Raw genomic sequence first — 212,576 nt, forward strand, 5'->3', positions numbered from 1 at the left:
TTCGATTTTGTTTCCGGAGAAACTTCTTTCTACTCAACCACTTGCGCCTTCGATCAGAACTTCCTCTCTCCAGCGGGAGGCGCATTCTACAGCATTCAAAACCGCTGTCAACACCTCTTTTTTACCGCTTTCGATCCATTCGACCGAACCACCAACAGGATCAAACCACCACCCTGTCGACCGACGCGCATTCTACACGCCAGATCCAGCTTTGCAAGCCCTTCATTCAACTTAACTTATTGATTAACAAGCAGTTTTTGAAGCGCTTCATCGCTGAAGTGGCGCGCATTCTACATCAGCACGGCGAGCTGTAAACCCCTGACATGCAAATAATTGCGTAAATCGGATCAATCCCCCCACCTCTATATATAGAGGCTCAGATCACCCCTGCCTCGCGCAACTCGGCAATCTGCGTTTCACTCATGCCCAGCAATCTCTGCAGCAGGGCTTCGGTGTGCTGGCCCAGCAGTGGCGGAGCCGAACGATAGGCCACTGGCGTCGCAGACAGGCGCAGCGGACTGGCGACCTGCGGCGTACTGCTGCCCAGGGCATTAGGCAGGTCGAGACGCAAACCTCGCGCCTGTACCTGAGGGTCGGCGAACACCTGCTGCAGATCATTGATCGGCCCACAGGGCACGCCGGCCTTTTCCAGCTGCTCGATCCACTGCGCGGTGGTTTTGAATACCGTGGCCTGGCGCAACAGCGGGATCAGCTCGGCACGATGGGCAACCCGGGCCCTGTTAGTGACAAAGCGCGGGTCATCGGCAAGGCTCGCAATACCCGCCACTTCGCAGAACTTACGGAACTGCCCATCGTTACCCACCGCAAGGATGAAATTGCCATCGGCACTGGGGAAATCCTGGTAGGGCACGATATTGGGATGGGCATTGCCCAGGCGCTTGGGTGATACACCTGTCGCCAGGTAGTTCATGGCCTGATTGGCCAGGCAGGCGACCTGCACATCAAGCAAGGCCACATCTATATGCTGACCCACACCGGATTGCTCACGCTGATTCAGCGCGGCCAGCACACCCACAGTCGCGTAGAGACCAGTGAGGATATCGGTCAGGGCCACGCCGACCTTCATCGGGCCGGCACCCTCCTCACCTTCCGGGCGCCCAGTCAGACTCATCAGCCCCCCGAGACCCTGGATCATGAAGTCATAGCCGGCACGCTTGGCATAGGGGCCGCTCTGACCGAAACCGGTGATGGAGCAGTAGATCAGACGCGGGTTGATCGCCTTCAGCGACTCGTAATCCAAGCCATAGGCCGCCAGGCCACCGACCTTGAAGTTCTCCAGCAGCACATCGCACTGCGCGACCAACTCACGAATCAGGCGCTGGCCTTCAGACTGAGTGAAATCCAGGGTCAGCGACTGCTTGTTACGGTTGGCGCTCTGGAAGTAGGCCGCCTCACGCGAGTCATTACCCTCGGCATCCTTTATATAAGGAGGCCCCCAGTGCCGGGTGTCGTCGCCCGAGCCCGGACGCTCGACCTTGATCACCTCGGCACCAAAGTCACCGAATATTTGCCCGGCCCAAGGGCCAGCCAGCACGCGAGATAGATCAAGCACGCGGATATGGGACAGTGCACCGGACATGGGCTTCTCCGTAGGGTGCGCCACGCGCACCATGGATCAGTGAGAGGCGCGAGCCTTCAAAAGAACGCCTGAATGCCGGTCTGCGCGCGACCAAGGATCAGCGCATGCACGTCATGGGTGCCCTCGTAGGTATTGACCACTTCAAGGTTGACCAGGTGACGGGCAATGCCGAACTCGTCGCTGATGCCGTTACCGCCGAGCATGTCGCGCGCCATGCGGGCGATATCCAGCGCCTTGCCGCAGCTGTTGCGCTTCATGATCGAGGTGATTTCCACCGCAGCAGTGCCTTCGTCCTTCATTCGTCCGAGGCGCAGGCAGCCTTGTAGAGCCAAGGTGATTTCGGTCTGCATGTCGGCCAGCTTCTTCTGGATCAGCTGATTAGCCGCCAGCGGCCGGCCGAACTGGTGGCGATCGAGCACGTACTGGCGCGCGGTGTGCCAGCAGAACTCGGCGGCGCCCAGTGCGCCCCAGCTGATGCCGTAACGGGCGAAGTTCAGGCAGGTGAACGGGCCGCGCAGGCCGCGTACATCCGGGAAGGCGTTCTCTTCGGGGCAGAACACGTTGTCCATGACGATCTCGCCGGTGATCGACGCGCGCAGGCCCACCTTGCCGTGAATCGTCGGAGCGGAGAGGCCTTCCCAGCCCTTTTCCAGGACAAAGCCACGGATCTCGCCGGCATCGTCCTTGGCCCAGACCACGAAGACATCGGCAATCGGGCTGTTGGTGATCCACATCTTGCTACCGCTCAGGCGGTAGCCGCCGTCGACCTTCTTGGCGCGCGTGACCATGGATCCGGGATCGGAGCCGTGGTTCGGCTCGGTCAGGCCGAAGCAACCGATATACTCGCCACTTGCGAGCTTGGGCAGATACTTCTGCTTGGTCGCTTCATTACCGAACTCGTTGATCGGCACCATCACCAGCGAGGACTGTACGCTCATCATCGAGCGGTAGCCGGAGTCGATACGCTCCACTTCACGGGCGATCAGGCCATAGCACACGTAGTTCAGGCCACTGCCACCATAGGCCTCAGGAATGGTCGCACCCAACAAGCCGGTTTCGCCCATTTCGCGGAAGATCTTCGGATCGGTCTGCTCATGACGGAAGGCTTCCAGCACGCGGGGCGCCAGCTTGTCGTCAGCGAACTGCTGGGCGCTATCACGCACCATGCGCTCTTCTTCGGTCAGTTGCTGATCGAGTAACAGCGGGTCGATCCAGTTGAAGCTTGCCTTGGCCATTGCGAGAAACCTCGAAGCGGTGATGTGAGCGGTCGGTCCAGCCAACCCGAATGGTTTTGATCCTAGGCCGGCTTCGAGCAGAGGACAAACGCAGAATTTGCACAGACCTATGCATTTTTCTCACTCCGAGATAGTTTATTCATGTAGATCTGTCGCTTACGAGTGAGGCTTTTGCATACATGCGTCGCAAGATACCCAGCACCGCAGCCTTGGTCGCCTTCGAATCCGCCGCTCGCCACCAAAGCTTCACCAAGGCCGCCGACGAGCTGAACCTGACGCAGAGCGCGATCTGCCGGCAGATCGGCGGACTGGAGAGCTTTCTCAATGTCGAACTGTTTCGCCGCTCCCGGCGCGGCGTAGTTCTGACCGAAGCGGGCGTCGCCTACAGCCGCAAGGTGGCTGCGCAGCTCGATGCAGTGGAACGCGACACCCTGGCGCTGATGGGCAACCAGGGCACCACCAGCATCGAGCTGGCGGTGGTACCGACCTTTGGCACCCAGTGGCTGTTGCCACGCTTGCGTGCCTTTCAGCAACTGCACCCCGAGGTGACGGTGCACCTGACCAACCGCACACGCCCCTTCCTGTTCGCCGACACTCGCTTCGATGCCGCCATTTATTACGGCGACGCCGAATGGTCGGGCACCGAAGCCCATTTCCTGATGCATGAGCACCTGCTGCCGGTATGCAGCCCGGCGCTGCTGGGCGATGCCCCAGTCGACGCCGAACGCATCGCCAACTTGCCGCTGCTGCAGCAGACCACACGCCCCTATGCCTGGCGCCAGTGGTTCGCCGCCCAAGGCATGAATGTGGCCCGCGATATGACCGGCCCGCGACTTGAACTGTTTTCCATGCTGGCGCAGGCCGCTCAACATGAAATGGGCATCGCGCTGATCCCACCCTTCCTGATCCAGCGCGAACTGGAAGAGGGTAGCCTGGTGATCGCCCTCGACCGCACCGTGCCGAACAGTGACCGCGCCTATTACCTGATGGTGCCGGAACGCAAGTCCGAGTCTGCAGCGCTAAAAGCCTTTCGTGACTGGCTACTGGGCGAGGCGCACGCTTACCAGCAACGATGACCGACGCGCAGCCGTCGCCACCACCAACACCCAACAAACCCAAAAGAGCATATAGGGACTGGTAGCATGAAATTAGTCACGCTACATGACCGATTAGCGAAAAAGTACGCCAAAGCCACTACTTTCGGGCTATAGCACTATTTCGAACACCCTGTGCATTACCTTCCACACCCGCTACTAGTCGACCAGTGGTCATTCTCGCCGTGAATGCCTGAGCAACGTTCTAGGCTACGTCTTACCTGCCTTTCCCCAGAATCCACGCGGGCTGCGCGCAGTATAAAAATCCCTCATAGACCCATTACTTGTAGTAATCCATTTTTTTTACTCCATAACTTCTTGTAAGGGTCTGCGTTCGATTGCACAATCGCCGCGCTCGCCACCTCCGGCGGGTTATGTGCTGATCCCCAATCGCCGGCGCGCCAGCGCAGTGCCCCGGTTCACAAAAAAGATCACGCAGGAGATTAGAAGTGCACATCGGTGTTCCTCTCGAAACCCATGCCGGGGAGACGCGGGTTGCCGCGACGCCCGAGACCGTCAAGAAACTGGTCGGCCAAGGTCATCAGGTGACCGTCCAGGCCGGCGCGGGCATCAGCGCCAGCATTCCAGACAGCGCCTTTGAAGCCGCTGGAGCCACCATTGGCAACGAGTCGGCCGCGTTTGGCGCCGATCTGGTGCTGAAGGTGGTCGCGCCAACCGACGCCGAACTGGCTCATATGAAGAGCGGCGCCGTCCTGGTGGGCATGCTCAACCCGTTCTGCAATGACACCATCGCGCGCATGAATGCTCGCGGCGTCACTGCCTTCGCCCTGGAGGCCGCACCGCGCACCTCCCGCGCGCAAAGCCTGGACGTGCTGAGTTCGCAGGCCAACATCGCCGGCTACAAGGCCGTGATGCTCGCCGCCAACCACTATCCACGCTTTATGCCCATGTTGATGACCGCCGCCGGCACCGTTAAGGCCGCCCGTGTGCTGATTCTCGGCGCCGGTGTTGCCGGGCTGCAGGCCATCGCCACGGCCAAGCGCCTAGGCGCAGTGATCGAGGCCTCCGATGTGCGTCCGGCAGTGAAGGAGCAGATCGAATCGCTCGGCGCCAAGTTCGTCGACGTACCGTTCGAGACCGACGAGGAACGTGAGTGCGCGCAAGGTGTCGGCGGTTATGCCCGGCCGATGCCGCAGTCCTGGATGGAGCGCCAGGCCAAGGCGGTGCACGAGCGCGCCAAGCAGGCCGATATCGTCATCACCACTGCGCTGATTCCGGGCCGCAAGGCACCGACGCTGCTGCATGAAACCACCGTGCAGGAAATGAAGCCCGGTTCCGTGGTCATCGACCTGGCCGCTGCGCAAGGCGGCAACTGCCCGCTGACCGAGGCCGACAAGGTGGTGGTCAAGCACGGAGTGACCCTCGTCGGCCACACCAACCTGGCGGCACTGGTGCCGGCGGATGCTTCCGCGCTGTATGCACGCAACCTGCTGGACTTCCTCAAGCTCGTGATCGACAAGGAAGGCCAGTTCCAGCTCAACCTCGAAGACGACATCGTCGCGGCCTGCCTGATGTGCAATGCCGGCGAAGTCGTGCGCAAGAACGGCTAAGGAGTAGGGACATGGATCTGATTTCCGACGGCATCTACAACCTGATCATCTTCGTGCTGGCCATCTATGTCGGCTACCACGTGGTGTGGAACGTCACCCCGGCCCTGCACACCCCGCTGATGGCTGTGACCAACGCTATTTCCGCCATCGTGATCGTCGGCGCCATGCTGGCCGCCGCCCTCACCGTCACCCCGCTGGGCAAAACCATGGGCACCCTGGCCGTGGCGCTGGCTGCGGTGAACGTGTTCGGTGGCTTCCTGGTCACCCGACGCATGCTGGAAATGTTCAAGAAAAAAGCACCGAAAGCCCAGGTGGAGAAACACTGACCATGAGCATGAACCTGATCACTGTTCTCTACCTCGTCGCCTCGGTGTGCTTCATCCAGGCGCTCAAGGGCCTGTCGCACCCGACCACGTCGCGACGCGGCAACCTGTTCGGCATGATCGGCATGGCCATCGCCGTACTGACCACCGTCGGCCTGATCTACAAGCTCGGCAGTGAGCTGGCCGTACAAGGCCTGGGCTTCGTCATCGTCGGCCTGCTGGTCGGCGGCAGCGTTGGCACCCTCATGGCCAAGCGCGTCGAGATGACCAAGATGCCGGAGCTGGTCGCCTTCATGCACAGCATGATCGGCCTGGCCGCCGTGTTCATCGCCATTGCCGCCGTGGTCGAGCCGCAGTCACTGGGCATCGTCACCGCGCTGGGCGACGCCATCCCGGCCGGCAACCGCCTGGAGCTGTTCCTCGGCGCCGCCATCGGTGCCATCACCTTCTCCGGTTCGGTGATCGCCTTCGGCAAGCTGTCGGGCAAGTACAAGTTCCGCCTGTTCCAAGGCGCGCCCGTGGTGTTCAAGGGTCAGCACCTGGTCAATCTGGTGATCGGCCTGGCGATTCTCGGCCTGGGCCTGTACTACACCTTCACCGGCGACATTACCGCCTTCGCCATCCTGGTGGCGCTGGCGTTCGTCATCGGCGTGCTGATCATCATCCCCATCGGCGGTGCCGACATGCCGGTGGTGGTGTCAATGCTCAACAGCTACTCGGGCTGGGCGGCCGCCGGTATCGGCTTCTCGCTGAACAACTCGATGCTGATCGTCGCCGGTTCGCTGGTCGGCTCTTCTGGCGCCATCCTCTCGTACATCATGTGCAAGGCGATGAACCGCTCGTTCTTCAACGTCATCCTCGGTGGCTTCGGTGCCGATGCCGACGCCGGTGCCGCCGCAGGCAGCCAGGAACAGCGCAGCGTGAAGTCGGGATCAAGCGACGACGCCGCCTTCCTGCTGACCAACGCCGACACCGTGGTCATAGTGCCCGGTTACGGCCTGGCCGTGGCGCGTGCCCAGCATGCACTGATGGAACTGGCTGAGAAGCTGACCCACCGTGGCGTGACCGTGAAGTATGCGATCCATCCGGTCGCCGGGCGTATGCCTGGCCACATGAACGTACTGCTGGCCGAGGCCGAGGTGCCGTACGAACAGGTGTTCGAGATGGAGGACATCAACTCCGAGTTCGGTCAGACAGACGTGGTGCTGGTGCTGGGTGCCAACGACGTGGTCAACCCGGCGGCGAAGAATGATCCGAAGTCGCCGATCGCCGGCATGCCGATCCTCGAGGCTTACAAAGCCAAGACCGTGATCGTCAACAAGCGCTCGATGGCTAGCGGCTACGCCGGCCTGGATAACGAACTGTTCTACATGGACAAAACCATGATGGTCTTCGGCGATGCCAAGAAGGTCATCGAAGACATGGTCAAGGCCGTCGAATAAGCCCTGACCAGTCAGACAGGAAACCCGGCCATGTGCCGGGTTTCTCATTTCCGGCGCCAGGAAAAAGTTGATATTCAGATCAACAAGCACACCAGATCAATTGGAAACTGTACTGCTTGAAAGACCAGAATTAACGGGTTGCACCCAGTTGAAAATCTCGCAAATCAAGGTTGCACCCAGTCTTTTCACTTATGGCCAATACAGTTTCATCGATTCCTGACCGAACAGTTACAAAGCAACCTATCTAATAGCACAACAATTTCATCCAGCTGTGACTACTGGGCCCCGACTGCGCTCGGGATAATTTGCCCATCGATAGCACACATACCCCGCCACAAGCGGAAGGATGACCACCATGGAACGTACCCTCAGTTCCGCCCCGCTTCAAACTCACAGCGTTGCCAGCGACAAATCGGCCTGGCTGCTCCGCGTTATCGCTACCCTCAGCCTGTGGCAGCGCCGCATCGTCAGCCGTCGTCAACTGGCTCGACTGGATGCCCGCCTGCTCGCTGACGCTGGCATTAGCGAAAATCAGCGTTACGCCGAACTGCAGAAGCCGTTCTGGCGCTGACACCCTGCTTTGCTCCATCCCCAAGTTGGGATCTTCTGAGAGCTCCACCGTCTCTGCTGCGGTGGGGCTTTCGTTTTATCTGCAACAGTCATCGCCCGAGCGAGTAGTACAGTTGCCATAAAACCGCCACGGCCCCCGCACAATTCCAACCGGTTGTATCTGCTCGCCCACGAGCGCTTGCGAGAACATGAGCTTCCACCCTTGTCTCTCGACAGGAGAACGCCATGGACCGCACTCACGAACAATTCTCGCGCCCTGCACACAACAAGCCCCTGCACTGGCTCGGTTTCTACTCGACGCTGCGTCACTGGCAACGCAACAGCCGCACTCGTCGGCAGCTTGCCTTGCTCAATGAGCAACAACTGGCTGACGCCGGCATCAGCACAGCTCAGCGTGAGCAGGAACTGGCCAAGCCCTTCTGGCACTGAGCCAGCGATGGAGCTGGGAATGCCGTTGGGCTAAGCTGCGGATGCGGGTAGAACAGCGTCCCGCCCTACCGGAGTTACCCCATATGCACCTGAAGAAATCCCTGATTGCAGCGCTTCTTTCATTAGGGCTGGCTGGCACCGCCTGCGCCAGCAGCCTGGTCGCGACCACCGACACTCTGGGCGGCGCCCTGGCCGGCACCGTCGAGGTCACCTCGGACGCGACCAGCTCGTTGCGCGACATGAAACAGCTGCGCGCGGCCCGCGACGATGCCGCCAGCTTCGTCGCCAGCGACGGCGCGATTCGCAGCGTACGACTCGAAGCGGCCCTGGCGCACATTCGCCGTCATGACGCCGCGCTGGCGACAGCGGATGACCTGGCCCTGGCTCAGGCCATCCTCAGCCTGTAAAAACTTTGCACACGTCTATCGATAAGCTCGCTGCTGACCGACGCTGCATGGCCCCGTAAACTTCGCCTACTTGCCTGGTCGCGGGGAACCGCGCCGGCCTGTCCACGTCAAATCGTCCGTTCTGCAGTTCTCGGAGCTCCTTATCATGCGTCGTTCATTCGTCATCGCCGTCGCCGCCTGCGCCCTGTTCAGCGGTATCGCTCAGGCGCAAACCGTGGTCGCCACCAGCAACATCGTGGTGCGCGCCCTGGATCGCAGCATCAACTTTACCTCCGACACCACCACCTCGATTCGCGACATGAAAGCCGTGGTACAGGCCCGCGACGACGCCGCCAGCTTCGTCGCCAGCGCCGGTGAAATTCGCGGTGCACAATTGGAAGCTGCGCTGCAGAGCATTCGCCAGCAACTGCCCGAAGCGCAGAGCGCCAGCGACCTGCAACTGGCCGAAGCCATTCTCGCCCTGTGACCCACCTCACCGCCTGGTGCTGCGGCGCGCTGCTGGCGCTGGCCGCAGGCTTCGCCCAGGCGCAGTTGCGCCTGGCCCTGGACGACAGCGCCCTCGACGCTGAACAACGCCAGGCGAGCCAGGCCCTGCTGGACGAGGCAATGGCTGCCTTGCCGCCACGCTTCATCGAGCAACTGGACCGTGAAGTCAGGGTCAGCTGGCGTGCCGGACTGCCCTCGGAGGTCTACGGCCAGGTCGGGCGCTTCAGCGGTATTGAGCTCAACGCCGAACTCCTGCCGAAGCTGGTCGACGGCTCGGCGGCAGAAAATCGCACCGGTCGCCCGCACGGCACCCAGCGCCAGGAACTGCTGGCCACCCTGCTGCATGAACTGACCCACCTTTACGACCGCGCCCGCCTCTGGCCTGCGGCCGAGCGCCGCCACATCAGCCAATGCCGACAGCGCGTCAGCTCCATGGGCCCGGTTGGGCTGCCGGAGGATTGTCGTGGCCAGACCGAGCGCCGCTTCACCCTCAGCGACGACCCGCGCCTGCTCGATCTGGCTGGCTGGCAGCAACGGGTCGGCCAGCGAGGCGCGCGCGCTCTGGACAACGGCCAGGTCGCACGCAGCCCGGACAGCTACGAGCTGACCAATGCGCTGGAGTTCGTCGCGGTCAACCTCGAATACTTTCTGCTCGACCCCAGCTATGCATGCCGCCGCCCCTCGCTGGCGCGCTATTTCCGTGAGCACTTCGACTGGACACCGCCCAGCGAGAACTGCAGCAACGACTACCCCTACCTCAATGCCGGGCGCGACTTCGCCCTGCAGCCACTGGGGCGCCTCGATCCTGAGCGCGTGTATGAAGTCGACTACCTGCTCGCTGAAGCCAACGATGCCTGGATGAGCCGCTGGGGCCACAGCATGCTGCGCCTGGTGGTCTGCGCACCGGGCCGGCCACGTGGCCCGGACTGCCGCCTGGATCTCGACCACCACCTGGTGCTGTCCTACCGCGCCTTCGTCGGCGATGTGCAGCTGTCGAGCTGGGATGGCCTGACCGGCGTCTACCCCTCACGCCTGTTCGTGCTGCCGCTGGAGCAGGTGATTGATGAATACACCAAGGTCGAGCTACGCAGCCTGGCCTCGGTACCGCTGCGCCTGTCGCGCGACGAGGTCGAACAACTGGTGGTACGCGCCGCCGAACAGCACTGGAGCTATGACGGCGACTACTACTTCGTCTCCAACAACTGTGCGGTGGAAACCCTCAAGCTGCTACGCAGCGGTACCGGAAATCCGCGCCTGCATGCCCTCGACAGCATCCTGCCCAACGGCCTGCTGGAACTGATGGATGCCCGCGGGCTGGCCGACACCACAGTGCTCGACGACCCGCACGAGGCGCTGCGCCTGGGCTATCGCTTCGACTCGTTCCGCGAACGCTACCAGGCCATGTTCAAGGTGTTACGAGAACGCTTGCCAATCACTCAGGACAGCGTCGAAACCTGGCTGGAACAACCAGCCGAAACGCGGCGCGACTGGTTCACCCAGGCCGACCTGCGCGCCAGCGCCGCCCTGCTGCTACTGGAGCAGGCCGCGCTGCGCCGGCAACTGCTGCTGGCTCAGGACGAACTCAAGCGCCGCTACCTCACAGGCCGTGCTGCTGGAGACCCGAGTCTGAACAAGGCCGGTGCCGCGCTGGAACAGATCCTGGCCAACAGCGGCTTCCTCAGCCGCCCGGCCGAACTGCTCGAAGGTGGCTACGGCTTGCCGCAACAGCAGGAATGGGAGCGTCTCGAGGCCAGCAGCCGTGACCGCCAGCAGCAGTTGCGCCAGCTCAGCGACGAGCTCGACGGGGAAGTACGCAACCTGCTGCAGCCCGAGCGCCTGGCCGAACTGGAAGCCAACGAGGCCAATCTGGTGACGCTGGGCGAACACCTGCGCGCCCTGCACAAGGCCAGTGGTGGGCTCGAACTGCCCTAGATTCGCGAGCGGGTCTTCGGCTCAAGGCGCTAGGGAATGATTTCCTGATCTTCTTCCGGCAATTGCGGATCGACCCTCAACCACGGTAGCCGGCTGCCCACCCATATATGCCGATCCGCAGGAGCCTGTTCCGGCTCGTCCAAGGAGGCGACGGTTGCGTCCAGCGTGTGCGGGCTGAGCGACGTGAACAGCGCCAGATGTGCGCCGCAGTCCGCACAGAAATAACGCGTACAACTGGCCGACAACTTGAAAGCCTTCGGCGTGCCGCTTAACCAGTGAAACGTCTCACGGGGCACGGTGCCCCAGGTGGTGAGAATCCCGCCCGTGCTCCGCCGGCAGACCGAGCAGTGGCAATGAGCGATGTCCTCCAGCGGCGCATCGATCCGATAGCGCAGTGCACCACACTGGCAGCCGCCCTGATGTTCGACCTTCATCCCGCCTCCGCCTTGCATTGCCCCGCGCCGCTGACCAAGATAGGCGCTCACCACCACCGGGGGTTGCCGTGATAGACCTGTTGCTGGCCTTGTGGCCGCTGTTCGCCATGATAGTCGCCGGCTACTGGCTACGCCTGCGCGAGTTCCCCAGCGAAGCCTTCTGGCCCGGTGCCGAGCGCCTCAATTACTTCATTCTGTTCCCTGCCCTGCTGTTCTCCAGCCTGGCTCGCGCACCGTTGAACAACCCGGCGCTGCCGCGTCTGGCACTGGCGGTACTGCTCGGCCTGGGCATCGCCTGGCTGGCGCTGCTGCTGCTACGGCGCCTGCGCGGTTGGCCGGCAGGACGCTTTGGCGCCTTCACCCAGGGCATCCTGCGCTTCAACACCTACCTGGGCCTGGCGGCGGTGGGCAGCCTGTTCGGTCAGGAGGGGCTGACCCTCGCCGCACTGATGCTGGCCCTGATGGTACCGACGGTGAACGTGCTATCGGTCTGGTCACTGACTGCCGAGCGCGGTGTCAGCGCACGCAGCCTGCTGCTGCCGATCATCAAGAATCCGCTGATCCTCGCCTGCGTCGGCGGCGCGCTGTTCAACCTCACGGGCATCGGCTTGCCGGGCGGCACGGATCGCCTGCTCAGCCTGCTCGCCGCCGCCAGTCTGCCGCTGGGTTTGCTCTGCGTCGGCGCGGCACTCAAGCCGGAGCAGCTCAGCGGCGAGATTCCCGCATTGGGCTGGAACAGCGCCCTGCGCCTGCTGGCGATGCCACTGCTGGCCTGGGCCGTGGCCTCCGCGCTGGCCCTGCCGGCGATGGAAAGCGCAGTGCTGGTGCTGTTCTTTGCTCTGCCCACCGCCCCCACGGCCTATGTGCTGACTCGCCAACTTGGCGGCGACAGCCAGTTGATGGCCGGCATAATCACCCTGCAGACGTTGCTGGCAGCAGGAAGTCTGGTGGCGATCATGATGATGCTGGCGTGAACGGCTACTGCGCGTAACTCTCGATCAGCCGCTGATACTCTCCGCGTGCCTTGAGCGCCTCGAGCCCACGATTGAAGCGCTCGATCAACTCGGTAGCACGCGGATGCTGCCGCGAGACGATGAAGTGCAGCGTACTGCTCTGAAACGGCACCCGTGACCGGTGAAACTGCGCCAGATCAGCGCCAGCACTGTGCAAAGCACTGCCCCCCAGGTTACGGTCGGCAATGAACAGGTCGTCACGTTCGAGCAGCAGCAGCCGTGCGCATTCCTGCAGACCCAGTGGAGAATGACGGCGCAGCACACCCTGCTCGACCATTTGCTGGATCGCCGCCGGTGGCTGCCAGCCCAGCGGATAGCAGAGTCGCCGGCCGATCATGGCGGGCAGATCATCGAGCTCGATGTGATCACCGGCCCGGCTGAAGATGTATGGTTCGGCCACATAAATGGGCGCCGAGTAGAAAAACTCCGCCTCGCGCTCGGCAGAACGGATGTAGGGAAAGGTGGCGTCGTACTCAACGCGCTTGGCTTTCAGGTAACCGCGGTTCCAGGGCAGCCAGTCGAGTGTGATTGCCGCCCCCTGCTCGGCCAGCGCAGCCCGCACCACCTGGGTGAGCATGCCCTGACCAGGCCAATGCCTTGCCAGTGAACGGCGCATAGTCATCGCCCGTAGCCAGGTGCAGCACCTCCGCTCGCACCGATGTGCACAACAGCAGGCCAAGCAGAGCCGCCCCCCAGAATTCCACCATCAATCTCCAATAACTGGCGTGCATGCGCCTTACTAACCCTGATCATTGACTCTCGCTGTCGCAAGCCAGGCTGTCCAGTGCAACCCGGTTATAGAGCGACAATTCATCAGGTTCTCTTGATACGGAACAAGAGGCATTGCAAGACTACGACTATCCTTGCTGCACCACGAACCGACTGCGACACGCCGATGAACGATACCAGCGCCAACGACCAGCCCGATGTTTTCCCCTACCTGCAGCTGATGCATCAACATGCCGGCTCGGACCTGTTCTTCAGCGTCGGCGCGCCGCCGCACATGAAGGTCGAAGGGCATAGCCAGCCCGTCGGCCAGCGCATCATGAAGGCCGGTGAGGTGCAGCAGCTGGCCTATCAACTGATGACGCAGAAGCAGATCGCCGAGTTCGAACGCGACCTGGAGATGAACCTGGCCGTCAGCCTGCAGGGCGCCGGGCGTTATCGGGTCAACGTCTATTACCAGCGCGGCGAAGTGGCCATGGTGGTGCGCCTGATCAAGAGCGAGATCCCCAGCTTCGAGGCACTTGGCCTGCCCGGGCTGCTGGAGAAACTGGCCATGCAGGACCGCGGGCTGATCCTGGTCACCGGCGCGGCCGGCTCGGGCAAGTCCACCACCCTGGCGGCGATGCTGGATTTTCGCAACCGCCACAAGAGCGGGCATATCGTCTGCATCGAAGACCCCATCGAGTTCCTCCACAGCCACCAGCGCTCGATCATCGACCAGCGTGAAGTCGGCCTGGATACCCACAGCTTCGCTGATGCCCTGCGCAACGTGCTGCGTGAGGCGCCGGACGTGATCATGCTTGGCGAAATCCGCGACGCCGCCACCATGCAGCATGCCCTGCACTACGCCGAAACCGGCCACCTGTGCGTCGCCACGCTGCACGCCACCAGCAGCAGCCACGCCATCGAGCGGATCGCCCGCTTCTTCCCCGACGATGCACGCAAGCAGGTGCTGGCCGATGTGGCGCACAACCTGCTGGCGGTCATTGGCCAACGTCTGGTGCCGGGTATCGCCCAGAAGCGCGTGGCGGCCGTGGAGCTGATGCTCGGTACGCCCTATATCCGCGACCTGATCCAGCGCGACGAGCTGGAGGAGTTGCGCGAGGCCACGGCGCGAGCGGCCGAACAAGGTCTGCAGACCTTCGACCAGCACCTGTTCGCCCTGCTCGAAACCGGGCGAATCAGCCTGGCCGAAGCACTCAAGTTCGCCGACTCGCGCACCGACCTCAGCCTCAAGTTCAAACTCGAGCGCGGTTTCTCCGCCGACGACGCCGAGCTCAAGGTGCTGCGCGACGGCTGAGCAGCACCGACAGTCAGCGCCTTCAGTCGCCGCTGCTCACCCGCTCCGGCGCGGCCGGCTCCACCCCGCGCCAGGCATACCAGGCGAAGAACAGGGCCATCAGCAGGTAGCCGTGAACGAAGTCCGGCGCGGCATACCAGGCCAGTTTCGGTGCATGCATCAGGCCGACGAAGGCCATGCCCGCAGCGATCAGGGCAAACACCGTGGCCTGGCGGAACTGACGATCGATCACCGCCACGCACATGGCGCCGAGCAGGATGGCGCTGAACATGGCGCCCTGCCCCAGCGCGCCGATGGCGCTGGAAATGCCCTCGACCACCTCAGGCGCGCCCCGATTGAAGCGGGTCATCAGGTAGTTGGCGAAATACGGCAGCATCGCCAACGCCACTGCTGGGTAGTAACGGGCGTGGTTGCTGTTGAACGCGGTGGCGATCATCGACATGCCGACGAATACCAGGATCGGCGCCACCACCGACACCGGAATCAGCGCGGCGATAAAGGCGATCAGACCGAACATGGTCGCCAAGCCGTACACCGCGCCATTGAGCAGGCTGTAACCACGCCCGGCGCCCATCCACTTCGAACCCACGGTGGCGATGTACACGGTGGTCGGGAACACGCCGCCGAACAGCGCCCCGAGCGAGGTACCGAGCCCATCCACGGCCTGGCATTCGCGCACGCTGTAGCTGTCACCGGCGGCGCTCATGGCCTCGACGTTGTTCATGGTCTCGATGGCGTTGTACAGGGTGATCGGCAGGATCACCGTCATCAGCGCCAGCAGGCTGGTGAACAGCAGGCCCAGACCTTCGTACCAGGCCAGGTTGGGCAGTAGCGGGTAGAAACCCAGGTGGGTGAAGGCATCGCTGAACTTGCCGCCGTCAGCCGCGCCGATCAGGTAGGCCAGCGCGGTGCCGACGACGATGGCGAACAGCGAGGCAGGGAGGCGGAACGGCATGCTCACCCGCGCCACCAGGCCGACGATGGTGATGGCCAGCACCAGCAGGCCGATCACCGGAATTTCCAGAGTCTTGAACAGCATTTCCCCAGCGATGAAGGTCAGTGCCACCCCGGCCACCGCGCCGAGCATGGCCGCACGCGGCAGATGCCGCTGCACCCAGTTGCCGATGAGGCTGATGGCGGCCTCGATCAGTCCACTGATGAAGCACGCGGCCACCGCCACCTTCCAGGCCAGCTCGGCATCGCCGGTGAGGTTCTTCGCCGGCAGCAGCACGCCGAACAGGAAGACGAACATCACCGGCGTGCTGATGCCGTAGGAAAGCGCGGTGACGTCGGCGCGGTTCTCCTTGCGCGCCAGACGCGCGGCGCTCCAGGCGTAGTAGAAGTTACCGGCCATCACCGCCACCGCCGCCCCCGGCAGTACCTGACCGAACACGATTTCGGCGGGAAAGCCCATGCCCAGCATGCTGATGGCGATGATCACGAAGTTGGCGATGTTGTTCTGGAACAGGGCGAAGAACGCGTCGGTGTCTTCCTTCTTGTACCAGGGGTAATGCACGCGCGGCGTCGACATGCTGGCTGCGTCCTTGTTGTCTGAGTGGTCAGGGCGGCGAGTCTAGCAACCTGGCAGGCGAGCATAAACGCACAAGGCAGCCGAAGCTCAACGCCTGTCAGATAGGCTTCGCAAATCCCCTCTTGCGTAGGAGCCCCGCCCCGGGGCGAAGCTTTTGAGTCTGCGTCGCCCTGGTTCGCGGCGGGGCGCCGCGCCTACGCAAATGGGGGCATGATCAATAAACGAACAAGGCAGCTGAAGCTGCCTTGTCGTCAGTGCCAAACCAGCTATACGGTCTGCGCCAGCTTGCGACGGCGCTGCAGCAACACCACGAGACCGAACAGCAGGAAGCCCGGAATCCACATCAACTCCTTCATCCAGCGGTCGGTCGGTGCCCGCACGCTGAGGATCTGCTGGTCGAACTCCAGACCGGCATCGGCGGCCAGGCTGCCGAAGGTGACGTTGTCCACCAGCACCTTGTCACCCTCTTCGTAGAGGGCCAGGCCGAGCTTCTGCAAACGCTCCTCTCCGCTGGCACCATCAGGCACCGGCAGCAGCACGGTAAACTCGCGCGGATCGCCCACGGCGTTCTCGCCGAGAATACGTAGACGCAGCGAGCTGCCGTCCTCGACCCCATCGAGCGCTTGCGCCAGCTCGGCCGGCGGCACCTCCTGGTAGGGGTCGTGCAACATGTCCATCCAGAAGCCGGGGCGGAACAGAGTGAAGGCCACCAGCAACAGCAGCAGGCTTTCGTACCAGCGGCTGCGCACCAGGAAGAAGCCCTGGGTGCCGGCGGCGAAGATCAGCATGGCGATGGTCGCCACGATGAAGATGATCACGCCGTGCCAGAAGTCGACGTCGATCAACAGCAGGTCGGTGTTGAAGATGAACAGGAACGGCAGCGCAGCGGTGCGCAAACTATAGAAGAACGCCACGATACCGGTCTTAATCGGATCGCCCTTGGACACAGCAGCCGCGGCGAACGAGGCCAACCCCACCGGCGGAGTCACGTCGGCCATGATGCCGAAGTAGAAGACGAACAGGTGCACCGCGATCAGCGGCACGATCAAGCCGTTCTGCTGCCCCAGCGCCACCACCACCGGCGCCAGCAGGCTGGACACCACGATGTAGTTGGCGGTGGTCGGCAGGCCCATGCCGAGGATCAGGCTGAACACTGCCACCAGGATCAGCATCAGCAGCAGGTTGCCCATCGACAGCAGTTCGACCAGATCCGCCAGCACCAGACCGACGCCGGTCTGCGACACCGCACCGACGATGATGCCGGCCGCCGCCGTGGCGATACCGATGCCGATCATGTTGCGCGCACCGGCGATCAGGCCTTCACGCAGGTCGATCACGCCATCGATGAAACGGCCATGGTCATGGCTGCCATCGCGACGCATCCAGCTCAGCAGCGGGCGCTGGGTGAGCAGGATAATGATCAGCATCACGCTGCCCCAGAAGGCCGACAGGCCGGGGGACAGGCGCTCGATCATCAGGCACCAGACCAGCACCACCACCGGCAGCAGGAAGTGCAGGCCCGAGAGCAGCACGGCGCGGGTCTGCGGCAGTTCTTCCAGCGGCGCGTTGGGGTCTTCCGGCGGCAGTACCGGCACGCTGGCGGCGACTTTCAGCAGCGCCAGGTAGACCACCGCGAGCAGAACACCGATGACCGGCAAGGCATATTCGCCAAGTGCCGGCTTGAGCCAGCCGAGGCCGTAGTAAACCGCCAGCGACAGACCACTGATCAGCGCCGCACCGAAGGCGAAGCCGGTCAGGCGGCGCAGCCAGGGCTTGGGCTGGGCGCTGCCGATAGGCTGCAGGCCGAGTTTGAGCGCCTCGAGGTGAACGATATAGAGCAGCGCGATATAGGAAATCGCTGCAGGTAGGAAGGCATGCTTGATGATCTCCACATACGGCATGCCGATGTACTCGACCATCAGGAAGGCTGCAGCCCCCATCACCGGCGGCATGATCTGGCCGTTGACCGAGGAGGCCACCTCCACCGCACCAGCCTTCTCCGAAGAGAAGCCGGTGCGTTTCATCATCGGAATGGTGAAGGTACCGGTGGTCACCACGTTGGCGATCGACGAGCCGGAAATCATCCCGGTCAGGCCCGACGCCAGCACCGCCGCCTTGGCCGGGCCACCACGGAAGTGGCCGAGCAGGCTGAACGCCAGTTGGATGAAGTAATGCCCGGCACCGGCGCGCTCGAGCAACGCGCCGAACAACACGAAGAGGAACACGAAGCTGGTGGACACCCCCAGGGCGATGCCGAATACGCCTTCGGTGGTGATCCACTGGTGGTTGGCCAGGGCATTGAAGCTGACCCCGCGATGCGCCAGCAGGCCCGGCATATAAGGGCCTGCCAGGCTGTAGAGAAGAAACACCAGGGCGATGATCGCCAGAGGTGGGCCAAGCGCACGGCGCGTGGCCTCCAGCAACAGGGGAATACCGATGCAGGCGGTGACCAGGTCACCCGTGGTCAGGCTGCCAGGGCGCAGGGCCAACTGCTGATAGAAGATGAACAGGTAGGCGGCACTGGCCGCGGCGACCAGGCCCAGAGCGATATCCAGCAGCGGCACACGATCACGCGGTGAGCGCTTGAACGCCGGATAGGCGAGAAACGCCAGCAGCAGGGCAAAGGCCAGGTGAATGGCGCGGGTCTGGGTATCGTTGAACACACCCACGCCGAAAATGAATGGCAGCGGCGAAGCGATCCACAGCTGGAACAGCGACCAGAGCAGCGCCAGGCCAGTAATCACCTGGGCCATCAGACCGACGGGCGAACGCGCGCCGACGTCCTGGGCAATCAGTTCTTCGGTGGACAGTTGCTTGTCATGCATGGGGCGAACCTGCATTTGAGTAAACGAAAACGGCAAAACCCGCAGGCCGCAGCCTACGGGTTTGCTTAACACTAGAGGCGAATCGGGCAATGCGCTCGCTGCGCATCACCCATAAGCCCTGCGGCGGGATCGACAGGGCCGAAGGCTTACAGCCAGCCGCGTTCCTTATAGTAACGCTCGGCGCCCTCATGCAGCGGGGCAGTCAGACCGGCCTTGATCATGTCGGCTTCCTTCAGGTCAGCGAAGGCCGGGTGCAGACGCTTGAAGCGGTCGATATTCTCGAATACCGACTTGACCAGTTGGTAGACCACTTCCGGATCCGCCTGGGCGCTGGTGGACAGCACGGCCTTGCCACCGATGGACGGCGTCGGCTGATCGTTGCCCTTGTACAGGCCACCCGGGATATCTGCCTTGGTGTAGTAGGTCTTCTCGGCCAGCAGCTTGTCGATCTCGGCGCCGGTCACCGGCACCAGCACGGCGTCAGTGGTGGTGGTGGCTTCCTGGATCGCGCCATTGGGGTGACCGACGAAGTAGGTCATGGCATCGATGTTGTTGTCGCCCAGCGCGCTGGCCTGCTCGGCCGGCTTCAGCTCGGCAGCCAGGGCGAAGGCGGAACGATCCCAGCCTTTGACGGCCATGATCTCTTCCAGGGTGTCACGCTGGCCGGAACCCGGGTTGCCGATATTGACGCGCTTGCCCTTGAGGTCATCGAAGCTTTTGATGTTGGCATCGCGACGAGCGAGGATGGTGAACACTTCGCTCTGCAGCGAGAACACCGCGCGCAGATCGCTCATTGCACCTTCAGCGGCGAACGGTGCAGCGCCATTCAGCGCCTTGTACTGGTGGTCGGACTGCATGATGCCGAAGTTGAATTCGCCACTGCGAATGCCGTTCACATTGGCCACGCCGCCGCCACTGGCCGGGGCGTTGCACTTGATGCCGTGCTCAGCCGAGCCACGGTTGAGGAAGCGGCAGATGGACTGACCAGCCACGTAATACACGCCGGTCTGACCGCCGGTACCGATGGTGACGAACTTATCTTCGGCCTGTGCTGTGCCACTCAGGGCAGTCCCCGCAAGCGCGGCAGACAGGACCCATGCCAAGGATTTGCCTTTCATGGGATATCTCCTTTCTCTGTTATTGTGAGCGAACGCGCCTTGTGAGCGGCGTCAGGGAGGGAAGTCTAACCGCTTGCGACGAATATGTACGCCTTGTTGACCAACCGGTCGTATCTCATTGTGTTGGAGCACAGGCTATCGTCCAACCCCGGCATTGGGCAGAATCGGCCAATGTCGAACGCCCTTCATGAATCATCGCAGGCCTCGGTCAGCGCCAGTCTGACCCAGGCTGTGCTGCACGCAGCCAGTCGCCTCGGCCTCGACCGTCAGGCGCTGCTCAGCGTCTGTAACCTGACTGACCAGCAACTGGCTGACCCCGACGCGCGCATTCCCTTCAGCGTCCAGCAGACCCTCTGGCACGAGCTGGACTCACGCCTGCAGCACCCGGAACCCGGCCTGCTGCTCGGGCGCAACCTCACCCTCGGCCCATTCAGCGTGCTCAGCTATCTGCTGCAGAGCAGTGCCACCCTGGGCGATGCGCTGAACGCCGCACTACGCTATCAGCGCCTCGGTGGCGAGGGCGGCGAACGGCATATCGAGACGCGCGACGACAGCCTGGACTGACGCAGGTCAATATCCTCGGGCCGCACGGTCACTAGCATTAATGGCCACTCGCCACATAGCGGCCATCGCCATGCCCCAGACGCATCTGCTGCTCAGCCTGCCGGACCCCGAGTCGTACCAACGGGTCACCCAACTGTTGCGCCGCCAGGCGCCGCACTGCCGGATCGTCGACACGCCGCAGGACTGCAGCCAGCGCGCGCTGTGCCGCTGGCTGCAACCCTTGCCCAGCGACAGCCTGGGGCACGTGCAGGCCAGCCTGGACGAAGCCGTGGCCGTCCTCGAGAACAGTCGCCATGCCTTCAAGTCCACCCAGCTGGCCGCCCTGCGCAAGCGCCTGAGCCGCCTGCTGGAGGAGTTGTCCGAGCCCGACAATTAAGGTAGAACCTAGCCGCAGTAGGTTCCGCTCCCCGAGCGGAGACCGGCTTTGCCGGGCAGGACACAGGACCTGCAAGACAGAGCGCCGTAGGCCGCCATCTTCGAACGAGGGCGACCTACGGCGCTTTTTTTTTGCGCCGAAGAAACGCAGGAGGCTGACATGGGTAACGAACAGGAATTCCTAGAACTGCTCCAACACATCGCCCCGGATCCCGAGGAACTGCTCCAGCGCCTGCGCTTTCTCGACTGGGGCCAGGCCGACAATGAGCGCCTGGCGCGCCACACCCAGCGCGTGGAACCCATCACCCAGGCCTTTATCGACGAACTCTACGAACGGCTCGCCGACTATCCCGCCCCAGCGGCCATCCTCGGCAACCCTGCCACCACGGCGCGCCTCAAGCACAGCCAGGCCGACTACTACCGACGCCTGTGGCAGGGCCGCCCGGACCAGGACTACGTGCTCGAACGTCTGCGCATCGGTTGGGTGCACCAGTGTGTCGGCGTCGACCTCAAATGGTACCTGGGCGCCTACCGCCTGTACCTGGACCGAGTGCTCGGCGAACTGCTCGGCGCCTCGCCGGCCGCCGACTGCTTCGCCAGCCTGGTCAAGAAGGTCTTCCTCGATATCAACCTGGCCCTGGAAAGCTATGGAGCGGCCCAGCGCAAGGCCCTGCAGGACAGCGAGGCGCGCTACGCGCGGGCCATGCGCGGGGCCAACGACGGCCTGTGGGAATGGCAGCTGGAACAGGACCAGCTGTACCTCTCCGAACGCTGGACGAGCATGCTCGGCCTCGATCGCGACAGCCTGGCGCCCACCAGCCAGAGCTGGTTCGGCCGCGTGCATGGCGACGACCTGCCCGGCCTGCGCCAGGCCATCGACAATCACCTGCGCGGCCTGTCGCCCTTCCTGCACCACGAGTACCGCATTCGCCGCCGCGACGGCAGCTACCTCTGGGTGCTGGTGCGCGGCGTCGCCGAAACCTGCAGCAGCGGCCTGCGCCGCATGGCCGGCTCGCAGAGCGACATCAGCCAGCGCCGCGCCGCCGAGGAGCAACTGCACCATGCCGCGCGCCACGATCCGCTCACCGGCCTGGCCAACCGCGCCCGCCTCAGCGAGCTGCTGCAACAGGCCGTGCAGCGCCACCAGCGCCCCGGGGCGCGCGAGGCCGCCCTGCTGTTCATCGACCTAGACCGCTTCAAGCTGATCAACGACAGCCTCGGCCATCAGGTCGGCGACCGAGTGCTGGTGGAGGTCGCCGAACGCTTCGCCCACTGCCTGCGTCCCGGCGACCACCTGGCCCGCTTCGGCGGCGACGAGTTCGTCGCCCTGCTCGATGACCTGGCCTGCATGGGCGACGCCGAGCGGGTCGCCCAGCGCATGCTGGACAGCCTGCACCCGCCGCTGCAGCTGCAGGAGCAGACCCTGGCGGTCAGCGCCAGCATCGGCATCGCCGCGCTACAAGAACGCGACCAGACGCTCGACCCGCTGCAGGCCGCCGACCTGGCCCTGTACCGTGCCAAGAGCGCGGGCAAGGCGCAGTTCGCCCGCTACTGCGCCGAGTTGCAACAGCAGGCGCAGCGCCAGCTGGAACTGCAGAACGCCCTGGCCCAGGCGCTGGTTCGCGACGAACTGCGCCTGGTCTACCAGCCGATCTGCGAGCTCGATCAGGGCCAGGTGGGCCTGATGGGCGTGGAGGCCCTGTTGCGCTGGCGACACGACGGACGCGAGGTGTCACCGCTGGAGTTCATTCCCTGTCTGGAGGAATCCGGCGAGATTCTCGCCGTCGGCGACTGGGTGTTGCGTCAGGCCTGCAGTCAGGTGCGCGCCTGGCAATTGGCCGGGCAGACACAGCTGCGCTGCTCGGTCAACCTGTCCAGCCGCCAGCTGCAGCAAGGCGATTTCGCCGCCCGGGTCGCCGACGTGCTGCGCGAAACCGGCCTGGGGCCGGCGAGCCTGGTGTTGGAGATCACCGAAAGCCAGCTGATGCATGACAGCGCGCAGAACCTCGCCTGCCTGCGCGAACTGGCCAGCTTCGGCGTGCAACTGGCCCTCGACGACTTCGGCACCGGCTACTCCTCACTGGGCTACCTCAAGCGCTTCCCCCTGCACATCATCAAGGTGGACAAGAGCTTCATCGCCGGCACCCCGCAGGACGCCGAGGCGCTGGCCATCAGCCGGGCGATCATCGGCCTCGGCGATAGCCTGGGGCTGACCGTGGTGGCCGAGGGCGTCGAACAGGTGCAGCAGCTCGAGTTCCTCGCCCGGGAAGGTTGCCGCTACGCCCAGGGCTACTGGTTCAGTCCACCACGCGCACCACAAGAACTGCAGCGCCTGCTCAGTGGCGAGGACCGCTTCGACGGCCTCTGCTGCCCACTAGACAGCCAGACCGAGGCCCGGGAGGTACAGCCATGAAGCTCAACCTGCCCGTCAGCGGACGCCAGGTGCCGGTGCAGGCGCAGACCAACATCCTCTCCACCACCGACCTCAAGGGCGCGCTGACCTACGTCAACCCGGAGTTCATCGACATCAGCGGCTTCGCCGAGGACGAACTGATCGGCCGCAATCACAACCTGGTGCGCCACCCGGACATGCCGCCGGCCGCCTTCGCCCACCTGTGGCAGACCCTGAAGGCGGGGCGCTCGTGGATGGGGCTGGTGAAGAACCGCTGCAAGAACGGCGACCATTACTGGGTCAGCGCTTACGTCACGCCCATGCGCCAGGACGGGCGCATCGTCGAATACCAGTCGGTGCGCACCGCCGCCAGCGAGGCGCAGATCGCCGCCGCCGAGGCGCTCTATGCCGAGCTGCGCGCCGGCCGCACACCGCGGGCACTGCGCCGGCCACGCCTGAGCCTGAGTCTGCGCCTGGTGCTCAGCGCCATCGTCCTGCCGCCAGCGGCCGCGCTACTGCTGAGCGCCAGCCTGGGTCTGCCGCCGTTGCCACTGCTGGCGGGTGCCGGTGCGCTTGGCCTGCTGCTAGGGCTGATCAACCATCTGGCCCTGCGTCCGCTGGAGCGCCTGGCGACCCAGGCTCGCCAGCAGGCCGACAACCCGCTCAGCCAGTGGCTATACACCGGTCGCCGCGACGCCTTCGGCACCATCGCCTTCGCCCTGCACAGCCTGCAGGCCGAAGCCGGCGCCGTGGTCGGGCGTATCGCCGACTCGGCGCGCCAGCTCAGCGGCGAGGCTGGGCAACTGGCCAACGCGGTAGAACATCACAACAGCGCCACCCTGCAACAACGCCAGGAGACCGAGCAGGTCGCCAGCGCCATGGGGCAGATGGCGGTCAGTGTCCAGGAGGTGGCGCGCAACGCTCAACTCAGCGCCAGCGCGGCCAGCGCCGCCGACCAGGAAAGCAGCGACGGCCGCCAGTTGGTTGAAAGCACCCGGCAACATATCGCCGCCCTGGCCGAAGAGCTGCAGGCCGGCCACGTTCTGGTGCAACAGCTGGCCGACAGCAGCCGCGATATCGGCCGGGTGCTCACAGTGATCGGCGACATCGCCGAGCGCACCAACCTGCTGGCGCTCAATGCCGCCATCGAAGCCGCGCGCGCCGGCGAAGCGGGCCGCGGCTTCGCCGTGGTAGCCGATGAGGTGCGCACCCTGGCCCAGCGCACCCAGGCCTCGACCGGCGAGATCGATGCCCTGATCGCCGGTCTGCAGGGCACGGTGGCCAGCAGCGTGGCGGCCATGGACGACAGCCAGCGGCGCGCCCAGGCCATCGCCGCCCAGGCGCACCAGGCGGCCCAGGCGCTGACCGGCATCGCCGAGCGCGTCAGCCAGATCAGCGAGATGAACATCCAGATCGCCAGCGCGGTGGAACAGCAGAGCGCCGTCGGCGACGACATCCAGCGTAACCTGCAGGGCATCCGCCAGGCCTGCGAGGGCACCGCCGAAGCCAGCGCCCGCAGCCACTGCAGCGCCGAGCAGTTGGCCGGCCTGGCCGGGCGCCTGCAATTGCTGGCGGAGCAGTTCTGGAGCCAGCGCCAGAGCCGACCGGGGTGAACACCTACACGGCCATCTGCGCGCGCAAGTGTCAGCGCATCACCCACGTCGATGATGACTATGCCTGTGCCTGGCGTGCGCTACCTGAACCCGAGGGGTTAGAGTGACCGGCCATGCAACGAGGAGAATTCCCCAATGAGCCGACTGGCCTCCATCAAACTCTCCACCCTCGACCTGGCGCCGATTCGCGACGATGGCGATGCCGCTCAGGCCCTGCACAATTCGCTGGCGCTGGCCCGACATGTCGAGAGCCTCGGCTTCGAGAGATTCTGGGTGGCCGAGCACCACAACATGGACGGCATCGCCAGCTCCGCCACCTCCGTGCTGATTGGCTATCTGGCCGCCGGCACCTCGAAAATCCGCCTGGGCGCTGGCGGCGTGATGCTGCCCAACCATGCGCCGCTGGTGATTGCCGAACAGTTCGGCACCCTCGCCACGCTCTATCCCGGTCGTATCGATCTGGGCCTGGGCCGCGCGCCCGGCGCCGATCAGTACACCGCCCATGCCCTGCGCCGCAGCCGCGATGGCAGCGCCGACGACTTCCCCAATGATGTCGAAGAACTGCAGGCCTACCTCGGCCCGCGCCAGGAAGGCCAGCGGGTGATCGCCATGCCCGGGGCGGGGACCAATGTGCCGATCTGGCTGCTCGGTTCCAGCCTGTTCAGCGCCCAGCTGGCCGGCATGAAAGGTTTGCCTTATGCGTTCGCCTCGCACTTCGCACCGCGCTACATGCACGAGGCGATCCGCATCTACCGCAACCACTTCCGCCCCTCGGCGGTGCTGGACAAGCCTTATGTGATGCTTGGCGTACCGCTGCTGGCAGCCGACAGCGACGAGCAGGCGCAATACCTGGCCACCTCCGCGTTCCAACGCATCCTTGCGTTGATCCGCGGCCAGAGCCTGGTGCAGCGCAAGCCCGTACCGAGCATGGACGGCCTGTGGCTGCCGCACGAGCGTCAGGCCGTGGGCGAGTTCTTCGGCCTGGCCGCCATCGGCGGGCCGCAGACCGTGCGCCAACGCCTGGAACAGTTGCTGGAGCAAACCGAAGCGGACGAACTGATCTTCACCTGCGACATGTACGACTTCGCCGACCGCCTGCACGCCTTCGACATCCTCGCCGAGCTGCAACACGGCTAAGTGCGAACTTGTACGCGTGACTGCCCTCTGAATCAGAACAGGCCGCCAGATCGGTGGCCCCGTTCATACGGTGGAAGCAGCCAAGACCGGCTGCCCGGTATCCAAGGTACTGAACGCCACGATCACCCTGGAAGGCACACTCGAAGCCTGACCTTGCACCCGCGGCGCACCCATTGATCAGCGGGGTGCGCCGTGCGGATCAGCCCTGGCCTAGGGTCTGTTGCCGTTTCGACGCGAGCCGTGCGCGAAACGGCAACAGACCCTAGATGGCCGTCCCGCAACGCAGCACCTCGCCACGCGCCAACACGTTGCGTTGCTCGTCATATAGCCAGGCCTGCGCCTTCATCAGTTGCTGGCGCGCCTCGATGCGATAACGCTGTCCCGCCGCGAAGTCGTCATAACGCAGACGAATCTCGCAGGTCATGCGCAACGGCTCGCTCATCATGCCCAGCCCCCCGCCGCCGCGCACCTCGAACTGAAAGCGCGTTTGCAGCTCGTGCCGGCCGGGCGTCACCTGAAAGTAGCGGCCATCCGGCCAGCGCTTGCCGTCCAGGCGGTCGGCCATCAGCAAGGTATCGGCGCTGGAATACAACTCGACCCAGGCCTGCTGCGGGTCGGGCTTGGGCAGCGGTGAAGCACAGGCCCCGAGCATCATCAGGGCGGGAGCGAGAAACAGGGCGCGCATGGCGACTTCCTCGGTAGGGTTCAGACACCAGCCTACATCGGGAGGCTTGCAAAACCGAGGCGAAACGAGCGTATTCACGCACACAGGGCTGGAGACAAGCAACGCGATCAGCTAGCGTGACGGCATGCCCAACGCCTCTTCTAAAGACCTGCTGCGCCGCTGCGCGGTTCCCCTGCTTGCCCTGCTGCTGGGCGGCTGCTCGACCCTCGACTATTACGCCCATCTCGGTCAGGGCCAATGGCAGCTGTTGCAGGCACGCCAGCCAGTCGAATGCCTGCTCGACGACTCGGCCACCGACCCCGATCTGGCCAAGCGCCTGACGCTGAGCCAGCAGGCGCGGGACTTCGCCAGCGCCAGCCTGCAGCTGCCAGAGAACCGCAGCTATCGCCTCTACGCCGACCTGGAGCGCCCCTTCGTGGTGTGGAATGTGTTCGCCACTCCAGAGTTCTCCCTCGACCCCGAGCTGCATTGTTTCCCCATCGCCGGCTGCGTCGCCTACCGCGGCTACTACCAGCAGGGCCGAGCCCGCGGTGCTGCCGCGCTGCTGCGCCAGCAGGGCCTGGACACCTACATCGGCGGTGTCGAGGCCTATTCCACCCTGGGCTGGTTCGATGACCCGCTGCTCAACACCATGCTGCGCTGGAGCGACGAGCGTTTCATCGCGGTGATCTTCCACGAGCTGGCGCACCAGCAGTACTACCTGCCCGGCGATACCGCCTTCAACGAGTCCTTCGCCACCTTCGTCGAACGCGAGGGGCTGCGTCAGTGGCACGCGGCCCGTGGTGAAACGCCGCCGGCCAGCGACGAGCGCCAGCGCCAGCAGTTCATCGAACTGGTGCTGGCCAGCCGCGAGCGCCTGCAGCAGCTCTACGTCAGCGACCTGCCGGAGTCAGACATGCGCATCGCCAAACAGGACGAGTTCGAGCGCCTGCGTCGCGACTACCGCGCCTTGCGCCAACGCGAATGGGGCGGCCAGGGGCGTTATGACGCCTGGATCGAAAGCCCGCTAAACAACGCCAAGCTGCTGCCCTTCGGCCTCTACGACCAATGGGTGCCGGCTTTCGCGGCACTGTTCACGCGCGAGGGCCGGGATTGGCGCGCGTTCTACGCCGCCGTGGCCGCGCTCGGTCGGCTGCCGGAAGCGGATCGTCGGGCCGCGCTGGAAAGCCTGAGGCAAACCAACTAGAACTGCGGGGCAGATTGCCAGTCCAGCCTACTCAGGTTTCGCCCAACACCGGAGGTACAAGCGATGCAACGACTGATTCCCGCCCTGGCCCTGATGCTTCTTGCTGGCGGCGCGCTGGCCGCGCCCAAGCCCTGCGAAGAACTCAAGCAGGAAATCGAAGTGAAGATTCAGGCCAACAACGTGCCCAGCTACACCCTGGAGATCGTGCCCAACGGCGAAGTTCAGGATCAGAGCATGGTCGTCGGCAGCTGCGACGGCGGCACCAAGAAGATCGTCTATCAGCGCAACGGCTGATACACCCCCTGTAGGAGCGAGCTTGCTCATGAAGCTTTCGATTTCATTCGCGAGCAGAGCTCGCTCCTACAGTTTTCAGCAGATGAAGGCCCGGCGCATTTCCTCCAGCGTCTCGAAATGAAAGTCCGGCGTCTCGCCGAGCAATTCCTCACGACTACCGAAGCCGTAACCGACCGCCACCGCCTGCAAGCCATTGCTGCGTGCGCCGATCAGGTCATGCTTGCGGTCGCCGATCATCAGCGCCGAGCCGGGCGCCAGTCGTTCCGACTCCAACAGATGCGCCAGCAGCTCCACCTTGTTGGTGCGGGTGCCATCCAGCTCACTGCCATAGATGCGCGTGAAGTAGCGGTCGAAGCCGAAGTGCCGGGCGATTTCCTCGGCGAACACCGTCGGTTTGCTGGTCGCGATATACAGCGTTCGGCCCTGCGCCACCAGCGCCTCGAGCAGAGTTTCCACGCCGTCGAATACACGATTTTCGTACAGCCCGGTCACCCGGAAGCGCTCGCGGTAGTAATTGACCGCCTGCCAGCCGGTGGCCTCATCCAGCGCGTAGGTGGCCATGAAGCACTGCAACAAGGGCGGGCCGATGAAATGCTCCAGCGCGGCCAGGTCCGGCTCGTCGATACCCAGCTTGGCCAACGCGTACTGCACCGAACGGGTGATGCCCTCACGCGGGTCGGTCAGGGTGCCGTCGAGGTCGAAGAGAATGGTGGAGTGATGCATGGCGGGCGCCTATTCGCAATCGGAACGGCCGCGAAGGATACCCGCCTTCAGCGCCCACTTCACGCTCAGGCATGCACCCGATAACCCCAGCGCAGCCCCAGCCGAGTGAACGGCCAGAGCAGCGCCAGCTGCAGCAAAGCGAACAGCCCCAGCAACACGAGGCTACCCGCGAAACCGAACCAAAGCGCTGCCAGCACCAGGATCATGCCCAGCATCCCGCTGCAGAACCACAAGGCAAAGGTAATCAGACAGGCCAGCGCCAGCCGACCACCCTTGAACCCCAGCATCTGCGACGGCAACACCGAACGTGCGGCGAAGAAGGCGACCAGCAGGGACAAGCCGGCGCTGACCAGCCCGCTCAACCCCGCCCAGCCGTCGAGCACCTCATTTGCCATACCGCCCATCGACAGGCGTGTCACCAGTGCATTCAACTGTAGGTTGACCACCACCATGCCCAACGCAAAACACCAGGCCAGCGTGGTCGCCGACACCGGCAAGGCAGCCTCTGCCGGCCTGGCCTGGTGGCGAAACAGATGCAGCACCAGCCACAACGTCAACAACGCCTCGACGGTAAAACGCAACAGACCGACCAGCCACCACAACCCAACACTGAGCAGGCCGCCAGCGCCGTAATGATCGAAATGCTCGTAAAGCCCCATGTGCAGGTAGCTCAGGGCATACCCCAGCGCCCAGGACACCAGGAACCAGGCCACGCCATAGGCCAGCATAAGCGACGCGGATTGCGGGTAGTCCGCCAGGCCGTTGCGCTCCAGATAGACCAACGTCAACCAGTAAGCGGCCAACGCCGACAGCAGCAGGTGACTCAGCCAGAACGACACCGATTGACGCAACAAACTGACGTAGTCGACCTCATCGATCCGACCCCAGGTAATCAATGTGATGACAATGCCGATCACCCCGACCGCCAAGGCAACCCAAGCCACGTGGCGCGGCAATGCCGGCCACTCGCCCGGACTGGAATTCACTGCCGCAGCCGGCAAAGGTTCGAAGGGATTGGCTTGGCTCATGAGGTACTCCCTGTCGAGGTCTGAATCCATCGAAACGCGAGAGTACCGCCCCTCCCAGCAGGGCAATAGCTCGAGATGGCAGAACTGTGCGGTATGGCCAGACAACGGTCAGCACCTACAAGGCATGCCCATACCCATTTTTCTACGACGGACAAATCGTCTTTTAAAAATCAATGAGTTGCCGGATGACGAGAAAAAATGGTCAACCACCACCGAATCCCGCCATACCTTGAGCGATGCAAGTTTGCCGGCTATCGTGCCTACCTCACTGCCGAATAGGCAGCTCAGAAATCGGCCAGTTGCGCCTGCAGCTCGCGCTGGCGCCTCACTGCCGAATAGGCAGCTCAGAAAATCAAAACCACAAGTAGCCCAACGGCGAAAAGCCTCACTGCCGAATAGGCAGCTCAGAAATGGGACACCAAAAGCAGCGTCTACGGACGTGGCCTCACTGCCGAATAGGCAGCTCAGAAAATGCCTGGCTCTGGAACCAGGCCGGATCGACGCCTCACTGCCGAATAGGCAGCTCAGAAAACGTCCCACGCTTTCATCACCAGCTGGGTTTTCCTTCACTGCCGAGTAGGCAGCTCAGAAATGGTCGAATCCGCCCAGCTCTACGCCCCGCCCCTTCACTGCCGAGTAGGCAGCTCAGAAATTCATGTGCGCGGCGCGTGGCTTGATCTTCTCCTTCACTGCCGAGTAGGCAGCTCAGAAAAAACGATCCTGGCTGTCCTGAAGGCTGGTCTTCTTCACTGCCGAGTAGGCAGCTCAGAAATGCACGCAGAGGCCGAGTCGCTGCGGACTGAGCTTCACTGCCGTATAGGCAGCCCGCCACTTGGCAGCCACAAGCAAAAGGGCTTAACTGCCAGCATTGTTTCAGGAGCCCCTCATGGACGACATCAGCCCCTCCGACCTCAAGACCATCCTCCATTCCAAACGCGCCAACCTCTACTACCTGCAGCACTGCCGGGTGCTGGTCAACGGTGGGCGGGTGGAGTACGTCACCGATGCCGGCAAGCAGTCGCTGTACTGGAATATCCCCATCGCCAACACCACCACTATCCTCCTCGGCACCGGCACCTCGATCACCCAGGCGGCGATGCGTGAGCTGGCCAAGGCCGGCGTGCTGGTGGGTTTCTGTGGCGGTGGCGGCACACCGCTGTTCTCGGCCAACGAGATGGACGTGGAGGTCGCCTGGTTCTCGCCGCAGAGCGAGTACCGCCCCACCGAGTACCTGCAGAAGTGGGTAGGGTTCTGGTTCGATGACGGCAAGCGCCTGGAGGCGGCCAAAGCCTTTCAACTGGCGCGCCTGCAACGTATCCGCCAGGGCTGGCTGCATAGCCGGCCCTTGAAGGATGCCGGCTTCCAGGTCGACGCCACTGCCCTGGAAAATGCCCTCGATGCCTCGCAGCGCGCCATCATGGCGGCACCGGATAACACCTTCCTGCTTACTGAAGAGGCCCGCCTGAGCAAGCAACTGTTCGCCCTCGCCGCCCGTGCCGTCAGCTATGGCGACTTCACCCGCGCCAAGCACGGCTCCGGCGGCGACCCGGCCAACCGTTTTCTCGACCACGGTAATTACCTGGCCTACGGCCTGGCCGCCAGCGCCACCTGGGTGCTCGGCATCCCTCATGGCCTGGCCGTGCTGCACGGCAAGACGCGGCGCGGCGGCCTGGTGTTCGACGTGGCCGACCTGGTCAAGGACGCGACCATCCTGCCGCAAGCTTTCGTCAGCGCCGTGCGCGGCGACGAGGAACAGGAGTTTCGCCAGGCCTGCATCGAAAACCTCACCCGTGGCGAGTCACTGGACTTCATGATCGACACCCTCAAGGCCGTGGCCGAGCAGGTTGGCGCATGAATGTGCTGCTGATCGCCCAGTGCGACAAACGCGCCCTGGTGGAGAGCCGGCGCATCCTCGACCAGTTCGCCGAGCGCCGCGGCGAGCGCACCTGGCAAACGCCGATCACCCAGGCCGGGCTGGATACCCTGCGCAAGCTGTTGAAGAAGAGCGCCAGGCGCAATACCGCCGTGGCCTGCCACTGGATCCGCGGCAAGGATCACAGCGAACTGCTGTGGATAGTCGGCGATGCCAGCCGCTTCAACGCTCAGGGCGCGGTGCCGACCAACAGCACCCGCCGCGACGTATTGCGCAAGGATGACGAGAACGACTGGCACAGCGCCGAGGATCTTCACCTGCTCAGCACCCTGGCCGCGCTACTGCATGATCTGGGCAAAGCCAGCCTGGCCTTCCAGAATCGCCTCAAACCTGGCGCGCCCATGGAGCGCAACCTGTATCGCCACGAATGGACATCGCTGCGTCTGTTCCAGGCCTTCGTCGGCAACGACGACGACCCGACCTGGCTGGCGCGCCTGGCCAACCCCAGCGAGCAGGATGACGCCAGCTGGTTGAGCCGCCTGCAACGCGACGGCCTCGACCCCGACTGCGACAAGCCCTTTCGCCACCTACCGCCCCTGGCCGCCGCCCTGGCCTGGCTGGTACTGACCCATCACCGCCTGCCCCTGATGCCCAGCGAGGACACGCGCCTGGGCAGCAAGATCCGCCACTTCCAGCTGGGCATGCTGAAGAACCTGCCAGGAGATATCGACGCCAGCTGGAACGAGCACTGCACCACCCAGGACAGGGCGCAGATCGAACCTTACTGGCACTTCCCCCACGGCCTGCCCGTGACCACCGAGCGCTGGCGCAAACGGGCCAGCAAGCAGGCCCAACGTCTGCTCGCCCTACTGCCACGCCGCCCACAGCGCGACTGGCTAGGCAGCCCCTACCTGATGCACCTGGCACGCCTGAACCTGATGCTCGCCGACCACCACTATTCCAGCCTCACCGGCCCAGGCCGGGTGCAGGGCGAGGCGGGCTATCCGCTGTGGGCCAATACCGAGCGCAAAAGCGGCAAGTTCAACCAGGGCCTCGACGAACATCTGCTGGGGGTCGAGGCCAATGCCGGGCTGATCGGCCATCGCCTGACCGACTTCGAGCGCAGCCTGCCACGCCTGAGCCGGCACAAGGGCTTGAAGAAGCGCAGCGGCAACGAACGCTTTCGTTGGCAGGACAAGGCCTTCGACCTGGCCGCCGGCATGCGCGAACAGGCTGCTCGGCACGGTGCGTTCATCGTCAATATGGCCTCCACCGGTTGCGGCAAGACCCTGGGCAATGCACGCATCATGTATGCCCTGAGCGACCCCGAGCGCGGCATGCGCTGTGCCTTCGCCCTTGGCCTGCGCAGCCTGACCCTGCAAACCGGGCGCGCCTTCCGCCAACGCCTTCGACTGGACGAGGATGACCTGGCCATTCGCGTCGGTGGCGCGGCCAACAGTACCTTGTTCGAGCACCAGCAGGCGCTCGCCGAACGCAGCGGCTCGGCCTCCAGCCAGGCACTGTTCGAAGACGATGGTCATGTACGCTTCGACGGCAATGTGGACGCCCATCCGCTGCTCAACAAGGTGATCCACGAACCCCAGGTGCGCGCCCTGCTGATCGCGCCGGTACTGGTCTGCACCATCGACCACCTGACCCCTGCCACCGAGAGTCAGCGCGGCGGGCGACAGATAGCGCCCATGTTGCGCCTGATGAGCGGCGACCTGGTGCTCGACGAGCCGGACGATTTCGATATCGCCGACCTGCCTGCCCTGGCGCGTCTGGTGCATTGGGCCGGGCTGCTGGGCAGCCGCGTGCTACTGTCCTCAGCCACCCTGCCGCCCGCCCTGACCCAGGGTTTGTTCGAGGCCTATCGCGCCGGGCGTGTCGAGTATCAGCATCATCGTGGCGAACGCCCTGGCGAGCTGCCGGCCATCGCCTGTGCCTGGGTCGATGAACAGCGACAAAGCCGCCTGGACTGTAGCGACAGCGCCAGTTTCAGCGCCGCCCACCTGGACTTCGCCCAACGCCGCCACGCCTGGCTCGCGACGCAGCCCACGCGCCGCCAGGCGCAACTGCTGCCGCTGCGCTTTGCCAGCCAGCGCCCGGAGGAGATTCGCCAGGCTTTCGCCGAGCAGATACTGACCGCCGCCCGCAGCCTGCACGACACCAACGCCACAACCGACCCGCACAGCGGCAAGCGCGTAAGCTTCGGCATGGTACGCATGGCCAATATCGAGCCCCTGTTCGATGTGGCCCTGGCGTTGTTCCGTCTGGGTGCGGCCGCCGGCACGCGGATTCACCTGTGCGTCTACCACTCGCAATTTCCTTTGCTGCTGCGCTCGGCCATCGAGAGTCGGCTGGATGCCACCCTCAAACGTGAGCAGCCCGATGCGGTATTCGCACTGCCGGAGATTCGCCAACGCCTGGAGCGCTTCGACGAGCCGGAGCAGCTGTTTATCGTGCTCGGCTCGCCGGTCACCGAAGTGGGCCGCGACCATGATTACGACTGGGCACTGGTCGAACCCTCCTCCATGCGCTCGCTGATCCAGTTGGCCGGGCGCGTGCGGCGCCATCGCCCCGAGCCCTGGAGCACAACCAATGTGCAGATATTCGACAGCAACCTGCGCCATGCCGAACGGCGCGACCAGCCAGCTTTCTGCAAACCCGGTTTCGAGACGGAACACCCCTGGCGGCTGAACAGCCATCGTCTGGACAGGCTGCTGGAAGCCGAGCAATACCAACGGATCGACGCCCGCCCGCGCATTCTCGAACGCCCCGCGCCACTGGATGCCAAGGGCAACCTGGTCGATCTGGAACACGCGCGCCTGCAAGGCTGGATGCTGCAACCCGCCGCACCCGACCCGGCCACGCTGTCAGAGCGCGAACGGCGGCGGCAAAGCAGCCAGCCGCGTGAAATGAATGCCCATGACGGCTGGAGCCAGCCGCTGTTGCACCTCACGGCCCTGGCCCAGCAGCAACAACCCTTTCGCCTCGACACCCAGCCAAAGGTCGAGCTGATCTTGCTGCCGGACGAAGACGATGAGGATTACCAGCTACACCGCATCGACCCCGGCCAGCGCCGCTACGAGCAAATCTACGTGCCGGTGGAAAACAGCCTGCACCAGCGCATCGCCGACAGCGAACTGGCCGGACCGCGCATCAGCCCCTGGGGTGCTACCGACTACCTCCAGGCCTTGTCTGAACTGGCACAGGAGCTGGACATGAGTCTGGAGGGCTGCGCCAAGCGCCTCGGCACCGTCAGTCTGCCCGAGAGCGAGCGAGGCTGGCGCTTTCACCCCGCGCTGGGCTTTGCCAAACGCAGGTGAGATTCCCCTACACCCTGCGCGGCGTGTAGCAGGGCTACAGCATCGCGGCTAAAGCCCCTCCCACAGCATTGAAGACCTGTGGGAGGGGCTTTAGCCGCGACTCCGTTGGGTAGGAACCGTGATGTCAGCAGCTAACTATCAATCCGAAAATCCCCATGCAGCGCCCGCCAGTGCTCACGCAATACGGCCTTGTGCGCCTCATGCATGGGGCTATCGCGCAGGGCTGCCGGCCATAGCGCGCGAGCCTTATCGATGGCGGCCTTGAGGTTGTAGAGAATCGGCGACTCCGGCAGATCCGCGCGCTTGGCCCAACGCCGGAAGTGCTCGAGCGATACCTCATACCACTGCTTGGTCTGCGCCATGTTCAGCGCGTAGTGCTGCTCGGCAGGGATATAGGCCTTGGTGAAGAGGATGTCGTAGGCCGGCGACAGCACCGGGTTCACGCCATCGGGATAGAGAATGCTCCAGTTCTTCAGATGCGCATCGCCGTTGCCCAACAGGATGTTGACCAGCAAGCGCACAGCCATCTGCACCACGTCACGCTGGCCGCTGTAGGTGTTCTGATAGATCAGCCGGGCGATCTGTTCGTAACTGGCCCTCTGGTACTTGTCCGCCGCATAGGCGAACAGCACCTGGGCGAAGTCCTCGGCATGCACGCGCTTGCCCTCGGCCCGGTCGAAGCGGCGGATGCCATAGGCATAGCCTTCATCCGGCAGCTTGATCTGCGGCAGACGCTCGAGCTTGTCGAGTTCTACCAGACGGATTTCCGGTATATCCACGCCGGCCAGTGCCGCAAGGTGCATGCAGGTATATTCGTTGAGCGGTACATGATCATGCACCGTGGAGGGCGTCTTGATGATCCAGTCACCGGGCGCCGCCGTATCCCCCAATTGGTAACGGCCATCGCGCTGGTGCATGGAAAACTTCATCTGCACCCCGGCCAGGGAAAAATGCGCCACCCGGTCCACGGTAGCCACCGCCACTCGGTCGAGCCGCCCACGGTCACCGAAGGCCGCATCCGGGATAGCCTCGGCAGCAACCGGCTCGGCGATTAGCGCACCGGGCAGGTCGCCGCCCAGGTGTACCAACAGCGGGAACTCGTTGTGCTCATGGACCTTCAAGCGCTGGGCCAGCAGTTGGCGCAGCGCGCCTTCGGGCAGCAGGTTGCTCAGCAGCGGGTGCAACTGCATATTGGTCACCACCGGGAAACTCTTGCCAGCACGGGTCGCGAAAGTGGCCGGGTTGGCCAGTGACAGGGTCAGCGCGGGGCGGTTGGCATCCTCAACAAACGACGGCGCCAGCGACAACACCGTGCGGTTATGTGCATAGCCGGCCACGTAACCCACCAACTGCCCATGCAGCGTCAACCTGAGTGCCGAAACCTGCTCGCCGGCCATCAGTCGTCACCCAGGTCTTGCCAGGGGTCTTCGATAGTTTCCTTGACGCCCGCACCAGGCGCAGACGATGGCGAGCGATCCACGGCGTAGTTCTGTTGCGCCCTGGCGGGGCCGGCCTCCAGCAGTTGCTCGACCTGACGTGCCAGCTCCTTGGGGATCAGCATCAGCGTGGCGTCCAGGCCTTCGGCGATCTTGTCCAGGGTAGCCAGGCTGGGGTTACCGTCTTTCTCGATCTTGCCGTACTGCTGGCGATTCAACCCCACCCGCAACGGCATATCCGTACCTTTCAGGCCAAGCTGCAGGCGTCGGCGTTTGATCTGGGTCAGCACTGTACTGCGCATGGGCTACCTCACTCGCTCTATCCAGAGTGCAGCATATAAGGCTCTATTGGATAAAAAGAGCCTTATATGCTGCAAATAAATCTACTTGAAGCTTATGAGCTTCACTAGTATTTATTTGCAGTATAAATGCTGCTTTTAAAGCTAATGCAGCATAAAAGGCTCAATGCTCTGGATCAGACGGGCAGTCAAGATTAGTGGCAAAACAATGCTACTTTTTGTGTTGCCTCCCAGCATAAGGATTTGTCGCTATGCACAGCCCTTCCCCTGGCCGACGACAGGCCATCCGCAGCCTGATCGAGCGCTTTATCGCCGAGCGTCTGACCACCAAGCTCGAAGGCCTGGCCGATGATGACCCCAAGCGCGCCACCCTGCTTGCCCAATTCGCCCCGGACGTATGGCTGGAAGATGCCGCTCGCCGCGCCGGGCAGATCCAGGCGGTGACGCATACGCTCAAAGCCATTCACCCGGACGCCAAGGGCACCAACCTATATTGTTTGCCGAACAGCTTGCCGCAACATGCGCTGGTCGGCAGCCATTGCCTGGGCGACGACTTTGCCGGCGATGTGGTGGGCAATGCCGCCGCGCTGGATGTCTACAAGCTGCTCAAGCTGGAGCACGACGGCCAGACACTGCTCGACCTGCTGCTGGCCGCAGATGCCGATGCCATTGCCGCGCTGCATACAGATGACGAGCAGGCCCGGAGTCTGGCCGCAGCCTTTACCGGCATCACCCGCGCGCGCGACGGCCTGGCCTCCCACACCTACGGCAAGCAGCTGTACTGGCTGGTCGGCGATGATCCGCGCAACGATGAGCACTACCATCTGCTCGCCCCGCTGTATGCCAGCTCGCTGGCGCATCGGGTGTATCAGGAGATCCAGGCCGACCGCTTCGGCGAGCCGGCCAAGGAAGCGCGCCAGGCACGACGCGACAATCAGTTTCACCCTGGCGTGATCCACGAATACCCCGACCTGGCCGTGCAGAAGCTCGGCGGCACCAAACCGCAGAACATCTCCCAGCTCAACAGCGAACGGCGTGGCGACAACTACCTGCTCGCCTCCCTGCCGCCAAGCTGGCAGCCGCGCGATGTGCGCCTGCCGATCCGTACCCGTGACGGTTCGATTTTCCCCGCTTTCGGCCAGCGCCCGGCAGTGGCCGAACTGGTGCGCACCCTGCGCGACTTTCTGCTCAGCGGCCCACCAGCGAACGTGCACACCCGCAACAGCCGCGATGAACTGCTCACCGAGCTGATCGACGAATTGCTGTTGTACGCCGTCGAGCTTTGGGCCTTCGAGCCCGGCTGGTCGGCCAAGCCCGAGTGCAACCTCAACCGCGCCGAGCAGCTGTGGCTGGATTTCCGCCGCGCCGAGCACGACGCCATCTTCGCCAGCGAATGGCGACGCATGGAGTGGCTCACGGAAATTCGCGAGCGCTTCGCCAACTGGCTCAATGCGCGGCTGGTCAGCAAGCTTTCGGTCGGTGATGTGGAAAACAGCTACTGGGCCAAACAGGCCGGCAGCAATGCCCTGTGGCTCGACCTCGACTGGCTGAACCGGGCCTGGGTCGAACAATTCGAGCGCGAGCAACGCGACCTGGAGGCCGAACATGAGTGAGCTGCCCACCTCCAACGGCCTGCTGATCGTCCCCCACCTGCGGGTGCAGAACGCCAACGCCATTTCCAGCCCGCTGACCTGGGGCTTCCCCGCCATCAGCGCCTTTATCGGCCTGATGCAGGCCGTCGAACGCAAGCTCGAGGGTCGCTTCGCTCTGATGTTCGACAGCGTCGGGGTGGTCTGCCATAGCCATGACACCCAGGTCACCGGGGGCTATCAACGCGCCTTCCGCCTGACCCGCAACCCGGTCAACGAGCGCGGTGAAACCGCCGCCATCGTCGAAGAGGGGCGCATCCACCTGGATATCACGCTGATCTTCGGCGTCAGCGGCTATAGCGAAGACGGCCAGCCAGACCCGGTGCAGGGCGACTGGCAAAAGCGCCGCACGATCGCCGCTGAAATCGCAAATCTGCTGGGCAGCATGCGTATCGCCGGCGGTAGCGTGTTCCTCGATCCGCAGCACCAGCCGGTACTGGAGCCATTGGCACAAGGCGAGGAGCGCAGCAAGCAGTTCCGCCGCCTGCGTCGCCGCTGGTTGCCGGGCTTCGCCCTGGTCAGCCGCGACGACCTGCTACAGACCCACCTGCAACATCTGCAGGCCGACAACGCCAGCGCCGATCTGCTCGATGGCTGGCTCGACCTTTCACGCCTGAACCTGCGCGCCCAGGAAGCCCGCCCGGCCAGCGAAAGCCAGCCTGCCAAAGTCGAGTGGCGCGCCCAGCGCGTAATGCCCAACGGCTGGCTGGTGCCGATCCCGGTCGGCTATGGCGCCCTCGGCCCAATGCAAGCCGCCGGCAGCGTGGCCAACGCGCGGGACGGACAAACCCCGCTGCGTTTCGTTGAAAGCCTCTACTCCATCGGCCAATGGCTCAGCCCGCACCGGCTGCGCGATGTCGATGACCTGCTCTGGTACGCCAGCGCCGATCCCCAGGCCGGCCTGTACCGCTGCCACAACCTCTACAGCCAAACCCTCTGCACTGATGACATGGAGTGACCATCATGACCACCACCCCTCTGAAAACTGCTTCCGTCCTGGCCTTCGAGCGCAAGCTCGACCCTTCCGATGCGCTGTTTCATGCCGGTGACTGGCAGACGCGCGACACCTGGCAACCGCTCGCCGTGCGGGAAAAATCCGTGCGCGGCACCATCTCCAATCGCCTCAAGGCCAAAGACCAAGACCCAGCCAAGCTCGACGCCGCCATCGAGAACCCCAACCTGCAGACCGTCGACGTCGCGGCCCTGCCGCATGACGCCGACACGCTGCGCGTCAGCTTCACCCTGCGCGTACTCGGTGGTGCCGGCACGCCCTCAGCCTGCAACGATGCCGCCTACCGACAGAAGCTGCTGGATACCGTGCAGAGCTACGTCGCCAGCCACGGCTTCGCTGAACTGGCACGCCGCTACGCACACAACCTGGCCAATGGTCGCTTCTTGTGGCGCAACCGTATCGGTGCTGAACAGATAGAGGTACAGATTGCCCACCTGGTCGATGGCAAAGCGGCCAAGCAGTGGAGCTTCGATGCGCTGAGCCTTTCCCTGCGCAACTTCGACGCCAGCGGCCCGGCGGCCACAGCGCTGGACGAACTGGCCAAGCTGATCGCTGCCGGCCTGAGCGGCGAGCGTCACCTGCTGCTGGGCATCACCGCGTACGTGCGTATGGGCGCCGGCCAGGAGGTCTTCCCTTCCCAGGAGCTGATCCTCGACCGGGGCAAGGGCGACAAGAGCAAGACCCTGTACAGCGTCGACGGCGTCGCCGGGATGCACTCGCAGAAACTCGGCAATGCCCTGCGCACCATCGACACCTGGTATCCGGACGCTGGCGAACTCGGCCCCATCGCCGTCGAACCCTACGGCTCGGTCACCACCGAAGGCCGCGCCTATCGCCAACCCAAGGCCAAGGCGGACTTCTACAACCTGCTGGACAACTGGCTGCTCAAGGACAAAGTGCCCAGCATCGGTGACCAGCATTTCGTCATGGCCACCCTGATTCGCGGTGGCGTGTTTGGCGAGGCGGGCTAGCCATGAACCATTACCTCGACCTGAAACTGCTGCCCGACCCAGAATTTCCGGCCACGCAGTTGATGAGCGCCCTGCTCGCCAAGTTGCACCGAGGCCTGCATGACCTGCGTCGTAGCGATGTGGGCATCAGCTTCCCGGATGTGGAAACGGCGGGCCACGGCCTCGGCACCCGCCTGCGCCTGCATGGCAGTGCCGAAGCGCTGGATCGGCTGATGGCGCTGAACTGGCTCAGCGGCATGCGCGACCACTTGAACCTGGGTGAACTGGCGCCCATCCCGGCGAAGGTGCGCTGGCGCTGCGTCAGCCGCGTACAGGTGGACAGCAACCCGGAGCGCGCCCGCCGCCGCCTGATCAAGCGCCACGGCATCAGCGAAGCAGAGGCGCGCCAGCGCATCCCCGACAGCGCCGGCAAACGCTGCGACCTGCCTTATGCCACCTTGCGCAGCAACGGCAGCGGTCACAGCTTCCGCCTGTTTATCCGCCACGGCCCACTGCTCGACAAACCCACCCCCGGCACCTTCGGCGCCTACGGCCTTAGCGCCCAGGCCAGCGTGCCCTGGTTCTGACCCTTTTTCCCAGCCCAAAACGGAGCCCTTGCAAAATCAAGCACTTGCAAGCGGCTCCGAAAAAAGGGGTAGCACCGGAAAAATCGGGCAGGTTCTTTAACAATCAAGCCGTTAGGGTTATTAGGCTCTAGTTCACTGCCGTGTAGGCAGCTCAGAAAGTGGTGCAAACGCGCCTGCCGCTCGATGCCGGGTTCACTGCCGTGTAGGCAGCTCAGAAAAGCGGCAGATCTACGTGCCGGCCGGGCCGTCGGTTCACTGCCGTGTAGGCAGCTCAGAAAATTGAAAGCTACGTGGCGGCCGCGACTACCGCGTTCACTGCCGTGTAGGCAGCTCAGAAAATGGGGCAAGGCCCGCGCCGTCGACGGTGTGCGTTCACTGCCGTGTAGGCAGCTCAGAAAACCTCGCCGGACGTGCCAGACCATACCGAGAAGTTCACTGCCGTGTAGGCAGCTCAGAAATTGCCAATCCTGATTTTTCGAGCACATGGGACGTTCACTGCCGTGTAGGCAGCTCAGAAAAGGCATTGCTGAACCCATCGTGCCGGGCAGCCGTTCACTGCCGTGTAGGCAGCTCAGAAAAGCTTCGGGAAGCGCTTGTGGCGAATTGAATCGTTCACTGCCGTGTAGGCAGCTCAGAAAGGCAGGAGTAACCTGGCCACCTGGGAACTCATGTTCACTGCCGTGTAGGCAGCTCAGAAACTGCGCAACGGCCTCGGCCAGCGGGCTGATGCGTTCACTGCCGTGTAGGCAGCTCAGAAAATCACGGCCAACGGCGGTACCTTCGCCGACGAGTTCACTGCCGTGTAGGCAGCTCAGAAAATCAACTGGGGCGTGATCAAGGCCGGCAACGTGTTCACTGCCGTGTAGGCAGCTCAGAAAAGGACGGGCGAGGAATGATGTTGCTGAAAAGCGTTCACTGCCGTGTAGGCAGCTCAGAAATTGCGCGCCGGCTTGGGGTTGTAGATCAGCCGGTTCACTGCCGTGTAGGCAGCTCAGAAATGACCGACGAGAACGACGGCGGCGGTCGCGCCGTTCACTGCCGTGTAGGCAGCTCAGAAATGGTTCACCCTGGCCACCGTGCGTGCACTGGAGTTCACTGCCGTGTAGGCAGCTCAGAAAACGCCCTGCGCGTAGTTGCAGTACCTGCCTCGGTTCACTGCCGTGTAGGCAGCTCAGAAAATAAGGCGGCGACTAGGGATTCCAGTCGCGTCGTTCACTGCCGTGTAGGCAGCTCAGAAATCCAGCTCCGCCAACTGATCGTCTGTAATACTGTTCACTGCCGTGTAGGCAGCTCAGAAAGTCTAAGGCGAAGTCTGGCTCGGGCAGCTCAGGTTCACTGCCGTGTAGGCAGCTCAGAAAGTGGCCGAAGCGGAGAAGGTGCTGATGGCCATGTTCACTGCCGTGTAGGCAGCTCAGAAATGGTCACGGATCTGGTTCAGGGTCATGGATTTTGTTCACTGCCGTGTAGGCAGCTCAGAAAATGAAACGGCCTGCGCTCCAGCCACAAATCCAGTTCACTGCCGTGTAGGCAGCTCAGAAATGGGCGATGGTGGCGAGGATGGCGCCGATGGTGTTCACTGCCGTGTAGGCAGCTCAGAAAAGCAGCAGCCAGTGCGCGGCAATCCGTCGGCAGTTCACTGCCGTGTAGGCAGCTCAGAAACCGTCCAGAACGCGAACTGCAGCAGGTTTCGGGTTCACTGCCGTGTAGGCAGCTCAGAAAATGCTAACCACAACGGCGAGGCGAAACGAGGAGTTCACTGCCGTGTAGGCAGCTCAGAAAATGGGTTGGTCGGCGGCGGTGCTGGTGGCAGCGTTCACTGCCGTGTAGGCAGCTCAGAAATGGTCGATGAAGACCAGGACTTTGTCCGGGTTGTTCACTGCCGTGTAGGCAGCTCAGAAATAGCACCGGCGAAGTTTGCCCCCCTGGCGATGGTTCACTGCCGTGTAGGCAGCTCAGAAATGCTGCAGAACGCGTTGCATCCGCTTGCGCTCGTTCACTGCCGTGTAGGCAGCAATTTGCGCGCACTTCGCTTCGCTCCTGAGCCCGCCCTACGCAAAAATCCGTGTCCGGAACCAAGCCGCCGGTCTAAGCGGAATCGCAGATACGACTCGCTGCCGCACGGACTTTCAGGTGTCCAAACTACGAAACATCACATGGCAATCCACCAGGCCATACCGGGCGTGGCGGTAGGCCTTGGGCAAGGTGCCGACTATCGCGAAGCCGTGTTTCTGCCACAGCGCGACCGCGACCTCGTTGGTGGCCACCACGCTGTTGAACTGCATGGCGCTGAAGCCCAATTCACGCGCCACCTGCAGCGAATGGGCGCAGAGCCGGCTGGCGATGCCGCGGCCACGGGCGGCCGGGGCGGTCATATAGCCGCAGTTGCACACGTGGTCACCCGGCCCAGCGGCATTGGCCTTGATGTAGTAGGTGCCGAGAATCTGCCCGTCCTGCTCGGCAACGAAGGTGGCGCGCGGCAGTTCGACCCAGGTTTTCCAGGCCGTCTCACGATCCATGTTCGGGTCGAAGGCGTAGGTTTCCTGCGCCTGCACCACGTCACGGATGATCGGCCAGACCTGGTCGAAATCGGCTGCCTCGATGGGCCGGATGATCAGTTCATCGCTCACTGGTCGTAGCCTTCGGCCAGGTGCAGATCCTTGAGTTTCACGTAGTTGCCGGCCGTGTAGCTGAAGAAGTTGCGTTCCTTGTCGGTCAGCGGGCGCGCCTGTTTCACTGGGCTGCCGACGTAGAGATAGCCACTTTCCAGGCGTTTGCCCGGCGGCACCAGCGAGCCTGCGCCGATGATCACCTCGTCCTCGACCACCGCGCCGTCCATGACGATGCTGCCCATGCCGACCAAAATCCGGTTGCCCAGGGTGCAGCCGTGCAGGGTGACCTTGTGCCCGACGGTCACTTCGTCACCGATGATCAGCGGGTAACCATCGGGGTTGAACGGCCCGGCGTGGGTGATGTGCAGCACGCTGCCGTCCTGCACGCTGGTACGCGCGCCAATACGGATGCGGTGCATGTCGCCACGGATCACGGTCATCGGCCAGACCGAGCTGTCCTCACCCAGTTCGACATCACCGATGACCACGGCGGAGGCGTCGACGAAGACGCGCGCACCCAGTTGGGGGAGGTGTTGCTGGTATTTGCGAATCGCCACGATAGAGGCTCCTGGGCTGCGGGAAAGCTTGATTGTAATTAAGATGGCCCCCATATCGACTGCAATCGTCCTGGGATTTTCCCCGGCGCAGCCTCTCTTCCTTCGCCACAGGTGCCTCGTCGTGACCGCGAATAATCCCCTGCTGCAAGACTTCGACCTGCCACCCTACTCGCAGATCAAACCCGAGCACGTCGAACCCGCCATCGACCAGATCCTGGCAGACAGCCGCGCTGCCATCGCCAAACTGCTCGAACAACAGCAGGCCAATCCGAGCTGGGACGGCCTGGTGCTGGCGCTAGACGAACTCGGTGCGCGCCTGGCTCGAGCCTGGAACCCGGTGAGCCACCTCAACGCCGTATGCAACAGCCCAGAGCTGCGCGCGGCCTACGAGGCCTGCCTGCCCAAGCTGTCGGAATACTGGACCGAAATGGGCCAGAACAAGCCGCTGTTCGAGGCCTATGACGCGCTGGCCAAGAGCCCGGCTGCGGCCAATTTCGACGTAGCGCAGAAAACCATCCTCGAACACGCCCTGCGTGACTTCCGTCTGTCCGGCATCGATTTGCCGGCCGAGCAGCAGAAGCGCTATGGCGAAATCCAGATGCGCCTGTCCGAGCTGACCAGCAAGTTCTCCAACCAGTTGCTCGACGCCACCCAGGCCTGGACCAAGCAGGTCACCGACGAAGCCCTGCTGAGCGGCCTGACCGACTCGGCCAAGGCGCAGATGAAACAGGCCGCAGAGGCCAAAGGCCTGGACGGCTGGCTGATCACCCTGGAATTCCCCAGCTACTACGCGGTGATGACCTACGCCGACGACCGCGCCCTGCGCGAAGAGGTCTACGCAGCCTACTGCACCCGCGCCTCCGACCAGGGGCCGAACGCCGGGCAGAACGACAACGGCCCGCTGATAGCCGAGATTCTCGACCTGCGCCAGGAACTGGCGCGCCTGCTCGGCTTCGCCAACTACAGCGAATTGAGCCTGGCCAGCAAGATGGCCGAGAGCACCGACCAGGTGCTGAGTTTCTTGCGTGACCTGGCGGTGCGCAGCAAGCCTTTCGCCGAGCAGGATCTCGCCGAGCTGAAAGCCTTCGCCGCCGAGCAGGGCCTGGATGACCTGCAGAGCTGGGACGTCGGCTACTACAGCGAGCGCCTGCGCCAGCAGCGCTACAGCATTTCCCAGGAAGAAGTGCGCGCCTGGTTCCCGGTGGACAAGGTGCTCACCGGCCTGTTCGCCATTGTGCAGAAGCTCTACGGCATCGAGATTCGCGAACTGAAAGGCTTCGACACCTGGCACCCGGACGTACGCCTGTTCGAGATCAACGAGAACGGCCAGCATGTCGGGCGCTTCTTCTTCGATCTCTATGCCCGCGCCAACAAGCGCGGCGGTGCCTGGATGGACGGCGCCCGCGACAAGCGCCGCGACGCCCAGGGCAAGCTGATCGCCCCGGTGGCCAACCTGGTATGCAATTTCACCCCGCCGGTCGGCGGCAAACCGGCACTGCTGACCCACGACGAGGTCACCACCCTGTTCCACGAATTCGGCCATGGCCTGCACCACCTGCTGACCCGCGTCGAGCACGCCGGTGCCTCGGGCATCAACGGCGTGGCCTGGGACGCGGTCGAGCTGCCGAGCCAGTTCATGGAGAACTGGTGCTGGGAGCCGGAAGGCCTGGCGCTGATCTCCGGCCACTATGAAACCGGCGAGGCGCTGCCACAGGCCATGCTGGACAAGATGCTGGCGGCGAAGAACTTCCAGTCCGGCCTGATGATGGTGCGCCAGCTGGAGTTCTCGCTGTTCGACTTCGAACTGCACGCCACCCACGGCGACGGCCGCAGCGTGCTCGACGTGCTCGAAGGCGTGCGCGCCGAGGTCTCGGTGCTGCGCCCGCCAGCCTACAACCGTTTCGCCAACGGCTTCGCGCATATCTTCGCCGGTGGCTATGCGGCCGGTTACTACAGCTACAAGTGGGCCGAAGTGCTCAGCGCCGATGCCTTCTCCAAGTTCGAGGAAGAAGGTGTGTTCAACGCCGATACCGGCCGCGCCTTCCGCGAAACGATCCTCGCCCGTGGCGGCTCGCAGGAACCGATGGTGCTGTTCGTCGAATTCCGCGGCCGTGAGCCGAGCATCGACGCCCTGCTGCGCCACCTCGGCCTGAGCCAGGAGGCCGCATGAGCGATGCTCCTGTGAACAGCACGCCCAAGCGCTTTATCGCCGGCGCCGTGTGCCCGGCGTGCAGCGAGACCGACAGCATCAAGATGTGGAACGTCGACGGCGTGCCGCACCGAGAATGCGTCAAGTGCGGCTATGCCGACACCCTCGACGCACGCGGTAATTCGGTGCCCAAGGAGATCCCCACGCGGGTCAACGTCAGCGGCCTGAAGCCCAAGGCGGCCGCCCCCAACGTGCAGGCGGTGCAGTTCTTTCCCAACCCGAAGCTGAAGAAACCGAGCGAGCCCACCTAGCCCGGGCATTCTCGGGTGGGTTAGCGGTGCCGAGCGCCGATGCTGCAGGCGAGTTGCACCCACCTGACTTTAACCGCGGAAAAACTCCTCGGGCGTTGCGCCGAACTGGCGGCGAAAGGCAGCGATAAACGCCGATAACGAGTCATAGCCGCAGGCCAGCGCCACATCGGTTACACGCTCACCCTGCTCCAGTGGGGTGAGCGCATCGAGCAGACGCTGGCGCTGGCGCCACACGCGAAAGCTCAGGCCCGTTTCACGCAGGAACAACCGGCTCAGGGTCTTTTCCGACACCCCCAGGCGCTCGCCCCATTCGCCCAGGCCGAGCTGGCGCAGCGTCGCATCCTCCAGCCCCTGACACACCTCGCGCAGCCGCGCGTCTTGCGGCAGCGGCAGCATCAACGCCACCTCTGGCGCAGCGCGCAGTTCGTCCAGCAACACTGCCGCCAATCTACCAGGCGCGCCCTGCTCGTCGTATTCGACCGGCAACGCACTGAAACCGCGAATCAGCTCGCGCAGCAGCGGGCTGACCGCCAGCACCCGGCACTCGGCCGGCCCCCAGGCACCGCGCTGCCGTCGATGTACAGGCTGCGCATTTCGGTGCGTGGCGAGCTGAAGACCTGATGCTCGACACCCGCCGGCACCCACACCGCGCGCTGCGGCGGGGCGACGAAACGGGCGCCAGCGGTCTGCACCTCGAGCACCCCGGCGATGGCGTAGGACAGCTGCACCCAGGGGTGCGTATGACGAAAGGTCAGGGCGCGGTTGGTCAGCGATTCGGTGCGGCCATACAGCGGCCGAGGCAGGCTGCGCAGCTCGGGCAGGCTGCGATGCAGGGTGGCGCGATGTCTGTTTGGCGACACTTGCTGGCTCTTTAGCGTTAGCCGGAAATTTTCGACGACGATAGTCTGGCGCCCTCCTGTATCGCAAGTCCGAGATTCGCCATGTTCCTGCGCCGCCTGCTGCCCGACAATTTCACCCTGACTCTGCTCGCCGTTGTGCTCGCCGCCACACTGCTACCCGCCAGCGGCCAGGTCGCGACGATCTTCGAGTGGATCACCAACCTGGCCATCGCCCTGCTGTTCTTCATGCACGGCGCCAAACTGTCGCGTCAGGCGATTCTTGCCGGTGCCGGGCACTGGCGTCTGCACCTGCTGGTGTTCGCCTGCACCTTCATCCTCTTCCCGCTGCTCGGCCTGGCACTCAAGCCGGCTCTGGAGCCGCTGCTGGGCAAAGAGCTGTATCTGGGCATGCTCTACCTGTGCGCCCTGCCGGCCACCGTGCAATCGGCCATCGCCTTCACCTCGCTGGCGCGCGGCAACATCCCGGCGGCGATCTGCAGCGCAGCAGCCTCCAGCCTGCTGGGTATCTTCCTCACTCCGCTGCTGGTGGCCTTCCTGATGGGCGTGCACGGCGACAACGGCTCGACCCTCGATGCCATCGGCAAGATCAGCCTGCAGTTGCTGCTGCCATTCGTTCTCGGCCAGATCGCTCAGCGCTGGATCGGCGGCTGGGTCAACCAGAACAAGAGCTGGCTGAAATACGTCGACCAGAGCTCAATCCTGCTGGTGGTCTACACCGCCTTCAGCGCCGCGGTGATCGGCGGCCTGTGGCAGCAGGTACCGCTGGCCACTCTGCTGCTGGTGATTGCCGCCTGCTGCGTGTTGTTGGCCCTGGCCCTGGTGCTGACCCACATGCTGGGCAAATGGCTGGGCTTCAGCCTGGAAGACCGCATCACCATCCTCTTCTGTGGCTCGAAAAAGAGCCTGGCCACCGGCGTGCCGATGGCACAGGTGCTGTTCGCCGGCAGCGCCATCGGCGTGCTGATCCTGCCGCTGATGCTGTTCCACCAGATCCAGCTGATGGTCTGCGCGGTGCTGGCACAGCGTTACGCCAAACGCGAGGAGGCACCGCAGATCGTGGCCGTTTGATTGAAGTCGCGACAGAAAGGACTTGCCCGGGCTTCAAATAACTGTATTTTTATACAGTATATTTTGGAGTCCGAGCATGTCCGTCAGCCTGCCGCCACGTGGCCGTGGCACCGCCAGCAATCCGCACAACCGCTATGCGCCGACCCGTTCGGAGCAGGAAGACGACGGCTGGTATCAGGACGAAACACCGCCAAGTCGCGCCACCGAAGTGCGCAAGGAGCAGGCGAAGACGGCGATCACCCGCAATAACTCACCGGACGTCGGCTTCGATCGTTCGGTGAACCCCTACCGTGGCTGCGAGCACGGCTGCATCTACTGCTTCGCCCGGCCGACTCACGCTTACTGGGACATGTCGCCGGGCATCGACTTCGAAACCCGCCTGATCGCCAAGACCAACCTGGCCGAACGCCTCGAAGAGCAGTTGCAGAAGCCTGGCTACGTGCCGCAACCAATCGCCCTGGGCATCAACACCGACGCCTACCAGCCCATCGAGCGCGAACAGCGCCTGACCCGCCAGGCCCTGGAAATCCTGCTGCGCTACAAGCACCCGTTGCACATCATCACCAAGGGCTCGCTGATCCTGCGCGACCTGGATCTGCTCAGCGAGCTGGCCAGGCACAACCTGGTCAGCGTGGCCTTCAGCCTGACCACCCTGGATGACGAACTCAAACGTATCATGGAGCCGCGCACTGCCGCCCCAGCGGCGCGCCTGCGTGCCATGCGCACGCTGCACGAAGCGGGTGTCCCGGTCAGCGCCATCTGCGCGCCGATGATTCAGCAGATCAACGACATGGAGCTGGAAGCACTCCTGGAAGCCGCCCGGGATGCCGGCGCCCGCTCGGCCGGTTACGTGCTGCTACGCCTGCCGTTGGAGATCGCCGGGTTGTTCGAGGAATGGCTACAGGTGCACTTTCCGGATCGCGCCGCCCACGTGATGAGCCTGATTCGCCAGAGCCGTGGCGGCAAGAATTACGACAGCCGCTTCGGTAGCCGCATGCGTGGCGAGGGCCTGTTCGCTGACCTGCTGGAGCAGCGTTTTCGCCTGGCGCGGCGCAGGCTCGGCCTGGATCAGCGAGGCAGCGTGGTGCTGGACTGTTCGCAGTTCTGCCCGCCGGGTGCGCAATTGAGCCTGCTCTGACTTGGCGGCGCGCACCGGCCACCCTGGCGATGGTCGGCATGGACGCTGCCGCAGCTGGTGCAGCGCGAACACCCGCCCTCGATCCCAACGTACGCCTTGGCCCGACGCCGTATATCGCCCACTGGCGCGAGCGCGTCGGGACCTTCGCCGGCTGCGCGCATCTGATCAAGGTCAGCGAAGAGGATCTGCAGCTGCTGTACCCCGAGCGCGACCTGCGGCAGGTCGCGGCAACAGGCGCCTGGGCGAATTACCCGAAACCGCCGGTTGTCGCTCAGCTCGCTGGAGGTGACACTTGGCGTGTGACTCGCACAGCGCAGCGACTGTCGTTCTAGCAGCGTATTTTCAGACAACCCAGAGGTTCAGGGCATGCCTTACAAACATCAGGTGATTCCGCTTCAGGCCCACGAGGGCAACGAAACCGCCGAGCAGGCGCTGCACAGCATCGTCGATGGCTTCAAGCGCTTTCGCAACGAGGTCTTCCCGCAGCAGGAAGAGCTGTTCAAGAAGCTCGCCACCGCCCAGAACCCACGCGCCATGTTCATCACCTGCGCCGACTCGCGCGTGGTGCCGGAGCTGATCACCCAGAGCTCGCCCGGCGACCTGTTCGTCAACCGCAACGTCGGTAACGTGGTGCCGGCCTACGGGCAGATGATGGGCGGCGTCTCCACCGCCATCGAGTACGCGGTGATGGCCCTGGGCGTGCAACACATCGTCATTTGCGGCCACTCCGACTGCGGCGCGATGAAAGCGGTGCTCAACCCGGCCTCGCTGGAAACCATGCCCACGGTGAAAGCCTGGCTGCGTCATGCCGAGGTCGCGCGCAGCGTGGTGGCAGAGAACTGCAACTGCAGCGACGACAAGGAAGCCCTGGCCGTGCTGACCGAAGAGAACGTGGTGGCGCAGCTCAACCACCTCTGCACCCATCCGTCGGTGGCAGCCAAGCTGGCGCGCGGCCAACTGTTCATCCATGGCTGGGTGTATGACATCGAAACCAGCCAGATCAAGGCCTACGACGCCGAGCTGGGCAGCTTCCTGCCGCTCGATGGCGACAAAATTCCAATGGCAACGCCACGCGCGCGTTTTCCACAGAGCTGATACGCAGGCTCGCGGCTAAAGCCCCTCCCACAAAACGCACCGTGGACGTGGGAGGGGCTTTAGCCGCAATGCTCCTCCTGGAGCTCCATCGCCCAGGCGGCTCCCCCTTCCTTGGTGCGCCTTAGAACTTCTCTCCACGCAGCACTTCCACCTGCGCCAGGTAGCAGACCATGGCGAAGTGATCGTAATAGCGCACCTGCAGATGCTCGGCGATGCGCTCCGCCAATTCGCGGTTGCAGATGATTTCCAGGCGGATGTTGCCTTCGGTGTCCCAGCCGGCGCTGCGCACACCGCGGTGTCCACGGCCACGCGCGTCGGAAATGGTCCAGCCGGGTGCGCCGAGCGCTTCCAGATCGGCCAGCAGGCGCTTCTCCAGCGCCGCCTCGCAGATCACGGTGAGCAGGGTGCGGCTATGTGCGTTCATCTCAGAACCCCCAGGCGATCAGTCGTTCGGCCAGCGTCAGGTACAGCGGTATGCCGATCAGGATATTGAATGGGAAGGTGATGCCCAGCGAGGCGGTCAGCGACAGCGACGGGTTGGCCTCGGGCAAGGCCAGGCGCATCGCCGCCGGCACGGCGATATAGGACGCCGAGGCCGCGAGCGTGGCCAGCATCGCCGTGCCGCCCAGGCTCAGGCCCATGAAGCGCGCCAGCAAGGCGCCGATCAGCGCACCGAACAGCGGCATCAGCAGGGCGAAGGCCGCCAGGCGTACACCGAACTGCTTCAGCGCACCGAGCTGGCCGGAGGCGATCAGGCCCATCTCCAGCAGGAAGAACGCCAGCACCGGCTTGAACATGCTGGTGTACAGCGGCTCCAGCGGCTTGATCGCCTCCTTGCCGGCGATCGCGCCGATCACCAGGCCGCCGAGCAGCAGCATGATGCTCTTGCCGAGGAAGATCTCGCGGCCCAGCTCGCCCCAGTGGGTCTCACGCGAAATGCCCTTGGCCAGGACGATACCGACCAGGATCGCCGGAATCTCCAGGATGGCCACGAACAGCGGCATGTAGCTTTCGAACTCGACGCCCTTGGCCAACATGTAGGCCACCGCCACGGCGAAGGTACCGGCGCTGACCGAACCATAATGCGCCGCCACCGCCGCGGCATTGACGCGGTCGAAGCGCAGGCCGCGCAGCAGGATGAACGCCAGGATCGGCAGCAGCACGCCGAGCGCCAGTACCAGCGCCGACTGACCGAGCAGCTGCAGGCTGGCCTGCTGAGCCAGCTCCACCCCGCCGTGCAGCCCGATGGCCAGCAGGAGGATGATCGACAGCGTCTCGTACAGCGCCGCCGGCAGCTTCAGCTCGCTCTTGAGCAGGCCGGCGACCAGGCCGAAGACGAAAAACAGCACCACCGGATCCAGACCCACTTCAGTTCACCTCCCCTGCGTCTCAGGGTGCGCCGTGCGCACCTGTCACTGTTCACCAAGCGCCCCGGTGCGCACGGCGCACCCTACCCGGACGGCTACCCAACCAAAGGAAAGGGCCATGCCCCGGCACAAGGCGGTGCTGATCGCCCTGTTTTGCCTCGCCACGAAGGCGAAGCGCCGGGGCATGACCGGAAAGCTTAGCCGGCACGCCAGGCTTGGCCCCCGCGCTGGCGAGTCGCAAAGACGCCGTTAGCGTTTTGCACGAGGCCACCGAAGGGGGTGAAGCACATGGATGTGCCGTGCAAAAAAAGGAGCCTTGCGGCTAATGCCAGTCAGTTAAGCCGTTGCACTCGATCTTTGTAGGAGCCGGCTTGCCGGCGATCCGCCATAAAAAGCATCGCCAGCAAGCTGGCTCCTACGAAAAGCGCCCCCCTCTACTGCAAGTAGGAGGGGGTGGTGACGAACTTATCTGATCAGCATTAGCCTTGCGGCCCCCGGGACAAACCTGCGCCCTGGCGCTGAATAAAAAAGGAGCCCGGGTTACGCCCCGTCAAACTTGCCCATCCAACAGGCCGGGCTCCATAGAGGTTAACCTTCGATTTCCACCAGTACTTCGCCCGGATTGACGCGGTCGCCCTTGGCCACGTGAACGGCCTTGACGGTACCGGCAATCGGCGCCTGCACTTCGGTTTCCATCTTCATCGCTTCGGTGATCAGCACCGCCTGACCAGCCTTGACCGTGTCACCTTCCTTGACCAGCACATCGACGATGTTGCCCGGCATGGTGGTGGACACGTCGCCCGGTGCACCGGCCTGCTTGCGCTTGCCAGCGGCGCCTGCGACATATTCATTGAGCGCCTCGAACACCACTTCTTCCGGCATGCCGTCGATGGACAGGTAGAAGTGGCGCTTGCCGTCGCCCTTGACGCCGACACCGGTGATGTCCACGCGGTAGCTTTCGCCGTGCACGTCGACCACGAACTCGGTCGGCACGCCTTCACCGCCGACTGGCGCGGCCTTGCCCTGACCGTTCGGCATGGGCAGCAGCTCTTCCGGCTTGAGGGTGCCGGCCGCGCGCTCTTCGAGGAACTTGCGCCCGATATCGGGGAACATGGCGAAGGTCAGCACGTCCTCTTCGGACTTGGCCAGGCTGCCGATCTCTTCACGCAGGCGCGCCAGCTCGGGCTTGAGCAGGTCGGCCGGGCGCACGTCGATCACTTCTTCGCTGCCGATGGCCTGCTTGCGCAGTTGCTCGTCGACCTTGCCCGGCGCCTTGCCGTAGCGACCTTGCAGGTACAGCTTCACCTCGTTGGTGATGGTCTTGTAGCGCTCGCCGGCCAGCACGTTGAAGAACGCCTGAGTGCCGACGATCTGCGAAGTCGGGGTCACCAGCGGCGGGAAGCCGAGGTCGGCACGCACGCGCGGAATCTCTTCCAGCACTTCGTTCATGCGGTTCAGCGCGCCCTGCTCCTTGAGCTGGTTGGCCAGGTTGGAAATCATCCCGCCCGGCACCTGGTTGACCTGCACGCGGGTATCCACGCCGGTGAACTCGCTCTCGAACTGGTGATACTTCTTGCGCACGGCGTGGAAGTACATGCCGATTTCCTGGATCAGCGCAAGGTCGAGGCCGGTGTCGAACTCGCTGCCCTTGAGCGCAGCGACCATCGACTCGGTACCCGGATGGCTGGTGCCCCAGGCCAGGCTGGAGATGGCGGTGTCGATGTGATCGGCGCCGGCTTCGATGGCCTTGAGCTGGCACATCGAGCCGAGACCAGCCGTGTCGTGGCTGTGGATGAATACTGGCAGGTCGACTTCGCTCTTCAGTGCCTTGACCAGCGCGAAGGTGGCGTAAGGCGTGAGCAGACCGGCCATGTCCTTGATCGCGATGGAGTCGATACCCATCGCCTGCATGGCCTTGGCCTGGGCAACGAAGGCCTCGGTGGTGTGCACCGGGCTGGTGGTGTAGGCGATGGTGCCCTGGGCGTGCTTGCCGGCAGCCTTCACTGCCTCGATGGCCACGCGCAGGTTACGCACGTCGTTCATCGCGTCGAAGATGCGGAACACGTCGATGCCGTTGACCGCGGCCTTGGCCACGAACGCCTTGACCACGTCATCGCTGTAGTGGCGGTAGCCGAGCAGGTTCTGCCCGCGCAGGAGCATCTGCAGGCGGGTGTTGGGCAGCGCGGCCTTGAGCTGGCGCAGGCGCTCCCAGGGGTCTTCCTTGAGAAAGCGCACGCACGCGTCGAAGGTGGCGCCACCCCAGACTTCCAGCGACCAGTAGCCGACGCGGTCGAGCTTGTCGCAGATCGGCAGCATGTCCTCGGTGCGCATGCGGGTGGCCAGCAGCGACTGGTGGGCATCGCGCAGGACGGTATCGGTAACGGTGATCTTCTTGCTCATGATGTCCCCTACAGGCCCGCGTGGGCAGCGATGGCGGTGGCGATGGCGATGGCCAGGTGCGACGGGTTGCGCTTGATCGAGTATTGGGTCAGTTCCGGGTGGCTTTCGACGAAGCTGGTATTGAACTGGCCGCTACGGAATTCCGGATTACGCAGGATTTCCTGGTAGTAGGGCGCGGTGGTGCGCACGCCCTGCACGCGCATGTCGTCCAGCGCACGCAGGCCGCGGTCCATCGCCTCTTCCCAGGTCAGCGCCCAGACGATCAGCTTCAGGCACATCGAGTCGTAATAGGGTGGAATGGTGTAGCCGGTGTAGATCGCCGTGTCGGTGCGCACGCCGGGCCCGCCGGGCGCGTAGTAACGGGTGATCTTGCCGAACGAGGGCAGGAAGTTGTTCTTCGGGTCCTCGGCGTTGATACGGAATTGCAGGGCATAACCGCGGTGGATGATGTCTTCCTGCTTGACCGACAGCGGCAGACCGCTGGCGATGCGGATCTGCTCACGAACGATGTCGATGCCGGTGATTTCCTCGGTGATGGTGTGCTCCACCTGCACCCGGGTGTTCATCTCCATGAAGTACACCTCGCCTTCGGCGAGCAGGAACTCCACGGTACCGGCGTTCTCGTAGCCCACGGCCTGCGCCGCACGCACGGCAAGGTCACCGATATAGGCGCGCTGCTCGGGGGTGAGCTGCGGGCTGGGGGCGATCTCGATGAGTTTCTGGTTGCGGCGCTGGATCGAACAGTCGCGCTCGTACAGGTGCACGGTATTACCGAAGCTGTCGGCAAGAATCTGCGCCTCGATATGCTTGGGATTGACGATGCACTTTTCCAGGAAGACTTCCGCGCTGCCGAAGGCCTTGGTCGCCTCGGAGATCACGCGCGGGTAGGCCTGCTCCAGTTCCTCGCGGCTGTTGCAACGGCGAATGCCGCGACCGCCGCCACCGGAGGTGGCCTTGAGCATCACCGGGTAACCGATGCGCTCGGCCTCGCGCAGGGCCTCGGCCAGGTCGGCGACGTTGCCTTCAGTACCGGGGGTGACCGGCACACCGGCCTTGATCATGCTGCGACGCGCTTCGGTCTTGTCGCCCATGCGACGGATGACTTCTTCGCTCGGCCCTATGAATTTGATCCCACGTTCGGCGCAGATCTCTGCAAGTTCGGCGTTCTCGGACAGAAAGCCATAGCCGGGGTGCAGCGCATCGCAACCGGTTTCCACGGCCAGATTGACCAGCTTGCGCGGGTTCAAATAGCCGGCCAGCGGGTCTTCACCAATGCTGTGCGCTTCGTCGGCACGCTTGACGTGCAACGCATGGCGATCCGCGTCGGAGTAGATCGCCACCGAGCGGATGCCCATCTCGGCGCAGGCCCGCACGATGCGGACGGCAATCTCACCACGGTTGGCGATCAGTATTTTTCTTATCACGATCCAATCCTCAGCGCAGAGCTGCAAGGGCCGCTGCAACAGTTGGTTGCAAACGTGGTGAAACCCTATCCGGCTATACGAATTAACAAAAATGAATAATTATTTGATCGTGCATAAGTAATTACTTATGAATTGACCGAACGAGGACAAAACCGTGCGTAAAACCCTGCTGCGCATGACCTTGCGCCAACTCCAGGTATTCCGTGCCGTGTGCGAGCACGGCTCCTACAGCCGCGCGGCCGAGGACATGTCACTGACGCAACCGGCCGTGAGCCTGCAGATTCGTCAGTTGGAGGAGCTAGTCGGTCAGCCCTTGTTCGATTATGTCGGCAAGAAGCTTTACCTGACCGAGGCAGCCGAGGCACTCAAACGGGCCAGCAGCGATATTTTCGGCCGCCTGGAAAGCCTGGACATGCAGTTGTCGGACTTGCAGGGCTCGCTCCAGGGGCAACTCAATCTGTGCGTGGAGTCCAGCGCAAAATATTTCATCCCTCACCTGTTCGCCGATTTTCGCCGCCATTACCCGGAAGTTATCCTCAACCTTACCGTGGTCAACCACGCCTTGGTGGTCCGCCGCCTGACCCAGAGCCGCGACGACCTGATGATCATGAGCCAGGTGCCGCAGGATCTGGCGTTGGACTTCATGCCCTTCCTCAACAACCCGATCATCGCCGCGGCGCCGCCGGATCACCCCTTGTGCGAGGCGGACAGCCTGCAGTTGCAGGACCTCACCGCCTATCCCCTGCTGATTCGCGAAAGCGGCTCAGGCACTCGTCGCGCCTGCGAAGAGTACTGCCACCAGAAACGTGCACACTTCCCCAACACCCTGGAGATCGGCTCGCTGGAGTCGCAGCGCGAGGCGGTGCTCGCCGGCCTCGGCATTGCCCTGCTCCCACGCCATGCCGTGCGTCTGGAGCTGCAACACGGCCTGCTGCGCGAGCTGCCGGTGGTAGAGCTGCCCTTACAGCGCAGTTGGTGCGTGGTGAATATCCGCGGTCGGCGCCTGTCCCCGGTAGCGCAGGCCTTCGTCGACTTCATCCGCACCGAGCGCGCGCAGATCGTCAAACTGGCCGAGCGCTTCCAGCCCAGCCACACAGGATCGGGCAAGAATCTCGCAGGATCGGCCTAACCCTTCTTAACTGATATACGGGACATTGGCATCCTGGGATCGCTCCACCAAAACCTGCCTGGGAGAAACCTATGCTGTCGGGAATCAGCGCCCTGCTCGGCGCCCTTCGCGCTCTGGAGCGCGACAACGGCCAGGCCGTGCTCGCCACCGTGGTCAAGGTCGAAGGCTCGGCCTACCGCCGCCCCGGTGCGCGCATGCTGATCCCGCTCTACGGCGGCACCGTGGGCACCATCAGCGGCGGTTGCCTGGAGTCCGAAGTGGCGAAGAAGGCCTGGTGGCTGACTGATAGCGGCGAAGCCGTGATCCGCCGTTACAGCACCGCCACCCAGGACGACGATGACGATCAGGACGCCGCACTGACCTTCGGCCTTGGCTGCAACGGCACCGTGCACGTATTGCTCGAACGCCACAGCGCGGAAAAGCCGCTGGCGGTGCTCGAGTTGCTGCGCAAGGTGCGTGAAAGCGGCCAGGCCGGGGCGGTCGCCACGGTGATCGGCAGCTATCGCAACGCCCGTGTACGCGTGGGCGAGCGTCTGTATCTGCATCCATCACTGAGCGACGGCAGCCGCCTACTCGATTCCGCACTCGACGCCGAGGTTCGCGCCGATCTGCAACGAACCCTGACCGATGGCCGCTCCTCGCTGCGCAGCTACCGTGATGAGCGTGGCGAGATCGAGGTGTTCTGCGAATACCTGGCGCCACAGCGGCGCCTGGTGATCTTCGGCGCCGGGCATGATGCACAGCCGCTGACGCATATGGCCAAACTGCTGGACTGGCACGTCAGCGTGGTCGATGGCCGCGCCCATTTCGCCCGCGCCGAGCGCTTTCCCGACGCAGATACGGTGCTGCAGGTCGATGCACGCCCACCCTACGACCTGCACACGCTCACCGACGGCGCCATGGTGGCGATCATGAGCCACAGCTACAGCCAGGATCGCCACTGGCTGGGCAGCGTGCTGCAGGGCACGCCGGCCTATATCGGCCAACTGGGGCCACGCGATCGCACCGAACGGCTACTGGACGAGATCCGCCAACACAGCCCGCACTTGCCGGCGTTGGAGTGCCTGCACTACCCGATCGGCCTGGACATCGGCGGCGATACGCCGGAGAGCGTGGCCACGGCGATTCTCGCCGAGATGACCGCCGCCATTAACCTCCGTGCAGGCGGCATGCTCAAGCATCGCCAGGCGGCGATCCACACGCCAACACCACTGGACTGCAGCGAGATCGTGCCGGCGACCAGGCTAAGTGCATCCTGATCCCCGGATTGCATCGAGGCCACAGACTCGTAGGGTGGGCTAAAGCCCACCCTACGGCTACTTGCCCGCCATCTCCGTAGGAGCGGCTTCAGCCGCGATCACCTGGCTCGCCGCTATAGCGGCTCCTACGAAGAGCGATACCGCGAGAGACCTCAGATCTACCCCTGGCGCAATTCTGTGGCAGGGCTTTGGCCGCAAACGCCCCCAGCTGCCCCATAAACACGAACGCCCGGGATTACCCCGGGCGTTCGTGTTTCCAGTATCGGACGTCAGGCCTTGATCTGCGCCGGGAATGGCAGCTTGCGCAAGCGCACGCCAGTGGCCGCGAACAGGGCGTTGGCCAGGGCCGGCGCCAGCGGTGGCACGCCCGGCTCACCGACACCGGTAGGATTCGCCGCCGACGGCACGATATGCACCTCGACCTTGGGCATCTCGTTCATGCGCAGCACCTGGAAGTCGTGGAAGTTCGATTGCTCGACCCGCCCTTCCTTCAGGGTGATTGCGCTGTGCCGAGCAGCCGCCAGGGCGAAGCCAATGCCGCCTTCCATCTGCGCCTTGATCACATCCGGATTGATCGCGATGCCACAGTCCACGGCGCACACCACGCGATCCAGACGGTAGCTGCCATCGGCCTTCACCGTGACTTCGGCGACCTGGGCCACGAACGAGCCGAACGACTCGTGCACGGCAATGCCACGCCCGCGCTTCTCGCCCTCGGCACCCGCCGCCAGTGGCTTGTCCCAGCCGGCCTGCTTGGCGGCCAGCTCCAGCGCACCGCGGTGACGCGGATGACTTTCCAGCAACGCATGACGGAAGGCGTAAGGATCCTGCCCTGCAGCGACGGCGGCCTCATCGATCATGGTTTCGGCGACGTAACCGGTGTGGGTATGACCGACCGAACGCCACCACAGCACCGGCACCTTGATATTGCTCGGCGTGCTCAGCTCCACCTGCAGGTTGCGCACCGCATAGGACAGGTTGGCGAGACCCTCGACCGAGGTATGGTCGATGCCTTCCTTGATCATGAAGGGCTCCATCGAGGTACCGGTCATGATCGACTGCCCAACGATACGGTTGTGCCAGGCCTGCAGCTTGCCGGCCTGGTCCAGGCCGATGCGCACGCGGTGCAGGTACAGCGGCCGGAAATAACCGCCACGAGTATCGTCCTCACGCGTCCATACCATCTTCACCGGCGCGTCCACGCCCTTGTCACGCGCGGCCTTGGTAATCGCCACCGCCTCCAGCAGGTAGTCCGACACCGAACTGGCGCGGCGACCAAAGCTGCCGCCGGCATACAGCTGGGTCAGCGACACCTGCTCGGGCGTCAGGCCCAGGTAGCCGCTGATGATGGTTTGGTCGACGGTCTGAAACTGCTCGCCGTTCCAGATTTCGCAGCGGTCGCTGGAGAGTTTCACCAGGCAGTTCATCGGCTCCATCGCCGCGTGCGCCAGATAAGGAAACTCGTAGTCGGCCTCGACGGTTTTCGCCGCCTGGGCCAACGCCGCATCGGTATCGCCCTTGCTCGTGGCCGGCAGGCCTGGCTTGCCCGCATCGTCGCGGTATTGCGCGAGAATTTCCTCGCTGCCCAGGGTGAAGGCCTGGCTCTCGTCCCACTCGATCACCAGCGCATCGCGGCCCTGGCGCGCCGCCCAGGTGTTCTTCGCCAACACGGCGACGCCCGAACGACCGTGGGGCAGATCGCGAAACTCCACCACCTCGACCACGTCACGCACGGCCTTGGCCTTGCTGCTGTCGACCGAGCGCGGCACGCCGCCGAAGCGTGGCGGATAAGCAACCATGGCCACCAGCATGCCGGGCAGCTTGAAGTCCTGGGTGAAGATGGCGCTGCCATCGGTCTTGTCGGTGCTGTCCTTGCGGCGCAGCTCGAGCTTGCCGATCAGCTTGAAGTCCTTGGGGTCCTTGAGTTGCACCTGCTCCGGCACCGGCAGTGATGCCGCCGCCTCGACCAGATCACCGAAGCCGGCACTGCGACCTGAACCGGCGTGACTGACCACGCCCTTGTCGACGCTGATTTCACTTACCGGCACGCTCCAACGCTGCGCGGCAGCCGCCACCAGCATGGCCTTGGCGGTCGCACCGGCATTGCGCATCTGCTCCCAAGAGTTGGCCATGGCGGTGCTGCCGCCAGTGCCCTGCATGGGGCCGAAGGCGAGATTGTTGTAGCGTTTCACATCGGCCGGCGCGCCTTCGACGCGTACCTTGTCCCAGTCGGCATCCAGCTCTTCGGCGAGCAGGGTGGCCAGGCCGGTGTAGCTGCCCTGGCCCATTTCCAGGTGTTTGGCCAGAACGGTCACCGTGCCATCGAGGTCGATGCGCACGAAGGCATTCGGTTCCAGCGGGCCACCTGCCGCCAGCGCATCCATACCGCGCATCAGCGGCGCGAAGAAGATGCCCAGCGCCAGGCCACCTGCGCCCTTGAGCAGGGTGCGACGGCTGACATTGAGGATGCCGCGAGTCGCGCTATCGGGGGTTTCGATCTTGCCCATGTCTATGCGCCTCCTCAGGTCAGTTTGCCGGCAGCTTCGTGAATGGCGGCGCGAATCCGCACATAGGTGGCGCAGCGGCAGATGTTGCTGCTCATGGCCGCGTCGATATCGGCATCGCTCGGCGCCTTGTTGCTGTTCAGCAGCGCCGTCGCCGCCATGATCTGCCCGGACTGGCAGTAGCCACACTGCACCACGTCGAGCTGGCGCCAGGCGTCCTGAACCACCTTGCCCACGGCGTCTTCGCCGACCGCCTCGATGGTGCTGATGCGCTTGCCGACCACCGCCGATACCGGGGTGACGCAAGAGCGGGTCGGCTGGCCTTCGACGTTCACCGTGCAGGCGCCGCACAAGGCCATGCCACAGCCGTACTTGGTGCCGGTGAGATTGGCGACGTCGCGCAACGCCCAGAGCAGCGGCATGTCATCGGCCACGTCCAACTCATGGTCCTTGCCATTGAGATTCAGGGTAATCATGGTCTACCCACCTTGTTCTGATGGTGTCTGATGGTTCCGGCATGGCTTGCCGGTGGTCACGGTCAACCCCGCACACAGGGGGCCAGGTCATCACTGTAGTGGGCACAAAAGCACCTGTCGCCGCCGACCACAGAGATCGGCAGAACCGGGCAATAAGTTCGTAGAATCGGGCAAGCTCACTGCCCTGCCCGCAGGCAGGGCAACAAGAAAGTCAGGCGGCGCGGCGCGAATCAGGTTCGCCGTGCTGAAGGTAGCTGGCGGAAAGCAGCTCGGGGAAGTCGGCAAGCTCGCGTTGCAGCTGGCACTGCTCGGCATAGTGCTCGATGGCCCGGCGATAGGCCATGCGGCGCTGGTCTTGCAGTTTGCGCCGGGTCTTGGCGTCAGGTTGGTCGTGCAGTTGCGCGTCATCGAAGATACGAGGCATCTCGGTTCTCCCGGAACGAGGACTGGAGTACCCAGCTTCGCCCGAGGAGATGACGCTTTGACGGCGTGAAGATGAACAGGCGATGAACCCGTTCTCTCAATCCTCGCTGTTACGCAGCGATTTCGGCGACAGACGCAGACTGCGCAGACTGCGCTTGACGCTCTTGAGGTGGTTGACCAGGCTCGGCCCGCGCGCCATGGCCACGCCCATGGCCAGCACATCGATCACCACTAGGTGGGCGATACGCGAGGTCAGCGGGGTGTAGATTTCGGTGTCTTCCTGCACGTCGATGGCCAGGTTGACGGTCGACAGCTCCGCCAGTGGCGTCTGGCTAGGGCACAGGGTGATCAGGCTGGCGCCGGACTCACGCACCAGGTTGGCGGTGATCAGCAGGTCCTTGGAACGGCCGGACTGAGAGATGCACACCGCCACGTCGCCCGGCTGCAGGGTCACCGCACTCATCGCCTGCATGTGCGGGTCGGAATAGGCCGCGGCGTTGAGCAGCAGGCGGAAGAACTTGTGCTGAGCGTCGGCAGCCACCGCGCCGGATGCACCGAAACCATAGAACTCCACGCGCTGCGCGTTGGAGCAGGCGGCGATGGCGCGCTGCAGCGCCTCGGGGTCGAGCTTCTCGCGCACCTCCATCAGCGTATGCAGGGTGGTGTCGAAGATCTTCAGGCTAAAGTCGGCGACCGAGTCATCCTCGTGAATCGCGAACTGACCGAAGCTGGCCCCGGCAGCCAGACTCTGCGCCAGCTTCAGCTTGAGGTCCTGGAAGCCACTGCAACCGATGGCGCGGCAGAAGCGCACGATGGTCGGCTCGCTGATGCCGACGCTGTGCGCCAGTTCGGCCATGGAGCTGTGCATCACCGATGCAGGATCGAGCAAGACGTGATCGGCCACCTTGAGCTCGGACTTGCGCAGCAGGTGGCGCGACTGGGCGATGTGTTGCAACAGATTCACTGAGATAGGCTCTATGCAGAAAAGGGTCTACCGCGGCACTCGGCGGGTCATAGCTCGGTTATGATCGGCGGGCGGCGGTTGTAGTGACCTTGTAGTTATACTACATAGCTCGCGCTCGCGCACAGCCAAGCCACTGCCAATTCGCTGAACGAACGTTCCGGCAAAGGGGCGCAGCCGATCTTTTCACTGCCTCTTTGCTGCAAACGCAGGTAGCTTGCAACGGCCTGCCATAACGAGTCGGAGTCTTCCCTTGAGCATCCCCTGCGACATGCTGGTCTTCGGTGGTACGGGCGATCTGGCCCTGCATAAACTGCTGCCAGCGCTTTATCACCTGCATCGCGAAGGACGCCTGCACGCTGATGTGCGCATCCTCGCCCTGGCCCGCAGCAGCCACACCCGCGAGGCCTACCAGGCCCTGGCCGAGCGTCACTGCCGCGCTCAGGTGGCGCGCGCCGATTTTGCCAACGAGACCTGGGCCAGCTTCGCCGCACGCCTCGACTACTTCGCCATGGATGCGGCGCAAAGCGCCGATTTCGGCCGCCTGGCCAAGCGCCTGGGGCGTGATGACGAGCGCGTACGGGTCTATTACCTGGCCACCGCACCGAGTCTGTTCGAAGCCATCGCAGCGCACCTGGCCAACGCCGGCCTGGCTGGTCCTGCCGCGCGCATCGTGCTGGAAAAACCCATCGGCCACTCGCTGGAATCGGCCCGCGCGATCAACGCCGCCATCGGCGCCGTGTTCGACGAGGCGCGGGTGTTTCGCATCGACCATTATCTGGGCAAGGAAACCGTGCAGAACCTGATGGCGCTGCGCTTCGCCAACGCCCTGTTCGAGCCGGTGTGGCGCGCTGGGCACATCGATCACGTGCAGATCAGCGTGTGCGAAACCCTGGGCGTGGAAAACCGCGGCGGCTACTACGACAAGGCCGGCGCCATGCGCGACATGATCCAGAATCACCTGCTGCAACTGCTCTGCCTGGTGGCCATGGAGGCGCCGGTGCGCTTCGACGCCGACGCGGTGCGCAACGAAAAGGTGAAGATCCTCGAAGCGCTGAAACCCATCTCCGGCCTCGACGTGCAGGACAAGACCGTGCGCGGCCAGTACACCGCCGGCAAGATCGGCGGCCACGACGTGCCCGCCTACTACTTCGAGAAGAACGTCGACAACGACAGTGATACCGAGACCTTCGCCGCCGTGCAGGTTGAGATCGACAACTGGCGCTGGGCCGGCGTGCCCTTCTACCTGCGCACCGGCAAACGCCTGGCGAAGAAGGCCTCGGAGATTCTGATTCAGTTCAAGCCCGTGCCGCACCGCCTGTTCAACGATGGCGAAGCCAACCAGTTGCTGATCCGCCTGCAACCGGAAGAGCGCATCAGCCTGCAACTGATGGCCAAGAACCCCGGCAAGGGCATGCACCTGAAACCGGTGGAGCTGGACCTCAATCTGGCCAATGCCTTCAACCAGCAACGTCGCTGGGATGCTTACGAGCGCCTACTGCTCGACGTGATCGAAGGCGACTCGACGCTGTTCATGCGCCGCGACGAAGTGGAGGCGGCCTGGCAATGGGTCGACCCGATCCTGCAGGGCTGGCACCAGCACTACCAGAGCCCGCGCCCCTACCCGGCCGGCAGCGATGGGCCGGAACAACTGCAACACCTGCTGGAGCGTCACGGCCGGCATTGGGCGGAGTGATCCGCCCTGATTACTCAGGCGGGCTTGCGGCGCCCATGCAGCAGCACGACCACCAGCACAAGCATCCCCAACACCCCCGCTCCGACGAACAACCCCTCATACCCCAACGCCTTGGCCAGCACCCCGCTGCTGGCCCCGACGAAGCCGGACAGCAGTAACTGCGCCGAGGCCTGCAGGGTGAAGTCGGCGCCTTCGTGTTCGGGGCGACACATGCGCATCATCGCGGCGAACAGGGCGACGGTAGACATGCCGTCGGCCACCTGCTCGAACAGCGTCACGGCATAGACCAACCCGGTATTGGCGCCCTGCCCCACCAGTAAAGCCAGGGCGGCGATACCGATCGCTTGCAGGGCGCCGAACAGGATCAGCGCACGCAGCACGCCGATGCGCGCGTAGAGCAGGCCGCCGAGCAAGGCGCCGCCGATGCCGGCCAGGCTGCTGATCAGGGTCAGTTGGCCAAGCGCGCCCGTGCTCCAGCCCTGATCCACCAGCATCGGCTTGATCATCGGCGAGCCGAGCGAGTCGCCCAATTTGAAGGTCAGTACCACAGCCAGCCACAGCAGCATGCCGGGTTGCGCCAACAGGCCACGGTAGTGATCCAGTAGCAGGCGCGGGCCGAGGGCGTTTTCAGCCAGAGCGGGCTGGAACGGCAACACGCGGCGCTCGGGAAACAGCCAGATCGGTACGGTCATCAGCAGGATCAGGCCGGCCACCAGCCCCACAGCCAGGTTCCAGCCCAACGGGTCGATCACCAGCAACAGGCCGCTGCCGCTGACGATCATGCCAACCTTGTAGCCGCCCACCTGCAGGCTATTGCCCAGGCCACGCCAGCGTTCGGGCAGCAAGCGTACGGTGAGCCCGTCGGTGGCGATGTCCTGGGTCGAGGCCAGCAGGTTGATCAGCAGCAGCAAACCAAGCAACAACCACAGGCCGGAGCCGAACAGCGTCTGCGGAGCGAGCAGCGCCAGTGCCGCGACACAGGCGATGACGCCGCTTTGCAGCGGCAGGATCCAGCCACGGTGATGGCCAAGTCGGGGTGAGGCCAGACGATCGATCCAGGGTGCCCACAACACCTTGAGCAGCCAGGGCAGCGCCAATAGTTTGAGCAGACCGATCAGCGCCAGGTCGACGCCATGCTGGCGCAACAGCACCGGTAGCGAGTGGGCGATCAGACCGGATGGCAAACCCTGAGCACAATAGAGCGAGGCCAGCAGCACCAGCGTGGCGTTGGACGGGCGAGGTGCAGTGGGCGACATGACGGGCGCTCGCGGCAAAAGCGCAAGCCTAGTGGTTTGCGCATGCGGGCGGCAACGAGGCGGTGGTTACAGTTCGTAGCGCGGCGAGTCGCGGCTGAAGCCCCTCCCACAAAAGCCTGGCCAGCCCGCGGTCTGGATGCAATCCGGGGCGCTTCAATCGCGAATGAATTCGCTCCTACACAGGGCCTGCCGCTGGACTCTCCAATGCGTGTCCTACAGGCTATTCAGGCACTCGCTCAGGCCGCCAGCCAGATTCTCCAGCAGTTGCTCGTAACCGCTGGCGTCGACCGGCAAGGCGCCGCCCAAGGCATCCAGTTCCGCCAGTTTCACCGGCAAGCCTGCGGTCAGGGTTTCAGCCAGACGCGGGCGCAGCGGCGGTTCGCTGAATACGCAGCTCGGGCCAGCCTGCTGCAGGCGCTCGCGCATGGCAGCGACATGCCGCGCACCCGGTTGTACCTCGGTCAGCACGCTGAACACGCCGGCGTGCTTGAGGCCGTAGGCAGCCTCGAAATAGTCGAAGGCCTCGTGGAAAACGAAGTACGGCTTGCCTTGCAAGGCGGCCAGTTGCGGGCGAATACGGCCATCGAGCACATCCAGACGAGCTTCGAAGGCTTTCAGGTTGGCGGCGTAACGCCCGGCATTGGCGGTATCCAGCTTGGCCAGGTCTGCCGCCATGCGTGCGGCGATGACCTTGGCGTTGTCTGCTGCCAACCACAAATGAGCATCCAGGCTACCCGGGCGGTGGTCGTGATCGTGGCCCAGGTCGTCGCCAGCATGTGCGTGCTCGTGATCATGATCGTCGTGATCGTCTTCCTCATGACTCTCGCCGAAATGACGCAGGGTCATACCGGGCAGGTCCTGCACGGCTACCTGGGGCTTTTCACGGCTACCCAGCACGCGCGGCAGGAAGGCTTCCATGTCCGGGCCGATCCAGTACAGCAGGTCAGCATCACGCACACGCCGTACGTCGGACGGGCGCAACGCATAGTGGTGCGGCGAGGCACCGGGCGGCAGCAGCACCTCGGGTTCGCCAACGCCGTCCTGCACAGCCGCGGCGATCAGTTGCAGCGGCTTGATACTGGTCAGCACACGCACCTCGGCTTGGGCGCTGGCGACGAAAAGCAGGGTAAAGAGACAGAAAAGACGCAACACGGGGCATACTCGAATGGCATTGAACAGGTAATATAATAACGTCTCTCACTCGCTGCGTCCTTGCCCATGACCGACACACCCCTGGCTGCACGCCCTCATGACCACTCTCGCTGCGTCAGCCATGCCCTGGCCGAGGCCGAAGCCATCTGCGCGCGCCAGGGCCTGCGCCTGACTGCTCTGCGCAAACGCGTGCTGGAACTGGTCTGGGCCAGTCACAAGCCACTCGGCGCCTATGACATCCTCGGCGTATTGAGCGATGAAGACGGTCGCCGCGCGGCGCCGCCCACGGTGTACCGCGCACTGGATTTCCTGCTGGAAAACGGCCTGGTACACCGCATCGCATCACTTAACGCCTTCGTCGGCTGCAGCCATCCCGAGCACCCGCATCAGGGCCAGTTCCTAATCTGCCGAGCGTGCCATGCGGCGACCGAACTGGAACAAGCCACCATCAGTCAGGCCATCGTCGACAGTGCAGCCGGCGTCGGCTTCGTCGTCGAGGGTCAGACCGTGGAAGTCGTCGGCCTGTGCGCCGGCTGCAAGGGCACGGCATGAGCGACGCGCTAATCCGCCTCGACGGCGTCGCTGTCAGCTTCAACGGCCAGCCGGTGCTGGATAACGTGCAGCTCAGCGTACAGCCCGGCGAGATCGTCACCCTGATCGGCCCCAACGGCGCCGGCAAGACCACCCTGGTGCGCGTGGTACTCGGCTTGCTCCAACCCGACAGCGGCAACGTGCGCCGAGCGCCGCGCCTGCGCATCGGCTACATGCCGCAAAAACTCCACGTCGACGCGACCCTGCCGCTCTCGGTGCTGCGTTTCCTGCGCCTGGTGCCTGGGGTGGATCGCAAGCGCGCTCTGGCAGCACTGGCCGAGGTCGGTGCCGAGCAGGTGATCGACAGCCCGCTGCAGAGCATTTCCGGTGGCGAGATGCAGCGCGTACTGCTGGCCCGCGCCCTGCTGCGCGAGCCGCAGTTGCTGGTGCTCGACGAGCCGGTACAAGGCGTCGACGTCGCCGGCCAGGCCGAGCTGTATCGGCTGATCTCGCGACTGCGCGAGCGCCATGGCTGCGGCGTGCTGATGGTCTCGCACGATCTGCACCTGGTGATGAGCGCCACCGATCAGGTGGTCTGCCTCAACCGCCATGTGTGCTGCTCGGGGCACCCGGAGCAGGTCAGCGGCGACCCGGCCTTTATCGAACTGTTCGGCCAGGACGCCAAGAGCCTGGCCGTCTACCACCACCATCATGACCACGATCACGACCTGCATGGCGGCGTGGTCAAGCCCGGCCTGACCATCCACGGCCCGGCTCATGTTCACGGCCCTGGTTGCAAACACTGATGCCCGATTTCCTCCTCAACGCCCTGCTCGCCGGCCTGGCGCTGGCCCTGGTAGCCGGCCCGCTCGGCTCCTTCGTGGTCTGGCGGCGCATGGCCTATTTTGGCGACACGCTGTCCCACGCGGCCCTGCTCGGCGTGGCGCTGGGCCTGCTGCTCGACGTCAGCCCGACCCTCACCGTGACCGTCGGCTGCGTGCTGCTCGCCGTGCTGCTGGTGACCCTGCAGCAGCGCCAGCCACTGGCCTCCGACACCCTGCTGGGTATCCTCGCCCACAGCACCCTGTCACTGGGCCTGGTGGCGCTGAGCTTCATGCATGACGTGCGCATCGACCTGATGAGCTACCTGTTCGGCGACCTGCTCGCCGTCAGCCCTACCGATCTGGCCTGGATCATGGGTGGCAGCGCGCTGGTGCTGGCAGTGCTGGCCTGGCTGTGGCGGCCACTGCTGGCGATCACCGTGCACGAGGAACTGGCGCGGGTCGAAGGCCTGCCGGTGGCCGCGATTCGCCTGGCGCTGATGCTGCTGATCGCTGTGGTAATCGCCGTGGCGATGAAGATCGTCGGCGTGCTGCTGATCACTTCCCTGCTAATCATCCCCGCCGCCGCCGCCCAGCGCCACGCACGCACGCCGGAACAGATGGCCGTCGGCGCCAGCTTGCTCGGCCTGCTGGCGGTGTGTTGCGGCCTGGCGCTGTCTTGGTATCAGGACACACCAGCCGGGCCGTCCATCGTAGTCAGCGCTGCTGCGTTGTTCCTGGCCAGCTTTGCGCTGCCCAAGCGCAACAGCTGATGGCGCGCTCTGCGTAGCCGATCAAGATGAAATCAGCGGTACGAACCTGTATGATTGCGCGTTTTTTGCACAATTCGAGACGCGTAGTTATGAAGTCGTTCGCTTTTCGTGGTCTTCCGCTTATTCTGGTTCTACTTCTGGCCGGTTGCCAGAACACCCAGCAGCACAGCGTGCCGCCGGTCGATGATCTGGTCATCGCCTTCCGCCAGCTCGACCTGAGCCTGGCCGAAGAGCGTCTCGACGATGCGCGCAGCCAGCTCAGCGCGCTGCAGCAACGCGCCAGCCGCGACACACGCCTGGAGCAGTACCAGCGCCAGCTGGCCGAGGCCTATATGGAACAGGGCCGCGAAGCACTGCAGCAGGGCGACCTGGATCGCGCCGCGCAGTCCTTGGGCCAGGCCCGCAGCCTGATGCCACAGGCGCCGGCTCTGAGTCACGACCTCAACCAGGCCATCGACAGCGCACGCACGGCACGCCAGACGGCCGCCGAACAACAGGCGCGCGATGCTGCCGCCAAGCTCGATGCCGAGCGCCAGGAACAACTGCGTCAGCAGCGCCTGGCCAGTGAGCACCAGGCTGCAGCCAAGGTAGCAACGGCTCAGGCAGCGGCGAGCCAGCCGGCCCCCGTGGTCGAGAGCACACCTAAAGCACGTCTGATCGACCCAAGCGCCGCCACCAGCGTCGTGGCGTTGCCTATGCTGGACAGCCAGGACAACGAAAACCTGCGCCGCCTGCTCGACGGCGTCGCCGCCGACGTGGTGACCTTTCGCTGTGCGGTGCGCATCGAAGTGCGCGAGGCCAAGGATTACCCCTGGGTCGCGGCGCTGCTCTCGGCGCGGATCAAGAAGCTCGACCCGAGCTTCCGTCCGCAGTTGAGCCAGAAGATCGCGCCACAACAGGTACCGCGCCTGCTGTTGAGCCCAAAGCGCAACTGATGTCTGTCGCTTATCGGTAATGCCATTTTGTAATAACCATAGGCCAACAAAGATTTTCTCGGCCTAAACACCGCCGGGTAAACTAGCGCCCTTTTGCGCCCCACCCGGCGCCCGAAGGCCGGCCCCTTCCACCTGGGGGCCCACCCTTGAACATACCCAAAAGGTCGTTCGCGTGATCCAGTTTCAATCCGTCCACAAGGCCTACCGCGTCGCAGGCCGCGAGATTCCGGCACTGCAGCCCACCACGCTGCAGGTCGGCAGCGGCCAGGTGTTCGGCATCATCGGCCATTCCGGCGCCGGCAAGAGCACCCTGCTGCGCCTGATCAACCGCCTGGAGGAACCCTCCGGCGGGCGCATCGAGATCGACGGCGTCGACGTCACTGCCCTCGATGCCAATGGTCTGCGCCGCTTCCGCCAGCAGGTCGGGATGATCTTCCAGCACTTCAACCTGCTGTCGTCGAAGACCGTGGCCGACAACATCGCCATGCCGCTGCGCCTGGCCGGCGAACTGAGCCGTGCCGAAATCGACGCCCGCGTCGCCGAGCTGCTGGCCCGCGTCGGCCTGCAGGATCACGCCAACAAATACCCTGCGCAGCTCTCCGGCGGGCAGAAACAGCGTGTCGGCATCGCCCGTGCGCTGAGCACGCGACCGAAGATCCTGCTGTGCGATGAGGCCACCAGCGCCCTCGACCCGCAGACCACCACCGCCGTGCTGCAGCTGCTGGCCGAGATCAACCGCGAACTGGGCCTGACCATCGTGCTGATCACCCACGAGATGGACGTGATCCGCCGCGTCTGCGACCGCGTGGCGGTGATGGATGCCGGCGTCATCGTCGAAGAGGGCCCGGTGGCCGAGGTGTTCCTGCACCCGCAACACCCGACCACACGACGTTTCGTGCAGGAGTCCGAGCACGTCGACGAAGCCGAACAGCGCGACGACTTCGCCCATGTCGAAGGCCGCATCCTGCGCCTGACCTTCCAGGGCGACGCCACCTATGCGCCGCTGCTGGGCACCGTGGCCCGCGAAACCGGGGTGGACTACAGCATCCTCGCCGGGCGCATCGACCGCATCAAGGACATCCCCTACGGCCAGCTCACCCTGGCCCTGACCGGTGGCGACATCGACGCCGCGCTGGCGCGCTTCGCAGCCGCCGACGTGCATCTGGAGGTACTGCGCTGATGCTCGAACAACTGCTGCCCAACGTGTTCTGGCCGGAAATCTGGCAGGCCAGCCTCGACACCCTGAACATGCTGCTCGGCTCGATGCTGTTCACCGTGCTGCTCGGCCTGCCGCTCGGCGTGCTGCTGTTCCTCACCGGCCCGCGCCAGCTGTTCGAGCAGTCGGCGCTGTACGGCGCACTGTCGCTGGTGGTGAACATCCTGCGCTCGGTGCCCTTCGTCATCCTGCTGATCCTGATGATTCCCTTCACCGAGCTGCTGGTCGGCACTTCGCTGGGCGTCGCCGGCGCCATCCCGCCATTGGTGGTGGGCGCCACGCCGTTCTTCGCACGGCTGGTGGAAACCGCCCTGCGCGAAGTCGAGCGCGGCATCATCGAGGCGACCCAGGCGATGGGCGCCACCACCTGGCAGATCATCACCCGCGCGCTGCTGCCCGAGGCGTTGCCCGGCCTGCTCGCGGCCACCACCGTCACCGCGATTACCCTGGTGTCCTACACCGCCATGAGCGGCCTGATCGGCGGCGGCGGCCTCGGCGACCTGGCCGTGCGCTACGGCTACCAGCGCTACCAGCCGGACGTGATGGCGGTGACCGTGATCCTGCTGCTGATCCTGGTACAGGTGCTGCAGATGGTCGGTGATCGCCTCGTGGTGCATTTTTCCCGTAAATGATGAAAAGCGGCGACTCGTCACCCGCGAGACCCGCACCAACCTTCCCAAAAGGAACCTTGATATGAAGAAACTACTGACTGTCATCGCCGCCTGTGCGGCCTTCTCGGCCCAGGCCGAAACCCTCACCGTCGCTGCCACCCCGGTGCCGCACGCGGAGATCCTCGAGTTCGTCAAACCAGCCCTGGCCAAAGAAGGCGTGGAGCTGAAGGTGCGTGTATTCACCGACTACGTGCAGCCCAACCTGCAGGTACAGCAGAAGAACCTCGACGCCAACTTCTTCCAGCACCAGCCGTACCTGGACGAGTTCAACGCCAGCCGCAAGACCGAACTGGTCAGCGTTGCCGGCGTGCACGTCGAGCCCTTCGGCGCCTACTCCAGCAAGATCAAGGATCTGAGCGAGCTGCCGCAAGGCGCCACCGTGGCCATCCCCAACGATGCCACCAACGGCGGCCGTGCCCTGCTGCTGCTGCAGAAGGCCGGCGTGATCAAACTCAAGCCGGAAGCCGGCATCCTCGCCACGCCGAAGGACATCGTCGAGAACCCGAAGGCGATCAAGGTGCGTGAACTGGAAGCAGCTACCCTGCCGCGCGTGCTGAGCCAGGTCGACCTCGCCCTGATCAACACCAACTACGCCCTGGAAGCCAAGCTCAACCCGACCAAGGACGCCCTGGCCATCGAAAGCAGCGACTCGCCGTACGTCAACATCCTGGTGACCCGCGCTGACAACAAGGACAGCGAGGCCGTACAGAAGCTGGTCAAGGCCCTGCACAGCGCCGAGGTCAAGCAGTTCATCGAAGAGAAGTACCAGGGCGCCGTCGTCCCGGCGTTCTGATCGCCGCCGACCGCTCTTGCTGTAAACAATGCCGCGCCGCTGCAAAGCTGCGCGGTATTTTTATGCGTGGAATCTCAGCGATCCGTAGGGTGCGCCGTGCGCACTGCCAACAATACGGATCAGCGCCGCAGGCACTCCAGCAGACAATCCAGCGCCGGCTGGCGCTGCGCCCGCCGCACCAGGGCGACCAGCTCGCGATGAAAGGTCAGCGCGCCCAGCTCGATCACCCGCAGGCGCGTCGGCCGTTGCAGCCACAGGCCCGCGCGCGGTACCAGGGCCACGCCCATACCGTTTTCCACCAGGCGCACGATGGCATCCAGCTCATCCAGCTCCAGCGCCTCACGTACGTTCAGGCGCTGCTCGCGCAGAAAGCGGGTTACCTGGCGCCCACCGAACGAGGCGCGGTCGTAGCGCACGAAGGGTTGCTCGACCAGCAGGCGCAGCGGGTCGTCGCCCGGCACGTCCAGCGGTGCGATGAGCACGAAGGGCTCGCGCGCCAGCGCTACTTCCAGCAATTCCTTGGGTAAGGCAAACGGCGGTTTGATCAACAACGCCAGATCCAGCTCGCCGGCATCCAGCTGACTGAACAGCTGCAAGGACACGCCCGGCACCAGCTTCAGTTCGACCTGCGGCGCCAGTTGCCGAAAGCGCGGCAGCGCCTCGGCCAGCAAGCCGGTCTGCAAGGTGGCGATGGCGCCGACGCGCAGCTCGCCCTGCCACTGATCGGCGGCCGGCGGCAGCGCCATCTGCGCGTACAGCGCGAGCATCTGTTCGGCCAGCGGCAAGGCGTGCCGGCCGGCGGCGTTGAGCACGGCAGCGCGGCCACTGCGGTCGAACAGGCGCACGCCGAGGTGCTGCTCCAGTACGCGCATCTGCGCGCTGACCGCCGACTGGGTCAGCCCCACCTGCTGGCCAGCGGCAGCGAAGGTGCCCAGGCGAGCGACGGTGATGAAGGTTTTCAGCTCGCGCAGCATCGAGGCCCTCGATTGATCAAAAATATTTGAGCTTGCGCGCAAGGATATTCGCTTTAGAACAATTTTGCTGTTGGTAGGCTGGTGCGATGAACACCGATGGCGGGTTTCACCCGCCCTACCCACAACAATCAGAGGTATTGCGTGATGGCCCTTGCTCCCTTTCACCTGGCGATTCCCGTGTACGACCTGGCTGCCGCGCGGCATTTCTACGGCGAAGTGTTCGGCTGTGCTGAGGGTCGTAGCAGCGAGCACTGGGTCGACTTCGATTTCTTCGGCCACCAGTTGGTGATCCACGAAGCGCCAAAGATGGCCTACCAGGAATCCGCCGTGAGCAACCCGGTGGACGGCCACGACGTACCGGTGCCGCACTTCGGCGTGGTGCTCGGCTGGGCTGACTGGGAAGCGCTGGCCGAGCGCCTGCGCAGCCGCGAGACGACGTTCGTCATCGAGCCCTACGTACGCTTCAAGGGCCAGGTCGGCGAGCAGGCCACCATGTTCCTCCTCGACCCCTGCGGCAACGCGCTGGAGTTCAAGGCGTTCAAGGACATCGGCCAGCTGTTCGCCAAGTGAACGCAGGCTGCCTGGATAGCGAGCAAATGCCGTTCAATCCAGTGGATTATCGATCTGCGCACGCAGCAGCTCGGCGAAGGCGCTCGCCTCCACCGGGCGGCTGATCAGAAAGCCCTGGATCTCATCGCAGTTCTGGCTCTTGAGAAAGTCCATCTGTGCCTGGGTTTCCACGCCCTCGGCCACCACTTTCAGCTCCAGGCTGTGAGCCATGGCGATGATCGCGCGGGTGATTGCGGCATCCTCGCCACCGGGTGACAGGTCGCGGATGAAGGTCTGGTCGATCTTCACGTAATGCACCGGGAAGCGCTTGAGGTAACTGAGCGAGGAATAGCCGGTGCCAAAGTCGTCGATGGCCAGTTTGACCCCCAGTTCGCGCAGCTGGCGGAAGGTGACGATGACGCTGTCGACGTTGTCCAGCAGCTGGCTTTCGGTCAGCTCCAGTTCCAGATACTGCGGCGCCAGGCCGGTCTCTTCGAGCACCTGACGCACCAGGCTGGTGAGGTTGCCCTGGCGCAGCTGATGCACCGAGATGTTCACCGACACCCGTATCTGCGCCAGCCCCTCCTCCTGCCACTGGCGCGCCTGGCGGCAGGCCTGACGCAGCACAAACTCGCCAATCGGTGCGATCAGCCCGGTTTCCTCGGCCAGACCGATGAACTCGCTCGGCGGCACCATGCCCTGCTGCGGATGGCGCCAGCGCACCAGCGCCTCGGCGGCGTTGAGCTGGCCGTCGGCAAGGTTCAGCTTGGGCTGGTAGAACACCTCCAGCTGTCCTTCGTCGATGGCCTTGCGCAGCTGGTTCTCCAGTTGCAAGCGCTCCAGGGTGCAGGCCTGCAAATTGTCGGTGAAGAACTGGAAGGTGTTGCCGCCCAGATGCTTGGCATGCTGCACGGCCATGTTGGCCTGACTGATCAGCGCGCTGATCTCTCGCGCGTAGTCCGGCATCAGGCTGATACCCAGCGAGGCGCTGATCACCAGTTCGTGGCCACCAACGGTCATTGGCACACGCAACTTGGCCAGTAACCGACTGGCCACCCGCGCCAGGCTGGAAAGGCTGCCATAGGCATCGAGGATGATGGCGAACTCGTCGCCTGAGAGCCGCGCGATGCAGTCGGCCTCGGGTACGGTCTGGGTCAGGCGACGACTCATCTGCCGCAGCAACTGGTCCGCCACTTCATGGCCGAGGCTGTCGTTGAGCAGCTTGAAACGGTCCAGGTCGATGTGCACCAGGGCAATGCTGCGGCCGCTCTGGCGGGCGCGCTGGCTGGCATCGTGCAGACGCTCCTTGAACAGACTGCGGTTGGCCAGGCCGGTCAGATCATCGTAGTGCGACAGGTAGCGCAGGCGCTCCTCGGCCTCGCGCCGCGCACTGAGATCAGCGAAGAAGCCGACGATATGGCTGGGCCGACCCGTTACATCGCGCACCAGATTGAGCTGCAGCCACTGCGGGTAAAGCTCGCCACTCTTGCGCGTCTCGATCAGCTCGCCCTGCCAGGTACCGGTGCTGTCCAGTTCCTGGCGGATCATCTGGTATTGCCGGCGCATCTCGCGGCTGCCGATCAGGCTGGTCACCGTGCGCCCGACCACCTCCTCACGGCTGTATCCGGTCACCGCGCTGAACGCACGGTTGACCGCCAGCACACGGTAGTCGGGGTCGAGAATGAAGATGCCTTCGCTGGCCGCTTCGAACACGGTCGCGGCCAGTCGCTGTTGCTGCTCCTGCTGACGCCGCGCGCTGACATCGCGCCGCGTGCCGAGCATGCGCCGTACACGGCCGGCGGCGTCGCGCTCGACCGCACGGCCACGGTCCTCGACCCAGACCCAGTGACCATCGACATGGCGCACGCGGTACTCGATCTGATAATCCTCGCTGCGCCCCTTGAGGTGCCGGACCAACGCCCGGCGCAACCCTGGCAGATCATCCGGATGCAGACGCGGGGTGAGGTCGCGCAGCATCACCTGCACCTGCTCCGGCTCCAGACCAAACAGCTCGCGCAGGTGCGAATGGTGCACCTGATCGCTTTCCAGATCCCAGTCCCACAGCCCCAGCTCACTGACCTCCAGCGCCAGGGCCAGGCGCTCCTGGCTCTTGCCCAGGGCATGAGTCGCCTCGTCCAGCTCCAGGGTACGCTCGGCCACGCGCATTTCCAGCGCATCATGGGCACCGCGCAGCTCACGTTCGGCGCGACGGCGTTGCTCAACCTCGCGCGCCAGCTCTTCGTTGAGCCCTTCGGCGCGCTGCTTGGCATGCTCCAGGTTGCTGATCAGCGCCAGGTTATGGAACCGTTGCAGCAAGCTGCGCTGTACCAGGCGATTGACCTGCCAGGCCACGATCAGTAAGGCAAGAAACAGGATCAGCCCAAGCAGCCCCCAACCGCGTTGCAGGCTGTTGTCGGCCAGCAGCAGATAGGTCACCGAAGGCAGCAGGCAGGGCAAGGCGAAGCTGAGAAAGGCCGACAGGCTGACGGCATAGGCCACGCTGGCTGAAAGAATCGCCGCAGCGATCAGACCATAGACCAGCGCCTGCTGATAGAACACATCGACAGGCACCAGCACGATCACGGCGAAGGCGAGGGTCAATCCGGATGCACCGGCACCAAAAAGAAAGATGCGGCGCCAGTAGGGTTCGGCCTGGCGGCTCGGCAGCGCCGCGTTGAAGGCATTCACCTGGGTCAGACGCAGCAGCACCAGCAACACCACCCAGCCCAACCATGCTGCGAGCATGAGGGCGCTCTGCTGATTCCACAGCAACAGGCTGCAGGCCAGGCCAACCAGGAGCATGAGCAGAGTGGGCAGGCGCGAGCCCAGAAACAGCAAGCGGGTGCGCTCGACGGCAATATCCGTGGCGAATTGACGTTCAGCCTGATGCGGGTCCAGCGTCACCTCCTGAACTTCGGCGCTAGTCGTGGCGGTCATGGGCGATTTTCTTGTAATGGTTGCCTGAGGGGCTGCGGTGTTTTTCAGCTGCCTCAGCCCTGACGTCGCGGGAGAATACCCGAGACAGACGCTCTGCCCAACAATGATGTGGCCCCTTTCACAGCTTGACGCCCAACTTTTGGCGGGCACCGGCAGAGCATGATGGCCTTTGGCCGCCTGACCAGGCGCATCTGCGCCCTGACCTGCCAGTCGTCGGTTGCATCGGACGCGTTTCTCCACGCTCGGCCAACGGTTTGCCCTCACCTGTCCGGCCCCCTAGAATGCCGCGATGCAAAATGACCTCGATCACAGACTCACTACCCTCAATCCCGCCCAGCACCACGCGGTTACCACACCGCCTGGTCATCAGCTGGTGCTGGCCGGCGCCGGCTCGGGCAAGACCCGCGTGCTGGTGCATCGCATCGCCTTCCTGATCCAGCGCCTGGACGTGTCGCCGCACAGCATTCTGTCGGTGACCTTCACCAACAAGGCGGCTGCCGAGATGCGTCACCGCATCGAAGACGTGCTCGGCCACGCCCCTGCGGGCATGTGGGTCGGTACCTTCCACGGTCTGGCTCACCGCCTGCTGCGTGCACACTGGCAGGAGGCAAAGCTAGCCGAGAACTTCCAGATTCTCGACTCCGACGATCAGCAGCGCCTGATCAAGCGGGTAATCCGCGACCTCGGCCTGGATGAACAGCGCTGGCCGGCCAAGCAGGCGCAGTGGTTCATCAACGGGCAGAAGGACGAGGGCATCCGCCCGCAAGGCATCCAGGCCAGCGGCGACCTGTTCCTGGCCACCATGCGCAGCATCTATGAAGCCTACGAGGCCGCCTGCGCGCGTACCGGCGTCATTGACTTCGCCGAACTGCTGCTGCGCGCCCTCGACCTGTGGCGCGACAACGCCGGCCTGCTGGAGCACTACCAGCGCCGCTTCCGCCATATCCTGGTCGACGAGTTCCAGGACACCAACGCCGTGCAGTACGCCTGGCTGCGCTTTCTCGCCAAGGGCGGCGAAAGCCTGATGGTGGTGGGCGACGACGACCAGTCGATCTACGGCTGGCGCGGCGCGAAGATCGAGAACATCCAGCAGTTCGACCAGGACTTCGCCGATGCCGAGATCATTCGCCTGGAGCAAAACTACCGCTCCACCGCCAATATCCTCAATGCCGCCAACGCGCTGATCGCCAACAACCAGGGTCGCCTCGGCAAGGAGCTGCGTACCGACGTCGGTGATGGCGAGCCGCTAGCCCTGTACGCCGCCTTCAACGAGCACGACGAAGCGCGCTACGTGGTCGAGACGATCGAGGACGCCCTGCGCAAGGACGGCCTCAAGCGCAGCGAGATCGCCATTCTCTATCGCTCCAACGCCCAGTCGCGCGTGCTGGAAGAGGCGCTGCTGCGCGAGAAGATCCCCTACCGCATCTACGGTGGTCAGCGCTTCTTCGAGCGTGCCGAAATCAAGAACGCCATGGCCTATCTGCGCCTGCTCGACGCACGAGACAACGATCCGGCGCTAGAAAGAATCATCAACGTGCCTGCACGTGGTATCGGCGAAAAAACGGTAGAAAACATTCGCCAATTTGCGCGTGAGCATGAGCTACCAATGTGGGCGGCTATTCGCCGAATGCTCGCAACAAAAACATTGTCCGGTAAGGCCGCCGGGGCGCTGACCGCATTCATCGATTTGATAAATAACCTCGACGAGAAAGTCGCTGCCATGCCGCTGCACCAGATGACCCAGGTGGTCATCGAAAAGAGCGGCCTACTCGCCTATCACGAGGCGGAAAAGGGCGAGAAGGGCCAAGCCCGGGTGGAAAACCTGGAGGAACTGGTCAGCGCCGCGCGCGCCTTCGAGAACGATGAAGACGACGAGCTGACCCCGCTGCAGGCCTTCCTCACCCACGCCTCGCTGGAGGCCGGCGACACTCAGGCCGCCGAGAACGAAGACAGCATTCAATTGATGACCCTGCACAGTGCCAAGGGCCTGGAATTCCCCCTGGTGTTCCTGGTGGGCATGGAAGAGGGTCTGTTCCCGCACAAGATGAGCCTGGAAGAACCGGGCCGATTGGAAGAAGAACGCCGCCTGGCCTATGTCGGCATTACCCGTGCCATGCAGAAGCTGGTGATCAGCTACGCCGAAACCCGGCGTCTCTACGGTAGCGAGACCTACAACAAGGTGTCGCGCTTCGTCCGCGAAATCCCCGCACCGCTGATTCAGGAGGTGCGCCTGAGCAACAGCGTCAGCCGCCCGGTGAGCACCAGCTCGATGGGTGGCGGCAGCCTGTTCGCCGGCAGCGCCGTGCCGGAAACGCCCTTTAGTCTGGGCCAGCGCGTACGACACAGCCTGTTCGGCGAGGGCACCATCCTCAATTTTGAGGGTGCCGGCGCGCAGGCACGGGTCCAAGTGAATTTTGAAAACGAAGGCAGTAAATGGCTGATGCTGGCGTACGCCAAGCTTGAAGCCTATTAGCACACCGTATCTGGAGATAATCGATGAATCGCCGCAATCTGTTCGGTGCCGCTGTGGCACTGATCGCCGCCATCGGCCTGGTTGGCTGCAAAGAAGACAAGGCTGCCAGCGAGCAAGCCGCTGCCAAGCCGGCAGAAATCATCCATTGGAAGATGGTCACGTCCTGGCCGAAGAACTTCCCCGGCCTGGGCACCGCAGCCGAGCGCCTGGCCGAGCGCATCAACACCATGAGCGGCGGGCGCCTGACCGTCAAGGTCTACGCCGCTGGTGAGCTGGTACCGGCGCTGGAAGTGTTCGACGCCGTTTCCCGCGGCACCGCCGAGATGGGCCATGGCACCCCGTACTACTGGAAAGGCAAGGTGCCAGCTGCGCAGTTCTTCAGCAGCGTGCCGTTCGGCCTGTCCACCCTGGAAATGAACGCCTGGTTGAGCAAGGGCGGCGGTCAGGCACTGTGGGACGAAACCTACGCACCGTTCGGCGTGAAGCCGCTGTCGGCCGGCAACACCACCATGCAGATGGGTGGCTGGTTCAATAAGGAAATCAACAGCCTGGACGACATCAAAGGCCTGAAGATCCGCATGCCGGGCCTCGGCGGCGAAGTCTGGAGCCGTCTGGGTGCGATCACCGTCAACCTGCCGGGCGGCGAAATTTTCACCTCCCTGCAGACCGGTGCCATCGATGCCACCGACTGGGTCGGCCCCTATAACGACCTGGCCTTCGGCCTGCACAAGGCTGCCAAGTACAACTACTTCCCGGGCTGGCAGGAGCCGCAGGCGGTGGTCGAGGCCATGGTCAACCAGAAGGCCTTCGACGCACTGCCGACCGACCTGCAAGCCATCGTCGTCGAAGCCGCGCGTGCCGCGACCCTGGACATGATGGACGACTACGTGTTCAACAACGCCAAGGCGCTGCAGAGCCTGAAGAGCGAAGGCGTGCAGTTCAAGCGCCTGCCGGATGAGGTGCTGCAAGCCATGCGTGAGCAGTCCAACCTGGTGCTCGAAGCCCTGGCCGCCGAGAACGACCTCAACGGTCGCATCTGGGCCTCGCAGAAAGCCTTCCTCGAAGAAGCCAGCGCCATGCAGGCGCTGACCGAGAAAGAGCTGTACAACTGGCGTTGATTCAACAAGAGAGTCCCTTCAGGCCAGGCTCCCAACGCATTATTGTGTGTGGGAGCCCCGCCTCGGGGCGAAGCTTATACCGCCCGCCATCGGCGCAATGATAGCCAAGAGCGCACCCGGCATTGTTTCGAGCCCGGGTTCGCGGCGAGGCGCCGCTCCTACAGACTCGGCGCGTAGCTTGACTAACAGGTATCGACCACCAAGAGCCCCGTTCTTCCTCAGGGATGACTGCCCATGCGCCTTCGCTCTCTGCTTCTCCTGCCTCTGCTCGCCCTCGGCCTGATCGGCTGCAAGGACGACTCCGCACCGGCCGACCAGGCCGCCGCCCCCGCGCAGACCTTCCACTGGAAAATGGTCACTACCTGGCCGAAGAACGCGCCCGGCACCGGCACCGCCGCCGAACGCCTGGCCGAGCGCGTCAACGCCATGAGTGCCGGGCGCCTGACCATCAAGGTCTACGCCGCTGGCGAGTTGGTGCCGGCACTGGAGGTGTTCGACGCGGTCTCCCGCGGCACGGCCGAACTCGGCCACGGCACACCCTATTACTGGAAGGGCAAGGTACCTGCCGCGCAGTTCTTCGGTGCGGTGCCCTTCGGCCTGTCCACCCTGGAAATGAACGCCTGGCTGAACAAGGGCGGCGGCCAGGCGCTGTGGGACGAAGCCTACGCGCCGTTCGGCCTCAAGCCGCTGACGGCGGGCAACAGCACCATGCAGATGGGCGGCTGGTTCAACAAGGAAATCAACAGCCTGGCTGACATTAAAGGCCTGAAGATCCGTATGCCGGGCCTCGGCGGCGAAGTCTGGAGCCGCCTGGGTGCGACCACCGTGGTGATGCCGGGCGGCGAAATCTTCACCTCGCTGCAAAGCGGCGCCATCGACGCCACCGACTGGGTCAGCCCCTACAACGACCTGGCATTCGGCCTGCCCAAGGCCGCCAAGTACTATTACTACCCGGGCTGGCAGGAACCACAGTCAGTGCTCGAACTGCTGATCAACCAGAAGGCCTTCGATGCGCTGCCGGCTGACCTGCAAGCCATCGTCACCGAAGCGGCGCGCGCGGCGACCCAGGACATGATGGACGACTACGTCTACCACAACGCCCTGGCGCTGGACGAGCTGAAGAAGAGCGGCACGCTGCTCAAGCGCTTTCCCGACGAAGTGCTGCAGGCCATGCAACGCGAGAGCGAACAAGTGCTCGGCGACCTGGCCGCGCAGAGCGAGCTCAACGGCCGCATCTGGGCCTCCATGCAGGCCTTCCAGGCGCTGGCCACCTCGATGCAGGCGCTGTCGGAGAAAGAGCTGTACGACTGGCGCTGAGCCGCTCAGGGTTATAGCCCTTACCCTTGTGGGAGCCCCGCCCCGGGGCGAAGCTGTATTACCTCAGGTTCGCGGCGGAGCGCCGCTCCTACCCGTTCGGCGCGGCCACATCTGACCTATCCGGCTCCGTTTGTCGTTCCAGGCTGCGCCTCATGCCCTGGCGGCCATACTTCACGGATGAAGAACAAACCGACTGACCCCGCCCAGATCCTCGACAGCGCCCTGCAACTGGCCGAAGTCTGCGGCTGGGAGCGCCTGCACCTGTTCGACGTCGCCGCCGCGCTCGACATCGGCCTGGACGATATCGCCCGTCACTACCGCGACAAGGACGACCTGGTGGAAGCCTGGTTCGACCGCGCCGATCTGGCCATGCTCGGCCACGCCAGAAATCCCGATCTGCAGGGTCTGAACGCCGAACAACGTCTGGAAAGCTGCCTGCTGGCCTGGCTCGAGAGCCTGGCAGCCCATCGCGCAGTGACCGGGCAGATGCTGCTGTACAAGCTCGAACCCGGGCATATCCACCTGCAGGTGCTCGGCCTGATGCGCATCAGCCGCACCGTGCAATGGTGGCGCGAAGCCGCTGGCCGGCAAACCCTGCACCTGCGCCGCATCGCCGAGGAAACCCTGCTCACCGGCGCCTACCTGCGCAGCTTCGTGCACTGGCTGCGCCATCCCGAAGAAGACGCAGCAACCTTCCGCGGCTTCCTGCGCGCTCAACTGCGCTGCGGCCCGCTGCCTCTGCTGCTGCAACGCCCGTAGCCCGATGAAATCCGGGGCCATGGTTGCGGATTGCATCGGGCTACACGGACAAATCGCAGGGTGCTCGCCCTACAGGCAAAAGCCGGAAACATTCTGTCACTGGTCATGCCCATCCATGACGGGCAAGATGCAGACCAAGCTTTTCCACAAGAGAGAAAACCGTGATGCAGCGTTTCCTCAGTATCGCCATGGTGCTGTGCCTGGCACTGACCTTCAGCTTCGAAGCCCACGCCAAACGTTTTGGCGGTGGTAAATCCTTCGGCTCCGCACCCAGCCACCAGACCCGCCAGGCCACGCCGCCGGCGCAGTCGGCTGCCCAGGCTCCCGGTCGTCAACAGCCTGCCGCTGCCGCCAGTGGCGCTTCGCGCTGGCTCGGCCCGCTGGCCGGTCTGGCCGCCGGTGGCCTGCTGGCCTCGATGTTCATGGGTGATGGTTTCGAAGGCCTGCAGATCATGGACATGCTGATCTTCGGCCTGATCGCCTTCCTGCTGTTCCGTTTCCTCGCCGCTCGTCGCGCTCGCCAACAGCCGCAAATGGCTGCTGCCGGTGCGCCGTATCAGCGTGAAATGCCGAACGCCGACAACGCGCCGACCGCTGGCAGCAATATCTTCGGTGGTCGCCTGGCTTCGGCCGCTCCGGTGATCAACGCCCCGGCCTGGTTCAACGAGCAGAGCTTCATCGCCGCCGGTCGTGAGCACTTCATGAACCTGCAGCAGCACTGGGACGCCAACGAGATGGACAAGATCGCCGAGTTCGTCACTCCGCAGCTGCTGGACTTCCTCAAGCGTGAGCGCGCCGAACTGGGTGACGGCTTCCAGTCCACTTATGTCGATAACCTCGACGTGCAACTCGACGGTGTCGACGACAACGCCGAGAAGACCATCGCCACCCTGACCTTCAGCGGCGTGTCGAAAACCTCGCGCTTCGACCAGGGCGAGCCCTTCAGCGAAAGCTGGCGCCTGGAGCGTGCCCAGGGCGACAACCAGCCGTGGCTGATCGCCGGCATTCGCCAGAACTGATCGCTACGGCGCACTAAAAACCCGGGCTTGCCCGTAATGCTGTTCACTTAAGAAACGGTCGAGCTCGATCAGTCCCCTCGCCCCTCCGGGGAGAGGGTTAGGGAGAGGGGGAAACTGGCAGTTTTGCGGTGTTTTCTGCCCTCTCCCCCAGCCCCTCTCCCATAAATGGGAGAGGGGAGCCAAACGTGTGCAACCTTAAGTGAACAGCATTAGGGCTTGCCCGGGTTTTTATTTCGGCATTTGCCGGTTATCGCGGCTGAAGCCGCTCCTACAGCCCCTCACGACAGATCAGTAGCAGCCCGGCGCATGCCGATATGCGGGATGTCGTCCTCCAGATACACCTCGGTCACCGCCACGAAGCCATAACGCCCGTAGTAGCCCTGCAGGTGCGCCTGCGCCGACAGATAAACCGGCGCCCCCGGCCAACGCTGACCACACTCGACCAGCGCCCGCTCCATCAGCCGATGGCCCAGCCCGCTGCCGCGCGCCCGCTCGGCGATCACCACCCGACCGATCACCACCTCGCCGTCCATGCGCTGCGGATCGAGCAAGCGCAGATAACCCACCAGCCCAGATTCATCACGCGCCAGCAGGTGGCAGGTGTCACCGACCAGGTCCTGGCCATCGGTTTCCAGATAGGGGCAGTTCTGCTCGACCACGAACACCTGGGTGCGCAGTGCCAGCAGTTCATAGAGGGTCGCAGCATCGAGTTCGCTGTGGTGCAGGCAGTGCCAGGTAAGAGATGACATGAAAGGCTCCGCAAAAGCGCCAGTATGCAGTGACAACGACATGTTTTCATTCTGCCGGCCAGCTACTGTATAAAGCCGATCCCCCAAGATGAGGAGCCGACGCCGTGGAAGAAGTCATCGAACAGCTGCGCGAACTCAACGAGCCGGTACCGGTACCGCTGGAGCTGCCGGAAGAAGAGACCCTGGTGGAGATTCAGGAGCAGATCCTCATCCACTTGCCGTTCGAGCTGCGCGAGTTCCTGCTCAAGGTCAGCGACGTGGTCTATGGTCGCCTGGAGCCGGTGACCGCCAGTGATCCGCAATCGCACACCTACCTGCCGGAAGTCGCCTCGGTGGCCTGGGATCTCGGCCTGCCGCGCGACCTGGTGCCACTGTGCCAGGACGGCCGCGACTACTACGCGGTGGACGTGGAAGGCCAGGTCTGGCTGTGGGACGGCGACGAAGGCGAGCTGACCGACGAAAGCTGGGACTCGGTCTGGCACTGGTGCCGTGACGTCTGGCTGGAGAGCTGATCACGCCTCCACCCTAGGATGCGCCCTACGGACTATCGGCGTCGCGAACGCCGTCGCCGCTGAAGCGCCTCCCACGATATGTATCCGAGACTCGGCCCCGTGGGAGGGGCTTCAGCCGCGAACCTCATCAAGCGAGTTACGCGAACAGCACCCTCACACCTCGCCCTGCTCCAACGCCAGCAGGTTGAGCAGAAAGCGCGCGAAGTAAAGCAGATCCTGTTCCATCGCCTGGCGAGCGCCCTTGGCATCGCCGGCTTCGATAGCGGCAAAGGCGTCTTCATGAAAGTCATTGAGCCGCAGCGACAGGTCGGCGCCGGTGAACAGCCGGTTGAAGAAGGGGCCGATCTGCAGCCATAGCGACTCGATCGAACGCAGCAACACCGGGTTGCCACATGCACCGTACAAATGCAGGTGAAACTGGCTGTTGGCATTGAGGTAGTCCTGCACCTGGCGCTGCTCGATGGCGGCGTCCATGCGCTGCACGCAGTCACGCAGCAGGGCCAGATCGCTGCTGTCCAGGCGCGGCGTGGCCAGCTCCACTGCCAGGCCTTCCAGCGCCAGGCGCACCTGAAAGATGTTTTCGTAGCGCTCACGGGTCATCGACGGGACTCGCACCGAGCGCTGCTGCTCGCCCTCCAGCGCGCCCTCGGCCACAAGCCGCTGCAGGGCCGCGCGAACCGGCATCGGGCTGGTGCCCCATTCGGTGGCCAAGTCGCGGATCTTCAACCGCTCCCCAGGTTGGAAACGTCCGACCAACAGCCCTGAGCGGATGTTCTGATACAGCTGCTCCTGCAGATTGTCAGCCATGTGCCACCTCCATCGGAGGCGCCGGCAATTGGGCAAGGGTCAGGCTACAGTCACGCATGGGAGGCTCCGATTGAAGATGCGGCGAGTCTACGACAGGAACTGATTTTGTGTGAAAAACGGCTGAATATAAAATTTTTTGTGATCACAAATATAGATTTAAAGCCAAAATAATCGATCCTAATCTAAGCGTTTACTATTTTGTGATCACAAAATATCATGCCGACAGCATTCAATCGAGGTATGCCCCATGACCACCGCCAGTGGCATCAGCCAAGTTGCCGTTGACCGTTTCGTAGCCGCCGAGCGCGAGCGCTTCCTGTCCCGCAATCCGAAGTCCGTGGCCCTGGCCGAGCGCGCCCGCCACTCGCTGTACGGCGGCGTGCCGATGCACTGGATGGCCGACTGGTCGACGCCGGTACCGCTGTTCGTCGAGCGAGCCAAGGGCGCACGTTTCTTCGATGTGGACGGTCACGAGTACATCGACTTCTGCCTGGGTGACACCGGCACCATGTTCGGCCACTCCCCCGACCCGGTGGCCCGCGCCCTCGCCGAACAAGCGAATAACGGCCTGACCACCATGCTGCCGGGCGAGGACGCAGTGGTTTGCGGCGAGCTGCTGGCCCAGCGCTTCGGCCTGCCCTACTGGCAGGTGACCGCCACGGCAACAGATTCGAATCGCTATGTGCTGCGCTGGGCGCGCGCCATCACTCAGCGCAAGACCCTGCTGGTGTTCGACGGCTGCTACCACGGCACTGTCGACGACGTGATGGTGCGCGAGCGCGACGGCAAGACCGTGCACCGCTCCGGCCTGGTCGGCCAGGCCTATGACCTGACCGAGCACAGCCGCGCCATTCCCTTCAACGATGTCGCAGCGCTGGAGGCGGCGCTTGCTCAGGGTGACGTCTGCGCCCTGCTCTGCGAACCGGCGATGACCAATATCGGCATGGTTCTGCCCGATCCGGGCTTTATGCAGAAATGCCGCGAGTTGACGCGTAAGTACGGCAGCCTGCTGATCATCGACGAAACCCACACCATCTCCACCGACATCGGCGGCTGCACACGCCTGTGGAACCTGGATCCCGACTTCTTCGTGGTCGGCAAACCGATCGCCGGCGGCGTGCCTTGCGGCATTTTCGGCTGCAGCGCGGCGATGGCCGATGCCATGACTCAGGCCCGCCACCGCGCCAGCGCAGAAAGCCACGGGCATGGTCACAGCGGCATGGGCACCACCCTGTCGGCCAACGCCCTGGCCATGCACTGCATGCGCGCCAACCTGGAACAGGTGATGACCCAGGCGGCCTACGACCACATGCTGCCGCTGGCGGCGCGTCTGGCAGAGGGTTTCCGTCAGCTGATCGACAAGCACGACCTGAAGTGGTCGGTGACCGAGCTGGGCGCGCGTTGCGAGTTCCAGTTCTGCGCCACGCCGCCACGCACCGGCGCCGAGGCCGAAGCGGCATTCCATGACGAGCTGCAGATGGCCCTGCACCTGTACCTGATCAACCGCGGCATTCTGATCACGCCATTCCACAACATGACCCTGTGCTGCCCGAGCACCACGACCGAGGATGTGGACAAACTGATCACCACCCTGGATCAGGCCCTGGGCGAGCTGCTGGCTATTCCCGGCGCCAGGCTCTGAACATCCCTTCTCCCTCCGGGAGAAGGCGCCCGAAGGGCGGATGAGGGCTCCCTCCCCCCTAGCCCCTCTCCCAAAGGGAGAGGGGAACAAAAGCAAGGACACCACCATGCAATTTGCCGATCCCCAGGAAGCCCGCGACTTCCTCGAACGCCACCCCGAGGTGCGCAGCATCGAGCTGATGCTGATCGACGCCAACGGCATCCCGCGCGGCAAGCTGCTGCATCGCGACGAGCTGCTGGCCATCTACGAAAACGGCCGACCGCTGCCCAGCTCGATCCTGTCGCTGACCATCCAGGGCGAGGACGTCGAGGAAAGCGGCCTGGTCTGGGAAGTGGCCGACGCCGACTGCTGGACCTACCCGCTGCCCGGCAGCCTGACCCTGCAACCCTGGCGCGTGGTGCCCACCGGCCAGGTGCAGGTGAGCATGCACCCGACCCAGGGTCTGCCGGCCACGCCGGGCGACCCACGCCACGTGCTGGTACGTGCCATCGAGGCGCTCAAGGCCGATGGTTATCACCCGGTAATGGCGGTGGAGCTGGAGTTCTACCTGCTGGACAAGCAGCGTGACGCCAATGGCCGCCCACAGCCCGCCGTACAGATGAACGGCGTGCGCCCACAGGCGCCGCAGGTCTACGGCGTGTACGAGCTGGAGCAGATGCAGCCGTTCCTCGACGACCTCTACGCCGCCTGCGAGGCGCAGGGCCTGCCGGTGCGCACGGCCATCTCCGAATACGCGCCGGGCCAGCTCGAGCTGACCCTGGAGCACCGTTTCGATGCACTGCAGGCGGTAGACGAAGGCGTACGCTACAAGCGCCTGGTCAAGGGCGTGGCCAACAAACACGGCTTGCAGGCCTGCTTCATGGCCAAGCCGTTCGGCGACCTGGCTGGCAGCGGCATGCATATGCACGTGTCGCTGGCCGATGCCGAGGGCAACAACCTGATGGCATCGGAAGACCCACAAGGCACGCCGCTGCTGCGCCATGCCATTGGCGGCATGATGACAACGCTGGGCGATGCCATGGCGATCTTCTGCCCCAACGCCAACTCCTTCCGCCGCTTCCAGGCCAACAGCTACGCGCCGCTGGCCAAGAGCTGGGGGGTGAACAACCGCACCGTGTCATTCCGCGTTCCCGGCGGGCCGGCCAACAGTCGCCATGTCGAGCACCGCATCTGCGGTGCCGATGCCAACCCCTATCTGGCGGCAGCCGCGATCCTCGCCGGCATCCACAAGGGCATCCGCGAGCAGCTCGACCCAGGCGCAGCCATCGTCGGCAATGGCTACGAACAGGCCCGTGAAACCCTGCCCACCGACTGGCTCACCGCCCTGCGCAACCTGGAAGATTCGAGCTGGGCACGCGAAGCGCTAGGCGAGGACTTCCTCAGGGTATTCCTGGCGATCAAGTGGGCCGAGTTCCGTCAGTTCATGGGCGAAGTGGGCGAGCAGGATTGGCGTTGGTATCTGACTCACGCCTGATCGTCGCGGACGATAAGTTGGCGGCGAGCCCTGCCGCACACCCTTATCTACAGCGGCATGCAGCGCCCATTGAATCCTGCCTCGTGCGGGCCGTCGAAGCATAGCTGGCCTTGTCCGTCGGGTTCGGCCAGCTGTGTCGGATGGTAGGGGTTGCGGGCATCCGGCATCTTGGCCAGCTGCTCGGCATCGAAAGGCCCCGGAGGCAGGCTCACCACCACGGCCAGCAAACGGCGCTTGGCCTCCAGGTCATGCAAACGCCCGGCATACCGGCGCATGTCAGGGCCGGCAACGGTCAGCAGGATATTGCCGGCCCGGTTGCGTATGCCGCCAACCGAGGCCGGCCCGGGAGCCGGCTCCTGCATCGCTGCGGCAAACGCCTCTGGCTCCAGCTGCGACAACTGCACAGCCCGCGCATACGGCGCCAGGCTGGCGTTGATGGTCATCTGCGGGCGGAAGAACAGCTGCAGGCCAAGGTATTCCCGGCCGGAGACGCTCTCCGGCAGTTGCGCATACATCTGCGCGATACCGTAGAACTCGCGCTGCATGGGCTTGAGCAGCGAGCGCTCGTCCACGCTGAACGGCTTCGGAACCGACGGGCGCGGGATCAGCCCCTGGCGATACAGGCGGACCTGCCATTCCAGATTGCGGTTTACCAACACGCCCAGCAGCATCTTCAGCACCAGGTTGTCCGCACGCGCCAGTTGCTGGCGCAGTAGCCTGAGCTCCTCGCGCAGCCCTCCCTGTGCCACATCACCCTGACCATCACGGGCCATTTGCAGCATCAGTAGATTGAGCACCTGCTGGCCCGCGTACACATAAGTGAGTCGCGGTACCGGCTCGGCGACACTCACCGAGGTCAGCGTGCGGTAGTCGTCCATGTTGAGAAAATCCCAGTAGCGCCGCTGCAGAGCGAACCAATCGGGGGCGATACGGCTGCCCAGGTCGGCCTGTGCCAGCAGGCTGTCGAAGCAGCCGAGCGCCTCGATTCGGCAGAACAGTCGCCCTTCTGGCAACGACAGGCTGGCAACGGTCGGCCCCGAATAATCGCTATCGGTCACGCCGCGCCCGGCGTACCAGCGCTCGTAGTGCTGCAGACGGGCCTTACCCAGTGCCTCGGGCTGCTCATCGAAAGGCGCATCGATCCCGTTGAGGAAAAGGTACGCGCGGCTTTCGCCGGTCGCCGCCTGCACCTGCTGCTGCCAGTCCTGCACCTGAGTGCCAAGCGGCTCATCACGCAGCCAGGCGCTGCCACCGACCAGCAGCGCCAGCGCCAGAATCACAGCACCCAGCAGGCCATCCCGTCGGCTCACTGACGCACCTGCGCATCGACCTTGATGTAGTCGCCCGCCACGCTGATGCCCATGCCGCCATAGTCCTGGCAGCCATCGGCGAACACTTCCAGCACGCGCAGCGAGATTCCCTCGCGCAGCAGACTCACCGCGCAACCAGCATTCAGCGCGGCATCCTCCAGGCGCATCTGCACAGCGTCGCCGACCAGCTTGCCCTCAAGCTCACCGACGGCCGCCGGGCCGTACTCCTCGACCCGCGCCCCCGCGCGCAACGGCGCGAAGCTGGCGTGATAACCGCCGCCAGGAATCTCGCTGATCTGCAGTTCGCTCCACACCGCCTGGCCGCTGTAGCGCAGGTAGCGGCCTACCGGGCTGGCACTCAGTGCCGGGTAATCCAGCGCCTGGCTGACCTTGATCAGGTTGTGCCGCGTTGCCGAACCGTAAAGGTTGGTGTCCAGTGCCAACTGCAGCCAGGCGCGGGCCATGCCGGCGTCATCGGCGCGCAGGTTGGCCAACATCAGATTGTTAACGGCGAGCTCGAGCCCAGCTTCATCTTCGTTCTCGACGCGACGCAGCTGACGTTCGAAGGACTCGATGGCCGCCTCGAAACGACCGGCCTGATAGGCGGCCGTGCCCTCCTGGTTGCACTGCGCCGGTGTATCGCACGTTTGTTCGGCCATTACCGGCAGGGCGAGCAGGCCAAACAACATAAGGGGAATGTGGCGCAAGGGCATCATCTGGCATCCTAACCAAGCTAAACCCCATATTAGCCGGGCAACGCACAGCGCGGCAGCGCACAGCCTCCCAATTTCGGAGTCACCATGGAAGCCGGAACCGCACAACTCACGATGACCGTACTGATGACCCCAGACATGGCCAACTTCTCGGGCAACGTCCACGGCGGTACGCTGCTCAAATACATGGACGAAGTCGCCTACGCCTGCGCCAGCCGCTACGCAGGGCGCTATGTGGTGACGCTGTCGGTGGATCAGGTGATCTTTCGCGAGCCGGTGCATGTCGGCGAAATGGTCACCTTCCTCGCCTCGGTCAACTATTGCGGTCGCACCTCCATGGAAGTCGGCATCAAGGTGATCACCGAGAACATCCGCGAACGCTCGGTACGCCATACCAACAGCAGCTTCTTCACCATGGTGGCGATGGACGAGCAGGGTCGCCCGGCAGTGGTGCCCGAACTGCACCCGGACACACCCGACGGCCTGCGCCGTCAGCGCCAGGCCAAACAGCGCCGGCAGATTCGTGAAGAGCTGCAACAGCGCTACCAGGCGTTGAGCGACGAAAAGAACCTGGCATAGGGTCGTAACGGGCGGGCCATCGCCCCCTTCAATCGTGACCGATATAGAACAGCAGCTCGCGGCGCTGCGGATGATCCTTGAGCCAGGTACGAATCTCGTCGGCGCGAGCGATGGCTTCCTCGCCGGCGATGCGGCTGAAGCGCTCACGTCGGGCCTGCTCGCTGGCCTGCTGGCGCACCTGGCGCTGCCAGGCGTCGGTGAAGATCGCCGGCATGCGCTGGCTCAGCTCCAGGGCCTTGAGCAATTGCCATTCGCCACTGTCCAGCCAGGCTTCGTCGCAAGTACCGCATAGGTCGAGACGGTTGGCACGGGTGCCGCTGAACTGAAACTTGCTCATCAGCTTGGCGCACTTGGGGCAACTCAGGGCATGACTGGTTTCGCCCGCTTCGGCCTCGGCGGCCAGCTCAACTGATGTCTCGTGTGCTGGCTGGCGCTCGGCCCAGTCGCGGTAGTGCAGCAGGCTGACCAGTGTGCCTTGGCACTGTGCACAGCCATGGCCAAGCAGGCCATCTTCGAGTCTTGCTGGTTGCAGGCGAGTCGTACGGCAGGCGGGGCAATGCATGGTGACGTCCTTTTCCTATTGAGTGCGCGAACGCTAATCTAGGGTCTGTTGCCGTTTCGCGCACGGCCGCGACGAAACGGCAACAGACCCTAGGGCAAATACGAGAGCAAGAGCGACCCTGAGAACTACTTGGCGGATAAGCTAAGCTCTGTCTCCCGGATCTGGAGTCGTCATGATCAACCTGTTCGATGTCTTCCTGCTGATGCTGTTCGCTGCCGTCTGCGCCTGGCTGTGGCGCGGCCATGGTATTCGCGAGCGTGCACTGGCGTTCGCCAAGCAGCACTGCGCCAAGCTCGACGTGGAGTTGCTCGACGGTGCCGTGGCGCTGCGCCGCCTGGCCATCCAGCGCGACGGCAAGGGCCACCGGCGCCTGGCGCGACTCTATGACTTCGAGTTCACCGTCACCGGCGAGCAACGACTGCGCGGGCATATCAGCATGTTCGGCCCGCATCTCGGCCGCATCGAACTGCAGCCCCATCCGATACTGGAGCCGCAACCCGAGCCGGTTGCGGTGCAGCAGCCAGGCAACGTCATCCGCCTGGAAGACTGGCGGCGCAAGGCGCAGTAGAGCAGCGTGCAGCCTCAATCGTAGGAGCCGGCTTGCCGGTGATATTCGCTACTTGATCGCCGGCAAGCCGGCTCCTACATGATGTAGAGATCTATCAGCTGCGCTGCAGCAGAAAGTCAGCCACGCGCTCGGCGCTGTCTGCCGGTTGCTCCTGCATGAAGCAGTGCCCACCCGGCACCACCTGACTGCGCACATGGGGGTTGCTCGCGCACCAGCGCGCCACGGACTTGGCAACGAAGGGATAGGTGCGTGAGCCGTGAATCACTTCGGTCGGCGTCGTCACCTTGGCCAGCGAAGGCCACAGGCGCCGCGGGAAGGACCCGAAAATATCCGCCTCGCGGCTGGGTCGACACTTGAGTTCGACACCGCCCTCGACCTCCTTCAGCGCATGCTCGATATAGGCGTCGAATGCCGCCTCGTCCCAGCCACGGAACATGCCACGACCATGCAGTGCGGCGTGCGCGCTGGCACGATCCGGCCATTGCCGGCGGCGCTTCTGCGCCTTCTTCGCCATGCCGGTGCGCTGCGCCAGGCCGACCACGTCGGACAATGCCATCACCCCGATCATCGCTGGGCTAAATAGCACTGGATCGAGCAGCACGGCACGGCGGAACAGCTCGGGATGACGCGCCAGGATCAGGCTGGTGAGCACACCGCCGAAGCTGTGACCAAGGGCGAAGCGCGGCACGTCGCCGAACGGTCCTCGCAGGGTATCGAAGGCCTCCACCGCCAGCTCAGCGTTGCGGTTCCAGCCGTGAAAGCGGCCGCCATGGTCGCTGTCACCATGGCCCTGCACATCGCACAGCCATAGGTCGAAGTCCTCGGCCAGCAGCGCCAGCATCGGCGTGTAGACACGCCCGCAATAGCCATTGCCGTGCAGGAAATGCAGCAGCGGCTTGCCCGACGGCGGCGTGTGCCAGCCACGCAGGGTGAAACCGGCAGAGGTGTCATGAGACCAGGGCAGCAGTTGCATTGAGGTTATCCACAGCGACGAAAGCGCGGCGAGTTTAGCAGTCTGTCGCCCGGATTCGACAGGTGGCGAAGGAGGTAGTCAGCACGTCGACGCTCTGTGCCTGATCGAAGATCAGCTCCAACCGTGAGTCCCTGCGCCATTCGCTCGGACTCCAGGCCGCCAACGCTTGCCCCTGCAAGGCATTCAACGAGTGCCAGCCTGCGGCACCATGCAGCACGGCCTTGGCCCTGCGCCAACCCAGGCTTTGCAGCCAGCGGCTGACCTGCTCGAGGTCGAAACGCTGGCTCGGGTGCCAGCGCCAGCCGATACTCCAGCCTTCGACCTGATCCTGCACCTGGCAGACAGGCTCGGCGGCGTTGCGCCAGATCTGCGCCAGGCCGGGTGCAGCTGTGGGTAACTCGGCGCTCACCCCGATGGGCGAGGCCTGCGCCGCCAGCCCCGGCAACAGGGCCAGGTCGAGCCGGCCCTGCGCGGTCCAGTGCAGCGGCACGGATGGCAGATCGGTAGCAATCCGCGCTCGCGCCTCGGCGTCCAAGCCTTCGCTCTTGTTCAACAGCAGCAAGCCGGCCTCAGCCAGCGCCTGACGCTGCACGTCCGGCAGCGGCTGACCGCTAGCCAGCGCGGCAGCATCCAGCACCATCAGTGCCGGTTGCATGGCCAACACATCGAGCCAGGGCGGCTGGCGCAATTGCGCCAGCACCTGCGCCGGATGCCCCAGGCCTGACGGCTCGATCAGCAGGCGGTCGGGCCTGGCCTTGCGCAGCAGGCGCCCGAGGCCGACCTGAAACGGCGCGCCATTGACGCAGCACAGGCAACCACCTGCCACTTCGGCCATGGCAATGCCGTCGTCGCCCTGCTCGAGCAAGGCGGCGTCCAGACCGATCTGGCCGAATTCGTTGATCAGCACCGCCCAGCGCTCGCCCGCCGGTTTCTGCGCCAGCAGGTGACGGATCAACGTGGTCTTGCCGGCACCGAGCGGGCCGGCAATGAGGTGGGTAGGGATTTGACTGAGCATGAATGTATGTTCGGTGGTTCGCCAGACAAGTGCCATCACAGACTGCGATTAAGCAGCATGTTAGATTCGCCGGCAGTTTTTCGGGAGTCGAAACGATGCGTGCATGGCTGTTGCTGTTTTCCCTGCTGCCGGGCCTGGCCCTGGCCGAAGCCTGCGTGGTGCATAGCCAGGCCGAACGCCTGGACGTGAAGGTCTGCCAGGAGAATCGCAACATCCCCGCCACGCTGTTTCGCGAGGGCTTCTGCCAGCCGCAGTTGCAAGGCCAGACGGTCGAGGTGGAGTTCGTCGAGCAGTGCCCCAAGGGTGCCCACGGCGTCTGCCAGAACGCGCGCGCCGGCAGCGGTATGTACCTGCAGGACATCCACTACTACGGCGTGGCCAGCGACGCGTTGTACCTGGAGCCGGCCTGCAAGACACAGTATCAGGGCCAGTGGATCAAGCCCTGAGCCGAGTGTTGTAGGGCGGGTGCAACCCGCCACTCCCTGCTTGGCGGGTTGCACCCGCCCTACGCGGAAACGCTGACATCAAACTTTCACCCAACAGGCGCCTAATGACCTCGGGTACCTCACGTAACCCTCATGCCGAGTCACGCGTCGGCATGATCTCTTGGTGCTTAAGGCCGGGGCAGTCGCTCCGGCCTTTTTTTGTTATGCCCCATTGCAGTGGATCATTTCTCGTAGGAGCCGCGCCTCGCGGCGAATAGTGATCACGCCGCAGGTTTCCTGAACAACCACGATCGCTTCGCCCCGAGGCGGGGCTCCTACCGTCGTCAGCGGGCGATATTCAGGCCAACCAATCCAGGGTCAACAGCAAGCGTCGCTGCCCGGCAGCCGGTTGCGGCGAACGGTGAATCAACCCACGCCCCTCGTTACCCTGCCACTTCTCGCCCTTGGCCAGCGCTACATGGCCGGCGTCGAGACGCTGGATCAACGCCTCGTCCTGCGGCTCGGCACCCGGTTGACCAAGCCGGCTGCGCGGCATCACGCCCTCCTCCAGCCAGTCGCTGCCGACACCGGCATAGCTGGTGATCAGCCGCAGCGGCACGTGGTCGACGTGAAAGCGCGGGCACATGGCCTTGTCCAGCGCGCGCAGGCGCAGGCCGATGCGCCGGGCATCGAGCAGGCAGGCGTAGGCCCGCACCAGCCAGACCACGTCGGCGAGAAAGGCCGCCTGGCCCGGCAGATCGGCGTACTGCGCCAGCAGGCCGTCGAGGTTCGGCTCGCTGTCCGGCTGCGCCAGCTCCAGGGTCATGGACTGCGCCAGCGGCTCACCTTGCGCCAGCAGCGCCTCGGCGAAGTCGGCGATCTGCGCCGGCAGGCGGCGCTGCCAGACCGCCAGGTTGACGCCGTCATGCAGCACCTCGCTGAGCACCTGGATATCCTCGCCCAGCACCTGCCGGGACACTTTCGGCAACTGCAGGGCGAACATCAGGCGGCCTCCTGTTGCCAGGCACCGAAGGGGTCAGCGAGCAGGCACCAGGCATCCGGGCCGCCGGCCATTTCCTCATCGGTGAGCAGGCAGTCGTCCAGCTCGGCGGTCAGCCGCGCGAAGTCGATGTTCTGGCCAATGAATACCAGCTCCTGGCGGCAGTCGCCGACCTCGGCGCTCCAGTACTTCATGATCGCCTGCAGACCTTCCTCGTCCTGCGGCCAGTGCTGCTTGGCCACGAAACGCCACCAGCGCCCGGCCAGGCCGTGGCGCATCAGGCCGCCGGCCTGCGACCAGCTGCCGGCTTCCTGGTACTTGCTGGCCAGCCAGAAGAAGCCCTTGGAGCGCAGCAGTCGGCCGTTGCGCCATTCCTGAGAGAGGAAATCGAAGAAACGCTGCGGATGGAACGGCCGGCGCGCGCGGTAAGCGCTGGAGGCAATGCCGTATTCCTCGGTTTCCGGCACGTGCTCGCCGCGCAGCTCCTTGAGCCAACCCGGCGCCTGCGAGGCGCGGTCGAAGTCGAAGCGGCCGGTGTCGAGGATCTTGTCCAGGGCGATCTGGCCCATGCTCATGGCCTGGATCTCGGCGTGGGTGTTGAGCCCACGGAGGATGGCCATCAACTCCTCGCGCTCGGCCTGGCTGATCAGGTCGATCTTGCTGATGAGGATGACGTCGGCGAACTCCACTTGCTCGATCAGCAGGTCGGTGATCGAGCGTTCGTCCTCCTCGCCGAGGGTTTCGCCCCGGCTGGCCAGGCTGTCGGCCTCATGGAAATCGCGCAGGAAGTTCACCCCGTCGACCACCGTGACCATGGTGTCGAGCCGCGCCAGGTCGGACAGGCTGCGGCCCTGCTCGTCGCGGAAGGTGAAGGTTTCGGCCACCGGCAGCGGCTCGCTGATGCCGGTGGACTCGATCAGCAGGTAGTCGAAGCGGCCTTCGCTGGCCAGGCAACTGACCTCGTCGAGCAGGTCTTCACGCAGGGTGCAGCAGATGCAGCCGTTGCTCATCTCCACCAGCTTCTCTTCGGCGCGGTTGAGGCTGACGTCCTGCTGGACGGTGGCGCCGTCGATGTTGATTTCGCTCATGTCGTTGACGATCACCGCGACCTTGCGGCCTTCACGGTTCTTCAGCACATGGTTGAGCAGGGTGCTCTTGCCGGCGCCAAGAAAGCCGGACAGCACGGTAACGGGTAGACGCTGATTCATGGGGTGTTCCTCGTTCAGTCACGGTCACGCTGATGTTTTTCGCGCTGCTCCTGACGCTCCTTGGCTTCGATGCTCAGGGTCGCGGTCGGGCGCAGCAGCAGGCGCTTGAGGCCGATGGGTTCGCCGGTTGAGGGTCTGCCCCCCGTTTCGTCGTGGCCGCGCCGGCGCCAGTTTTTGCGCGGGGCTAGGCGCGAGACGCGAAGTTTGGTGCTCCAAATGAGCCGTCGAGCAACAACGCACCGCGCAAAAACTGGCCCGGCCCTTCGGGTTGCGCGGCAAATGGCGCCATGCGGCGTTGCGGGACTTGGCAAGGGACCACCATTCCCTGCGTCCCGCGCCTTGCCTGGCGCCATTTGGCGCAGCAACGCGGCTCGCGCCGAAACGGGGGGCAGACCCTGGGCACCAGCCGTATTCGCCACGCGCCAGGCGTTCGAGCGCCTGGTCGATCTTGTCCAGCAGCTTCTTTTCCCGCTCCAGCAGGCGCAGCTGCCATTGGCGCTGCTCCTCGGCGGCACCGATGTCGGCGACGTCGCTGCTGGTATCGGGTTGGCGCAGCTCGGTGAATTCCTCATCGATGCGCACCTGCAACTCGGCACGCTGGGTCAGCAGCAGCTCGCGGAAGAACTGCTGCTGGGCGTCGTTCATGTAGTCGTCGGCTGGCTGGGCCAGCAGTTCGGCTTCGGCGGTCAGGGTCAGGGTCATGGCAAATCGGCTGGCTTGTTTTAATTGTTATAACATAACATTCATTTCTGACCGCTACACACGGATTTGCGATGAACGACCAGCCCCTGCCGGATATTGCCGCCCTAGCCACCCATCACGACCTGCCGCTGGACTGGATCGGCATGGCCGGCATCGCCCTGCCCATTCGTCTGGCGGACGCCGCCGTGAACGCCTGCGTCGATATCGGCGTGAGCATCGAGCTGCAGGTCGAGGTCGCCTACTCGTCCACCTGCCCCTGCTCGGCAGCGCTGGCACGGCAGCTGATCCAGCAACGCTTCGCCTGGGACTTTCCCGACCAGCAGGTGGATTACTCCAGCGTGCTCGACTGGCTCGGCTCGACCCAGGGCATCGTCGCCACCCCGCACAGTCAGCGCAGTACGGCGACCCTACAACTGCGCCTGGCACCGGGCTGCGTCGAACTGCCCGTACTGGCGTTGATCGACAGTGCCGAGCAGGCCCTCGGCACGCCGGTACAGACCGCGGTGAAGCGCGCCGACGAACAGGCCTTCGCCCTGGCCAACGGGCAGAACCTGATGTTCTGCGAAGATGCCGCACGCCGTCTGCACCGCACCCTGCGCCAATTGCCGCAAGCCAGCGCGTTCCGCCTCAAGGTCGTACACGCAGAAAGCCTCCACGCCCACGATGCGGTGGCTCAGAGCCGCTGGAGCTGAGGCATGGCAGACGGCTCCTGTACAGACTTGCTGGCCATCCGGTTTTGCGCTGATACCGTGGTAACCGCTATGGTGGAGAGCCATCACCATCGTCTAAAGGCCCGCATGCAGATCGAACTGATCGAGATCCGCGACCACCTGAATCGCTACGCCCCCTTCGACAACCTGCCGGAACAAACTCTCGACGAGATCGCCCGCCAGGTGCAGGTGGGCTACTTCAAGGCCGGTAGCGAAATCCTCGCCGTCGGTGCGCCGATCCACGAGCTGCATTACGTGCGCAGCGGCGCGGTGGAAATCCACCGGCGTGGCGGCGAACTGCACAACCGCCTCAGCGAGGGTGACATCTTCGGTCAGGCCGGCCTGCTGCGCGGCAACAAGGTACGCCTGGGTGCCACCGCGATCGAAGACAGCCTGATCTACTTCATCCCCGGCGCGCTGTTCCATCAGCTCTGCGAGCAGTTCGACAGCTTCGCCGACTTCGTCGAGGCTGAAGGTCAGTCGCGCCTCAAGTCCGCCCTGGAAGACAGCCACGGCAAGGCCAGCGAGCTGATGAAGATCAAGGTGCGCAAGCTGATCTCGCGCAGTGCGATCAGCGTGCCGCTGGATACGCCGATCCAGCAGGTGGCGCAGGTGATGACCGAACACAGCGTGTCCTCGGTGATCGTCGTCGATCCCGGCACGCGCTGGCCCGACCCGCACCAGGTGGACGTCGCCGAGCAGCAGAACCAGGTGATGGCAGGCATCCTCACCGACCGAGACCTGCGCACCCGCGTGGTCGCCGCCGGCCTGCCCAGCGATACGCCGGTCAGCCAGATCATGACGCCCAACCCGATCACCCTGCAGGCCGACGACTCGGTGTTCGAGGCCATGCTGTGCATGCTGCGCAACAACATCCACCACCTGCCGGTGCTGCATCGCCGCCGCCCGGTGGGCGTGGTGGCGTTGGCCGACATCATCCGCTACGAGTCGCGCAGCAGCCTGTATCTGGTCAACGGCATCTTCAACAAGACCTCGGTGGAGGGGCTCAAGAGCCTGCTGCCGGATCTGCGCGCCACCTTCGTACGGATGGTCGCCGACGATGCCAGCGCACACATGGTCGGCAGCGCCATGAGCGGTATCGGCCGCGCCTTCAGCCAGCGCCTGCTGGAGCTGGCCGAACAGAAGCTCGGCCCGCCGCCAGTGCCCTACTGCTTCATGGTCGCCGGCTCCATGGCCCGCGACGAGCAACTGCTGCTCACCGACCAGGACAACGCCCTGGTGCTCGACGACCGCTTCGATGCGGACGAACACGACGCCTACTTCGCCGAACTGGCGCAGTTCGTCAGCGACGGCCTGGCCGCCTGCGGCTACAGCTACTGCAAGGGCGGCATTATGGCCACCAACCCCAAATGGCGGCAGCCGCTGAAGGTGTGGCGGCAATACTTCAGCGACTGGATCGAGCGGCCCAACCCGGAAACCCTGCTCAACGCCAGCATCTTCTTCGACCTCGACGGCCTCTTCGGCGAAACCGAGCTGGTGGAAAGCCTCAAGGACCTGCTGGCACAGAAGGCCAGCGCCAGCCCCGCCTTCCTCGCCGCGCTGGCACGTAACGCGCTCAACCGCACGCCGCCACTGGGCTTCTTCCGCACCTTCGTGATGGAAACCGACGGCCGCCACCGCAACATTATCAACCTCAAGGGCCGCGGCACCGCGCCACTCACCGACCTGATCCGCGTGCACGCCCTGGCCTGTGGCTCCAAGGCGCAGAACTCGCTGGATCGGCTCGACGCCATCGCCGCCACCAAGCTGCTGCCCAAGGAAGCGCTGGAGCACCTGCGCTACGCCTTCGAGTTCCTCAGCCTGGTGCGTGTACGCCACCAGGCCCGTGAAGTCGAGGCCGGCAACGCGCCGAGCAACTACATCGAGCCGGAACAGTTCAGCGCCAGCGAACGCCAGCACCTCAAGGAAGCCTTCCAGGTGATCAGCAACGCGCAGAAATTCCTGCGCTTTCGCTACCCCGCACAGCCAGCGAGCCGCCCGCGATGAGCGAGCGCGCAGCCCAGGACTGGCCGCAACTGTTCGCCAGCCTCGCCGAAAGCAGCCGCGACCCGCGCCTGCGCGCCTTCTACGGCGCCGGCTGCGTCGCCGCTGATACGCCATTGGCGGAAGTGCCGCTGGTGGCGCTGGACGTGGAAACCACCGGCCTCGACCCGCGTAAGCACGCCATCGTCAGCCTTGGCCTGGTGCCACTGAGCCTGCAACGCATCCGCTGCGCAGAAGCCCGTTATTGGGTGGTCAAACCCACCAGCGAGTTGAGTGCCGAATCAGTCACCTTCCACCACATCACCCACAGCGACATCCGCCACGCCCCACGCCTGGCCAGCGTGCTCGACGAACTGCTCGAAGCCCTGGCCGGCAAGGTGGTGGTGGCGCACTACCGCAATATCGAGCGCAGCTTCCTCGACCAGGCCGTGCGCCAGCACCTGGGCGAAGGGCTGATCTTCCCCATCATCGACACCATGGAACTGGAAGCGCGCCTGCACCCCAAGCGCACCGTGAGCTGGTGGGACCGGCTGCGCGGCCGCGAACCCGTTTCCATCCGCCTGGCCGACAGCCGCCTGCGCTACGGCCTGCCGCTGTACTCCGCGCACCATGCACTGACCGATGCACTGGCCTGTGGAGAACTGCTGCAGGCACAAGTGGCGACGCACTATCCGGGGCGTACACCGATCAGCGCTCTCTGGAGCTGAACCCCAGCCACCCGCGCGACGCGCGGGTACTCTCGAATCAGGACAACACAAGCACAGGCCCATGAATCGCCGCAAAAAGATCAAAAAACTGCTCGAAGCTCACGCCAAGAAGGCCAATGCCAAGCTCGCGCCTAAAAGCAATAAACCCAAGTACATCAGCAAAGCTGACAGGGCGAAGTTGGAAGCTGAAGCGGCTCAAGAGCTCGTCACGCCCGCTGAGTAAAAGTCGGATAAACGGATGATGCCCACGATGTGCGTCGGCCCCATCGAAAAGCCAAGAGCATCGCGGCTAAAGCCCCTCCCACACGAACGGGCTAACCCAGCACCTTGTCCGCCGTATAAACCGCCTCATCAAGAAACACGTTAACCGCCGGGTGATCACGCTCGCCCTTGCGGTAGGCGAGGAACACACCGCGTTGGATCGCCGGCAGCAGCGGCACGGCGGTGACGCCGGGTAGCGTTCGTACCAGGCGCAGGCCGGAGACGATGGAGATGGAGTTGCCCGAGGCGACCATGGCCGCGACCATTTCGAAGCCGGCGCAGTGGGCATTGATGCGCGGCGCATAACCCGAAAGGCGGCACAGGTTGGTGATGAATTCGCCGAACGAGCTGCCGGTGGAGTCCAGCGCCCAGGCTTCGTCGCGCAGCTCGGCGATGGTCAGGCTGTCGCGCCGGGCCAGAGCATGGTCGATGGGCAGCAAGACGTGCAGCAGGTCCTGGGTCAAGGGAATCAGCGCGTAGTTCTCGCGGTTTTCGTCGGGCTGCACGGCCAGGTCGTCGATCACTGCCACGTCGATCTGCCAGGCGCCGAGGGCGCTGAGGCTTTCCTGCGGTTCCAGTTCCAATACCACCACGTTCAGCCGCGGGTAGGCGCTGCGCAACGCGCGCACGGTTTCCGCGATTACCGCCACGGCAATCGAGGGGAAAGCCGCCACACGCAATTCACCGGCGATTTCGCCGCGCAGCAGCGCCAGCTCCGAGCGCGCTTCGTCGAGCACCATCAGAATGCGTTCGGCATGCGCCACCAGGCGCTCGCCGGCCGGGGTCAGCACCACGCCGCGCCCGCGTCGTTCGATTAGCGCCATGTCCACCTCGCGTTCGAGCTGGGACACCTGCTGCGAAACCGCCGAAGGCGTCAGGTGCAGCGACTCGGCGGCGGCCGCCATGGTGCGGCAGCGGGCCAGTTCACGCAGGGTGCGCAGGCGGGTGATGTCCATGGCGCGATCTCAATAGTTAAGGGTCGCTAACGAATAGGTTAAAAATAAATCAGTATACATAATGATATGGCCGGCCTTAGATAGAGATATCCACACGCGCTGAACCGGGCGCGTGGTTCACCCACATACAGGCACGGCTGAAAACCCGGTTTTCAGCCGTGCCCACAGAAGAAGAATCTCGCCATGGCTATCAGCGTTTTCGACCTGTTCAAAGTCGGTATCGGCCCCTCCAGCTCCCACACCGTCGGCCCGATGCGCGCGGCCGCGCTGTTCACCCACGCCCTGGAAAACCACGGCCACATGCCGCAGGTGACCCGTGTCGCCGCCGAGCTGTATGGCTCGCTGGGTGCCACCGGCAAGGGCCACGGCAGTGACAAGGCGGTGCTGCTCGGCCTCAGCGGCTACGAGCCGGACACCGTCGACGTGGATCAGGTGCCCGGCTACATCGAGGCCATCCGCCGCGACAAGCGCATCGTCCTGGCCGGCAAGCACGCCGTCGCCTTCGACGAGAAGGCCGACCTGAAGATGTTCCGCAAGGCGCTGCCGCTGCACGCCAATGGCCTGCGCTTCGCCGCCTTCGACGCCGCCGGCATTCAGGTGCACGAGGCCACCTACTACTCGGTGGGCGGCGGCTTCGTGGTCAGCGAGGCGATCCTCGCCGACGGTTCCAAGCACAAGGTCATCGCCCCGGACGCCACCAGTCTGCCGCTGCCGTTCAGCAGTGGCGCAGACCTGTTGCGCCTGGCGCGCGAGAACGGCATCGGCATTGCCGAGGTGATGCGCCGCAATGAACGTCACTGGCGCAGCGACGAAGAAACCGACGCCGGCCTACTGGAAATCTGGAAGGTGATGCAGGCCTGCGTCGACCGTGGCTGCCGCACCGAGGGCATTCTGCCGGGCGGCTTCAAGGTACGTCGCCGCGCGGCGATCCTGGCGCGCAAGCTGGGCGGCTTCCAGCGCAGCTACCTGGAAGACCCGCTGCGCATGCTCGACTGGGTCAACCTCTGGGCCCTGGCGGTGAACGAGGAGAATGCCGCCGGTGGCCGCGTGGTCACCGCGCCAACCAACGGCGCCGCCGGCATCATCCCGGCGGTACTGCACTACTACGCCAACGCCATTTCCGGCGCCAGCGAGCGCGGCATCATCGACTTTCTGCTGACCGCCGGCGCCATCGGCATCCTGTACAAGGAAAACGCCTCGATCAGCGGCGCCGAAGTCGGCTGCCAGGGTGAAGTCGGCGTAGCCTGTTCGATGGCGGCCGGTGCGTTGTGTGCTGTTCTGGGCGGCACTCCGGAGCAGGTCGAGAACGCGGCGGAAATCGGCATGGAGCACCACCTGGGCCTGACCTGCGACCCGGTCGGCGGCCTGGTGCAGATCCCCTGTATCGAGCGCAACGCCATCGCTTCGGTCAAAGCCATCAACGCCGCGCGCATGGCGCTGTACGGCGACGGCTCGCACTACGTGAGCCTGGACAAGGTGATCAAGACCATGCGCGAGACCGGCGCGGACATGCTGACCAAATACAAGGAAACCGCCCGTGGCGGCCTGGCGGTGAACATCATCGAGTGCTGATGCACGACCGCCAGATACAAAAACGCCGCGGACCCTGACAGATCCGCGGCGTTTTTGTTTGTGGCCGTTGGCGATGATGCGGCATTGAAAGCGCCCTCTCGCCCAGCCCCTCTCCCATCAATCAATAGGAGAGGGGAACGAGCTGCGTAAACACTGAAAAAGCCGTCATGCCCGCGCAGGCGGGCATCCAGAACCTACGAATCATCTGGGCTCCCGCCTGCGCGGGAGTGACGATAAATAGCTTTTTCAGAACATCCCTAACGCGGCTCGCTCATCAGGCCTTTGACGATGGAAATACAGCCCACCAGCAGCACGATGGTGAACGGCAGGCCCGTCGACACAGCCATGGCCTGCAGCGCCACCAGACCGCCGCCGAGCAGCAGGGCGATGGCGATCACGCCTTCGATGCTGGCCCAGAACACGCGCTGCGGTACCGGCGCGTTGACCTTGCCGCCAGCGGTGATGGTGTCGATCACCAGGGAGCCCGAGTCCGACGAGGTGATGAAGAACACCACCACCAGCACGATGCCGATGAACGAGGTGATACCGGTCAGCGGCATTTCACCGAGCATGCTGAACAGCTTCAGCTCCAGGCCGGCTTCCTGCGCACCGGTGAAACCATCGACCAGCAGCTGGTTGATAGCGGTGCCACCGAAGGCAGTCATCCACAGCACCGACACCAGCGACGGCACCAGCAGCACGGCGACGAGGAACTCACGCACACTGCGACCACGGCTGACCCGTGCGATGAACATGCCGACGAACGGCGACCAGCTGATCCACCAGGCCCAGTAGAAGGCGGTCCAGCCCTGGCTGAAGTTGACGTCCTCACGGCCGATCGGGTTGGCCAGCGCCGGCAGGTACTGCAGGTAGGCGCCGAGGTTCTTGAAGAAGTCGGTGAAGATCACCAGGGTCGGCCCGGCGATGATGATGAACAACAACAGGGCCATGGCCAGGCCCATATTGATCTCCGACAGACGCTTGACCCCCTTGTCGAGGCCGGCGACCACCGAAGCCAGCGCGATCAGGGTGATGGCGACGATCAGCAGCACCTTGGTGGTGTCCGTCGCCGGGATACCGAACAGGTACTCCACACCCGCAGCCGCCTGCTCCGCGCCCAGGCCCAGCGAGGTGACCAGGCCGAACAGGGTGGCGAACACCGCGAGAATGTCGACCACATGGCCCGGCCAGCCCCACACGCGCTCACCGAGAATCGGGTAGAAGATCGAGCGGATCGACAGCGGCAGGCCCTTGTTGAACGAGAACAGCGCCAGCGCCAGGGCGACGATGGCGTAGATCGCCCAGGGGTGCAGACCCCAGTGGAAGATGGTCGCAGCCATGCCCAGACGCACGGCTTCTTCTGCGTTGCCGGCAGCGCCGCCAAGCGGCGCCCAGTCGGTACGCACGCCATCCTCACCGACAGTGATACCACCCATCGCCGCGCTGTAGTGCGACATGGGCTCGGACACGCCGTAGAACATCAGGCCGATGCCCATACCGGCGGCGAACAGCATGGAGAACCAGCCCATGTAGGTGTAGTCGGGCGTCGCGTCCTTGCCTCCGATGCGCACCTTGCCCAGCGGCGAGAGGATCAGGCCGAGACAGAGCAGGACGAAGACATTCGCGGCACCGATGAAGAACCAGGCCATGTGATGGGTGAGCCAGTCGCGCAGGCCGCTGAACAGCGGCTCGATCTGGTTCTGCAGCGCCAGGGCGAGTACTACGAAGATCACCGCGACCAGCGCGGAAATGGTGAAGACCTTGCCGTGAATGTCGAGGGCGAAGATGAACTTGCCCTGAATGTTGTCCTGGCCGATGACGTAATCGGTATCGATCAGGTTGGCCTCGCCGGTCGGTGCCGGGATGCCTTCGTTGGTTTCCGCTGCGGATGGCGGTGTCGTGTCATGCGAAGGGACGTTTCCCATGGTTGGCGTTCTCCTTGATGCGTTTGACTCGCTGAACGAGCGTGAACAGGACGGTTGCCCTCCTCCAATTGAGATCGACCGGAAAGGGGTCGAACCGGAAAGGCTAACACATGAATTCCGTTCATTCGGAAACCAAGACACGTGAAAGCCTCGAATAATTCCCTGACAGCTGGCAATTTGCCCGGCACTGCCATTCGCGGCATGGCCGTGGCAGGATGGCGGCGAACGCTGCGCAACACCCACGGTCAGCTGCACACAGCCAGTGCAAAGGAAGACCCTGCATGCCCGCGGACTTCGGCATTCCCCACCTGTTCGCCTACCTGATCGCCACCGTTCACGCCCTCGGCGTACTGGCGGCGATCCACGCCGTACTGACCGTGCGCACGGCCCAGGGCGCGCTGGCCTGGGGTCTGTCGCTGTTCTTCATGCCCTACCTGACGCTGCTGCCCTACCTGGTATTCGGCCGCAGCCGTTTCGATGCCTACGTCAGGGCGCGGCGCCAGGCCGACAGGGAAATGCGCCACGCCATGGCCGCACAGGACTGGCGCCCCTGGGTCGAGGAAGCCAAGGCCGCGCATCTATCACCGGCTTACGATCGCCTGCGGGCGCTGCCGCGCCTGTCGCACCTGCCGGGCGTGACCGGCAACCGCGTCGATCTGCTGATCGACGGCGAGGCCACCTTCGAGGCGATCCTCAAAGCCCTGGACAGCGCGCAGCAGGTGATCCTGCTGCAGTTCTTCATCATCCGTGACGACGCCCTCGGCCGGCGCCTGCGCGACGTGCTGCTGGAGCGCGCCGCCGCAGGCGTGCAGGTACACGTGCTGTATGACGGCGTCGGCAGTCATGCGCTGCCGCGCGCCTATATCGACAGCCTGCGCCGCGGCGGCGCGCAGGTGCACGCCTTCCCCACCCGCGCCGGACTGTTCAATCGCTTCCAGCTGAATTTCCGCAACCACCGCAAGATCGTCGTGGTCGACGGCGAGATCGGCTTTCTCGGCGGGCTCAACGTCGGCGTCGAATACCTCGGCCAGAAGCCACCCCTGGCGCCCTGGCGCGACACCCATGTGGAAGTACGCGGGCCGGTGGTGGCAAGCCTGCAGGAAGCCTTCGCCGAAGACTGGTACTGGGCCTGCCGCAAGCTGCCGCCGCTGCTGATGCCGAGCAAACAGGACGACCCCGGCCTACTCTGCCAGGTGATTGCCAGCGGCCCGGCGGACCCGCAGGAAACCTGCTCGCTGCTGTTCGTCGAAGCGATTCACGCAGCGCGCGAACGGGTCTGGCTGAGCAGTCCCTACTTCGTGCCCGACGAGGCACTGTTCGCCGCCCTGCGCCTAACGGTGATGCGCGGCGTGGACGTGCGCCTGCTGCTACCGGCGCGCCCCGACCACCGCATCGTCTACGCCGCCTCCAGCCTGTATGCCTTCGAGGCGCTGCGCGCCGGCGTGCGCATCTTCCGCTACCAGCCGGGCTTCCTCCACCAGAAGGCCCTGCTGATCGATCACGACGCCTGCCTGCTGGGCAGCGCCAACCTGGACAACCGCTCCTTCCGCCTCAATTTCGAGGCCAGCCTGCTGACCTTCGACGAGGGCTTCAACGCCCAAGTGGCGAACATGCTGGAAGAGGACTTCAGCCGCTCGCGCGAACTGGCCAATGCCGACCGGCGCAACCTGCATCGCCTGCAGCAACTGGGCATGCGCGTGGCACGGCTGATCTCGCCGATCCTCTGAGTCGCGTCTATGGTTATGAGGCCGCCGCTGTTAGCCGTCAGCGAGACTCCGCGATGAAGACACTGCTCAGCCTGCTGCTTTGCCTCTGCATCAACCTCGACGCCCTGGCGCAGCCGCCGATCCGTGTCGGCGTCGAGCTGCAGCCCTACAAGCCCTATTACGCGGTGGAAGATGGTGAGTACGGTGGTTACGCCCGCGAGCTGCTGGATGCCTTCGCCGCCGAATACGGCTACCAGTTCGTCTATACGCCGCTGCCGGTCAGGCGCCTGCTCAGTGATTTTCTCGCTGGCCGGGTCGATCTGAAGTTTCCCGACCACCCTCAGTGGAACGCCGATCAGAAGGCCGGCCATGCGGTGCGCTACAGCCGGCCGGCAGCCCCCTACATCGATGGCGTGCTGGTCAAGCCGCAGTATCTCGGCCAGGGCAAGCAGCGCATCGCCTTGCTCGGCACGCAGAACGGCTTCACCCCCTGGCCATATCTGGCAGAGATCCAGGCCGGGCACATCAAGCTGATCCAGGCCAACCAGATCGAATCACTGCTGATGATGGCCGCCAGCGACCGGGTCGATGCGGTGTACCTCAACCCCCGCGTGGTCACCCATCAGCTGCGCCAGATGCGCCTGGCGCCGGACGCCCTGGTGTTCGACCCGCAGCTCGCGCACGTCGAGGATCACTACTACCTGTCGAGCATCCGCCATCCCGAGCTGATCGAGGCCTTCGACCGTTTCCTCGAACAGCGCGCCGAGCTGGTCGCGGCGCTTCGTTTACGTCACGGCCTGTGAAACCCCGCGCAGGCGCTGTTCGGCGAGCACGCGCGAGCGACGTTTCCTGGCCCAGATCACCACGCCCGTCACGGACAGGCCGGCAACGGCCAAACCGAGCAACGACACCAGGATACGTCCCGGCAGACCGATGATGCGCCCCGAGTGCAGCGGGAACTGTGCCTGCAGGAAGATATCCCCGGCACTGCCGGTGCCCGGCACATGCGCGCCGGCCAGTTCGCCGCTCTGACTGTCGACGTAGATCCAGGGGTTGCCCAGCCCGGCATCGCCGTGATCGTCGCCCGGCTCGTAGAAGCCGACGCCATACACGCCGAACTCGGCCGAATGGAACAGCCCGCCAGGAGGCGCGTCCCAGCCCAGCCGCCGCGCCTCGGCATCGGCCACGGCGATGGCCTGGCGGCGGTCGATCAGCGGCACGATCTGCTTATCCAGGGTCACCGGCGTGCGGCTGGCGAAGGGGCTGGGTGTCAGCGGCGAGAACAGCGCCACCAGCGGGCGCACCACCTGGCGTTCGAGGTTCATCGACACCGAGGTGACGGCCAGCACCAGCAGCAACAGCCAGATCCACACGCCACCTGAGCGATGGAGGTCGAAATTCAGCTTGTAGCCGCCCTGGCGCCAGCGAAAGGCGAACGACTTGCGCCAGCTGCGCAGGTTGGGAAACGACAGCCACAGCGCCACCAGGCAGTCGATGCACCAGACGATGGCGACGATGCCGAAGAACAGCACGCCCAGCTCGATACCGAAGCCATCCGGGATATGCAGGCTGTAGTGCAGCTTGTAGAGAAACGGCAGCAGGTTTTCCCGGTTCAGGGAGATAGCGCCCCATTCTCGCTGGCCCTGGATGTCGCCAGTGACCGGGTCGATGCCGAGCTGGTTGAAGCCGAGCTCGAAGGCCTTGCCGGTGGCTGGATCGACACGCGGATCGACGAAGATGCCCAGCGCATGGCCGGGTTCCAGCGCCAGCGACATGAAGCTCACCTGCAGGCGCGGATCGCGCGCTTCCAGGGCGTCCACCAGTTGCAGCGGGTCCTGCGCCTGCCCTTCGGTTTGCGCATCGAACAGGTGCGGGTTGAGCCATTCGTCCAGTTCGTGATCCCAGGAAATGACAGCGCCGGTCAAGCCGGCGGTGAACAGGAACAGGGCGATGAACAGGCCGCACCAGCGGTGCAGGAGTACCAGAATCGGGCGCATCGAATCCTCTCGTCGGGGCCGCCCGTGCGGGCGGCCCAGGCAGTCAGTATTTCCAGGTCAGGGTGGCGCTGACGTTACGTGGGGCACCGTAATAGGCCTGCGTCCAGTACAGGCTGTTCAGGTACTTCTCGTCGGTGAGGTTGTTGAGGTTGGCCGACACGCTCCAGTTGGGGTCGATATCGTAGCTGGCCATCAGGTCGACCACGGCGTAGGCATCCTGCTCGGCGATGCCGTTGTGGATATCGTCCTGCCAACGTACGGCGGCGCCGACCTTGAGCTTGTCCAGCGCCGGAATCCGATAGGTCGCGGCGGTCTTGACCATGTGCTTGGGCGAGTAGGTGACCCCATGCGAGCCGTCGGCATTGGTGATGTCGACGAAGGTGTAGCCCGCATTCAGCTCCAGCCCCTGAATGGGCTGGCCGGAAATCTCGATCTCGTAGCCTTCGCTGGTCAGCCCCTCGACCGCGCGGTAATAGGCGCGGCCACCGATGCTGCCTGCCTGTTCGGCGAAGTTGTCCTGCTCGGTGCGGAATACCGCCAGCGCCACGTTGACCTTGTCGTCGAACAGTTCGCCCTTGATGCCCACTTCGTAGTTCACGCCCTCTACCGGCGCCAGGCGCGAGCCTGCAGCATTGGTTTTGGTCTGCGGATCGAAGATCTCGGTATAGCTGGCGTAGACCGAATACTGATCGGTGATGTCGTAGACCACCCCCGCATAGGGCACCACCTTGCCGCTGTTCTTCGAGGTCTTCGCGACACCGTAATTGGTACCGTCACTTTTCACGTCGACGACACGTGTGCCGGTGATCAGGCTCAGCTTGTCGGTCAAGCTCCAGCGCGCGGCGCCGTACATGCTCTTCATGCGGTCGGTGAAATCGCTGCCGTTGGTAGGCCGGTCGTTCAGCGGTTTGCCGATGTTGCCATGCCACTGCTCCAGCGGCGGCAGGGCAGTGCCGGTGGTGGAGTCGTAATAGGAGATATCGTTCAGCTCCGAGCGCGACCAACTGGCCCCCAGCGCGGCTTCATGCTGCCGACCCGCCAGGCTGAACGGGCCGCTGGCCTGCACATCGACGATCAGCTGCTTGTTCTCGTCCTTGTACTCGGAGGGATAGCTGAACAGGCCGAGGCCGGTATTGCGATCCGGCGTACCGTACATATAGAACAACGAGCCATCGCCCTTCTTTTCCACTCGCGTCAGTACGGTCTTGGCTTGCCAACCGTTGTCGAAGGTGTGCGCCAGCTCGGCAAAGGTGCGGTTTTCCTTGACGTCCCAATAGGCCCAATCGGAGGACGTGCTGGTGGAGCGGGAATAGTCGGTCTTCGAACCGTCGCTGTAGTTCAGCGGCAGCGCACCCCACATCGGCGAGTTGGCATCACTGGTCTGCAGGGTGTGGCCGAGGGTGAAAACGGTGCGCTCGTCCAGATCGAACTCCAGCACCCCGTGGAAGACGTTCTTCTCGCGCGAGTAGCGGTCGAGGTAGGAGTTCTTGTTTTCGTTGGCGTACACCACGCGGCCGCGGATGTTGCCGGCATCGGTCAGCGCACCGGATACGTCGGTGTCGATACGGCGCTTGTCCCAGGAGCCGGCCGTCAGGTCCACGCGCGCCTGCGGTGCCAGGGTTGGCCGCTTGCGCACGAAGTTGACGGTCGCCGAGGGGTTGCCGGTGCCCGACATCAGGCCGTTGGCGCCGCGAATCACCTCCACGCGCTCGTACATCGAGGTGTCCAGATCACCCTCGACATTGCCGTAGACGAAGGGCACAGCGATGCCGTCGTACTGGAAGTTGGTGATATCGAAACCGCGGGCGGTGTAGTAGGTGCGATCGGTTTCGACCTCCTGCACCTGCACGCCCGGCACGGCCTTGAGCGCATCGTTGACGCTGGTGAGCTTGAAGTCGCGCAGCTGGGCGCCGCTCAGGGTGGAAATCGCCTGCGGCGTCTGTCGCGGGGTCAGGTCGAGCTTGGTCGCAGCACTGCTGGGGGTGGATTTGTAGCTATTGACCTCGTCCGCCGCACTGCTGCCGACCACGGTCTGAGCATCCAGCTCGAGCTGCTCCTGCTCGGCGGCCAGCGCTTGACTGAAATTGCAGGCGGCCGCAATCGCCACGGCCAGGTGGGTTTTTCTGCTGAACAAGGGACGATCTCCTGATGCGCTGTCGATAGCTGCTGGCAGTCCCTTTGCAGCAGGTTGCCTCACTGGCAGCATTTGCTAGACGCAAACGCAAATAATTAGCGACAAAATTCTCGCAACAGAAGATCCACCCGTCAATGAGAAATATTTACACCTTCGTATAAGTATCAGTTACGTTTGAGCGAACCACAGTCCGCCCCGACCCAGCGGGCACGGCTTTCCATGCTGCTTGGCTGGCCGTTGTAGGTGCCTTTGACCTGCGTGGTGAATTCCTTGTCGCTGACGAAGCGCGTCTCCCCTTCGCCCTGAGCGTCCGGGCAGTTGAAACGGAACTTCCACAGCTTCGCGCTGCGCTCGACGATCTCGTTGCTGCAGCCGGATTCGGGGTCGTGCAGGGGGATTTCCTGCGCCTTGATCTGCTCGGCGGTCAGGCACATCTGCACGCCACCGGCACCGAGCCTGATGCCCTGCTCGGCCATCATGTTTTCCATCATCTGCCGCTGTTCGGGCGGCAGGTTCTGCATCTGCGCCAGCATCTGCTCCATGCCAGGCATGGCCTGACCGCCCACCTGCATGTTGTGCGAGCTGACTTCCCAGACGCCGGGCTGGATATCCAGGGCGCTGGCCGTCAGCGGTGACAGACAGAGGGCGAGCGGGAGGGCGAAACGAAAGATCGGGCGCATGGCAGGTCTCCTGGGCAGGTGGTTAGCCAAGCCTAGCAGGCCGCAGACGAACAAAACCCCCATAGGCTCGCGCCGCATGGGGGTTCTCTTCCTTTCCGCCCGGCACTTGTGGCGCCGGAAGCCTGGGTCCGCTCTGGCGAACCTAGCCCGCGTCAGCCGCGGGGGAGCTCAGCTCGCAGCTCCAGAGTTCCAACGCCGGCTGGCTCGCTTGTGGCGGGCCGAGCCAGTCGCTCATCGGGCGACAACGCTGGTCGATACACAGTTGGTAATCCCCGGCTTCGGGCGTACGCCCGACTCGCAGGGGTTGCAAAGGCGGTAGCTGACGCTGGTAGTGCCAGCTGCCATTGCGCAGTTCGGCGCCGTCGGGAATCTCCATTCCGGCGCCGGAACCCTTGACCCGCGCCTCGCCGAGCACCAGGCCCTCGGCGGTGACGCGGTAATCCTCTTCCCAGCGGATCTTCTCGATGGTGTGGGTCCAGGCCAGGGTGAAGGCCGGCGTGGGCAACTCTGCCCACACCGCGCCGGCCAACCCGAGGCACAGGCCGATCACGCCGTCGCCGCCTCGGCACGACGGGCGCGCCACAGGTGCTGAGCGATGAAGATGGCGCTGAGGGCAAAGCCGATTTCGTCACTGATCGGCGTGGCCAGAATCAGGCTGGCGCCGGCGGCCAGGCCCAGGATGCGCTCCCACCAGGCCAGCCTGGCCTGCAGGAAGCCGGTGAACACCACGCCCCAGATGCCGATGGCCAATGCCGCCTTGAACAGCACGTAGAAGGTCGCCAGCAGGCTGTCGCCCTGCAGCATCAGCGCCGGCGAATACACCGCCATATAGGGCACGACGAAACCGGCCACGGCGATACGCACGGCCCAGAAACTGATCTTCAGCCCGCGCTCCTTGGCGATCGGCGCGGCGGCGAAGCAGGCCAGCGCTACCGGCGGGGTGAGGTCGGCCATGATGCCGAAGTAGAAGACGAACATGTGCGAGACGATCAGCGGCACGCCCAGCTCCAGCAGTGCCGGCGCGGCGATCGAACTGGTGATGATGTAGTTGGGGATGGTCGGAATGCCCATGCCCAGCACCAGGCAGGTGAGCATGGTCAGCACCAGCGACAGGAACAGGTTGTCCTGGCCGATGGCAAGGATGTAGCCGGCGAAGGTGGAGGCCACCCCGGTCAGCGACACCACGCCGATGATCACCCCGACCAGGGCGCAGGCGATGCCGACCGGCACCGCGTGACGCGCACCTTCGACCAGCGCGTGCAGGCACAGGATCAGGGTGTCGCGGCCGCCCTTGACGAACCAGCACACCGCCACCAGCGCCGCGATGACGCCGAACACCACGCCGATGCCGAGCTGGAAGAAGCCGGCGCAGAGCACGCCCAGGGCGATCCAGAAGGCGAAGCGCATGGCCTTCGACGAGACCCGCAGGATGATCGCCGAGCCGAGGATGACCATGGCGGTCAGGGCCAGGCCGACGGTGCCGGAGAACAGCGGCGTGCGCCCGGAGAACAGCAGGTAGATGAGGATGAACAGCGGGATCAGCAGGAACCAGCGCTCGCGCACCGCCTTCCACGGGTTCGGGCATTCCTCCTTGGGCAGGCCGCGCAGGTTGGCGCGACGGGCCTCCAGGTGGACCATCCAGAACACCGAGCCGAAGTACAGCAGCGCCGGGATCAGCGCGGCCTTGGCCACCTCGAAGAACGGCACGTTGATGGTCTCGGCCATGATGAAGGCCACGGCGCCCATGATCGGCGGCATGATCTGGCTGCCCATCGACGAGGTCGCCTCGACCCCGCCGGCGAAGGCCGGGCGGTAGCCGAAACGCTTCATCAGCGGGATAGTGAACTGCCCGGTGGTGACCACGTTGGCCACGCCGGAGCCGGTGATGGTGCCCATCAGCGCCGAGGACACCACCGACACCTTGGCCGGGCCGCCGACCTTGTGACCGAACAGGCCCATGGCGAAGTCGGTGAACAGCTTGATCATTCCGGCCTGCTCGAGGAAGGCGCCGAACAGGATGAACAGGAAGATGTAGGTGGCCGAGACGTAGGTCGGCGTGCCGTACAGACCTTCAGTGCCGAAGGCCAGCTGGTTGACGATCTGGTCGAGGCCGTAGCCGCGGTGCATCAGATCGCCCGGCAGGTACTGGCCGAGCATGCCGTAGGCGAGAAACAGCGCGCAGATGATCGGCAGGGCGATGCCCATGACCCGCCGCGCGGCCTCGAACACCAGCACGATGAGGACCAGGCCGACGATCATGTCGCCGGTGGTCATGTCACCCGAGCGCTGGATCAGGTCCGCCTCGAAGTACCACTGGTAGATGGCCGTGGCCATGCCGGCCAGGCCCAGCAGCCAGGCCAGCGGCTGCCAGGGGCGCTTGACGCCGAAGGCGGGGATGCTGATGAACACCAGCAGCAGCAGGAAGCCGACGTGCACTGCGCGCAGCACCTGGGTGGACACCGGGTGGAAGGCGGCGGTGACGATCTGGAAGATGGAAAACAGCAGCGCGACGGCGAACAGCGCCTTCGGCCAGTCGGACGGGCTGGCGCCCATGCCCTGATTCTGCTCACTCATGGAGTGCACACCTCATGACTACTTCGATTGCGGAGACAGAGTCGCCAACAAAACCCACCGTCCATGAACGCCGGTTTTATTCGCGATTCTGCGTCGGATGGGCCGGCCGCAGCGCGGCCAGCTTCATCGCCGGCGTGCTGTCTCGAAACACTGTCGCGGTGGCGATTCGTAGGGTGTCGCAGAGCCGCCCAGGCCATACGCACCGGTGATCGATCCAACGCTGCCGAGACAGCCCACCAGGGCCGTGGCGCCACGCCACGGCCCGCCCGGCATCAGAGCGCGCCGGCTTCCTTGTAGAAGCGCTCGGCACCCGGGTGCAGCGGGATCGGCAGGTTCTTGGTGGCGCTTTCCAGCTTGATGTCCTTGGCCGCGGAGTGGGCGGTGCCCAGACGCTCGAGGTTGTCGAACATCAGCTTGGTCATCTGGTAGGCCACCTCGTCGGAGACGCCTTCATGGGTAACCAGGATGTTGTTGATGGCCACGGTGGGCACGTCGGCGTCCTGACCGTCGTAGGTGCCGGCCGGGATGGTGGCGGCCTCGTAGGCGGCGTTGTCGATCTTCGCGGTCACTTCGGCCGGGATGGAGACGAAGCTGATCTTCATGGTCGAGGCCAGGTCACGAATGGCGGCCATGCCCAGACCGGAGGACTGCAGGGTGGCGTCCAGCTGACGGTTCTTGATCAGCTCCACCGACTCGGCGTACGGCAGGAACTCGACCTTGCCCATGTCCTTGTAGCTCAGGCCGGCGGCTTCGAAGATGGCGCGGGCGTTGAGCTCGGTACCGGACTTCGGCGCGCCGACGGAGATGCGCTTGCCCTTGAGGTCTTCCAGGGTCTTGATGCCGGATTCGGCGTTGGCGACGATCTGGATGTAGTTCGGGTAGGTGCCGGCGATGGCGCGGATCTTCTTCAGCGGCGCCTTGAAGCCGGCATCTTCCACGCCGTTCCAGGCATCGGCCACCGAGTCGCCGAGGGCGAAGGCCAGCTCGCCGCGGCCGGCTTCGAGCAGGTTGAGGTTTTCCACCGACGCCTTGGTCGCCTGGACCGAGGTCTTGGAGCCTTCGATGCCATTGCTGTACAGCTGCGAAAGGGCCACGCCAATCGGGTAGTACACACCGCTGGTACCGCCGGTGAGCACGTTGATGAAGGTCGGGGCAGCGAGCACTGCGGTGCTGGCAGTGATGGCCGCGGCAGCGGCGAACAGGCTGATTTTCTTGGTCAGTCGCATGGAAGTATCTCCGTCGTTGTTATGGCTTTATGCAGAGTTTCACTCTAGACGACGCCACCGAGGCGGCATCGGCGGTGCGCGATCAGCAGCGCAGGGTGCAACGTTGGACAAGAGCCGCGGCAGGCGCGGTGGGGAAGCAGCCCATGCACGGCAGCGAGTGCGGCATGGCGCGAGGGGCATGGCAGTTCATGGGCTGACCTCTTGTCGTTTTTATGGTCGCCGCGTCGGCAAGATGCTGCACGGCTACAACGGACATAGCAGATGCCATGCCAGGGCCTGAAACGCCCGAGTATAGAGGGGTTTTATATAGAGACCGATGGGTCATTGAGCGGGAAATCGCCTACATCCGTGATAGGGTCGGCAAAATTCCGCTTATCGCGTCACGCGCCCTGTAGGAGCCGCGACCCGCGGCGAATGGCGGCCATTGTGCAATACCAAGCTCACACCCAAAAGCGTCGCCCGGGACGGGGCTCCCACAAGTCAAGGGGAAACCGTCATGCCCGCGCAGGCGGGCACCCAGAATCTGCCAATCAACAGGGCTCCCGACTTCGCGGGAGTGACGATAAGTGGCCTTTTCAGAACATCTCAAGGTTAGCAGCCCGCCCAAGATCGCCGGCAAGCCGGCTCCTACACAGGCAAGCGGTACTTTATTCCTCACCGCCTGGCAGGTAATCACCGCGCGCCAGGCCATGACGCTGCATTTTCTCGTTGAGGGTGCGCCGCGGTAGCTGCAGCATTTCCATCACTGCGGCGATATTGCCCTGGCATTGCAGCAGGGCGTTATGCAGGCACTGCGCCTCGAAGGCCTCCATCTGCTGCGCCAGAGCCTGGGCGGCAAAGCGCTCGGCCGGCGGCGGGCTGGACAGCCCCAGCGCATGGCGCTCGGCGGCGTTGATCAGCTCACGCACGTTGCCCGGCCAGTCATGCCCGAGCAGGCGCGCCAGTTCGCTCGGCGCCAGTGGCGGCGCTTCGCGGCCATGACGTTGCGCGGCCTCGTGGGCGAAATGCTCGAACAGCAGCGGAATGTCCTCACGACGCTCGCGCAGCGGCGGAATATGCAGAGTGGCGACGTTCAGGCGGTACACCAGATCCTCACGGAAGCGCCCGGCCTTAACCTCGTCAAGCAAGTCCGGCTTGGCCGCGCTGATCACCCGCAGATCGACCTGAATGCTCTTGTTCGAGCCGAGGCGTTCCAGGGTTTTTTCCTGCAGCACGCGCAGCAGTTTGACCTGCTGCGCCAGCGGCATGCTTTCCACCTCGTCGAGAAACAGGGTACCGCCATCGGCATGCTCGATGCGGCCGATACGCCGTGCCTGGGCGCCGGTAAAGGCGCCGCTCTCGTGACCGAACAGCTCGCTTTCGAAGATGGTCTCGGGAATCGCCGCGCAGTTGAGCGCGGCAAAGGCCTTGCGCGCGCGCGCGCTGAAGTCGTGCAGGCAGCGCGCGACGCGCTCCTTGCCGCTGCCGGTCTCCCCCCCGGATCAGGACGTTGACCGAAGTACCGGCCAATTCGAGGATCTGCCGGCGCAGGTTTTCCATGGGCCGCGAAATGCCGATCAACTGACTTTCGATGCGGCCCTTGTCGGCCACCTGCTGGCGTAGCTGGCGGTTCTCGCAGACCAGGCGGCGCTTGTCCAGCGCGCGGCGCACGCTGTCGAGCAGGCGCTCGGGGGTGAAGGGTTTTTCGATGAAGTCATAGGCGCCCTGACGCAGTGCCTGCACCGCCATGGGCACGTCGCCATGGCCAGTAACGAGGATCACCGGCAGGTCGCTGTCGATCTGCAGCAGCTTGTCGAGCAGTTGCAGGCCATCAGTGCCGGGCATGCGCACATCGCTGACGACGATGCCGGGGAAGTCGCGGTCGACCAAAGCCAAGGCTTCGGCCGCACTGGCGCAGGTACGTACGTCGCAACCGGACAGCTCCAGCCACTGCTGTACCGCCTCGCGAATCGCCGCTTCGTCGTCGACCACTATGACCTGAGCGCTCATGGCACCTCCTGTTGAGAACGGCGGGCAGTGTAGCCCGACGAATACGATCCGGGGGAGCGACCGGTGCGCACCGCGCACACTAAGATCAGGCAGCGCCGCGCAGCGAGCACCAACCCACCCCAGGCCCACCGATATGCCCCGTGTAGGAGCCGGCTTGCCGGCGATAGGCCTTTGTGGCGCGGAGCATCGCCCGCAAGCGGGCTCCTACAAGGCCTACGCGCAGCAATCCGGGTTACGGCGCGGCGGGCAAACGCAAGGTAAACACTGCACCCAGCTCGCCGTTGTGCGCCTCCAGCGTGCCGCCGAGATCGCGCACGATACCGTAGGACACCGCCAGCCCAAGCCCCAACCCCTGCCCCACCGGCTTGGTGGTGAAGAAGGGTTCGAACACCCGCCCGAGGGTTTCCTCGGCGATGCCGCCGCCACTGTCCTCGACGCTGAGCAGGTAGCCATCGTCTTCGCGGGCGATGCGCACCAGAAGGATGCGCGTCTCGCTCTCGGCCATGGCATCGAGGGCGTTGTGCAGCAGGTTGAGAATCACCTGTTCGATACGGATGGCATCGCCAAGCACTTCGGCCTCGTCGTCGATCTGCGTACGCAGCTCCACCTGCTCGCTGCGCATACGCGGCGCCAACAGCTGCAGGGCCTGCTCCAGCACGTCACCGAGGCACAGGCGCTCGCTGAGGCCGGCCGGGGTCTTGCGGGCAAAGGTCTTGAGGTGGCCGGTCAGCGCCGCCATGCGCTGCAGCAGACCATCGATGCGCTGCAGGCCGTCGCGCACCGCTTCCGGCCGACCACTGTCGAGCAGCAGGCGCAGGCTGCCGAGCTGCATCTGCAGGGCGGTCAGCGGCTGGTTGATCTCGTGCGCCAGCGCCGCCGACATCTGCCCCAGCGCGGCCATCTTGGCGGCATGCACCAGGCCTTCCTGGGCCTGGCGCAGCTCGGCGGTGCGCAGCGCCACCTCGCGCTCCAGGCGCTCGCGGATGCCGGCCTGCAAACGCTGGTTCTTGCGCCGCTGGAAGAGGAACAACAGCAGGAAGGCGAAGGTCATCCATACCCCGGCAGCAGCCAGGCGATAGCTGAGGCGAGCATCGGCCAGGTTGCCGGGATCGCTGAGCAGATGCAGCGTCCAGCCTTCATCGGGCAACGTCATCCGCTGCCAGAGGTAATCGCGCGCCCCATCGGGGCCGTCCATACGCGTCCAGGCCGTCTCGTCGTCGATGTAGCGATGAACCCGGCTGGGTAAGGGCTTGAGCGCCTGCTCGGCGTATTTGCGCACGTCGATCAGCTCGGCGCGCGCCTGGTCGTCCAGGGCCTGCAAGGTACGGAAACGCCAGGCCGGACGATTGCTGAGGATCGCCACCTGGTGACTGTCGGCCACCAGCAGCACGCCGGGCTGGTCAACCCATTCGCGCTGCAATTCCTCCAGCTCCAGCTTGACCACCAACACACCGATCAAGCTGCCATCCTCGTCGCGTACGACATGGGACAGGAAGTAACCGGGTATGCCGGTGGTCACACCGACAGCGAAGTAACGGGCACCACCTTCACGCAGCGCATTCTGGAAATAGGGGCGGAAGGCGTAGTTGTTGCCGACGAAGCTGCTCCAGTCACGCCAGTTGCTGGCCACCAGGGTCTCGCCATGGTTATCGAGCAGGTACAGCACGGTGGAGCCGGCAGCCGCGTTGAGTCGCTCCAGGCGCAGGTTCAGCGCCAGGCGCAGCTGGCGATCATGCGGCGCGCGCAGCAGGCTGCGGATGTCGCTGTCCAGCGCCAGCACTTCCGGTACCGAGCTGAAGCGCTCGACCAGAGTGCGAATGGATTGGGCGTAGAGCTGCAGCTGGCCGCGCGCCTCGATGCTGCGCTCGTCCCAGGCGCGGCGCTCGGCATAGCGGCCGCCCAGCCACAGGCTCACCAGCAGGCCGGCAAGAATCGCCAGCACGGTGAACAGAACGCGGTAACGATGCTGTTGCGGTAGGGGCATGGACGGCTCGCGGGTTCAGTACGAGGCGCATGGTACCCCATCAGGCGTAGAGGTCGGCGCGGGTCCAGGGCAGATCGTGGCCGCCATCGTCGCGCGGCTTCACCGCGAGTATCTGGTGCAGGTTCATCCAGCCGTGCTGGAAGCCGTAGGCGCAGCCGGCCAGATACAGACGCCAGATGCGCAGGGATTTTTCCGGCACCCACTGCGCCGCTTTCTGCAGTCGTCGCTCCAGCCCCTGGCTCCACAGCTGCAGGGTGCGCGCGTAGTGCAGGCGCAGGCTCTCCACATCGACGATCTCCAACCCGGCCTCGCTGATCGCCTTGGCCATGGTCGCCAGGTGCGGCAGCTCGCCCTGCGGGAACACGTAGCGGTCGATGAACTCGCCGGCACCACGGGCGACCGGGCGACCATCGGTGAAGCGCGAGGTGATGCCGTGATTCATCACCAGGCCGCCGGCCCTGACCGCAGCGAACAGCCGCTGACAATACAGCGGCAGGTTGGCATGGCCGACATGCTCGAACATGCCGACGCTGACCACCTTGTCGAAGCGGCCGTCCTGCGGCAGGTCACGGTAATCCAGCAGCTCCAGGGTCACGCGCCCTTCCAGGCCTTCCTCGGCCACGCGCTGCAGGCCCAGCTCCAGCTGCGCCTGGCTGAGGGTGATGCCGTAGACCTCGACGTCGAACTCGCGCGCGGCAAAACGCGCCAGGCCGCCCCAGCCGCAACCGACGTCGAGCAGCCTGTCACCCGGCTGCAGGCGCAGCTTGCGACACAGGTGGCGCAGCTTGGCCTGCTGGGCCTGGTTCAGGTCTTCCTGGCCGGTTTCGAAGTAGGCGCAGGAGTAGACCATGTCGCGATCCAGCCACAGGCGGTAGAACTCGTTGGACAGGTCGTAGTGGTAGCTGATGGCCTCGGCGTCGCTGCGTTTGTCGTGGGCGGCGTATGGCTCAGCTGGTGTGGATTCATCCCCGAGCAGCGCCGTGCTCAGCGCATCGCCAACCTCGATGGCCTCTTCGATGGGGCCTTCCAGATCCAACCGTCCCTCGACATAGGCAGCGCCCAATGCATCCAGGCTGGGATGGGCCAATTGCGTGACCAGCGAGGGATCCTTCACCACCAGCGTCACCCTGGGTTTGGGCCCAAGGTCGATCTGCTTGCCGTCCCACAACTTCAGGCGCAGCGGCAGTCGTAGATCACGAAGTGCGGTGGGCAGTTGCGCGAGCATGGTCATTCCTCCGGCCAGATGAATGAAGCCTAGAGCAGATGACCGGAGCGGCGCGTCCGGGTTCGATCCGCGCGACTAGCGGCGCCGCAGCAGCGCCACGAAGAACACCCCGCCGATGGCGGCGGTGACGATGCCGATGGGCAGATCCTGCGGCGCCAGCCAGGTGCGCGCGGCGATATCGACCCAGACCAGGAACAACGCCCCCAGCAGCGCCGCAACCGGCAGCAGGCGGCGGTGCTCGGCGCCGACCAGAAAGCGCGCCACGTGCGGCAGCATCAAGCCGACGAAGCCGATGGCGCCGGACAGCGACACCAGCACCCCGGTCAGCAGCGACGCCACCACGAATACCAGCAGGCGCACCCGGCGTGGCTCCAGGCCCAGGCTCACCGCGCTCTGCTCGCCGGCCATCAGCGCGTTCAGCGCCCGGCCCAGGCCAAGCAGCACCGCCAGGGCCAACGCCAGGCACAGCGCCGGCAGCCAAAGCAGTTCCCAGCGCGCCAGGCCCAGGCCGCCGAGCATCCAGAACAGCACCGAGCTGGCTGCATGCGGGTTGCCCAGGTACAGCATCAGGTTGCTCGCCGCCATCATCACGAAGGACACCGCCACCCCGGCCAGCAGCAGACGCTCGCTGTGCAGACGGCCGCTGCGGCTGGCGATGGCCAGCACCAGCAGCATGCTCGCCAGCGCCCCGACGAAGGCCGCCAGCGGCAGGCTGAGCAGCCCGGCGAACTCGCCCAGGTAAAGCACCACGACCACCGCGCCGAAGGCCGCGCCGGAGCTCACACCGAGCAGATGCGGGTCAGCCAGCGGGTTGCGCGTCACCGCCTGCAGCACGCTGCCGACCAGCGCCAGCCCGGCACCGACCAGCGCACCAAGCAGCACCCGCGGCGCGCGCAATTGCCAGACGATGCTGTCCTGGCCACTGCTGACCGGCACCTGCGGCGTGATGCCGAACAGGTGCTGGCCAATGATCGCCCACACGCTCTCGAGCGGCACCTGCGCCGCGCCAAAGGCCAGCGACAACGCGCAGGACAGCGCCAGCAGCACGGCCAGCCCGAGCAATAGCAGGCGATAGCGATTCACTGGGCGAAGGCCTCGGGGTGCAGCGCGGCGGCCAGGGTTTCGATGGCGGCGGCGTTGTCCAGGCTCGGCGTGACGGCCAGATAGGGCAGCACCACAAAGCGTTTCTCCCGAATCGCGGTCACCCCCTGCAGCGCCGGATGCTGCAGCAGGAAGTCGCGCTTCTGCGCAGCGCTGCGCTCGCCGTAGTCGACGATCAGGATGACCTCGGGGTCTTGCTCGACCACCGACTCCCAACCCATCTTGATCCAGCTGCCGGCCACGCCATCCATCACGTTGCGCCCACCGGCCGCCTCGATCAGCGGCTGCGGCATGCCCTGGCGCCCGGCGCTGAAAGGCAGGTCTTCACCGCTGTCGTAGACGAAAACCCGTGGCCGCGTCGGCTGCTCGCCCAGGCGCGCCTGCACTGCCGCCACGCGTCGCTGCATGCCTTGCACCAGAGCATCGGCACGCGGCTCGACGGCGAAGATGCGGCCGAGGTTGCGCAGATCGGCGTAGACATCTTCGAGGCTGGCGACGCGGCCGGGCAGCACATGTGCGCAGGACTCGCTCAGCTCGTACACCGCGATGCCAAAGCGCGCCAGGCTGGCCGGGGTGACCTCGCCGCCGATGCGCATGCCGTAGTTCCAGCCGGCGAAGACGAAGTCGGTGCCGGCACCCAGCAGGTTCTCCAGCGACGGGTAGCGCGCCGCCAGTTCCGGCAGGCCGGCGAGTTGCTCGCGCATGCTCGCATCGAGGGTCTTCCAGCCGCTGATGCCGGTGTAGCCGGCCATGCGCTCCTTCAGGCCCAGGGCCAGGAGCATGGCGGTCATGTTGACGTCATGGCTGACCGCCCGCTGCGGCGGCTGGGCGACGCTCACCTGACGATCGCAGCTGGTCACGGTGACGGCCCAGGCGGGGCTGATCAGCGCCAGCAGGATTGCGCCAACGAGTGTAGGAGCGAGCTTTGCTCGCGAAGCTTTTGTCTTTTCCCAGGATTCGCGAGCAGAACTCGCTCCTACAGGTTCAGCCGTGCGTAAACGCTTCATCAAACAATCCAGGTAATACGCGGATGCCCCGCCAGTGGATGGGTATCGACCAGCGCCTGCAGGCCGAACACCCGCTGCAGCAGCTCGGCGGTGAGCACCTCGGCGGGCGTGCCGATGGCCACCAGGCGGCCCTGGTCGAGCACGCAGAGGCGGTCGCAGAAGGCCGCCGCCAGGTTCAGATCATGGAAGCTGGCCAGGGTCGCCAGACCCAGTGCCTTGATCTGGCCCAGCAGTTCGAGCTGGTAACGCGGGTCGAGGTGGTTGGTCGGCTCGTCGAGGATCAGCAGTTGCGGCTGCTGCACCAGAGCGCGGGCAAGCAGGGCGCGCTGCTTCTCGCCGCCCGAGAGGCAGGCGAAGGGTTGCTGCGCCAGGCCGCTCAAGCCGACACGGGCCAGCGCCTGATCCACCAGGCGCTGGTCCTCGGCATCGTCGCCGTCGAACAGGCCCTTGTGCGGCGTACGGCCCATGGCCGCCACTTCGTGCACGCGCAGGCCGAAGTCCTGCGGAAATTCCTGCAGCACCACCGCCACGCGCTGTGCGCTCCAGCGCGGCGGGCGCTGCCACAGCGCCTCGCCGTCCAGTTCGACGCTGCCGCCGCTGGGGCGCTGAAATCGATAGGCGCAGCGCAGCAGGCTGGTCTTGCCACTGCCGTTGGGGCCGATCAGACCGAGCAGCTCACCATCGCCGATCTGCAGGTCGATGGCCTCGAGCAAGACGCGCTGGCCATCCGGCGACCAGGCCAGGTCACGGATGCGCAGGCGCGGCTCAGGCGCCGCCGTACGGCGGCTCGCAGGCGGCGAGAACAGGCTGGCAGGCCAGCCAGCGGCACTATTCACTGACACGCAAAGTCTCCACGCGCGGCACGCCTGCACAGGCACGCTCGCTTCAAAAGCTGTAATCCGCCGTGACGAAGAACGAACGCGGCGCGCCCAGGTACCACTGCTCGCCGTCGCTGCTGGCGCTGGTGGCGTACTGGCGGTCGAACAGGTTGTTCAGTTCCAGACCCAGGCGCACATCCGGCAACGCCTGCCAGGCGATGTTGGCGTCGACCACGGTGTAGCCGGGCACCTTGGCGGTATTGGCGCTATCGGCGTAGCGCGCATCGACATAACGCGCGCCGATGCCGGCTTCCACGCCGCCACCGAGCGCCTTGTTCAGCCACAGGTTGGCGGTGCGCCTGGGCACGTCGGTCGGGCGATTGCCGCTGCGGTCGCCGCCACCTTCGACGAAGTCGTCGTACTCGGCGCGCACCAGGGCGGCGTTGGCCGACACCTGCCAGCCCCGACCCAGCGCCAGTTCCAGGGTGGCTTCCAGGCCATCGGACGACTGCTGGCCGATCTGCTCGGTGGGCGAGGTCGGGGTTTCACGGCTGAGCAGCTTCTTCTTGACGATGTGATAAGCCGCCAGCGTCCACTCGCCCTGCCCGCCCCAGAACACCTGCTTGAGGCCGATTTCGGTCTGTTTGGCTTCGCTGAGGTCGAACTGCTGCTGAGTCGGGTTCAGGGTCAGCAGGTTGTTCACCCCCTCGGTGCTGGTGGCGTACTGGCCGTACAGCGAGAGGTCGGGCGTCAGGGCGAAGACCAGGCCGGCGCGCCAGTTGTCGCCGCTCAGGCTGCGATCGGCGCTGCTGCCATTCACCAGGTTGTCGCGCTGGATATGCACCTGATCGCGGCGCACGCCGGTGACCAGCGCCAGGCGCTCGGTGAGCTGGGTACGGTTCTCGGCGAACAGCGAGAACTGCCGCGCCAGGTTGCGCTCGCGCGGGCCATAACCGAGCGGATCGGTGCTCTGGTACTGCCCACCACCGGAACCGGCCAGCGGCACGCTGTCGCTGAAACTGCTGGCGAAATCGTGCTGGCGGGCGAAGTGGATGCGGTTGTAATCCACCCCGACCACCGTGCGGCTATCGAGGCCGAACAGGGCGTGATCGAGGGTGAAGGTCTGGCGGTCGCCGACCTGCTCCTGGGTGTGCTTGATCCGGTAGAACTCGCTGCGCTCGACCGTATCACCCGGCTGCCAGCGATAGGCCTCGGCATTGCGCCAGTAGCGCTGGGTCTTGATGTAGTAGAGCTGGTTGCTGGCGCTGAGCGTGTCGTTGATGCGCCAGTCCGTCACCAGGCGGGTGATCTGGTCGTTGTAGCGGATATCCGCGTCGGCGACGTTGTAATTGCGCTCGCGGATGCTCTCGCGGTACTTGCCGGCCACCAGCGGCGTACCGAGATAACGCATCGAGCTCTGGTCGCCATGGTCGTGGGACAGAGTGAAGCTCAGGTCGTCATGGGCGTCCCAACGCAGGGCGGCGCTGAGCGCGACGCTGTCCGAATCGCCCCGGTCGACCCAGCCATTGCTGGCCTGCTGATTGATGTTGAAGCGGTAGCTCAGTTCGTCACTCAGCGAACCGCCGCTGTCCAGGGCGGCCTGGCGGCGGTCATCGCTGCCATAGCCGAGGCGCAGCTGGTTGCGGATCTCGCCGGCGAAGGGCTTCTTCGGCACCACATTGATCACCGCACCGGTGGCACCCTCGCCGTAGAGCACCGAGGCCGGGCCGCGCAGCACGTCGATACGTGCCACCGACCAGGTGTCCACCGGGAAGGTCACGGTGCCGGCGCCGACGTACTGGCGGGTACCATCGTACAGCTGCATGGTCGCCGAATGGCCGGTGAAGCCGCGCGCCGACAGCGCGGTGCCGCCATTGCCGGGCGAGCCGATGCTGCTGATACCCGCCGTGCGGGTCACGGCGTCCTGCACCGTCAGATTGTTGCGCCCACGCACTTCGGCGCCGCTCAGGCTGCTGGTGCTGGCCGGTGTTTGCAGCGCCGACAGCTCCAGGCGCGAGCCGGACGTGGTGGGCGTATGCAGATCGCTCTCGCCTTCCTCGACAACGTGCGCCTGGACGGTGACGTCAGGCAGATCGACTGGTGAGGCGCTGGCCATGGCTGAAGCAGCCAATAGCAACGCGAACGATGCACAGGTTTGGAACAGGGGATAGCGCGCCATATTGCTTCCATCGCAAAGAGAAAAGGCACGGCAATCCGATGGAAATGCGCAACAGCAGACAGGGGCACGGCGGCGCCCTACTGGAGTCAACGCCCGCCCACCGCGGGTTGCCAGACAAATGACTCCAGGCCGGTCTCCGGGCTTGCGAGGGTCATGAACGCATCGCCTTCCCATGCGCGTGGCGCACAGTGGCGTATCGATGCGGTCGCTCGCTTACCGTTGCGGGGGCAGCGTCGGACTTCAACCGACTTCCCGTTTCACCTCACGCGCGGCGGCGTGAGACACCTGAAGCGGGGCGGATATGACCACCCACACCCGCTCAAGTCAAGGCGCGGGGGTAATTGTGGGAGGCGCTTTAGCGGCGATTGCTCGTAGCCTGGATTGGCCGCAGGCGTAATCCGAGTTGCTAATTGTTGCCCGGCTCATCGATGCGCAGCTCCGGCAGCGCCCTGCCCGCCACCAGACGCTCATCGACCAGGCGGATCACCGCCGCCTCGTCCTGGATGCCGTACCACTCACCCTGTGGATAAAGACTCGCGGTCGGGCCCAGGTCGCAGGGGAACTGGCACTGGCTGCGGGTGATATGCACCCCGCCCTCGCACTCCAGCTTGCCGGCGCTCTTGAGCCGCTGGCGCAGGGTTTTCCACAGGCCCAGCGCACCCTTGCGCGTGCAGCGCGGGCCATTGCACAGCAGCAGGCGCTGCGCATGTGGTGGGATCTGCGACCAGGCGTGGTGCGCAGGAACGGGTGGCACGTCGCTGCAGGGGATATGCGCTTCACGGCGTTCGAGCAACGCGCCCAGGCCATCGAGCCAGGCATCTTCCATGGCGCTGCAAACCACGAATACCTCGCTCCCGTTACCGCGTTCGGCGATGCACTCGCGCAGCCAGTCGCGGTGCGCGGCATCGGCGCGTGGCTCCAGATCGACCACCAGCACCGGGCGTGGCGCCTCGATGATGGCCTGCCAGAAGCCGTCCTGTTCCGTGTCATGCAGATGCGCCTCACCCAGCAGCGTTTCGATACGCTGTTGCAGACGCTCGGACGATGCACCGCGCCCCAGGCCGGGGCCGATGAACAGGATGCGCGCGTAAGGGGCTTGGCTCATGACAGTCTCCAAAAGGGCCGGCAGTCTAGCAGCGCAACGGCAAGCGTAGGGCGGCTGCAACCCGCCAGATCGGCAGTGGCGGGTTTCACCCGCCCTACAGAAGCAGCGCTTCGCCCCAGGCATCCAACTCAGTGAACTCGCACGGCACCGCTGGCAATGGCAGGCGGCGTTGCGTCAAGCGTAGGGCGGGTGCAACCCGCCAGACCGGCGGTGGCGGGTTTCACCCGCCCTACAGAAGCAGCGCTTCGCCCCAGGCATCCAACTCGGTGAACTCGCACGGCACCGCTGGCAATGGCAGGCGGCGTTGCGTCAAGCGTAGGGCGGGTGCAACCCGCCAGACCGGCGGTGGCGGGTTTCACCCGCCCTACAGAAGCAGCGCCTCGCCCCCAGGCATCCAACTCGGTGAACTCGCGCGTCACCACTGGCAATGGCAGGCGGCGTTGCGTCAAGCGTAGGGCGGGTGCAACCCGCCAGACCGGCGTTGGCGGGTTTCACCCGCCCGACAAGGACAGCGCCTCGTAGAGAGCGTCCAACTCCGCGAACTCACGCGTTACCACCGGCAACTGCGGGCGACGCAACAGCAAAACTGGCAATCCAAGCTCACGGGCGACCTGCAGCTTGGGTTCGGTGGAGGCGCTGCCGCTGTTCTTGCTCACCAGCACGTCGCAGCGGATACGGGCGAACAGGGCGCGCTCCTCATCCAGCGAGAACGGCCCACGTGCACCGATAATCTCGGCGCGCGGCGGCGCCGGCTCGGCCTGCAGGCAGCGTACCGTCCAGTGCTGGTGGGCAGGAATCTCGTGCAAATGCGCCAGCGGCTCGCGGCCGGAGGTAAAAAATGGCCGTTCGAACGGCGCAAGCGCGCGGGTCAGCTCATCCCAACCGTCCACTTCGCGCCAGTCGTCATTCGCGCCGGGCTGCCAGCCGGGGCGGCGCAGGGCCCAGCAGGGCACACCGGCGATCTCGGCGGCGCGGGCGGCGTTATGGCTGATCTGCGCGGCATAGGGGTGGGTCAGATCCAGCAGCAGCTCGATGTCTTCGCTCACGATAAAGGCCGCCAGGCCTTCGGCACCGCCAAAGCCGCCGACGCGCACGCGGCAGGCCAGATCGTCCGGCACGCGGCCGAGGCCGGCCAGGCTGTAGACGGTCTCCGGCCCCAGGCGGCGGGCCAGGCGCAGCGCCTCGGTGGTACCGCCTAGCAGCAGGAGTCGCGCCGTCACGATTTATAGGCCGCCAGCAGGGTGATCGGCAGCGCCGCGCGCCAGGTGTCGAAGCCGCCCAGCGGCTGCGCCTGAGCCACAGTCAGACGCAGCAGCTCGCCACCGTGCTGCTCGCGGAAATTCACCAGCGCTGCCTCGCTTTGAATGGTCACGGCATTGGCCAACAGACGCCCGCCCGGCTTGAGCGCCGCCCAGCAATCATCGAGCACGCCAGGCACGGTAACGCCACCGCCGATAAAGATCGCATCCGGCGCCGGCAACCCAGACAAGGTCTCGGGTGCATGCCCGGCGACCAGTTGCAGGCCGGGTACGCCGAGCGTGTCGCGGTTATGGCGGATATGTTCCTGGCGCCCCTCGTTGGCTTCGATGGCGATGGCCCGGCAGGCCGGGTGTGCGCGCATCCACTCGATGCCGATGGAGCCGCAACCGGCACCGACATCCCACAGCAGCTCGCCGGGTAGCGGGGCCAGGCGCGCCAGGGTGACCGCGCGCACGTCGCGCTTGGTCAGTTGGCCGTCGTGGCGGTAGGCCTCGTCCGGCAGGCCGCAAGTTGGTGGCAACAGTTGCGCCCCGGCATCAGCCAGGCACTCCACGGCCAGCAGGTTGAGATCGGCACCGCGTGGCAGGTTCCAGCTCGCGGCCAGGCCATCGATACGGCGCTCGTTGGGGCCGCCAAGGTGCTCCAGCAGATTCAGGCGGCTGGCGCCGAAACCGCGCGCACGCAGCGCTTCGGCAACCAGCGCAGGCGTATCGCCATCGGCGCTCAATACCAGCAGGCGCGTACCGGGATACAACCGGGCGTTGAGCGTGGTCAGCGGCCGGCCGACCAAGGAGACCACCTCCACCTCCTGCAGCGGCCAGCCCAGACGCGCCGCTGCCAGCGACACCGAGGACGGCGCCGGCAAAACCTGCAGTTCGTCGACCGGCACCTGGCGCGCCAGGCTGGCACCAACGCCATAGAACATCGGATCACCGCTGGCCAGCACGCACACCGCCTCGCCACGCCGGGCCAGCAGCGGTTGCAGATCGAAGGGGCTCGGCCAGGTTTCCCGCTCGCCCGTGATGCACGGCGGCAACAGCGCCAGCTGGCGCGGTGCACCGACAATACGCGTGGCCGCCAGCAGGGCACGGCGCGCGGCCTTGCCCAGGCCGGGGTAGCCGTCTTCGCCGATGCCGACCAGGGTCAACCAGGGTTTCATCCAATGTCCTCGCACAGGCCCGACGGAGCGCCTGTCCGCGCTCCGGGCAAAGCGGGCATAATAGCGCCTTCGTCGGTGCCCTTGAGTCGATACGACTCAGTAAAGGGCCTAAGGAAACTCTGAAATAGTCGTCATTCCCGCGCAGGCGGGAATCCAGAATCTCAGTACTACCTGGGCTCCCGCCTTCGCGGGAGTGACGGTAAATGGCCATTTCAGAGTTTCCCCAAGAGGGAACACGGTAAAACCGTGGCTGCCCCCGCAACTGTAAACAGCGAGTCCAACGCAATCGGCCACTGGAAACAGGCCGCTGAAAAACGTAAGCGAGGCAGGCAAGACAAGGCAAAAACGACCGAAAAAGCGCAGTTTACGTGTTGTAAATGAGCATTTTGAGGCCGTTTTTAACGCCGTATTGCCAACGCAGATAGTTTTTCAACGGCCTGTACCGGGAAGGCGCAGCGGATCATGACCTGTCAGCCAGGAGACCTGCCGACGAACGCTGGTCGCGAGTGCCAACATCGGGCGGGGTGTACCGATGCCATGGAGTCCCCTATGGGATTTCGCTGGTTCGGTCACCGCGTCGTTATCCACAGGTGACCGCTTGCCCACATCCGTCCGCCCTTCCGCCTGCCCCGGCCTGCTGCGCATCGTCCCCGCGCTCGATGGTGGCATCTGCCGCATCAAGCTTCCTGGCGGCGTGCTGCGCAGCGCCCAGGCGCGGGCAATTGCCGAGGCGGCCAGGCACTGTGCCAGCGGCGTGCTGGAGCTGACCAACCGCAGCAACCTGCAGATCCGCGGCGTGCTGCCCGGCCAGGAAAACGCGCTGATCGACGCGCTGCTGAGCGCCGGCCTGGGCCCGCGCGTGGCCGCCGCCGACGATGTGCGCAACCTGCTGCTCAGCCCCGCCGCCGGCCTCGACCCGCACATGCGGATGGACGTGCGCCCAATGGCCGGCCAGTTGCTCGACCTGCTGCAGGACACCCCGGCGCTGCATGCCCTGTCGCCCAAGTTCGCCCTGCAACTCGATGGCGGCGAAGCCCTGGCCGTGCGCGAACACCCCCACGACCTGTGGCTGGCGGCTGAAGACGAGCAGCATCTGCTGCTGGGACTGGCCGGCTGCCCTGGCGATGCGCCCGTCGCGCGCGTCGAAGCGAGCCAGGCGCTCGAACTGGTTCGCCAACTGCTGCTGCTGTTCCTCGAACTGGCCACGCCCGAGCAGTCGCGCATGCGCCAGTTGCTGACGCAGATCCCGGCCAACGAACTGCTGCAGCGCCTGCAGGCGCGCCTGGATTTTGCCCTGCAGCAGGCCCCGGCCACGTGGCAGCCCGCCGCCACCGTCGAGCGCGCGCCGGCGGGGATTTATCCACAGGCGCAGAGCGGCCTGTGCATGGTCGCTGCTGGCGCCCAGCTGGGCCGGTTGCACGCCGAACAACTGACCACGCTGGCCGAGCTGAGCGAGCGCCATGGCGATGGCGAGCTGCGCCTGACGCCCTGGCAGGGTCTGCTGCTGGGCAACGTCCCCGAAGCCCGCGCCCGCGAACTGCTGGCTGAGCTGGACCAGCTGGGCCTGCTGACCCAGGCCGACGAGCCGCTGCTCGGCCTGGTCGCCTGCACCGGTTCGGCGGCCTGCGCGCGCGGCCTGGCCGACAGCAAGCACCACGCCCTGCATCTGGCCGAGCTGCTGCGCGCAAGCGGTACCCGCCCGCAAGTGCACCTCAGCGCCTGCCCGCGCAGCTGCGCCAGTGCCCGTGTGCAGCCCTACACATTGCTGGCCAGCACGCCCGACCACTACCAGCTCTACCAACGCACGCCCGAGACGCCCGGTTTCGGCCGTCTGCTGGCGCCGGCCATGACCATCGACGAGGCCGGCGCCTGGTTCGCCCGCCAACATCCCGCAGGAAAACCCGATGCTTGATTACATCCGCGACGGCCAGGAAATCTACCGCCGCTCCTTCGCCACCATCCGCGCCGAGGCCAACCTCGACGGCATCCCCGCCGACCTGGAGAAACTCGCCGTGCGGGTGATCCATGCCTGCGGCATGGTCGACGTGGTGGAAGACCTGCGCTTCTCCCCCGGTGCCGGCGCGGCCGGCCGTGCGGCGCTGCTGGCCGGCGCGCCGATCCTCTGCGATGCGCGCATGGTCGCCGAGGGCATCACCCGCCCGCGCCTGCCGGCGAACAACCAAGTGGTCTGCACCCTGCACGACGCCGGCGTGCCGGAGCTGGCCCGCGAACTGGGCAATACCCGCTCGGCGGTGGCCCTGGAGCACTGGCGCGAGCACCTGGAAGGCAGCGTGGTGGTGATCGGCAATGCCCCCACCGCACTGTTCTACCTGCTGGAAATGCTCGACGCCGGTGCGCCCAAGCCGGCACTGATCATCGGCATGCCGGTGGGCTTTATCGGCGCGGCGGAATCCAAGGATGCCCTGGCCGCAGACAGTCGCGGCGTGCCCTACGTGATAGTCCGTGGCCGCCGTGGCGGCAGCGCCATGGCGGTGGCCGCGGTCAACGCCCTGGCCTCGGAGGTGGAATGATGGCCGGTCGCCTACTCGGTCTCGGCGTCGGCCCCGGCGACCCCGAGCTGCTCACCCTCAAGGCCTTGCGCCTACTCCAGTCGGCGCCGGTGGTGGCCTACTTCGTGGCCAAGGCCAAGCACAATGCCGGCCACGGCGGCAATGCCTTCGGCATCATCGAGGCCCACCTTACCGAGGCGCAGCAGCGCCTGCCGCTGGTCTATCCGGTGACCACCGAGAAGCTCGCCCCGCCGCTGTCCTACGAGGATGTGATCGCCGACTTCTACGACACCTGCGCCGAGCAGATCGCCCGGCTGCTGGACGCCGGCCAGGACGTGGCGGTGATCTGCGAAGGCGACCCGTTCTTCTACGGCTCCTACATGTACCTGCACGACCGCCTGGCCGACCGCTACGAAGTGGAGGTGGTGCCCGGCGTCTGCTCCATGCTCGGCTGCGCCTCGGTGCTCGGCACGCCGCTGGTCTACCGCAACCAGAGCTTGAGCGTGCTCTCCGGCGTGCTGCCGGAAGACGAGCTGGAACAGCGCCTGCGCGACGCCGAAGCGGCGGTTGTGATGAAGCTCGGGCGCAACTTCGACAAGGTGCGCCGCGTGCTGCGCAAGCTCGGCCTGGACGACCGCGCCCATTACGTCGAACGCGCGACCATGGTTAGCCAGAAGATCGTGCCGCTGGACGAGGTAGAGCCCATGGATTCGCCGTACTTTTCCATGATTCTGCTGCCTGGGCAGAAATGGCGGGGGTAATGCCGTAGGGCGGGTGCAACCCGCCTGCAGCGAGCTGGCGGGTTGCACCCGCCCTACCCGTCTCAAGACCGTATACGGATGCACCCCGGGAAACCCATTCCCCGGATTGCAAGGATTTACCGCATGAACATCGTCATCCTCGGCGCCAGTGCGCTGGCCACTGCACAACGTCTCAAGGCGCTTTATCCACAGGCGGAGATCCAAGGCCTGCGCGGGCGTGCCGACGGCGCCGAGCGCCATTACGACGAGTTCGGCGAGCACCTGCGCACCCTGTATCGCGCCGGTCAGCCACTTGTGGTGCTGTGTGCTGCCGGGATCGTGATTCGCAGCCTTGCCGCGCTATTGGCCGAGAAAGGCGCCGAGCCGCCGGTGCTGGCCCTGGCAGAGGATGGCAGCGCCGTGGTGCCGCTGCTCGGTGGCCTGGCTGGGGTCAACCGCCTGGCCCGCGAGATCGCCGCGCACCTGGGTGTGACGCCGGCCATCACCACCAGCGGCGAGCTGCGCTTCGGTACCTGCCTGCTGGAACCACCGGCCGGCTACGCGCTGGCCGACCTACAACAAGGCAAGCGCTTCGTCAGCGACCTGCTCGGCGGCGAGACGGTACGCATCGAAGGCCAGGCGCCCTGGCTGGACGATGCGCAACTGCCTGTGGATAACGCCGCCAGCCGGGTCATCCACATCACCGCGCAGGCGCGCCCGGCGCAACCGGACGAACTGTTGATCCACCCGCGCTGCGCCGCTGCGCTGATCGAGCGCCCCGGCGCCGACCTATCGGCTCGCCTGCAGCAGGCGTTGAGCGATGCCAACCTGGCGCCGCAAGCGCTGGCCGTTCTGCTCGCGGACAAAAGCTGGATGGCCAACGCCGAACTGCACGCCACCGCCGCCGAGTTGAAGCTGCCACTGCGCTTTATCCACAGCACATCCGAGCTACCGCCCGAGCACCATGCCAGCGACGGCCTGCGCCTGCTGCTGAGTGAACAACCGCTGGATATCGAACGCCTCGGCCAGCGCCGTGGCCGCCTCAGCGTGGTCGGCCTCGGCCCCGGCGCCGCCGAACATATGACGCCCGCCGTGCGCCGTGCCCTCGACGAAGCCGAAGACCTGCTCGGCTACGACACCTACGTGAAAATGGCCGGCCCGCTGCGCGCCGATCAATGCGTGCACCCCAGCGACAACCGCGAGGAGCTGCAGCGCGCCGCCCACGCCTTCGAACTGGCCGCCAGCGGTCGGCGGGTGGTGATGATCTCCTCGGGCGACCCTGGCGTGTTCGCCATGGCCGCTGCCGTAATGGAGGCGCTGGAAAACCCGCAAAGCGAGACCTGGCACAGCATCGAGCTGGAAGTACTGCCGGGCGTTTCCGCCGCCCTGGCTACCGCTGCTAAGGCCGGCGCGCCGCTGGGTCACGACTTCTGCCTGATATCCCTGTCCGACAACCTCAAGCCCTGGGCAGTGATCGAAAAGCGCCTGGAGCACGCCGCCGCAGCCGATCTGGCCATGGCCTTCTACAACCCGATCTCCAAGTCGCGCCCCTGGCAGCTCGGCCGCGCGCTGGAGTTGCTGCGCCAGCACCGCACGCCAGAAACGCTGGTGGTGCTCGGCCGCGATATCGGCCGCCCGGCCGAAGCGCTGCGCACCCTCACCCTCGGCGAGCTGACGCCGGAGCTGGTCGATATGCGCACCCTGGTGATCATCGGCTCCAGTCAGACCCGCCGCTTCCCGCGCGCCGATGGCGGCGAGTGGGTCTATACGCCGCGCTGGTATCCCGATCTGTAGGAGCCCGCTTGCGGGCGATACAGCACCATCGGATACCTTGATCGCCGGCAAGCCGGCTCCTACGAAAAGCGCGTCTGCGCGCACCTTACAGACCCACGCACCAAGTGCCGGTATCCCAACCCGTAGGAGCCCGCTTGCGGGCGATCCAGCACCGTCGGACACCTTGATCGCCGGCAAGCCGGCTCCTACGAAAAGCGCGTCTGCGCACACCTTACAGACCCACGCACCAAGTGCCGGTATCCCAACCCGTAGGAGCCCGCTTGCGGGCGATCCGGCACCGTCGAACACCTTGATCGCCGGCAAGCCGGCTCCTACGAACGGCGCGTCTGCACAAACCTTCTAGCCCTGCGCGTCGGACGCGCTAAGCTCGGGCGTTCACAGCAACGACAGGCAACAGGCGATGAACGCGCAATCATGGGTCGACCTCAAGCAGGATGCCGATACCGGCATCGAGGTGATCCGCGCGCATTTCGAGGGGCACGCCTACGATCCACACTGGCATGACAGCTACCTGATCGGCTTTACCGAGCAGGGTGTGCAGCAGTTTCATTGCCGCCGCGCGCTGTTCAGTAGCGTGCCCGGCCAGACCTTCTTCCTCGAACCCGGCGATATCCATGACGGCCACGCGCCGACGCCGGGTGGCTTCACCTATTCCACGCTCTACCTCGAACCAGCCTGGCTGGAAAAGGCATTGCCGGGACTGTTCGAGCAGGCACCCGCCGACTGCCTGCCCGGCGTGCGGCGCACCCAGCCGGACGATCCTGGCTTGCTGCCGTGTATTGCCAACGCCCTGCAGGCGCTGCGCGACGGCGAGCCACGCATGGTACGCGACGCCACGCTGGATGCGCTGCTGGAACGTATCTCGCGCAGTCTGCACTGGCGCCAGCGCCTGTCGGGCAACCCACAGATCGCCAGTGTGGCCCTGCGTGCTCGCAATTATCTGCATGCGCACTTTCACCAGAACATCGGCCTCGACGAACTGGCGCGATTCTGCGGCGTCGACCGGCGCCAGGGCTTGATCCAAGGCACTGGCCTGCAACTGATCAACCCCAAGACCTGGCTGATGAGCGTCTCGGTCACGGCGATCTTCCTCGACGGCCAGGCCTCGTTCGGCGCGGTGGCGAGCTATGCGACGCTGTTCCTGCTGGTATCGACGCCCTGCCTGCTGGTCTGGGGTGTGCTGGGCGTCGGCGGCGCGCGCCTGTTGCGGCAACCGGCCCGGCTGCTGTTGTTCAACCGCAGCATGGCCCTGTTGCTACTGGCTTCAGTGTGGCTGCCGCCGCTGGCAAGCCTGTAGGAGCGTCGCCCCGGCGCGAAGCAATTGCAGCCGGCTATTCGCCACATTCGCCGCGAGGCGCGGCTCCTACAACGCGCCGCCCTGACGGCGGAAGGCGCCAGGCGCAACACCGAAGCGCTGGCGGAACAGCTTGCCCAGGTGACTGGCATCGCTGACGCCGATCTCGTCGGCAAGTTGCGCCAGGCTGTGGCTGGAGTTGAGCAGACGCCAGCGCACATGTTGCAGGCGTAGCTCATTCCAGTATTCGCGCGCACTCATGCCCTGGCTGGCCTGAAACAGGCGATCCAGCTGACGCCGGCTGATGCCGACACTGGCCGCCAGCTGCTCGATGCCATCGGCACTGGCCAGGCCGTGGCGCATCAGGGCGATGGCGCGGTCTACATGGCGCTCGCCGCTCGATGTCGTGTGCAACGAGCGCAGCGCGTGCTGGCCACTGCGCGTTTCGTCCACCAGCATATCGGCCAAGCCCTTGAGCGCCCGTGCCCGGCCGCTGCCCTGAGCCAGCAGTTCCACCGCCAGATCGATGGCTGCGGTGCCGCCGGCGCAGGAAATCCGCGCACCATCAAGGCAATACAGACGCTCGCGAGCCAGGCGCAGCTGCGGAAAGCTGGCACGGAACTCCGCCTCATGGCGCCAGTGCACCGCCACCCGATGACCGTCGAGCAGGCCGCAGGCGGCGAACAGGAAGCTGGCATTGTCGATCGCCACCAGCTTCACCCCAGCGCGGGCTGCGCGACGCAGCAGCTGCTGATAGGTCGGCGCCAGCGCGGCAGTGGCCTGCGCGTTGCGCCCGCCGAACAGCACCAGATAGTCGTAGTCGGCCAGCTTCAGCTCGTCCGGCGTGGCCTCGATACGCAGCGCCGCACCGCTGCTGGACAGCACATGCCCTGGTTGCAGGCCGAGAATCGTCCAGGTGCAGTAACGCTGGCGACTGTAGTCCTCGTCGTCGGCGCTAAAACGCAACTTGTCGAGAAAACCACCAAACGGCAGCAGGGCGAACTCCGGCAAGGGCAACAGGAGAAAACGCAGATCGGGGCTTTCGGCCATGTTATGTCCAGAATCAACTGCTAGATAGCCAGAATCTACCTTATTCAAGTACCTGCCGCTGACTAGACTGGCCGCGCCCAAACAGGAGACCCGCATGGCTCTAGAACTCTGGCTCGTCTACTTCGTCGCCACCCTTGGCCTGGCTCTGACGCCCGGCCCTAACAGCCTGCTCGCGCTGACCCACGGCGGGCTGTACGGCGCACGCATGGCACTGGCCACCATTCTTGGCGGTGTGGTCGGCTTCAGTACCTTGATCGCACTGGCCATGTTCGGCCTCAGTGCGCTGCTCAAGACCGCGCCCAACGCGCTGCTGGCGCTGAAGTGGATCGGCGGCGCCTACCTGATCTGGCTGGGCGTGCAGCTGTGGCGCTCGCCACCGATGAACCTGACCCTGGCCGACAGCGGTGTCCGCCCCAGCGCCAGCCGGCTGTTTCGCCAAGGCCTGCTGTCGGCGCTGTCGAATCCCAAGGTGATCCTGTTCTACGGCGCCTTTCTGCCACAGTTCGTCGATCCGCAGCGCGGCCTGGCCGTTCAGTTCGTGGTGATGGCAGCGACCTTCGCCGTGGTCGAGTTCCTCGTCGAACTGCTGCTGGCACTACTGGCGTTTCGCGTACGCCCCTGGTTGCAGCGCGGCGGCAGCGCCTTCAACCGCAGCTGCGGCGTGCTCTTCGTGCTGATCGGTGTAGCGCTACCGCTGGCGCGCTGAGCACGCCCGACATCAGGCCTTGAGCGCCTCACCAATCGCGTAGTAATGCCCACCGGCCACGTGATGCAGGCTGCGCAGGCTCGGGTCGGCCGTTTCGAAATGCCAGCGGCCATCGCGGAACACGCGCTCGTCGGCCCAGGCGGCGATCACCTCGCCGATGAACAGGTCGTAGGCCTGCTGGTTGTGCGGCTCATCGATCAGCCGACAGACCAGCCAGGCCGAGCAGCCCGCCACCAGCGGCAGGTCGTGGTCTTCCATGGTGAACAGCTCGACGCCGGTATGGGCCAGCTTCGCCGGGTCGGCGGCCAGGCTGGCGTTGCCCACCGCTTGGGTCAGTTGCAGCTGCGCCACGGTCGGCACCTGGATGGCGAACAGGCCGCTACCCTCGATCAGCGCGCGGGTGCGGGTGGCCTTGTCCAGCACCACGGTGAGTTTCGGCGGATCGAAATCCAGGGCGCAGCACCAGGCTGCCGCCATGACGTTATCCACAGCCTGATGACGCGCCGACACCAGCACGGTCGGCCCGTGGTTGAGTAGACGGTAGGCCTTGGCCAGGTCGACGGAATGAATGGACGCGCTCATGCAGACTCCTGAAAGCGAAAAAGGCGCCTGCATGCTGGCTCGGGTGAACCAGCATCGCAAGCGCCTGCAACAGCGGTTATGGATCAGAACTCCTGCGTGGTCGGACGCAGAACGATCTCGTTGATGTCGACGTCAGCCGGCTGCTCGATGGCGTAGGCAATGGCGCGTGCCACCGATTCCGCCGGAATCGCCTGCTTGTAGAAGTCGACGACGAAGTCGCGGCTCTGCTGGTGCGAGCTGCCGAACTTCAGCTCCGAATCCACCGCGCCCGGCTCGATGGTGGTGGTGCGGATGCTGCCGCCCACTTCATGGCGCAGGCCTTCGGAGATGGCGCGCACGGCGAACTTGGTGCCGCTGTAGACGGTACCACCGGGGCTGAACACCTTGATCCCGGCCACCGAGGCGATGTTGATGAAGTGCCCGGCATTCTGCTGCTGGAACACCGGCAGCGCCGCGGCGATGCCGTACAGCACGCCCTTGATGTTGATGTCGATCATGCGCTCCCACTCCTCGACGCGCACATCGCTCATCGGTGCAATGGACATAAGGCCGGCGTTGTTGATCAGCACATCGACGCGGCCGAAGGTGTCCAGTGCGCCCTGGATCAGTGCCTTGACCTCGTCGGCGCGGGTCACGTCGGTCTGGTAGGCCACGGCCTCGCCACCAGCGGCAACCAGTTCGCTGACCAGTTGCTCGAGACGCTCTTTGCGCCGTGCGCCCAGCACCACCTTGGCGCCCAACTTGCTCAGATGACGGGCGGTGGCTTCGCCCAGGCCGCTGCTGGCGCCGGTGATGACCACGACCTTGCCGGAAATATTGTTGCTCATGGGTAAGCCCTCTCTCGATTGATTGGAGTGTCCACGCCATACGCCGGACATGAGCTCACGTTATAGGCGATTCCCGTTTCAATGAATGGAAGAGTTTGGATTAAAATATTCCATATTCTGGAATATGAAGGTGCCCCGACATGCTCAATCGCATGGAGATGATCCGCATCTTCTGCAGCGCGGCCGACTGCAGCAATTTCCGCGAGGCGGCGACTCGCCTGAGGATTTCTCCGCAGGCGGTGACACGTGCGATCAAGGCGCTGGAGGAAGAACTCGGCGAGATTCTGTTCCACCGCAACACCCGCCAGGTGCATATCACCGCCTTTGGCGCGGCCTACGCGCTGCGCGCCCGGCAGATGCTGGAAGACTTCGATGCGCTGTTTCGCGGCCATCGCGCCGAGGCCGAATCGGCCATCGCCGGGCGCATCGGCATCACCGCGCCGCAGGCCATTGGCAAGCGCTTTCTGGTGGCGTTCCTGCAGCCCTTGCTCAAGCAGCACCCACAGCTGGTGCTGAACCTGCGCCTGGAGGACGAGATCACCGACGCGGTGGAAGCGCAGATCGACATCGGCATCCGCGTCGGCTTCCTGCGTGACAGCCGCTACGTCGCCCGCGCCCTCGCACCCGTACCGTTGCAGGTGGTGGCCACACCGCAACTGATCGCCGCCAGTGGTGCGCCGCGTAACCTCGACGAGTTGCAGCAGCGGCCGCTGTCGGTGCTGATCGACCGCAAGAACGGCCGCCCCTGGCCGTGGACCTTCGCTCACGGCCCCAGCCTGCACCCGCCCACTCCAGCGCTGGTGTGTGACGATCCCGAAGCCGAGCTGGAAGCCGTGCTCGCCGGCCTGGCCTACGGCCAGTTGCCCGCCTACCTGGCGCAACCGTACCTGGAGAACGGCCGCCTGCAGGCGGTGCTGACCGAGCAGGCACCCGATCCCTGGCAGTTGTTCATCTACCGCCCGCAGCAAGGCCCGGTGCCGCCCAGGGTGCGCCTGGTGTTCGATCACCTGCGCGCCTGCTTTTCCAACCCGGCACAGTTTCCCCAGGGCTGAGGTCGCTCACGACAACGCCGCTGTCGCCTGCGAAGCACCCGCCCCGCCCATCGCTCCATAACCTGCCTGAAGCCGTCTAAATCAGGGATCAGGAGCGTTACATGAATGCCATCCACACGGGCCAGCAGGTCAGCCCGGCCACCTTGCACAAGGTGATCGCCGCCTCGGCCATCGGTAACTTCGTCGAGTGGTTCGACTTCGCCGTCTACGGTTTTCTCGCCGTGACCATCGCTTCGCTGTTCTTCCCGCCGGGCAACCCGACCCTGGCGCTGCTGCAGACCTTCGCCGTGTTTGCCGTGTCGTTCGCCCTGCGCCCACTGGGCGGCATCGTCTTCGGCATTCTCGGTGATCGGATCGGACGCAAGCGCGTGCTGTCGATCACCGTGCTGCTGATGGCCGGCGCCACCACGCTGATCGGCCTGCTGCCCACCTACGCCAGCATCGGCCTGTTCGCCCCGCTGCTGCTGGCGCTGGCGCGTTGCCTGCAAGGTTTCTCCGCCGGAGGCGAATACGCCGGTGCCTGCGCCTTCGTCATGGAGCATGCGCCCACCGAGCAGAAAGCCCGTTATGGCAGCTTCGTGCCGGTCTCGACCTTCATGGCATTCGCCTGCGCCGCCGGCCTGGTATTCGGCATGGGCTTGTGGCTGGACGAAGCGCAGATGCAGGCCTGGGGCTGGCGCGTGCCCTTCCTGATCGCTGCGCCGCTGGGTCTGGTCGGCTTGTACATGCGTCTGCGTCTGGACGAATCACCGGCCTTCCAGGCCCTGGCTGCGCAACCTCATCCCGAACATTCACCACTGCGCGAAACCTTGCGCGAGCACGGCGGCACCGTGCTCTGCCTGTCGGCGTTCATCTCCGCCACGGCGCTGTCGTTCTACATGTTCACCACTTACCTGACCACCTACATGCAGGTGGTCGGTGGCGCAGCACGGCCGGTGGCTTTGCTGGCCAGCCTGATCGCGCTGTTCTTCGCCGCCCTGCTGTGTCCCTTCGTCGGGCGCTATTCGGATCGCGTCGGGCGCCGCCGCACCATCCTGACTGCCGTGGTGGCGTTGATCGTCGCGGTGTATCCGGCCTTTACCCTGGCCGCCCCGTAGATCGTCTCGCGACAGACGTAGGCCTCTCTGAGGCTGGGAATGTTCATGCTGCGCAGCTTGCCGGCAATCTGCTCGGGAGACAAACGCTCACGCAGCATATGCGCCACCAACTCGAAGCGCTCACCACCCGGCAACAGCTTTCGCTTCGGTCGACACACCTGACGGCGGGCCTGCGTAATTAACGTCCAGCGTGCCCCTACGCCACCCGATCCTTACGCAACAAATAACTATCCATGATCCACCCATTGCGCTCCCGCGCCTCGGCGCGGGTGGTGACGATGCGCTCAGCCACCTCATCCAGCGGCCCGGCGATCAGGATTTCATCGGCAGTGCCGACATAGGCGCCCCAGTAGATATGCAGGCCCTGACCGACGAAGCGGCGGTAGGTGTCCTTGGCGTCGAGCATCACCGCCACGCTGTCCACGCCTTGCGGCCAGCCTTCGGCGAGCAGGCGGCCGGTGGTGATTTCCACGGCGCGGCCGATGCTGTTAAGCGGGATGCGATGCCGTGCGGTCAGCGCCTGCAGGCTGGTGATGCCGGGGATCACGTCATAAACGAAGTCGCTACGCCGTGCGGCGATGGCCTCGATGATGCGGATGCTGCTGTCGTATAGCGATGGGTCGCCCCAGACCATAAAGGCCGCCGTCTCGCCGTCGGCCATCTGCTCGTCGATCAGTTGCTCGAACACCGCCTGCTTGTCGCGGTTGAGTTCGTCGACGCTGGCGCGGTAGTCCGCTGCCTCGCGTTCGCGCTCCGGTTGCAGGCCTTCGGCGAAACGCGGCATGTGGCCTTCGAGGAAACGTGCGCAGATTTCCCGGCGTAGGGCGTTGAGCTTGTGCTTGGCCGCGCCCTTGTCCATCAGGAAGATCACGTCGCTGCGGCGCAGCGCCTTGATCGCCTGGTAGGTGATGTAGTCCGGGTCGCCGGCGCCGATGCCGACCAGCAGCAGGGTTTTCATGGGGTTCTCCAGGTGCGGCCTGACGCGCCGGGCGCCAGGTCGTCGATATGGTGGTAGTCGGCCTGTAGCGCCTGCGCCATCTGGCGGGCGCGACCCAGGCGGATGGGCGCACGTTCGGTATCGAGCAGCAGGGTTGGGCACGGCAGGGGCACCAGCGCTGGCAGATCACGCAGGCGGCCATCGGTCAGGATCAGCAGGCGCTGGCGTTCGTTCGGTTTCAGACGCTGACGGCGCAACAGCCAATCGCCGGCCTGTTGCAGGGCATCGAGCAGCGGCGTACCACCACCAGCGCCCAATTCGTGCAGCCAACGGTGCAGCTCGGCGCTGGCCTTGCGCCCCTGCCACAGCCATTGCGCTTCGCGGCCACCGGCCTGCAGCACGGCCAGGCGCGCGCGCTGGCGATAGGCGCTGTCGAACACCTCCGCTAGCACGCCCTTGGCCCGGCTTAGCGCACCATGGCGGCGGGTGGAGGCGGAGGCATCCACCAGCACCAGCCATAGCTCTTCGGCCTGCTGGCTGCGCGGGCGCAGAACCAGTTGTTCGCGGCGTTGCGGCCGGCCCTGGCGCAGAGTCGCCGCCCAGTCGATACGACCGGCCACGCCGCTACGTGCAGCACCATGCAGGCCGCCGCCGAGTCTTCCGGGCCGGTTGCGGGCATCCGCGCCAGTGGCTGTGCGCGGGCGGATGCTCAGGGCTTTTTTGGCCAGCGCGGCGGCACCCGCCGCTCGCCCATGGCCTGTGGCTGGGCCGGCAGTTCGCCCCACTGACCTTGGCCCTGACTCTGTTCCTGCGCCTGCTGCGGTGCCTGGCGCTGCTCCGGCGGCGTGGTAGCCGGCGGCTGTTGCTGGCGACGACGGTGGCGCAGAACGAAGTCCTCCACCGCATCGATATCCACAGGCTCGATGCCCGCCGCGCCACGCCAGGCCGCATGGGCACGGGCGGCGCGCAGCCAGACCAGGTCGGCACGCAGGCCATCGACGCCGGCAGCGAAGCAGCGCTGGCTGATCTCGCCCAGCGCCGCATCATCCAGCGGGATATCGGCCAGGCGCTGGCGGGCATTCTGGCAACGGGCCGCGAGGGCAGCCTGCTCGGTTTGCCAGCGCTGCAGGAAGGCAGCAGGGTCGGCATCGAAGGCCAGGCGGCGACGGACAATCTCGGCACGTTCGGTCGGTTGCGGCTGACCCTCGAGGGCCAAGTTGAGGCCGAAGCGGTCGAGCAGTTGCGGGCGCAGCTCGCCCTCCTCGGCATTCATGGTGCCGATCAGCACGAAGCGCGCGGCATGCCGATGGGAGATGCCGTCACGCTCGACATGGTTGACCCCACTGGCGGCGGCATCGAGCAGCAGATCGACCAGATGATCCGGCAGCAGGTTGACCTCATCGACATACAACACGCCACCGTCAGCACGGGCCAGCAGGCCGGGAGAGAACTGCGCACGGCCTTCGCCCAGCGCCGCGTCCAGATCCAGGGTGCCGACGATGCGCTCCTCGCTGGCGCCCAGCGGCAGAGTGACGAAGCGCCCGCCGTCCAGCAGGTCGGCCAGGCCACGGGCCAGTGTGGACTTGGCCATGCCGCGCGGGCCCTCGATCAGCACCCCACCGATGGCCGGGTCGATGGCCGCCAGGCACAGCGCCAGCTTCAGCGAATCGGCGCCGACCACGGCGGCGAGGGGGAAGTGATGTTCGGTCATGGCTGTGATCCGTGGAGGTGAAGGGTCGCACCAGGCTGTTGTGGGAGGGGCTTTAGCCGCGAGCCTGTCGCCGCTAAAGCGCCTCCCACAAGGGGCACGCTGCACCCGTAGGGTGGGTTAGCGGCGCAGAACGCCGGCCTTGTATCTGCAGAAAAACTCGGCGCGCCGCGTAACCCACCAGGCGATATACCGTGTGGCGCCAATGGTGGGTTACGCCGCACCCGCTTCAGCGAGTTGGCCAGCAACCATGACAGGCGGCTAACCCACCCTACAGGAAAGTGTCGCTTCATGATTCCTCGCTATCGAGCAGCAGGTTCTCCAGCGCTTCGCGGTAGTCGCCGGGATTCTCCCACAGGCCGCGCTGCTGGGCTTCCAGCAGGCGTTCGAGGATATCGTTGAGCGCGCCGGGGTTGTGCTGCTGGATAAAGTCGCGGGTACCTTTGTCGAGCAGGTAGGCATCGGTGAGCAGTGCGTACTGGTGGTCATCGACCAGCTCGCTGGTGGCGTCGAAGGCGAACAGGTAGTCGATGGTCGCGGCCAGCTCGAAGGCGCCCTTGTAGCCGTGGCGCTTCATGCCCTCGATCCATTTGGGGTTGGCGGCGCGGGCACGCACCACGCGATTGAGTTCTTCCTTGAGGCTACGAATGCGCGGCGTGTCCGGCTGGCTGTTGTCGCCGAAGTAGCTGGCCACCTTGAGCCCGCGCAGGGTTTCCACCGCCGCCAGCATGCCGCCCTGGAACTGGTAGTAGTCGTTGGAATCGAGGATGTCGTGCTCGCGGTTGTCCTGGTTGTGCAGCACCGCCTGCATCTGCTCCAGGCGCTCGACGAAGCGCTGCCGTGCGGGCGCGCCCTCGGCGCCGCTACCGTAGGCGTAGCCGCCCCAGTTCAGGTAGACCTCGGCCAAATCCGCGCGGCTCTGCCACAGGCGCTCCTCGATGGCGTTCTGCACCCCAGCGCCATAGGCCCCCGGTTTGGCGCCGAACACCCGCCAGCCGGCCTGACGCCGCGCTTCGGCTTCATCCAGGCCGCCATCCTTGAGCGCCAGCGATTCGCGCCAGACCCGCGCCGACAGCGGGTTCATGTCTTCCGGTTCGTCCAGCTCGATCACTGCCTGCACGGCCTCGTCGAACAGGCGAATCAGGTTGCTGAAGGCATCGCGGAAGAAGCCGGATACGCGCAGGGTGACGTCCACCCGTGGCCGACTCAACTGCTCCAGCGGCAACACCTCGAAGCGCTCGACGCGCTGGCTGCCCGGCTGCCACACCGGGCGCACGCCCATCAGCGCCAGGGCCTGGGCGATATCGTCGCCGCCGGTACGCATGGTCGCCGTGCCCCATACCGACAGGCCGAGTTGGCGCAGGTGATCGCCTTCGTCCTGTAGATGGCGCTCCAGCAGGCGATCCGCCGCCTGCACGCCGAGGCGCCAGGCGGTGGGCGTGGGCAGGTGGCGCACGTCGACGGTGAAAAAGTTGCGCCCTGTGGGCAGCACATCGAGGCGCCCGCGACTGGGTGCGCCGCTCGGCCCGGCGGGCACGAAACGCCCCTCCAACGCCGCCAGCAGGCCGCCCATCTCGGCGTCGCCGCAGGCATCGAGCAGCGGTGCGATATGCTCGGCCAAGCCGTCGAGGATCAACGCCACCTCGGCGCCAAAAGCGTCGATACGCTCGCCCGCCAGGCGCTGCTCGATCAATCTCAATGCCAGCAGCTCCAGGCGCTCGCGGGTATCACCCACGGTGCGCCACAGGCTGTTATCCACAGCCTGCAACGCCTGTGGACGCAGCCCCTCCCAGGGCTGACCCATATCGCAATCCAGCGGATCGAGGCCCAGTTCCAGGCCACGGGCCAGCGCACGTAGCAGGCTGGCATTGGCACCCTGGCCATCGCCACGGGGGATGCGCAGCAGCGCCAGCAGGGTGTCACGGCGCAGTTGCCCGGCGGGTGACTCGCCAAATACGTGCAGGCCATCGCGGATCTGCGATTCCTTGAGGTCGCACAGGTAGGCGTCGAGCTGCGGCAACCAACTGTCATCGTCATCATTGAGTTGCAGGCCCAGCTCGCGGTCGAGGCTGGCCTCGCGCACCTTGGCCAGAATCTCGCCACGCAGCTCCATGGCGCGGCGCTGGTCGAGCTGGCTGGCCTCGAAATACTCGTCAGCCAGGCGCTCCAGATCGCGCAGCGGGCCATAGCTCTCGGCGCGGGTCAGCGGCGGCATCAGGTGGTCGATGATCACTGCCTGGGTGCGACGCTTGGCCTGCGCGCCCTCGCCCGGATCGTTGACGATAAACGGGTAGACGTTGGGCAGCGGGCCGATCAGCGCCTGCGGCCAGCAGCCCTCGGACAGGCCAACGCTCTTGCCCGGCAGCCATTCCAGATTGCCGTGCTTGCCGACGTGGATCAGCGCATCGGCGGCGAACGCCGTGCGCAGCCAGGCGTAGAAGGCGATATAGCCGTGCGGCGGCACCAGATCGGGGTCGTGGTAGACCGCCGCCGGATCGAGCTGATAACCGCGTGCCGGCTGGATGCCGACGAAGGTCAGGCCGAAACGCAGGCCAGCAACCATCATCCGCCCGCTGCGGAACATCGGATCGTCCTGCGGCTCGCCCCAGCGCTCGCGCACGGCTTGTTGATTCTGTTCAGGCAGGCTGTGGAAAAACCCCAGATAGTCATCCAGCGCCAGGCTCTGTGCACAGGGCCGGGTATCCAGACCATCGAGGTCGTTGGTCACGCCACCGAGCAGGCTGTGGACAAGTTCGGTGCCGCTGTCCGGCAGGTTATCCACTGGATAGCCCTGCTGTTGCAGCGCCTGCAGGATATTCAGCGCGGCGGCGGGCGTATCCAGGCCGACACCGTTGCCGATGCGCCCATCGCGGGTCGGGTAGTTGGCCAGAATCAAGCCGATTCGCTTCTGATCGTTGCTTTTGATCGCCAACTGACACCATTTACCTGCCAGTTCAGCGACATAAGCCATGCCCGACTCATGCGCCTGGTAGCACACCACGTCGCTCTGGCTGCGCTCGCTACGCCAGGCCAGCCCCTTGAAGCTGATGGCGGTGCCGATCAGCCGGCCATCCAGCTCGGGCAACACCACATGCATGGCCAGGTCACGCGAGCCCAGGCCCTGAGTGCTGGCCTGCCACTGCGCGTGGTTGTCCAGCGAGCAGATGGCCTGCAGTACCGGGATATCGCGGCGGAAGACCCGCGCCTGCGGCGCCTCGGGGTTGGATAGGGCGAAGCCGGTGGTGTTGATGATCAGCGCGGCGTCGGTGTCATCCAGCCAGGCCTGCACCTGATCCAGGCAGGCAGGTTCCTTGAGGCTGGCCACAGCAATGGGTAGCGGGTTAAGGCCCTGGCCGAACAGGTGCTGGCAGAAGGTATCGACGAAGACGGTGTTCGCCGACTGCACATGGTTGCGGTAGAACAGCAGCGCCACCACGGGCGCGTCCGGTTGCCACTGCGCCTGCCAGGCGGCCAGCGTGGCCAGGCTACGCTGCGGGTGATAAAGACCGACACGCGGCAGCGGCTGCGGCTCCTGCCAAGTGTCGTCACGCCCTAGCCAGCGGCTGCCGATGCAGCGGAACAGCTGGCGGGCATTGTCCAGCCCACCCTGGCGCAGGTACTGCCACAGGCGCTGGCTGTCTTGCTCGGCGACGTTGCCGAGCGCACTCAGCTCCGGGTCGGGCTTGTCGTCACCCGGCACCATGATCACCGTGGCGCCGCGCGCACCCAGCTCAACCAGCCGCTCGACGCCGTAGCGCCAGTAGCTCACGCCGCCATGCACCGAGATCAGGATGACCTTGGCATGCTGCAGCACCTGCTCGACGTAATAATCCACCGAGGCGTTGTTGCTCAGTTGCGCCGGGCTGGCCAGACGCAGACTGGGGTAGTCGTCCGGCAGTTGCCGGGCGGCTTCGGCTAACAGGGAAAGGTGCGAATCACCCGTGCACAGGATCACCAGATCGGCAGGCGTCTGGCCGAGGTCGGCGATGCTGTCTGCCGGCAGTTGAGCGCCGGGTTGGGTGCGCAGTAAGTGCATCTACGAATCCAAGTACATCGCCCGCAAGCGGGCTCCTACAGGGTGTGTAGGAGCCCGCTTGCGGGCGATCATTATCAAGCCAGCGCCGCCTTCAGCTCGGCTTCGATAGCCGCGCGGTCGAGCTGCTGGCCGATCACCACCAGGCGGCTCAGGCGCGGCTCGTCGGCCTGCCAGGCGCGGTCGAAGTGGCGGTCGAAACGCTGGCCAACGCCCTGCACCAGCAGACGCATGGGTTTGCCAGGGATGGCAGCGAAGCCTTTCACACGCAGGATGCCGTACTTGGCCACAGCGTCCTTCAACGCAGCCAGCAGGCGCGCCTCCTCTGTTTCCGGTAGTTCCACGTGGAACGAGTCGAATTCCTCATGATCGTGGTCTTCGTCTTCATCGTCATGGTGGGTGCGACGGCTGTCGATATGCAGCTCGGTTTCGCTGTTCAGGCCGAGTAGCACGTCCAGCGGCAGTTCGCCGCCGTGCGCCTCGATCACCTTGACTGCCGGCGGCAGCTCTTCGGCCACCTCGGCGCGCACGGCGGCCAGTGCCTCGGCGTCGAGCAGATCGGCCTTGTTGAGGATCACCAGGTCGGCGCTGGCCAACTGGTCGGCGAACAGCTCGTGCAGCGGCGATTCGTGGTCGAGGTTGGGGTCGAGCTTGCGCTGCTCGTCCACCTGATCGGGGAAGGCGGCGAAGGTGCCGGCGAGCACCGCCGGGCTGTCGACCACAGTGATCACCGCGTCGACCGTGCAGGCGTTGCGGATTTCCGGCCAGTTGAAGGCCTGCACCAAAGGCTTGGGCAGCGCCAGGCCACTGGTCTCGATGAGGATATGGTCAAGATCGCCACGGCGCGCCACCAGCTCGCGCATCACCGGGAAGAATTCTTCCTGCACGGTGCAGCACAGGCAGCCGTTGGCCAGTTCGAAAACACGGCCATTGGCCTCCTCCTCGCTGCAGCCGATGGAGCATTGCTTGAGGATTTCGCCATCGATGCCCAGCTCGCCGAACTCGTTGACGATCACCGCGATACGGCGGCCGCCGGCATTGGCCAGCAGGTGACGCAGCAGAGTGGTTTTGCCGGCACCGAGAAAACCGGTGACGATGGTGACAGGCAGTTTGGCGAGGGTTTTCATGGCGGGCCCCGTGGCGTCGGTAAGTTCGGCGGACGGGTACGCGCAGGCGAGCACGCAAGGGCGTGCTGGCCGCGTCGGATCACCCCGTCCGAGCAAGTGGCTAGTCAGTCGAGGCAGGTCTCCTGGCTCACGGTCGCGCATCGCGTGCCCTTCACCTTCCCGCCTAAGGCAGTGGTGTATTGAAGGGTTTAAGACCGTTTACAGTTGCGGGGGCAGCCAGGGCATCACCCTGTTCCCTCTTAGCTCCCCAGCGGTTAGCCGGGAAGAACCTCGAAAGCGAGAAGGCTACGCAGGCCGCAGCGGCCGGTCAATCACGGTTGACCGCTGGCAGGTGCCATGATGAGCTACGCCACCGCTAAGCCCGAATACCACTCATGTTGCCGACCACCTCCGATCATCCTTCTGCCTCATCGATACAGGTCGTCGCCGGGCTGGGATGTCGACGTGGCTGCAGCCAGGACGAGCTGCTCGACCAGCTTATCCACAGCCTGGCTCGGCATGAGCTGACGGTGGACAACCTCGCCGGCCTGGCCAGCATCGCCCACAAGCGCAACGAAGCCAGCCTGCATGGCCTGGCCGAGCACCTGGCCCTGGAGTTGGTGTTCTTCGCACCCGAGCAACTGAGCACCTATCAAGCCATGACCACCGGCAGTGCATTGACTCAAGCAGCCACAGGCAGTCCCGCCGTAGCGGAGCCTTGTGCCCTGGCATTGGCAGCGCGCCTGGGCACATCGCCCTGCCTGCTCGGAGAGAAAACCCGCAGCGCCAGCGCCACCTGTGCGCTAGCCACCTTCGATAGAGAACCTGCATGACCGTCTACTTTATCGGTGCCGGCCCCGGCGATCCTGAACTGATCACCGTCAAGGGCCAGCGACTTATCCACAGCTGCCCGGTGATTCTCTATGCCGGCTCGCTGGTGCCCGAAGCCGTGCTGCAAGGTCACAGCGCCGAGCAGGTAGTCAACACCGCCGAGCTGCACCTGGGCGAGATCATCACGCTGCTACGCCAGGCCCATGAACGCGGCCTGGACGTGGCCCGCGTGCACTCGGGCGACCCGTCGCTATACGGCGCCATTGGCGAACAGATTCGCGAGCTGCGGGCGCTCGGCATCCCCTTCGAGATCATTCCCGGGGTCACTGCCACCGCTGCCTGTGCGGCGTTGCTGGAATCCGAGCTGACCCTACCCGGCATTGCTCAGACGGTGATCCTCACCCGCTACGGCACCTCCTCGCCGATGCCCGAGGGCGAGCAACTACACGACCTGGCGCGACACCGCGCAACCCTGGCCATCCACCTCGGCGTGCGCCATCTACCGGCCATCGTCGAAGAACTACTGCCGCACTATGGCGCCGACTGCCCCATCGCGATTATCCACAGAGCGAGTTGGCCGGATCAGGACTGGGTGCTGGGCACACTGAGCGATATCGAAGAAAGGGTCGCCGCCAAGGACTTCCGCCGCACGGCGCTGATCCTGGTCGGCCGCGTGCTCAATCCAGGCGCCTTCGCGGAATCTGCGCTGTATGACGCAGCGCATCGGCACCTCTACCGCCCCGGCAGTGCCTGAACCCTGGCGATAAACCGTACAAAGCGCTGAAAGCCTTTCCGCGTGAGGCCTTCAGAGCTTTATCAACAGGATAGGAAGCGACTTATCCAATCAAGCTGTGGATAGTGGGCAAGCTGGCGAGCACTTTCTGTACAACTGACTGTAGAGCCCTATTTTCAACGGCTTCAGCCAACTGTCACGAGGATATCCACAGCTTGATCCACGCCAACTGTGAGCAACTGCTCAGAGCTGTACTTCCACCCGTTTGATACCCAAGCCACGCAGCTCAACCATCAACGCATCCAGACTGGTAAAGGTCTGCACCTGCTCGGCAGCGTCCACCAGAAAGAAGCTGCGCCCCGCATCCTTGTTGAAGAACACGATCCATTCGCTGGTATTGCCCGGGTTGACCATGACCTGGGTGTGGAACACCACGCCATCGGCCAACCTGGTGGCTTACAAATAATTCTGACAATTTCAGAACTATAAATCGGGGGCTGAGGTCGATTAGAGTCAGCTTTCAAATAATAATATTTCGACAATCAACGTGTAGAGAACTGACTAGAACAACGATTTTTGCCAAAATATTTTGACAATTTCACCGTACATACAACGTGCATGCTGTGGAGCCCAAGATTGCTGCTGCAACTTAGGCTTTGGCATCACACTGCTGCAACTCTACAGCACATAAAACCTTTGCCGCGCCTCACTCCGTTGACCTGCAGACCCTGCTCAAGAGGCGCGTAGGAACAACAAGACACTGCCTCCACGGAGCAGCGCCTCGTCGAACCGCCATCTCCACGGTGCTAGAGCACCTTGTTCATGCTTGCCACTGAGGTGAAAAAGCGGAAAAGGCATGAGATATTTGGTCTATCCAGATCCCAGGAGCGCGATTTTTCGCAGCCAGCGATGTAAGGCTCGCGCTATCGAGGCGTTAGCCGGTCATTACTCCGTAGCGCCAATGTGCCGGCCGTTGCGAATATCGCGCGGCGGTTTTTTGCAACGATCTCAATAAGCCAACGTACATGCCGCGCTGGTGATGGCCGTCGCATGCCCGCAGCCACGATCGGAGATGCCGCTGTACTCGGATTGCGGCAGGGAGCTGTTGGGATAATGCGGCGATAGAGAGCTTTTTCAGCTCGTTTAACGCCGAACTGGTGTACCTGACTCGCTATGAAGCGAAAACCGACCTGCTCGACTACATCCGCTTATACAATCACCCTCGGCGCCACTCGACGCTGGGCTACCTTAGTCCGATCAAGGTTTGAGCGGCCAAACGCGAGCAGTAGCTCTCAACTATCTGTCCGCCAACCCCGGGACAGACCTGCCTAGTTGCTTTCAGCTTCTAGTGTGTCGTTGGGCGAAGCCTGCAACACTCCTAACAAGTTTTTCAGATAAGAGGGAGCATGATGTTTCAAATCCATCGGATGCGGGCTCTGACGCTAGTGTTCGCCAACGCCAAGAGTTCACCGCAATGATCCCTCAACGTTCCAATATGACCTGGAACCTGCTGCTGCTAACCTGGCTGTTCGCACTGGTATCGACCCTGTCCGCGCTGTTCATTGGTGAGGTAATGGGCCAAGCACCCTGCGTGTTGTGCTGGTTCCAGCGTGCCTTTATGTTTCCGCTGGCGGTGATTCTGGCCATCGCCTGCTACCGCTCGGATTTTACAGTCTGGCGTTATGCCCTACCGCTGACCACTATCGGTGCGGCACTGGCATTTGTTCACACGCTGCTCTATGCAGGGCTGATTCCACAGCCGATCCAGCCCTGCACGGCCACCGGTCCATCCTGCTCAGGCGCCGGAATGACCCTCTTCGGCGTGGTGCCCCTGCCGGCACTCGCCTTGTTCGCTTTTATCCTTATCGCCATCCTGCTCATTATCATCCGTCGGAGAACCACCCCATGAATCGCCGTTCCGTGGTCCTGATCGTCAGTGTCGTGATCCTGGCCGTCTTTGCTGCCGCCGCATTCTTCTATTCCCCCTCGCAGTCGCCTCAACAGGCCCAGGCTCCCGGTTCGACCGCCCAAGAGACCGGGACACAACCCAAACAGAACGGCGGCCAATTGGTTCGCTTCCACTCACCAGTGTTCGGTCCGGCGCAGGCTCCAGTGACCATCGTCGAATTCTTCGATCCTTCATGCGAGGCATGCCGCGCCTTCCATCCCTATGTGAAGCAGATCCTCGCCGAGAACCCGGAAGATGTACGTCTAGTGCTGCGCTATGTACTGTTTCATCAGGGTTCGGAAGAAGTGGCGCGGATGCTGGAGGCGGCGCGTAAGCAAAATCTCCATGAAAAAGTGCTGGAGGCTGTGCTGGAGGCCCAACCCGGTTGGCACGACGACCCCAAGGTAACGCAGGCATGGGCTGCTGCAGAGCGCGTCGGTTTGAACTTGGAACAGGCCCGCCAGGACATGCATACGCCTGGCGTCAACGCCGTGCTGGAAACGGACATGCAGGACGTTAAGGCCGTTGGGGTTCGTGGCACGCCGACTTTTTTTGTCAATGGTCGTGCGCTCAGCGAGTTTGGCCCGGAGCCGCTGCGCCAATTGGTGAACAGCGAAGTGGCCAAGGCACGGGAATGACACTATGAGCGCGCTGGAAAATCGCGTGCCACCGCTGCTCGTGGCAGGCCTGATCGCTGTGCTGATGGGTTTGTCGGGAACCAAATTGCCGGGTTTCGAACTGGCATGGACCGCGCGCCTGACCTTCGCTTTGCCGGTACTGCTCCTGGGGCTCGGCGTGTGCCTCGCCGGCGTCCTGTCGTTTCGCCGCGCGCGTACAACGGTTAAACCATTGCAGCCGCAGCAGGCTTCGGCATTAGTGGAGGCTGGCATCTACCGGTACAGCCGCAACCCCATGTACTTAGGCTTTGCCATTATCCTGGCGGCTTGGGCGCTGGTCTTGGCTTCGCCTCTAACCCTGCTTGGCGTGGTTGCTTTCGTGCTGTACATGAACCGTTTCCAGATCACACCCGAAGAGTGGGCGCTGGAAGCACTGTTCGGCGAATCATTCGCCCGCTACCGTGCACGAGTCCGCCGCTGGCTCTGAGCGTCGGCGGCGGTAGCGACTGGCGGGGCTTACTCGTCGCGGCAGCCTGCTGAAGGTGCCACGACCTAGCCTGATCTCCTCGTGGCGAGCTACTTTGGCCACATGCCGTTAGCATTTCTAAGGTCAAGGGCATAGCGCCAACGAGTGCCGCACGCGAATTCGCTCCGTTGATATCGAGTTAACTGTCAAGTGACAGCGGTAAAAGCAAAGCAGGCTTATGCTTCGCTGCGATGATTTTCGGCCTGCCTGGTGTCGATACAAACACTGCCGTCTAGCTCCATTTCAAGTGTCGAGTGGCTGACTTTGAATTGCTCATGGAGTACTCGTTTTAAATCGGTCTTCACTCGTTCGATATCAGGCAGACTAGCCTTCTTTATGACAACGTGGGCTTCCAATGCAATTGTATGTTCCGCGATTTCCCAAACATGTACGTGGTGAACGCTCTCAACATCGTCTACTTGCTCCATGACGTTGATTATATCGGCGATGGAAACCCCTTCTGGTGCGCCTTCCATCAACAAGTGAATGGTTTTAGGCAGCATGCTAAAGCCCTGCCAGAGCACGTAACCAGCAATCATCAGCGTCAGTACAGTATCCGCCCAGTACCACCCATAAAGAAGTATCAATGTCCCGGCGATAACCACTCCAACGGAGGCCAGTGCATCCGACACATTGTGCAAAAATGCCGCCTTTATGTTCATGCTGTCCTTAGACATCGAGTATGTGAGAAAGGCAGTGACGATATCTACAACCAAGGCTACTCCTGCGACCACGACCACCGTCCAACCTTCAATGGGCTGCGGGGAAAACAACCGGCCTATGGCCTCATAGATAAGATAGAGGCCGACGATAATCAGCGTGACCAAGTTGATCAAAGCCGCTATGGTTTCACTGCGCCGGTAGCCAAAGGTTTTAAAAGCATCTGGCGGCCTGCGACCGATTTTACGTGCGATCAGCGCAATAACCAGTGATGCGGCATCGCTCAAATTATGTAGTGCGTCTGCTATGAGCGATAAGCTACCAGAAAGTATTCCGCCGACTATTTGCGCCAGTGTTAATGCTGTATTGACGCCAATAGCAGCGATTAGACGCTTATCGCCTATGGCTTCAGTATTATGGTTATGTTCGTGAACCATTGATTTATAACCGCCTATTAAAAAACCAGTATTAGACTAATGGCTAGCAAGCCAAACAGCTGCCCATCAACAAATAGAAAATAATAGCCATTTATATCGTCTTGCACGGAAACAGCTTCCAAACCATTGACAGGAATCCGACCACCACCGCCCGCGTTCGTGCGTCATTCCCTACAAACTGCCGATAACAGGCCGACCCTTGTCATGATCTGAATATGACAGATCTGTAATCTTTCGATCATTCTGTGGGCCCAAGCTGCACTGCCGAACATCGCATTACATTTCAATAATGTAATGTTTGGCTCACACTGCCGTTATCTTCAGTCACGCAAAATTCATTCGAACCTGTAGAGCTCACAGGAAAAGCTCAACAAACCACTTTGAATTTGGCGAGGACTGTCTATGAATCTGTTGAAAGCTGTTGTTGTTGGATCTGTAATCTTCGGCTCCGCATTGTCTTATGCGGGAGATGGCTACGATCGTTCAATGAAATTCAATGAAAAATTCCGTGCAGATCAAAAAAGAATTCACGGATCCGAGGCTGCTGAAAAAAAATTAGACGCTCTAGAAGCTAAGAGTACGCGACCAGATCAGAGCAATATGCAAATCAAGAAATAAACTAAAACTGACTAACCGCTTCATTCCGAACAATCTCCGCCTCCGATAGCTTCAGAATACCGTTGGTAAAGTTGTATTTCAAGCGCCTTTCGAGGCGCTTTTTTTGCTTCCAGATAACGTGTCCGCCAGTCGTTACCAGAGCATTGGGACCATAAATCCTCAGTGAACCATTCTAAGCTTCGATTCGAAGTTCATAAAAAGGCCAGGCATCAAGCCTGGCCTTTTTATGCGAGAACCAATATCAGCTCGCTTCCTCATCCTCTTCGTTACGTCTCACGCGGCCTTGCAGGACCGTGTAATAGAGCGCAGGCAATACCAGCAACGTCAGTGCCGTCGAGGAGAGGATGCCGCCAATGACTACGGTTGCTAGAGGCCGCTGGACTTCCGCACCGGTCCCTGTGGCCAACGCCATCGGGACGAAGCCGAGCGACGCCACCAACGCTGTCATCAGGACTGGGCGCAATCGCACCAGTGCGCCCTCACGCACAGCCTCGGATAAAGGCCGGCCTTCCTCTAGCAATCCTTTAATGAAAGCAATCATCACCAGTCCGTTGAGTACTGCCACACCCGACAACGCGATGAACCCGACGCCAGCGGAAATTGAGAGGGGAATGTCCCGGAGCCAGAGTGCAAGAATTCCCCCAGTAAGCGCGAACGGAATGCCAGTGAAGACGACCAGCCCATCGCGCAGTGTGTTGAACATCATGAACAGCAGCACGAAGACCAGCAGTAAGGCGACTGGGACGACCAGCTGCAGGCGCTTGGCGGCAGCCTGCAGCTGCTCGAACTGCCCACCCCACGTCGTCCAGTAACCGGGCGGTACCGGGTTTCGTTCAGCGATTGCTGCAGACGCATCTTGGACGAAACTGCCAATGTCACGCCCTCGAACGTTGGCGCTTACCACCACCAGACGCTTGCCATCCTCACGGCTGATCTGATTCGGGCCCAGCACGAATTCCAGCGTGGCAACCTCAGCCAGCGGGATAAAGTCGATTCGGTCGTTGGCAGCACCCGCTACCGCTGGCACCGGAATCGGCAGGCGAGCCAGCACATCCGGATCGGCACGCAGCGTATCGGAAAGACGAACAACGATGTCGAAACGACGGTCACCCTCAAAAAAGGTTCCGGCTTCCCGTCCGCCAATCGCGGCGGCGACGGTATCCTGCACATCGCCGATGTTGAGCCCGAAGCGTGCCGCCTTGTCACGATCCACATTGACGCTCAGCAATGGGAGGCCCGTCGTCTGCTCCACTTTAACTTCGGAAGCGCCTGGTACGTCTTGCAATATCGCCGCGATGTCATCAGCTGTTTTGTTGAGAACATCCATATCGTCCCCGAACACCTTAACGGCCACATCGCTGCGAACTCCGGAAATTAGCTCGTTAAAGCGTAACTGGATCGGCTGAGACATCTCATAGTTGCTGCCCGGCACAGATGCGGCCGCCTTTTGGATGTCCTCAATGAGCTGCTCGCGGGATTTGTCCGGATCTGGCCATTCTTCCTTGGGCTTGAGCATCACATAGCTGTCCGAAATATTCGGCGGCATCGGGTCAGCCGCGATCTCGGCGGTGCCGGTTCGGGCAAATGTACGCTTGACCTCCGGGACCTGCTCGGCAATTGCCTTTTCCAGCCGCTGCTGCATATCCACGGATTGGGAGAGGCTGGTCCCTGGAACGCGCAGAGCTTGAAGCGCAAAATCACCCTCGCTAAGGCTCGGAATGAACTCGCTACCCATTCGCATCACCAGCAGGGCAGACAGCAGCACGCTAGCGACGGCGCCACTGAATACCAATGTGCGATGACGCATGACCCAGTCGAGCACGGGCGCATAGCCATTGCGCGCCGCGCGCATCAGGCGGTTGTCCTTCTCTTGCACCTTACCGGTGACAAAAAGCGCAACAGCAGCGGGCACGAAGGTGACCGATAGAATCATGGCACCCAACAGTGCGATTACCACGGTGAATGCCATGGGGTGGAACATCTTCCCCTCGACACCAGTGAGCGCAAAGATGGGCAGGTAGACCACCATGATGATCAGCTGGCCGTAGATGAGCGGACGCCGTGCCTCCTTGGCCGCCGCGAATACTTCGTGGAAACGCTCGCTACGGGTCAGAATCCTGCCATGTTTTTCCTGCGCGTGGGCAAGCCGGCGGATGGCGTTTTCGACGATGACCACCGCACCGTCGACGATGATGCCGAAGTCGAGAGCCCCTAGGCTCATGAGGTTGGCACTGACTTTGTTGGTGGCCATGCCGGTGAAGGTGAACAGCATGGACAACGGGATGACCATTGCTGTGATCAGGGCTGCACGCAGGTTGCCGAGGAAGAGAAACAGCACGGCGATAACCAGGATCGCGCCTTCGATCAGGTTCTTGCGAACCGTGGCGATTGCCTTGTCTACGAGGTCGGTCCGGTCATAGACCGTTATCGCGCTTACGCCTTTTGGCAGGTTCTGGTTGATAATCTCCAAGCGCTGCGCGACGGCCTGCGACACGCTACGGCTATTTTCTCCTACCAGCATGAACGCGGTCCCAAGGACCACCTCGCGTCCATTGTCGGTGGCTGCCCCTGAACGCAGCTCACGACCGATCCCCACTTCGGCAATATCGCGAACCCGCACGGGCGCGCCGCCTGCGTTGCTCAGGACGATATTGCCAATGTCCGCGGGGGAGCCGAGCTGGCCAGGTGTGCGGATCGACAACTGTTCGCCGTTACGCTCAATGAAGCCGGCGCCGACGTTGGCATTGTTGCGCTCAAGCGCAACGACGAGCTGTTCCAGAGTGATTCGGTAAGCGGCCATGCGCTTCGGATCGGGCGCTACCTGATACTCTTTGGCGAAGCCACCGATCGTGTTGATCTCGGCAACGCCTCGAACGTTTCGCAGCTGCGGCTTGATGATCCAGTCCTGGATTTCACGCAGGTCGGTCGGCGTGTAGGGCTGACCATCAGGACGGCGCGCCTCGGGCTCGGCCTCGACCGTCCAGAGGAAGATTTCCCCCAGGCCGGTGGAGATGGGACCGAGAGTGACCTCCACGCCCTGCGGAAGCTCGTTGCTCGCGGCCTGCAGCCGTTCACTCACCAATTGCCGGGCGAAATAGAGATCGGTGCCATCATCAAAGATTACGGTGATCTGAGCGAACCCGGAGCGCGATAATGAACGTGTCTGGCGCAGGTGGGGCAAGCCGGCCATCGCCGTCTCGATGGGGAAGGTAACGCGTTGCTCGGTTTCAAGCGGCGACGCGCCTGGGACTGCGGCGTTAATTTGAACCTGTACATTGGTGATGTCGGGCACAGCGTCGATAGGTAAGCGCTGATAGCTATAAACCCCGACGCCCGCCATGCCCAAGACCGCCAGCAGCACTAGCCAGCGCTGCTCGATGGCGAAGCGAAGAATACGTTCGAACATGAGTTAGGTATCCGGAGGATCAGTGAACGTGCTCGGCGGAGCCTTTGCCGAGTTCGGATTTCAGGATGAAGCTGCCAGCGGTCGCGATCTGTTGGCCGGCCTGCAATCCGTCACGAATTTCCACGCGATTTTCGTCGCGCTGGCCCAGCGAAACCGGGTGCGCCTGGAAGCCGTGCGGCGTGCGAACGAAAACCGTCGGCGCGTTTTCGACGGTCTGGACCGCCTCGACTGGAACCGTGACCGGTGCACTGCGTCCATCGGCGCTAACTCGGACCGTCACGAAAAGACCGGGACGCCAAGCCCCATCGGGGTTGGCCAGGGTCACGCGGGCTGTCGCGGCACGCGTCTGCTCGCCCAGCAGGCTGCCCACATGGGCGACCTTCCCCATTGTTCGCACGCCTAGCTCGCCGGCAACAACTTCGACTTCTCGGCCGACGGTTACGCGCATCAAATCACGGGCAGGTACGCTGAACGTGGCCCAAACCCGCGACAAATCAGTCAGAGTGAAGACGCTGGTCGTTTCATCCACACGCTCGCCCAGCACAATATGCTTCTCGACGACCACTGCATCGAAAGGTGCGCGCAGCTCGTAGCGGTTGCCTACGCCTGCGCCACTTCCGCCGCCCAGCGCCCGTGTTTTTTCTTGGGCATTACGCAAGTCGATTTCTGCTACGCGCAGGCTCTGCTGGGCCTGCAAATAGTCCTGTTCTGCAGAGATACGCTCCTGCCATAGGGTGCGCTCACGCTCGAACAAGGTGCGAGCCAGCCGGAGGCGCTGCTCGGCGGCAGCCAGCTCACTACGCTGCTCGGACAGCTGCTCGCTGGCGATAACCGCCAGCAACTGGCCCTTCTTCACTTGGTCACCCAGGTTGACCGAAACCGATTCGACAACGCCGGCCACACGGGGCACGACATGTGCGGTACGGTCTTCGTCGAAACGCAGCTCGCCCGGCAAAGATACAGACGAGCCGATTTCAGCCGGTCCGGCCTTGCTTAGCTGAATGCCTGCGGCACGTATCTGCTCTTCGGAAAGCTCAATCTCACCTTCGGCATGCGTTTCGTTGCCGTGCTCGTCCTCCTCACCGCCATGACCGCTTTCGTCACCATGGCCGTGGCCATCGCCTTCAGCGTCATGACCGTCTTCGTCCCCATGGTCGTTCTCAGATTCCTCGTGACCGCTTTCTCCATCCTCATGCGCGTGGCCATCCTCGGCGTGCTCAGCCTTGTTATCGCTGGCCTGCGCCTCAAGAACGAAGCCCTGTTTTACGCCAACGCCGGTCAGCAGTACCAAAGCGACCGCCAGAGCGATTCCCGTCTGTTTTTTCATGCAAGCTCCCCCACCGCCAATACGTAATGGCGGCGTTTCGGTCATTCGAAGGTAGTGGTAGGTCCGTACAGCCGCTCGATACGCGCCCAGGCGTCGACCACGGCTTGCAATGACTGCAGATAGCGCGTGCGTGCATCTATCAGCGCACGCTGTGCGTCGAGCACGTCGAGGAACGCGAAGCGGCCAAGACTGAAACCACGTGTGGCCGCTTCCACGGTTCGCTGTCCTGCCGGCAGTATCCGGTTGCGTATTTCCTCGACGTCTGCACGTGCGGTACGCCAGTCGCGAAGGGCCTGCTGGATCTCCGCACGAACGCGCAGCTCTGCCGCATTACGAAGATCACGCGCCTGCTCCGCCCGCCGTGCGGCCGCCAGAACATTGCCTTGGTTACGATCGAATAAAGGCAGCGGAACAGAGAGGCCGACGAGGTTGACGCGCTCACGCTCGATTTCGTCGTACTGGCTACCGATACTGACGCTTATGTCCGGGTAGCGCTGGCTTCGCTGAAGCCCCAGCTCGGCTTCACTCAAGGCCACTTGGCGCAGAGCCCTACGCATATCGGCACTCTCACGCACGCGCGCCAATAATGCAGATTCGCTAGGCACATCTGGCAGGTGTTCGAAACTGCCCAGCAAACTGCCAAACTCCGGTGCGTCGGTCCCGAGTAGGCGCGCTAGCATCTGGCGAGCGTTATCCCATTCCTGTCGCGCTCGCCGCAGGTCCAGTTGTACGGTCGCCAGCTGCATGTCGGCACGCGTCGCCTCTACTGGCGAAACTTTTCCGGCATCGACCTGTGCGTCGGCGACCTTAGCAGCCCGCTCGGCCAATGACAGAGAGGCCTCGGCCAGTTGCATGCCCTCCTGGGCACGCAAGGCGGCGAAGAAAGCCTGGATCACATCTGCACGTAATCCTTGGCGTCGAAGGTCGAGATCGGCATCCACCATCGAGCGATTAGCATCCGCCACGCCGATTCGAGCGCCGCGCTTGCCGCCCAACTCGATCGACTGGGTGATTGTAATTGAGCGGGTCTGGCGATCGGACTGAGTGTCTTCCACCTCGAATCCTAATTCCGGATTTGGAATGGCCCCAGCCTGGCGGCGCAGCCCGCTCGCGATACCTATCTCTGCCCGCGCGGCGGAGAATTCTGGGTTGCGTTCATACGCAAGGGACACGGCTCGCTCCAGTGTCAGACCTTCTTGCGCGCCCACCTCAAGCGACATCAGTGCCAGCCCAAGCAGGCCGCTGGCAAGCAGATACAAGCGTTTCTTTTGGTACATACGCAACACTGCCGGGCAGTGCCCCCTTTATTGTCGATCGCGTTTCTCCAGCCGCGCTAAACCGGCCAGATAGCTGATGGGTAAACGGCGGTGACTTTATATAAGGGCGGATATCGGCCGGGTGACTACGACATTACAAATTTGTAATCCAAGGAATATCTGCGATTGCACCGCTCAAGATTACGAGATCGTCATTTACCGCTAATCCTGCGGTCATTTACAGGGGAAGATCATCGCCCGGCACTCGAACAAAAAGGCGAAGGCGTCATTCGAGCGCTGACATGCCGTATATCAGGAGCATCATCATGAGCAAAAAGGCCGCCCTTTCACTGACAGCTCTTTCATTGGCACTGGGCGGCGCCTCGGTCTTTGCCCAGTCGGAAACAGCAGCGGAGGGCTTCATCGAAGGCAGCACGCTATCGCTGATCAATCGAAACTTTTATTTCAATCGAGATTTCCGCGACGGTGAGAACGCAACCGGCAATGGCTACTCTGAGGAATGGGCTCACGGGCTGATGGCCTTCTTCGAGTCCGGATATACCCAAGGCTCGGTGGGGATCGGCGTCGACGCCTTCGCCATGCTCGGCCTCAAGCTCGATTCTGGATCAGGACGTTCCGGTGCTGGCGGAACCGTCGATCTTCTCCCCTACAATAGCGCCGGCGATGCCGAGGATGACTTTTCTCGAGTAGGGGGGCCGTGAAAGCACGGTTCTTGGGCACCGAGATCAAGGCAGGCGATGTATTTCCCGCTACTCCTGTCGTGCACTTTGGTGACGCACGGCTGCTGCCGGAGTCTTTCAAGGGTGTCACCGTTGTGAACAACTCGCTGGACGACCTCACCCTCCAGGGCGGCCGCCTGCACGCGATGAGCCAGCCCAATACCAGCAACACGAACGATGACTTCGTCACGTTTTATGGCGGCGGCGTCGACTCGCCTTGGCTCGGCTACGCAGGCGGCGACTATAGCGTGAACGAAAACCTCAGTCTTAGCCTGTATACCAGCCGGCTGAAGGATGCCTGGGATCAACATTATTTCGGTGTCTCGGCCACCTATCCACTTTCCGATGCCGTCGTGCTGCTGGGCAGCTTCAACTACTACAAGGCAACCGACGAAGGTCGGAAATTGCTGGGCGAGTTTAACAACAGCATCTGGAGTTCCAGTCTGGGTGTCGCCTTCGGCGCGCACACCGTCACGGCGTCGTATCAGCGAAACAACGGTAACAACGACTTTGACTACTTGCGCCAAGCGGACTCGATCTACCTGAATAACTCCATCCAGTACAGTGATTTCAACTCACCTAAAGAGCAGTCCTGGATGCTGCGTTATGACCTGAACATGGCGGGTTACGGCATACCTGGGCTTACGTTCATGACTCGCTACGCCCGCGGCTGGGGCGCCGATTACAGCAACGCAAATGAGGTATATATGCGCCAAGACGATAACGGCGCGCCTCTGTCCGGACAGAAGCGCTGGGAACGCGACGTCGAAGCACGCTACGTTGTACAGACAGGCTCGTTCAAGGACCTCTCTCTGCGGGTGCGCCAGGCTACAACACGGGCGACTGCTTTCGAGTCCGACCTCAATGAGGTTCGATTCATCGCCGAGTACCCGCTCTCGATCCTGTGAAGCACTACGAGCAACACCACATCTTCTTTTTGTGCTCCCTTGGTTTGAAGATGTGTTTCAGGCGCCCGTAGGGCGCCTTTTTTTGCTTAAGTGCACCTCCTTGCGCTGCGGGCCAACCAAATGACAGGTAGATTACAAATTTGCAAGACAGCCCCGCAGGACTTTTACCGCGTTAAAGTGCTTCCCGCTTCCCTGTGCAGGTCATTTCGCCTCTGCCTTTCACCCTAGAGCCAAGCCTCTTTCGTCTTGACCCTATAGTTACTACATGGATTATTTTTGGTTCCGCTTACCACGCACCTCCTTGCCGAGTTACCTGAAAACATGCGCATTCTGGTTGTAGAAGACGAGATCAAAGCTGCGGAATATCTGCAGCAGGGTCTTATCGAATGTGGGTACATCGTCGATTGCGTAAGTGATGGGCTAGATGGATTTCACCTGGCACTGCAGAACGACTATGACATCGTGCTACTAGATGTGAATCTGCCAACCATGGATGGGTGGGAGGTGCTCGAACTCATCAGGCGGCGTAAGCAGACACGCGTCATCATGCTGACCGCCAATGGTCGCTTAGAGCAAAAAGTCCGCGGTTTGGAACTGGGCGCCGACGACTACCTGGTCAAGCCGTTCCAGTTCCCCGAGCTGCTCGCTCGTATCCGGACACTGTTGCGGCGAGGCGAGGCAGTCGCACTTCCAAGCAACCTGCGTGTAGCCGACCTCGAACTGGACCCTGGCCGGCATCGGGCCTACCGGAGTGGTCAGCGTATTGATCTCACCAGCAAAGAATTTGCGTTACTGCACCTGCTCATGCGCCGGACTGGCGAGGTGCTGACGCGCACCGAAATTACCGCCTTGGTCTGGGACATTAACTTCGACTGCGATACCAACGTGGTGGATGTCGCAATTCGTCGCTTGCGGATGAAGGTGGACGAACCCTTTGGCGATCGCCTGATACACACCATTCGCGGTGTCGGGTACGTGCTGGAGGCGCGGCCTTGAAGCCACTCAGCCTCGCATCGCGTCTCGCGCTTCAAATCACACTGACCGGCGCCGCTTTGGTCGCGCTACTGATTGCACTGAGCTACTGGGTACTTGTGCGCCAACTGGAACTGCGCGCCCAGGAGGAGGTGACGGCCAAGCTCTCGCAGATCGATCATGGACTTCTAGAAGACACCAAAGCCCGTATGGGTCGTTCCTGGCAACACGCACTGAGCGATACGGTACTCGGCCATGACAACCTTTCGATTACGGTCATCGGCGATACGGCGCAATCAGCCATTTTCAATATCGGCCGGTTCGCCCATGCGCCGCAGCAGCTGGATCTCGTGAGCAGGGACGGCGACTATCTTGGCTGGACAACGAAGGATGGCGTGCAGATGCTAACCGGGCGCAAGCAAATCCAGGTCCCGGGACTGGCTCCAATGACGCTTTTGCTTTCGCAAGATCGCAGTGCCGATCAACGGCTGGTGGCTGCATTCCTGCGCTCGGCCTTAGTGATCGTGCCGATGCTACTGATATTGATCGGATTGGCTGGATGGCTAATCGCCCAAAATGGTTTGCGACCGCTGCGCAAGTTCCGGGTCTTGGCGACTAAGGTATCGACACAGGACCTATCACCCCGAATCCGCAGCGATCGGCTCCCACAAGAACTCCAGGCATTAGCGCACAGCCTCAACGTAATGCTTCATCGACTCGATGACGGAGTTCAGCAACTGTCACAGTTCTCGGACGATGTGGCCCATGAATTGAAAACTCCGCTGAACAACCTAATAGGCAAGGCGCAAGTGACTTTGGTACGTGAGCGAAGCAAAGAGCAGTATCGTGAAGTACTCGAATCATCCGTTGAAGAACTGGAACGTATGGATCGAATCGTGTCAGACATGCTGTTTCTCGCCCAGGCCAGCCACGCCAGCCCAGCACTGAAACTCGAACAACTATCCCTGGGAAGTGAGGCGAATCGCGTCTGTGAATACCTCGAAGTCCTCGCCGAAGAAGCCGGAGTCGCAACGACGGTAACGGGCGATGCCATAGTTCTAGGAAATCGGCTTATGGTCCAACGGGCCATTTCCAACCTGCTATCCAACGCGTTGCGGCATTCGAATACTGGCAGCACGGTCGAAATTAAGATACTTGAGAAGGACATAGACATCGTCTCGCTGGCTGTCACCAATCATGGCGCGACTATCGAATCGGATCATCTCCCGCACCTGTTCGACCGCTTTTACCGCGTTAACGGCATACAACCTCGTGGGGCAGGATTGGGGCTAGCTATTGTCCGTTCAGTGATGAACCTCCACAAAGGCCACGTGGCCGTCGCCAGCAAAGACGGTCGGACCACGTTCGAACTCACCTTTCCTCGGCATGCCTGATTGAAAGTGACACGGCTAGGGAGACGGCTTATGAGAGCATCAAACTATGGAGAAGAGTAATCATTTGAGCGTGCACGTTGGTCGGGTACCCACTCCCGCGAGCCCAACGCCATTCGTTTAAGCATGCCTCCCGGTGAAAATTCCGCAGGGCTCAACTTACACCCATCATGTTTTGCCGGGTGATTGCACAGTTCCTATGGTATTTGTTTATCTCTGGTCGCTATCGTTTCGTTGCCGACCGGCATACCGTCGATAAACAGCCTATAGATGGCATGCCAGTTGGGCCAAAAGCACGATCATGTCCAATGGACCGGAAGTTGGCGATCCATACCGCTAATGTCACCGGTATGGCCAAGGGTGAATGTGAGCGAGACCGTCACCGCCTGCAGCCCGGTCGAAGCGCGGGTGGCCTACAATAACGATGAGCTTTAAAACAAACCACGATCAGCGGAAACCGGACAATCAATTACAACTTTGTAATGTTGATAACATCTCTTGGTAAGGATTGGCCCTTTAATATAAAGGCATCAACTAACCAACAGGTATGACAAATGAGCAGCACGGCTAAAGTAATTCTACCGTTCATTCTAACCATTGCTTCCTCGCTTGCAATGGCTGAAAGCGGGAGCGAACGAACAATGCAGCGGCTTGACAATGCGCCGGCAAAAAAGCCCACACTGAAAATGCTTGTTAAAGAAGGTGAAGTGCTGAGCATAGCTCCCGCAGGGATGACAGGTACGACCGGAATGATTCAAAACTATAGGACTAACGACAGGGTTCAAACGTATGAGATGAGGGTAAAAACTCCTGACGGAAAAATCCATACGGTATATTTTCTGAGCGCCCCGGTTGGTGTAAACAACGGTTAACAGGCCAGTAAGTCCCAACGTCAATCATTTAATATATGCATCCTCGCTAATGCCGGCGAGAATGCCGCAATGAATCGCCCCTAGTTTCGTAGACACCTCCAGGCCTCATAATACGGCCCACTAGGAGGAGTCATGAGCAACCCGCGTTATCCCGAAGAATTAAAAATCGAAGCAGTCAAACAGGTGACCGAACGAGGTCTGCCAGTGGCGGAGGTAGCTGCTCGTTTGGGCATGTCGACCCACAGCCTGTATGCCTGGGTTAAACGCTACAGCAAGCCCCAAGAGCAGCGCGCGCAAGAGGACGATCAGCAAGCTGAGCTGCGTCGTCTTCGTGCCGAACTCAAGCGCGTGACCGAAGAGCGAGACATCCTAAAAAAGGCCGCCGCATACTTTGCCAAGGAGTGCGGCTGAAGTACGCCTTCATCAACCAGCTATCCGCTGACTATTCGGTTCGCCGCCTGTGCCTGACGCTGAAAGTACATGCCAGTGGTTACTACGCGTGGCTGGCTGAACCGAAGTCGGCACGAGCCAAGGATGATCAACGCCTGCTTGGACTGATCAAGCACGCGTGGCTAGAGAGCGGCCGAGTGTACGGCTACCGCAAAATCCACGACGACCTGCGTGAGCTTGGAGAAGCATGCGGCAAGCATCGTGTTGCTCGACTGATGCGCTTGGAAGGGCTGCGCTCACAGACATGGTATCGTCGCCGACCGGGCCGCTATGGTGGTAAGCCTCCAGCGGCTTCACCGAATCATCTGGAGCGCCGATTCAATGTCACCGAACCCAACAAGGTCTGGGTCACGGACATCACCTACATCCGCACCTATGAGGGCTGGTTGTATTTGGCGGTGGTGCTCGATCTGTTCTCGCGGCAGGTAATCGGTTGGTCAATGAAACCGCAGATGACCAGCGACCTGGCTATTGATGCGTTGCTGATGGCAGTTTGGCGGCGTAAGCCAAAGCAGGAAGTGATGATTCACTCAGATCAGGGGAGCCAGCAGCGGCGACTGGCAGAGCTTCCTGAAAGCCAACAACTTGCTTGGCAGCATGAGTCGGCGCGGCAATTGCCATGACAACGCAGTAGCGGAAAGCTTTTTCCAGCTGCTGAAGCGGGAACGGATCAGGCGAAAAATCTATAGCACCAGGCAGGACGCACGCGCTGATGTGTTCGACTACATCGAGATGTTTTACAACCCAAAACGCCGACACGGTTTCAACAACCAGCTGTCACCGGTAGAGTTTGAGAAGCGACATTTACTGAGCCTGGAAAGTGTCTAAGAAATCCGGGGCGATTCAATGGTGGTGCCACTCCTGGTGGCCGGCACGGCCATGAAAGATGCCGATGCCGGGCCCTATCCAGGCCTGGCCTGCCCAGCGTACGGTATCCGTTGAGAGCGAGCCTTTCATTCGTTGACTCGGCCGGCTTCCGCATTTGGGCTTAGCAAACTGCTCAGGATCAACATGGCGGCGCCACCGACGATAGCAATATCCGCCAGGTTAAACGCAGGCCAATGCCAGGACAGCCAGTAAAAATCCAGGTAGTCGATTACATGGCCTCGAAATGCGCGATCAATCAGATTCCCAACTGCCCCGCCCAAGATAAGGCTATAGCCTAGGGCTTCGCTTTTGGCTCTGCGTTTACGCAATATCAGAGCCAGCACGATCGAAACGACCAAAGCTATGACAATGAAGAAGTAACGCTGCCAACCACCCGCGTCAGCCAGGAAGCTGAACGCTGCACCGGTATTCCAGAAGTGAACCAGGTTGAAGAACGGGGTGAGAGGAATCACGGTGCCGACCGGGAGCGAACCCGTAATTGCGCTTTTCAACGCTAGGTCGGCCGAGGCAATGGCTAGCGATAGCATCCACCAGAACCCAGGAGCAACAAGAGGTGATCTAGGAGACGACCTCATTGCATTTCTCCTTGAAGAAGTCGCTGCAGCTCCGGTGAAATAGGCATCGGCGCAAAAGCACTGACCCTGGCGCGCCCGCTGTTTCCGAGCGGCACCCAGATCTTCGAGAACAGCAGGGCCGCTATGATTCGCGGTACTTGGCTGAGCACCTCCCGAAAGTCGCGCAACTGCCAGCCAGCCCTTAGCATCAGCCAATGGCTCTGAGCATGAAGAATAGGCATTCGCTGGTTCAATATGTGGGCTCGCTCCAGCCAGGAGAAAGCCTCGGTTGGCGTCTGTTCTTTGAGTGCTTTCCTCGCTTGGTAGAAGGCCTCATCGATGGCAATGCTGAGAGCGGTATTCATCTGGATCTCACTTACGCAGTAGATGCCCGAGTGAACACCCTATAGCTGCTATAGGGTCAAGCGCTATGGGCGATTCAAGACGACGCAAAAATGACTTTATGTCGGAATTACGAAAGAGGTTTGTCGCCCCCCAGCAGGCCCGAAAGTATCCCGCAGTCCAGACTTTGTCGTTCGTTATCGCAGCAACCTCGCAACGTCACCAGCTGGTTTTCGAGAGCATGTAAGGATGCGATCTGAGCCCTTACCTGTGCGATATGTCTATCAAGGAGCTCATTGACCGCAACGCAGGGTTGCTGCGGCTGTTCCTGATAGCTCTGCAAAACACCAATTTCTTCCAGTGACATGCCAAAAGAGCGGCATCGGCGAATGAACAGCAGTTTGTCCGCATGGTCTGCTTTATAGGTTCGATAGCCATTGTCCTCGCGATTAGGCGGTGGAAGCAGTCCCTGACGTTCGTAAAAACGAATCGTCTGAATGTCCACTCCCGCCTGCTGTGCAAGTTGACCGATGCGCATGGTCTGTCCCTTGGTAAAAAAGCCAGTATATCCAGGCTTGACCCTATAGCCACTACATGGTTTTTAATCGGTAGAATCAAGTCCTATAGGAGAGGCGAGTCATGACTTCTTGTGATAAATCCTGTGGCTGTGGCCCTGAGCCGGTAAGCACTGAAGCGGCAGCCGCGCCTTCGAATGAAGGGACTTGGGTCAGCAGTTTTTCTGTGCCCAAGATGGATTGCCCGTCAGAAGAGCGAATGATTCGGCTCGCGCTCAATGGCTTTTCTGAACTCAATTCGCTGTCCTTTGATCTGAGCAGCAGACAGGTACGCGCTTTCCATGACGGTCCGGTTGACCAGATCGCGACCAAGCTGGAGTCGCTTGGTTTAGGGGCAACGCTTCTCGGCACTCAACCGGCCAGCCAGGAAGCAGCTTCGACCAATAGCGCCAGTGAAGAGCTGACTGCTTCCAAGGAGGCCGGCACGCTCAAAATCCTGCTCGGTATCAATGCCGCGATGTTTGTCATCGAGTTGGGCGCGGGCTTGATCGCTCAGTCGACGGGCCTGATCGCCGACTCGCTGGACATGTTTGCTGATGCAGCCGTCTATGGCCTGGCTCTCTTTGCGGTCGGTCGAGCTGCGCAGCTGCAGGTTCGCGCTGCGCACCTGGCGGGTATCGTCCAGATCGTATTGGCTCTGGGGGTACTCGTGGAGGTGGTTAGACGCTTCATGTATGGCAGCGAACCTGAGTCGATGCTGATGATGGGGATTGGCTTATTTGCACTCGTCGCGAACGCCAGCTGTCTGTTGATGATCTATGGCCATCGCGAAGGCGGTGCACACATGAAAGCGAGTTGGATTTTTTCGGCCAACGATGTGATCGCGAATATTGGCGTTATCGCCGCCGGAGCTCTGGTGGCGTGGACAGGTTCTCCCTATCCAGATTTGGTGATTGGTACCGTCGTTGGCCTCATCGTACTGAACGGTGCGCGTCGAATCCTGGCATTGAAAGCCTGACCAGCCGGATCGACAGCCACTCCCATTTTCCCAAACAGAGACGCGTAGCTTGTGACTGACGTTGATACGACTGAGATAGAACAGTTGATGGCTGGATTGAGCGGCAAAATTGCCGAAGGGCATGCAGCCCAAAGTTGCGATGCAGCTTATGCTGTTTATTTGGAGCTTGAGGCGCTTCGTGAACAATTCGCACCCAAGCCTGATGTGAATAGAACCCGTACAAAAGCCGGGGTGGAGAAAGCCTTGGAGCAAGCCAGCCAGAAGGCTTGGCGATCCGCGTCACCTGTTTGAGGATCGTGCCTCTGGCGCGAAGGATGACCGTGCCGGCTTGGCGCGGGCGCTTGAGTTCGTTCGAGCCGGCGATGTGCTGGTGGTGTGGAAACTCGACCGGCTCGGTCGCTCGCTGTCGCACCTGCTCGCCATTGTGACTTCGCTCAAGGACAAGCGGGTGGCGTTCCGCTCGCTGACAGAGAACCTGGACACTACGACGCCCTCGGGCGAATTCCTGTTCCAGGTGTTCGGTGCGCTCGCGCAGTACGAGCGCGCCTTGATTCAGGAGCGCGTCGTCGCGGGCTTGGCCGCCGCACGCAAACGCGGCCGGATCGGCGGCCGGCCGCAGGCGATCACTGGTGAGAAGCTGGACGCCATCGTCGCCGCGCTCGATGGCGGCATGTCTAAGGCGGCGGTGTGCCGCAACTTCAATGTCAAGCGCACTACGTTGATCGAAACATTGACGCGAGCAGGTTGGCGTGGTGCGGGAAGGACGGTCGATGAGCAACAAGAATAAGCTACTCACCGTCTTTTCTGACGCAGAGCAGGAAGCCTTGTACGGCCTACCGGACTTCGACGATGCTCAGCGGCTGGAATACCTGGCGTTGACCGAATCTGAACTGGCGTTCGCCAGCAGCCGGCCTAGCCTGCAGGCCCAAGTCTATTGCGTCTTGCAGATCGGCTACTTCAAGGCCAAGCATGCTTTCTTCCGCTTCGATTGGCATGAGGTCGAGGACGATTGCGCCTTCGTGCTGAGTCGCTATTTCCACGGCGAAGCGTTCGAACGCAAGGCGATCACCAAGCATGAGCACTACAGCCAGAGGGGTCAGATCGCCGAACTGTTCGGCTACCGGTCGTGGGCGGCTAGCTTCCTGCCGCAACTGGCACAGCAGGCTGAACAGATCGTGCGGCGCGACGTAATGCCAGGATTCGTGGCCGCCGAACTGATCGTTTGGCTCAGCGAGCACAAAATCATCCGGCCCGGCCACACCACCTTACAAGAGCTGGTCAGTGAAGCCCTGTCCACCGAACGCAGGCGCTTGGGCGGCTTGCTGGCAGAAGTGTTGGACGAATCGGCCAAAGCTGCGCTGGGCCAGCTCCTGGTGCGTGACGACACCCTGTCTCAACTGGCAGCGCTCAAGCAGGACGCTAAAGATTTTGGCTGGCGTCAGATGGCAGGGGAGCGCGAGAAGCGCGCCACGCTGAAGTCCTTGCACGGGATCGCCAAGGCGCTGCTGCCCAAGCTCGGCATCTCGCAGCAGAACCTGCTGTACTACGCGAGCCTGGCGAACTTCTATACCGTCCATGACCTGCGCCACCTGAAGGCGGAGCAGACCCGGCTCTACCTGCTGTGCTATGCCTGGGTACGTTACCGGCAGCTCACCGACAACCTGGTCGACGCGATGGCCTTCCACATGAAAAAACTTGAGGACGAGAGCCGCACGGGTGCGAAACAGTCCTTTGTCGCCGAACAGCTGCGACGCCATCAGGAAACGCCGCAGGTTGGCCGCCTGCTGTCGCTGTACGTGGACGACAGCGTGGCCGATCCGACGCCGTTCGGCGAGGTGCGCCAACGCGCCTACAAAATCATGTCCAGGGAATTGCTGCAAAACACGGCGCAGCGCATGAGCGTCAAGCCACTGAACAAACTGGCGCTGCACTGGCAGGCGGTGGACGGCCTGGCCGAACGCATTCGACGCCATCTACGGCCGCTGTACGTCGCGCTCGACTTCGCCGGCACGGCCCCCGATAACCCATGGCTCGCGGCGCTGACTTGGGCCAAGAGCGTGTTCGCCAAGCAGCAGCGCCTATCACAACGGCCACTCGACGAATGTCCGGCGGCAACGCTGCCGAAACGCTTGCGTCCGTACCTGCTGATGTTCGATGCCGAAGGCACGCCGACAGGCCTGCATGCCGATCGTTACGAATTCTGGCTTTACCGTCAGGTCAGGAAACGCTTCCAGGCGGGCGAGCTCTACATTGACGACAGCTTGCAGCACCGGCATTTGTCCGACGAGTTGGTTTCGATGGACGAGAAAGCCGCTGTGCTCGCGCAGATGGACATCCCCTTCCTGCGGCAGCCGGTCAGTGCCCAGCTCGATGCACTGGCGGCCGAGTTGCGTGCGCAATGGGTGGCGTTCAATCGCGAGCTGAAACAGGGCAAGCTGACGCACCTGGAATACGACAAGGACACGCAGAGACTGACCTGGCGCAAGCCCAAGGGGGAGAACCAGAAGGCGCGCGAGCAAGCTCTCTACGAGCAACTGCCATACTGCGATGTCGCCGACGTGTTTCGCTTCGTCAACGGCCAGTGCCAGTTCCTGTCGGCGCTGACACCATTGCAGCCACGCTATGCGAAGAAGGTAGCCGACGCCGACAGTCTGATGGCGGTGATCATTGCCCAAGCCATGAACCACGGCAACCAGGTTATGGCACGTACCAGCGACATCCCGTACCACGTCCTGGAGAGTACCTACCAGCAGTACCTGCGCCAGGCGACGCTACATGTGGCCAACGATTGCATCAGCAACGCCATCGCCGCACTGCCGATCTTCCCGCATTACTCGTTCGACCTCGATTCGTTGTACGGTGCCGTTGATGGGCAGAAATTCGGCGTCGAGCGACCAACTGTGAAGGCGCGCTACTCGCGCAAATATTTCGGCCGCGGCAAGGGCGTCGTCGCCTACACGCTGCTGTGCAATCACGTGCCGTTGAACGGCTACCTGATAGGCGCACACGAGTACGAGGCTCACCACGTGTTCGACATCTGGTACCGCAACACGTCGGACATCGTGCCGAGCGCGATCACCGGCGACATGCACAGCATCAACAAGGCCAACTTCGCCATCCTGCACTGGTTCGGACTTCGTTTCGAGCCGCGCTTCACCGACCTCGACGACCAGTTGCAGGAGCTGTATTGCGCCGATGATCTGGCATTGTACGAGAAATGCCTGATCCGGCCGGCTGGCCAGATCGACCGGCAACTCATCGTCGGTGAGAAGGCGAACATCGACCGAATCGTCGCCACACTGGGCCTGAAGGAAATGACGCAGGGCACGCTGATCCGCAAGCTGTGCACCTATACGGCGCCGAACCCGACGCGGCGCGCAATCTTCGAGTTCGACAAGCTCATCCGCAGTATCTACACACTGCGCTACCTGCGCGACCCGCAACTGGAGCGTAATGTTCACCGCTCGCAGAACCGCATTGAGTCCTATCACCAGCTACGCTCGACCATCGCCCAAGTCGGTGAAGAAGGAATTGACCGGCCGCACCGACATCGAAATCGAGATCAGCAACCAGTGCGCCAGGCTGATCGGCAACGCGATCATCTTCTACAACTCGGCGATCCTGTCCCTGCTGCTGACGAAGTACGAGGCAGCTGGCAATGCCAAGGCGCTGGCGTTGATCACGCAGATGTCGCCAGCGGCCTGGCGGCACATCCTGCTGAACGGGCATTACACCTTCCAGACTGACGGCAAGTTCATCGACCTGGATGCGCTCGTGGCGGGACTGGAGCTGGGCTGACGGAAATTTCTGGGATTCCGGCGTACAACCCCGATGTGGAAGGAGTTACTGGCGGAACAGTGCGCTGTAAGTGGCGACCGACAGGCTGTTCTGCATTTTTACTGCACAAGGTTCGGGCGGCGTGGATCGGAAGGGGGCACTCCTCGCCTGCCCATATGGCGCCCGCCACGCCGCGCAGCCCGCACCGTCACGAGGCACGCGGCCGATGTCCTGTGCGCCCTTTGGCATCACCCTTCGCGCCAGTGCGCTCCAGAAAAGTGCAGGACCATGCCAGGCGTGCCACGGAGGCTGGCTCCAAGCCCTGAAAAAATTAGCTAAGCCGCTGAAAACAGACGCATTTCTCGAAGTGGCAAGGGATATGCAAAGCCCGTTCAGCTTGCTTCCGAGCTGTTGCCGACTTACCCGCCGGGCTACTGAATTTCCGGCGCCACCATTAGGGAATACCACCATGCTCAAGAAACTGACTCTCGCCACCGTTGCCGCCAGCGCCGTGACCGCCAGCAGCTTCGCCGTCGCCGAAACCCTCTCCAGCCCTGTTGGCGACTTCGACGTCAGCATGAACGTCGGCCTGACCTCGGACTACATCTTCCGTGGCATTTCGCAGACCCAGGGCAACGGCGCGATCCAGGGCGGTCTGGACGTGGCCCATGAAAATGGCCTGTACATTGGCACCTGGGCTTCCAACGTCGACTTCGGCGGTGACGCTTCGGTGGAGTTCGACTACTACCTGGGCTTTGGCAACGACATCACCGAGAACATTTCCTACGACCTGGGCTGGATCAAGTACGACTACCCAGGCGAGAGCGCGCTGAACTTCAGCGAGTACTACGGCAGCCTGAGCGCCTACGGCCTCACGGTCGGTGCGGCCTATTCCGATGACTTCGGCGGCAGCGACACCACCCTCTACTCCTACGTCTACTATGAGTACGCCCTGCCCTACGACGTCGGCCTGGCCCTGCAGTACGGCAAGTACGATTTCAAGGACGCCACCTTCGGCAACGACGATTCCTACAACGACTGGTCCATCGGCCTGAGCAAGACGCTGGTCGGCCTCGACTTCGGCCTGACCTACAGCGACACCAGCCTGAGCGGCAGCGAATGCGCAGGCTTCGTCGGCAAGGACGACTACTGCGACGCGACCTTAGTGGTCTCGGTTTCCAAGACCCTGTAAGCGGGACTGCGGTAGAAAAAGGGGGGCGCCGAATCGGCGCCCCCCTTTTTTGTTCGCGCCTCGCGGCTCCCAGCCTCCGCCTGCGATTGGAGCCGTCTCGTCGGCGACCGGGCTACCGTTGCGCCGCGCCTGGTACTGATCGTGGCGGAAACCCGCGCCGTGCGCGCTTCACTCCGCAGCGGCTCCGTCCATGGGCTACGAAACCGCCAAAGCGCAACGCCGGGCAGAACCCGGCGTTGCGTACCCCCTAGCAGGCCGTTGAAAAACTCGGCTTCAACTGCCCCAACCCGTCCGGTTTGGCGCTTTTTCAAGCGCTTTGGCCTAACGGAGTCCACACAAGGCCTGACTTCAGGCCTTTTTGACAGGTTTCAGCACCACGTTCACGCCTTTCTGCGGATTTCGGAGCATCGTGACCGGCCGTTTCGGTTGATCGTGACCGGTCATTTCGCTAACGCGTGACCGCTGATTTCGCTAACAACGTGACCGATTTTCCACCTGTTCCGAAACAGGCGGTCACGGCTTTGCGCCAACAGCGCCTTGGCACTGCGCCGCTGTTGCTTGGGCCGCAGCGAATCGGCTTTTAGCGCCTGCTCCAGCGTGGCGTGAACCCGATCTGCTCTCGGGTGGCGAACGTCAGCGAGTCGGCATAGCTCGCGCCCTGGCGGTCAGCCCGCGCCTGCTTCTGCTGGACGAGCCGCTGGCCGCGCTCGACCTAAAGCGCAAACAGGAGATCCTGCCCTATCTGGAGCGGCTGCACGACGAGCTTTCCATCCCGGTTCTCTACGTCAGCCACTCCCCAGACGAAGTGGCACGGCTGGCCGATTACCTGGTAGCAATTGAGTCAGGGCGGGTGTTGGCTGCTGGCCCCCTAGCCGAAACGCTGGCCCGCCTCGATTTACCGTTCCGGCTCGGTGACGATGCCGGAGCAGTGCTTGATGCCACGGTGGGCGAAGTAGACAAGGATTGGCACCTGGTGCGCGTGGATTTCGCGGGTGGCAGTCTGTGGGCGCGCGATCAGGGCCTGTCTGTCGGCCGCCGTGTCAGGGTGCGCGTCCTGGCGCGAGACGTGAGCTTGGCCGAACAACCGGGGAGGAGCAGCATTCAAAATGTGCTGCGCGGCCAGGTCGATGCCATCGGCAACGACGAACATCCCGGCCTGGCGCTAGTGCGCGTCCGGGTTGGCGATGCCATGCTGTTGGCTCGGCTGACCAAGCGGGCGGTTACTTCGCTCAGCGTGACGCCTGGGCAAACCCTGTGGGTGCAGGTGAAGTCGGTTGCCCTGATGGAGTGAGCGCCGTGTCCCCTTCCCAGCTTGATACGACTTTGCCGTTTTCTCGATCCATCCATTCGACAGCGAAGGAGCAAGAGCATGCTATTGCCGGGAGCAGAAGCACTGGGAATGACTCACAACCAATGCCTGGAGCTGCTTGAAAGCGCCGAGGACACGCTCGACTTCCTGACCTCCAGCCTGACCTACCTGATCCATGCGGAAAGCCAGCAGGCGCAACCAGATGCTGGACTGATCGCTGAGTGGGAAGCCTTGGATCAGGAGGTGTTCGAGGTGCAGCATGCGTTGCTGGGTTCGGACGTAGAGACCTATCGGCAGGTCATCAAGACCTATGGTCAGCGCAACCGCGAGCTGCGCCCGGTTGTTGATCGGTACATGGCGAAGTAGCTGACGGCTCGATGGCTGGCTGTACAGGACGCCCTGCACCAGAGCGTTTGCCGCCCCATTGTCCCCGCACGTCTTCTCGGCATCGGTGCCAGCCCTCGGCCCGTATGAGCATTGGCCAAATCAGCAGCGGATGTTCATGTAGGTGCTGATTGATCAGTCGGTAAATCTGGTGGGCCTTGGGGGGCAGGCCATCAGGGCTGTGCAGTAGGTCAAGCAGCATGCCCACGGCATTGCCATCGTTGAACTCCTGCTGCCGTTCGCCAAGCAATTGCCACAACAGTGGGCGACGCTCCGTCAGCCAGGCCGCAATGCTCTGTTCGGGGAGCAGCACCACGGGAGTGAAGAGCCCTTCATGGAACTCCGTCACTTCCTTGGTCAGGATGCGATTTACCGCCTTATCGAACCGCTCTCTTTGGCGAACGCCTGACTTGTAGCGTGCCGCCGCAGCTTGCATTCCGACCTCATCCTGAAGCGGAACATTGGGAGAGTGGTGTGCACAGAGTTTTCTTCCTGGTAATGGCTGCCGCCAACACAACGTGCAAAAGCTAAACGGATCAACTCGCTGGCCATTTTCCAAGCGCAAATGACTCTGCACGGGGATCTTCAGTTGAGTACACATGCTGAGGAAGTAGGTGACCTCAATGACAGTCGGGAACGTGTACTCCCTTGGCGGCCAAGTCGTGTAGTGATGGATAAGCTCCACTGCCTTCATTACTTCAAACAGCTGGGGGTTGTTGCTCTTACCAACACAGCACCCCAGGTCGGCATAAATTCCCCAGATGCCATTCCAGGTCGCTATGCGCTGCCCATAAAGCACATGGCAATGCTCAGGCGGGATCAGGGGCTGTAGATACTGCCTGATCAGTCGCAGCGCGATTGCGGGCGTAACAGCTATGTCAGCAGCGTGCAGCCTGATTGCCCAGAGGGCAACCGCTACGTCCTCGTATACGAAAGAGTCGAGAAGTTCATCGTCCAGGTAGAAAGGCAAAATCAAGTGTCCAATCTGGCTAGTAGTTGGGCATCCACCAACTGCCTAGCATGCGCTATCGGGATATTGCAGTGCAGGCAAGGGGATGACGGTGGAGACGATGACACTCATGGAGGTGAGCCAGATTCTCAGGATTTCTGAGCATACGGCCCGCAACCGGCTGAGCATGGGCCTGCCGATGCCGCCTTCGTTCCGCGTCGGCCGCCGCCGTTTGTTCCTCAAGCAGGAGGTCGAGCGGTGGCTGGCCGCACAGGCTGGTGTATCCGGCAGCTACGACCACTAAGGCCCAGAAACGCTACAGGACATCACGCTATCGATTAGGTCATGCGGGCAACAAAAACTGTGGACGCAAAAAAGGCCCGGAGCAGCAACTCCGAGCCTTTTTCTAGATGACATAAGCACCTTCAACGCTTGTGGATTCTCAGCGTCCTTCTATCGGCTGTCAAGGCCGAGGGGCAGGTACTGCCTGCCGTTCAGCGCCCCACCCACGGGGCACGAAGGAGTATGGATGAGAGTCAGGATTGAACCGCGCCTGCTGCGCGAGGCAGTGCGCCTGCACTATGGCACACGTCTATCGACACGCGAAATCGCTCATAGCACTGGGCTTTCGCGCAACAGTCTAAAGCGTTTGTGCCGCCACTTGGAAAGCATCGATCTCGATGTGGATCAATTAGCTGGGTGGAGCGACGAGCAACTTTATGAACGCTTGGGTATCAAGCCGTTCAACGGCTTCCGCTTGAAAGCCTGCCCTGACTGGAACTGGGTGCATGCGGAAATGCGTAACCCCAGCGTCACCCTGGAACTGCTATGGCGTGAGTGGCGGGCTACCGAGCCAGACGGCATCGCCTATTCACAGTTCACTGCAAGCTATCGCAGCTTTGTGCAGCAGCAACCATTGGCAATGCGTCAGCTGCATCAGCCTGGCGACAAGCTGTTTTTGGACTTCTCCGGCAAGACCATGCCGATCTATCTGGACGGCCAATCAGAACCTCGCCTGGCGCAAATCTTTGTCGGCGTACTGGGCTACTCCAGCTACACCTTCGCCTGCGCCGTGTGGAGTCAGCGGATCGAGGACTGGATGCACTGCCATGTGCAGGCCTTCAATTTCTTCGCGGGTGTGCCCCGCCTACTGGTTCCCGACAACCTCAAGGCAGCTGTGATCAAGCACGGCAAGGATGAAGTCCAGCTCAACCTGATCTATCAGCAACTGGCCCACCATTACCAGGCCATTATCCTGCCGGCCCGCCCGCGTAGACCCAAAGACAAAGGCAAAGTAGAGGCCGGGGTGAAGCTGGTTCAACGCTGGCTGCTGGCGGCCCTGCGCCACCGCCGTTTCTTCAGCTTGGCAGAACTCAATCAGGCCATCCTGGAGTTGCTGCCGGCATTCAATCAACGCCCGTTCAAACGCCAGCCTGGCAGCAGTCGGCACAGCCTATTCGTCGAGGTGGAGCAGCCCGCGCTCCAGCCGCTGCCGATCCACGCCTATGGCCAAGGCTTACCGCGACCAGCTTGAGCAACCGCGCATGCAGGAACTGCCCTTCGATGACCGCTTGGGCCTGATGGTGGATCGTGAACTCAGCGAACGCGAGAACCGCAAGCTGTCTCGCCTACTGAAGCAGGCGAAGTTGCGCTATGCCGCGCACCTGGAAGATGTGGATTACCGCAGCAGTCGCGGTCTGGATAAGCAAGTGATCGCCGGTCTGGCGGGATGCTCCTGGATTGGTCAGCAACAGAACCTGCTGCTGACCGGAGCCACCGGCACAGGTAAGAGTTGGCTCGCCTGCGCATTTGGTAGCCAGGCCTGCCGACAGGGCTACTCTGTGATCTATAAAAGCGCCTCGAAACTCTATGAAGAGCTGCAAATCGCCATTGGCGATGGCTCTCTGCCCAAGTACCGAACAGCCTTGAGCAAAGTCCACCTGCTTATCCTTGATGACTTCGGTCTGGCTCCGGTAGAACCCACGGTGGGGTATACCTTGCTGGATATTGTCGATCAGCGCATGCAGACCGGCTCGCTGATCATCACCAGCCAATTCCCTACTGAGCACTGGCACAGCATGTTCAACGACGCCACATTGGCCGAGGCCATCCTGGATCGCATTGTCCACCGCTCACACCGTATCGGGCTCAAGGGCGAGTCCTTGCGCAAGCAGGCTGCCAAGGCGCAGTGATCGACAACGAAGGGGGCAATGCCCCCTTCGCTATTTTCGCGCCCGCGAAAATGAATGAGTCACTGAGCCTGCATCTCTAGGTGACGCAAGCAGGTATTCAGCACGGCCTCGCCGGTATGTCTGAAATCCCCCTTTAGCCAGGCCTCCAGGCAAGATGCCTCAACTCCTGTCACTGCCGACGCCTGATCCAGTCCCAGCGCCTTGGCAGAGATAGCATCACCGATTCGCACGACGAGCATGGCTTTTCGCCGCATTAGCTCGGCATCTGCACACCCGAGATCGGCATAAGCATTTTGACTGCCTTCTTCAATCAATTGCGGCGACCTACGAGGAAGGGGAAGTGGATAGTTTAGCGCTTGAGGGTGGGTCAGAATCATCAGCATGGTGGATCACAATCACTGGAATGGGTGGATCAGCACCTCCAGCGCGAGTGGGTCAGATCCAGTGGAATAAAGTGTCAGAACCACCAGCGCCCACACAACCGACCGGTCAAGCTGGCCAAGCCCCAGTTCCACAGCATGACTGGAATCGCCGGCAGATCGCCCGGCATTCCCGCAGCCCTGTCGTATTTGCTCAGGGTGTGGAAATTGTTGTGGTGGAGGATGCCGGCAATGATGATTTTCGTGAATTCGGGCAAGGTCAGACTGGCATCAAGCCTGTAGTCGTGGCCACCTCGCTTCCGGCTGGTAGTGTCCTCGACCACACCGCTGGCGTAAGGCTTGAAACGCTCCTGCACCGTTCGAAAATAGCGCTCGACGATGCCCTTGGCATCACCTCGCCTGGCCGGTGCGTTCTCGATGCGGACGCCGAAGGCTTGGGAAAATGCCTCAACCTTGGTGCCGTTCAGTTCGCCCTTATCGGCCAGTATCACATCCGGCAAACCCTTGACCGGCCAATCGCTGGCATCGATCTCCAAACCATACTGGCGACAATACTCGACCTTGTCGGCGACCGTGTTGGCCAATGCCACCATGGCACTGACCCAGGAGGGCCCCTCGAATCCGACGTACATACCAACGACCATGCGGCTGAACACGTCGAGCACCATGTAAACGACAGGCCTGCCGACGATAAGGCTGCGGTCATGCTCTGAAACCAGATAAATATCTGCGATGGTGGCATCTATTTGGTAACGGTATCCTGGACCCAGGGTCTCAGTCGTCGATGTGCTGTTGAGCGGCCGGAAGTCCTTGGCAAAGTCCACTGCGGACATCCTGCGCGGCAAGGTGTCGGTGAAATGATATTCGCGCCCATAGAAGTACCGGAACTGCCCCAATGTAGGCAGTTCGGAGGTCGGCAGCTCCGGCTGAACAGCACGGAGCAGGTTCAGCCCGGAGGCGTAGGCATCAGGAATGGACGGATGTTTTTCCTTGAGCAAGCGTTCCTCGATGACCCGGCGAAAAATGCGCTCGATATCCGGCGTGACATTACGCCCTTTCCCCGCCATCACCACTCTTGGCCTGCCCAGCTTGGCTCTGTTCGGCCTTCGGCGCTTGCCACGGGCACCCGAGTTGACATAGTCCGGCAAGAGGGCGTTCCTACACATGCCTCGTTGCCAGTAGCGCCTCAGTAATCTGTACACCGTCTGTTTGGTGACACCATGGCGTTGCATGATGCTTCCGACAATGAGCCCTCTGGGGCGCCGCACGAAAAGCTGGGGATCGTGCATATAATCCGCCAGCATCGCCCACGCCTCATCACGTTTCAGCTGGTCAGGGGAGCCTGCCTCCACCTCCCGAAGGACCGTCTCCTCGAAGGGATCGCCAATGCTCTCCAGCTCACCCTCAATAATCAGACGCTCCAGCTCTGCAACCGATATCGATTCGGGCAGCGCCGTGTCCAAATCGATATCAATCCAGACAGCCTGCTCGGTACCGGACCAGAGCAGGCGCTTTCGGAGCTCTCCCATACGGAACACCTGATTAACGGACAACACTGATCAGCTCCTGATGAATCTGATGAGGGTTGGCAGCTAGATCCTTCGGCTTCAGCACGCGGTAAGGGGTGTCAAGATCGAAGAGAAACCAGTGCCGAGCCAGCAGCTGGCGTAGCCAATAGAGTGCTTGACCAGCCTCCAGTTGGCCGGAAGTATCCATTTCCTGGGCAATGGCGGTCAGCTTCCGGTCTGGGTGACGCTGAAACTCGAGCAAAAACAGCTGCTGATAGTGTGCGAGATCATCCTGTGCAATGTCGTCTTCAGCATGGGCCGGATAGAGCCATTGGATATTGGCAAATGCCTCTCTGGATACCTCGCGCTCCGTGATGATGAACCAGGGAATCCCTTTTTCCTGCCAGTAGCGCCTTTCAAGTTCAAGTCTCTCGATGACTTCCGGCTTCTGCAGATCGGCACTGTACTTGGCCTGGATCGCGACGGATGGGCGCTGGGGGTCATCAAAATCCACCAGGAAATCGCTGGTCAGAACCTGAGGGATTCCTTTGTAGCGACCGTGAGCAAGGCCAAGTTCCTCGGCGATGCGCACCGTATCTTCGGCCCGCATCGGGAACTGCTCACGGATATCAGTGACCTGGGGAGACCGATCCAAGGTCAGGAAAATGGCCAGTTCAAGATCGGATAAAAGATGGTGCAGACGCCGGGTCTTGCTGCCAGGCAGGCGGTGGGAGCGCCCCAACGAGGACACATCCCTGGTGTAGATGAACGGCTTGTAGTCCCGTCCCTGGCCTTGGCCACGCCCCTCCTTGAGCCTTCTATCAATCTGTGCCTGGGTCAGGCCCTTGAATGTTCCAGACATGAAAAAGCCTGCATCCACCGTGTCGATGACCTCAACATAGCGGATACAGGCTTAGGATGAAACTTTATTTGTAAGGATGATACTTTATTTGTACGGATGAAACTTTATTTGCATCCCACAACCGCTTGATCACGTCCTCACGCTTCATTCGACTGTCACGCTCTTGGCCAGATTACGCGGCTGGTCGACGTCGGTGCCCTTGAGTACGGCGACGTAGTACGACAATAGCTGCAGCGGCACGGTGTAGAGGATCGGCGCTAGCAGGTCATGGATATGCGGCATTGCCACCACATGAGTGCCCTCGCCGTTGCTCATGCCAGCCTGCTGGTCGGCGAAGACGATCAGTTCGCCACCCCGTGCACGCACTTCCTGCAGATTGGATTTGAGCTTTTCCAGCAGCTCGTTGTTCGGCGCGACTGTGACCACCGGCATGTCGGCATCCACCAGGGCCAGAGGACCGTGCTTGAGCTCGCCGGCCGGGTAGGCCTCGGCGTGGATGTAGGAGATTTCCTTGAGCTTGAGCGCGCCCTCCATGGCCACCGGATACTGCGCGCCACGGCCGAGGAACAGGCTATGGTGCTTCTCGGCGAACAGTTCGGAGATTTTCTCCACGGTCTTGTCCATGGCCAGGGCTTCGCCCAGACGGGTCGGCAGGCGCCGCAACTCTTCCACCAGTTCGGCAGCCAGAGCCTTGTCCAGGGTGCCATGCACCTGGCCGAGGGCCAGGGTCAGCAGCATCAGGCCGACCAGCTGGGTGGTGAAGGCCTTGGTCGAGGCCACACCGATTTCCGGGCCGGCCTGGGTCAGCAGGCACAGGTCGGATTCGCGTACCAGCGAGCTGGTGCCGACGTTACAGATCACCAGGCTGGCCAGGTAGCCGCCCTGACCCGGCACCTTCTCCTTGGCGTTGCGCAGTGCGGCGAGGGTGTCGGCGGTTTCGCCGGACTGCGAGACGCTGACGAACAGGGTGTCCGGCTGCACTACCACCTTGCGGTAACGGAATTCGCTGGCCACCTCGACCTGGCAGGGAATGCCAGCCAGCTCTTCCAACCAGTAACGGGCGACCATACCAGCGTGGTAGCTGGTACCGCAGGCGACGATCTGCACGTTCTTGACCTTGGCAAACAGCTCGGCCGCCTGCGGGCCGAAGGCCTGCACCAGCACGTGGTCGCTGCCCAATCGGCCTTCCAGGGTGCGTTGCACCACCTTCGGTTGCTCGTGGATTTCTTTGAGCATGAAGTGGCGGTACTCGCCCTTGTCGGCGGCTTCGGCACCTTCGTGGTACTGCACGGCTTCACGCTGCACCGGATTGCCACTCGCGTCCCAGATCTGCACGCCGTCGCGGCGGATTTCGGCGATATCGCCTTCTTCCAGGTACATGAAACGGTCAGTGACCTGGCGCAGGGCCAACTGGTCGGAGGCGAGGAAGTTTTCCCCCAGACCGAGACCGATCACCAGCGGGCTACCACTGCGCGCAGCGAGCAGGCGATCCGGCTGTTTGGCGCTGATCACAGCCAGGCCGTAGGCGCCGTGCAGTTCCGGGATGGCAGCCTTGAGCGCGGCCGCGAGGTCGCCGAACTGCTGCAACTTGTGCTCGAGCAGGTGGACGATGGTTTCGGTGTCGGTATCGGAGCTGAAGACATAGCCCAGGCCCTTGAGGCGCTCACGCAACTCTTCGTGGTTCTCGATGATGCCGTTATGTACTACCGCCAGCTCATGACCAGAAAAATGCGGGTGGGCGTTACGCTCGCTCGGCGCACCGTGGGTGGCCCAGCGAGTGTGGGCGATGCCCAGACGCCCGGCCAGCGGCTCGGCGTCCAGCGCGGCCTGCAGTTCGCTGACCTTGCCGACCCGGCGACGGCGATCCAGTGCACCCTGCTCGGTCAGCAGCGCTACACCGGCGCTGTCGTAACCGCGGTATTCCAGGCGCTTGAGGCCTTCGACCAGGACAGGGGTGATATTGCGCTCGGCGATGGCGCCTACGATTCCACACATGGGGCTCTCCTTAGTTTTCCAGCGGCGCGAGGATCAGCTGGATGCCACGCGCGCGTATCTGTTCGGCGGCCTGGGTATCCAGGCGCTCGTCGGTAATCAGGGTATGCAGGCTGCTCCAGGGCAGTTCCAGATTGGGAATGCGCCGGCCGATCTTGTCGCTCTCGACCATGACGATGACTTCGCGAGCCACCTCGGCCATCACCCGCGACAGACCGAGCAGCTCGTTGAAGGTGGTGGTACCACGCTCCAGGTCGATGCCGTCGGCGCCAATGAACAGTTGGTCGAAGTCGTAAGAACGCAGCACCTGTTCGGCCACCTGGCCCTGGAAGGATTCCGAGTGCGGATCCCAGGTACCGCCGGTCATCAGCAGCACCGGCTCGTGTTCGAGTTCGCGCAGGGCGTTAGCCACATTGAGCGAGTTGGTCATCACCACCAGCCCGGGCTTGTAGCCAAGCTGCGGGATCATCGCCGCCGTGGTGGTGCCGCTGTCGATGATGATGCGTGCGTGTTCGCGGATGCGCGCCACGCCGGCACGGGCAATCGCCTGCTTGTAGGGAGAAATGGGCTGCGTCGGCTCGCTGATCAGCTCCTGCGGCACCGGCACCGCGCCGCCGTAGCGACGCAGCAGCAGGCCGTTCTTTTCAAGAGCGGCGAGGTCCTTGCGAATGGTCACTTCGCTGGTGGCGAAGTGCTGAGCCAGGGCATCCACCGACACCTCGCCCTGCTCAGCGAGCAAGGCAAGAATGGTGTGACGACGTTGCGGCGTATTGCGCTTCGACATGCTTAAGTTTCGATTCGAAAGATAACGGCGCGAATCAAAACATATGATCGAAAAGCCCGCAAGCGTCCGCCGGTCAGTTCAGCGTCAGCTTGACCCCGAAGCCGACCAGGCACAGCCCCGCCAACTTCTCGAGACCACGGGCGATACGCGGGTTGGCGCGCATATGCTCGGCGAGAAAGTGCGTCAGCAGCACGATAAGAAGGCCGTAGAGAAAGGTCAGCGCCATGATGGTCACTGCCATGAAAGCGAACGTAGTCAGTCCCTGATGGCGCTGCGGGTCGATGAACAGCGGGAAGAAGGCCATATAGAAAATGATGGCCTTGGGGTTGAAGACCGTGATCACCAGGGTTTGCCAGAGGTACTGGCGCGGCTTGATCTCCAGTGTCGGCGCCGCCCCCGGCTTGGCCAGAATCATGCGCAGGCCGAGGTAGACCAGGTAGGCCGCACCGAGCCACTGCACGACATGGAAGGCCGCCGGATAGGCCTTGAGCAGCGCAGCAACACCGGCCACCGCCAACCACAGCAGCACCTGGTCGCCGAAGATGATACCGAAGGTCGAAGCCAGCCCGCCACGAATCCCGCCCTTGCCGGTGGAGAGAATCAAGGCCAGGTTACCCGGGCCAGGAATGGCCAGCAGGATGATGAAGGCCACCACGAAGGCGGCATAATCCGTCACACCGAGCATACAGGACTGTCTCCGGCAGGTTATCCACAGGCCCGGTCACCCAGACCCGATCGGGTTCACTTCTTGGTGGGGCGCTTCCAGCCTTCTATATTGCGCTGCTTGGCCCGACCCACTGCCAGCATATCGGCCGGCACATCGCTGGTCACTACCGAACCGGCACCCGTGGTCGCACGGTCGCCCAGCGTGACAGGCGCCACAAGGGCACTGTTGGAGCCGATGAATACGTCCTCGCCCATAATGGTGCGGAACTTGTTGGCACCGTCGTAGTTACAGGTGATAGTGCCGGCGCCGATATTGCTGCGCGCACCGATCTCGGCATCGCCCAGATAGCTCAGGTGGCCGGCCTTGGCGCCCTGCCCCAGCACGGCGTTCTTCAGCTCGACGAAGTTACCCACATGAGCCTTGGCGCCCAGTTTGGTGCCGGGACGCAGGCGGGCGAACGGACCACAGTCGGCGCCCTCGCCCATCTCGGCACCTTCCAGGTGGCTGTTGGCCTTGACGATGGCGCCCTTGCGCAGCACCGAGTCCTTGATCACGCAGTTGGGGCCGATCTGCACATCGTCCTCGATCACCACCTTGCCTTCGAGGATGACGTTGATGTCGATGGTCACGTCGCGGCCAATGCTGACTTCGCCACGCACATCGAAACGATGCGGATCGCGCAGGGTGACGCCCTGGGCCATCAGGCGGCGGGCCATCCGCTGCTGGTAATGGCATTCGAGCTGCGCGAGCTGAATGCGGTCATTGGCACCCAGCACTTCCATCTCGTCGGCGGCACGCTCGGTGGCCACGGTCAGGCCATCGGCAACGGCCATGGCGATCACGTCGGTCAGGTAGTACTCGCCCTGGGCGTTGCTGTTGGACAGACGCCCCAGCCAGTCGGCCAGGCGCTTGCCCGGTACGGCGAGGATGCCGGTATTGCCTTCGCGGATCTGCCGCTGCGCGTCGCTGGCGTCCTTGTGCTCGACGATGGCCTGCACCACGCCGGCCTCATCACGGACGATACGGCCGTAACCGGTCGGGTCAGCCAGCTCGACGGTGAGCAGGCCCAACTGATCATCGCTGACCAGGGCCAGCAGGCGCTGCAGGGTGGCAGGCTCGATTAGCGGCACGTCGCCATAGAGAATCAGCACGCGCTCGGCGCTGAGCTGTGGCAGAGCCTGAGCCACGGCATGGCCGGTACCCAGCTGCTCGGCCTGGATGACGAAATTCAGGTCATCGGCGGCCAGGCGCTCGCGCACGGTGTCGGCGCCATGCCCGATCACCACCTGGATGCTCTGCGGCTGCAGGCTGCGTGCGGTGTCGATGACATGCCCGAGCATGGGTTTGTCGGCGACCGGGTGCAGTACCTTGGGCAGCGCCGAACGCATGCGCGTGCCCTGGCCAGCGGCAAGAATGACGATATCCAGACTCATAGAAAGCTCCTTGCTGGGCAAGAGTTGGCCGCGGCCAGAGGGCCGCGCGAAGAAAGCGCTATTTTGCCAGAAACGTAAAGGGGCGACCTAAGTCGCCCCTTTACGTGATACCGCGATACGCGATCAGCGGATGCGGCCGCCGAACTTCTTGCGCATTTCTTCGATGGTGCGCAGCTGGGCAGCTGCCTCGGCCAGGCGTGCTGCCGCACTGCCGTAGTCGAACTCGGTGCCCTTTTCGCTCAGCGCCTTCTCGGCCGCCTTGCGCGCCTCGATGGCGGCGGCTTCATCCAGGTCGCCGGCGCGAACAGCGGTGTCGGCAAGTACCTTCACCATGCTCGGCTGAACCTCCAGGAAGCCACCGGAGATGTAGAACACCTCCTCGGTGCCACCCTGCTTGATCACTCGCACCGGACCCGGCTTGAGATCGGTCAGCAGCGGGGTGTGGCCCGGCAGGATACCCAGGTCACCGAGGTGACCGTGGGCGATGACCATTTCCACCAGCCCCGAGAACAGCTCTTCTTCCGCACTGACGATATCGCAGTGGACTGACATAGCCATAACAATGCCTCGGTTGAGAGGCCGGATCGGGCTGCTGCCCGCTCCGGCGCGGACGCCCTCTGGAGGGCGCACCCATTACTTACAGTTTCTTGGCTTTCTCGATGGCTTCGTCGATGCCGCCTACCATGTAGAACGCTTGTTCCGGCAGGTGGTCGTAATCGCCTTTGAGAATGCCGCTGAAGCCGGCAATGGTGTCCTTCAGGGACACGTACTTGCCCGGGGCACCGGTGAAGACTTCAGCCACGAAGAACGGCTGGGACAGGAAGCGCTGGATCTTACGAGCGCGCGCTACCAGCAGCTTGTCGTCTTCGGACAGTTCGTCCATACCCAGGATCGCGATGATGTCCTTCAGCTCCTTGTAGCGCTGCAGAACATACTGAACGCCACGAGCGGTCTCGTAGTGCTCCTGGCCGATCACGTTCGGATCCAGCTGACGGCTGGTGGAGTCCAGCGGGTCAACGGCCGGGTAGATACCCAGGGAAGCGATGTCACGGCTCAGTACGACGGTGGCGTCCAAGTGGGCGAAGGTGGTCGCCGGGCTCGGGTCGGTCAGGTCGTCCGCAGGTACGTAGACGGCCTGGATCGAGGTAATGGAGCCTTTCTTGGTGGAGGTAATACGCTCCTGCAGAACGCCCATCTCCTCGGCCAGGGTCGGCTGGTAACCTACTGCCGACGGCATACGGCCGAGCAGTGCGGATACTTCGGTACCGGCCAGGGTGTAACGGTAGATGTTGTCGACGAACAGCAGAACGTCACGGCCTTCGTCACGGAACTTCTCGGCCATGGTCAGACCGGTCAGCGCGACGCGCAGACGGTTGCCTGGTGGCTCGTTCATCTGACCGTAGACCAGGGCTACCTTGTCGAGAACGTTGGAGTCCTTCATCTCGTGGTAGAAGTCGTTACCCTCACGAGTACGCTCACCTACACCGGCGAACACGGAATAACCGCTGTGCTCGATGGCGATGTTACGGATCAGTTCCATCATGTTCACGGTCTTGCCGACACCGGCGCCACCGAACAGACCGACCTTACCACCCTTGGCGAACGGGCAGACCAGGTCAATAACCTTGATCCCGGTTTCCAGCAGGTCATTGCCACCGGCTTGCTCGGCATAGCTCGGTGCAGCGCGGTGGATTTCCCACTGCTCTTCTTCACCGATGGGGCCGGCTTCGTCGATCGGGTTGCCCAGCACGTCCATGATCCGGCCCAGGGTCGCTTTACCGACCGGTACGGAGATGGCCTTGCCAGTGCTGTTGACGTCCAGGCCACGCTTGAGGCCTTCGGTCGAACCCATGGCAATGGTACGTACCACGCCGTCGCCCAGCTGCTGCTGGACTTCCAGGGTGGTTTCAGCGCCCTGTACCTTCAGGGCTTCGTATACGTTCGGCACCTGATCGCGCGGGAATTCCACGTCGATAACGGCGCCGATGATTTGAACGATACGTCCGCTACTCATCTTTGGTTCCTCTGAATATTTGAACCGTTCTTAAACCGCGGCAGCGCCGCCGACGATTTCCGAAATTTCCTGGGTGATCGCTGCCTGACGCGCCTTGTTGTAAACCAGCTGCAGGTCTTTGATGAGCTCACCGGCGTTGTCGGTTGCGTTCTTCATCGCGATCATCCGCGCAGCCTGTTCGCACGCGCTGTTCTCGACCACGGACTGATAGACCTGCGACTCGATGTAGCGTACCAGCAGGGCATCCAGCAGTTGCTGGGCGTCCGGCTCGTACACGTAGTCCCACAGACCTTTCTGTACACCCTGCGCATCGCTGGCGGCCAGCGGTAGCAACTGCTGCACTTCCGGCTTCTGCGTCATGGTGTTGACGAACTTGTTCGACACCAGATACAGGCGGTCGATACGGCCCTCGGCGTAGGCATCCAGCACGACCTTGACGCTACCGATCAGGTCGTTGATGGACGGCTCTTCACCCAGCTTGCTGATGGCAGCAACCACGTTGCCCCCGTTGCTGCGGAAAAAGCTCGCGCCCTTGCTGCCTACCACGCAGAAATCGGCCTCGACCTTCTGGTCGCGCCATTCCTTCAGGCTTTTCAACAACGCCTTGAACAGGTTGATGTTCAAGCCACCGCACAGACCACGATCCGAGGTCACCACGATATAACCGACGCGCTTTACATCACGCTCCACCATAAACGAGTGGCGGTATTCCGGGTTCGCGTTGGCCAGGTGACCAATCACCTGACGAATACGCTCGGCGTAGGGGCGACCGGCAGCCATGCGCTGTTGAGCCTTGCGCATTTTGCTGACCGCCACTTTTTCCATGGCGCTGGTGATCTTTTGCGTGCTTTTGATGCTCGCAATCTTGCTGCGAATCTCTTTTGCGCCTGCCATTTCACACCTTTTGGTTCAAGCAGGCGGGGGCCGAAGCCCCCGCTGCGGTTACCAGGTTTGGGTGGCCTTGAACTTCTCGATACCGGCTTTCAGGCCAGCGTCGATCTCGTCGTTGAAGTCACCTTTCTCGTTGATCTTCGCCATCAGGTCGGCGTAATCACGCTTGAAGAAGGCGATCAAAGCCTGCTCGAAGCTGATGACCTTGGCGACTTCGACGTCCTGCAGGAAGCCACGCTCGGCTGCGTACAGGGACACCGACATTTCGGCAATGGACATCGGCGCATACTGCTTCTGCTTCATCAGCTCGGTAACGCGCTGACCATGCTCAAGCTGCTTGCGGGTGGCTTCGTCCAGGTCAGAGGCGAACTGGGCGAAGGCCGCCAGTTCACGGTACTGAGCCAGGGCGGTACGGATACCACCGGAGAGCTTCTTGATGATCTTGGTCTGCGCGGCACCACCGACACGGGATACCGAGATACCGGCGTTGACGGCCGGACGGATACCCGAGTTGAACATGGCCGATTCCAGGAAGATCTGACCGTCGGTGATGGAGATCACGTTGGTCGGAACGAACGCGGAAACGTCGCCAGCCTGGGTTTCGATGATCGGCAGAGCGGTCAGCGAACCGGTCTTGCCAGTCACGGCGCCATTGGTGAACTTCTCGACGTACTCTTCGGAAACGCGGGAAGCGCGCTCCAGCAGACGGCTGTGGAGATAGAACACGTCGCCCGGGTAGGCTTCGCGGCCCGGCGGACGGCGCAGCAGCAGGGAGATCTGACGGTAGGCCACGGCCTGCTTGGACAGGTCGTCGTAGACGATCAGGGCATCTTCACCGCGGTCGCGGAAGTATTCGCCCATGGTGCAGCCGGCGTAGGGCGCCAGGAACTGCAGTGCGGCGGATTCCGAAGCCGAGGCAGCCACCACGATGGTGTTGGCCAGGGCGCCGGCTTCTTCCAGCTTGCGCACCACGTTGGCGATGGTCGACTGCTTCTGACCGATGGCTACGTAGACGCAACGGATGCCGCTGTTCTTCTGGTTGATGATGGCGTCGACGGCCAGGGCGGTCTTGCCGATCTGACGGTCGCCGATGATCAGCTCGCGCTGGCCACGGCCGACCGGGATCATGGCGTCGACCGACTTGTAGCCGGTCTGTACCGGCTGGTCGACCGACTTACGCCAGATCACGCCCGGAGCCACTTTCTCGACGGCGTCGGTGGCTTGAGCGTTGATCGGGCCTTTGCCGTCGATCGGGTTGCCCAGGGCATCGACCACGCGGCCCAGCAGTTCCGGACCGACCGGGACTTCCAGGATGCGGCCGGTGCACTTGGCGCTCATGCCTTCGGCCAGGCTGGTGTAAGCACCCAGCACGACGGCGCCGACGGAGTCTTGCTCCAGGTTCAGCGCCATACCGTAGACGCCGCCCGGGAACTCGATCATTTCGCCGTACATGACGTCGGCGAGACCGTGAATGCGCACGATGCCGTCGGAGACGGACACGATGGTGCCTTCGTTGCGGGCTTGGGAGGCGACGTCGAGTTTCTCGATGCGCCCCTTGATGATTTCACTAATTTCGGAAGGATTGAGTTGCTGCATAGCTCTGCTGCCCCTTCAAACTCAAGATTTCAATGCTTCGGCCAGCTTCGCGAGTTTGCCGCGAACTGAGCCATCGATAACCAGGTCGCCGGCGCGGATCAGTACACCACCGATCAAGGTGGCATCTTCCGCGGCGTGCAGACGCACTTCTCGGCCGAGCCGTGCACTGAGAACCTTGGCGAGTTTGTCTTGCTGTTCATCGCTCAATGCGAAGGCACTGGTGACATCCACGTCGATCGACTTCTCCTGCTCGGCCTTGTACAGCTCGAACTGGGCGAAGATGTCCGGCAACAGGGCCAGACGGTCGTTCTCGGCGACGACATGGATGAAGTTCTGTGCCTGGGCGTCGAACTTGTCGCCACACACCTCGATGAAGGCGGTGGCCTTTTCTGTACTCGTCAGACGCGGGGCCTTGAGCACGCGCTGCATGGTGTCGTCGAGCGACACCGCTGCAGCCAGGCCGAGCATGGCTGACCAATTGGCCAGTTGCTGGTGGGCCTGGGCGTGCTCGAAGGCAGCCTTAGCGTAAGGTCGGGCCAGCGTGGTCAGTTCTGCCATGATCGCGCCCTCGCTTAAATTTCGGCTGCCAGTTTGTTAACCAGCTCCGCATGCGCGCTTTGGTCGATGGATGCGCCCAGGATCTTCTCCGCACCGCTGACCGCCAGGCTGCCCACTTGGGCGCGCAGGGCGTCTTTGATGCCGTTGATTTCCTGTTCGATCTCGGCCTGAGCCTGAGCCTTCACACGGTCAGCTTCGCCACGGGCCTGATCACGGGCTTCGTCGACGATCTGCGCCGCGCGCTTCTTGGCCTGCTCGATGATTTCGGCAGCCTGACCTTTGGCGTCGCGCAGTTGCTGGGCCACTTTCTCGTGGGCCAGCTCCAGATCACGAGCCGCGCGGTTGGCAGCGTCCAAGCCGTCTGCGATCTTCTTCTGGCGTTCCTGCAGAGCCGTAATGACCGGAGGCCATACGAACTTCATGCAGAACAGCACGAAGATGAAGAAGGCAACGGACTGGCCAATCAGGGTTGCATTAATGTTCACGCCAACACCTCGCTCGTTCGTTGTCCGTCACACCAATTCACTCGGAAGCGAGTGAATCAGCCTGCGATTTGACCAACGAAGGGGTTCGCGAAGGTGAAGAACAGTGCGATACCAACACCGATCATGGTCACGGCGTCGAGCAGACCGGCGACGATGAACATTTTCACTTGCAGCATCGGAACCATTTCCGGCTGACGCGCGGCGCCTTCCAGGAACTTGCCACCCAGCAGACCGAAACCGATGGCGGTACCCAGGGCACCCAGGCCGATCAGCAGTGCAACGGCGATAGCGGTCAAACCAACTACAGTTTCCATTTTTCCTCCCGACTTACAGTCGTATTGGTTAAGGTTTTTGTTGAAGCGGTAAAGCGAAATCGTTTGTTTACAGCGGCCCCGAGGCCGTGGCCGCGGGGTTTGTCCTGGCAGGCGCCGCCTGGGGCGACGCCGCGGAACTTGTTACGGCTTAGTGGTTATCTTCGTGCGCCATCGACAGGTAGACGATGGTCAGCATCATGAAGATGAACGCTTGCAGCACGATGATCAGGATGTGGAAGATGGCCCAGGCCAGCTGCAGCACACCGCCCAGACCGCCGAGCAGCAGGCCGCCGCTGTACATGATGGCGATCAGGATGAAGATCAGTTCGCCGGCATACAGGTTGCCGAACAGACGCAGGGCCAGGGACACCGGCTTGGCGATCAGGGTGACGAACTCGAGCAGGAAGTTCACCGGGATCAGCAGGATCTTCAGCGCGATGTTGTCCGAGCTGAACGGGTGCATGGTCAGCTCGCCGAGGAAACCGCCGATGCCCTTGACCTTGACGCTGTAGAACAGGATCAGGGCGAATACCGACAGGGCCAGGCCCAGGGTGGCGTTCGGGTCGGTGGTGGGTACCACGCGGAAGTACAGGTGCGGGTCGCCGGCGATGGTGGCGGCCAGCATCGGCAGCCAGTCGACCGGGATCAGGTCCATGAAGTTCATCAAGAAGACCCAGACGAAGATGGTCAGGGCCAGCGGGGCGATCAGCGGGTTACGCCCGTGGAAGGTGTCCTTGACGCTGCCGTCGACGAACTCCACCAGCACTTCGACGAAGTTCTGCAGGCCGCCCGGTTGCCCGGAGGTCGCTTTCCTCGCCGCCAGGCGGAACAGAAGAATGAAGATCAGGCCGAGCACCACCGACACCGCCAGGGTGTCGACGTGGAAGGCCCAGAAACCCATTTCCTGGGCTTCCTTTGCGGAGTGGGCGAAACTCCAGCCATTCACCGGATGCTGACCGAAGGTCAGGTTCGTCAGGTGGTGCTGGATGTAACCCGAAGCGGTATCTGCTGCCATTATTTGCCTCGAACGCTTTAAGGTCTTGAAAATTTCGTTATCAGCAGCGGGGCGAACCAGCTGACCAGCAGGGTCAGCAGGTAGACACCGAACAAGGCCGGTGCCGCCAGGGGTTTCACGCCCGCAAACGTCAGTGCGAACAGCACGAACGTCAGAATCAGTTTTCCCGCTTCGCCCGCATAGAAAGAACGGACGATTTCCCGAGCCGCCCGCGCGCCGCTGAAGCGGAACGCCTTATGGGCGAAATACAGGTTCGGCAACCAGGCGATCAGGCCACCGAGCAGCGCCGAATAACCCGCCACGCCGCCCAACCATTGCCACATCACCCCAGCGGCCAGCAGCAGCACGATCAACTGTGCCAGCAGAACCGGGAACACCGGCAGACGATGGAAGGGCCGGCGCTTCGGCATACGGCGTTCCATCAACTGGGTTCCTCGACTATCGACCGCTTTAACTCAATGAATTGGCATAAAAAGTGCCAACAAAATTGCGCGCAGAGTATAGGGGGCCAATTCCCCCCATTCAACTGCCGGGTAGTGTTTTCCGACCGTGCGCTACACGGCCAGATGTGGCGAATTGTTTCAGCGGATATGGGCCAGGACGCCCTGCAATTCGTCGAGGGAGTTGTAGCGGATCACCAACTGGCCTTTGCCCTTGTTGCCGTGTTTTATCTGCACGGGCGAGCCCAGACGCTCCGCGAGCTTCTGTTCGAGGCGGCTGATGTCCGGGTCGGGCTTGCTCTTGCTCGGTGCCGGTTTGGCGCTCAGCCACTGGCGCACCAGGGCCTCGGTCTGACGAACGGTGAGGCCGCGTGCGACAACGTGTCGCGCCGCTTCCACCTGCTGTTCCAGGGGCAGACCGAGCAATGCGCGGGCATGGCCCATCTCCAGGTCGCCATGGGACAGCAGGGTCTTGATCTCCTCCGGCAGGGCGATCAGGCGCAGCAGGTTAGTGATGGTCACCCGCGATTTGCCGACGGCGTCGGCGACCTGCTGCTGGGTCAGCTCGAACTCCTGCTGCAGGCGTTGCAGGGCCATGGCTTCCTCGATCGGGTTGAGGTCCTCGCGCTGGATGTTCTCGATCAGCGCCATGGCGATGGCGGCTTCGTCCGGCAGTTCGCGGACCATGGCCGGGATCTTCTCCTGGCCGGCCAGTTGGCTGGCGCGCCAGCGGCGTTCGCCGGCGACGATCTCGAAGCGGCCGCCGCCGATCGGGCGCAGGACGATGGGTTGCATCACGCCCTGGACGCGAATCGACTGCGCCAGCTCCTCCAGGGCGGTCTGGTCCATGTCGCGGCGCGGCTGGTACTTGCCACGCTGGATCAGCTCCAGCGGCACGTATTGCAGCTCGCGGCTGTCGACCTGGGCGGCCTCTTCCTGCAGGGCGTTGACGGTGGTGCCGCCGAGCAGGGCGTCCAGGCCTCGTCCCAGACCTCGTTTCTTCGCAGCCATGCGGGGGTTCCTTAAGCGGTAGCGGTTTTCGCGGCGGCGCGCTGACGGCGCACCAGCTCGCCGGCCAAGGCCAGGTAGGCGATGGCACCACGGGATTGTTTGTCGTAGACCAGCGCCGGCATGCCGAAGCTCGGCGCCTCGGCCAGGCGCACATTGCGCGGAATCACGGCGTCATACAGCTTGTCGCCGAAGTGTTCCTTGAGCTGAGCGGTGACGTCGTTGGTCAGGCTGATACGCGGGTCGTACATGGTGCGCAGCAGACCTTCGATCTGCAGCTTGGGATTGAGCAGTTGGGCGATGCGCTGGATGCTGTTGACCAGATCGGACAAGCCCTCGAGCGCGTAATACTCGCACTGCATGGGGATGATCACGCCATCGGCGGCGACCAGGGCGTTGATGGTCAGCATGTTCAGCGACGGCGGGCAGTCGATGAGGATGTAGTCGTAGTTCTCGCGGATCGGCGCCAGGGCATAACGCAGGCGGCTCTCCTTCATCTTCATTTCCAGCAGTGCCACTTCCGCAGCGGTCAGATCGCGGTTGGCCGGCAGCAACTGGTAGCCGCCGTGTTCGGAAAACTGCATGGCCTGGCTCAGGTCGCACTCACCGATCAACACGTCGTAGATCGAGTGTTCGAGGGCGTGCTTGTCGATGCCGCTGCCCATGGTCGCATTGCCCTGCGGGTCGAGGTCGATCAGCAGCACGCGGCGCTTGGTCGCTACCAGTGAAGCAGCCAGGTTGATGCACGTCGTGGTTTTGCCCACGCCGCCTTTCTGATTGGCGATCGCGAATACCTTGGCCATTTTCTTTCCCCTTAGACCGAGCGACGCAGTATCAACAGATGGCGTTGGCCTTGGCAACCGGGAACCCGCAACACGTGCGTGGCACTGAGACGGAAGTCCGTCGGCAGCGCCTGCAGCTCGTCATCCGGGTGCACGCCCTTCATCGCAAGCCAGTGCGTGTCGGCGTTGCCGAGGTGGCGCGTCCAGTTGCTGAAATCTTCCAGGCTGCTGAAAGCCCGCGAGCTGATGCCGTCGAAAGGCTGCTCCGGTCGATACGCTTCGACCCGGTTGTGGACAACCTCGAGGTTGGCGAGTTTCAGCTCCAGCTTCACCTGCACCAGAAAACGAGTCTTCTTGCCGTTGGAGTCGAGCAGCGTGAAGCGGCGCTCGGGGAACATGATCGCCAGCGGTACACCGGGCATGCCGCCGCCGCTGCCGACGTCAAGCCAGTTATCCCCACGTTCGGCCACGAAGGGGACTACCGAAAGGCTGTCGAGCAGATGGCGCGAGACCATCTCGTCGGGGTCGCGCACCGCGGTAAGGTTGTAGGCCTTGTTCCACTTGATCAGCAGGCCCAGGTAGGCGAGCAGTTGTTCCTGTTGCAACGCGCTGAGCTCGATACCCAGTTCGCGGGCGCCCTGGAGCAGTTCTTCGGCGTGACGTTGAGTGACCGACATCAGGCGCTCTGCTCCAGCTTCTGCCCAGCGCTGCGCTTCTTCAGATGAATCAGCAACAGCGAGATGGCTGCCGGGGTAACGCCGGGGATGCGCCCAGCCTGACCAAGGGTGGCGGGGCGGGTATTGCCGAGCTTGAACTGGATTTCCTTGGACAACCCGGAAATGCTGCTGTAGTCCAGGTCTTCCGGCAGCTTGGTGTCCTCACTGGCGCGCAGCTTGGCGATCTCGTCCTGCTGGCGGTCGATGTAGCCGGCGTACTTGGTCTTGATCTCGACTTGCTCGGCCACCTGGTTATCCACAACCGGCGCGTCAGTCAGTTCGATCAGCGTGGCGTAGTCGATCTCCGGGCGAGCCAGCAGGTTGAGCAGGTTGTATTCGTGGGCCAGCGGCGTGCCGAAGCGTGCTGCAATGGCATCGCCCTGCGGCGTGCCCGGGCGCACCCAGGTGTTCTTCAGGCGCTGCTCTTCCTGCACGATGCCTTCGCGCTTGGCTTCGAAAGCTGCCCAGCGTTCGTCATCGATCAGGCCCAGTTCGCGCCCCTTAGCGGTCAGGCGCAGGTCGGCGTTGTCCTCGCGCAGGATCAGCCGGTATTCGGCACGTGAGGTGAACATGCGGTACGGCTCCTGGGTGCCCAGGGTGATCAGGTCGTCGACCAACACGCCGATGTAGGCTTCGTCACGACGCGGGCACCAGGCCTCCTTGCCCTGCGCGCGCAACGCCGCATTGCAGCCGGCCAGCAGGCCTTGGGCACCGGCTTCTTCGTAGCCGGTGGTGCCATTGATCTGCCCGGCGAAGAACAGGCCGGCGATGACCTTGGTTTCCAGGCTGTACTTGAGATCGCGCGGGTCGAAGTAGTCGTATTCGATGGCGTAGCCCGGGCGCACGATGTGCGCGTTCTCCATGCCACGGATGCTACGTACGATCTCAAGCTGCACGTCAAACGGCAGTGAAGTGGAGATGCCGTTGGGGTACAGCTCATGGGTGGTCAGGCCTTCCGGCTCGATGAACACCTGATGGCTGTCCTTGTCGGCGAAGCGGTGGATCTTGTCCTCGATCGACGGGCAGTAGCGCGGACCGACGCCTTCGATCACCCCGGAGTACATCGGCGAACGGTCGAGGTTGGCGGCGATGATCTCGTGGGTGCGGGCGTTGGTGTGGGTGATCCAGCAACTGATCTGCTGTGGCTGGTGCTCGCGCTTGCCGAGGAATGACATCAGCGGCGTCGGCGTATCGCCCGGTTGCTCGGTCATCGCCGAGAAATCCACGGAGCGGCCGTCGATGCGTGGCGGCGTACCGGTTTTCAGGCGACCGACGCGCAACGGCAGCTCACGCAGGCGATGCGCCAGAGCTATGGAAGGTGGGTCGCCAGCACGACCACCGGAGTAATTTTGCAGACCAATGTGGATAAGTCCGCCGAGGAAGGTGCCTGTGGTCAACACCACGGAATCCGCGTGGAACCTGAGGCCCATCTGGGTAACCACGCCTTTGACCTCGGCGTTTTCCACAATCAGGTCATCGGCAGCCTGTTGAAAAATCCACAGGTTGGCCTGGTTTTCCAGAATTTCTCGTACCGCTGCCTTGTACAGCACGCGGTCGGCCTGCGCACGTGTGGCGCGAACGGCTGGACCCTTGCGGCTGTTGAGGATACGGAACTGGATGCCACCCTTGTCGGTAGCAGTGGCCATGGCGCCACCAAGGGCATCGATTTCCTTGACCAGGTGGCTCTTGCCGATCCCGCCGATGGCCGGGTTGCAGCTCATCTGGCCGAGGGTCTCGACATTGTGGGTGAGCAGCAGGGTCTTCACGCCCATGCGTGCTGCAGCCAGGGCTGCTTCGGTACCGGCATGACCGCCACCGATCACGATCACGTCAAAACGGGAAGGGAAATCCACCACGCACCTCGTGCCTGTTGAGAAGGGGTCTGAAAGAAAGGCGGCAAGTATAGGGACTTAAGGCTGCTGAATGAAGCCTTCTGCACAAAAAATAGCCAACCGGATAGCACGGGCCTTTCCAATCGACCTCCTTACCTGATCACTCTCCGACCCGTGAGAAATACACTCATGCCTATAAAGAATAGAAAGAGAGAATTTTTATAAAGCTTGTTCTTTATGTTTATGTATAGAGCAAGCCCTTTCTGTGGATAACCTTCTGTAACCCTTGCTGTTAGAGGTGTATAGCGAATGATAAGCCTGTGTCGATCCTGCTCGCTTCCACTGAGAAAGCTGCTGAACCACTGTGGATGGAAGTGCCAGTTACCCACAGGGGTGGTTACGCCCAGCTTTGTCATAGGGTTATGGGCAGGGTTCAGGGGCGGTTTTCCACAGGTTTTATTTGGGCCTGAATAACTCAGTAGATGCGCAGCAGCAGCCCATTCATTGGTGATCCAGTAAGCTCGTTTGTGGGGAAATCTGCCCGGCGCGTAAGTCCAGTCAGATGTGTGAACGAGTGGATGCCCCGCCGCGAATCAAGACGACGCGCAAGGGTTCTTAACCCGGGTGAAAACCCGGGAATGACAAGGAGGGGAAAGATTGATGGTAGGCACGCATGCGCTTTCGCGGATAAATCCGCTCCTACAAGAGCCCTGTAGGCAAGGGCATGCATGGAGGAAGGTTTCACTTGCCGATGCAGAAGCTGGAGAAGATCCGCCCCAGCAGGTCGTCGCTGCTGAAGGCGCCGGTGATCTCGCCCAATGCCTGCTGGGCCATGCGTAGATCCTCGGCCAGCAGTTCGCCGGCGCCCATCAGAGTGAGCTGGTTGCGGCCGTGCTCAAGGTACTGCTGCGCCTTCAGCAACGCTTCGAGGTGGCGCCGCCGAGCGCTGAAGCCGCTCTCTGCGGTCTGTTGATAACCCATGCAGGCCTTCAGGTGCTCGCGCAGCAGATCGAGGCCATCGGTAGATTTGGCCGACAGGCTGAGTGTGACGTGGCCATCGGCACTGGTTTGCAGCGCTACCGCTTCGCCGGATAGATCGGCCTTGTTGCGGATCAGGGTGACGCGCGCAGGATCCGGGCGTTGCTCGAGAAACTCCGGCCACAGGGCGAAGGGATCGGCGGCTTCCGGCGCAGTGGAGTCCACTACCAGCAACACACGGTCAGCCTCACCGATGGCCTTGAGCGCACGCTCCACACCGATGCGCTCGACCTGATCGTCGGTATCGCGCAGACCCGCTGTATCGACCACGTGCAGGGGCATGCCGTCGATATGGATATGTTCGCGCAGCACATCGCGGGTGGTGCCGGCGATATCGGTGACGATGGCCGCTTCGCGCCCGGCCAGGGCATTGAGCAGGCTGGATTTGCCGGCATTGGGCCGGCCAGCGATGACCACGGTCATACCGTCGCGCAGCAGGGCGCCCTGGCCCGCTTCGCGCAATACTGTGGATAAGTCTGTACGCACGCTGTCGAGCTGGCTCAGCACATGGCCATCGGCGAGAAAGTCGATCTCTTCTTCGGGAAAATCAATGGCGGCTTCGACGTATATGCGTAGCTGGATCAAAGACTCGGTCAGTGCATGCACGCGTTTGGAGAACTCGCCCTGCAGCGAACGCAGGGCATTGCGTGCGGCCTGTTCGGAGCTGGCTTCGATCAGATCGGCGATGGCCTCGGCCTGAGCCAGGTCGAGCTTGTCATTTAGGAAGGCGCGTTCACTGAACTCACCAGGTCGCGCCAGGCGTGCCCCCAGCGCCATGCAGCGGTGCAGCAGCAGATCGAGCACCACCGGGCCACCGTGGCCCTGAAGTTCCAGTACGTCTTCACCAGTGAAGGAGTTGGGGCCAGGAAAGTAGATGGCCAGACCTTCATCCAGCGTCAGCTCGCTCTCGCCATAGAACGGCCCGTGATGAGCGAAGCGCGGCTTCAACTCGCGTCGGCAAATGGCCTGAGCCAATTGACCTGCAAGAGGACCGGATACCCGCACGATGCCCACACCACCCCGACCCTGGGCAGTGGCGACGGCGGCAATGGTGTCTCGGGCGTGGCTCATGGCGGTTTACTCGATGCGTACGGCTGAATATGGGAGCGAGGGGGAAGCCTGATTCTCTGCTCGCGAAACTTGTGGATACAGCGATTCGCGAGCAGAGCTCGCTCCTACGATAAATGCTTGGATAGCAAAACGCCCCAATCATGGGGCGTTTGCTTGATGCTTGGCAGCCTTGGCGAATCAGGCGTTGGCCGTTTTCGCTGCCGCTTCGATCTTGCGCGTAATGTACCACTGCTGGGCGATGGACAGGATGTTGTTGACCACCCAGTACAGCACCAGACCAGCCGGGAACCACAGGAAGAAAAAGGTGAAGATGATCGGCATCAGCTTCAGCACGCGGGCCTGCATGGGGTCCGGCGGCGTCGGGTTGAGCTGCTGCTGGATGAACATGGTCGCGCCCATGATGATCGGCAGGATGAAGAACGGATCCTTGATCGACAGGTCGGTGATCCACAGCAGCCAGGGCGCCTGACGCATCTCGACCGATTCCAGCAGTACCCAGTACAGGGCGAGGAATACCGGCATCTGCACCAGGATCGGTAAGCAGCCGCCCAGCGGGTTGATCTTCTCCTTCTTGTACAGCTCCATCATCGCCTGGGACATCTTCTGGCGGTCGTCGCCGAACTGCTCCTTCAGCGCCTGCAGTTTCGGCGATACGGCGCGCATACGCGCCATGGAGCGGTAGCTGGCAGCCGACAGCGGGAAGAAGATCAGCTTGATGATGATGGTCAGGACAATGATCGACCAACCCCAGTTGCCGAGCACGCTGTGGATCGCTTCCAGTAGCCAGAAGATCGGTTGCGCCAGGAACCACAGGAAGCCGTAGTCGACGGTCAGTTCCAGACCCGGCGACAGGGTGGCCAGGTGCTCCTGCAGCTTGGGACCGGCATAGAGGATCGCGCCAGTTTCGCCCTGCGCGCCGGCAGCGACCTGCACTGACGGGCCGGTAAAGCCGACGATGTAGTTACCCTGGCTGTCCTTTCGGGTCTGTACCAGGTTGGTGCTGTCCTTGCTCGGTACCCAGGCAGTGACGAAGTAGTGCTGCAGCCAGGCGACCCAGCCGCCCTGTACGGTTTCCTTGAAGGGCTGCTTGTCGATGTCCTTCATCGACACCTTCTTGTACGGCTCGTCGGGGGTCCACAGTGCCGCGCCGAGGTAGGTGGCGGTGCCGGTAGCGGTGGTCGAGGACGGGTCGCCGCTGTTATCGCGCTTGAGCTGGGCGAACAGGTTGCCGCTCCAGGCTTGCTCGCTCTGGTTGTCGATCAGGTAACGCACGTCAACCTGATAGGCGGACGGATCGATGCAGCCAGGTTTCTTCAACTGTTGCTCACGCGCCGAGCACTGCGGGTTGAGGCCGCGTTTGAAGCTGTAGCGCTTGATGTAGTTGACGCCGTTCTCGCTGAGCTTGAGATCGACCACCAGGCTGTCCTGGCCTTCGGCCAGCTCGTAGTTCTGCTTCTCGCTGCTCCATAGGGAACGACCGCTGGATTTGTCCGGTGCGTTAGGACCGATCAGGCCGCTCTGTGCCAGGTAGGTACGCTCGTTGCCGTTATCGAACAGCTGGAACGGAACGTCCGGGCGGTCCTGACGACGCGGGTACTGCGGCAGACGCAGCTGCACGATATCGCCACCACGCGGGTCGATGGCCAGATCCAGCACATCGGTCTTGACGCGAATCAGCTCGTCGCTGACAGCGGCGGTAGGCGCAACGGCAGCAGCAGTCGGCTCGGCCACGGCAGTGGGAATGTCGTCGCCGCTGGTGCTGGCGGTTGCAGCAGGGGTGTCGGGCAGGGCAGGCGTCGCAGCGGTCGAGGTACTAACCTCGGCTGGCAGGGCAGCCTGGCCATAGTCCTCGTTCCATTGTAGGACCATGAGGTAGGACACGACTGCCAGGGCGACGATCAGGATCGAACGTTGGATATCCATGATTATTCGGCCATCGAAGGGGAACGGGATGTTTTAACGGGTGGAACTGGATCGAAACCGCCGGCATTCCAGGGGTGACAGCGACCGAGACGGCGCGCTGTCAGCCAGCCACCACGCAGGAAGCCATGTTGCTCGATGGCTTCGTAGGCATAGCAGGAGCAGCTGGGATAGAAGCGACAATGACTGGCCATCAGCGGACTGATGGCGTAGCGATACACCTGAATACAGGCTAGAGCCGCTTTACGCATGGGGATTGTCGCTTGTCCCGGGGGATAAGTCTGCGTCGCGACTGGGCCGGCTTCGGGCCAAGCGTTTCCAGAGTTTGCCGAACTGCTGAGCAAGTTCGCCATTCTCCAGATCGCCTAGCCCTTTGCGGGCGACCACCACGATGTCCCAGCCTGTCAGGTTGTCCTGATTGAGGCGAAAGGACTCGCGGATTTGACGCTTGATGCGGTTGCGCTCGACGGCGAGCTTGACGCTCTTTTTGCCGATCACCAAACCTAGGCGGGGATGATCAAGCTGGTTATCGCGCGCTAGCAGCAGGACACTTTTGCCCGGAGCTTTACCGCTTGGGGAGTCGAAGACTGCCTTGAATTGCCGGGGAGTCAGCAGTCGCTTTTCCCGGCCGAAGCCTCGACTCACCACTTGTCTGGATTAATTAGACAGTAAGACGCTTGCGGCCCTTGGCGCGACGACGCGACAGGACGGCACGGCCGTTCTTGGTGGCCATACGGGCACGGAAACCGTGGGTGCGAGCGCGCTTGATGGTGCTGGGTTGGAAAGTGCGTTTCATGGTGCGTTACCTGGGTGATCGACTAGGGTCGGTATGACCCCGGTTTTAAGAGACCGGCAATTCTAGAGAAAGCCGCGCGGTAGGTCAATTTCCAACCAACCTTATTCGCCAGATAGAAATAGAAAGAAGGAAAAGGGTTTAAAGCTCTTTTTCTATGTTTATGTTGAATGGTGCTGTCGGCGTCTGTGGACAACCCTTTGGCTGCCGTGCGCTGCTTGCTCTTCCGGCGATGATAAGTCTGTCCAAAAGGCGTGGTTCGTCTGTGCGTGTCCTGCAGACAGCCTGAGGATAGAATGCCGTGTTACCCACAGCAGGGTTATCCGCCCGTTCATCCCCAGGCTTTTACAGAAGCTTATGGGGGGCTTATCCACAATGCTTACGCAGCTACTGATAAATCTGATTAATGGAACTAAGGCTTTGATTTTACTTGGCCATCTAGTCCCTGTTGTGTGGATAACTCGGTCGTTGGCCGGTACAATAGCGGCTGTTTTTGCATCGCCGCCTGGATAGGGGATAGTCAGTGTCAGTGGAACTATGGCAGCAATGCGTCGAGCTTTTGCGCGACGAGTTGCCGGCCCAGCAATTCAACACCTGGATCCGTCCTCTGCAGGTTGAAGCCGAAGGCGACGAGCTGCGCGTGTATGCGCCGAATCGTTTCGTACTCGATTGGGTCAACGAGAAGTACCTGGGCCGTTTGCTCGAGTTGCTCGGTGAGCGCGCTGGCGGTCTGGTTCCTGCGCTTTCCTTATTAATAGGCAGCAAGCGTGCAGCGACTGCCCGTGTCGCGCCAACGGCCCCTTTGCCTGCTGCTGCGCGTGCCGCTCAGGTTCAGGCCGCCGCATCCGTCAGCAAGCCGGTGCCGCCGCCTGCACAGCAGGAGCCGTCGCGTGCCAGCTTCGACTCCATGGGCGGCGCCGCGCCACAACCGCCGACCCCCGCGGTGGCGCCACGCACCGAACGTACCGTACAGGTCGAAGGTGGCCTCAAGCACACCAGCTATCTCAACCGCACCTTTACCTTCGATAACTTCGTCGAGGGTAAGTCGAACCAGTTGGCGCGCGCTGCAGCCTGGCAGGTGGCGGACAACCCCAAGCACGGTTACAACCCGCTGTTCCTGTATGGCGGCGTTGGCTTGGGCAAGACTCACCTGATGCATGCTGTGGGTAATCACCTGCTGGCGAAGAACCCCAACGCCAAGGTTGTGTACCTGCACTCCGAGCGCTTCGTCGCCGACATGGTCAAGGCGTTGCAGCTCAACGCCATCAACGAATTCAAACGCTTCTACCGCTCGGTCGATGCGCTGCTGATCGACGACATCCAGTTCTTTGCCAAGAAGGAGCGCTCCCAGGAGGAGTTCTTCCACACCTTCAACGCGCTGCTCGAAGGGGGTCAGCAGGTGATTCTCACCAGCGACCGCTACCCGAAAGAGATCGAAGGCCTGGAAGAGCGACTGAAATCGCGCTTCGGCTGGGGCCTGACCGTGGCCGTCGAGCCACCGGAACTGGAAACCCGCGTGGCGATCCTGATGAAGAAGGCCGACCAGGCCAAGGTCGATCTGCCGCACGATGCGGCGTTCTTCATCGCTCAGCGCATTCGCTCCAATGTGCGCGAACTGGAAGGCGCGCTGAAGCGTGTGATCGCCCACTCGCACTTCATGGGCCGCGACATCACCATCGAGCTGATCCGCGAATCGCTCAAGGATCTGCTGGCCCTGCAGGACAAGCTGGTCAGCATCGATAATATTCAGCGCACCACCGCTGAGTACTACAAGATCAAGATCACCGATTTGCTTTCCAAGCGCCGTTCGCGCTCGATCGCCCGGCCGCGTCAGGTGGCTATGGCATTGTCGAAGGAACTGACCAATCACAGCCTGCCGGAAATCGGTGTGGCCTTCGGCGGCCGCGATCACACCACGGTGTTGCATGCATGCCGTAAGATTGCTGAACTTAGGGGATCCGACGCGGACATCCGCGAGGACTATAAGAACCTGCTGCGCACCCTGACTACCTGATCAAATCAATGCAGCTCCACGAGGCAAGGGACTAGACCATGCATTTCACTATTCAACGCGAAGCCCTGTTGAAACCCCTGCAACTGGTCGCCGGTGTCGTGGAACGACGCCAGACGCTGCCGGTTCTGTCTAACGTCCTGCTGGTGGTCGAAGGCCAGCAGCTGTCGCTGACCGGTACCGACCTCGAGGTCGAACTGGTTGGCCGCGTCACACTCGAAGATGCCGCCGAACCGGGTGAGATCACCGTGCCGGCGCGCAAGCTGATGGACATCTGCAAGAGCCTGCCGAGCGACGCGCTGATTGACATTCGCGTCGACGAGCAGAAGTTGCTGGTCAAGGCCGGGCGCAGCCGGTTCACCCTGTCGACTCTGCCGGCCAATGACTTCCCTACCGTCGAGGAAGGCCCAGGCTCGCTGACCTTCAATCTGCCGCAAGCCAAGCTGCGTCGTTTGATCGAAGGCACCAGCTTCGCCATGGCCCAGCAGGATGTGCGCTACTACCTCAACGGCATGCTCCTGGAAGTACAGAGCGGTTTGCTGCGAGCGGTCGCTACCGACGGTCACCGTCTGGCCATGTGCTCCATGGAAGCGGTCATCCAGCAGGAAGGCAAGCATCAGGTCATCGTGCCGCGCAAAGGTATTCTCGAACTGGCTCGCCTGCTCACCGAACAGGACGCCGAAGTCGCCATCGTTCTCGGTCAGCATCACATCCGTGCCAACACCGGCGAGTTCACCTTCACCTCGAAACTGGTCGACGGCAAGTTCCCGGATTACGAGCGCGTGCTACCGCGTGGTGGTGACAAACTGGTGCTGGCGGATCGTCAGGGCTTGCGCGAAGCCTTCAGCCGCACCGCGATTCTGTCCAACGAGAAATACCGTGGCATTCGCCTGACCCTGGCATCTGGTCTGCTGAAGATTCAAGCCAACAACCCTGAGCAGGAAGAGGCCGAGGAAGAGATCGTTGTCGACTATGCGGGCAGCGGCCTGGAGATCGGTTTCAACGTCAGCTATCTGCTGGATGTGCTGGGCGTGATGGGCACCGAGCAGGTGCGTTTGATCCTCTCCGACTCCAACAGCAGTGCTCTGCTGCAGGAAGCCGACAACGACAATTCTGCCTACGTTGTCATGCCGATGCGTCTTTAATGTCCCTAAGCCGTATCACGGTCACCGGGGTACGCAATCTGCATCCGGTGACCCTCTCCCCCTCCTCCCGCATCAACATCCTCCACGGCGCCAACGGCAGCGGCAAGACCAGCGTGCTCGAGGCGATCCATCTGCTCGGCCTCGCCCGCTCCTTCCGCAGTACCCGCCTGCAGCCAGTCATCCATTACGAACAACCCGCCTGCACCATTTTCGGTCAGGTTCAGTTGGCCGGGGGAGGCTCGAGCAATCTGGGTATCTCTCGCGATCGTCAGGGTGAGCTGCTGATTCGTATTGATGGGCAGAATGCGCGTAGTGCTGCGCAGCTAGCCGATCTGTTGCCACTACAGCTGATAAACCCCGATAGTTTTCGACTGCTTGAAGGTGCACCGAAGATTCGCCGGCAGTTTCTCGATTGGGGTGTGTTCCACGTGGAACAGCGCTTTCTCGGTGCCTGGCAACGCCTGCAGAAAGCCCTACGGCAGCGGAACTCGTGGCTGCGCCATGGTATACTTGACGGTGCTTCGCAGGCCGCATGGGACCGCGAGCTATGCAGTGCCAGCGAGGAGATCGACACCTATCGGCGAGCCTATATTCAGGCTTTGAAACCAGTGTTCGAACGAACCCTTGCCGAGCTGCTGCAGTTGGAAGGTCTGACCCTGAGTTACTACCGAGGTTGGGACAAGGATCGAGAGCTGAGTGAGGTGCTCGCCACTTCCCTGTTCCGTGACCAGCAACTCGGGCACACCCAGGCTGGACCTCAGCGCGCCGATTTGCGTCTGCGCCTGGCGGGGCATAACGCGGCAGAGATTCTGTCGCGAGGACAACAGAAACTGGTGGTGTGCGCTTTGCGCATCGCCCAAGGCCACTTGGTCAACGAAGCCAAGCGTGGCCAGTGTATCTATCTGGTGGACGACCTACCGTCGGAGCTGGATGAACAGCATCGTCAGGCATTGTGCCGGCTGCTGGAAGATTTGTGCTGCCAGGTATTCATCACCTGTGTAGATCATGAATTATTGAGGGAAGGCTGGCAGACGGATACGCCGGTTGCCATGTTCCACGTGGAACATGGCTGTATCACCCAGACCCAAGACCATCGGGAGTGAAGGCATGAGCGAGAACCAAACGTACGACTCCTCCAGCATCAAGGTGCTGAAAGGACTGGACGCCGTACGCAAACGTCCCGGGATGTACATCGGTGACACTGACGATGGTAGTGGTCTGCACCACATGGTGTTCGAGGTGGTCGATAACTCCATCGACGAAGCGCTGGCCGGCTATTGCAGCGAAATCACCATCACCATCCACCCGGATGAGTCGATCAGCGTGCGTGACAACGGCCGTGGTATTCCGGTCGACATTCACAAGGAAGAAGGCGTCTCGGCGGCAGAGGTCATTATGACCGTGCTGCACGCCGGCGGTAAGTTCGATGACAACAGCTACAAGGTATCCGGCGGCCTGCACGGTGTGGGTGTGTCGGTGGTCAATGCCCTCTCCAAGGAACTGGTACTGACCATCCGCCGTAGCGGTAAGATCTGGGAACAGACCTATGTGCATGGTGTGCCGCAAGCCCCCCTGACTGCTGTCGGGGATACCGACGGTACCGGCACGCAAATCCACTTCAAGCCCTCCGAAGAAACCTTCGCCAACATCCACTTCAGCTGGGACATCCTGGCCAAGCGTCTGCGCGAACTGTCCTTCCTCAACTCCGGCGTGGGCATTCTGCTGCGTGACGAACGCACCGGCAAGGAAGAGCTGTTCAAGTACGAGGGCGGCCTGAAAGCCTTCGTTGAGTACCTGAATACCAACAAGACCGTAGTCAACCAGGTATTCCACTTCAGTGTGCAGCGTGAAGAAGACGGTGTTGGTGTCGAAGTCGCCCTGCAGTGGAACGACAGTTTCAACGAGAACATCCTCTGCTTCACCAACAACATTCCCCAGCGTGACGGTGGTACTCACCTGGCGGGCTTCCGCTCTGCCCTCACCCGACACCTGAACAACTACATCGAAGCCGAAGGTCTGGCGAAGAAGTTCAAGGTCGCCACCACCGGTGACGATGCCCGTGAAGGCCTGACTGCAATTATCTCGGTCAAGGTGCCGGACCCGAAATTCAGCTCGCAGACCAAGGATAAGCTGGTCTCCAGCGAGGTGAAGACCGCGGTCGAGCAGGAGATGGGCAAGTACTTTGCCGACTTCCTGCTGGAAAATCCCAACGAAGCCAAGGCCGTGGTCGGCAAGATGATCGATGCAGCACGTGCCCGTGAAGCAGCGCGTAAGGCGCGTGAGATGACCCGCCGCAAGGGGGCGCTGGACATCGCCGGCCTGCCCGGCAAACTGGCCGACTGCCAGGAGAAAGACCCGGCGCTGTCCGAACTCTACATCGTGGAGGGTGACTCCGCGGGCGGTTCTGCTAAGCAGGGCCGCAACCGCAAGACCCAGGCGATCCTGCCGCTCAAGGGCAAGATCCTCAACGTTGAACGCGCGCGTTTCGACCGCATGATTTCCTCGCAGGAAGTCGGCACGCTGATCACTGCGCTCGGCTGTGGTATCGGCCGTGACGAGTACAACATCGACAAGCTGCGCTACCACAACATCATTATCATGACCGATGCTGACGTCGACGGTTCGCACATCCGCACCCTGCTGCTGACCTTCTTCTTCCGTCAGTTGCCGGAGCTGATCGAGCGCGGCTACATCTATATCGCCCAGCCGCCGCTGTACAAGGTGAAGAAAGGCAAACAGGAGCAGTACATCAAGGACGACGAGGCCATGGAGGAATACATGACCCAGTCGGCTCTGGAAGACGCCAGCCTGCACGTCAATGAGAATGCCCCAGGCCTGTCCGGCAGCGCGCTGGAAAAGCTCGTGGGCGAATACCGTGGCGTCATGAAAACCCTGGATCGACTGTCGCGTGTCTATCCCAAGGACATCACCGAGCACTTCGTCTATCTGCCGCGCATTCCGCTGGAGCAGCTCGCTGATCAGGCCTTCATGCAAAACTGGCTGGAAGGCTTCGCTGCACGTCTGAAGACTACCGAGAAGTCTGGCCAGACCTACAGTGCCAGTCTGCGTGAAGACCGCGAGCGTCACCTGTGGCTGCCGGAGGTTGAGGTCAAATCTCACGGCCTTTCCAGCTACACCACCTTCAACCGCGACTTCTTCGCCAGCAATGACTACAAGACCGTCACTACCCTGGGCGAACAGCTGAATAACCTGCTGGAAGAAGGCGCCTACGTGCAGCGTGGCGAGCGCAAGAAACCGGTCAGCACCTTCAAGGAAGCGCTGGACTGGCTGATGACCGAAAGCACCAAGCGTCACAGCATCCAGCGATACAAAGGTCTCGGTGAGATGAACCCGGATCAATTGTGGGAAACCACCATGGACCCGGAAGTGCGCCGCATGCTCAAGGTGACCATCGAGGACGCCATCGCCGCCGACCAGATCTTCAACACCCTGATGGGCGACGCTGTGGAGCCGCGCCGCGACTTCATCGAAAGCAATGCCCTGGCAGTGTCGAACCTGGACTTCTAATCATTTGTAGGTGGACAAAGTTATTTGCCCTTTCGGCCAAAGTTAAGCGGTTCGGCCAAAGTAATTTGCCAGTAGCTTGAAAGTAAAAGCCCCTGCTGACGCGAGTCCGCAGGGGCTTTTTTCTTAGCCTGAAGTCGCTACTGGCCGGTGTTCCAGTCGGCCCGAATGCTTCGTTCTCAAGCACAGCTTGTTGCAGATTGATCCGCTGGCGGGTTGCTCTATTGTGCGACCTGCTGGCGGAGCACATTTATCTGTAACTGTTGAGGCTCAGTGATGTATCCCGGCGTGAAGTGGATAGGGTCGCTCCAAACGATCATGCCTGTGGAGGGCCGCCGCATGACGTTTGTGATGTGGCAATCCACAGCTCCATCATTTTCGGGCAGATACTGAGCTGCCTGAATCAGGGTGTTGAGCAGAGGAGCGAACTCGGATTGGTTGCGTGCAACCTGACTGCATCGTTCGAGGAATTGAGCACGATGCTCATGCCCTACCAGTTCGCCATCTGTCAGCTGTGTGAATAGCTCGGTCAGTCGAGCACCCTCGGGACTTGTGGGATCTACAGGTTGAAGCCATTCAACCTGTGCTAACCAGTAAAACTCATCGTCCAAATATGCATCATCGGCTGGTGCTACGTATGCGTCTGGGCATCCCGTCTTGCGCAACTAAACCAGTCGCCACCTATGCGGCAGCAGCTCCGTAATCTCACTTGCCCGCTGCGTCGGCAGGCGCGTGAGGACGTCCTTCAAATAGGCGTACGGGTCATGCCCGTTGAGTCGAGCTGACTGGATCAAACTCATGATCGCCGCTGTCCGTTTACCGCTGCGCAGTGAACCTGCAAAGAGCCAGTTCTTGCGCCCCAACGCCCATGGCCGGATCTGGTTCTCTGCCCAATTATTGTCAATGGGTACGGCGCCGTCATCGAGATAGCGCGACAGCGCCGTCCAGCGTTTGAGGCTGTAATCCAATGCTTTGCTGATGGCCGAGCCATCGTGCACAAGTAGGCGCTGGGTGATCATCCAGGCATGCAACGCGTCCATCACCGGTACGGCTTTTTCTTGTCGTATTCGGCGGCGTAAATCCGGTTCTAGGTCGCGGACTTCATGCTCGATTTCGTACAGCAGCTGGATGTACCTCAAGGC

General features: G+C 63.1%; 184 protein-coding genes, 11 pseudogenes, 2 CRISPR repeat arrays and 3 riboswitches. Of the genes and pseudogenes, 94 read left to right on the top strand and 101 right to left on the bottom strand.

The window, feature by feature from the left end:
* Positions 1–314: hypothetical protein (locus tag DBO86_RS26355; protein WP_208630550.1), on the top strand; the 314-nt coding region annotated here is incomplete at its 5' end.
* A 62-nt stretch (positions 315–376) separates the two neighbouring features.
* Here the strand turns inward: DBO86_RS26355 and DBO86_RS23265 are convergent.
* Together DBO86_RS23265 and DBO86_RS23270 are read right to left on the bottom strand one after the other, a co-directional pair.
* Positions 377–1,600: a CaiB/BaiF CoA transferase family protein gene (locus tag DBO86_RS23265; protein ID WP_108234982.1), complete on the bottom strand. Its 1,224-nt coding sequence runs from the start codon at positions 1,598–1,600 to the stop codon at positions 377–379.
* A gap of 56 nt (positions 1,601–1,656) precedes the next feature.
* Positions 1,657–2,835 carry an acyl-CoA dehydrogenase gene (locus DBO86_RS23270; RefSeq protein WP_108234983.1) on the bottom strand — a complete coding sequence of 393 codons (1,179 nt, stop codon included), beginning with the start codon at positions 2,833–2,835 and terminating at the stop codon, positions 1,657–1,659.
* Between the two features lie 179 nt (positions 2,836–3,014).
* Between DBO86_RS23270 and DBO86_RS23275 the strand changes: the two genes are divergently transcribed.
* From DBO86_RS23275 to DBO86_RS23315, 9 genes are all read left to right on the top strand, one after another.
* Complete coding sequence (locus DBO86_RS23275; RefSeq protein WP_003464658.1) at positions 3,015–3,911, top strand: LysR family transcriptional regulator; 897 nt, start codon at positions 3,015–3,017, stop codon at positions 3,909–3,911.
* Positions 3,912–4,378: 467 nt separating this feature from the next.
* Complete coding sequence (locus DBO86_RS23280) at positions 4,379–5,500, top strand: Re/Si-specific NAD(P)(+) transhydrogenase subunit alpha (protein ID WP_108234984.1); 1,122 nt, start codon at positions 4,379–4,381, stop codon at positions 5,498–5,500.
* 11 nt (positions 5,501–5,511) lie between these two features.
* The gene (locus tag DBO86_RS23285; RefSeq protein ID WP_003464660.1) at positions 5,512–5,826 is read left to right on the top strand and encodes an NAD(P) transhydrogenase subunit alpha part 2; all 315 of its coding nucleotides are present in this window, start codon (positions 5,512–5,514) and stop codon (positions 5,824–5,826) included.
* 2 nt (positions 5,827–5,828) lie between these two features.
* Positions 5,829–7,265: an NAD(P)(+) transhydrogenase (Re/Si-specific) subunit beta gene (locus tag DBO86_RS23290; RefSeq protein WP_108234985.1), complete on the top strand. Its 1,437-nt coding sequence runs from the start codon at positions 5,829–5,831 to the stop codon at positions 7,263–7,265.
* Positions 7,266–7,620: 355 nt separating this feature from the next.
* Positions 7,621–7,836: a DUF1127 domain-containing protein gene (locus DBO86_RS23295; RefSeq protein WP_003464662.1), complete on the top strand. Its 216-nt coding sequence runs from the start codon at positions 7,621–7,623 to the stop codon at positions 7,834–7,836.
* Between the two features lie 224 nt (positions 7,837–8,060).
* On the top strand, positions 8,061–8,264 hold the full coding sequence (locus DBO86_RS23300; protein WP_108234986.1) for a DUF1127 domain-containing protein: 204 nt from the start codon (positions 8,061–8,063) through the stop codon (positions 8,262–8,264).
* Positions 8,265–8,347: 83 nt separating this feature from the next.
* Positions 8,348–8,671: a DUF2388 domain-containing protein gene (locus DBO86_RS23305; RefSeq protein ID WP_003464664.1), complete on the top strand. Its 324-nt coding sequence runs from the start codon at positions 8,348–8,350 to the stop codon at positions 8,669–8,671.
* Between the two features lie 145 nt (positions 8,672–8,816).
* Positions 8,817–9,137 carry a DUF2388 domain-containing protein gene (locus DBO86_RS23310; protein ID WP_003464665.1) on the top strand — a complete coding sequence of 107 codons (321 nt, stop codon included), beginning with the start codon at positions 8,817–8,819 and terminating at the stop codon, positions 9,135–9,137.
* Positions 9,134–11,089 carry a DUF7844 domain-containing protein gene (locus tag DBO86_RS23315; RefSeq protein ID WP_108234987.1) on the top strand — a complete coding sequence of 652 codons (1,956 nt, stop codon included), beginning with the start codon at positions 9,134–9,136 and terminating at the stop codon, positions 11,087–11,089. The genes DBO86_RS23310 and DBO86_RS23315 overlap by 4 nt, the downstream gene beginning before the upstream one ends.
* 29 nt (positions 11,090–11,118) lie before the next feature.
* On the opposite strand, the gene DBO86_RS23320 is transcribed toward DBO86_RS23315, so the two are convergent.
* On the bottom strand, positions 11,119–11,523 hold the full coding sequence (locus DBO86_RS23320) for a GFA family protein (RefSeq protein ID WP_108234988.1): 405 nt from the start codon (positions 11,521–11,523) through the stop codon (positions 11,119–11,121).
* 68 nt (positions 11,524–11,591) lie between these two features.
* Here DBO86_RS23320 and DBO86_RS23325 point away from each other — a divergent pair, with 68 nt between their 5' ends.
* Positions 11,592–12,497 carry an AEC family transporter gene (locus DBO86_RS23325; protein WP_108234989.1) on the top strand — a complete coding sequence of 302 codons (906 nt, stop codon included), beginning with the start codon at positions 11,592–11,594 and terminating at the stop codon, positions 12,495–12,497.
* A gap of 4 nt (positions 12,498–12,501) precedes the next feature.
* Here the strand turns inward: DBO86_RS23325 and DBO86_RS23330 are convergent, their stop codons facing one another.
* Positions 12,502–13,152 (bottom strand): substrate-binding periplasmic protein, encoded by a 651-nt coding sequence (locus DBO86_RS23330; protein WP_244185605.1) that lies wholly within the window; start codon positions 13,150–13,152, stop codon positions 12,502–12,504.
* A gap of 279 nt (positions 13,153–13,431) precedes the next feature.
* Here DBO86_RS23330 and DBO86_RS23335 point away from each other — a divergent pair, with 279 nt between their 5' ends.
* Positions 13,432–14,562, top strand: a complete 1,131-nt coding sequence (locus DBO86_RS23335; RefSeq protein ID WP_074855839.1) for a PilT/PilU family type 4a pilus ATPase — start codon at positions 13,432–13,434, stop codon at positions 14,560–14,562.
* Positions 14,563–14,584: 22 nt separating this feature from the next.
* Here the strand turns inward: DBO86_RS23335 and DBO86_RS23340 are convergent, their stop codons facing one another.
* From DBO86_RS23340 to DBO86_RS23350, 3 genes are all read right to left on the bottom strand, one after another.
* On the bottom strand, positions 14,585–16,093 hold the full coding sequence (locus DBO86_RS23340; protein ID WP_108234990.1) for a uracil permease: 1,509 nt from the start codon (positions 16,091–16,093) through the stop codon (positions 14,585–14,587).
* 266 nt (positions 16,094–16,359) lie between these two features.
* Entirely contained in the window at positions 16,360–18,918 is a 2,559-nt protein-coding gene (locus DBO86_RS23345) for a TRAP transporter permease (RefSeq protein WP_108234991.1), read from the bottom strand.
* Positions 18,919–19,064: 146 nt separating this feature from the next.
* The gene (locus DBO86_RS23350) at positions 19,065–20,036 is read right to left on the bottom strand and encodes a TAXI family TRAP transporter solute-binding subunit (RefSeq protein WP_108234992.1); all 972 of its coding nucleotides are present in this window, start codon (positions 20,034–20,036) and stop codon (positions 19,065–19,067) included.
* Between the two features lie 171 nt (positions 20,037–20,207).
* Between DBO86_RS23350 and DBO86_RS23355 the strand changes: the two are divergent.
* The 5 genes and pseudogenes from DBO86_RS23355 to DBO86_RS23375 all read left to right on the top strand — a co-directional run.
* Positions 20,208–20,594 (top strand): annotated as a pseudogene (locus DBO86_RS23355) (AraC family transcriptional regulator ligand-binding domain-containing protein); the annotation flags it as partial.
* A 76-nt stretch (positions 20,595–20,670) separates the two neighbouring features.
* The gene (locus DBO86_RS23360) at positions 20,671–20,976 is read left to right on the top strand and encodes a hypothetical protein (protein ID WP_108234993.1); all 306 of its coding nucleotides are present in this window, start codon (positions 20,671–20,673) and stop codon (positions 20,974–20,976) included.
* A gap of 159 nt (positions 20,977–21,135) precedes the next feature.
* Positions 21,136–23,388, top strand: coding sequence for a putative bifunctional diguanylate cyclase/phosphodiesterase (locus DBO86_RS23365; RefSeq protein ID WP_108234994.1), 2,253 nt, complete (start codon positions 21,136–21,138; stop codon positions 23,386–23,388).
* Positions 23,385–24,980: a methyl-accepting chemotaxis protein gene (locus DBO86_RS23370; RefSeq protein WP_108234995.1), complete on the top strand. Its 1,596-nt coding sequence runs from the start codon at positions 23,385–23,387 to the stop codon at positions 24,978–24,980. Before DBO86_RS23365 ends, DBO86_RS23370 begins: the two co-directional genes overlap by 4 nt.
* A gap of 135 nt (positions 24,981–25,115) precedes the next feature.
* Positions 25,116–26,117, top strand: coding sequence for an LLM class flavin-dependent oxidoreductase (locus tag DBO86_RS23375; RefSeq protein ID WP_074855831.1), 1,002 nt, complete (start codon positions 25,116–25,118; stop codon positions 26,115–26,117).
* Positions 26,118–26,379: 262 nt separating this feature from the next.
* Here the strand turns inward: DBO86_RS23375 and DBO86_RS23385 are convergent, their stop codons facing one another.
* Positions 26,380–26,802 (bottom strand): PA0061/PA0062 family lipoprotein, encoded by a 423-nt coding sequence (locus tag DBO86_RS23385; protein ID WP_004425353.1) that lies wholly within the window; start codon positions 26,800–26,802, stop codon positions 26,380–26,382.
* Positions 26,803–26,926: 124 nt separating this feature from the next.
* On the opposite strand from DBO86_RS23385, the gene DBO86_RS23390 reads away from it, so the two are divergent.
* Together DBO86_RS23390 and DBO86_RS23395 are read left to right on the top strand one after the other, a co-directional pair.
* On the top strand, positions 26,927–27,988 hold the full coding sequence (locus tag DBO86_RS23390) for an aminopeptidase (protein WP_108234996.1): 1,062 nt from the start codon (positions 26,927–26,929) through the stop codon (positions 27,986–27,988).
* 63 nt (positions 27,989–28,051) lie between these two features.
* Positions 28,052–28,282 carry a DUF1161 domain-containing protein gene (locus DBO86_RS23395; RefSeq protein ID WP_074855826.1) on the top strand — a complete coding sequence of 77 codons (231 nt, stop codon included), beginning with the start codon at positions 28,052–28,054 and terminating at the stop codon, positions 28,280–28,282.
* A gap of 75 nt (positions 28,283–28,357) precedes the next feature.
* Here DBO86_RS23395 and DBO86_RS23400 read toward each other — a convergent pair whose 3' ends face one another.
* Both DBO86_RS23400 and DBO86_RS23405 read right to left on the bottom strand, forming a co-directional pair.
* Positions 28,358–29,005, bottom strand: coding sequence for an HAD family hydrolase (locus tag DBO86_RS23400; protein ID WP_084342088.1), 648 nt, complete (start codon positions 29,003–29,005; stop codon positions 28,358–28,360).
* Between the two features lie 65 nt (positions 29,006–29,070).
* Complete coding sequence (locus DBO86_RS23405; protein ID WP_074855824.1) at positions 29,071–30,033, bottom strand: hypothetical protein; 963 nt, start codon at positions 30,031–30,033, stop codon at positions 29,071–29,073.
* Positions 30,034–30,295: 262 nt separating this feature from the next.
* Positions 30,296–30,805: direct repeats of the CRISPR family, unit length 29 nt; unit sequence GCCTCACTGCCGAATAGGCAGCTCAGAAA.
* A 114-nt stretch (positions 30,806–30,919) separates the two neighbouring features.
* Between DBO86_RS23405 and cas1f the strand changes: the two genes are divergently transcribed.
* A complete protein-coding gene (cas1f, locus tag DBO86_RS23410; RefSeq protein WP_004425364.1) occupies positions 30,920–31,888 on the top strand; it encodes a type I-F CRISPR-associated endonuclease Cas1f in 969 nt (322 codons plus the stop codon).
* Complete coding sequence (cas3f, locus tag DBO86_RS23415) at positions 31,885–35,235, top strand: type I-F CRISPR-associated helicase Cas3f (protein WP_108234997.1); 3,351 nt, start codon at positions 31,885–31,887, stop codon at positions 35,233–35,235. Before cas1f ends, cas3f begins: the two co-directional genes overlap by 4 nt.
* Before the next feature lie 131 nt (positions 35,236–35,366).
* Here cas3f and DBO86_RS23420 read toward each other — a convergent pair whose 3' ends face one another.
* Both DBO86_RS23420 and DBO86_RS23425 read right to left on the bottom strand, forming a co-directional pair.
* The gene (locus DBO86_RS23420) at positions 35,367–36,632 is read right to left on the bottom strand and encodes a type II toxin-antitoxin system HipA family toxin (protein WP_108234998.1); all 1,266 of its coding nucleotides are present in this window, start codon (positions 36,630–36,632) and stop codon (positions 35,367–35,369) included.
* Positions 36,632–36,973 (bottom strand): helix-turn-helix transcriptional regulator, encoded by a 342-nt coding sequence (locus DBO86_RS23425; protein WP_004425370.1) that lies wholly within the window; start codon positions 36,971–36,973, stop codon positions 36,632–36,634. The genes DBO86_RS23420 and DBO86_RS23425 overlap by 1 nt, the downstream gene beginning before the upstream one ends.
* A gap of 248 nt (positions 36,974–37,221) precedes the next feature.
* On the opposite strand from DBO86_RS23425, the gene csy1 reads away from it, so the two are divergent.
* The 4 genes from csy1 to cas6f are packed head-to-tail and all read left to right on the top strand — an operon-like array spanning position 37,222 to position 41,168.
* Positions 37,222–38,583: a type I-F CRISPR-associated protein Csy1 gene (gene csy1, locus DBO86_RS23430; RefSeq protein WP_108234999.1), complete on the top strand. Its 1,362-nt coding sequence runs from the start codon at positions 37,222–37,224 to the stop codon at positions 38,581–38,583.
* Complete coding sequence (gene csy2, locus DBO86_RS23435) at positions 38,576–39,577, top strand: type I-F CRISPR-associated protein Csy2 (RefSeq protein WP_108235000.1); 1,002 nt, start codon at positions 38,576–38,578, stop codon at positions 39,575–39,577. Before csy1 ends, csy2 begins: the two co-directional genes overlap by 8 nt.
* Before the next feature lie 5 nt (positions 39,578–39,582).
* Positions 39,583–40,602: a type I-F CRISPR-associated protein Csy3 gene (csy3, locus tag DBO86_RS23440; RefSeq protein WP_108235001.1), complete on the top strand. Its 1,020-nt coding sequence runs from the start codon at positions 39,583–39,585 to the stop codon at positions 40,600–40,602.
* Between the two features lie 2 nt (positions 40,603–40,604).
* Positions 40,605–41,168, top strand: coding sequence for a type I-F CRISPR-associated endoribonuclease Cas6/Csy4 (cas6f, locus tag DBO86_RS23445; RefSeq protein WP_108235002.1), 564 nt, complete (start codon positions 40,605–40,607; stop codon positions 41,166–41,168).
* Between the two features lie 130 nt (positions 41,169–41,298).
* Positions 41,299–43,127: direct repeats of the CRISPR family, unit length 28 nt; unit sequence GTTCACTGCCGTGTAGGCAGCTCAGAAA.
* Between the two features lie 167 nt (positions 43,128–43,294).
* Here the strand turns inward: cas6f and DBO86_RS23450 are convergent.
* Together DBO86_RS23450 and DBO86_RS23455 are read right to left on the bottom strand one after the other, a co-directional pair.
* A complete protein-coding gene (locus DBO86_RS23450; RefSeq protein WP_003464687.1) occupies positions 43,295–43,795 on the bottom strand; it encodes a GNAT family N-acetyltransferase in 501 nt (166 codons plus the stop codon).
* Positions 43,792–44,334, bottom strand: coding sequence for a gamma carbonic anhydrase family protein (locus DBO86_RS23455; protein ID WP_084341995.1), 543 nt, complete (start codon positions 44,332–44,334; stop codon positions 43,792–43,794). The genes DBO86_RS23450 and DBO86_RS23455 overlap by 4 nt, the downstream gene beginning before the upstream one ends.
* Before the next feature lie 121 nt (positions 44,335–44,455).
* Between DBO86_RS23455 and prlC the strand changes: the two genes are divergently transcribed.
* Both prlC and DBO86_RS23465 read left to right on the top strand, forming a co-directional pair.
* A complete protein-coding gene (gene prlC / locus DBO86_RS23460; protein ID WP_108235003.1) occupies positions 44,456–46,504 on the top strand; it encodes an oligopeptidase A in 2,049 nt (682 codons plus the stop codon).
* Entirely contained in the window at positions 46,501–46,794 is a 294-nt protein-coding gene (locus DBO86_RS23465; RefSeq protein WP_108235004.1) for a YheV family putative zinc ribbon protein, read from the top strand. Before prlC ends, DBO86_RS23465 begins: the two co-directional genes overlap by 4 nt.
* 69 nt (positions 46,795–46,863) lie before the next feature.
* Here DBO86_RS23465 and DBO86_RS27115 read toward each other — a convergent pair.
* Positions 46,864–47,654 (bottom strand): annotated as a pseudogene (locus DBO86_RS27115) (AraC family transcriptional regulator).
* Between the two features lie 81 nt (positions 47,655–47,735).
* On the opposite strand from DBO86_RS27115, the gene DBO86_RS23475 reads away from it, so the two are divergent.
* The 4 genes from DBO86_RS23475 (at position 47,736) to DBO86_RS23490 (ending at position 50,955) form a co-directional block, all read left to right on the top strand.
* A complete protein-coding gene (locus DBO86_RS23475; protein WP_108235005.1) occupies positions 47,736–48,722 on the top strand; it encodes a bile acid:sodium symporter family protein in 987 nt (328 codons plus the stop codon).
* A 76-nt stretch (positions 48,723–48,798) separates the two neighbouring features.
* Entirely contained in the window at positions 48,799–49,860 is a 1,062-nt protein-coding gene (locus DBO86_RS23480) for a PA0069 family radical SAM protein (RefSeq protein WP_108235006.1), read from the top strand.
* A gap of 38 nt (positions 49,861–49,898) precedes the next feature.
* Positions 49,899–50,192 carry a carbohydrate kinase family protein gene (locus DBO86_RS27385; RefSeq protein WP_423387752.1) on the top strand — a complete coding sequence of 98 codons (294 nt, stop codon included), beginning with the start codon at positions 49,899–49,901 and terminating at the stop codon, positions 50,190–50,192.
* 34 nt (positions 50,193–50,226) lie between these two features.
* Entirely contained in the window at positions 50,227–50,955 is a 729-nt protein-coding gene (locus DBO86_RS23490; protein WP_003464702.1) for a carbonic anhydrase, read from the top strand.
* Between the two features lie 121 nt (positions 50,956–51,076).
* Here the strand turns inward: DBO86_RS23490 and DBO86_RS23495 are convergent, their stop codons facing one another.
* From DBO86_RS23495 to DBO86_RS23510, 4 genes are all read right to left on the bottom strand, one after another.
* The gene (locus DBO86_RS23495) at positions 51,077–51,379 is read right to left on the bottom strand and encodes a P-II family nitrogen regulator (protein WP_017676155.1); all 303 of its coding nucleotides are present in this window, start codon (positions 51,377–51,379) and stop codon (positions 51,077–51,079) included.
* 1 nt (position 51,380) lies between these two features.
* A complete protein-coding gene (locus DBO86_RS23500; protein ID WP_108235007.1) occupies positions 51,381–52,322 on the bottom strand; it encodes a sodium-dependent bicarbonate transport family permease in 942 nt (313 codons plus the stop codon).
* Positions 52,323–52,910: 588 nt separating this feature from the next.
* Positions 52,911–54,722 (bottom strand): sodium-extruding oxaloacetate decarboxylase subunit alpha, encoded by a 1,812-nt coding sequence (oadA, locus tag DBO86_RS23505; protein WP_108235008.1) that lies wholly within the window; start codon positions 54,720–54,722, stop codon positions 52,911–52,913.
* An 8-nt stretch (positions 54,723–54,730) separates the two neighbouring features.
* Positions 54,731–56,146 carry an acetyl-CoA carboxylase biotin carboxylase subunit gene (locus DBO86_RS23510; RefSeq protein WP_108235096.1) on the bottom strand — a complete coding sequence of 472 codons (1,416 nt, stop codon included), beginning with the start codon at positions 56,144–56,146 and terminating at the stop codon, positions 54,731–54,733.
* Positions 56,147–56,300: 154 nt separating this feature from the next.
* Between DBO86_RS23510 and DBO86_RS23515 the strand changes: the two genes are divergently transcribed.
* Both DBO86_RS23515 and DBO86_RS23520 read left to right on the top strand, forming a co-directional pair.
* On the top strand, positions 56,301–57,275 hold the full coding sequence (locus DBO86_RS23515) for a LysR family transcriptional regulator (protein WP_108235009.1): 975 nt from the start codon (positions 56,301–56,303) through the stop codon (positions 57,273–57,275).
* A gap of 71 nt (positions 57,276–57,346) precedes the next feature.
* Positions 57,347–58,534 carry an XdhC family protein gene (locus tag DBO86_RS23520; protein WP_108235010.1) on the top strand — a complete coding sequence of 396 codons (1,188 nt, stop codon included), beginning with the start codon at positions 57,347–57,349 and terminating at the stop codon, positions 58,532–58,534.
* Positions 58,535–58,803: 269 nt separating this feature from the next.
* Here the strand turns inward: DBO86_RS23520 and DBO86_RS23525 are convergent, their stop codons facing one another.
* The 4 genes from DBO86_RS23525 to hexR all read right to left on the bottom strand — a co-directional run bounded on the left by DBO86_RS23525 (position 58,804) and on the right by hexR (position 62,901).
* Positions 58,804–61,041 carry a xanthine dehydrogenase family protein molybdopterin-binding subunit gene (locus tag DBO86_RS23525; RefSeq protein ID WP_108235011.1) on the bottom strand — a complete coding sequence of 746 codons (2,238 nt, stop codon included), beginning with the start codon at positions 61,039–61,041 and terminating at the stop codon, positions 58,804–58,806.
* 14 nt (positions 61,042–61,055) lie between these two features.
* Entirely contained in the window at positions 61,056–61,514 is a 459-nt protein-coding gene (locus DBO86_RS23530) for a (2Fe-2S)-binding protein (RefSeq protein ID WP_003464715.1), read from the bottom strand.
* 211 nt (positions 61,515–61,725) lie between these two features.
* Complete coding sequence (locus tag DBO86_RS23535) at positions 61,726–61,938, bottom strand: PA3496 family putative envelope integrity protein (protein WP_003464717.1); 213 nt, start codon at positions 61,936–61,938, stop codon at positions 61,726–61,728.
* Positions 61,939–62,034: 96 nt separating this feature from the next.
* Entirely contained in the window at positions 62,035–62,901 is an 867-nt protein-coding gene (gene hexR, locus DBO86_RS23540; protein WP_003464720.1) for a transcriptional regulator HexR, read from the bottom strand.
* Positions 62,902–63,169: 268 nt separating this feature from the next.
* Here hexR and zwf point away from each other — a divergent pair, with 268 nt between their 5' ends.
* A complete protein-coding gene (gene zwf, locus DBO86_RS23545; protein WP_425266820.1) occupies positions 63,170–64,594 on the top strand; it encodes a glucose-6-phosphate dehydrogenase in 1,425 nt (474 codons plus the stop codon).
* Positions 64,595–64,608: 14 nt separating this feature from the next.
* Here the strand turns inward: zwf and DBO86_RS23550 are convergent, their stop codons facing one another.
* The gene (locus DBO86_RS23550) at positions 64,609–65,850 is read right to left on the bottom strand and encodes an MFS transporter (protein WP_084341960.1); all 1,242 of its coding nucleotides are present in this window, start codon (positions 65,848–65,850) and stop codon (positions 64,609–64,611) included.
* 213 nt (positions 65,851–66,063) lie between these two features.
* Complete coding sequence (gene znuA / locus DBO86_RS23555; protein WP_108235013.1) at positions 66,064–67,002, bottom strand: zinc ABC transporter substrate-binding protein ZnuA; 939 nt, start codon at positions 67,000–67,002, stop codon at positions 66,064–66,066.
* A gap of 66 nt (positions 67,003–67,068) precedes the next feature.
* On the opposite strand from znuA, the gene DBO86_RS23560 reads away from it, so the two are divergent.
* The 7 genes from DBO86_RS23560 (at position 67,069) to DBO86_RS23590 (ending at position 72,742) form a co-directional block, all read left to right on the top strand.
* Positions 67,069–67,554 (top strand): Fur family transcriptional regulator, encoded by a 486-nt coding sequence (locus DBO86_RS23560; protein ID WP_074855791.1) that lies wholly within the window; start codon positions 67,069–67,071, stop codon positions 67,552–67,554.
* Positions 67,551–68,339, top strand: coding sequence for a zinc ABC transporter ATP-binding protein ZnuC (gene znuC, locus DBO86_RS23565; protein WP_084341962.1), 789 nt, complete (start codon positions 67,551–67,553; stop codon positions 68,337–68,339). Before DBO86_RS23560 ends, znuC begins: the two co-directional genes overlap by 4 nt.
* Positions 68,339–69,127, top strand: coding sequence for a zinc ABC transporter permease subunit ZnuB (gene znuB / locus DBO86_RS23570; RefSeq protein WP_108235014.1), 789 nt, complete (start codon positions 68,339–68,341; stop codon positions 69,125–69,127). The genes znuC and znuB overlap by 1 nt, the downstream gene beginning before the upstream one ends.
* Before the next feature lie 89 nt (positions 69,128–69,216).
* Positions 69,217–70,062: a PA5502 family lipoprotein gene (locus DBO86_RS23575; protein WP_108235015.1), complete on the top strand. Its 846-nt coding sequence runs from the start codon at positions 69,217–69,219 to the stop codon at positions 70,060–70,062.
* 172 nt (positions 70,063–70,234) lie between these two features.
* Entirely contained in the window at positions 70,235–71,242 is a 1,008-nt protein-coding gene (locus DBO86_RS23580; RefSeq protein ID WP_108235016.1) for a methionine ABC transporter ATP-binding protein, read from the top strand.
* Complete coding sequence (locus DBO86_RS23585) at positions 71,242–71,910, top strand: methionine ABC transporter permease (RefSeq protein WP_064493588.1); 669 nt, start codon at positions 71,242–71,244, stop codon at positions 71,908–71,910. Before DBO86_RS23580 ends, DBO86_RS23585 begins: the two co-directional genes overlap by 1 nt.
* Before the next feature lie 61 nt (positions 71,911–71,971).
* On the top strand, positions 71,972–72,742 hold the full coding sequence (locus DBO86_RS23590) for a MetQ/NlpA family ABC transporter substrate-binding protein (protein ID WP_108235017.1): 771 nt from the start codon (positions 71,972–71,974) through the stop codon (positions 72,740–72,742).
* Positions 72,743–72,861: 119 nt separating this feature from the next.
* Here the strand turns inward: DBO86_RS23590 and DBO86_RS23595 are convergent, their stop codons facing one another.
* Positions 72,862–73,716 carry a LysR family transcriptional regulator gene (locus tag DBO86_RS23595; RefSeq protein WP_108235018.1) on the bottom strand — a complete coding sequence of 285 codons (855 nt, stop codon included), beginning with the start codon at positions 73,714–73,716 and terminating at the stop codon, positions 72,862–72,864.
* 144 nt (positions 73,717–73,860) lie between these two features.
* Between DBO86_RS23595 and DBO86_RS23600 the strand changes: the two genes are divergently transcribed.
* On the top strand, positions 73,861–74,286 hold the full coding sequence (locus DBO86_RS23600; RefSeq protein WP_017676184.1) for a VOC family protein: 426 nt from the start codon (positions 73,861–73,863) through the stop codon (positions 74,284–74,286).
* A gap of 33 nt (positions 74,287–74,319) precedes the next feature.
* Here the strand turns inward: DBO86_RS23600 and DBO86_RS23605 are convergent, their stop codons facing one another.
* The gene (locus DBO86_RS23605) at positions 74,320–77,202 is read right to left on the bottom strand and encodes a GGDEF and EAL domain-containing protein (protein ID WP_108235019.1); all 2,883 of its coding nucleotides are present in this window, start codon (positions 77,200–77,202) and stop codon (positions 74,320–74,322) included.
* Between the two features lie 289 nt (positions 77,203–77,491).
* On the opposite strand from DBO86_RS23605, the gene uvrD reads away from it, so the two are divergent.
* The 5 genes from uvrD to DBO86_RS23630 all read left to right on the top strand — a co-directional run bounded on the left by uvrD (position 77,492) and on the right by DBO86_RS23630 (position 83,888).
* The gene (gene uvrD, locus DBO86_RS23610) at positions 77,492–79,675 is read left to right on the top strand and encodes a DNA helicase II (RefSeq protein WP_108235020.1); all 2,184 of its coding nucleotides are present in this window, start codon (positions 77,492–77,494) and stop codon (positions 79,673–79,675) included.
* A gap of 23 nt (positions 79,676–79,698) precedes the next feature.
* Entirely contained in the window at positions 79,699–80,793 is a 1,095-nt protein-coding gene (locus DBO86_RS23615; protein ID WP_108235021.1) for a TRAP transporter substrate-binding protein, read from the top strand.
* A 234-nt stretch (positions 80,794–81,027) separates the two neighbouring features.
* Complete coding sequence (locus tag DBO86_RS23620) at positions 81,028–82,110, top strand: TRAP transporter substrate-binding protein (protein ID WP_108235022.1); 1,083 nt, start codon at positions 81,028–81,030, stop codon at positions 82,108–82,110.
* Between the two features lie 177 nt (positions 82,111–82,287).
* Positions 82,288–82,869, top strand: a complete 582-nt coding sequence (locus DBO86_RS23625) for a TetR/AcrR family transcriptional regulator (protein WP_108235023.1) — start codon at positions 82,288–82,290, stop codon at positions 82,867–82,869.
* A gap of 164 nt (positions 82,870–83,033) precedes the next feature.
* Positions 83,034–83,888, top strand: coding sequence for a Tim44 domain-containing protein (locus DBO86_RS23630; protein ID WP_108235024.1), 855 nt, complete (start codon positions 83,034–83,036; stop codon positions 83,886–83,888).
* A 278-nt stretch (positions 83,889–84,166) separates the two neighbouring features.
* On the opposite strand, the gene DBO86_RS23635 is transcribed toward DBO86_RS23630, so the two are convergent.
* Positions 84,167–84,637: a GNAT family N-acetyltransferase gene (locus tag DBO86_RS23635; protein WP_108235025.1), complete on the bottom strand. Its 471-nt coding sequence runs from the start codon at positions 84,635–84,637 to the stop codon at positions 84,167–84,169.
* A 104-nt stretch (positions 84,638–84,741) separates the two neighbouring features.
* Here DBO86_RS23635 and DBO86_RS23640 point away from each other — a divergent pair, with 104 nt between their 5' ends.
* The gene (locus DBO86_RS23640) at positions 84,742–85,149 is read left to right on the top strand and encodes an SMI1/KNR4 family protein (RefSeq protein ID WP_037055555.1); all 408 of its coding nucleotides are present in this window, start codon (positions 84,742–84,744) and stop codon (positions 85,147–85,149) included.
* Positions 85,150–85,302: 153 nt separating this feature from the next.
* Here the strand turns inward: DBO86_RS23640 and DBO86_RS23645 are convergent, their stop codons facing one another.
* A complete protein-coding gene (locus DBO86_RS23645; RefSeq protein ID WP_106734143.1) occupies positions 85,303–85,956 on the bottom strand; it encodes a GntR family transcriptional regulator in 654 nt (217 codons plus the stop codon).
* A 247-nt stretch (positions 85,957–86,203) separates the two neighbouring features.
* Between DBO86_RS23645 and DBO86_RS23650 the strand changes: the two genes are divergently transcribed.
* Both DBO86_RS23650 and DBO86_RS23655 read left to right on the top strand, forming a co-directional pair.
* Positions 86,204–87,598, top strand: a complete 1,395-nt coding sequence (locus DBO86_RS23650; RefSeq protein WP_108235026.1) for an aspartate aminotransferase family protein — start codon at positions 86,204–86,206, stop codon at positions 87,596–87,598.
* 106 nt (positions 87,599–87,704) lie between these two features.
* Positions 87,705–89,072, top strand: a complete 1,368-nt coding sequence (locus tag DBO86_RS23655) for a glutamine synthetase family protein (protein WP_108235027.1) — start codon at positions 87,705–87,707, stop codon at positions 89,070–89,072.
* 47 nt (positions 89,073–89,119) lie between these two features.
* Here the strand turns inward: DBO86_RS23655 and DBO86_RS23660 are convergent, their stop codons facing one another.
* The gene (locus DBO86_RS23660; RefSeq protein WP_074855764.1) at positions 89,120–90,382 is read right to left on the bottom strand and encodes a hypothetical protein; all 1,263 of its coding nucleotides are present in this window, start codon (positions 90,380–90,382) and stop codon (positions 89,120–89,122) included.
* Positions 90,379–91,098, bottom strand: a complete 720-nt coding sequence (locus DBO86_RS23665) for a hypothetical protein (protein ID WP_108235028.1) — start codon at positions 91,096–91,098, stop codon at positions 90,379–90,381. Before DBO86_RS23665 ends, DBO86_RS23660 begins: the two co-directional genes overlap by 4 nt.
* A gap of 84 nt (positions 91,099–91,182) precedes the next feature.
* Here DBO86_RS23665 and DBO86_RS23670 point away from each other — a divergent pair, with 84 nt between their 5' ends.
* Positions 91,183–91,674 carry an acyl-CoA thioesterase gene (locus DBO86_RS23670; RefSeq protein WP_074855761.1) on the top strand — a complete coding sequence of 164 codons (492 nt, stop codon included), beginning with the start codon at positions 91,183–91,185 and terminating at the stop codon, positions 91,672–91,674.
* 28 nt (positions 91,675–91,702) lie between these two features.
* Here the strand turns inward: DBO86_RS23670 and DBO86_RS23675 are convergent, their stop codons facing one another.
* Complete coding sequence (locus DBO86_RS23675; RefSeq protein WP_108235029.1) at positions 91,703–92,236, bottom strand: TFIIB-type zinc ribbon-containing protein; 534 nt, start codon at positions 92,234–92,236, stop codon at positions 91,703–91,705.
* Positions 92,237–92,408: 172 nt separating this feature from the next.
* On the opposite strand from DBO86_RS23675, the gene DBO86_RS23680 reads away from it, so the two are divergent.
* Entirely contained in the window at positions 92,409–92,804 is a 396-nt protein-coding gene (locus DBO86_RS23680; protein ID WP_003464776.1) for a DUF3301 domain-containing protein, read from the top strand.
* A 94-nt stretch (positions 92,805–92,898) separates the two neighbouring features.
* On the opposite strand, the gene DBO86_RS23685 is transcribed toward DBO86_RS23680, so the two are convergent.
* Both DBO86_RS23685 and DBO86_RS23690 read right to left on the bottom strand, forming a co-directional pair.
* A complete protein-coding gene (locus DBO86_RS23685; RefSeq protein ID WP_003464779.1) occupies positions 92,899–93,777 on the bottom strand; it encodes an alpha/beta fold hydrolase in 879 nt (292 codons plus the stop codon).
* Positions 93,778–93,811: 34 nt separating this feature from the next.
* Positions 93,812–94,792, bottom strand: coding sequence for a CobW family GTP-binding protein (locus tag DBO86_RS23690; RefSeq protein ID WP_074855757.1), 981 nt, complete (start codon positions 94,790–94,792; stop codon positions 93,812–93,814).
* 95 nt (positions 94,793–94,887) lie between these two features.
* Between DBO86_RS23690 and DBO86_RS23695 the strand changes: the two genes are divergently transcribed.
* Positions 94,888–95,238: a hypothetical protein gene (locus DBO86_RS23695; RefSeq protein ID WP_003464786.1), complete on the top strand. Its 351-nt coding sequence runs from the start codon at positions 94,888–94,890 to the stop codon at positions 95,236–95,238.
* 337 nt (positions 95,239–95,575) lie between these two features.
* On the opposite strand, the gene DBO86_RS23700 is transcribed toward DBO86_RS23695, so the two are convergent.
* The 4 genes and pseudogenes from DBO86_RS23700 to DBO86_RS23720 form a co-directional block, all read right to left on the bottom strand.
* Entirely contained in the window at positions 95,576–96,220 is a 645-nt protein-coding gene (locus DBO86_RS23700) for a DUF1826 domain-containing protein (protein WP_108235030.1), read from the bottom strand.
* Complete coding sequence (zigA, locus tag DBO86_RS23705; RefSeq protein WP_108235031.1) at positions 96,220–97,425, bottom strand: zinc metallochaperone GTPase ZigA; 1,206 nt, start codon at positions 97,423–97,425, stop codon at positions 96,220–96,222. Before zigA ends, DBO86_RS23700 begins: the two co-directional genes overlap by 1 nt.
* A 14-nt stretch (positions 97,426–97,439) precedes the next feature.
* Positions 97,440–97,559: pseudogene (locus tag DBO86_RS23710) on the bottom strand (TraR/DksA C4-type zinc finger protein); the annotation flags it as partial.
* Positions 97,560–97,788: 229 nt separating this feature from the next.
* A pseudogene (locus tag DBO86_RS23720) lies at positions 97,789–98,127 on the bottom strand (TraR/DksA C4-type zinc finger protein); the annotation flags it as partial.
* Positions 98,128–98,198: 71 nt separating this feature from the next.
* On the opposite strand from DBO86_RS23720, the gene DBO86_RS23725 reads away from it, so the two are divergent.
* The 4 genes from DBO86_RS23725 (at position 98,199) to DBO86_RS23740 (ending at position 101,771) form a co-directional block, all read left to right on the top strand.
* On the top strand, positions 98,199–98,819 hold the full coding sequence (locus DBO86_RS23725) for a GTP cyclohydrolase, FolE2/MptA family (protein WP_108235032.1): 621 nt from the start codon (positions 98,199–98,201) through the stop codon (positions 98,817–98,819).
* 105 nt (positions 98,820–98,924) lie between these two features.
* A complete protein-coding gene (locus tag DBO86_RS23730; protein ID WP_108235097.1) occupies positions 98,925–100,844 on the top strand; it encodes a DUF294 nucleotidyltransferase-like domain-containing protein in 1,920 nt (639 codons plus the stop codon).
* A complete protein-coding gene (locus DBO86_RS23735; protein WP_108235033.1) occupies positions 100,841–101,548 on the top strand; it encodes a 3'-5' exonuclease in 708 nt (235 codons plus the stop codon). The genes DBO86_RS23730 and DBO86_RS23735 overlap by 4 nt, the downstream gene beginning before the upstream one ends.
* Before the next feature lie 61 nt (positions 101,549–101,609).
* A complete protein-coding gene (locus tag DBO86_RS23740; RefSeq protein WP_108235034.1) occupies positions 101,610–101,771 on the top strand; it encodes a DUF2986 domain-containing protein in 162 nt (53 codons plus the stop codon).
* A gap of 91 nt (positions 101,772–101,862) precedes the next feature.
* On the opposite strand, the gene DBO86_RS23745 is transcribed toward DBO86_RS23740, so the two are convergent.
* The gene (locus DBO86_RS23745) at positions 101,863–102,765 is read right to left on the bottom strand and encodes a LysR family transcriptional regulator (RefSeq protein ID WP_108235035.1); all 903 of its coding nucleotides are present in this window, start codon (positions 102,763–102,765) and stop codon (positions 101,863–101,865) included.
* Positions 102,766–102,948: 183 nt separating this feature from the next.
* Between DBO86_RS23745 and DBO86_RS23750 the strand changes: the two genes are divergently transcribed.
* A complete protein-coding gene (locus tag DBO86_RS23750) occupies positions 102,949–104,337 on the top strand; it encodes an L-serine ammonia-lyase (protein ID WP_003464812.1) in 1,389 nt (462 codons plus the stop codon).
* A 257-nt stretch (positions 104,338–104,594) separates the two neighbouring features.
* Here the strand turns inward: DBO86_RS23750 and DBO86_RS23755 are convergent, their stop codons facing one another.
* Positions 104,595–106,262: a BCCT family transporter gene (locus DBO86_RS23755; RefSeq protein ID WP_108235036.1), complete on the bottom strand. Its 1,668-nt coding sequence runs from the start codon at positions 106,260–106,262 to the stop codon at positions 104,595–104,597.
* Positions 106,263–106,543: 281 nt separating this feature from the next.
* Here DBO86_RS23755 and cls point away from each other — a divergent pair, with 281 nt between their 5' ends.
* Positions 106,544–107,989, top strand: a complete 1,446-nt coding sequence (cls, locus tag DBO86_RS23760; protein ID WP_108235037.1) for a cardiolipin synthase — start codon at positions 106,544–106,546, stop codon at positions 107,987–107,989.
* A 53-nt stretch (positions 107,990–108,042) separates the two neighbouring features.
* On the top strand, positions 108,043–108,771 hold the full coding sequence (locus DBO86_RS23765; protein WP_108235038.1) for a substrate-binding periplasmic protein: 729 nt from the start codon (positions 108,043–108,045) through the stop codon (positions 108,769–108,771).
* Here DBO86_RS23765 and DBO86_RS23770 read toward each other — a convergent pair.
* The 16 genes and pseudogenes from DBO86_RS23770 to cbiE all read right to left on the bottom strand — a co-directional run bounded on the left by DBO86_RS23770 (position 108,754) and on the right by cbiE (position 130,406).
* A complete protein-coding gene (locus DBO86_RS23770; RefSeq protein WP_108235039.1) occupies positions 108,754–109,965 on the bottom strand; it encodes a PepSY-associated TM helix domain-containing protein in 1,212 nt (403 codons plus the stop codon). The two genes, DBO86_RS23765 and DBO86_RS23770, sit on opposite strands and share 18 nt — an antisense overlap.
* A 43-nt stretch (positions 109,966–110,008) precedes the next feature.
* A complete protein-coding gene (locus DBO86_RS23775) occupies positions 110,009–112,099 on the bottom strand; it encodes a TonB-dependent siderophore receptor (protein WP_108235040.1) in 2,091 nt (696 codons plus the stop codon).
* Between the two features lie 164 nt (positions 112,100–112,263).
* Entirely contained in the window at positions 112,264–112,779 is a 516-nt protein-coding gene (locus DBO86_RS23780; RefSeq protein ID WP_041773009.1) for a DUF3617 domain-containing protein, read from the bottom strand.
* 142 nt (positions 112,780–112,921) lie between these two features.
* On the bottom strand, positions 112,922–113,329 hold the full coding sequence (locus DBO86_RS23785) for a DUF1850 domain-containing protein (protein ID WP_003241302.1): 408 nt from the start codon (positions 113,327–113,329) through the stop codon (positions 112,922–112,924).
* The gene (locus DBO86_RS23790) at positions 113,326–115,353 is read right to left on the bottom strand and encodes a TRAP transporter permease (protein WP_108235041.1); all 2,028 of its coding nucleotides are present in this window, start codon (positions 115,351–115,353) and stop codon (positions 113,326–113,328) included. Before DBO86_RS23790 ends, DBO86_RS23785 begins: the two co-directional genes overlap by 4 nt.
* A 272-nt stretch (positions 115,354–115,625) precedes the next feature.
* Positions 115,626–116,579, bottom strand: a complete 954-nt coding sequence (locus DBO86_RS23795) for a TAXI family TRAP transporter solute-binding subunit (RefSeq protein WP_108235042.1) — start codon at positions 116,577–116,579, stop codon at positions 115,626–115,628.
* A gap of 647 nt (positions 116,580–117,226) precedes the next feature.
* Positions 117,227–118,568 (bottom strand): annotated as a pseudogene (locus tag DBO86_RS23800) (sigma-54-dependent transcriptional regulator).
* A 232-nt stretch (positions 118,569–118,800) separates the two neighbouring features.
* A complete protein-coding gene (locus tag DBO86_RS23805) occupies positions 118,801–120,552 on the bottom strand; it encodes a sensor histidine kinase (protein ID WP_108235043.1) in 1,752 nt (583 codons plus the stop codon).
* Positions 120,553–120,592: 40 nt separating this feature from the next.
* Positions 120,593–121,777, bottom strand: a complete 1,185-nt coding sequence (gene cfaB / locus DBO86_RS23810; RefSeq protein ID WP_108235044.1) for a C17 cyclopropane fatty acid synthase CfaB — start codon at positions 121,775–121,777, stop codon at positions 120,593–120,595.
* Between the two features lie 75 nt (positions 121,778–121,852).
* Positions 121,853–122,860, bottom strand: a complete 1,008-nt coding sequence (locus tag DBO86_RS23815) for a FecCD family ABC transporter permease (protein WP_108235045.1) — start codon at positions 122,858–122,860, stop codon at positions 121,853–121,855.
* Entirely contained in the window at positions 122,857–123,885 is a 1,029-nt protein-coding gene (locus DBO86_RS23820) for an ABC transporter substrate-binding protein (protein WP_108235046.1), read from the bottom strand. The genes DBO86_RS23815 and DBO86_RS23820 overlap by 4 nt, the downstream gene beginning before the upstream one ends.
* Positions 123,885–124,643, bottom strand: a complete 759-nt coding sequence (locus DBO86_RS23825) for an ABC transporter ATP-binding protein (RefSeq protein ID WP_425266821.1) — start codon at positions 124,641–124,643, stop codon at positions 123,885–123,887. Before DBO86_RS23825 ends, DBO86_RS23820 begins: the two co-directional genes overlap by 1 nt.
* 127 nt (positions 124,644–124,770) lie before the next feature.
* A complete protein-coding gene (locus DBO86_RS23830) occupies positions 124,771–126,882 on the bottom strand; it encodes a TonB-dependent receptor (RefSeq protein WP_108235047.1) in 2,112 nt (703 codons plus the stop codon).
* Between the two features lie 110 nt (positions 126,883–126,992).
* A riboswitch (cobalamin riboswitch) is annotated at positions 126,993–127,186 on the bottom strand.
* A gap of 102 nt (positions 127,187–127,288) precedes the next feature.
* A complete protein-coding gene (locus DBO86_RS23835) occupies positions 127,289–127,987 on the bottom strand; it encodes a (2Fe-2S) ferredoxin domain-containing protein (protein ID WP_108235048.1) in 699 nt (232 codons plus the stop codon).
* A 491-nt stretch (positions 127,988–128,478) separates the two neighbouring features.
* Entirely contained in the window at positions 128,479–129,207 is a 729-nt protein-coding gene (locus DBO86_RS23840; RefSeq protein WP_108235049.1) for a cobalt-precorrin-6A reductase, read from the bottom strand.
* Positions 129,204–130,406, bottom strand: coding sequence for a precorrin-6y C5,15-methyltransferase (decarboxylating) subunit CbiE (cbiE, locus tag DBO86_RS23845; protein ID WP_108235050.1), 1,203 nt, complete (start codon positions 130,404–130,406; stop codon positions 129,204–129,206). Before cbiE ends, DBO86_RS23840 begins: the two co-directional genes overlap by 4 nt.
* Positions 130,407–130,586: 180 nt before the next feature.
* A riboswitch (cobalamin riboswitch) is annotated at positions 130,587–130,911 on the top strand.
* Between the two features lie 93 nt (positions 130,912–131,004).
* Here cbiE and cobG point away from each other — a divergent pair.
* From cobG to DBO86_RS23870, 5 genes are all read left to right on the top strand, one after another.
* The gene (gene cobG / locus DBO86_RS23850) at positions 131,005–132,318 is read left to right on the top strand and encodes a precorrin-3B synthase (RefSeq protein ID WP_108235051.1); all 1,314 of its coding nucleotides are present in this window, start codon (positions 131,005–131,007) and stop codon (positions 132,316–132,318) included.
* On the top strand, positions 132,311–132,937 hold the full coding sequence (locus tag DBO86_RS23855; protein WP_108235052.1) for a precorrin-8X methylmutase: 627 nt from the start codon (positions 132,311–132,313) through the stop codon (positions 132,935–132,937). The genes cobG and DBO86_RS23855 overlap by 8 nt, the downstream gene beginning before the upstream one ends.
* A complete protein-coding gene (locus DBO86_RS23860; RefSeq protein ID WP_108235053.1) occupies positions 132,937–133,677 on the top strand; it encodes a precorrin-2 C(20)-methyltransferase in 741 nt (246 codons plus the stop codon). Before DBO86_RS23855 ends, DBO86_RS23860 begins: the two co-directional genes overlap by 1 nt.
* A gap of 123 nt (positions 133,678–133,800) precedes the next feature.
* Entirely contained in the window at positions 133,801–135,450 is a 1,650-nt protein-coding gene (gene cobJ / locus DBO86_RS23865; RefSeq protein ID WP_108235054.1) for a precorrin-3B C(17)-methyltransferase, read from the top strand.
* Between the two features lie 400 nt (positions 135,451–135,850).
* Entirely contained in the window at positions 135,851–136,747 is an 897-nt protein-coding gene (locus DBO86_RS23870; protein WP_167399159.1) for an AraC family ligand binding domain-containing protein, read from the top strand.
* Between the two features lie 66 nt (positions 136,748–136,813).
* Here the strand turns inward: DBO86_RS23870 and DBO86_RS23875 are convergent, their stop codons facing one another.
* Entirely contained in the window at positions 136,814–137,794 is a 981-nt protein-coding gene (locus tag DBO86_RS23875; RefSeq protein WP_108235055.1) for a GlxA family transcriptional regulator, read from the bottom strand.
* Between the two features lie 94 nt (positions 137,795–137,888).
* Here DBO86_RS23875 and DBO86_RS23880 point away from each other — a divergent pair, with 94 nt between their 5' ends.
* A complete protein-coding gene (locus DBO86_RS23880) occupies positions 137,889–138,500 on the top strand; it encodes a LysE family translocator (RefSeq protein WP_108235056.1) in 612 nt (203 codons plus the stop codon).
* A 12-nt stretch (positions 138,501–138,512) separates the two neighbouring features.
* Here the strand turns inward: DBO86_RS23880 and DBO86_RS23885 are convergent, their stop codons facing one another.
* Complete coding sequence (locus tag DBO86_RS23885; protein WP_108235057.1) at positions 138,513–139,082, bottom strand: flavin reductase family protein; 570 nt, start codon at positions 139,080–139,082, stop codon at positions 138,513–138,515.
* A gap of 83 nt (positions 139,083–139,165) precedes the next feature.
* Positions 139,166–139,909 carry an SDR family oxidoreductase gene (locus DBO86_RS23890; RefSeq protein ID WP_074856643.1) on the bottom strand — a complete coding sequence of 248 codons (744 nt, stop codon included), beginning with the start codon at positions 139,907–139,909 and terminating at the stop codon, positions 139,166–139,168.
* Between the two features lie 140 nt (positions 139,910–140,049).
* Between DBO86_RS23890 and DBO86_RS23895 the strand changes: the two genes are divergently transcribed.
* Positions 140,050–140,961 carry a LysR family transcriptional regulator gene (locus DBO86_RS23895; protein ID WP_104729420.1) on the top strand — a complete coding sequence of 304 codons (912 nt, stop codon included), beginning with the start codon at positions 140,050–140,052 and terminating at the stop codon, positions 140,959–140,961.
* 101 nt (positions 140,962–141,062) lie between these two features.
* Positions 141,063–142,052, top strand: a pseudogene (locus DBO86_RS23900) (MFS transporter); the annotation flags it as partial.
* On the opposite strand, the pseudogene DBO86_RS23905 reads toward DBO86_RS23900, so the two are convergent.
* From DBO86_RS23905 to cobW, 6 genes and pseudogenes are all read right to left on the bottom strand, one after another.
* Positions 142,049–142,231: pseudogene (locus DBO86_RS23905) on the bottom strand (IS30 family transposase); the annotation flags it as partial. The pseudogenes DBO86_RS23900 and DBO86_RS23905 overlap by 4 nt on opposite strands.
* A 23-nt stretch (positions 142,232–142,254) precedes the next feature.
* The gene (gene cobF, locus DBO86_RS23910; protein ID WP_108235058.1) at positions 142,255–143,016 is read right to left on the bottom strand and encodes a precorrin-6A synthase (deacetylating); all 762 of its coding nucleotides are present in this window, start codon (positions 143,014–143,016) and stop codon (positions 142,255–142,257) included.
* Positions 143,013–143,723, bottom strand: coding sequence for a vWA domain-containing protein (locus DBO86_RS23915; protein ID WP_244185613.1), 711 nt, complete (start codon positions 143,721–143,723; stop codon positions 143,013–143,015). The genes cobF and DBO86_RS23915 overlap by 4 nt, the downstream gene beginning before the upstream one ends.
* Positions 143,705–144,706, bottom strand: a complete 1,002-nt coding sequence (locus tag DBO86_RS23920) for a magnesium chelatase ATPase subunit I (protein ID WP_108235060.1) — start codon at positions 144,704–144,706, stop codon at positions 143,705–143,707. The genes DBO86_RS23915 and DBO86_RS23920 overlap by 19 nt, the downstream gene beginning before the upstream one ends.
* Before the next feature lie 286 nt (positions 144,707–144,992).
* Positions 144,993–148,739: a cobaltochelatase subunit CobN gene (cobN, locus tag DBO86_RS23925; RefSeq protein ID WP_108235061.1), complete on the bottom strand. Its 3,747-nt coding sequence runs from the start codon at positions 148,737–148,739 to the stop codon at positions 144,993–144,995.
* Positions 148,740–148,813: 74 nt separating this feature from the next.
* Complete coding sequence (gene cobW / locus DBO86_RS23930; RefSeq protein WP_003464886.1) at positions 148,814–149,863, bottom strand: cobalamin biosynthesis protein CobW; 1,050 nt, start codon at positions 149,861–149,863, stop codon at positions 148,814–148,816.
* A gap of 95 nt (positions 149,864–149,958) precedes the next feature.
* A riboswitch (cobalamin riboswitch) is annotated at positions 149,959–150,151 on the bottom strand.
* Between the two features lie 86 nt (positions 150,152–150,237).
* On the opposite strand from cobW, the gene DBO86_RS23935 reads away from it, so the two are divergent.
* Together DBO86_RS23935 and cobM are read left to right on the top strand one after the other, a co-directional pair.
* A complete protein-coding gene (locus tag DBO86_RS23935; RefSeq protein ID WP_108235062.1) occupies positions 150,238–150,675 on the top strand; it encodes a cobalamin biosynthesis protein in 438 nt (145 codons plus the stop codon).
* Positions 150,672–151,427 (top strand): precorrin-4 C(11)-methyltransferase, encoded by a 756-nt coding sequence (cobM, locus tag DBO86_RS23940; protein ID WP_084342193.1) that lies wholly within the window; start codon positions 150,672–150,674, stop codon positions 151,425–151,427. The genes DBO86_RS23935 and cobM overlap by 4 nt, the downstream gene beginning before the upstream one ends.
* Before the next feature lie 222 nt (positions 151,428–151,649).
* Here the strand turns inward: cobM and DBO86_RS23945 are convergent, their stop codons facing one another.
* On the bottom strand, positions 151,650–151,838 hold the full coding sequence (locus DBO86_RS23945; protein ID WP_128579033.1) for a hypothetical protein: 189 nt from the start codon (positions 151,836–151,838) through the stop codon (positions 151,650–151,652).
* 647 nt (positions 151,839–152,485) lie between these two features.
* Between DBO86_RS23945 and DBO86_RS23950 the strand changes: the two are divergent.
* From DBO86_RS23950 to DBO86_RS23965, 4 genes and pseudogenes are all read left to right on the top strand, one after another.
* Positions 152,486–152,674: pseudogene (locus tag DBO86_RS23950) on the top strand (integrase core domain-containing protein); the annotation flags it as partial.
* Positions 152,675–152,880: 206 nt separating this feature from the next.
* Complete coding sequence (locus tag DBO86_RS23955) at positions 152,881–153,315, top strand: disulfide bond formation protein B (protein WP_177326207.1); 435 nt, start codon at positions 152,881–152,883, stop codon at positions 153,313–153,315.
* On the top strand, positions 153,312–153,992 hold the full coding sequence (locus DBO86_RS23960) for a DsbA family protein (protein WP_108235065.1): 681 nt from the start codon (positions 153,312–153,314) through the stop codon (positions 153,990–153,992). The genes DBO86_RS23955 and DBO86_RS23960 overlap by 4 nt, the downstream gene beginning before the upstream one ends.
* A gap of 4 nt (positions 153,993–153,996) precedes the next feature.
* Positions 153,997–154,458 carry a methyltransferase family protein gene (locus DBO86_RS23965; RefSeq protein WP_108235066.1) on the top strand — a complete coding sequence of 154 codons (462 nt, stop codon included), beginning with the start codon at positions 153,997–153,999 and terminating at the stop codon, positions 154,456–154,458.
* Positions 154,459–154,673: 215 nt separating this feature from the next.
* Here the strand turns inward: DBO86_RS23965 and DBO86_RS23970 are convergent, their stop codons facing one another.
* A complete protein-coding gene (locus DBO86_RS23970) occupies positions 154,674–155,594 on the bottom strand; it encodes a cation diffusion facilitator family transporter (RefSeq protein ID WP_108235067.1) in 921 nt (306 codons plus the stop codon).
* A 402-nt stretch (positions 155,595–155,996) separates the two neighbouring features.
* Here DBO86_RS23970 and DBO86_RS23975 point away from each other — a divergent pair, with 402 nt between their 5' ends.
* Positions 155,997–156,212: a hypothetical protein gene (locus DBO86_RS23975; protein WP_108235068.1), complete on the top strand. Its 216-nt coding sequence runs from the start codon at positions 155,997–155,999 to the stop codon at positions 156,210–156,212.
* 241 nt (positions 156,213–156,453) lie between these two features.
* On the opposite strand, the gene DBO86_RS23980 is transcribed toward DBO86_RS23975, so the two are convergent.
* The 3 genes from DBO86_RS23980 to DBO86_RS23990 are packed head-to-tail and all read right to left on the bottom strand — an operon-like array spanning position 156,454 to position 162,222.
* The gene (locus tag DBO86_RS23980) at positions 156,454–159,618 is read right to left on the bottom strand and encodes a CusA/CzcA family heavy metal efflux RND transporter (protein ID WP_108235069.1); all 3,165 of its coding nucleotides are present in this window, start codon (positions 159,616–159,618) and stop codon (positions 156,454–156,456) included.
* Positions 159,619–159,637: 19 nt separating this feature from the next.
* Positions 159,638–160,945, bottom strand: coding sequence for an efflux RND transporter periplasmic adaptor subunit (locus DBO86_RS23985; RefSeq protein WP_083729360.1), 1,308 nt, complete (start codon positions 160,943–160,945; stop codon positions 159,638–159,640).
* Between the two features lie 41 nt (positions 160,946–160,986).
* The gene (locus DBO86_RS23990) at positions 160,987–162,222 is read right to left on the bottom strand and encodes a TolC family protein (RefSeq protein ID WP_108235070.1); all 1,236 of its coding nucleotides are present in this window, start codon (positions 162,220–162,222) and stop codon (positions 160,987–160,989) included.
* A 305-nt stretch (positions 162,223–162,527) separates the two neighbouring features.
* Here DBO86_RS23990 and DBO86_RS23995 point away from each other — a divergent pair.
* The 5 genes and pseudogenes from DBO86_RS23995 (at position 162,528) to DBO86_RS24015 (ending at position 168,362) form a co-directional block, all read left to right on the top strand.
* Positions 162,528–163,849, top strand: a pseudogene (locus DBO86_RS23995) (OprD family porin).
* A 321-nt stretch (positions 163,850–164,170) separates the two neighbouring features.
* Entirely contained in the window at positions 164,171–164,845 is a 675-nt protein-coding gene (locus DBO86_RS24000; protein ID WP_108235100.1) for a heavy metal response regulator transcription factor, read from the top strand.
* Positions 164,842–166,215, top strand: coding sequence for a heavy metal sensor histidine kinase (locus DBO86_RS24005; protein WP_108235071.1), 1,374 nt, complete (start codon positions 164,842–164,844; stop codon positions 166,213–166,215). Before DBO86_RS24000 ends, DBO86_RS24005 begins: the two co-directional genes overlap by 4 nt.
* Positions 166,216–166,766: 551 nt before the next feature.
* On the top strand, positions 166,767–167,084 hold the full coding sequence (locus DBO86_RS24010) for a co-regulatory protein PtrA N-terminal domain-containing protein (protein ID WP_108235072.1): 318 nt from the start codon (positions 166,767–166,769) through the stop codon (positions 167,082–167,084).
* A 132-nt stretch (positions 167,085–167,216) separates the two neighbouring features.
* Positions 167,217–168,362 (top strand): annotated as a pseudogene (locus DBO86_RS24015) (IS3 family transposase).
* 125 nt (positions 168,363–168,487) lie between these two features.
* On the opposite strand, the gene lspA reads toward DBO86_RS24015, so the two are convergent.
* The 3 genes from lspA to cadR all read right to left on the bottom strand — a co-directional run bounded on the left by lspA (position 168,488) and on the right by cadR (position 169,856).
* Positions 168,488–168,949 carry a signal peptidase II gene (lspA, locus tag DBO86_RS24025; RefSeq protein WP_371850771.1) on the bottom strand — a complete coding sequence of 154 codons (462 nt, stop codon included), beginning with the start codon at positions 168,947–168,949 and terminating at the stop codon, positions 168,488–168,490.
* Positions 168,950–168,993: 44 nt separating this feature from the next.
* A complete protein-coding gene (locus DBO86_RS24030) occupies positions 168,994–169,341 on the bottom strand; it encodes a DUF3703 domain-containing protein (protein WP_108235073.1) in 348 nt (115 codons plus the stop codon).
* Positions 169,342–169,448: 107 nt separating this feature from the next.
* Entirely contained in the window at positions 169,449–169,856 is a 408-nt protein-coding gene (gene cadR / locus DBO86_RS24035; protein WP_108235074.1) for a Cd(II)/Pb(II)-responsive transcriptional regulator, read from the bottom strand.
* Between the two features lie 101 nt (positions 169,857–169,957).
* Here cadR and DBO86_RS24040 point away from each other — a divergent pair, with 101 nt between their 5' ends.
* The 7 genes and pseudogenes from DBO86_RS24040 (at position 169,958) to DBO86_RS24070 (ending at position 177,495) form a co-directional block, all read left to right on the top strand.
* Positions 169,958–170,851: a cation efflux transmembrane domain-containing protein gene (locus DBO86_RS24040; protein WP_178094179.1), complete on the top strand. Its 894-nt coding sequence runs from the start codon at positions 169,958–169,960 to the stop codon at positions 170,849–170,851.
* A gap of 51 nt (positions 170,852–170,902) precedes the next feature.
* Entirely contained in the window at positions 170,903–171,142 is a 240-nt protein-coding gene (locus DBO86_RS24045; protein WP_108235076.1) for a hypothetical protein, read from the top strand.
* Positions 171,143–171,179: 37 nt separating this feature from the next.
* Entirely contained in the window at positions 171,180–171,638 is a 459-nt protein-coding gene (locus DBO86_RS24050) for a recombinase family protein (RefSeq protein ID WP_207302025.1), read from the top strand.
* Positions 171,622–174,649 (top strand): annotated as a pseudogene (locus tag DBO86_RS24055) (Tn3 family transposase). Before DBO86_RS24050 ends, DBO86_RS24055 begins: the two are co-directional and overlap by 17 nt.
* 448 nt (positions 174,650–175,097) lie before the next feature.
* Positions 175,098–175,820 carry a TorF family putative porin gene (locus DBO86_RS24060; protein WP_108235077.1) on the top strand — a complete coding sequence of 241 codons (723 nt, stop codon included), beginning with the start codon at positions 175,098–175,100 and terminating at the stop codon, positions 175,818–175,820.
* Between the two features lie 853 nt (positions 175,821–176,673).
* The gene (locus DBO86_RS26925) at positions 176,674–177,111 is read left to right on the top strand and encodes a TOBE domain-containing protein (RefSeq protein ID WP_244185607.1); all 438 of its coding nucleotides are present in this window, start codon (positions 176,674–176,676) and stop codon (positions 177,109–177,111) included.
* Positions 177,112–177,219: 108 nt separating this feature from the next.
* Complete coding sequence (locus DBO86_RS24070) at positions 177,220–177,495, top strand: hypothetical protein (RefSeq protein ID WP_108235078.1); 276 nt, start codon at positions 177,220–177,222, stop codon at positions 177,493–177,495.
* On the opposite strand, the gene DBO86_RS25940 is transcribed toward DBO86_RS24070, so the two are convergent.
* Positions 177,431–178,483 (bottom strand): hypothetical protein, encoded by a 1,053-nt coding sequence (locus DBO86_RS25940; protein WP_128579064.1) that lies wholly within the window; start codon positions 178,481–178,483, stop codon positions 177,431–177,433. The two genes, DBO86_RS24070 and DBO86_RS25940, sit on opposite strands and share 65 nt — an antisense overlap.
* An 85-nt stretch (positions 178,484–178,568) precedes the next feature.
* Here DBO86_RS25940 and DBO86_RS24075 point away from each other — a divergent pair, with 85 nt between their 5' ends.
* The 3 genes from DBO86_RS24075 to istB all read left to right on the top strand — a co-directional run bounded on the left by DBO86_RS24075 (position 178,569) and on the right by istB (position 180,654).
* Entirely contained in the window at positions 178,569–178,766 is a 198-nt protein-coding gene (locus DBO86_RS24075) for a helix-turn-helix domain-containing protein (RefSeq protein WP_108235079.1), read from the top strand.
* A 225-nt stretch (positions 178,767–178,991) separates the two neighbouring features.
* Positions 178,992–179,996 carry an IS21 family transposase gene (gene istA, locus DBO86_RS24080; protein ID WP_108235080.1) on the top strand — a complete coding sequence of 335 codons (1,005 nt, stop codon included), beginning with the start codon at positions 178,992–178,994 and terminating at the stop codon, positions 179,994–179,996.
* Positions 179,968–180,654 (top strand): IS21-like element helper ATPase IstB, encoded by a 687-nt coding sequence (gene istB, locus DBO86_RS24085; protein ID WP_108235081.1) that lies wholly within the window; start codon positions 179,968–179,970, stop codon positions 180,652–180,654. Before istA ends, istB begins: the two co-directional genes overlap by 29 nt.
* A gap of 59 nt (positions 180,655–180,713) precedes the next feature.
* Here the strand turns inward: istB and DBO86_RS24090 are convergent, their stop codons facing one another.
* The 25 genes from DBO86_RS24090 to rpmH all read right to left on the bottom strand — a co-directional run bounded on the left by DBO86_RS24090 (position 180,714) and on the right by rpmH (position 204,756).
* Positions 180,714–181,037, bottom strand: coding sequence for an XRE family transcriptional regulator (locus DBO86_RS24090; protein ID WP_108235082.1), 324 nt, complete (start codon positions 181,035–181,037; stop codon positions 180,714–180,716).
* Positions 181,038–181,111: 74 nt separating this feature from the next.
* Positions 181,112–182,587, bottom strand: a complete 1,476-nt coding sequence (locus DBO86_RS24095; RefSeq protein ID WP_244185608.1) for a DDE-type integrase/transposase/recombinase — start codon at positions 182,585–182,587, stop codon at positions 181,112–181,114.
* Complete coding sequence (locus DBO86_RS24100) at positions 182,577–183,404, bottom strand: heteromeric transposase endonuclease subunit TnsA (protein WP_017781026.1); 828 nt, start codon at positions 183,402–183,404, stop codon at positions 182,577–182,579. The genes DBO86_RS24095 and DBO86_RS24100 overlap by 11 nt, the downstream gene beginning before the upstream one ends.
* 144 nt (positions 183,405–183,548) lie before the next feature.
* The gene (gene glmS / locus DBO86_RS24105; RefSeq protein ID WP_108235083.1) at positions 183,549–185,399 is read right to left on the bottom strand and encodes a glutamine--fructose-6-phosphate transaminase (isomerizing); all 1,851 of its coding nucleotides are present in this window, start codon (positions 185,397–185,399) and stop codon (positions 183,549–183,551) included.
* A gap of 10 nt (positions 185,400–185,409) precedes the next feature.
* Positions 185,410–186,180 carry a DeoR/GlpR family DNA-binding transcription regulator gene (locus DBO86_RS24110; RefSeq protein ID WP_003465087.1) on the bottom strand — a complete coding sequence of 257 codons (771 nt, stop codon included), beginning with the start codon at positions 186,178–186,180 and terminating at the stop codon, positions 185,410–185,412.
* 73 nt (positions 186,181–186,253) lie between these two features.
* Positions 186,254–186,865 carry a LysE family transporter gene (locus tag DBO86_RS24115; protein WP_104729430.1) on the bottom strand — a complete coding sequence of 204 codons (612 nt, stop codon included), beginning with the start codon at positions 186,863–186,865 and terminating at the stop codon, positions 186,254–186,256.
* 56 nt (positions 186,866–186,921) lie between these two features.
* On the bottom strand, positions 186,922–188,280 hold the full coding sequence (gene glmU / locus DBO86_RS24120; RefSeq protein ID WP_003465089.1) for a bifunctional UDP-N-acetylglucosamine diphosphorylase/glucosamine-1-phosphate N-acetyltransferase GlmU: 1,359 nt from the start codon (positions 188,278–188,280) through the stop codon (positions 186,922–186,924).
* A gap of 123 nt (positions 188,281–188,403) precedes the next feature.
* On the bottom strand, positions 188,404–188,838 hold the full coding sequence (locus tag DBO86_RS24125) for a F0F1 ATP synthase subunit epsilon (RefSeq protein ID WP_003465090.1): 435 nt from the start codon (positions 188,836–188,838) through the stop codon (positions 188,404–188,406).
* Between the two features lie 79 nt (positions 188,839–188,917).
* Positions 188,918–190,294, bottom strand: a complete 1,377-nt coding sequence (atpD, locus tag DBO86_RS24130; protein WP_012020331.1) for a F0F1 ATP synthase subunit beta — start codon at positions 190,292–190,294, stop codon at positions 188,918–188,920.
* A gap of 30 nt (positions 190,295–190,324) precedes the next feature.
* Positions 190,325–191,188 (bottom strand): F0F1 ATP synthase subunit gamma, encoded by an 864-nt coding sequence (gene atpG / locus DBO86_RS24135; protein ID WP_108235084.1) that lies wholly within the window; start codon positions 191,186–191,188, stop codon positions 190,325–190,327.
* Between the two features lie 48 nt (positions 191,189–191,236).
* On the bottom strand, positions 191,237–192,781 hold the full coding sequence (gene atpA / locus DBO86_RS24140; protein WP_108235085.1) for a F0F1 ATP synthase subunit alpha: 1,545 nt from the start codon (positions 192,779–192,781) through the stop codon (positions 191,237–191,239).
* 21 nt (positions 192,782–192,802) lie between these two features.
* Positions 192,803–193,339 carry a F0F1 ATP synthase subunit delta gene (locus DBO86_RS24145; protein ID WP_021442427.1) on the bottom strand — a complete coding sequence of 179 codons (537 nt, stop codon included), beginning with the start codon at positions 193,337–193,339 and terminating at the stop codon, positions 192,803–192,805.
* 14 nt (positions 193,340–193,353) lie between these two features.
* The gene (locus tag DBO86_RS24150) at positions 193,354–193,824 is read right to left on the bottom strand and encodes a F0F1 ATP synthase subunit B (protein ID WP_021442428.1); all 471 of its coding nucleotides are present in this window, start codon (positions 193,822–193,824) and stop codon (positions 193,354–193,356) included.
* Between the two features lie 56 nt (positions 193,825–193,880).
* Complete coding sequence (atpE, locus tag DBO86_RS24155) at positions 193,881–194,138, bottom strand: F0F1 ATP synthase subunit C (protein WP_003097235.1); 258 nt, start codon at positions 194,136–194,138, stop codon at positions 193,881–193,883.
* A gap of 148 nt (positions 194,139–194,286) precedes the next feature.
* Positions 194,287–195,153, bottom strand: coding sequence for a F0F1 ATP synthase subunit A (gene atpB / locus DBO86_RS24160; RefSeq protein WP_108235086.1), 867 nt, complete (start codon positions 195,151–195,153; stop codon positions 194,287–194,289).
* Between the two features lie 17 nt (positions 195,154–195,170).
* A complete protein-coding gene (locus tag DBO86_RS24165) occupies positions 195,171–195,575 on the bottom strand; it encodes a F0F1 ATP synthase subunit I (RefSeq protein ID WP_108235087.1) in 405 nt (134 codons plus the stop codon).
* 159 nt (positions 195,576–195,734) lie between these two features.
* On the bottom strand, positions 195,735–196,604 hold the full coding sequence (locus tag DBO86_RS24170) for a ParB/RepB/Spo0J family partition protein (RefSeq protein ID WP_108235088.1): 870 nt from the start codon (positions 196,602–196,604) through the stop codon (positions 195,735–195,737).
* Positions 196,605–196,615: 11 nt separating this feature from the next.
* The gene (locus tag DBO86_RS24175; RefSeq protein WP_108235089.1) at positions 196,616–197,404 is read right to left on the bottom strand and encodes a ParA family protein; all 789 of its coding nucleotides are present in this window, start codon (positions 197,402–197,404) and stop codon (positions 196,616–196,618) included.
* 11 nt (positions 197,405–197,415) lie between these two features.
* Positions 197,416–198,063 carry a 16S rRNA (guanine(527)-N(7))-methyltransferase RsmG gene (gene rsmG / locus DBO86_RS24180; protein ID WP_088339289.1) on the bottom strand — a complete coding sequence of 216 codons (648 nt, stop codon included), beginning with the start codon at positions 198,061–198,063 and terminating at the stop codon, positions 197,416–197,418.
* Positions 198,060–199,952: a tRNA uridine-5-carboxymethylaminomethyl(34) synthesis enzyme MnmG gene (mnmG, locus tag DBO86_RS24185; RefSeq protein WP_108235090.1), complete on the bottom strand. Its 1,893-nt coding sequence runs from the start codon at positions 199,950–199,952 to the stop codon at positions 198,060–198,062. The genes rsmG and mnmG overlap by 4 nt, the downstream gene beginning before the upstream one ends.
* Before the next feature lie 720 nt (positions 199,953–200,672).
* Complete coding sequence (gene mnmE, locus DBO86_RS24190) at positions 200,673–202,040, bottom strand: tRNA uridine-5-carboxymethylaminomethyl(34) synthesis GTPase MnmE (RefSeq protein ID WP_108235091.1); 1,368 nt, start codon at positions 202,038–202,040, stop codon at positions 200,673–200,675.
* 177 nt (positions 202,041–202,217) lie between these two features.
* A complete protein-coding gene (gene yidC / locus DBO86_RS24195; RefSeq protein ID WP_108235092.1) occupies positions 202,218–203,963 on the bottom strand; it encodes a membrane protein insertase YidC in 1,746 nt (581 codons plus the stop codon).
* Between the two features lie 2 nt (positions 203,964–203,965).
* Complete coding sequence (gene yidD, locus DBO86_RS24200) at positions 203,966–204,211, bottom strand: membrane protein insertion efficiency factor YidD (RefSeq protein WP_061238809.1); 246 nt, start codon at positions 204,209–204,211, stop codon at positions 203,966–203,968.
* Positions 204,204–204,608 carry a ribonuclease P protein component gene (rnpA, locus tag DBO86_RS24205; RefSeq protein WP_036994791.1) on the bottom strand — a complete coding sequence of 135 codons (405 nt, stop codon included), beginning with the start codon at positions 204,606–204,608 and terminating at the stop codon, positions 204,204–204,206. The genes yidD and rnpA overlap by 8 nt, the downstream gene beginning before the upstream one ends.
* Positions 204,609–204,621: 13 nt before the next feature.
* Positions 204,622–204,756, bottom strand: coding sequence for a 50S ribosomal protein L34 (rpmH, locus tag DBO86_RS24210; RefSeq protein WP_003246698.1), 135 nt, complete (start codon positions 204,754–204,756; stop codon positions 204,622–204,624).
* A gap of 520 nt (positions 204,757–205,276) precedes the next feature.
* Here rpmH and dnaA point away from each other — a divergent pair.
* The 4 genes from dnaA to gyrB are packed head-to-tail and all read left to right on the top strand — an operon-like array spanning position 205,277 to position 211,437.
* Positions 205,277–206,767 (top strand): chromosomal replication initiator protein DnaA, encoded by a 1,491-nt coding sequence (gene dnaA / locus DBO86_RS24215; protein ID WP_074856725.1) that lies wholly within the window; start codon positions 205,277–205,279, stop codon positions 206,765–206,767.
* A gap of 38 nt (positions 206,768–206,805) precedes the next feature.
* The gene (gene dnaN, locus DBO86_RS24220; RefSeq protein WP_108235093.1) at positions 206,806–207,909 is read left to right on the top strand and encodes a DNA polymerase III subunit beta; all 1,104 of its coding nucleotides are present in this window, start codon (positions 206,806–206,808) and stop codon (positions 207,907–207,909) included.
* Positions 207,909–209,012 (top strand): DNA replication/repair protein RecF, encoded by a 1,104-nt coding sequence (recF, locus tag DBO86_RS24225; RefSeq protein ID WP_108235094.1) that lies wholly within the window; start codon positions 207,909–207,911, stop codon positions 209,010–209,012. The genes dnaN and recF overlap by 1 nt, the downstream gene beginning before the upstream one ends.
* A 4-nt stretch (positions 209,013–209,016) precedes the next feature.
* Positions 209,017–211,437, top strand: coding sequence for a DNA topoisomerase (ATP-hydrolyzing) subunit B (gene gyrB / locus DBO86_RS24230; protein ID WP_108235095.1), 2,421 nt, complete (start codon positions 209,017–209,019; stop codon positions 211,435–211,437).
* 218 nt (positions 211,438–211,655) lie between these two features.
* Here gyrB and DBO86_RS25945 read toward each other — a convergent pair whose 3' ends face one another.
* Together DBO86_RS25945 and DBO86_RS24235 are read right to left on the bottom strand one after the other, a co-directional pair.
* The gene (locus tag DBO86_RS25945) at positions 211,656–212,045 is read right to left on the bottom strand and encodes a hypothetical protein (RefSeq protein WP_146173230.1); all 390 of its coding nucleotides are present in this window, start codon (positions 212,043–212,045) and stop codon (positions 211,656–211,658) included.
* A gap of 54 nt (positions 212,046–212,099) precedes the next feature.
* The coding region (locus tag DBO86_RS24235) for an IS66 family transposase (RefSeq protein WP_146173183.1) at positions 212,100–212,576 on the bottom strand (477 nt) is incomplete at its 5' end.

It is taken from the genome of Ectopseudomonas oleovorans, assembly GCF_003052605.1.
Taxonomy (GTDB): domain Bacteria; phylum Pseudomonadota; class Gammaproteobacteria; order Pseudomonadales; family Pseudomonadaceae; genus Aquipseudomonas; species Aquipseudomonas oleovorans_A.

Coding starts and splice junctions, on each gene's coding strand:
- DBO86_RS23265 (WP_108234982.1), bottom strand. CDS start 1,600: ATGTCCGGTGCACTGTCCCATATCCGCGTGCTTGATCTATCTCGCGTG.
- DBO86_RS23270 (WP_108234983.1), bottom strand. CDS start 2,835: ATGGCCAAGGCAAGCTTCAACTGGATCGACCCGCTGTTACTCGATCAG.
- DBO86_RS23275 (WP_003464658.1), top strand. CDS start 3,015: ATGCGTCGCAAGATACCCAGCACCGCAGCCTTGGTCGCCTTCGAATCC.
- DBO86_RS23285 (WP_003464660.1), top strand. CDS start 5,512: ATGGATCTGATTTCCGACGGCATCTACAACCTGATCATCTTCGTGCTG.
- DBO86_RS23290 (WP_108234985.1), top strand. CDS start 5,829: ATGAGCATGAACCTGATCACTGTTCTCTACCTCGTCGCCTCGGTGTGC.
- DBO86_RS23295 (WP_003464662.1), top strand. CDS start 7,621: ATGGAACGTACCCTCAGTTCCGCCCCGCTTCAAACTCACAGCGTTGCC.
- DBO86_RS23300 (WP_108234986.1), top strand. CDS start 8,061: ATGGACCGCACTCACGAACAATTCTCGCGCCCTGCACACAACAAGCCC.
- DBO86_RS23305 (WP_003464664.1), top strand. CDS start 8,348: ATGCACCTGAAGAAATCCCTGATTGCAGCGCTTCTTTCATTAGGGCTG.
- DBO86_RS23310 (WP_003464665.1), top strand. CDS start 8,817: ATGCGTCGTTCATTCGTCATCGCCGTCGCCGCCTGCGCCCTGTTCAGC.
- DBO86_RS23320 (WP_108234988.1), bottom strand. CDS start 11,523: ATGAAGGTCGAACATCAGGGCGGCTGCCAGTGTGGTGCACTGCGCTAT.
- DBO86_RS23330 (WP_244185605.1), bottom strand. CDS start 13,152: ATGCGCCGTTCACTGGCAAGGCATTGGCCTGGTCAGGGCATGCTCACC.
- DBO86_RS23335 (WP_074855839.1), top strand. CDS start 13,432: ATGAACGATACCAGCGCCAACGACCAGCCCGATGTTTTCCCCTACCTG.
- DBO86_RS23340 (WP_108234990.1), bottom strand. CDS start 16,093: ATGTCGACGCCGCGCGTGCATTACCCCTGGTACAAGAAGGAAGACACC.
- DBO86_RS23345 (WP_108234991.1), bottom strand. CDS start 18,918: ATGCATGACAAGCAACTGTCCACCGAAGAACTGATTGCCCAGGACGTC.
- DBO86_RS23350 (WP_108234992.1), bottom strand. CDS start 20,036: ATGAAAGGCAAATCCTTGGCATGGGTCCTGTCTGCCGCGCTTGCGGGG.
- DBO86_RS23360 (WP_108234993.1), top strand. CDS start 20,671: ATGCCCCAGACGCATCTGCTGCTCAGCCTGCCGGACCCCGAGTCGTAC.
- DBO86_RS23365 (WP_108234994.1), top strand. CDS start 21,136: ATGGGTAACGAACAGGAATTCCTAGAACTGCTCCAACACATCGCCCCG.
- DBO86_RS23370 (WP_108234995.1), top strand. CDS start 23,385: ATGAAGCTCAACCTGCCCGTCAGCGGACGCCAGGTGCCGGTGCAGGCG.
- DBO86_RS23375 (WP_074855831.1), top strand. CDS start 25,116: ATGAGCCGACTGGCCTCCATCAAACTCTCCACCCTCGACCTGGCGCCG.
- DBO86_RS23385 (WP_004425353.1), bottom strand. CDS start 26,802: ATGCGCGCCCTGTTTCTCGCTCCCGCCCTGATGATGCTCGGGGCCTGT.
- DBO86_RS23390 (WP_108234996.1), top strand. CDS start 26,927: ATGCCCAACGCCTCTTCTAAAGACCTGCTGCGCCGCTGCGCGGTTCCC.
- DBO86_RS23395 (WP_074855826.1), top strand. CDS start 28,052: ATGCAACGACTGATTCCCGCCCTGGCCCTGATGCTTCTTGCTGGCGGC.
- DBO86_RS23400 (WP_084342088.1), bottom strand. CDS start 29,005: ATGCATCACTCCACCATTCTCTTCGACCTCGACGGCACCCTGACCGAC.
- DBO86_RS23405 (WP_074855824.1), bottom strand. CDS start 30,033: ATGAGCCAAGCCAATCCCTTCGAACCTTTGCCGGCTGCGGCAGTGAAT.
- cas1f (WP_004425364.1), top strand. CDS start 30,920: ATGGACGACATCAGCCCCTCCGACCTCAAGACCATCCTCCATTCCAAA.
- cas3f (WP_108234997.1), top strand. CDS start 31,885: ATGAATGTGCTGCTGATCGCCCAGTGCGACAAACGCGCCCTGGTGGAG.
- DBO86_RS23420 (WP_108234998.1), bottom strand. CDS start 36,632: ATGGCCGGCGAGCAGGTTTCGGCACTCAGGTTGACGCTGCATGGGCAG.
- DBO86_RS23425 (WP_004425370.1), bottom strand. CDS start 36,973: ATGCGCAGTACAGTGCTGACCCAGATCAAACGCCGACGCCTGCAGCTT.
- csy1 (WP_108234999.1), top strand. CDS start 37,222: ATGCACAGCCCTTCCCCTGGCCGACGACAGGCCATCCGCAGCCTGATC.
- csy2 (WP_108235000.1), top strand. CDS start 38,576: ATGAGTGAGCTGCCCACCTCCAACGGCCTGCTGATCGTCCCCCACCTG.
- csy3 (WP_108235001.1), top strand. CDS start 39,583: ATGACCACCACCCCTCTGAAAACTGCTTCCGTCCTGGCCTTCGAGCGC.
- cas6f (WP_108235002.1), top strand. CDS start 40,605: ATGAACCATTACCTCGACCTGAAACTGCTGCCCGACCCAGAATTTCCG.
- DBO86_RS23465 (WP_108235004.1), top strand. CDS start 46,501: ATGAGCGATGCTCCTGTGAACAGCACGCCCAAGCGCTTTATCGCCGGC.
- DBO86_RS23475 (WP_108235005.1), top strand. CDS start 47,736: ATGTTCCTGCGCCGCCTGCTGCCCGACAATTTCACCCTGACTCTGCTC.
- DBO86_RS23480 (WP_108235006.1), top strand. CDS start 48,799: ATGTCCGTCAGCCTGCCGCCACGTGGCCGTGGCACCGCCAGCAATCCG.
- DBO86_RS27385 (WP_423387752.1), top strand. CDS start 49,899: ATGGACGCTGCCGCAGCTGGTGCAGCGCGAACACCCGCCCTCGATCCC.
- DBO86_RS23490 (WP_003464702.1), top strand. CDS start 50,227: ATGCCTTACAAACATCAGGTGATTCCGCTTCAGGCCCACGAGGGCAAC.
- DBO86_RS23495 (WP_017676155.1), bottom strand. CDS start 51,379: ATGAACGCACATAGCCGCACCCTGCTCACCGTGATCTGCGAGGCGGCG.
- oadA (WP_108235008.1), bottom strand. CDS start 54,722: ATGAGCAAGAAGATCACCGTTACCGATACCGTCCTGCGCGATGCCCAC.
- DBO86_RS23520 (WP_108235010.1), top strand. CDS start 57,347: ATGCTGTCGGGAATCAGCGCCCTGCTCGGCGCCCTTCGCGCTCTGGAG.
- DBO86_RS23525 (WP_108235011.1), bottom strand. CDS start 61,041: ATGGGCAAGATCGAAACCCCCGATAGCGCGACTCGCGGCATCCTCAAT.
- DBO86_RS23530 (WP_003464715.1), bottom strand. CDS start 61,514: ATGATTACCCTGAATCTCAATGGCAAGGACCATGAGTTGGACGTGGCC.
- DBO86_RS23535 (WP_003464717.1), bottom strand. CDS start 61,938: ATGCCTCGTATCTTCGATGACGCGCAACTGCACGACCAACCTGACGCC.
- zwf (WP_425266820.1), top strand. CDS start 63,170: ATGCTGGTCTTCGGTGGTACGGGCGATCTGGCCCTGCATAAACTGCTG.
- DBO86_RS23550 (WP_084341960.1), bottom strand. CDS start 65,850: ATGTCGCCCACTGCACCTCGCCCGTCCAACGCCACGCTGGTGCTGCTG.
- DBO86_RS23560 (WP_074855791.1), top strand. CDS start 67,069: ATGACCGACACACCCCTGGCTGCACGCCCTCATGACCACTCTCGCTGC.
- znuC (WP_084341962.1), top strand. CDS start 67,551: ATGAGCGACGCGCTAATCCGCCTCGACGGCGTCGCTGTCAGCTTCAAC.
- znuB (WP_108235014.1), top strand. CDS start 68,339: ATGCCCGATTTCCTCCTCAACGCCCTGCTCGCCGGCCTGGCGCTGGCC.
- DBO86_RS23575 (WP_108235015.1), top strand. CDS start 69,217: ATGAAGTCGTTCGCTTTTCGTGGTCTTCCGCTTATTCTGGTTCTACTT.
- DBO86_RS23585 (WP_064493588.1), top strand. CDS start 71,242: ATGCTCGAACAACTGCTGCCCAACGTGTTCTGGCCGGAAATCTGGCAG.
- DBO86_RS23590 (WP_108235017.1), top strand. CDS start 71,972: ATGAAGAAACTACTGACTGTCATCGCCGCCTGTGCGGCCTTCTCGGCC.
- DBO86_RS23595 (WP_108235018.1), bottom strand. CDS start 73,716: ATGCTGCGCGAGCTGAAAACCTTCATCACCGTCGCTCGCCTGGGCACC.
- DBO86_RS23600 (WP_017676184.1), top strand. CDS start 73,861: ATGGCCCTTGCTCCCTTTCACCTGGCGATTCCCGTGTACGACCTGGCT.
- DBO86_RS23605 (WP_108235019.1), bottom strand. CDS start 77,202: ATGACCGCCACGACTAGCGCCGAAGTTCAGGAGGTGACGCTGGACCCG.
- uvrD (WP_108235020.1), top strand. CDS start 77,492: ATGCAAAATGACCTCGATCACAGACTCACTACCCTCAATCCCGCCCAG.
- DBO86_RS23615 (WP_108235021.1), top strand. CDS start 79,699: ATGAATCGCCGCAATCTGTTCGGTGCCGCTGTGGCACTGATCGCCGCC.
- DBO86_RS23620 (WP_108235022.1), top strand. CDS start 81,028: ATGCGCCTTCGCTCTCTGCTTCTCCTGCCTCTGCTCGCCCTCGGCCTG.
- DBO86_RS23625 (WP_108235023.1), top strand. CDS start 82,288: ATGAAGAACAAACCGACTGACCCCGCCCAGATCCTCGACAGCGCCCTG.
- DBO86_RS23630 (WP_108235024.1), top strand. CDS start 83,034: ATGCAGCGTTTCCTCAGTATCGCCATGGTGCTGTGCCTGGCACTGACC.
- DBO86_RS23635 (WP_108235025.1), bottom strand. CDS start 84,637: ATGTCATCTCTTACCTGGCACTGCCTGCACCACAGCGAACTCGATGCT.
- DBO86_RS23645 (WP_106734143.1), bottom strand. CDS start 85,956: ATGGCTGACAATCTGCAGGAGCAGCTGTATCAGAACATCCGCTCAGGG.
- DBO86_RS23650 (WP_108235026.1), top strand. CDS start 86,204: ATGACCACCGCCAGTGGCATCAGCCAAGTTGCCGTTGACCGTTTCGTA.
- DBO86_RS23655 (WP_108235027.1), top strand. CDS start 87,705: ATGCAATTTGCCGATCCCCAGGAAGCCCGCGACTTCCTCGAACGCCAC.
- DBO86_RS23665 (WP_108235028.1), bottom strand. CDS start 91,098: ATGATGCCCTTGCGCCACATTCCCCTTATGTTGTTTGGCCTGCTCGCC.
- DBO86_RS23670 (WP_074855761.1), top strand. CDS start 91,183: ATGGAAGCCGGAACCGCACAACTCACGATGACCGTACTGATGACCCCA.
- DBO86_RS23675 (WP_108235029.1), bottom strand. CDS start 92,236: ATGCATTGCCCCGCCTGCCGTACGACTCGCCTGCAACCAGCAAGACTC.
- DBO86_RS23680 (WP_003464776.1), top strand. CDS start 92,409: ATGATCAACCTGTTCGATGTCTTCCTGCTGATGCTGTTCGCTGCCGTC.
- DBO86_RS23685 (WP_003464779.1), bottom strand. CDS start 93,777: ATGCAACTGCTGCCCTGGTCTCATGACACCTCTGCCGGTTTCACCCTG.
- DBO86_RS23690 (WP_074855757.1), bottom strand. CDS start 94,792: ATGCTCAGTCAAATCCCTACCCACCTCATTGCCGGCCCGCTCGGTGCC.
- DBO86_RS23695 (WP_003464786.1), top strand. CDS start 94,888: ATGCGTGCATGGCTGTTGCTGTTTTCCCTGCTGCCGGGCCTGGCCCTG.
- DBO86_RS23700 (WP_108235030.1), bottom strand. CDS start 96,220: ATGTTCGCCCTGCAGTTGCCGAAAGTGTCCCGGCAGGTGCTGGGCGAG.
- zigA (WP_108235031.1), bottom strand. CDS start 97,425: ATGAATCAGCGTCTACCCGTTACCGTGCTGTCCGGCTTTCTTGGCGCC.
- DBO86_RS23725 (WP_108235032.1), top strand. CDS start 98,199: ATGAACGACCAGCCCCTGCCGGATATTGCCGCCCTAGCCACCCATCAC.
- DBO86_RS23730 (WP_108235097.1), top strand. CDS start 98,925: ATGCAGATCGAACTGATCGAGATCCGCGACCACCTGAATCGCTACGCC.
- DBO86_RS23735 (WP_108235033.1), top strand. CDS start 100,841: ATGAGCGAGCGCGCAGCCCAGGACTGGCCGCAACTGTTCGCCAGCCTC.
- DBO86_RS23740 (WP_108235034.1), top strand. CDS start 101,610: ATGAATCGCCGCAAAAAGATCAAAAAACTGCTCGAAGCTCACGCCAAG.
- DBO86_RS23745 (WP_108235035.1), bottom strand. CDS start 102,765: ATGGACATCACCCGCCTGCGCACCCTGCGTGAACTGGCCCGCTGCCGC.
- DBO86_RS23750 (WP_003464812.1), top strand. CDS start 102,949: ATGGCTATCAGCGTTTTCGACCTGTTCAAAGTCGGTATCGGCCCCTCC.
- DBO86_RS23755 (WP_108235036.1), bottom strand. CDS start 106,262: ATGGGAAACGTCCCTTCGCATGACACGACACCGCCATCCGCAGCGGAA.
- cls (WP_108235037.1), top strand. CDS start 106,544: ATGCCCGCGGACTTCGGCATTCCCCACCTGTTCGCCTACCTGATCGCC.
- DBO86_RS23765 (WP_108235038.1), top strand. CDS start 108,043: ATGAAGACACTGCTCAGCCTGCTGCTTTGCCTCTGCATCAACCTCGAC.
- DBO86_RS23770 (WP_108235039.1), bottom strand. CDS start 109,965: ATGCGCCCGATTCTGGTACTCCTGCACCGCTGGTGCGGCCTGTTCATC.
- DBO86_RS23780 (WP_041773009.1), bottom strand. CDS start 112,779: ATGCGCCCGATCTTTCGTTTCGCCCTCCCGCTCGCCCTCTGTCTGTCA.
- DBO86_RS23790 (WP_108235041.1), bottom strand. CDS start 115,353: ATGAGTGAGCAGAATCAGGGCATGGGCGCCAGCCCGTCCGACTGGCCG.
- DBO86_RS23795 (WP_108235042.1), bottom strand. CDS start 116,579: ATGCGACTGACCAAGAAAATCAGCCTGTTCGCCGCTGCCGCGGCCATC.
- DBO86_RS23805 (WP_108235043.1), bottom strand. CDS start 120,552: ATGCCCCTACCGCAACAGCATCGTTACCGCGTTCTGTTCACCGTGCTG.
- cfaB (WP_108235044.1), bottom strand. CDS start 121,777: ATGCTCGCGCAACTGCCCACCGCACTTCGTGATCTACGACTGCCGCTG.
- DBO86_RS23820 (WP_108235046.1), bottom strand. CDS start 123,885: ATGAAGCGTTTACGCACGGCTGAACCTGTAGGAGCGAGTTCTGCTCGC.
- DBO86_RS23830 (WP_108235047.1), bottom strand. CDS start 126,882: ATGGCGCGCTATCCCCTGTTCCAAACCTGTGCATCGTTCGCGTTGCTA.
- DBO86_RS23835 (WP_108235048.1), bottom strand. CDS start 127,987: ATGAGCCAAGCCCCTTACGCGCGCATCCTGTTCATCGGCCCCGGCCTG.
- cbiE (WP_108235050.1), bottom strand. CDS start 130,406: ATGAAACCCTGGTTGACCCTGGTCGGCATCGGCGAAGACGGCTACCCC.
- DBO86_RS23855 (WP_108235052.1), top strand. CDS start 132,311: ATGCTTGATTACATCCGCGACGGCCAGGAAATCTACCGCCGCTCCTTC.
- DBO86_RS23860 (WP_108235053.1), top strand. CDS start 132,937: ATGGCCGGTCGCCTACTCGGTCTCGGCGTCGGCCCCGGCGACCCCGAG.
- cobJ (WP_108235054.1), top strand. CDS start 133,801: ATGAACATCGTCATCCTCGGCGCCAGTGCGCTGGCCACTGCACAACGT.
- DBO86_RS23870 (WP_167399159.1), top strand. CDS start 135,851: ATGAACGCGCAATCATGGGTCGACCTCAAGCAGGATGCCGATACCGGC.
- DBO86_RS23875 (WP_108235055.1), bottom strand. CDS start 137,794: ATGGCCGAAAGCCCCGATCTGCGTTTTCTCCTGTTGCCCTTGCCGGAG.
- DBO86_RS23880 (WP_108235056.1), top strand. CDS start 137,889: ATGGCTCTAGAACTCTGGCTCGTCTACTTCGTCGCCACCCTTGGCCTG.
- DBO86_RS23885 (WP_108235057.1), bottom strand. CDS start 139,082: ATGAGCGCGTCCATTCATTCCGTCGACCTGGCCAAGGCCTACCGTCTA.
- DBO86_RS23890 (WP_074856643.1), bottom strand. CDS start 139,909: ATGAGCAACAATATTTCCGGCAAGGTCGTGGTCATCACCGGCGCCAGC.
- DBO86_RS23895 (WP_104729420.1), top strand. CDS start 140,050: ATGCTCAATCGCATGGAGATGATCCGCATCTTCTGCAGCGCGGCCGAC.
- cobF (WP_108235058.1), bottom strand. CDS start 143,016: ATGAAAACCCTGCTGCTGGTCGGCATCGGCGCCGGCGACCCGGACTAC.
- DBO86_RS23920 (WP_108235060.1), bottom strand. CDS start 144,706: ATGACCGAACATCACTTCCCCCTCGCCGCCGTGGTCGGCGCCGATTCG.
- cobN (WP_108235061.1), bottom strand. CDS start 148,739: ATGCACTTACTGCGCACCCAACCCGGCGCTCAACTGCCGGCAGACAGC.
- cobW (WP_003464886.1), bottom strand. CDS start 149,863: ATGAAAACCCTCGCCAAACTGCCTGTCACCATCGTCACCGGTTTTCTC.
- DBO86_RS23935 (WP_108235062.1), top strand. CDS start 150,238: ATGTTGCCGACCACCTCCGATCATCCTTCTGCCTCATCGATACAGGTC.
- cobM (WP_084342193.1), top strand. CDS start 150,672: ATGACCGTCTACTTTATCGGTGCCGGCCCCGGCGATCCTGAACTGATC.
- DBO86_RS23955 (WP_177326207.1), top strand. CDS start 152,881: ATGATCCCTCAACGTTCCAATATGACCTGGAACCTGCTGCTGCTAACC.
- DBO86_RS23960 (WP_108235065.1), top strand. CDS start 153,312: ATGAATCGCCGTTCCGTGGTCCTGATCGTCAGTGTCGTGATCCTGGCC.
- DBO86_RS23965 (WP_108235066.1), top strand. CDS start 153,997: ATGAGCGCGCTGGAAAATCGCGTGCCACCGCTGCTCGTGGCAGGCCTG.
- DBO86_RS23970 (WP_108235067.1), bottom strand. CDS start 155,594: ATGGTTCACGAACATAACCATAATACTGAAGCCATAGGCGATAAGCGT.
- DBO86_RS23975 (WP_108235068.1), top strand. CDS start 155,997: ATGAATCTGTTGAAAGCTGTTGTTGTTGGATCTGTAATCTTCGGCTCC.
- DBO86_RS23980 (WP_108235069.1), bottom strand. CDS start 159,618: ATGTTCGAACGTATTCTTCGCTTCGCCATCGAGCAGCGCTGGCTAGTG.
- DBO86_RS23985 (WP_083729360.1), bottom strand. CDS start 160,945: ATGAAAAAACAGACGGGAATCGCTCTGGCGGTCGCTTTGGTACTGCTG.
- DBO86_RS23990 (WP_108235070.1), bottom strand. CDS start 162,222: ATGTACCAAAAGAAACGCTTGTATCTGCTTGCCAGCGGCCTGCTTGGG.
- DBO86_RS24000 (WP_108235100.1), top strand. CDS start 164,171: ATGCGCATTCTGGTTGTAGAAGACGAGATCAAAGCTGCGGAATATCTG.
- DBO86_RS24010 (WP_108235072.1), top strand. CDS start 166,767: ATGAGCAGCACGGCTAAAGTAATTCTACCGTTCATTCTAACCATTGCT.
- lspA (WP_371850771.1), bottom strand. CDS start 168,949: ATGCTATCGCTAGCCATTGCCTCGGCCGACCTAGCGTTGAAAAGCGCA.
- DBO86_RS24030 (WP_108235073.1), bottom strand. CDS start 169,341: ATGAATACCGCTCTCAGCATTGCCATCGATGAGGCCTTCTACCAAGCG.
- cadR (WP_108235074.1), bottom strand. CDS start 169,856: ATGCGCATCGGTCAACTTGCACAGCAGGCGGGAGTGGACATTCAGACG.
- DBO86_RS24040 (WP_178094179.1), top strand. CDS start 169,958: ATGACTTCTTGTGATAAATCCTGTGGCTGTGGCCCTGAGCCGGTAAGC.
- DBO86_RS24060 (WP_108235077.1), top strand. CDS start 175,098: ATGCTCAAGAAACTGACTCTCGCCACCGTTGCCGCCAGCGCCGTGACC.
- DBO86_RS24070 (WP_108235078.1), top strand. CDS start 177,220: ATGACTCACAACCAATGCCTGGAGCTGCTTGAAAGCGCCGAGGACACG.
- DBO86_RS24075 (WP_108235079.1), top strand. CDS start 178,569: ATGACGGTGGAGACGATGACACTCATGGAGGTGAGCCAGATTCTCAGG.
- istA (WP_108235080.1), top strand. CDS start 178,992: ATGAGAGTCAGGATTGAACCGCGCCTGCTGCGCGAGGCAGTGCGCCTG.
- istB (WP_108235081.1), top strand. CDS start 179,968: ATGGCCAAGGCTTACCGCGACCAGCTTGAGCAACCGCGCATGCAGGAA.
- DBO86_RS24090 (WP_108235082.1), bottom strand. CDS start 181,037: ATGCTGATGATTCTGACCCACCCTCAAGCGCTAAACTATCCACTTCCC.
- DBO86_RS24100 (WP_017781026.1), bottom strand. CDS start 183,404: ATGTCTGGAACATTCAAGGGCCTGACCCAGGCACAGATTGATAGAAGG.
- glmS (WP_108235083.1), bottom strand. CDS start 185,399: ATGTGTGGAATCGTAGGCGCCATCGCCGAGCGCAATATCACCCCTGTC.
- DBO86_RS24110 (WP_003465087.1), bottom strand. CDS start 186,180: ATGTCGAAGCGCAATACGCCGCAACGTCGTCACACCATTCTTGCCTTG.
- DBO86_RS24115 (WP_104729430.1), bottom strand. CDS start 186,865: ATGCTCGGTGTGACGGATTATGCCGCCTTCGTGGTGGCCTTCATCATC.
- glmU (WP_003465089.1), bottom strand. CDS start 188,280: ATGAGTCTGGATATCGTCATTCTTGCCGCTGGCCAGGGCACGCGCATG.
- DBO86_RS24125 (WP_003465090.1), bottom strand. CDS start 188,838: ATGGCTATGTCAGTCCACTGCGATATCGTCAGTGCGGAAGAAGAGCTG.
- atpD (WP_012020331.1), bottom strand. CDS start 190,294: ATGAGTAGCGGACGTATCGTTCAAATCATCGGCGCCGTTATCGACGTG.
- atpG (WP_108235084.1), bottom strand. CDS start 191,188: ATGGCAGGCGCAAAAGAGATTCGCAGCAAGATTGCGAGCATCAAAAGC.
- atpA (WP_108235085.1), bottom strand. CDS start 192,781: ATGCAGCAACTCAATCCTTCCGAAATTAGTGAAATCATCAAGGGGCGC.
- DBO86_RS24145 (WP_021442427.1), bottom strand. CDS start 193,339: ATGGCAGAACTGACCACGCTGGCCCGACCTTACGCTAAGGCTGCCTTC.
- atpE (WP_003097235.1), bottom strand. CDS start 194,138: ATGGAAACTGTAGTTGGTTTGACCGCTATCGCCGTTGCACTGCTGATC.
- atpB (WP_108235086.1), bottom strand. CDS start 195,153: ATGGCAGCAGATACCGCTTCGGGTTACATCCAGCACCACCTGACGAAC.
- DBO86_RS24165 (WP_108235087.1), bottom strand. CDS start 195,575: ATGGAACGCCGTATGCCGAAGCGCCGGCCCTTCCATCGTCTGCCGGTG.
- DBO86_RS24170 (WP_108235088.1), bottom strand. CDS start 196,604: ATGGCTGCGAAGAAACGAGGTCTGGGACGAGGCCTGGACGCCCTGCTC.
- DBO86_RS24175 (WP_108235089.1), bottom strand. CDS start 197,404: ATGGCCAAGGTATTCGCGATCGCCAATCAGAAAGGCGGCGTGGGCAAA.
- mnmE (WP_108235091.1), bottom strand. CDS start 202,040: ATGAGCCACGCCCGAGACACCATTGCCGCCGTCGCCACTGCCCAGGGT.
- yidC (WP_108235092.1), bottom strand. CDS start 203,963: ATGGATATCCAACGTTCGATCCTGATCGTCGCCCTGGCAGTCGTGTCC.
- yidD (WP_061238809.1), bottom strand. CDS start 204,211: ATGCGTAAAGCGGCTCTAGCCTGTATTCAGGTGTATCGCTACGCCATC.
- rpmH (WP_003246698.1), bottom strand. CDS start 204,756: ATGAAACGCACTTTCCAACCCAGCACCATCAAGCGCGCTCGCACCCAC.
- dnaN (WP_108235093.1), top strand. CDS start 206,806: ATGCATTTCACTATTCAACGCGAAGCCCTGTTGAAACCCCTGCAACTG.
- recF (WP_108235094.1), top strand. CDS start 207,909: ATGTCCCTAAGCCGTATCACGGTCACCGGGGTACGCAATCTGCATCCG.
- gyrB (WP_108235095.1), top strand. CDS start 209,017: ATGAGCGAGAACCAAACGTACGACTCCTCCAGCATCAAGGTGCTGAAA.